The organism is Paracoccus seriniphilus (assembly GCF_028553745.1).
Lineage (GTDB): Bacteria > Pseudomonadota > Alphaproteobacteria > Rhodobacterales > Rhodobacteraceae > Paracoccus > Paracoccus seriniphilus.
In genome coordinates this window covers 801513-1028672 of sequence record NZ_CP067129.1, presented here as the reverse complement: position 1 = coordinate 1028672, position 227160 = coordinate 801513, and the positions used below count along the sequence as shown (strand labels likewise).

Here is a 227160-nt window from a genome sequence, read left to right as displayed (position 1 = left end):
GCAGAAAGATCGCCCCATGCAGCAGGCAGACTGACCCAGGGACCGACCCCACGAATTTCGTCGAACCGACCTGTTTCGAACAGGCAAACGCGATCCCGCCCGGGAAACGCGCCCATATTCAACTTGCCATCAGGACATGATCCATGACCATCCATATCACTGACTTCGCCAGAAAACGTCACACCGCCAAAGCCTATGCGCCGCGCCGCATCTCGGAAGAGGATATGGCTCAGGTGCGTGAGCTTCTGCGCTTCAGCCCCTCGTCGACCAATCTTCAGCCCTGGCATTTCGTGATCGCCGAGACCGAGGACGGCAAGGCGCGCGTCGCCAAGGCCGCTGCTGAAAAATTCCCCTTCAACGTCCCTTCGATCAAGGCCGCCTCGCATGTGATCGTCTTTGCCAGCCGGATCGAAGCGGACGAGGACTATCTGCAGCGGGTATTGGAAAACGAAGAAGAAGCAGGTCGCTTTGCCGGAAATCCCGAAGAGTTCAAACCCGCCATGCACAAGGGCCGGTCGATGTTCGTGGACATCCACCAGAAACAGATCGGCGACGGCACGCAATGGATGGCGCATCAGGTTTATCTGAACCTGGGCCAGTTCCTGTTGGGCGTCGCGACCCTTGGCATCGACGCGACCCCGATGGAGGGCATCGATACGGCGGTTCTGGATGAGGAATTCGGACTGCGCGAGAAAGGCTATGCCAGCCTCTTCGTCGTGCCGATCGGATATGCCGACCCCGACGCCGACTACAATATGGCGCTGCCCAAGGCACGTCTGCCCGAGGCCGAGATCATCACCACGGTCTGACGCCTGCCGTCAGGGGCGGTCGCATCACGGGATCGACCGCCCCCGTTGGCATGATCAGTCGCCTTGGCGTTCGCGCATCTGTTGCCACCGATCTGGCTTTTGGTCCCGGTAGCCCCAGTTTCAACTGCTGGTTGATACACTCGATATCTGACACCACCCCGCCGTTTTCACGGCAACCATCCGGACTGGCCACAGCCCAAGGTTGCCAGCAACAGGCGCCCAGAAAACAGTTCAACACTGCCGAAACTCGTATATGGTCAAGTAATTCGAATGGGACTGCACATTGCGTCATGCAATGCGAGAGACGAGACCATGGTCGTGGGGGCAAACGCATTTTCATGCGGCCCGCCGGGTGCCAGTTGATTTCACATGGCGGTCTTCGAAGCTCGTTGCTGCAGATCCCTGTCAGGTTTGTTCAGGAAACAGAGGTCGATATGCCGACAGTTACCCTATACATCCGAGGCGACCAGCTTGCGACTTACACGAGCTATTCAGGAAGCGGAAATGGCACGGAGCGCGTCGTGACCGTGCAGGGGGTGACCCCGGTTGGCGATGAAAACGACCTGTATACGGTTACCCTGGAACAGGTGAACACCGGCGTCGATGAAGTTCAGAACGGGCAATTGATCACGATCACCGATGCAAGCGGCAACGTCATTCTGGGCCCGACCGGCGTCAATCCCGATGCCGAGCAGGGTCGGGCGGCCGGCGATCAGTATCTTTTGCTGACCAGCGCCAATTACCTGATCGACCTTCGCGGCATCACCGACAGCACGATTGAATACACCATCGACGATGAATTCGTCACTGATGACGATGGGCAGCTGGATTTCATCGAATTTCCCTGTTTCACGCCGGGCACGATGATCGAGACTCCTCGCGGACCGGTCGATGTCGCACATCTGAAGGTTGGCGATCTCATCCGGACGGCGGATCAGGAGGCCGTGCCGATCACATGGATCGGGCGCTCGCTTGTCGAGTTGAGAGACCGGGACGTGACCCGGAAGCCGGTCCTTCTGATGCGCGACTGCCTGGGCAAGGGCAAGCCATTCGCCGATACGATCATTTCGCCGGATCACCGCATCCTGATCAGCGATCCCGGCTGCGAATTCCTGTTCAGACAGCCCGAGGTTCTGGCCATTTCCAAGGGGCTTGCGGCATTGCCGAAGGTGCGGCACATGCGCGGCAAGAACAGGATCGAGTATATTTCGATCTTTACGCAGCATCACCAGATCATATTTGCGAACGGACTTGCTGTCGAAACGCTTTACCCCGGCGAGCAGGCGCTTCAACGGCTGCTGCCGCTGGCGCGCGCCAAATTGCTGTCCGTCTGTCCCGCAGCCGGAAGTCCGAATATCGAAACCGCCTATCCCCCTGCCCGACGTCTGCTGACGATGGCGGAAACCGATGCCTTGACCAAGGTCATGCAGGCCGCGACACGCGTCGATCACCCCGCCGGGCCGGAATCCCGGCCCGATCCGGACACAGCAACGGACACATCTGTTCGGCGCAAGGCCATATCCGGCTGAAGCCCGCCGGTCCGTATGGATTCATGATCCGCGAAGGCTGGCACCGCAAACGGTGCCTAGCTGCGCAATGCGGGCAGGCCGACCCCGGTAGACTGGAAACCACCGTCCGAGGCGATGGTCTGGCCGGTCACATAGCTGGCATTGCCCGAGCAGAGGAAGACGATCACTGAGGCGATTTCATCTTCGGACCCATAGCGGTTCAGCGGGATCGCATCGTGATAGGCGGCGATGATCTCGGGGGAATGCACGGCCATGGCCAGCTTGGTGCGCACCGGACCGGGTGCCACGCAATTGGCGCGGATGCCATATTCGCCCAGTTCCGCGGCCTGCTGCTGCGTCAGATGGACCACTGCGGCTTTCGATGTGCCATAGGCAACCCGCAGCGTCGAGGCGCGCAGCCCCGAGATCGAGGCGATATTGACGATGGCGCCCTGGACCCGCTTGAGATGCGGGATCGCCGCCTGCGAACACAAAAAGACCCCGTCAAGATTGGTCGACATGACGCTGCGCCAGCGTTCGAAGGTGGTCTCTTCGATGGGACCGAAATCGGCCACACCGGCATTGTTGATCAGCGCGTCGATACGTCCGAAGGCCGTCGCGACCTGCGCCATCATTGACTCGACCTGATCGGGCCGTGACACATCGCAGACCACCGGCAACACGTCCTGCAACTGCGCCGCCTCGGCCATCAATGCCTCGGCGTCGCGGTCGATCATCGCCACCCTGCGACCCTCGGCCAGGAACTGTTTGGTGGTCGCCAGGCCGATGCCCCGCGCGGCACCGGTGACGATGACTGTCTTCTGGGTCAATGGAAGGCTCCTCAGTTGGCAGGCCCGAGCAGGGCAAGGGAAAGCTGCGGAACAAGGCCGATCACAGCCAGCCCGACCAGGCAGACCAGCAGGAAGGGCAAGGCGCCGCGGGCGACTCGCTCGATCGGCAATCGCGTGACATTGGCCGCGACATAAAGATTGATCCCCACCGGCGGGGTGATCAGCCCGATGGCCAGATTGACCATCACAAGAACGCCGAACCACACCGGATCCCAGCCAAGTTCACGCACCACCGGCATGAAGATCGGCAGGCAGATGAACATGACCGTTACCGCATCCATGAACATGCCCGCGATCAGCAGGATCAGCATGATGACCAGCAGGATCACGGCCTCATTGCCCGACAGGCCCAGCAAGGCACCCGAATATGTGCCGACCAGATCCTCGACCGTGACCACCCAGCCAAACAGGCTGGCATAGGCGACGACCAGCATCACCGTGGCCGAAGAGGCCGCCGCATCGGACAGCGAATCATACAGCCCTTTCAGAGTCAGCGTGCGATAGACCAGCCCGCCGACCAGCAGCGCATAGACCGTCGCCACCAGTGCCGCCTCGGTCGGGGTGAAGACACCGGAATAGATGCCGCCCAGGATGACCACCGGAGTCATCAGCCCCCAGAAGCTTTCCTTGAAGGACAGCCACAGGCGGGTGCCATAGGGCTTGTCCGAATGTGGCAGCGGGCTGAGCCTTTCCAGCGAAGCCGCCTGCACGCCTTTCGGCTTGGCGAAGGGCAGCGTCAGCAGCATCATCAGCCCCATGAAAAGCCCGGGAAGGATGGCGGCAAGGAACAGCTGCGAAATGGAGGTCTCGGCAATCACCCCATAGATGACCAGCCCGATTGATGGCGGAATGACGATGGACAGCGCCGCGCCGGTGCATACAAGACCGGCGGCATATGGCTTTGGATAGCCGTCCTCCTCCATCCCCTTGATGATCATCGGGCCGATCGCGGCGACCGAGGCCGGACCCGAGCCGCTGACCGCACCCCAGAACAGGCAGACCACCGTGCCCACGACACCCATGCCGCCCGGCGTGCCGCCAACCATGACGCGGAAGAAGCGGATCATCCGTTCGGCAATGCCAAGCGAGCCCATCAGCGTGCCGGCAAGGATAAAGAAGGGAATGGCCAGCAGCGAGAACTTGGTGATGCCGGCGGCAATCAGATCGCCCGCAAGATCCAGCCCGAAGCCGATCTGCCACATGGCATAGATCGCCGACAGCCCCAGCGAAAAGGCCACAGGCACGCGCAGCGCCAGCAGGATGAAGAACAGGATCACCATTTCGGTGCCCGTGGGAATCCCGGGAAAGAGATCATACATCCGGGATCACCTCATGCTCTCCGCCGTTTTTCCAGACCTGCCGGGCGTGTTGCAGATAGCGAATCAGCACCAGCGCAAAACCGAATGGCACCGCCGCCTGATAATACCAGGCGGGAATCTGCAATCCGTAAGAGCGCATCCCGTTGTCGATCAGATTGGTCATCGCCTGCCATGAGAACCAGGCCGACAGCACAAGCAGAAAGACCGAGGCCAGAACCGACATCACAAAGACCACCCGCTGCGCCGGTCGCGGCAACAGGTCATGCAGCAGCCCGACGGCCAGATGTTCGCCCCGCCGCGCGGCAATGGCGGCCCCGAAGATGGTCAGCAACAGGAATCCGTTGGTCAGAAGTTCTTCGGTCGAGGCCAGCGAGTAATGCGTGCCATAGCGCACCACCACATTGGCAAAGCCCAGAAAGGTCATGGCCAGAAAGAGCACCGCACAGATGATTTTTTCGGCCTCGCGCAGGATGAAGCTCATTGACCCTCCCAATGCTTAAAAGAACGAAGAACCGCGCCCCGTTAGGGACGCGGTCTTCAGTGTGAGGGCCTATTTAGCGCCATCAATCGCGGACTGGAAGCTCTCTACCAGTTCCGGGCCGACTTTGGCCGCCCATTCGTCAAAGGCGGGTTGGGTCGCAGCCTTGAATGCGGCCAGTTCCTCGGCAGTGGGTTCATAGACCTCCATGCCCTTGTCACGCAGGAAGGCGATGCCGCTGGCGGTTGCCTCGCGGCTGATGTCGCGCTGATAGGCCATCGCCTCTTCGGCGGCGGCCTTCACCTTGGCCTGGGTCTCGGCATCATAGCTGTCCCATTTCTTCTGGCTGATGCCGATGAAGATCGGGTCATAGGAGTAATGCCAGGTGGTCAGATATTTCTGCACCTCATAGACCTGCTGGGGAATGATCACCGCACCGATCGGGTTTTCCTGACCGTCCACGACGCCCTGCTGCAGCGCGGTCATGGTCTCGCCCCATTGCATCTGCTGCGGATTGGCACCCAGCGCATTCATCACGTCGATATACATCGGACCGGCGACGCGCATGTTCAGGCCCTTCATGTCGTCGGGGCTGTGAATCGGGCGGGTGTTGTTGGTCACCTCACGGAAGCCGTTTTCACCCCAGGCCAGCACGATGATGCCCTTGCCTGCAAGGATCTCGGCCAGTTTCGCACCGGGTTCGCCCTGCGTGGTCGCATCGACCTCGTCATAATTGGCATAGAGATAAGGCAGCGAGAAGGCCGCCATCTCGGGCACCAGCGGGGTGACATTGATGGCCGAGGTCACGACCAGATCGACGGCACCGCGACCGACCATTTCGGCCTGACGCATCTGATCGCCACCCGCAAGCTGGGCGTTGGGGAAGACGCGCACGGTCATCTCGCCATCGGTCGCCTCGGAAAGCAGTTCGCCGAATTTCTCGGCACCCTTCTGCCATGTGGTGGTGTCACCGGTATTATGTGACAGGCGCAGCGTCTCGGCCGCGGCGGCGCCAACCATCATCGCGCCCGCCAGCAAGGTTGCCAGGGCCGTGTTGCCCAGTTTCGAGAAAGTCATTCTTTCCTCCCAAAGTCACGGGCCGTCGCCAGCCCCATACCACGCAGGCCCCCATGCCCTGCACAATGATCCACATAATGGACCATTCTGAATATGGTGAGCAAGAAAAACTTGCAGCCTGGGCAAAAAAACAAAATATTAAAGAGAATCCGTCGTGCTTCCGTGAAAGGAGATGGGCCAAACAGGTCCATATTATAGAACAAGTGACTGCCGACATTACCTCGGGTAATCTTCATGGCAGCCAGAGCGTCGATCGCGCACTGGCCTTGCTGGCCATGGTTGGCCGTCACCCCGTCGATGGCGCCAGCCTCGGTCAGCTTGTCACGGAATCCGGGCTGAACAAACCCACGGTCAGGCGGCTGTTGCTGGCCTTGATTCGCAATGGGATGATAGAACAGAACGAACAGACGCGGCGCTATTTCCCCGGCGAGGAAGCCTATATCCTGGGCACTTTCGCCGCCCACCGCCACGGCTTGCTGGAACTGTCCTATGAACCGCTGGCCCGGCTGGCGCAGACAACCGGCGACGCGGCCTTCCTGTCGGTGCGGCGAGGGTATTCATCGCTGTGCCTGCATCGCGAAGAGGGCACCTATCCCATCCGCACCTATGCGCTGACGACGGGACGGCTGCACCCCCTTGGCGTTGGCGCGGGATCGCTGGCCATGCTGGCCGCCCTGCCCGATGCAGAGGTCGAGGCCGCCCTGAATGCCAATGCCGAACGGCTGGCCCGGGATTATCCCGGCCTTCCCGCCGAAGAAATCCGCGACCGCGTCCGCGACGCGCGATCCAGCGGCCACGCCCTGAACCCCGGCCTGATCTTTCCCGATTCCTGGGGGCTTGGGATGGCGTTGCACCGTCCAGATGGCAGCCTGGCCGGAGCCGTGTCGCTGGCCGCCATCGAAAGCCGGATGCAGCAGCCGCGTCGTGACGAACTGTTGTCGCATCTGAAGCAGGCCGCACAGGATATCGAGACGACTCTCGCGCAGCTTTACGCCGCGCGCACCCGCATTTGAGGAGGACATCATGCAAGACCCACAGATCGTCGGCTGGGGCCATACGCCCTTTGGAAAATCCGAACATCCCGACACGGAAAGCCTGATGGCCGCTGCCGTCTCGGAAGCGCTGGAACATGCCGGGATCACCCCCGAGGATGTCGATGGGCTGTTCGTCGGTGTCTATAACAACGGCTTTTCCCGGCAGGATTTCCAAGGCGCGCTGGTTGCCATGAGCGACGAGCGTTTCGCCCACACCCCCGCGACACGCTATGAAAACGCCTGCGCCACCGGTTCGGCGGCGCTGCATGGCGCGATGGATTTCATTGCCGCGGGGCGCGGACGGATCGCCCTGGTGGTCGGCGCCGAAAAGATGACCGCCACCCCGACCCCCGAGGTCGGTGATATCCTCTTGGGTGCCAGCTATCGCAAGGAAGAGGCCGATATCGACGGCGGTTTTGCCGGACTGTTCGGACAGATCGCGGGCGGCTATTTCCAGCGTTATGGCGACAAGAGCGAAGAACTGGCCATGATCGCCGCCAAGAACCACAGCAATGGCATGGCCAACCCGCTGGCGCATATGCGCAAGGATTTCGGCACCGAGTTCTGCAATACCGTGTCGCAGAAGAACCCGATTGTCGCAGGACCGCTGCGGCGCACGGATTGCTCGCTGGTTTCGGACGGGGCTGCCGTGCTGGTGCTGGCCGATCCCGAAACCGCCGCCGAGATGAAGCGCGCCATTGCCTTTCGCGCCCGCAGCCATGTCAATGAAATCATGGCTCTGTCGCGCCGTGACGTGCTGGAATTCGCCGGCGCCCGCAAGGCCTGGGCGCAGGCCCTTGATGCCTCGGGCCTGACGCTTGACGATCTGTCGCTGGTCGAGACCCATGACTGTTTCACCATTGCCGAAATGCTGGAATATGAAGCCATGGGCCTTGCAGAACGCGGTCAGGGCGGGCGGGTGATCCGCGAGGGCATCACGGCCAAGGATGGCAAGCTGCCGGTGAATGCCTCGGGCGGGCTGAAATCCAAGGGCCATCCGATCGGCGCGACGGGCGTTTCCATGCATGTGATGGCGGCGATGCAACTGACCGGAAATGCCGGAGAGATGCAGATCCCCGATGCCACGGTCGCGGGCGTGTTCAACATGGGCGGCGCTGCGGTAACCAATTACGTGTCGATCCTGGAGCGCGTGAAATGAGCATCGACCTGTCGGGCGGCATGCCGCCCGTTTCGACGCGGGTGATGAACCTGTCGAACTTCCTGACCGAAAGTGCGCGCCGTCACCCTGATGACATCGGTTTCGTCTGGGGCGAGAAATCCTGGACATGGGCGGAAATGGAGGCCCGTTCGGCTGCCTTTGCCGCGGCGCTGCAGGATCGATTCGGGCTGAAAAAGGGCGACCGGCTGCTGGTGCAATCGGCCAACAACAACCAGATGTTCGAGGCAATGTTTGCCTGCTGGCGCATCGGCGCGATCTGGGTGCCCGCCAATTGCCGCCAATCGCCCGAGGATATCGCCTATCTTGCCCAAAGCTCGCAGGCCAGGGGCATCCTGTGCGGGGCCGAATTCCCCGAACATGCGGCGGCATGCAGGGATATCGGCTTTGTGGTCGGCATTGGCGCCGGACTGGGCGAGGATTACGAAACCCTTGTGGCCGATCATCTGGGCCAGCGCCCGGCGCAGGCCGAGGTCAACCGCGACGATCCTTGCTGGTTCTTCTTTACCTCGGGCACCACGGGACGCCCCAAGGCGGCAGTGCTGACCCATGGCCAGATGGCCTTTGTCGTCACCAACCACCTGTGCGACCTGATGCCGGGCACCGGCCCGCAGGATGCCTCGCTCGTGGTGGCCCCCCTCAGCCATGGGGCGGGCGTCCATCAGCTGACGCAGGTGGCCCATGGGGTCAAGACGATCCTGCCCGTCGGCCCGAAATTCGACCCGCAAGAGGTCTGGAGCCTGGTCGAGACCTGGAAGGTGACCAATCTCTTCACCGTGCCGACCATCGTCAAACTGCTGGTCGAACATCCTTCGGTGCATCAGCATGACCATTCCTCGCTGCGCTACATGATCTATGCCGGCGCGCCCATGTATCGGGCCGATCAGATCCGCGCGCTGGAAACCCTTGGCCCCAAGCTGGTGCAATATTTCGGCCTTGGTGAGGTCACCGGCAATATCACCGTGCTGCCCCCTGCCCATCACTCGGCCGATGATGACAGCATGCGCATCGGAACCTGCGGCTTTGCCCGCACGGGGATGCAGGTGCAGATTCAGGATGCCAATGGTCACGAGGTCGCACAGGGCGAGACCGGAGAGATCGCGGTGATCGGGCCTGCCGTCTTTGCGGGCTATTTCGACAACCCCGAGGCCAATGCCAAAAGCTTTCGCAATGGCTGGTTCCTGACCGGCGATCTGGGACATATGGATGCCGAAGGCTTCGTCTATCTGACGGGGCGATCCTCGGACATGTATATTTCGGGCGGCTCGAACATCTACCCCCGCGAGATCGAGGAAAAGATCCTGCTGCATCCCGACATATCCGAGGTCGCGGTTCTGGGCATGCCCGATCCGGTCTGGGGCGAAATCGGCGTCGCGGTCTGCGTCGCGCGCAGCGCGGGCGTGACAGCCGAAGCGTTGCTGGACTGGCTGGCCCCCAAGGTCGCCCGCTACAAGATGCCCCGCCATGTGGTGTTCTGGGACGAAATGCCCAAAAGCGCCTATGGCAAGATCACCAAGAAGATGATCCGCGAAGAGCTTCTGGCGCGGGGCGACCTGCCCCGACCCGAAACGAAGACGCCCGAGAAGAGCGCTGCCCAATGACGGCGCGGCGGGTTCTGACCCATCCCGGTCCGCGCAACCCCGCGCGTTTCACGGCCTTGCCCTGCCGCGCCCGGCCCGTGGAACTGCAACTGCAAGCGGGAATACCCGTCGAACAGGCGGTGGTGCAGGCCTTTTCACAGGCTGGCTTCAGCGCGGGTTATCTGCGGCTGGCGGATGCAAGTTTCACGCGGCTGTCCTATGTCATCCCCGGCCCCGCCCCCGGTGACGGCCGGGCGGCATGGTACAGCGCGACCCATGTGATCGAGGATGCGGTTCTGGCCGAGGCCGGGCTGCATCTGGGCCGCAAGAATGGCGCACCCTTCCTGCATTGCCACGGGCTGTGGTCAGACGTCGGGGGGCCGCTGCGCATGGGGCATCTGCTGACCGGCGATTCGATACTGGCGCGTGATCTGCATGTCAGCGGCTGGGGTCTGTCAGGTGCCACGCTGGAGGTGCAGCCCGATCCCGAAACCGGTTTCGAGCTGTTCACGCCAACCGCCACCACGTCCAGCCGGACAGGGCAGCCTGCCCTGCTGTGCAGGCTGCGTCCCAATGAGGACCCGCATGCCCTGCTTCCGCAGGCCGGGGCAACGCTCGGCAAGGCGCGGATCGAAGGGCTGGGCAGCCTGATCAATACATCTTTCACGGATGGCACGCAGGACAGCTATGCCACCGAGGTCCTGTTGCGCAGCGGGCGACTGGACCGCGATGGCGTGACGATCGAGGCTGCCTCGGTCGGACTGGACGGTGAACCGATGAGCGGCATTCTGCACCCTCATGACAACCGCATCTGCATCACCGCCGAGGTGCTGCTGATCGCTGAACCTTGAACAGGGCGGTGACGCTGCCCCTGGTGGCGCGTCACCTCTGCCCAGCAGCCATTGTGGCAGCCCGGGCCGCATGGAAAGATCCGCCCACATGGACAGGACCATGGGCGGTCAGCCCCTTCCTCAGCCTGCCCCGGATTGACCCCATATGCCTGCCATGGGTCTGGTGCCGCCAGTTGCTGACATGAATTTCCTCATGTAATCCAGCGGACAAGACATCAGGAAACAGACCTCAGCCAGTTCGAAGATATGGTGCCATAGCTTGCATCTATGCACGTCACGCCAGGAGACACATGAAATGCACTTGATACTTCATATGGGACCCTCGAAGACCGGCTCCTCGGCCATTCAGGTTGCACTTCATCAGAACAAGGATGTTCTGAGCCAGCATGGCATACATATGACCAAGACAAGTGGTCACGACCTTTGTTTCAGATACAGATATTCCAAGAAACTGCCGCCCAAGATGGAGCGCAGGTTCGGATCCCTGGAACAGATGGTTTCCAGGGCAGAGGAAGAATGGCAGAAATTCGAAGCCGAAGTTCATGAAAACAAATATGAGACGGTCATCGTCTCCAGCGAAGACATTCCCTCGGCGAAACTGCGTGACGATCTTGTTCGGCGCCTTCAAAAGAGCTTCGACAAGATAACCGGAATTCTGTATTTCCGAGATCCGGTTGACCTCTACATTTCAGAATTGAACCAACGCATCCGGCACGGGTTGCGCTTTCGTCATGCGCCGACCCCGGTTCAATACAAGTACAGGCATCTTGAATTTGCCGAGTGGTTCACATCCCTTGCAGGCCGCGATGCACTGGTGACCCGGAACTTTGACAGAGCAAACCTGAAAGACGAAAATGTTGTCTCGGATTTCTTTGACATCATCGAGAAAACATGTCGCGTCAATATCGACTTCAAGATCCCATCCGCACCGGTCAATCCCAGCCTGACGGGTGCCGCGACCACATGGATGTTCTCTTTCAATGAAATTCTCGACCGTCGGATCAAGAGGATCAACAAGGACATTCTTGATCGACGTTCCGATGTCATCAAGAAGTTGCGCCATTCGGAAACCGTAAGCAAACATGAAAAACTGCGGCTTACGGATCCGGAACTGCAAGCCGTCATTCGCCAGAACGCGGCAGCAGACATGAAGATCATCAACGAGAAATATCTGCAGGGACAGGTTCCCCTGAATATCGGCAACCACCAACCCGTCGAGCTTACCCAGGAACAGGCGCGTGACCGGATGCGGGAATGGCTGCTGGGATACATGACGCCGGAAGCCGTATCGGATGTCACCAGAGAGCTTCTGAGCTGACGGGTCGTATCGGATCGCACCGGAAGTCCTCGCGAGATCCGCAAGGATCGCTGGCGGGGGCATGTCCTGGCCAGATTGTTTGATCCCGGCAGCACTGTCGCATAGCTTGCCTGCATGTCGTCACGGATCACCGCCTTTCCCCTTCGCCCTTCCCGCGTCCATGAAGCCTGCGGGCCATTGGCTGCAGGTCTGGCCGCGGCCTCGGCGGCAAATGCCGGGGCGGCGCTCTGGCTGCGCGAAGGCTGGAGGCCAGAGATGATCAGCCCGCTGGGGCTGAACAACTATCTCGATCCGGCACGGGTTCTTTCGGTCAGGACAAGGGATCAGATCGAGACACTGGCCGCGGCCGAGGAAGCGCTGCGCGCCGGGGTCGTTCCGCTTGTCGTCATGGAACTGACCCAGCCGATTGGCCTGACCGCCGGGCGCAGATTGCAACTGGCCGCCCGGGCCGGGCAAAGCACGGGATTATGCCTGATCCCCGAAGGCATGGGCAGTCACGCGGCAGAAACGCGCTGGCGCTGCACCCCGATCCCCGACCCCGAGAACCCACCCGAGGACTCGACTCTGCAATCATGGGAGCTTATCAAGAACAAATCAGGAACATCAGGTCTGTGGCATGTGCGCTGGAGTCTCTCGACGCGTCATCTCATTGTGGTTTCCCCGGCTCGCAAGTGACCGGGTCTTGCGACATGGCGCGATCACCGGCCCCTTCGCGCTGACCCTGACGGAACAGAACGTCAACCGGATTTATTGCCTGAACACAAGCGCCGAGCGTCAGGGCCTGCATCGCGGCATGGCCTTTTCCGATGCCCGTGCCTTTTGCCCTGACCTGCAAAGCCGCCCCGCCCAGCCAGAGATGGATCAGCAGTTCCTGGCCGGATTGCGCCGTTGGGCGACGCGCTATTCCCCCTGGGTCGGCATCGAGGGCGATGACGGGCTGGTGCTGGACATCACCGGCGCGGCGCATCTGTTCGGCGGCGAGACCATGATGCTGACCGATCTGCGCCAACGCCTTGACGGAATGGGGCTGAACGTGCAGATCGGACTTGGCGACACGCGCGGCGCGGCCTGGGCGCTGGCCCATTTCGCCGAAGGTGTCGCGCCTGCAGGCGAGATGCTGGCCTCGCTTGGCCCGCTGCCGGTGGCGGCGCTGCGATTGGATGCCGATACCGTCACGGCGCTGAAACGCATGGGGTTGCGCAGCATCGGACAGCTTGCCAAGGCCCCGCGCGCCCCGCTTGCCCGGCGCTTCGGCTCCGGCTTGCTGATGCGACTGGATCAGGCCCTGGGGCAGCAACCCGAACAGATTTCTCCGCAACAGGAACCGCCACATTACGGCGTGCAACTGAACCTGCCTGAACCGATCGGGCTGGAGGCCGATGTAATGGCTGGCACCGCGCGCTTGCTGGAACGGCTGTGTCGCAAGCTGGAAGACCGGCAAACCGGCGCACGGATGCTGAAGCTGACCCTGCGCCGGGTCGATCAGCAGGCCCGGAATGTCGAGCTGCGCCTTGCCCGCCCGATGCGCGACCCGGCGCTGATCCTGTCGCTTTTCGCGCGCAACATCGGCAAGGTGGACGCCGGTTTCGGCATTGATCACATGCGGCTGGAAGCCACACAGGTCGAGCCCCTTCGCCCCGAGCAGGTCAGCCACAGCCATTCGGATCGCGAAGTCGGGCTGGACGATCTGATCACCCGGATCGGCACGCGGGTCGGGCTGGAAAACATCCAGCGTTTCCTGCCCGCCGACAGCCATATTCCCGAACGCAGCTTCATGATCGTCCCCGCCGCCAGTTCCCGGGCCGAAAGCTTTTCGGCAGGGTCACGCCCGCGCCCGCTGATCATGTTCCCGCCCGAACCGATCAGCGCCTCGGGTCCGCGCCCGCCACAGCAATTCCGCTGGCGGCGGATGCGCCTGACCACCCTGTCCGCGACCGGCCCTGAACGGATCGCGCCGGAATGGTGGCTTGATGATGAAAACTGGCAACGCGGCTTTCGCGATTACTGGTGCGTGCAGACCGAACAGGGGCGCCGTCTGTGGTTGTTTCACACGCCGCAGAATCCCGGCTGGTTCGTTCAGGGGGAATTCGCATGAGCACCCGATCCCCGGCGGCGGCCGCCCCCCAGCCCTATGCCGAGCTTTGCGTGACCAGCAATTTCACCTTTCTGACCGGGGCCTCGCATCCCGAAGAACTGGTAACCCGCGCGGCCGAACTGGGCCTGACAGCGATTGCGATCACCGACCGGAACTCTCTGGCCGGTGTGGTGCGGGCCTATTCCGCATTGCAGATACTGGAACGCAATGCGCAAGACATTGGGTCTCCCGGCCTCGCCACCTTGCCCCGCCTGATCACCGGCTGTCGTCTGGTGCTGCGCGACAGCACCGTGGACTGGCTGGCCCTGCCCACCGATCTGGCCGCCTATCAACGGCTGTCCCGCCTGTTGACCCTTGGCAAAAGACGCGCTGAAAAAGGCGACTGCCATCTGGATCTGGCGGATCTTCTGACCGGTTGCAGGGGCATGATCCTGATCGCCCTGCCACAGGGCGCGCCCGACAATGCCCTGCCCGACCTGATGCAGGTGCAGCGCAGCTTTCCCGGCCATGTCTTTCTGGGCGCCGCCCCGCGTTATGACGGCTCGGACCAGATGTATCTCAATGCCTGCGCCCGGCTGGCCCTGCGCTGTTCGACCCCGATGGTTGCGGTGGGGGATGTGCTGATGCATCGCGCCTGTCGCCGCCCGCTGGCCGATGTGCTGACCTGCCTGCGCGAAGGCTGCACCATTGACCAGATCGGCACCCGCGCCCTGCCCAATGCCGAAAGGCGGCTGAAATCGGGGACTGACATGGCCCGGATCTTTCGCAACCATCCCGCCGCCCTGCGCCGGACCGTGGAAATCGCCAATCGCTGCGCCTTCAGCCTGTCCGAACTCAGCTATCAATATCCGGACGAGATCGTTCAGGGCGATGAAACTCCGATGGCGCGGCTGACGCGACTGGCCCATGAGGGCCTGCGCCGCCGCTATCCGCAGGGCGCGCCACAGCGGGCCTGCAAGCTGATGGAAAAGGAACTGGCCGTCGTGGCCGAACTGGATTTCCCGGCCTATTTCCTGACCGTCCATGACATTGTTCAATATGCACGCAGTCAGGGCATTCTCTGCCAGGGGCGCGGATCAGCGGCCAATTCCATCCTGTGCTACCTGCTGGGCATCACCGATGTCTCTCCTGATCTGATCGGCATGGTGTTCGAGCGCTTCATCTCGCGCCACCGCGGCGAACCGCCCGATATCGATGTCGATTTCGAACATGAACGGCGCGAAGAGGTCATCCAGTGGATCTATCACAGATACGGTCGCGAGCGCGCGGGCCTGTGTGCCACGGTGATCCATTTCCGGTCCCGCGCCGCGATCCGCGAGGTCGGCAAGGTGATGGGGCTCAGCCAGGACGTGACCGCCGGCCTGTCCGGCCAGATCTGGGGATCTTCCGGCAAGGGACCGGATTTGGACCGCGTTCGCGAGTTGGGCCTTGATCCCAATGACCGCCGCCTCGCCCTGACCCTGCGCCTGATCGGCGAGCTGATCGGCTTTCCACGTCACCTGTCTCAGCATGTCGGCGGTTTCGTCATCACCAAGGGCCGGCTGGACGAGCTGTGCCCCATCGAGAATGCCGCAATGGACGACCGCACCCTTATTGAATGGAACAAGGACGACATCGACACCCTGGGCATTCTCAAGGTCGACATTCTGGGGCTGGGAATGCTGACCTGTATCCGCAAGGCCTTTGACCTGCTGAAGCGGCATGAACAGACCGCGCTGACCCTTGCCACCGTCCCCGCCGAGGACGCACAGACCTATCGGATGCTGCAACGCGCCGATGCGGTTGGCGTCTTTCAGGTCGAAAGCCGGGCACAGATGAATTTCCTGCCCCGCATGAAGCCGCGCGAATTCTATGATCTGGTGATCGAGGTCGCCATCGTCCGGCCCGGCCCGATTCAGGGCGGCATGGTCCAGCCCTATATCCGCCGCCGGCAAGGGCTGGAAAAGCCCGAACCCTTCGGGGCCGAACTGGAAGAGGTCACCCGCCGCACCCTTGGCGTGCCGCTGTTTCAGGAACAGGCCATGCAGATCGCCGTGGTCGGGGCCGGTTACAGCGCCGAAGAGGCCGACCAGCTGCGCCGCGCATTGGCCTCGTTCCGGCGTATGGGCACCATTGGCGAACATCGCGACAAATTCATCAATGGCATGTTGGCGCGCGGCTATTCCCCCGACATCGCCAAGCGCTGCTTTTCCCAGATCGAGGGTTTTGCCGATTACGGCTTTCCCGAAAGCCATGCCGCCGCCTTTGCCCTTCTGGTCTATGTCTCGGCATGGCTGAAATGCCATCATCCGGCGGTCTTTGCCTGCGCGCTGCTGAACTCGCAGCCGATGGGGTTTTACGCGCCCGCACAGATCGTGCGCGATGCCCGCGAACATCAGGTGGAAATCCGCCCGATCTGCGTGAACGCCAGCCTTTGGGACAACAGCCTTGAACGGCGCGCCGACGGGCAACTGGCGCTGCGACTGGGATTTCGCCAGATCAGGGGCTTCCGGCAGGATGATGCAGAATGGATCGTCGCTGCGCGGGGCAATGGCTACCCCGATCCGCAATCCCTCTGGCTGCGGGCCGGTGTCGCGCCCGCCGTGCTGGAACGGTTGGCCGAGGCGGATGCCTTTTCAGGCATGGGGCTGACGCGGCGCAACGCGCTGTGGCAGGTGCGCGCCATCAAGGGGCAGAACCCCCTGCCGCTGTTCAACGACCCGCTGGATGGCGAGGTGATCCACGAACCCGCCATCACCCTGCCCGGCATGCATCTGGGCGAGGAAGTCGTCGAGGATTACATCGCCACCCGCCTGACCCTGCGCGCCCATCCGATGGAATTGCTGCGCCCGTCCCTGCCCGGCCTGACCCCGCATGACAAGCTGGCCGAGGCACCGCAGACACAGACCACGGTCTGCGGGCTGGTCATCACCCGCCAACGCCCCGGCACGGCCTCGGGCGTGATCTTCCTGACGCTGGAGGATGAAACCGGCGTATCCAACATCATTGTCTGGAACGCGGTCTTTCAGCGATTTCGCCGCGCCGTCATGGGCGGGCGGCTGCTGAAGGTCACCGGGATGTTGCAGCGCGAAGGCCCCGTCGTGCATCTGATCGCGCAGAAGATCGAGGATGTCTCGCATTGTCTCAGCGATCTGGGCCATCCGCTGGGGGAAGAGCTGGGCACGACCACTCCGCAAAGCGACAGCGTGCCGCGCCGCTTTGCCCGATCACGCGCCACACATCCGCGCGAACAGGCAAAGCGGCTTTTTCCCAGCCGTGATTTCCACTGACCCGAAGAATCAGAACGAGGTGGTCACGCTAAGCCATAGCGAACGCCCGGTCTGATAGGCATTGTTGTCGGCGACAGAGACCTCGGCATCAAGGACATTGTAGATCGCGGCCTCCAGTCTTGCCCGCTCATTGATCTCATAGGACAGGCCCAGATCGACGGTGGTGTAGTTGTCATACTTATAGGCGATCACATCACCATCGTCGTCATAGGCATAGGGGGTGCCATTGCTTCCGATCCGGGCACCGGCATTGATTTCGGACCCGTGATATGTTGCGCTTGTCCATGCATTCAGACCGGCCACCGGAGTCATCCAGTCAAGCTTCAGATTCGCGGCATGTTCGGGCGTGCGCGCCAGCGGCAACCCCTTGTAGGTGCCGCTGTTCTGTTCGGAATCGGTCAGCGTATAGTTTCCGGTCAGGCGCAGCGTGGGCGACAGGTCGACACTGGCGGTCAGCTCCACCCCCTGAATGGTTGCATCCTGAACATTGATGTATTCCCAACGATTATAGGTCGTCCCGCCGACATCGATCGTTTCGCCGGTCTTGTAATTCTCGATCTTGTCCTTGAAATCGGTACGATACAGCGTCGCGCCCAACTCATATCCCGGGCGTTCCAACAGGGCCGACAATTCATAGCTGGTGCTGGTCTCGGGATCCAGATCGGGGTTCGACACGATGACGCCCGCACCGCGCTCGGTGGTGTAGTAATAGTCATCCACCGCCTGGCGCAGCGACGGCGTGCGATAGCCCGTCGACACACCGCCCTTGATCGTCAGCCCGCCGAGATTGCTCCAGACCCCATAGATGCGCGGCGTGACCTTGCCGCCATAGCCATCATTGTCGGTATAGCGCAAACCGCCGGTCACGGCGAATTGCGGGGTGATCTGCCATTCATCCTCGGCAAAGACCGACCATTCATCGGAGCTGAAGGTCTGGACATCGGTCGTTCCCGTGCCGGGGTTCTGGTCCTTCAACTCGGAGCGCCGCAACTGGAAGCCGCTGACGACAGTATGACTGCCCGCCATCTCGAAGGGCAGCGTGACCTTGCCGTCAACCACCGTATTGGTGATCTCGGGCGAACGCTCATCCTTGACGAAATATCCCAGATCATAATTGTAGGTGGTGCGCTGGCCACGTTCGCGCAGCAGGCTCAGCTCGGTCGTGGCATCGCCCCAATAGCCGACATACCCCAGCGACAGATGTTCGCGCTCATTGTCGACCCGCTCGGGATCATCCCCCTCATCCAGTGACATGCCGGGATTGCTGTATTGCTCCAGCTCGGTATAGCCATATTCCAGATTCAGTTCCTGATCCGGCGTCACCATCCAGGTCAGGCGTCCGCTCAGGTCGATGTCATCTTCCTCGCTGGGACCGTCCAGCTGTTCGGCCTCGTCCCGCCACATGCGGCGGCCCCACAGTTGCAGGCCCAGCCGGTCATCGACGATGGGGCCGCTGAGATAGAAGGACAGCTGCTTGTTGCCGGAATCCGTGGAATGTTCGGGAATGACTGTTTCCGCCGTGACCGAGCCGGTCCATTCGGGTGAAACCTTGCGGGTGATGATATTGACCACCCCACCCATGGCGTCAGAGCCATAGAGCGACGACATCGGCCCGCGCACGACCTCGATACGCTCGATCGCGGCAACGGGCGGAATGAAGCTTTGCTCGAAGCCCGAGGAACCGTTCGGCCGGCTGTCGCGCGTTCCCTGCCGTTTTCCGTCCACAAGGATCAGCGTGTATTCGCCCGGCAGACCACGGATGAAGATATCCTCGTTGTCGGCTGCCCCGGTGGTGACGACGCCCTGAACATCGCTCAGTGCATCCGACAGGCTGGTGACATTGCGCTCTTCCAGCTGCTGGCGCGTGATCACCGAGACCGAGGCCGGCGCGTCTGCGACATTCTGTTCGAAACCGCCAGCGGTCACCACGATGGGGCTCAGCGTGGTCGTCCCGGCCAAATCGACATCCTGCGCGACGGCATGGCTGGTGAAGACGATAGAAAGGACTGATCCCAGAGCGGTTGATGCCCCGAGGTGACCCGAAACGCGATAGGTCATGGATGGCTCCTGTTTAACCCATATGTTGAAGGAATTCGCCTGGCAGGATGCAGGGCACCCATCGCTGGAAGGAAAAGGGCTGGCCCTCAGCCGAACATATCGACCATGGGCCGCCCGCACTGCTGAACGACCTGAAGCTTCATGTCGTAGAGATCGTCCAGAATTTCGGTCCGGATCACCGCCTCGGGAGGGCCATCGGCCACGATCCGACCATCGCGCATGGCAATGATCCTGTCGCTGTGACGTGCCGCGAAATTCAGGTCATGCAGCACGACGACAACGGTCTTGTCATGTTCCTCGACGGCGCGACGCAGCAGATGCATCACGCCAACCGCATGGCGGATGTCCAGACTGTTCAGCGGTTCGTCGAACAGCGCGTAACCGGTGTTCTGGGCCAGAACCATGGCGATAAAGGCGCGCTGGCGCTGGCCGCCCGACAGTTCATCCAGAAAGCTGTGCTGTTGAGGCTCCAGCCCGACCAGCGCGATGGCATGGTCCATGTGGCGCTGGTCGTGGTCGGTCAGCCGCCCCTTCGAATAGGGATAGCGCCCGAAGCCGACCAGATCCCTGACCGTCAGCCGCGCGTTGATCGTGTTGTCCTGACGCAGAAAGGCCAGCCGCCGCGCGAAACTGTCGCGCTTGACCCTGACGATATCCTGCCCGTCCAGCACCACCTGCCCCTGCGTCGGGCTTTGCAGCCCGGCGATCATGCCCAACAGGCTGGATTTTCCCGCACCATTGGGTCCAATGATCGAGGTCAGGCCACCTTCGGGCAGAGTCAGCGCATCGACATCGACCACGGTGTGGTCACCATAGCACTGGCGCAGGGTTCTCAACTCTATCATCGGGTCCGCTCGATCAGCAAAAGGATGAACAACAGGCCGCCAAGGAATTCGACAACCATTCCAACCGAACCATCAAAGCCCAGCACGCGCTCCAGCACGACCTGCCCGCCCACCAGCAGCAAAGCGCCCAGCAGCCCCGCAATCAGGATCGTCTGGCGCAGCGGCGCCCCCGGCAGCAGCCGATAGGTCACATGGGCGATCAACAGGCCGAAGAAAGTGATCGGACCCACCAGTGCGGTCGAAGCTGCGACCAGCACCGTGACCATGGCAAAGACCTCCAGCGACAGGCGCCGATGGGGCAGCCCGACGGACAGCGCCCCGCCACGCCCCAGAACCATCACGTCAATCGCGGGCAGCCGCCAGAAGGCCCACAGCGTCGTCAGCCCGATACAGGTCGCGGCCATATTGCGCACCTCGGGCTGGACCCCGCTGAAGCTGGCAAAGATGCGCCCCTGCAGCACTAGAAATTCGCCGGGATCAATCAGGCGCTGCAACAGCCCCGAGATGGATCGAAACAGCACGCCCAGCACGATGCCCACCAGCAGCAACAGCTCAAGACTGTTGGCAACCCGACGAAACAGCAGCCCGTAAAGGGTCATCGCGAAAGCCACCATGATGGCCAGTTCGGCCAGAAAGACGCCCTGTTCGGGCCACAGGCCGATCCGCGCCGAGCCGATGAAAAAGATCAGAAAGGTCTGGATCAGCACGAACAGCGCATCGAACCCCATGATCGATGGTGTCAGGATCCGGTTGTCGGAAATGGCGTGAAACAGGATGGTCGACAGTGGCACCGCCCATGCCACCAGAAAAACGGTCACCAGCTTTTCGCCGCGATAGGACAGGATGAAGGACCAGTTTCCCGTCGCCCCCAGGGTCATGAAGGCAGCCACCAGGGCCAGCAACAGCAACATCAAGCTGCCCCCGGCAAGGCGGCTGCGATATCGACGTGTCTCGGGCGTCATGTCCCATCCCTTCTCAACAGCAGGAACAGGAACACCGCAGCACCCAGAACGCCCATCGTGGCGCCGATGGGCAATTCATAGGGGTAGAATACCAACCGCCCCAGAAGGTCGCAGACCAGCGTCACCGAGGCGCCCAGCCATGCCACCATCGGCAGGGCATTGCGCAGATTGTCTCCAACCCGGCGCGACACCAGATTGGGCACGATCAGGCCCAGAAACGGAATGAAGCCGACGGTGACCACGATGCTGCCCGCGGTAATCGCAACGATAGAGACGCCAAGGGCCAGAACCATGCGCGGGTTCAGCCCGACCGAGCGGGCGACATCATCGCCCAGTCCTGCAAGGGTAAAGCGGTCGGCACCGAACCATGCCAGCGCGGTCGCGGCGGCAGCGAGATACAACAGCTCGTATCGTCCGGCCAGAACGACGGAAAAATCGGCGGTGGTCCATGCGGCCAGGGCCTGTATCAGCCCGGTTTGCCAGGCAATCAGATACGACAGGGCACCAATGACACCGCCATAGGCGATCCCCAGCAAGGGCGGCATCAGGGCGCTGCGACGTGGCATGGTCCGCAGGATCAGCAGGAACAGCAATGTCCCGAGCCAGGAAAACAGCGCCGCCAGCGCCATCCGCGCCAGAGGCGAGGCATCGGGAATGAAGATCACCCCCAGCAACAGCCCCAGGCAGGCCGAATCCACCGTGCCCATGGTCGAAGGCTCGACAAAGCGGTTCTGGACAAGGCGTTGCATGATCAGCCCGGTGATGGCAGAGGCGGTTCCCGCAAGGATCAGCGCAATCGTGCGCGGCATGCGGCTGACCCAAAGAAGCTCGACAGACCTGGGGTCATCCAGCAGAGCCCGCAGGCCGATGCCGCTGCTGCCCACAAGCAGGCTTGCCAATGCCAGCAGCGCCAGAACGGCCACGGCCAGAACGGGCCGTCCACAGACCGCAAATCCGCCGCGCGGTTTGCCCATGTCGGTCCAGACCGCCATCGGATCCTACTTCGCCAATGCACCCGAAATGGTCGCCACGCTGTTTTCAACGGGCGTGATGCTGGCACCGACAACATACCAGTCAATGGGGTCCAGATAGACGATATGCCCCGCCTTTGCGGCCTTGGTGTCATTGACCAGCGGATTGTCCAGCAACTGCGCGGCAGGCTGGCCGTCACGCCCGATGGCCGCGTCGCGGTCGATCACGAAAATCCAGTCCGGGTCGGTGGAACGGATGAATTCATTGGAAATCGGCTGGCCGTGATTGCCCGAATCGACTTCGGCAATGGCAGGTTCAAAGCCGAAATCGCCATACAGCACCGAAAAGCGCCCCTTCGCGCCATGGGTGCTCATCCGTCCGCCCGTGGTCAGGATCGTCAGCGCGGTCCCCGCCTCGGCAGCCATGTCATGCATGGCCGTGACCTTGGCATCCAGTTCCTTCAGCGCCGTTCTGGCCACCTCTTCGCGACCATAGATCGCGCCAATCGTTTCGGTATTGCGATGGATGCTGCCGACGAAATCCGTCGTATCCGTAGTCAGGTCGATGGTCGGTGCAAGGCCGGACAGTTCGTCATATTTTGCCTGAGAGCGCCCGGCCACGATGATCAGGTCGGGATCAAGCGCTGCAATGGTCTCGATGTCCGGTTCGAAGAATGTGCCGACCTCGGTATAGGGCGTCCCGGCGTATTCCGACAGGTAGTCAGGCTTGACGCCATTGGGCACCCCGACCACATCGCCGCCGATGACCTTGATCGTGTCCAGCACGCCAAGATCCAGCGTCACGACCCGCTGGGGACCAGATTCGACCTCGACCGGGCCGCGCGCGGTATCCACGGTCACTGTCTGCGCGTGAAGCGCCGTGGTCCCAAGGAAAAAGCAAAGGGCACTGAGAATCTGACGCATGGGGTGGTCCTGTCAATCTGTGATCCGGCAATGCGGCCATGCGAGAATACTGATCGCGGCATCACATATCCGAGTATTTTCGTTGATTATTAAAGAACCACGTAATTGGCAACCATTGTTACGGCCAATTTCTTGCGGAACAGTTCTCGCATGGCCCTGCGCGTGCTGGCCGTATCTGGCCAGCCGCCGAAGAAACAGGATCACGCCGTCACCGAAATGGGGACGCCAGCCCGGATGCAGCGGCAAGAATTTTCCGCCCGGCAGATCGACGCCATTCCGTCTTACCAAGACGAAAACGGACCGCAGCCCTGCTGTGCAATCAAGATCCGCAGGCCTGCGATCGGCATGTTCAACGAAATGAAATGAATTGGTGCACCCGAGAGGATTCGAACCTCTGGCCTCTGCCTTCGGAGGGCAGCGCTCTATCCAGCTGAGCTACGGGTGCCTGCGGCCTGAATAACCGCGTCGCGCGGACTGTGCAATGCCCAATTCATACCTTTCGGACCGATGAAAATCCCGCCATCGCGGCATAGCCCTTGACCAGCGCCTCGCGTTCGTGACGCGGCAGAACGGCGTCGATATCCTCGAACCCGGCGGGCGCAAGTTTCTCGACCGCGTCGATGACGCCTTCCGGTCCGCCGACACGATTCTGCGCGACGACTTCGGCGGTCTTGGAACGGCGCTCCTTCTCATAGGCCCACAACCCGGCGCGCGGGTGCGGCTGGGATTTCAGCGCATCGGCGAGGCATTGCGCGTCCAGCACTGCCTGGCTGGCACCATTCGAACCCACCGGATACATCGGATGCGCCGCATCGCCCAGCAGCGTCACCCGACCAAAGGTCCAGCGCGGCAGCGGGTCGCGATCAGCCATCGGATACTCGAAAATGTCTTTCGTCGCGCGCACCAGCGCCTCGATGTCATAGTCCGGAATGGCGAATCGGCGCGCGAAGGGAAGAACCGTGGCATGCCCGACCCTGCGGGACCAATTGTCCGGCGGGGGCGGGCTGACAGCGGGATCCTTGGTGCGCACGTTGACCACCCAGTTCATCAACTGCCGTCCGTCGGCTTCGGGCGGCGCGATAGGATAGAGCACCAGCTTGGCGGCGAAGCCGCCGCCAATGGCCATTTCCGTGCCCCGCTTCCATTGCGGTGCCAGCGTTGCCCCGCGCCACATCGACACGCCATTCCAGGAAGGCGGACCTTCATTGCGATAGAACTGCTTGCGACCGGCCGAATGGATGCCATCGGCGCAGATCAGCACATCACCGCGCGCGATCTCGGCCGGGCCACCCTCGCTCGCGTCAAGGAATTGCGCTGTGACACCCGCCTCGTCCTGCACGAATCCCGCAAGACGGCGCCCGCAGCGAATGGAATCCGGCCCCAGCCGCGCCAACACCGCATCATGCAATGTCTTTTGCAGCCGTCCCCGGTGAATCGAGAATTGCGGAACCTCATGGCCCGCGCCAAGGCCGCGCGGCTCATCCCAGACCAGTTGTCCGTTGCGGGTGTAGTAATACAGATGAGAGGTCCGCACCGCGATCCGGTCCAGTTCCTCCAGCAGGCCAAGCGATTCAAAGCGGGCGATGGCATGGGGCAGAATATTGATCCCCACGCCCACCTCGCGCACCTGGCTGGCCGATTCCCATATCTGGCAGGGAATCCCCCGCGCATGCAGCATCAGCGCCGTGGTCAGCCCGCCGATTCCGGCCCCTGCAATCAGAACCCGCATCAGTTCTGATCCTCTGGCGGCAGAAAATCGACCTCATGCGCGGCTGAAACCGTGACGACATCGGCCGGATTGGGATTTGGGCCCAGATTGTGCAGCGCCCAGAACAGATCGAACAACCGCCGCGAGGGGGACACCCAGAACAGGCATTTGATGTCATGGTCCTGCTTGTTGAAAATGCCATGCGCCTTGCCCATCGGCAGCCGCACCAGATCACCCGGCTCGGCGCGCATCTCCTCTCCGTCCAGCCACAGGTCGAAACAGCCGTCCAGAATATACAGGAACTCGTCCTGCGTGGGGTGGATATGGGGCGGAACAAAGGTGCCCCTAGGCAAGGTCGCATGCCAGGACAACGAGTTCACGGAATGCTGCTTGGGCACATAGACCTGCCCCAGGATATTCCAGCTGATGCCATCCAGCGATTCGGTCGCGCGGGTAATCCCTGCGGGCATGGTCATGGCGTCACTCCTTCAGACGTTCAGAAAGCGTTCTTTGATTTCGGGTGTATTGCGCAGCGCGTCATTGTCGCCGCTCCAGACAACGCGCCCCTTTTCGATGACCACGTGGCGGTCTGCGAAACGGGTCAGCGCATCGACATTCTTGTCGATGATCAGGATCGATTCCCCCGCGTCCTTCAGCCGCGTCAGGCAGGCCCAGATCTCGTCGCGGATCAGCGGAGCAAGTCCCTCGGTCGCCTCGTCCAGCACCACCAGACGCGGATTGGTCATCAGCGCACGACCGATTGCCAGCATCTGCTGCTCGCCGCCCGAAAGCTGATTGCCCATATGGGTCATGCGTTCGCCAAGGCGGGGAAACAGTTCCAGCACATCCGCCAGCCCCCAGCGCCCCGGACGCGCCGTGGCAACAAGGTTTTCGCGCACATTCAGGGTCGGGAAAACCTGACGACCTTCCGGCACCAACCCCATGCCCGCGCGCGCGATATGATGGGGCGGCGCATTGGTCATGTCCTGTCCGGCGATGACCACCTTGCCCGCGCGCGCAGGCAACAGACCGAATATCGTGGAAATCGTGGTGGTCTTGCCCATGCCATTGCGGCCAAGCAGGGTCACCACCTCGCCATCGGCGACCTGAAACCCGATGTCATGCAGGACCTGGCTTTCGCCATATGCGGCCCGCAGCCCCTCAACTTGCAGCATCGGTGCCCTCTTCGCTTTCTTCGCCCAGATAGGCTTCGCGCACCCTGGGATCGGCGCGGATCTGATCGGGCGTTCCGGTGGCGATGATGCGCCCATAGACCAGCACGCTGACGCGATCCGCCAGCGAAAAGACCGCATTCATGTCATGCTCGATCAGAACCAGCGTCAGTTCCTGGCGCAGGCTTTTCATCACATCGACCAGCCGGTCCGCCTCTTGCCCGCTGGTTCCCGCCAGCGGCTCATCCAGCAACAGCAGCCGGGGTTGGGTGGCCAGCGCAATGGCCAGTTCCAGCTGTCGCTTTTCACCATGCGACAGGCTGCCGGCGCGGAAAAATGCGCGATCGGCCAGACCGACCCGTCTCAGCGCCGCCAGCGCGGCGTCATTCAGCGGCTGTTCCTCGGCAACCGGACTGAAAAAGCGGAAACTGCTGCCCATGCGCGCCTGAGCCGCCGTGGCCACGTTTTCCAGCGCCGTGAAGCCCGGCAGGATCGAGGTGATCTGGAAGCTGCGCGACATTCCGGCCCGCACCCGCCGATGCATCGGCATGCCCATCATCTCGGTCCCTGCAAAGCGCACCGAACCGCCGTCCGAATGTGCCTCGCCCGACAGCTGCGCGATCAGCGTCGATTTCCCGGCCCCGTTCGGGCCGATGATGGCGTGGATTTCGCCCTCTTCGACCTGCAGATCAAGATCATCGGTGACCTTCAGCGCGCCATAGGCCTTGCGCAGTTTTCTGACATCAAGCAGGCTCATAGGCGCCTCCGGAAAAATCCGCTGAGACCGTCGCGGGAATACAGCACCACCAGCACAAGGATCAGCCCGAACAACAGCGGCCAGTGATCGGTCAGCACCGACAGCCATTCTTCCAGCAACAGCGCGACCGTCGCCCCTGCAACCGCGCCCAGCAGGTTGCCGATGCCGCCAAAGACGACCATCACCACCAGCTCACCCGAGCGGTGCCAGTCCATGAAGGCGGGCGAGACGTAATTGGTCTGATTGGCCAGCATCACCCCTGCCACCGCGGCCATGCAGCCCGAAATGACATAGGCCGTCAGCTGATAGCGGAACGGAGAATATCCGATGGCACGCATGCGGACGGGGTTTTCCCGCGTGCCGGTCAGCACCCGCCCGAAACGCGACCGGGTGATGGCCACGGCCAGCAGATACAGCCCGACCAGCAGCACCAGCGCGGTGTAGTAAAGTCCACGGTCGTTTTCCAGCAGCGGCTGACCAAAGACGGTCGAACGTTCGTTCAGCGTCACGCCATCATCGCCGCCATAGGCCGAAAGCGAGATGAAGAAGAAATAGGCCATCTGCGCGAAGGCCAGGGTGATCATGATGAAATAGATGCCCTTGGTGCGCAGGGAAATGGCACCGGTGATCAGCGCAAACAGCCCCGCCGCCACCATCGCTGCGATCAGATGCAGGGCCAGGTCGGTGACGCCGGCGCGGCTGAGAATGGCGACGCTATAGGCGCCAATCCCCAGATAGGCTGCATGACCAAAGCTGACCATGCCGCCATAGCCAAGGATCAGGTCCAGCGCCAGCGCGGCAATCGCATAGGCCAGGATGCGCGTGGCGATCACCACCAGATAATTGTCGTCCAGCGACTCGGCGATCAGCGGCAGAATGGCGAAGGCAGCGAACAGGATCGTGGCCGCCCAGGCGCGCGTCGGGATCAGTCTCATGTCTTTGCCCCGAACAGGCCCGCCGGCCGCAATGCCAGAATGACCGCCATCAGGATATAGACCAGCATCGGTGCCAGCACCCTGCCCGCCTGCCCGGCCGCTGAAGGGTCCATCACCGCGCGCAGGATGATCGGGCCGAAGCTGCGCCCCAATGTATCGACCAGCCCGACCAGCAGTGCACCCGCAAAGGCCCCCTTGACCGAGCCGATGCCGCCGATGACGATCACCACGAAGGCAAGGATAAGCACGCTTTCGCCCATTCCCGGATCAACGGTCAGGATCGGCGCAACCATGGCCCCGGCAAAGCCAGCAAGCATGGCACCAAAGGCGAAGATGATGGTGAACAGCGATTTGATATCGACCCCAAGTGCGGCCACCATGCTGCGATTGGTCGCCCCCGCCCGCAGGCGCATGCCAATGCGTGTGCGGGTGATGATCAGCCACAGGCTCAGCGCCGTCAGCAGACCGGCGGCAATGACAACAAGCCGAAAGACAGGATAGCGCAGCGGCCCCGCCAGCGGCACCGAACCCGACAGCATTTCGGGGATATCCAGCGACAGCGGAGCCGAGCCCCAGATCATCTCGACCCCTTCGCTGATGATCATCACCAGCCCGAAGGTCGCCAGAACCTGGTCCAGATGCGGACGGTCATACAGTTTTCGAAACACAAGCAGTTCCAGGACCAGCCCCACCAGCAAGGTTGCCGGCAGGGTCAGCAACAGCCCCAGCCCATAGCTGCCGGTGACCTGGGTGAAAGTCACCGCAAGATAGGCCCCGACCATATAGATCACGCCATGGGCCAGATTGACGAAATCCATGATGCCGAAAACCAGCGTAAGGCCGGCGGCGATCAGAAACAGCAGGATGCCAAACTGCATCCCGTTCAGAAGCTGAAGCAGAAAAAGACTGGTCATGGGGATTCCCGACAGGAAAGGGGGCGAACCCGCCCCCTGTTCCGTCTTCAGTTCATGTTGCAATCAGCGACATAGTTGTCGGCGTAATCGTCAAAGATCTTCTTGACGATCGAGGTCGCAAACTGCCCGTCCTCGCGCTGGACGACCTTGGTCAGGTAGAAATCCTGAATCGGATAGTGGTTCGGACCAAAGCTGAAATCACCGCGAACCGAGGTAAAGGGCGCCTCTTCCAGCGCCGCGATCAGCATGTCCTTGTCGGCCACACCGCCCGCCTGACGGATGGCCCCGTCAATCAGATGCGCGGCGTCATAGGCCTGCATTGCATAGGTCGCGGGAACCTTGCCATATTTCTTTTCATAGGCTTCGACGAAGGCCATGCTTTCGGGAATGTCGGCATCCGGCGCCCAGTTCGATCCGGCAAAGAAGCCAAGCGCAGCATCCTGTTGCGCAGGCAGGGTCGATTCATCCACCGTGAAGGCCGAAAGGAAGGGGATCGTCTCCAGCCCCGCCTGACGGTATTGCTTGACGAGGTTCACCCCCATGCCACCGGGCATGAAGGCAAAGACGGCATCCGGCTGCATGGCGGCGATCTGCGCCAACTCGGCAGAATAATCCAGCTGCCCCAGCTGGGTGAAGATCTCTCCTGCAAGGCCGCCCTTGTAGCTGTTCTTGAACCCGGCCAGACTGTCCTTGCCCGCCTGGTAATTCGGCGCCAGCAGGAAGACATTGTCATAGCCCTGCTCGGTCGCATAGGCACCCATGACCTCATGCATCTGGTCGTTCTGATAAGAGGTTACAAAGAAGTTCCGGTTACAGTCCGCACCGGCATAATTGGATGTTCCGGCATTGGGGCTGATCAGGATCGCTCCGCTATCGGTGACCGGTTTCTGGATGGCGCCCAGAATATTGGAAAAGATCGGCCCGACGACGATATCGACCTCGTCCCGTTCAACCAGTTCGCGCGCCTTGTTGGCGGCGATATCGGGTTTCTGTTCGTCATCGACCACGATGATCTCGGTCTTCATGCCGCCGATCTCGCCGATCTGCTCGGCCGCCAGCAAGAAGCCGTCGCGCCCCATTTCACCCAGAACGGCGGCAGGGCCGGACAGGGTAAAGATCAGACCGATCTTGAGCGTATCATCGTCCTGCGCCAGCGCCGGACCGGCCAGTATCGTCGAGGCAACCAGGGCTGTCAGTAGTTTGCGCGAATGGGTCATATCCACCTTCCTGTTGGTGAAGCCACGTTTGCCGCAGCCTGTTCTGTTCGCTACCAGAGCGCACCAAGAAGGGGGTAGGTGTCAAGAATTTATTTCGGGTTTAAAATAATTTCGGTCACCCGGCACTCGGACTGCCCGGTGCCCCCGATCAGAAGTTGAGCGAGATATTCCGGGTAATCCCGATGCGAACGACCGGCTGGTTGCGATCCTGCACGATGGGCGAATCCGCCGCATCGCCGATCAGGCGGCCATATTCGAACTCACCCAGAACGGATGTCAGTTCGCTGAGCGAATAACGCATCGAGACCTTGGCCGAAGCCTTGCTGAAACCGCCCCCGGCGTCATATTCGCTGTAACGGCTGCGCGCCGCCTCTTCGGCAGAAACGCCGAAATAGGTATCGACGAACTCGGCGTTGCCATAGTCGACCTCCAGCCCCGACGAGAGACTGAGCCGGTCATTGATATCCATGTGATAGCGCATGCCGATTTCGCCCGTCACACCGCTGTGCCCGCCCAATCCGACACGCGATGTCGCATAAGAGGTCACCGGACCGCGCACGAAACTGACGCGCCCGCCGACCTCGATGGTGCGGTCGATATCGTCCAGCCCGGCAAGATCGTCTTCATCGCTGGAATCGCGTTCTCCGACATAGCCGAAGTCGGGACCAAACGAGAAACCGTCGCGCCGGATCTTGTCGCCCTCACCGAAATGGACATTGCGCAGCGGAACCCAGACGCTGGCGTCCATCTCGTCCGAGCCGGGATAGCTGGGGCCTGCCTTGACGCCCAGACCGATATCGAAAGAGAATTTTCCGTTGCCGGGGAATGCCGAATAATTCAGCTCTTCGGCGCAAACCGGAGAGGCCAGCACGGCAATGGCGGCCAGATATTTCAACATCTTTTCGAATCTTTCGCTAAGCGTCAGGGGCAATCCGAGATTATGATAACACGGCTTTGCAAAACAAGCAGCATGTCAGAACAAAGCCGCGATCTGGCAGATATGCCACGCCGCACCGTTCAGGCGTTCTGGGCGCGCTCCAGCTTTTCCAATGCCGCCATCCACAGGCTTTCGGCACGCGCCATGGCTTCGACCACCTCGGCATGTTTTCGACCCCAGCGTTCGGCACCGATGGGATCCTGATAGATCTCCGGATCGGCCAGTTTCTGGTCCAGCTTTTGCAGCATTTCGGTCAGCTTCTGCACCCGGTCCTCGGCCTTGCGCACCTCGTTGCGCAGGGTCTGAACCACATCCTTGGGCGGGCGTGCCGGTGCAGGCTTTGCCGCAGGGGCCGCCACCCGCTTTTTCGAGACATCCGTCCCGGTCAGCAAAAAGCGCCGGTAATCATCCAGATCCCCGTCATAGGGGGTCACCGCGCCGCCATCCACCAGCCACAGACGGTCGGCGACCAGTCCCAGCAGATGCATGTCGTGGCTGACCAGAACCACCGCGCCGGTATAGGCGTTCAGCGCCTCGGACAGGGCCTCGCGGCTTTCGATGTCAAGGTGGTTGGTCGGCTCGTCCAGAATCAACATATGCGGCGCGTCGATCGTTGCGATCAACAGCGACAGCCGCGCCTTCTGTCCGCCGGACAGGCGCCCGACCTGGGTTTCCGCCTGCGCTTCCATCAAGCCAAAGCCGGCCAGTCTTGCACGGGTCCGCGCGGGGGCCTCATCGGGACGAAGGCGGCGGACATGGTCGATCGGCGTTTCATTCAGCACCAGTTCGTCGACCTGATGCTGGGCAAAATAGCCGACGCGCAGCTTGCCCGAGCGGGTGATCTTGCCTTCCATTTCCTGCAGCCGGCCGGCCAGCAGCTTGGACAGGGTGGATTTGCCCTGACCATTGCGGCCCAGCAACGCGATCCTGTCATCCTGATCGATGCGCAGGTCCAGACGGCGCAGCACAGCACGATCGCCATAGCCGACGGCAACATTCTGCATCGAGACGATGGGAGGGGACAGTTCTTCTGGCTGGGCAAAGCTGAAGCGATGCAGGCGCGCCTCTTCGGGCGCGGTGATCGGCTGCATCTTCTCCAGCATCTTGACGCGGGCCTGCGCCTGACGGGCCTTGCTGGCCTTGGCACGGAACCGGTCGACAAAGCCCTGCAAATGGGCGCGCCGGTCGGCCTGTTTCTTGGCCTCGGCGGCCTGCAGGGCACGGCGTTCGGCGCGAATGCGGGTAAAGCCGTCATAGCCGCCGGTATAAAGCGTCAGCTTGCGGTTCTCGAGATGCAGGATATGCCCCACCGCCCGGTTCAGCAGGCCGCGGTCATGGCTGATGATGATGACGGTATGGGGATAGCGCGCCAGATAGCCTTCCAGCCACAATGCGCCTTCAAGGTCCAGATAGTTGGTCGGCTCGTCCAGCAGCAACAAGTCGGGCTGTGCGAACAGCACCCCGGCCAGGGCAACGCGCATCCGCCAGCCGCCTGAAAAATCGCTGGTGGGTCGCGCCTGATCCTGCGAGGAAAAGCCCAGACCGTCCAGAATCGAAGCCGCGCGGGCCTCGGCCGACCACGCGTCGATATCGGCCAGACGCATCTGGATCTCGGCGATGCGATGGGGATCGCTGGCATGTTCGGATTCGGCCAGCAGGGAGGCGCGTTCCTTGTCTTCGGCCAGAACGGTATCCAGCACCGACACCCCGGTGCCTGGCGCTTCCTGCGCGACGCCCCCGATCCGTGCCCGCGATGGCAGGGTGATTTCACCACCATCCAGCGAGAGTTCACCCCGGATCAGCCGAAACAGCGTGGTCTTGCCGGCGCCATTGGGGCCGACAAGGCCAACCTTGTGCCCATCGGGTATGGAGGCAGAGCATCCTTCGAACAAAGGGCGGCCCTGAATGGAATAGGATATGTCATCAATTCGCAGCATGCTCGCGGCATGACGCATGCGTGCCATGGCGTCAATGGCAGGAAACGCCCCGCAGATGGTCAGGACGGGACGTTTCCGGAGTCGCGGATGCTACTTGACGGTGATGCGACCGGGCAGATGGGGCTGATAGGCCTGTTGACCAGCCATGTAATCGGCCAGAACCTCGGCCAGATCGGGCCCGAAATCATAGGCGTTCCGCGCAGCCGTCGCAAAGATGCTGTAGCCGTCGCCGCCCCCGCGCATATAGTTGTTCGAAACGACACCATAAACCGCCTCGGGGTCGATGGGCACCCAGTCTCCGTCCTGCTGCACCATCACATCGCTGATGCGCTGCCCCGGTTCGGCAGCAGGATCGACCGTGTATTTCAGCCCGGCCACCTGCGCGAAACGTCCGGCGACCTCTTCATACTGGCTGGCACCGTTTTCCAGTGCGGTCACGATATCCGCCCCAGCCAGTTGAAAGGTCGCCAGGGTATTCTGGAAAGGCAGCACCGTATAGATTTCACCCATGGTGACCGGCCCGGCATCGATCGAGGCCCGCAGCCCGCCGCCATTGGTGATGGCAATCGTGATGCCCTGATCCTTGACGCGATCCAGCATGGCATCCGCCACCAGAACCCCCATGGCGCATTCCCGCGCCCGGCAACTGGCGCGATCCCCGTCAATCGTTTCGGCGGCCTCGGCCACGACCTTCTGGCGCAGTTCCTGGATCGGAGCGGCCATCTCCTTGACGCGCGCAGCGATCTCGGCATTTTCCGGCACCGAACTGTCCAGCAGCACCGGCTGGCCCTCGGCCTTCAGCAGCCTTCCGTCGTCATCAAAGGTCAGAACAAGATGGCCCAGATACTTGGAATAGGCATAGGCCTGTGCAACCGGCACCTCGGCACCGTCAGCCGCCGCGACCATCGTCGGATAGGGTCCTTCGGCCCCGTCCATATCACCCAGCAGGCTGTGTGAATGCCCGCCGATCACCGCATCAAGCCCGGCCACCTCACGCGCCAACAGTTGATCCCGCAGATAGCCGACATGGGTCAGGGCAATGATCTTGTTGACGCCCTCGGCCTCGAGCTCGTCGACATCTGCGCGCAGGCTTTCGACATCATCCTTGAAAATCACATTCGCGCCCGGAGAGGATGTCTCTGGCGTATCCAGGGCCAGGGCCGAGACGATTCCGATTTTCTCGCCCCCGACATCAAGGATCACGCTATCCTCGATCTTGCCCTTCAGCACGTTGGACCGTGACAGGTCCAGATTGCCCGACACGATGGGAAAATCCACGCCATCAGCCAGCAGCGCCAACCCTTCGGGGCCATCGTCGAACTCATGGTTGCCCACCGCCATCGCGTCATAGCCGATATCGGTCATGAACTCGACGACATCCTTGCCCTTGTAGGTCGTGTAAAACAGCGAACCCTGATACTGATCGCCAGCATCCAGCACGATGACATTGCCACCCTCGGCCCTGATCTGATCGCGCAGTTCATGCACCTTGTGGGCGACCCGCGCCACACCGCCGAAGCACGCGCCGGCCTCGATCGCCTCGTCCTCGCAGGTGCTGTCATATTTGTTGATCGGTTCGATCCGGCTGTGCAGATCATTGGTGTGCAGAACATGCAGCACCATCTCGGCCTGAGCAGAGCCGGCCAGCAAAGCCGCCACCGATGCCGCCGTCAAAAAGCGCAGGTTCATTTGGCAGTTCCTTTTTCGCCGATTTGTCCCTGCGACCACAGTGGCGCAGCACCCCCTGCCGGTCAATTTCTTCCTGCCATCATGCCGGGCAATCCCGAGTTGCAGACGTTCGCGATCACGCTTTCCCTTGACCAGCACCCATGGCAACAGGCAAATGCCGCCATGATCATTTACAAGATATTCCGCCAGACCGAATGGGAAGAGCTGCGTCGTGACAAGACGACGCCGGGTGCCCCGATTGACAGACAGGACGGCTATGTCCATTTCTCGACCCGCGATCAGGTCGCAGGGACGCTGGCCAAGCATTTTTCCGGCGAAACAGACCTGCAGCTGTTGGCCCTTGAAGCCGACAGCCTGGGCGAGGATCTGATCTGGGAGCCGGCCCGCGGCGGCGATCTGTTCCCCCATCTTTATCGTGAATTGCGTCTGGACGATATTCTCTGGTCGCGCCCGATCACACTGACGGCTCGGGGCCATGACACAGGACCGCTGGAATGAACCTGATCGAGAAACTGGGCGTTTCGGCCCTGCACCGCCTGCCCCCGGAAACCGCGCATGACCTGTCGATCCGGGCTCTGGCCAACGGGCTGGTGCCCCTGCCCGGCGCACCGGTGACCTCGCCCCGTCTGGAAACCGTGCTGGCCGAGCTGGAACTGCCCAATCCCGTCGGTCTGGCGGCAGGCTATGACAAGAATGCCAGGGCTGTCACTGCGCTGATGCGCGCGGGCTTCGGGTTCATCGAACTGGGTGCCGCGACGCCACGCCCGCAACCCGGAAACCCCAAACCCCGCCTGTTCCGGCTGAGCGAGGACAAGGCGATCATCAATCGCTTCGGCTTCAACAACGAAGGCGCAGCCGCCATTGCGGAACGCCTGTCGCGCCGCCCCAAGGGCATTCCCGTCGGGCTGAACATCGGTGCCAACAAGGACAGCCAGGACCGCGCCGCCGATTTCGCAAAGGTCGTCAGGACCGCCGGAGAGACTGCCGATTTCCTGACCGTCAATGTCTCGTCACCCAATACCGAAAAGCTGCGCGACCTTCAGGGCGCCCGTGCCCTTGCCGCACTGCTGCAAGGCGTGATGGAAGCCCGCGATTCCCTGCCCGACCGCAAGCCGGTCTTCATCAAGATCGCACCGGATCTGGATGACGCGGGGCTGGCCGATATCGCCGCCGTCGCCCGCGAGGCACAGGTGGATGCCATCATCGCCACCAACACCACGCTTGGTCGCGACAATCTCGCCTCTGCCGCAAAATCGGAAACCGGCGGGATGTCTGGCGCGCCGCTGTTCGAACGCGCGACAACCGTTCTGGCGCGGCTGTACCGGCAGACCGGCGGCCAGATCCCCCTGATCGGCGTCGGCGGAATCTCGAATTCCGAACAGGCCTGGCAGAAACTGCGGGCCGGGGCCTCGGCCATCCAGCTGTATTCGGCGCTGATCTATCAGGGGCTGTCCCTTGCCTCGCGCATTGCCGCCGATCTGGACCGGCGGCTGCAGCGCGAAAACATGACACTGGCCGAACTGACCGGCAGCGGCAGCGGCGACTGGCTCTAGTAATACTCGCCCGAGCCCAGCAGCTGGTTCATGCTGTGCGAGGGCTCGGGACAACCGGCATCGCCGATCACCTTCGCCGGAACCCCTGCCACCGTCTTGCAGCTAGGCACATCATGCAGCACCACCGACCCGGCGGCGATGCGCGAATGATGCCCGACACGGATATTGCCCAGAACCTTGGCACCAGCCCCGATCATGACACCGTCGCCGATCTTGGGGTGACGGTCGCCATCTTCCTTGCCGGTCCCGCCAAGCGTCACCGAATGCAGCATCGAGACATCATTTCCGACGGTTGCAGTCTCACCGATCACGATGGAATGCGCATGGTCGATCATGACGCCGGTGCCGATCTTGGCCGCCGGGTGAATGTCGACGCCAAAGCATTCGGAGCAGCGCATCTGAACGAAATAGGCCATGTCACGGCGTCCCTGGCTCCACAGCCAGTGACCCATGCGATAGGCCTGCAACGCCTGAAAGCCCTTGAAGAACAGCAGCGGCTGAATCAGGCGATGCGTCGCCGGATCGCGATCATAGACCGCCAACAGATCCGCCCGCGCCGCGTCGCCCAGATTGGACCCGCTTGAATAGGCCTGATCGGCAATTTCGCGCAGGATCTGCTCGCTCATTTCGCCGCTGGCCAGCTTCAACGAGAATCGATAGGCCAAGGCCCCTTCGAGACTGTTGTGATGCAACAAGCCCGCGTGAATCAGGGCACCCAGCAAAGGCTCATCTCGAACCGCGCGGGCACATTCATCACGGACCTGTGCCCAAACGGCATCCCGGTCCAGATCCGAGCTCTTGGTGCTTTGTAGAATATTCATCGGAACCACCCGCGTTAACAGGGAACCTTCATAACGCAGAATGCCCGCCGGGGAAAGTCGCGGCTGGCTCCGGTCCGGTCACATTGGCAAGCGCAGCGACAGCCAATGCACAGCAAGACTGACCCGCCCGCCGACGAACTCTCCACCCTCGGCAGTCATGCGCAATGCGGCTGGTTGATAATAGGTCATGGGCGTCCCCAGAATGCCCTGCGCCCATGAATCCTGCGACAACCCGAGCCTCTGGCCAAAACGGTCATCGGCATCGCCCGTGCCCAGGCGCCAACTGCTCAGACTGCCGGTGATGGTCTGTTTCACCCGCGCGACGGCACCTATCACCAAAGCAGATGCAGGAATGACCACCGGCGTGTCAAAACTGTTGCCCGCAACAATATCGACCTCGGCCTCGGCCATTCCGCAGTTCATGCCCGATCCCAGAACACCTGCAGTATGCGCTCCTGCCTGCCAGTTCTGTCCGTCATGGACGGCGTTCAGCCCGCGATCGACGATGAAGGCCCGCATGCCAACTGCGGGAGCCACGAATTGCCACCCCCCGTTCGCGCCAATGGCAATCTTTCCGTCCTGCCCCGACCATCCGGCCGCCCCGCCAAGAGGCACCCCCCAGCACTGCCCGTCGAAGACAACCTCGGGGGGCTGTTGCCGGGTCACGCTTTGCAGCACCAGATTGACCAGTCCATCCAGCCGCATCAGCGCTTCGTTCACCGTCACATGTTTCTGCGCCTGCGCGGGTTGCAGCAATGGCATCGCCAAACGTGTGGTTTCATTCGTCGGCATTGAATGTCCTCCTGACAAAGGGACCAGCTCCGAACTGGTCCGACAGTTGCGCCACGGAAATCGTGAAGGCACCGCCCGCAAGGGCGGACTGCCATATATCGGCCGGGATTTCGCATTCCGGCGCGCTTGGCTGCGCCTCGAACAGAACCTGCCCCTGCTGGGTCATGCGCAACAGATAGATCTCGCGCGTTTCGCCAAGGGGGACATCAGGCCCGTCCCAGCCATCCCCCTCGATCCGTGTGCGGCGAATCCAGCTGATCCGTCGCCCCTCGGCCCGAAGATGACAGGGCGCATATGGCCGCAGACCGATCCCGCTTGCGGTAGTCGAACGCGCCCGATAGCTGGCATCATCGGGCGCACGCAATGCAGGACCGATACGCCAGAAGCGTTCCTGGCCACGCGCCGAGGGTGCCAGTTCGACCTGCTTGACCGCCTCATCCAGCACGACGACCAGACTGCCCTCAGGCCAGTTTCGGGGCATGATGCCATCGGTCCCGGCCTGCCCGCGCAGACGCTCGGACAACTCCCATAGGTTTGCGCCAACCGGTTCCGCCACCCGAAACTGAAAGATCTCCCAGTTCTCGAGACTGCCATCCCCGATCGCCACGGCATTCGCCCCCGCCAGCAGGGATTTCCCCGAAACCGAACGCAGCGTCTGCCCCTTCAGCCGAATCCGCAGCGGCGCACCGCGATCGATCACCCCCGGACGCGCCGCGGCCAGGGCTGTTTCCGTGCGCCCGATGGCTGCCGGCTGATCCAGGCGCAAGGCGAATCCGTAACCGCCCTGTTCCTCGACCGAGACATAGGCCGCGACCGATCCCGGCCAGGGCTGCGCCGTAGCCGCCAGATAGGGCGAACAGGGATCTTCGTCTCCTTTCAACAGCGGCAGATCCAGAAACACCGGCCAGACCGGCATGGGCGGAACATGGCGGCGGATGGACATGTCATCTTCATTGGACAGGGCGGGCCGATAGACACCCGGCTCGACGCGGACGGCATCCACCGTCAACGCAGCCGCGCGCTCGACCCGATCCAGCCGCCACAGACGCGGCTGTGCGTTGCCGTCATTGATCCGCAGCACATCACCAACCCCCAGATGCGACAGCGAAGGCGGCAATGCAAATCGCGCACCATCGCGCGAGATCGTCGCCTCGGCCAGCCAGCGTTCGGCGATCGCACGCCCCTCGGCACGGGTCAGCGACATGGCGAACTCGCTGTCACTGACCGTCTGCTGGGCGCTTTCCGGCAGGCTGGCTTCGGCAGTGGCGGCCCCATAATCGGCACCCGCCTCGACATGGGTCAGACGCAAACGCCCGCTGACCTCCGGCTCGGGTGCCCGGACGGTTTCAAAGCCGTTGATGTCTTCTGTCACGGCCATATCGGCGGTCGCAAGATCGCATGTCGCCAGCCCCTTGCGCGGCACAAAGCGCAGCGTGCCATCGCCATCCACGGCATCGAACCCATGGGCCAGCATCAGCGGTTGCAGCGCCGCACGTCCCGTGTCGCCCCCCGACACCATATAGCCGCGCACCACGCCATGGATACGGCTGGTGTCAAAGGATGCGACTCCGGCCGCACGGCAGATATCCCCAACCACAGCAGACAGCGCCACCGCCCCGGCTCGACCATTCAGCCAATGTCCGCGCAGCCAGGCTGGACCATCCGACCACAGATCTTCGCGCCCAGGAAATGCCGGATAGGGCCGCGCATCCCAGCACCAGACATGCGCGCGCGACAGATCGACCATACGCCCCCCATCCTCCATCGCCGGATTGTTGTCGGGATCGGCCCAATAGGATGTCACCGCGCGCAGATATGCCGCCTGGACGGCATCATCGCGCAGCCCGGTCGAGAAATGGGGCAATGCACTTTCCGAACTGTAGGCGTCCAGGAACTTGTTGGGCTGGTTGGTCGCCTTGTCCAGCGCCGCACATCCATATTCGGTGAACCAGATCGGTTTCGATCCCGGCACCCATGGTGTCGCATCGGGCGATCTGACACCGCCGGGACGATCGAAATGGCGGTTCTGCCACCAGCTTCTCAGATCCTTGTATTTCCAGACCCAGGCCTCATCATATTGGCCATCCGTGATCGGGCTGCGACGCTGCGCATTGCGGTCCTCCGCGCTGGCATAATACCAGTCGAATCCCTCGCCGCCGCAGACGTTGCTTTTCAGGTATTCGATATTGCGCGGATCGCCCCAATGTGCATCCAGATGATCCTCGCCATCGCGCCAGTCCGACAGCGGCATGTAATTGTCTATCCCGATGAAATCGATGTTCTCATCCGCCCACAGCGGGTCCAGGTGAAAGAACAGTTCGCCATTGCCGGGATGGTGCCCGAAATATTCCGACCAGTCGGCCGCATAGCCGATCTTGACCTCCGGCCCCAGAATCGCGCGCACATCCGCCGCCAGCCGGCGCAGCTGGGCGACAGCCGGATAGCTGTTCTGCGGTCCGCGGATCTGCGTCATGCCGATCATCTCGGACCCGATCAGGAACGCATCGACTCCCCCCGCCGCCGCGCAAAGATGCGCATAATGCAAAATGAACCGGCGATAGGACCATTCCGCTGCGCCGTGATATTCGATGCGCGTTCCGTCACGGGTAAAATCGTCGCCTTCGGCACTGCCGAAAAAGGTGGCGACCTCGGCTTCGGCCAGCGCTGTCCCATCGACGGATCCTTCACGCCCCGCCGCGACCGAGCTGGTGATCCGCCCGCGCCAGGGCATCACCGGCTGGCTGTCGCCGCCATAGGGATTGGGCAGGGCGTTTCCTTCCAGCTGCTCCATCAGGATGAATGGATAGAACACCGCGCGCTGCCCGGCTTCGCCCAGCGCCTGCAAGGCCTCGACAACGGCGTCATCGCCTGGCGTCCCGCCATAGACCGGACGGCCCTCCCTCCGCGCAACCTCCCGGGCTTCGCCGCGCGTGATGCCGCCCGCCATCCATGGCATTTCACTGCCATCGACTTGGCGCTGTTCAACCTTTGGCTGCAACTGGCAATGGTTGATCCGCAGATCATCTCCGAACCACGACACGACCAGCGCAACCGATCCCACATTGGGCAATTCGCGCGCCATCGTTTCCATCGAGGCCCTGAAATCCGTGCCCCCCATCGGCGTATTCACGTTGACAGAGCGCATCTCGCCCAGATCCAGATCTTCCGTGACCTCGGTCGTTGCCAGGGAATATTCGCCCGTTCCCGGGATCAGCGCCAACGCGCGCACATCGTGATGCAGCCCGGTCCCGTCCCGCGCCGGACAGGTGACCTCAAAGCTCAACTGGGGCATCCGGTTGCCCCAGCGTTCAAGGTTCAGATCCTCCAACACCACATAGGCGATGCCGCGATAGGCGGGCGCGCGCGCGCCTTCATGGGCAACGATGGCCGGATCAGGCATCTGGTTCTCATTTCCGCAATAGACCCGCATGTTCAGATCCGATGCGGCGATCTCTTCACCATCCGCCCAGACACGTCCGACCCCCAACACCGGGCCTTCGCACAGGGCCAGCGCCACCGACAGGCGATAGCTGATCTGTGTCACGCTGGGTTGCGATGGCGTTCCCTTTCCCCCACCGCTTTGGGTGCTGCGGATTTCTTCCAGTGGAGAGGCCCAGATCACATGACCCGACAGCCGCATCTGTCCCCACACCTGCGGAATCGCGCTTCCCTCACCCGCCGTTTGCAGGCGCAGCCGGTCAATCCTTCCGGTCTCCACCGCCCTTGACCCGCCACCCAGCAGGCGCTGGTCAATGACGCGCCCGACGGTTGCACCAACGGCGCGGCCGATCACGGCTCCCGACAGGCCCAGCATGGTGCCGCCCATACTGCCGCCAATGGATGCGCCAACCGCCGACAACATGATCGTGGCCATGGTCAGCCTCCTCTCATCAAGATTTCACGGAAAGCGGAACCGGGCCGAAATCCGGTTTCGCCAGGGTATGCTCAGCGGACTTTCGACGACACCGTGATGCATATAGGCATGCACGAAGCGGGGGGCCTCTCCACCTTGGACCATGATGCCCAGATGCTTGGCGACGGCCCCTGCACGCATGCGGAACAGAACCACCTGCCCGGCCGCGATTGGCTGCATGCGCGACACCGGCCGCAAATGCCGCATCGCCCCCTGCAGCAGCAACTCTTCGGAACCCGTTTCACCCCAGTCCGGCGTATAGGGCGGAGGCGTTTCGGGCTCGCGCCCATAGAGATCGCGCCAGACGCCACGGATCAGGCCCAGACAATCGGCACCCGCCTGAAAGCGGCTGGCCTGATGGACATAGGGTGTTCCGATCCAGGCGCGCGCTGCCGTCACGATCTGCTCGGGATCTTCCATCTCAGCCTCCTGTTTGCGGCGCCAACAGCCAGTCCTCGCCCGGCAAATGCGGAAAGCCACGAAAGTTCAGATAGTTGTTGAATTTCAGCCGACAGGTTTCTGAGCGCTTGTCGCAACCCGCCGTCAGCCGGATCCTGTCCCCGGCGACGGGATGGATGCCAAGAGATTTCCACAGCTCGATCTCGCGGCCGCCTTCGGACAGCGCAATGTCATTCTTGATTTGCGCCCGCAGCCCTTCGGCCTCACCGCCAAGAACCGCCAGAACGCCACGTTCGAACCAGCCACTGTCATAGGCCGGAAAATCCGAAAAGCGAAAGATCCGCCCGTCTTCACAGTCTTCAAGCCCCAGCAGGACCGTATAGCTGTCACTGCCCAGATCCTTGCCACAGGCCCGATCTCCCAGGCGGGCCGAGCAGCGGGGATGATAGACCCGCCCCCACGCAGCATTCAGCGGTTCGGACAGGCCGCGCAACTCGGCGCGAAACGCCCCGTCCGACCGTGACACCTCGCCCAGGCTTCCGGCAAATATCTTCCTGCGCGCGTCAACATGGGACCAGTCGACCTCCCACAGGGTCAGCTCGGCCCCGTCCCATTTTCCCGCCAGCAGGTCCTTTTCGGTGATGGCACCATCGGTCAGCGCCCCTTCGGCCTCGGAATTGTCCACCGACAGCCCGGCCCCTTGCATCAACACGCGGGCCGTCATGCCGTGATCGGGACGAAAGGTCGTCCCGTCAAACTGCAGGGCCACGTCGTGGTCGGTGAAGCCCAGCCCAAAGCCATCGCGACGCCGGACCAGCCAGGCGCGGCATATCGTGGTCGCCGTCATACCCGCACCTCGACAACCGGAATCTGCGGAATTTCCCCCGCCTGGAAAGAGGCCACCGAGACGGCGATCCGGTCGGTGTCAAATCTGACCGGCACATCGAATTCAAAGCCCGCGGTGACCGGCGCATCGGGCTCGGGCGGTTCGTGGAAGGTGATGATCCCCGTCGTATGATCCACCTCATAATCGCTCTGGGGGAATTTCTCGACGCCCCCGATGCCCGCACGCACGCTGTCACGCAGAGGCTTGGTGATCGGGCGAACATATGTCGCAGGCCCCGAGACATAGGCCTTGGTCAGGGCAAAGCTGACCGTAGAGCCATCGCCCCGCGCGATCTCCTGATCCTCGAATGTCACCGGCTGCGAGGGCAGCCCACTCTTGAAATCTGCCCAATCCTTCCAGCGAAACCCGTGCAGCTGGCCTGACCTTGCCTCGAAAAAGGCGATCAGCGCCGACAGGTCATCCAGGGAACGCAGCCCCATCCCCGCGTCATAATGCCGGCGCGCATGGGCCCAGGGGGTGTTGCGCTCCTCAAAGCCGCTGGCCAGCGTCACGATATCGGTGCGCCTTTCAGGCCCGCCGACCGACCCGAAGGAAAGACTCGCGGGGAACCGCACTTCATGAAATGCCATGATGTCCTCGTTGATGCTTGATCAGCTGTTGCGCTCGCCGCGTGCCAGCGCCCGGCTGACCTGCGCGGCAATCTGTGACTGGCTGCGCTGGAATCCTCCCACATCCGGGGTGCTGACATGGATGGTCACATTGACCGCGCGCTGCCCGCCACCCTCGGCGGCCACACCCAGGCGCCCGTCGGCACCGCGTCGCAGGGGCATGATCGCCTCGGGACCGGCCTCGCCCATCAGGCCGGTCGCGCCGCGCATGGGAAAGCCGGTGGGCGAGGACACGACCCCGCCCCTGGCAAAGGGAACCACCCGTCCCTGCGAAAGGATCCCGCCATCCGCAAAGGGCATGATGCCGGACATCAGCCCCGCCACGCCTTGCGCAACCGAACCCGCCAAGGCCTTTTCAACCGGCTTGGTCGCAATGGAATAGACCGTATCCGCAATCGACTGCCCGATGTCCTTCAGCACGTCCGAGAATTTCAGACCGTCCAGAACCAGACCGTCAAAGGCGCGCCGCAACCCGCCTTCGATGCCCGAACTCAGCGTTCCGACCTCGCGCGATGTCAGGGCCATTTCCTGACGCAAACGCGCCAACTCGGCCTCGAAACCGGCGGTCATCTGCCCCGTCTGGCTGAAACCTTCTTCCAACCCGTCCAGCCTGTCGCCGAACCCGTCCTTGTCTGCCATCGTCAAACCTCCGTCAGACTTGTCTCTTGGTCATCTGCCGGGCTGGCCGCGTCGGGGAACGCCTTTGACAATTCGGCCAGACGGGCGCGTGTCATGCCCGACAGCCCCGCCTCGATCCCCAGCATCAGTGCCAGTTCCGCAGGCGTCAGCGACCAGAACTGATCGGGATGCAGACCCAGCCCGTGCAGACCGGCACGCATCAGCGCGACCCAGTCCAGACCACCCTGTTGGCGCGCACTCATGATGGCATCCGGAAGGCCCGCGCCAGCAATTCGGCCGCCAGCCGTCCTGCCACCACCGGCCCACCCGCAATATCCGCCGTCAGCAGATCATCCGCATCGCCCCGCCAGCCGCCGCCGCGCAGCCCGGCCACCAGCACGGCCAGAACATCGCGGCTGCTGAACTCTCCGGCCTCGAAACGCGCCGCGATCTGCATCAGGCTGCTTGCACCCAACCAGCCCTCCAGTTCCGCCAGGGCCCCCAGGGTCAGCCGCGCCACATGGGACTGACCATCGATGACGACCTCGACCTCTCCCCGCATCGGATTCACCATCACAGCGCCGTAAAGCTCAGCGCCCCGGCCGAGGCCAGGGTCAGCTCATAGGTGGCTTCGCCGTTATAGCTGCCGGCATATTCCAGCGCGGTGATCTGGAACGAGCCCTCGACCGTGCCGAAATCCGGAATGATGACCTGAAAGCGCGGCACCTCTCCGTCAAAGAATATCTGGCGGGCGCGGCCATCGGTGTCGCCATCGCGAAACACCCCGGACCCGGAAATCGAGGCACTGCGCATCCCCGCACCGCCCAGCAGCTCGCGCCAGCCGCCTTCGCTTTCAAGGCTGGTGACATCGACGGTTTCGGCATTGAAGGTCAGCCGGGTCGCCCGCAGCCCTGCCACGGTCTCGAAGGCCCCGTCGCCGGTCATATCCATCTTGATCAGCAGATCACGTCCATTCTGTACTGCCATGAATGCAACTCCTCAGCCCAAATCGACGCGGGCCCGGAAGGTCAGATCGACCCTGCGCGCCGCACCGTTTTCCACCCGCCGCGCCTTCGCACGGCGAAACCACAGTCCCGCCAGCTTTCCTTGCTCCAGGACCAGATCGTTCCGCTCCAAAGCCTCGCATACTGCCACCGCAGCGGATTTGACCGCAGCGAACCCCCCGGTTTCATCCGTGCCGGACAGCACCGAAACGATGAAGTCATGGCGAGAGCCGTCGCCGGTCATATCACCCGCCTCGCGCACGTCTTCCGGGCCAAGCGAAACATAGACCCCGCATGGCGCCTCGACCGGCATCGCGTCATAGATCGCATCGCCAACCAGCGCCGTCAGGGCCTCATCATCCCGCAGCCGCAGATAGACCGCCGACTGCAAGGCAACGCTTGCTGCATAGCTCATGCCTGAACCTCTTCTGTTGCAAAGCAGGTCAACCAGCGCCCGGCGGAGTCCTTCTCGGCCACGGCATCGATGCGAAACAGCCTCTGGCCCAGACGGAAACGCTGCCCCGCGCGCGGACGTCTTGGGTCGCCGGCGCGCGCGCCCCTTACGGTGATCCGCCAGCTGACCACGCTTTCTGGCCCGACCTGCGCCGATCTGCGCCGTCCACTGCCTGAATCCATCGCACCATACAGCACGCCCAGCCGCCGCCAGGTCACGACATGGCCACCCAGACCGTCGTTCTGACGCTGCGCTTCCTCCAGCTCCAGCCGAATCCTGCCCGGGGTCATCGGCGCCCTCCCCGATGACCCCGGCCACCCAATACCCGCACCTGACGCCAGCGTTCGATCAGCGCGCTGACTCCGAAAGGCATTCCGCCTCTGGCACTGTCCGATCCGCGATCCTCGTAATATTGCGCGGCCAACATCAGCACCGCCTGCGCCAGATCGGCAGGAACCGCCTGCCATGTCTCGCCGAAACCGGCGGTAAAGATCACCTCGACCGATCCGCGCCGGGGCACATTGGGCAAGATCACGCCCGTCGGCAGGATCAGCGGGCGCTGGTTGTCCGGCACCAGCCGCCAGCTTTCCGCCGACAACTCGGTCATCTGACCGTCGCCGTCATCGATCCGGATCGCCATGATTTCATCTACCGGAGCCAGCGGCAGCGGCTGTGCCAGCCTGTCGCGCCATTCGTCTATGCGCATGCGGAACCGGCGCGCCAGCAGCACCTTGCCGGTCCGTGCCTCGATCGCCGCCATGGCCGCGCGCAGAAACCCCGTCAGCGCAGCGGTTTCCGCCGCCTCCTCGGGGCTGTCAAAACCCGATCCCAGGCGCAAATGCTCGCGCAGCGCGGTCACGGGCAGCGCCTCCGCCGCAGGCGCCGTTTCCTCTATCAGCATCATCTCGCGAACCTCCCGTCCTGCCGTCCGCTTCGTCATTCCACCCTGGCGGGGCCCGTCCCGGGCCCCACCCGAACCGTCACCTGCGGGAAGAGGCCGCACCCGCGCGCCAGCCATCAGCGCGCGCGGACAGTTGCAAAGCCGGCATGGCCGACACCAAGTGCGGCCCCCTCCCTCGCCCGATCATCGATCAGGCGAACTGCAAGATCTTGACCGCGCGGAAATCGGTGATGCCGCCGCCGACACGTTTGGTCGCATAGAACAGCACATGCGGCTTGGCGCTGAACGGATCGCGCAGCACGCGCAGATCGGGGCGTTCCACGACCGTGTAAGCGGACCGGAAATCGCCAAAGAGCGCGGCAGGACCGTTCGTATCGACACTGGGCATGTCCTCGCTGATCAACACCGGATAGCCCAACAGCTGCGAATCCTGTTGCGATGACAGCGCATCGTTCCACAGGAAACGGCCATCGTTGTCCTTCAATTTCCGCACTGCGGCCGCGATCTTGGAATTCATGACAAAGCAGGCATTCGCCCGATATCCCGGATCCAGCGCATAGATCAGCTCGATCAGCTTTTCCGCCAAAGTCGTACCGTCGCCGCCATCCATTCCGGCAGACATAGACAGCATGCCGATCTGCCCATCCACCTCGGTGCCATTCTCGGCCATGGGATAGCTCAGGATCCCGCGCGGCTTGTCCACACCATCACCACTGATGAAGGCGGCGGCTTCGGAACGGGCGAATTTGTCGGCAATACGCTCGGCCAGCCAGGACTCGACATCAAAGGCCGCATCATCCAGCAATCTCTGGCTGGCCTTGGGCATGGCCGACAATTCGTGAACCGGAATCGAGATCCGTTCGATCCCGCCGCCGCCGGTTTCAACCGCGGCGGCCTCGGTCGCCCAGCCTGCAGCGATGTCATCCTTGTCGATCAGCACTTCATAGGACGAGGATTCCACAGTGACGACATTGGCCAGCTTGCGCAGGGAAGCACTGCTGCGCAGCGCCTGCTGCACCGTCTCGGCGACCTGGGGCGCGGCCAGAAAACCGCCGTCGCTGGCCACCGTCAGGCCCTTTTCCTCGATGGTCAGGCCGCGCAGACCATCATCATCGCCGCTGCGCAGATAGGCCGCAAAAGCCTTTTGATGGGGAAGCTCGGTTTCCGCGGTCGTCGACAGCGGAGCGCGGCCACGAATGGCAGTCTTGCGATCAAGAATGTTCATGCGTTCTTCCTGTGCTTGCAGTTTTTTCTGAATATCTTCACGAAAGCCCCTGAGTTCGCAGACGAACTCACTCATGGCCCCCTTCAGATCGACGGACATGTCCCCGCCGCCCGCGGCTTTCACCTCGGTCATGGTCTTCTCCTCATCGCGATAGTCGGGGCTGACCGCCCCAGGGCCCGGGAGCGCAACTGGCGTCCCTGGCCGATTTCAGCCCCATATCACGGCTGAAATTCCGATCGGCCGCCGGTCAGTTCCGGCCGCCGGCTATTCCTTGCGCAGCGCCTCGGCGGCAGCGGAAAACAACATGGCGACCTCGCGCAGATCGTCGCTGTCCTTGCGCCCGACCTTGGCCTCGGGCAGCATCGGGAATGTCACCAGCGACACTTCCCACAGTTCGACCTCGACCAGCGCCCGCCGCCCCTTCTGGTCACGCTCGGCGCGAATGGTTCGATAGCCGATCGACAGCCCGTCAATAGCCCCGGCCTGAATCAGCGCCGCTGCCTCACGGGCCTGCGCCACATCGGGCAGCAGACGCCCCTTGACCCACAGACCCTTTTCATCCTCGCGCACCTCATCCCAGACGCCGATGGGGCGGGCCGGGTCATGCTGCCACAGCATGCGCACCCTGTCGCCCTTGTCGGCCAGCCTGCGCAGCCCCGCCGAAAAAGCCCCCGCCCGAACGGCGTCGCCCCCCTGATCGGTCATACCGAACAGGCTGGCATATCCCTCGATCACATGACCGTCGGTCAGCGTCGGAGTCCCGCCCGCAAATTTCACTTCCAGTCCCGGTGTCATTGCTCACCCTCCTTTCGGCGCATAGTCCAGAATGCCCTGCAACGCCTGCGTCAGGATGACGGCAACGACGCCATAGACCGTCATCCACAGCCGCCGCTCCAGCCCCTCGATCAGGGCTTCGATCCGCTCCAGACGCTTTTCCATGCTGCCAAACTGCAGCGCCATGATGCGTTCCTGCGCCTCGAAACGCGGATCATGCCATGACCCGTCCTTCAGAAAGCGCGACCCGTCCATCGGCTCACCCATCGTCCCGCGGCGGCAGCCCCAGCAGGGACCGCTTCTCGGCATCGCTCAGGAAGGTCGCGGCGCTGATCCGCGCCCATTGCTGATCACGCTCGGCGGCCAGGGCGGGGATCTGGTCCGGGTCAGGGCGCAAGCCGATTTCTGCCCCCAGATGCTCGGACAGCCACCATGCCACGGACGCCGTGACCCGCGTCGCCAGCGGCAGCACCGTCAGGCGATAGAAGGCGCGATGAGCCTCGGCATAGTTGGCATAGGTCGCATCCCCCGGAATCCCCAGCAACATGGGCGGCACGCCAAAGGCCAGGGCGATCTCACGCGCGGCGCTCAGCTTGGTTTCGTGGAACTCCATGTCACTGGGGCTGAATCCCATGGGCTTCCAGTCCAGCCCGCCCTCCAGCAACATCGGACGCCCGGCATTGCGCGCACCCTGATGGTTCATCTCGATTTCGCCCACCAGCCGGTCATATTGCTCCGGGCTCAGCACCCCTTGCCCGTCAACCCCCTTGTAGACAATCGCTCCCGATGGCCGGGCCGCATTGTCCAGCAGCGCCTTCGACCAGGCCGAGGCGCTGTTATGCACATCCATTGCCACCGCAGCGGCCTGCATTGGCGACAGCCCGTAATGGTCGTCCTGGGGATGAAAGCTCTTGATATGGCAGATCGGATCGGGACTGCCGGTCATGTCGAAACGATGCTTGCGCCCGCCCACGGCATAGTCAAAGGCGACCGGCCAGCCATCTTCACCCGGAACGATGCTCATCCGGTCCGAACGCAGCACATGCATTTCCTCGGGCAGACCCTGCGCCGTCACTCCCACCGCCTCGACATAGGCATTGCCCGACAGCAGCAATTGCCCATACAGCGCCTCGAACAGTTCGGCACGGCCCTGTCCGGCATTGGGACGGCGCAGCAGATCAATCACCGGGTGGCTGTCATAGCGTCGCGCCGCATCTTCGCAGAGCAGCGGTACGGCGGCGGCAGCCTCGGCGATCAGCTTGACCGAACGGAAGCCGACCGGATTCCCGACAAAGCCCCCGCGCGTCAGGCTGGCGCTGTCACGCGCCGACCAGACCGCCCGACCCATGCCGCTTGCAAATGCCACCACGCGTCCGGTGGCACTGGCCTTTCCCTCTGGCGCGGGCGCGGATCTCTGCTCGCGCGAAAACAATCGAAATGCCATTCTCGCCTCCATATTCGGCCATGAAAAAGGCCGCCCCGGCAGGCGGCCTTTCAAATTCCCTTGTCACCCAGCCCACACCGCGGCCGGATCACTGCTACAGCCGCCGCAACTGCGGTCTCCGCCAGGCCGAGGCCGGTTCGACCATCAGCTCATGAAGCGCCCAGACCAGCGCATCCAGCCGGTCGGGACTGCCCCGACCCTCGAACCCCCGCACCGTCATCTGGCACATCTGATCCTCCAGCGCGCCCAGACCGCCCGAGCGCAGATGCCGGACGCGACCCTGTTCATACAGAGCTGCCACCGGCTCGGCCCGCAGCCCCTTCCCGCGCAAGGCCCGCAGCGCCTTGAATGGCACCAGCGGGTCGAGCTGTCGGATCACGCTTTCCACCAGATCGCCGCCCTGGTTCACTTCGGCCACCAGCCGCTGCGCACCATGACGTTCCATTGCGGCAATCGCGGCCCGCGCCCAATCCGTCGGGCTGCCCTTCACGGATACATCCTCAAGGACATAGGCACACCAGTCGCGCGGCTCGCCCTCGGACAGGACGCCCGCGACGATGATCCCGCATTCATCACTGGCCTTGCCCGACGTAACCGCCGGATCGACCGCGACGACCACACGCGACAGCTGCGGCACCTCATCGACATGACAGGCCTCCAGCCCTGCATTCGTCCACAGCGCTCCCTCGACATCATCGAGAAGAACTCCCTCCAGCTCCTGACGGCCCAGCCGAGTGCCGCCATAACGCGCCTCGACTTCGGCCAGAAAACTCTCGGCCAGATAGGCGCGGTTGGCATCGGTCGGCGCATGGGTCGTCACCGTCGAGGCATTGCGCAAGATCCGCTTCAGCACCCCGACATTGCGCGGCGTGGTGGTAATCACCTGCTGGGGATGTTCACCCAACCGCAGCGCGAATTGCAGCATGTCCCAGGTCTCTTCGGCCTTCTTCCACTTGGCCAGCTCATCCACCCAGGCGGCGTCGAACTGCGGCCCCCGCAGCGCCTCGGGTTCATGCGCGGAATAGACGGTCGCCGTGGCGCCATTCGCCCAGACCAAGCGGCGCCGCCCCGCCTCCCAGACGGGGCGCCGATCGGGCGGAGAACAGGCCAGAATGCCGCTTTCGCCCATCACCATGACCTCACGCGCCTGATCGAAGGTCTCGCCGACCAGCGCCACGCGCCGACAGGCCCCCGGCGCGGCCGCCGTCGGCCCCTCGACCATCCGCCGCACCCATTCGGCACCGGCACGGGTCTTGCCCGCACCGCGCCCGCCCATGATGACCCAGGTTTTCCAGTCGCCCTCGGGCGGCAACTGATGGGGCAATGCCCAGAACTCGAACAGCCAGGGCAGCGCCATCAATGCGTTCTCCGACAGCCCTTCCAGAAAGGCATCAACCTCCCTTGGCTCGGCGGAGGCAAGCCAGGCGGCGCCCGATTTCATCTCTTGCCGAGTCAAGGTCAAGCTGCCCTGCTCCGACCCCGCCGGCAATATCCTTGCGAAGTTTGTCAACCCGGTTCCTTTCCGCCAGCAGCAAATGCACCGCCTCACGGACGGCCTTTGCACTGCGCGTGGCCTCTTTCAATTCTGCTGGATCCACGGCACCGCGCTCACGCGCCTCCAATGCCGCCTCATGTTGCTTCAAGTCCCGGATATAGGACCAGAAAAGTCCCTCGGCGACGGATATCGCCTCTTCCGGGCTGCAGTCCCGTCGCGCTTCTGCGGTCTGATCACCCAAGCCTGCCCCGGCATCCGTATTGGATACCGTGCATCCTTCGAAATCATCGATTCCGCGCCAGTTCATATCGTTCATGCAAGCCGTCCCGCCTCGTGTCCTGTCCGCACGAGCCAAGAAATGAAAAAACGGCCCCGAGGTCTCCCCCTGGCCGCTTGCCCATTTCTCCCAGCATGGGGAATTTCTACTTCAAGGCGTTCGCTCAGTCAATCCACAATGCCTCTGGTTGCGCGGCAATTCACGAATTCCGCATGATTTTCAAAACCTTGAACCTGCGCAACACCGTTGCGTGCGCTGCGCAACACGGCAGGATTTCGCGTTGCGCAGCCGCTTTTTTGCGATGGAATCGCCCGCCGCAAGACCTGCAACGGGCGCCCCTTCACGCCGCTGGCATCAGCTTTTTTTCTTCGTGTCGTCCTTGGCGCGCGCCTCGGTTGCGGCGGCGATGGCATTCGAGGCCTCATCCTGCATGCGCTGTGCAAAGGATACCATTTGCGCGGCATAGGCCTCGGCCCAATCCGGGAAATGGCCGCTTTTCTTGGCTGCCTCCCGCATTTCCTCGCCCTTCTCCTGCATGCGCTGGAACTGTTCTTCCCAGGCGCTCTGCATGGTCTGCCACTGATTGCGAACATTCTCGCCGGCTTCTTCGAAATAGCCGCGCATCTGCTGGTTGATTTCTTCCTGCCGCTGCATGGCAGTTTCCTGCCATTTGCGCATGCTGGCGGTCATCTCGTCATTTCTGGCTGACATTTCGTCCTGCCATTGGGCCGCGCGTTCTTCGAACATGCGCGCATTTTCAGCCAGGGTGGAAAACATATCGGACAGTTTCATCGCGAATCCTCCTGTATCAGAGGCCCGGGCCGGCGCAGCCTACGCCATTGAAAAAGCCCGCCCCTTGCCGCAAAGCCTGCGGCGAGGAACGGGCATTGTCAAACCCTATGCGAAGATCGGATGCGACTCAGCCGCCGTCCTGCACCGGAGTGTCGACGGCCTGCCCGCGCTGGGACTCGATTTCGCGCCAGCGCGCCACATTCGCATTATGCTCTTCCAGCGTGCGCGCAAAGGCATGGCCACCGCTGCCATCGGCCACGAAGAAGATGTAATCCGTATCCGCCGGGTTCAGCGCGGCCTGTATGGCCTCGCGCCCCGGATTGGCGATGGGAGTGGGCGGCAAGCCGTCGATCCGATAGGTGTTATAGGGCGTCGTCGCATTCAGTTCCGACCGGCGCAGGCCACGGTCCAGCACGCCGCGCCCCCCGGTCACGCCATAGATGACGGTCGGGTCGGTTTGCAGCCGCATCCCCTGCTCCAGCCGATTGACAAAGACGCTGGCAACCTGTGCGCGCTCTTCGGCGACACCGGTTTCCTTCTCGACAATCGAGGCCATGATCAGCGCCTCTTCGGGTGTCTTGTAGGGCAGCCCGAAGGGGCGTTCCTCCCACGCCTTGGCCAGAATCGCCGATTGACGCTTGGCCATTTCGGCCAGCAATGCGGCACGTTCACTGCCCTTTTCCACCTCATAGGTGTCAGGCGCCAGGCTGCCCTCGGCGGGGACGCCCTTGATCTCTCCGGACAGGAAATCAACCTGCTTCAGTGCCTCGGCAATCTGCCAGCTTGTCACGCCCTCGGCCACGGTGATGCGCAGCCGCGCGTCCGGCTTTTGCTGTGCCGCCGCGATGACCTCGGGCACATCGCCAGAGGCCGGATCAAAACGCGCGATTTCCTCGAAGGCTCCGGTATCGGGGTTCATGTCGCGCAACAGCACGCTGTTCGCGCGCACCCCGACGCGCAGGATCACCTGCGTGCCACAGGTCGAAGGCCCGCCAGCGGTGATGACATCGACGATGTCCTTCATGCTGGCGTTGGGCTCGATCAGATAGCTGCCGAATTTCAGGTCGCGGGACTTGTCCAGATAATCCGCTCCGGCCCGAAAGATATAGGCGCTGGACACCGCACCCTGCGCGGCCAGCTGCTGGCTGACCGCATTCAGGCTGGCCCCCGGCGCAATCTGGACGCATTGGGCGATATTGCTGGGACCGGGGCCGCTGAACTGATGTTTGCCCCAGGCGATCGCACCAGCCAGGGCCAGCAGCAACACGATCGACAAAGTCAGGAAATTCGAGGCGATATTGCGCCAGATCATCCCTCAACCTTCCCAAGCACCAAACTTGCATTGGTGCCGCCAAAGCCAAAGCTGTTGGACAGGGCGATATCAACCTTGCGCCGCACGGCCGCATTCGCTGCCAGATCAAGCTGCGGCTCGACCGCCGGATTGTCCAGATTGATGGTCGGCGGGCAGATCTGGTCGCGGATCGCCAGAACGCAGAAGATCGCCTCGACCGCACCTGCGGCACCCAGAAGATGCCCGATGCTGGATTTCGTCGAGGACATCACCACATTCTTGGCCGCGTCCCCCAGCAGGCGCTCGACCGCGCCAAGCTCGATCGTATCGGCCATGGTCGAGGTGCCATGCGCGTTGATGTAATCGATCTTGTCGGCCTCCAGCCCTGCCGAGCGCAGGGCCGCCTGCATGGCGCGATAGCCGCCATCGCCATCCTCTGCCGGAGCGGTGATGTGATAGGCATCGCCAGACAGGCCGTAACCCAGCACTTCGGCATAGATCTTGGCGCCGCGCGCCTTGGCATGTTCATATTCTTCCAGAACGACGACACCGGCCCCCTCGCCCATGACGAAACCGTCGCGGTCCTCGTCATAGGGGCGGCTGGCGGCCTGCGGATCGTCCTCGCGCTTGGTCGACAGCGCCTTGCAGGCGTTGAAACCGGCAATACCGATCTCGCTGATGGGCGATTCCGCACCGCCGGCCAGCATCACGTCGGCATCACCCAGCATGATCAGCCGCGCCGCATCGCCAATGGCATGGGCACCGGTCGAACAGGCCGTCACAGGCGCATGGTTCGGCCCCTTGAAGCCATAGCGGATCGACACCTGACCCGAGACCAGGTTGATCAGGGCACCGGGAATGAAAAACGGCGAGACACGCTTGGGCCCGCGTTCCTTGATCAGCACGGCCGTCTCGGCAATCGAGGTCAGCCCGCCAATCCCCGACCCGATCATCACGCCGGTGCGCAGACGCTCTTCTTCGTCTTCGGGTTTCCAATCGGCATCACGCACCGCCTGTTCAGCCGCCGCCATGCCGTAAAGGATGAAATCATCGACCTTGCGCCGGTCCTTGGGGGCCATCCAGTCGTCGGGATTGAAGGTCCCGTCGCTGCCATCGCCCACCGGAATTTCACAAGCGTATTTCGTTACCACATCCTTGGGGTCAAAGCGTGTGATCGGCCCGGCACCCGACTTGCCCGCCAGCAAACGCTCCCACGTGGCTTCGACGCCCGAGGCAAGCGGTGTGACCATCCCCAGTCCCGTGACAACAACCCTGCGCATTTTCATGTCCTTGCCTGCATAGTTTCGGGCGGTAATACACGCCCGAACCGTTGCACGCAACGCATCAACACTGGCGCGCGCCCCGACACCAGACAGCGTGAAGCGCGCAGCCATGGCGTCAAAACGCGCGATTTCCGGGGATTTCGCCCGATTTCAACCCGCAGGCCCGGACCGGCGACATCAGTCCGCCAGCAGACCCTCCGCGCGGAAATCCGCCCGCAGATCGCGTTCGGGACGCGGCCCGACATGGCCGATCACCTCGGCGGCGGCGATGCATCCCATGCGGCCCGCAACCTCCAGCGGAACGCCGGTGGCCAGCCCATAGATCAGCCCCGCAGCGAATTGATCGCCCGCGCCCGTCGCATCCACCGGCACGATCCTGTGCACCGGGGCGCTGACCCGCTCGCCATTGCGCACCAGGATCGCATCCTCGCCCGAGCGGGTGCAGATCACCGTGCCGCAATCCGCCGTCGCCTGTGCCAGCGCCGCCTCGAGGTCATCGGTCTGATAAAGCGAGGTCCATTCGTGGACATTGCCGATCACATAATCCATCGGCCCCGCGACCAACCGGCGAAAATCCTCGCGGTGACGATCGACGCAGAACGGGTCACTCAGCGCGATGCCTGCCTGGCCTCCGGCCTCGTGACAGGATTTCGCGGCCTTCAGAAAGGCCTCCTTGCCCTTGGGCTTGTCGAACAGATAGCCCTCCAGAAACAGCCAGCCCGCACCCTGAAAGACCGAAGGGTTCACATCATCGGGGCCAAGCTCGGCGGAAATGCCCAGATAGGTATTCATCGAACGCTCGCCATCGGGCGTGACCAGAATGATGCTGCGCGAGGTCGGCAGATCGCCCCCCATCACCGGCGGGTTCACGAATACGGTGCCTGCGGCCTCGGTCTGCTCGGCATAGCTCAGCCCCAGCGGGTCATCGGCAACGCGGCCGATAAAGGCCGTTTTCAGACCCAATGCCCCGATCCCGGCCAGTGTGTTCGCGACCGAGCCACCGGGCACCAGTTTGGCCTTCACGGCCTGATCTTCGGCCTGCGCGGCGGTCAGATAGTCCGAACGCTCACGCTCGATCAGTTGCATGATGCCCTTTTGCACGCCAAGCGCCTGCAGACGGGCATCATCGGCGGGCGAGATGACATCCATGACCGCGTTGCCAATTCCGATCACATAGGGCGTGGTCATGCGGTTTTCTCCTCATAGGGGCAAAGGTCGTTGATGATACAGACCGCGCATCTGGGACGGCGGGCCTGACAGATATAGCGTCCATGCAGGATCAGCCAGTGATGGGCGTTCTGTTGAAACCGGACCGGAACATTGTCCTCGATGGCATGTTCGACCTCTTCGACATCACGGCCGGGCGCGATCCGGGTGCGGTTGCCAAGCCGGAAGATATGCGTATCCACCGCCTGCGCCGTATAGCCAAAGGCACAATTCAGCACGACATTGGCCGTCTTGCGCCCGACCCCCGGCAAGCTGACCAGCGCGGCGCGGCTGTCGGGCACCTGCCCATCGTATTCCTCGACCAGAATCTTCGACAGCGCGATGACATTCCTGGCCTTTTGCCGGAACAACCCGATGGTCTTGATGTGGTCGGTCAGCCGCTCCAGCCCCAGATCCAGCATCTTCTGCGGCGTATCGGCGACCTTGAACAGCTCGGCCGTGGCCTTGTTCACGCCGACATCCGTCGCCTGCGCCGACAGGGCCACCGCCACCACCAGCGTATAGGGGTTGGTATAGTTCAGCTCGGTCTTTGGCGAGGGATCATGAGCCTGCAGCCGCTCGAAGATCGCGACCTGATCGGAAAAGGGCAAGGCGGGGGGGATGCGACGGGATTGGGCCATGGCCGCGTTTTGAACGCAGCCACGCGGCAATGCAAGCGCGCAAAATACTGCCGATGCACGCGGAAACGTCATCGCCCTGCCCCTCGACCCCGCTTCCATTCCGCCGACAACTGCGACAGGTTAACCGGGCAGCATGTCGCGGCCGGTCCAAGCAGCTTGCCGGAAGCGCCATCGGAAACAGTCAACAGGAACAGGGATCACAGAGACATGAACCTGAAAATCACGACCATCCTCGGCGCCACCGCCCTGACGGCCCTCGGGGCATGCACCGATCCCGCCGCGACCGGGCTGGGCAATATGAACAAGGCCCAGCAAGGGGCCCTTGCAGGCGCCGCAATCGGTGCCGTTCTGGGGGGAACCCGCGACAGCGACAAGAACGGTCAGGGCAAGGACGCCGTAAAAGGCGCCATCCTTGGCGCGGCAGCCGGGGCGATTGCCGGAAACATCCTTGACCGTCAGGCGGCGGCGCTGGAACAGGCCGTCCAGAACCCCAATGTCCAGATCGTGAATCACGGCTCGTATCTGCAAGTCGTGCTGCCCGAAGGGATTCTGTTCTCGACCGATTCGGCTGCGGTCTCGGGCATTGCGCAAAACGATCTCTATGCGGTCGCGCGTAACCTGAACGAATATCCCAACAGCCGCGTCGAGGTCGTCGGCCATACCGACAACACCGGCAGCGCCTCTTACAACATGGATCTGTCGCAACGCCGTGCGCAATCCGTCGCCGGCATCCTGACCGCCGGTGGTGTTGCAGGCAGCCGCATCGTTGCCGTCGGCCGTGGCGAGGATCAGCCGGTTGCCTCCAATGCGACCGAACAGGGGCGCGCGCAGAACCGCCGCGTGGAAATCCTGATCCGTCCCAACAGCTGATCGGACTGCGATTGCAGACCCCTTCGGAGCCGGGATTGACCGGCTCCGTTTTTCGTTGCATCAATGACACAACCTGCAGTTGTGCCAGCATGACGTCACGTTTATTGATCAAATGGTCAAATTTTTGCTGGAAATCTGCGACTTATCCGCACATCTAGTTACTGCGCGACAGGGCTCGCCGCGACTGTCCCCGACGGTCGGCAATCATGTGTGGCCTGTTCACCTCTACTGCCAGAGAGCCAGACCACCACGGCAACAGAGTTCCGTCCGTGATCTTTCGAACGTCAGAGCAGACGATATTGACGAACGAAAGAACCCCCGGCCTTCGGGCCGGGGGTATCATTGTCCCTCGTCACTTTTCAAAACGGCAAAAGCAGCCGCAATGTCTTAGTTGAGGCGACGCGCCACATCTTCGATGGCGTCGTCAATTCCGGCCGAACGCTGGCCTGCCTTGACCTGCTGAGCCAACAGTTCCGAGGCCGCCGACACCGCCGTCTGCACGGCGCTGTCACGAACGGCACGCACAGCGTCATTCTCGGCGCTGGCGATCTGATCTTCTGCTGCCTGCAGGCGACGCTCGATCGAGGTTTTCAGATCAGCCTGTGCCTTTGCGGCCTGCGCCTCGGCTTCACGCTTCGCATTGGCCACGATCTGATCTGCCTGAGCCTGAACGTCGCGCTGGCGGCGCTCGTAATTGGCATAGATCTCTTGCGCTTCCTCACGCAGGCGGCGTGCCTCGTCCAGATCCGCACGGATCCCCTGGGCGCGCTTGTCCAGCAGCGACCCGATCAGTCCGGGCACCTTGAAGTAAACCAGCACGCCCACGAAGACGAGGAAGGACACCAACACGATGAAATCGGTGTTGCGCAGCGAAAAGAACGGACCGCTGGCCGCAGCGGCCGGGCCGGCCATCAGCGATGCGATGGCGATCGTTGCAAAACGTTTCATTGCACGGCCCCTTTCATGCGCTGATCCACTGCCTGATCGACAGCAGCCTGATCCACGGAACCACCAAAGCTGCGCACCAGTTCCGCCGTCACGTCACGTGCAACGGTGCTGGCATCCGCAGCTGCGGACTCACGAATCTCGGCCAGACGCTTTTCGGATTCCGCCGTGCGGGCAGCAATCTCGGCATCAGCCTTGGCAATTGCCTTGTCCAGCTCGGCCTGAATGTCGGCGCGGTTGGCGGCGACAATCTTCTGAGCTTCGGACCGGGCATCCGCCAGCGCCTTGTCATAGGCAGCTTCGGCGTCCTTGGCCTTTTGTTTGAATTCCTCGGCAGCCATCAGGTCGCCGGTAATGGCCCCCTGCCGGTCCGAGATGACCGCGGCGATCCGGGGCAACGCAATCTTGGACAGCACCCAGTAAAGCACCAGGATCGTCACCACGAGCCAGAAGATCTGGTTCGGGAAGCTGCTGAGATCGAGCTGCGGAAGACCGGTGCTGGCTTCGGCAGCGTGGCCGGCCGCGTCGGCACCATGCGCAGCGGCATCGCCGTGCTGCGCCACAGCCGCGGCAGCGTCTTCGGTGTGTTCGGCCGCGTGCGTGGCGGCCTCTTGCAACAGGCTGAACATTTCCTACCCCTTGGCCTATCAGGTCACGAAGGGGCGGGGAAATTCCCCCACCCCGCCGCAAGGATGGCGAAGGATCAGACCGCGAACATCAGCAGAAGCGCGACCAGGAACGAGAAGATCCCCAGAGCTTCCGCGAAGGCCATGCCGATGAACAGCGTAGCGGTCTGGCCGGCTGCGGCCGAAGGATTGCGCAGGGCGCCCGAGAGGAAGTTGCCGGCAACGTTGCCCACACCGATTGCTGCTCCGCCCATGCCGATAGCGGTCAGGCCGACGCCGATGTACTGGCCCAGTTCTCCGATATTGCCTTCCATGATGATACTCCTTGCGGTTGGAAGTTGTAAATTCTGGTTGATGGTCAGGCCCCGCCCGTGGGCAAGGCCGTGGAAAGGCTGCCGCCGCGATCAGTGCGACGGATGCAGCGCGTCCTTCAGGTAAACGCAGGTCAGGATCGTGAAGACATACGCCTGGATGAAGGCCACGAGGATTTCAAAGGCATACATGCCGACAACAGCGATGATCGAAACCGGGGCCACGGCTGCGATGGCGGCAAAGCCCGCGAAAACCTTGATGACGGCGTGCCCGGCAATCATGTTGCCTGCAAGACGAATGGAGTGGCTGACCGGACGGACGAAGTAGGAAATCACTTCGATCACGGCCAGGACCGGGCGGATCGCCAGCGGTGCCGAACGCACCCAGAACAGGTCCAGGAAATGCGCCCCGTTCTTCATGAAGCCGATGGCCGTCACGGTAAAGAAGACGGCGAATGCCAGAACACCGGTCACGGCGATATGCGAGGTCACGGTGAATGCCTTGGGCAGCAGACCGGCAAAGTTCGAGAAGACGATGAACATGAACAGCGTCATGATATAGGGGAAATACTTCAGGCCTTCCTTGCCTGCGATATCCTCGATCATCTTGTGAACCATGCCATAGGCCAGCTCGGCAATCGACTGCGAGCGGCTGGGAACAATGGCGCGACCGCGCGTCCCCAGAACCAGCAGACCAATGATGCCCAGTGCGACCACGGCCATCCACAGGGTGACATTGGTCGGGGTATACCAGTGAACGGGTCCGTCGCCAAACAACGGCTTGACGATGAACTGATCCATCGGGTGGAAGGTCAGGCCGGTTGCTTCACCATGCGCTTCGGTCGCCACGATCAATCCCTCTCATCGGTCTCCGGCGCATTGCCGGGTTTGGTGTCAAGCTCGGACGCGGTGCGCATCATCGTCTTGATGCCGGCCGCGAAGCCCAGAAATATAAACAGGATCATCAGGAACGGCTTCGTGCCGAACAGATAATCCAATCCGTATCCGATGCCGCAGCCCATCAGGATGCCTGCGACCATCTCGGTGACCATGCGCCAGGCAAGATGCCCCTTGTCATAGCCTGCCATCGGCCCACTGGCCTCAGGTCCGGGGGTCGCCCTGGACAGCCGTTCCTCCAGATCGCGCAAGCGGGCTGCATCTGCATCCCTGCCCTCGCCATTCCGGGGCCCTTCGGCCATCTTTCACGCCCCCGTTATCGTTCGAGGGGTGTCTATGGGGGAATGTCCTTCAAGTCAAGCGGCAGGGACATTGGAATTATTTCAATTAAATCATATAGTTAAATTTAGTTTCAATTCCAGACGCGGTCTTGCATTCCCTTTTGGCCCCGGACATTATTCAACCGTCAAGTTGACCATTCCTCCGATCACGGGCTTTCCCAGCGCAATGCCGCCACCTGACAGACTGGACCTCATCTTCTCGGCGCTGGCCGATCCGACCCGGCGACGGGTGCTTTCCATGTTGCTGGAAGACGACATGGCCGTCAGTGACGTCGCGGCACCCTTCGAGATGAGCCTTGCCGCGATCTCGAAGCATCTGTCGGTGCTTGCAGCCGCGGGCCTGATCCGTCAGGAACGTCGCGGCCGGATCACCTGGTGCAAGCTGGACCCCGATGGCATGCGCAGCGCCTCGGTCTGGATGCAGGGCTTCGGACAGTTCGACCCCGTCGATCTGGACGATTTCGAACGTTTCCTGAAGGTGCAGATCGAGGAATGGAACCAGGAATGACCAAGCGTCCCGATATTCTATGTATTGGTGCCATGCTGTGGGATGTGATCGGTCGCGCCTCGCGCCGCATGGCCTCGGGGGCCGATGTCCCCGGTCGCATCCACCATGTGCCCGGCGGCGTGGCCCTGAATGTCGCGGTGGCGCTGGCGCGCTGGCGGGTCTCCTCGGCAGTGCTCTCGGCGGTCGGGCGCGACCCCGAGGGGGAATCGCTTGTGGCCGAGGCCGGACGACTGGGTGTGCTGACCGCATGGCTCAACCGCGACACCGGCTTGCCCACCGATTGTTACATGGCCATCGAGGACAGCGAAGGGCTGATTGCCGCCATTGCCGATGCCCACAGCCTTGAACGCGCCGGAGAGTCCATCCTGGCCCCGCTGGACAATGATCTGGCCGGATGGGCCGGACCGGTGGTTCTGGACGGCAATCTGACCGAGGATCTGCTGGCCGCCATTGCCCGCGACCGACGTCTGGAGCAGGCCGATCTGCGCGTCGTGCCCGCCAGCCCTGGCAAGGCCGAGCGTCTGGAGCCGCTGATCGCCACGCGACGCGGCTGTTTCTATCTGAACCGGCTCGAAGCCGAAATCCTTGCCGGTCGCGCCTGCCCCGATGCCGCCTCTGCCGCCGAGGCGGTCGTTGCGCGCGGTGCCGCGCGGGTTCTGGTGACCGATGGTCCCAATCCCGCGGCCGAGGCGATTGCCAATGGCCCGACCATCTCCGTCACCCCGCCCCGGGTCAATCTGGCCCGCGTCACCGGTGCAGGCGACTGCTTTCTTGCCGCCCATCTCGCCGCCGAATTGAACCAACAGCCGCGCGAAGCGGCCCTGCGCCAGGCGGTGGACGCCTCGGCCGCCCATGTTTCCGGAAAGGATGTTCCATGACCGCCGCTCCCCTGACCTTCTCGCCCGAAGTCGAACAGGCGCTTGCCGAAAAGCGCCCTGTCGTGGCGCTGGAATCGACCATCATCACCCATGGCATGCCCTATCCGCAGAATCTGGAAATGGCCCGCAATGTCGAACAGGTCATCCGCGACAATGGCGCGGTTCCCGCGACCATCGCGGTGATGGGCGGGCAGATCCATATCGGGCTGACCGATGCAACCTTGCAGGCCCTGGCCCAGACACCGCCCGAACAGGCCATGAAACTGAGTCGTGCCGATCTGGCCGTCTGCCTTGCCAATGGCCGCACCGGCGCAACCACCGTGGCCGCCACGATGATCTGCGCGGCGCTGGCCGGGATCAGCGTCTTTGCCACCGGTGGCATCGGCGGGGTTCATCGCGGCGCGGAAACCAGCTTTGACGTTTCGGCCGACCTGCATGAACTGGCACAGACACCCGTGACGGTTGTCGCGGCCGGAGCCAAGGCAATTCTTGACCTTCCCAAGACCTGGGAGGTTCTGGAAACCCTGGGCGTGCCGGTCATTGCCTATGGTCAGGACGAATTGCCGGCCTTCTGGTCGCGCAGCTCGGGCATTCCGGCGCCTCTGCGCATGGACAGCCCCGCCGAGATCGCCGCCGCCGCCCGGATGCGGGCAGCCCTGGGGCTGAAGGGCGGGCAACTGGTCGCCAATCCGATCCCGCCCGAGGACGAGATCACCCAGAGTGAAATCCTGCCGGTGATTCTCAAGGCGCTGGACGAGGCCGAGGTTCAGGGCGTGGCTGCCAAATCGGTGACGCCATTCTTGCTGCAACGGATCTTCGAACTGACCGAGGGACGTTCGCTCAGCTCCAATATCGCGCTGGTGATGAACAATGCGCGACTGGCGGCAGAAATCGCGACCGAGATGTCGAAAGCCGCTTGACCCGAACCGGCATGGCGCTGTTCCAATTCGCCCATGCAGATTCCTGAACCCTCTTCCATTCAGATCACGCCCCGCCGACGCGGTGTGCTGGGCGTGATCCGGTCGAACTTTCTGGCCGGGCTGATCGTGGTTGCCCCGATCGGCATCACGGTCTGGCTGATCTGGACGCTGACCGGCTGGATGGACAGCTGGGTGCTGCCCATGGTGCCCGCCCGCTGGCGGCCCGAACAATATATCGGCATCAACCTGCGCGGCGTGGGCGCGCTGTTCTTCCTGTTCTTCACGGTCGTGATCGGCTGGCTGGCCAAGGGCTGGCTGGGCCGCTCGCTGCTGCGCACCGGCGAACAGATCGTTAACCGGATGCCGGTCATCCGTTCGGTCTATGGCGCGCTGAAACAGATCGCGGAAACCGTCCTGTCGCAAAGCGAGGCACGTTTTGACCGGGCCTGCATGCTGGAATATCCGCGCAAGGGGCTGTGGGCGGTCGGCTTCGTCGCCGGCCCGGCCAAGGGAGAACTGATCCGCCACGTCTCGGACGATCTGATTGCGGTCTTCGTGCCGACCACGCCCAATCCGACCTCGGGCTTTCTGATCTATGTGCCCGAAAGCGATGTCACCTTTCTGGACATGAGCGTCGAGGATGCCGCCAAACTGGTCATCTCGGCCGGGCTGGTCTATCCGACGATGCCCGAACCGGTCAAAAGCGCTGGCAGATCCACGGTGTCCTGACGGTTCAGCGCATCGGCATGATCATTCAGAAAACGGTCCGCGGCCTCTTGCCCGGCCTGTTTCATCCGCGCAAGAAACCCGGGTCCCGGCATCACCTTGGATCGCGCCGTCAGATCGTTCATCAGCACGTCATCCAGAATCATGTGAACCAGCGGGTCCTTCATGGCGCGGTCCCGCAACCGGTCCTCGCGGTGCAGGCGTTTCACAAAGTTGATGGCGCGCAATTCCGACATCAGCGCGCTGTTGAAGCTGATCTCATTGACGCGGTCCGAAATCTCGACCGGAGTCTTGGGCACCCCGTCGCGCATCAGCGGATTGATGTTCACGATCACGATGTCACGCGGCAGATGATGGGCATAGAGCGGAAACAGCGCCGGATTGCCGGTATAGCCGCCATCCCAGAAGGATTCGACATTTCCGGTATCCGGGTCGGCGATTTCCACGGCGCGAAACAGCGTCGGCAGACAGGCCGAGGCCAGCACCGCATCCACCGTCACCCGCCTGCCGGTAAAGACCCTGATCCGCCCGCTGCGGACATTGGTGGCCGCGACGAACAGTTCCGGACCCTTTTCGCTGTCAAAGCCGGTATAGGGCAATTCCTGCAACACTGCGGAAAGCGGATTGCTATAGAACGGGCCATAGTCATAGGGGCTGAAGATCCGGCTGATCCCATCCAGCCATGCGGCGGGAGAGAACATCTCGGTCAGCCGGTGCATGCTGCGCGGCATGGGCATCAGCGAATGCATCCAGCGCACCATGCGATTATCCGACATCTCGCCGACCTCGCGCCACAGGCAGTTCAGGTTCTCCCTGGCCGCGCGGCGTCCGGCAGGCCCGCTGTGCCGGGACATGCCCGCCTTGATCGCCGCACCGTTCAGCGCCCCTGCGGATGTGCCGCTGATGGCGCTGATCTGCAGCCATGGCTCATCCAGCAGCCGGTCGAGCACCCCCCAGCCAAAGGCGCCATGCGCGCCCCCGCCTTGCAATGCCAGATTGATCTGTTTGTCCTGCATGGCCGGCCTCGTGGTTCATTTTCTTTCGCGCATAGTACAAAGCGCACCATCAGCCGCAAGGCGGGTCTTGCCCGGCACGGGAACCACCGTCAGATCAGCAATAGGCCTCGGGGCCTTTGGACATTGCCGCGCCATAGCGCGGACCATGTGCCCAGCCGACAGGCAGGATCGTCTCTATCTCGTCCAGTTGCGCGTCGCTGAGGGTAATGGCCGCGCCCTTCGCGTTTTCACGCATATGTTCGCTGCTGCGCGATCCCGGCAGCGCCAGAACATGGGGGCCGCGTGACAGTACCCATGCGATGGCCAGCGTGGCCGGGCTGTGGCCCAGATCGCGGGCATAGGCGGCAAACTCGCGCAGGCGAATGGCGTTGCGCGGCCAGTTTTCATCGCTGAAGCGCGGCATGCCCTGGCGCAGATCATTGGGGCCAAAGCCGGCCGGATCAGGCAGCCGCGCCCCGAATACGCCGCGCCCGACCGGGGAAAAAGCCATCAGGGCGACGCCATTGCGCCGACAGGACTGCAGCACGCCCAGTTCCGGTTGGCGCGTCCACAACGAATATTCCGATTGCACCGCCGCAACCGGCCCCACCGCAAGCGCACGCTCCAGCGTATGGGGCGCCACTTCCGACAGGCCGATCGCGCCGATCTTGCCCTCGTCACGAAAGCGCATCAGCGTCTGCATGACCTCTTCGATCGGGCGATCCGGTTCGTGGCGGTGCAGATAATACAGGTCGATATGATCGACCCCAAGGCGGCGCAGCGATCCCTCCAGAGACTCGCGCATGTGTTCGGGCGAATTGTCGAAGGGACGTTCGGGATTGCGGGTAATGCCGCATTTGCTGGCCAGAACGACGCGGTCACGATGATCGCGCAGGAAGGTCGACAGCAATTCCTCGGCCCGGCCCATGCCATAGATATTCGCGGTGTCGAAATGGTTCACGCCCATTTCAAGACATTCGGCCATGCAGTTCAGGCTTTCATCGCGGTCGGCCGCGCCGTAGGTGCCGATGAAATTCATCGTGCCCAGAGCAACCGCCCCGACCTTGCGGCCATTCCGGCCCAATTCGCGTGTCTGCATTCCCGCCCCCGTGGTTTCGCCGTTCGTGGTTTCGCCGGAAAGTCCCAGCCGGGCGAAGGGGATCAGTCCTCGGACTGTGCCTCGGCCCGGCTCTTGCCCGACACATCCATCGCCAGCGTCGCCGCCATGAAGGCATCCAGATCGCCGTCCAGAACGCCCTGCGTATCGCTGGTTTCCACCGAGGTGCGCAGATCCTTGACCATCTGATAGGGATGCAGCACGTAGGAACGGATCTGGTTGCCCCAGCCCGCATCACCCTTGGCGTCATGCTGGGCCTGAATGCTCTCGGTGCGCTTGCGCAACTCCATTTCATACAGCCGCGATTTCAGCGCCGCCATGGCATTGGCCCGGTTCTGGTGCTGCGATTTCTCGGAACTGGTCACAACGATACCGGTCGGAATGTGGGTAATCCGCACGGCCGAGTCGGTGGTGTTGACGTGCTGCCCGCCCGCACCCGAAGAGCGATAGGTATCCACGCGGATCTCGTTGTCCGGCACGGTGATCTCGATATTGTCGTCAACCACCGGATAGACCCAGACCGAGCTGAAGCTGGTATGGCGGCGCGCGGCGCTGTCATAGGGGCTGATCCGCACCAGACGGTGCACGCCCGATTCCGATTTCAGCCAGCCATAGGCATTATGCCCGCTGATCTTGTAGGCTGCGCTGCGGATGCCCGCCTCGTCACCCGAGCTTTCGCTCATCAGTTCGACCTTGTAACCCTTTTTCTCGGCCCAACGCACATACATGCGCGCCAGCATCGAGGCCCAGTCACAGCTTTCGGTGCCACCCGCGCCGGCATTGATTTCAAGGAAGGTGTCATTGCCGTCAGCCTCGCCGTTCAACAGGGCTTCCAGCTCTTTCTGCGCGGCCATTTCGGCCAGCGATTTCAGATTGGCCTCGGCCTCGGCAACCAGTTCGCTGTCACCTTCCGCCTCGGCCAGTTCGACCATTTCGGCATTGGCATTCAGATCGTCCTCGATGCGCTTGTAGGTCTCGATGGCATCCGACAGCGCCTGGCGTTCGCGCATCAGCTTTTGCGCGCGGGCGGGATCGGACCACAGGTCGCCATCCTCGATCATCGCGTTCATCTCTTCCAGACGATGTGGCGCGGTCTGCCAATCCATGCGCTGGCCCAGCAGACTCAGCGATTTCCGGATGGCTTCGATGGTGGACTGCGTCTCGGCGCGCATGGGACGATCCTTCTGGAATTTCAGGCGCGAGTGATAGCGCGGCTCTGTCGCGGGAACAAGGGCCGTGGACCTCTCGCCCCGCCCCGGCACCATCTTCACATGCGCGATTGTGAAACCAGAGACGCCCGTTCGCGTTCACCCAGCAACGCAAAGGGTTCCCCATGTCGCAGTTTCTAGACGCATTCACGGATATCTTCTCTCCGCTGCAATCCATGCCCATGGCCACGGCGGCGGCACGGCTGGTTCTGGCCTTGCTGCTGGGCGCGGCAATCGGCTGGGAGCGTGAGATCAAGTCCCGTGCGGCCGGTCTGCGAACCCATATGCTGATTTCCATGGCGGCCGCCATGTTCACCATTGTCGCCATGGAGCTGACCCATTTCCCCGAAGAACAGCAGGGGCAGCTGCGCATCGATCCGCTGCGTCTGATCGAAGCCGTGACCGCAGGCGTGGCCTTTCTTGCCGCGGGATCGATCATTACCAGTGGACGCACCGTGCGCGGCATCACGACCGGGGCCTCGATGTGGCTTGCAGGTGCCATCGGCCTTGCCTGTGGCGTGGGCAGCGGCCTGCTGGCAGTGGTCGGCAGCGCGCTTGCACTGACCGTGTTGTGGATCATCCGGCTGCTGGTCAAACCATTGACCCGGCCCGACAAGGACTAGCCCCGCAGGCGGGTCGTCAGTACAGACCGCCCGAGGACATGGTGCCGAAATCGGTGCGCTTGGGGATGACCTTGCGCTTGCCCGTCGAGGTGGTGATCGAGGTCGAACCCCGCGAATCGGCGCCCGCCTCCCAAGGCAGCACGACCTTCTCGTCGCCGAAACCGGAAATGATGACCGGTGACAACCAGTCGGGATCGGTGCCATCGCGGAAATATTCGGCAATCACGTTCGCGCCGGTCGCATCGTCATCCAGCCGCTGGCCGGTGAAACGGTCGATTTTGACCCAATGCCCGCCCGGCGGAACCTTGAAGGCGGTGCCCCCAAATTCCTTGATCGCATCGCGCATGAAGGCGTTGAACACCGGAACGCAGAGCGTGCCGCCATAAGCGTGACGTCCAAGGCTGCGCGGCTGGTCATAGCCCAGATAGCAGCCCGCCACGATATTGCTGGAAAAGCCGATGAACCAGACATCCTTGGCATCATTGGTGGTCCCGGTCTTGCCCGCGATCGGCACCGGCAGATTGACGCCCTTGCCAGAGCCGCGCTTCACGACCCCTTCCATCATCGAGGTCAGCTGATAGGCGGTGACGGCATCCATCACCCGTTCGCGATTGTTGTCGATCACCGGCCCCTGCCCCGCCGGCAGGGCCTGCATGCCGCAGGTTTCGCAGACGCGCTTGTCATGGCGATAGATCGTCCGGCCGCGACGGTCCTGCACGCGGTCGACCAGGGTCGGCTCGACCCTTTCGCCGCCATTGGCAAACATCGCATAGGCCGCGACCATCTTGAACAGAGTGGTTTCCTGCGCGCCCAGCGCATTGGCCAGATAGGGTTTCAGATCATCATAAACACCGAAACGCTCGGCATATTCGGCGACGCGCTCCATGCCGATGTCCTGTGCGATCCGGATCGTCATCAGGTTGCGCGACTGTTCGATGCCGGTGCGCAGCGGCGTCGGCCCGTAATTGCGGCCCGAAGCATTCTTCGGTTCCCACAGGCCGTCGGGGGTGTTCAGCTTGATCGGCTCGTCGATGACGATGGTCGCCGGGGTATAGTTGTTGTCCAGCGCCGCCGCATAGACAAAGGGCTTGAAGGAAGAACCGGGCTGGCGGCGCGCCTGCGTGGCGCGGTTGAAGACCGAAGACTGATAGGAAAACCCGCCCTGCATGGCCATCACGCGACCGGTGTTCACATCCATGGCCATGAAGCCCCCCTGCACCTCGGGCACCTGCCGCAGGGTCCAACGGATAAAGCTGCCATCGCTGTCGCTGGTCATCGGGCGCACCAGCACCACATCGCCCACCGACAGCAGGTCACCCGCCACGCGGGCCTTGGGCTCCAGCTTGCCGGTTTCATGGTTCAGCTTGCGGGCCCATTGCACGTCCTTGGCCGGGATCCAATGGCCGTCGGCATCCTCTTCGATGCCTTCAATGCCGATGCGCGCGTCCGATTTTCCGATTTCCAGCACGACGGCCGGGGACCAGTTCGGAATGTCACGCGGCACGCGGACCTCGGCCAGGGCCGCACGCCAGCTGGCCTCATCGACCAGGGCTTCGGGCGGTATCGTCTCGCCGGTGCCGCGCCAGACCCCACGACCGCGATCATATTGTTCCAGCGCGTTGCGCAGCGCGTCGGCGGCGGATTGCTGCAGCTTCGGCTCGACGGTGGCGCGGATCGTCAGGCCACCACCAAAGAATTCATCCTGCCCGAATTCGCGGCTCAACTGCCGGCGGATCTCATCCGTGAAATAATCCCGCGGCGGCATCTGGCTGTTGAACGGGGCATAATCGCCATTCTGAACCGATTTCAGCGGCAGCCCGGCCTCGGCTTCATAGGTGGCCTGATCGATATAGCCGTTCTGCCACATCTCGCGCAGGACATAGTTGCGCCGCTCGGTCACGCGCTCCTTGGCGCGCACCGGATGATAGCGCCCCGGAGCCTGGGGCATCGCGGCCAGCATGGCGGCCTCATGCGGGGCCAGTTCGGCCAGCGACTTGTTGAAATAGCTTTGGGCGGCAGCGGCGACGCCAAAACTGTTCTGGCCCAGGAAAATCTCGTTCAGATACAGTTCGAGGATCTGGTCCTTGGACAGCGAGCGTTCCAGACGCGAGGCCAGGATCAGCTCCTTGACCTTGCGTTCGACACTGCGGTCGCTGGACAGCAGGAAGTTCTTCATGACCTGCTGGGTGATCGTCGAGGCACCACGGACATTCGACCCGCCCGAGCGTGCCGCATCATAGGCCGCGCCCAGAATGCCGCGCAGATCATAGCCGGGATGGCTGTAGAAATTCTTGTCCTCGGCGCTGATGAAGGCCTGTTTGACCAGATCGGGAATCTCCTCGATGGGCACGAAGATCCGCCGTTCCTGCGCGAATTCGTCGATCAGCCGCCCCTCGCCCGAATAGACGCGGCTGATCGTCTTGGGGCTGTATTGGGCCAATGTCTCATGGCTGGGCAGATCCCGGGAATAGACCCAGAAGATCCCCCCCAGCGTCAAGGCAATGAAGAAGCTGGCGGTCACGACCCATGAAAAGATCGCTCCGAAAAATGACAGGATGCTGCGCAGCACGTCCAAACGCCTTTCAATCACACGTCCCGTCTATAGCGATGGCCATGGCGGGGGTCAAAACAACACTGGGTCAGAATCGGGCTTAACGCCGCAGCATCCTTTCGCGCGCGGCCTCGTCCCGCGCCCATCCGGTGATCGATTCCGCAACGACATCGACCATTCTGGCCCGCCAGGCCGGATTGGTCAGATTGGCCCGATCACTGTCATCCGAGATGAACCCCAGCTCAAGCAGGGCCGAGGGAATGTCGGGCGATTTCAACACCGAAAAGGCAGCCGTCTGCACCGGTCGCCCATGCAGTTCTATGCCCATCAGGGCCAGACGCGAGGTCAGGAACCGCGCGAAATTCTCGGCCCGCGGCTGGGTGTCGGTGCGCGCGAAATCCATCAGCACACCGGTCAGGGCATCGTCCTGACCGCTGAGATCCTGACCCAGCAGCAGGTCGTCACGTTCATGGCGTGTCACCAGTTGGCGCGCGGCACGCGTATTTGCCCTTGAATTCCACAGATAGACCGTCGCCCCCGCCGCCTGCCCCTCGGGCAGAGCATCGGCATGCAACGACAGGAACAGATCCGCCCCACCTTCGCGTGCGATGGTCATGCGGTCTTCCAGCCTGACAAATACATCCGAGTCGCGGGTCATCACGACCTCTACACCCCGCGCCTCCAGCGCCTTGCGCAATTCCTGCGCAAAGGCCAGCACCAGGTCGGCCTCTTCCTCGCCTCCCGCTTCGGCCCCCGGGTCGAAACCGCCATGCCCGGCATCCAGCGCCACGGTAAGCCCCGGCGTTTCGTCGATCTGCGGCAGATCTGCCGGTTCGGGCAGATCGCGCAGGGCGGTCGCAGCGCTGGCGCGCGGCGCGAAATCCTTCTCGCGCACGGGGTCCAGGTCAATGGTGATCTCGGGCAGATCGCCCTTGGTACGCTGCCCCGCGCTTTCGATGCGATAGGGGCCGGGCAGTTCAACGACGATACGCGACCAGCCGCGGCGATAGCGCCCCCAGCGGATTGCCGGGACAAGATTGGCCCCGAAAAGATCCTCGGCAGAGATCCCGCTGAAATCCGCCCCCTTGAGGTCGACGATCAACCGCGCGGGATCGCCGACGATATAGACCCGATAGGGCACGGCCCTTGTCAGCCCAAGGCGCAGTTCCAATGGCGGGGGCTTGCCCCACCAGCCACGCCCGGTCTGGGTCAGGGAAGAGGCGCCGATCTCAAGACGTGCGGCCTCTTGAGCACGGACCGGGATGGCCAGCAGCATCAGCGCGAGAATCAGGCCGATCCATCTCATCGAGACGCCATGAACTCCGTCAGGCGGCGCAATCCTTCGGTGACGTCCTCGGTCGAACGGGCATAGGAAAAGCGCAGGGTGCGCGCGCCACGCTCGGGGTCGAAATCCAGCCCCGGCGTCACGGCAACACCGGCCTTTTCAAGGATCTCACTGGCAAACGCCAGCGAGTCAGTGGTCAGATCCGACACATCGGCATAGATATAGAAGGCCCCCTCCGGCGGCGCGATACGGGTAAATCCCGCACGCGGCAGCCCTTCCAGCATCAATTGCCGGTTGCGGGCATAAACCTTCAGGTTCTCCTCGGTCTCTTCAATGCAGTCCAGCGCCGCAAGGGCGGCTACCTGGCTTGCATGGGGCGGACAGATGAACATGTTCTGGGCCAGACGTTCGACCGTGCGCAGATGGGATTGCGGCACGACCATCCAGCCGACACGCCAGCCGGTCATCGAGAAATACTTGCTGAAGGAATTGATGACGAAAACCTCGTCCGTGACCTCCAGCGCCGAATGGCAGCGTTCGCCATAGGACAGGCCGTGATAGATCTCGTCCGAGATCACCGCCATGCCGCGCCCCCAGGCTGAATCCGTCAGCGCCTGCAATTCATCGGTCCGCAGGACGGTGCCCGAAGGATTGCCCGGCGAGGCCAGGATCAGCCCTTCGGCATCGGGCAATTCATCGGGCCGGGGCTGATAGCGGTCCTCGGGCCGGGTCTGGATGCCGACAGGCTCCAGCGACATGGCCCGCAGGATCTGGCGATAGCTGGGATAACCGGGCAACCCCATGGCCACGCGATCCCCCGCATCAAACAGCGCCGAAAACGCCAGAATGAAGGCACCGCTGCTGCCCGGCGTCACCACGACGCGCGCGGGATCCAGATCGACGCCATACCAGCGGCGATACAGGCCGGCGATCCCCTGACGCAGGCGCGGCAGACCCAGCGCGGCCGTATATCCCAGCGGCTGCTCCAATGCGCGGGCCAGGGCCTCGCGCGCGCCGCGCGGGGCGGCTGTGCCGGGCTGGCCGACCTCCATATGAATGATATGGCGCCCAGAGGATTCGGCGCGGGCCGCTGCCTCCATCACATCCATGACGATGAAAGGGTCAACCTGTCCGCGCGTGGATTGTCGCATAGCTCGTGCCTCGATTTGTTTTGCACATGTCTTAACGCGACACGCGTCCCGGCTCTAGCCTTTCCTTTTGGCACCATCACGCAGCCGTGTGTCCGGCTTTCTTGCCTTCGCCGCCCCTTCCAGCCAATCTGTCGACGACTTATTCAGAGGAATTCCATGAAACGCCTGATTGCCGCGCTGCTGCTGACCGCAACACCCGCCCTGTCGCTCGATCTGTCAGCCATGTCCGACAGCGAGAAAACCGCCTTCGGCAAGGCCGTGCGCGAATATCTGATGGCCAACCCGGAAGTGCTGATCGAATCGATCAATGTTCTGGAAGAACGCCGCGCCGCCGAAACCGTGCAGAACGACCAGCAACTGGTCGCGGCGAACAAGGACGCCCTGTTCAATGATGGTCACAGCTGGGTCGGGGGCAACCCCGAAGGTGATCTGACCATCGTGGAATTCATCGATTACCGCTGCGGCGTCTGCCGCCGCTTCAATGAGGAAGTGCATGATCTGGTCGAAAAGGACGGAAATATCCGCCTGATCCTGAAGGAATTTCCGATTCTGGGCCAGGACAGCGACACCTCGGCCCGCTTTGCCGTTGCCGTCAAGCAGATCGGCGGCGACGAGGCCTACATGAAGGCCCATGACGAGCTGATCGCCCTGCGCAGCCCGGCCACGATAGAGGCCCTGAAGAAGATCGCCGACAAGATCGGCATGGATGCGGATGAGGTCGTCAACACCATGAACACCGATTCCATCAACGACATCCTGCGCCAGAACCGGCAACTGGCCGAACGCATGGCGATCATGGGCACGCCGACATTCGTGGTCGGGGATGAATTGCTGCGCGGCGTGCCGCAGGCCGGTCTGACCAGCACCGTCGCCGAGATCCGCGCCAGAAACGGCTGAACCGATACGACGGGCGGGCGCAGAAATGCTGCGCCCGCCCCTTTTCGCCTATTCGCTCGGTGCCTGACGGCCAAGGATGTGATCGGCACCCTTTTCCCCGACCATGATCGAGGGGCCGTTCAGGTTGCCATTGGTGATCCGGGGAAAGACCGAACTGTCCACGACCCGCAGGCCTTCGACCCCGATTACGCGCAGTTCCGGATCAACCACCGCATCACGGTCATCCGCGCGCCCGATTCGCGCCGTCCCACAGGGATGATAGGCCGATTCGGCATGTTCCCGGATAAAGGCATCGATCTGCTCATCGCTGACAACATTGTCGCCGGGCTGGATTTCCTCGCCGCGGTATTCCTCGAAGGCCGGCTGGTCGAATATCTTGCGTGTCAGGCGCACGCAGGCACGGAATTCCTTCCAGTCGTCCTCATGGGACATGTAGTTGAAGTGAATCCGCGGCTTTGCATCCGGATCGGCCGAGTTCAGGCGCACCGTGCCGCGTGATTTCGACCGCATCGGCCCGACATGGGCCTGGAAGCCATGCCCCTTCGCCGCCGCCTTGCCGTCATAGCGCACCGCAAGCGGCAGGAAGTGATACTGGATATCGGGATATTCGACATCCTCGCCGGAACGCACGAAGCCGCAGCTTTCGAACTGGTTGGACGCACCCAGACCGGTCTTTTGCAACAGCCATTCCAACCCGACCCGGCTTTTGCCCAGCAGATTGTAATAGGTATACAGGCTGACCGGCTTCAACGCCTTGTATTGCATGTAGATTTCAAGGTGGTCCTGAAGGTTCGAGCCAACGCCCGGACGGTCGGCCAGCGGCTCGATACCATGTTCGCGCAGATGTTCGGCAGGACCGATCCCCGACAGCATCAGCAATTTCGGCGTATTGATCGAGCTGGCCGAAAGGATGACCTCCTTGCCGGCCTTGATCTGTTCGATGCTGCCCTTGCGGTCAATCTCGACCCCATAGGCACGTTTGCCCTCAAACAGCACCCGGCGCGCCAGCGCCCGGATCACCGTCAGCTTGCCCGATTTGCGCGCCGGACGCAGATAGGCGTTGGCCGTGGACCAGCGCCGACCTTTCCAGATCGTCGCCTCCATCGGGCCAAAGCCTTCCTGCGAGGCACCATTGTAGTCGGGGGTATGGGGCCAGCCCGCCTGCTGTCCCGCCTCGATAAAGGCGTTGAACAGCGGATTCTTGCGCTTGCCGCGGGTGATATGCAGCGGACCATTGGTGCCACGCAGGGGCGAACTGCCGCCATGCCATGTTTCCATGCGCTTGAAATAGGGCAGCACATCCTTGAAGGACCAGCCATCGGCGCCAGCCTCGGCCCAGTGATCGAAATCCTTGGGGTTGCCGCGCACGAAGACCATGCCGTTGATCGACGAAGAGCCGCCCAGAACCTTGCCCCGGGGCGTCGCCAGGTTCCGCCCGCCCAGATGTTCCTCGGGCACCGTCGAAAAGCCCCAGTCATAGCGGGGCATGTTCATCGGATAGGACAGCGCGCCGGGCATCTGGATGAAGATGCCGTGATCGCTGCCCCCGAATTCGATCAGGGTGACGGTCTTGCCTGCTTCGGTCAGGCGATAGGCCAAGGCGCAACCAGCGCTGCCTGCGCCGACAATGACGTAATCTGACTGGCTCATGCCAATTTAACCCCATGTAAAGGTGCAAGGAATCGGATCAGTAGGGGGCCTCGACGTCGCCCATGCCGACATAAACCGACTTCAGTTGTGAATAATGTTCGATAGCGGCGGCAGAATTCTCGCGGCCCAGCCCCGACAGCTTGACGCCGCCAAAGGGCATCTCGACCGGCGTCAGATTATAGGCGTTGATCCAGCAGGTGCCCGCTTCAAGCCGCGAGATGACGCGATGCGCGCGGGTCAGATCCTGCGTGAAGACCCCCGCCGCCAGGCCGAATCCGGTGCCATTGGCGCGGCGGACGACCTCGTCTTCGTCATAGAACTCAAGCGTCGTCATCACCGGCCCGAAGATCTCGTCCCGTGCAATGAGCATGTCATCCGTCGCATCGGCAAAGACGGTCGGCGGGACAAAGGCGCCCTCGCCCGGACCACCGCAGACCAGACGCGCACCGGCCTGTTCCCCCGCCTCGATCGCCGCACGGATCTTGTCGGCCTGCGCAGCGTTGACGATCGGGCCGTGCTGGGTTTCCGGGTCCAGCGGATCACCCGCGCGGACATTGCGGACCCGTTCGGCCAGACGGTTCAGAAAGGCCTCGCGGATGCCTTCCTGCAGAAAGACCCGCGTACCGTTCGAGCAGATCTGCCCCGAGGAATAGAAATTCGCCAGAATCGCCGCGCTGACGGCATTTTCCAGATTGGCATCGTCAAAGACGATCAGGGGTGATTTGCCCCCAAGCTCCATTGTGACATGACGCATGCCCTCGGCAGCGGCGGCATAGACCCGTCGTCCCGTGGGAACAGAGCCGGTCAGCGAAACCTTGTCGACATTGGCATCCGTGGTCAGCGCGGCCCCGACCTGCCCCCTGCCCTGCACCACGTTGAACACCCCGGCGGGCAGCCCGGCTTCGATCAGGATCTCGGCCAGCTTCAGCGCGCCAAGCGGCGTTTCCTCCGAAGGCTTGAAGACCATCGCATTGCCCATGACCAGCGCCGGCGCGGCCTTCCAGCAGGCGATCTGGCTGGGATAGTTCCACGCGCCGATTCCGGCACAAACGCCCAGGGGTTCGCGGCGGGTATAGGCCCAGTCCTGCCCCAGCGGGATCATCTGCCCGGTAATCGAGGCCGAAAGACCACCAAAGAACTCCAGCGCCTGCGCACCCGATTCCCAATCGGCCACCAGCGTTTCCTGAATCGGCTTGCCGGTATCCAGCGTCTCGAGACGCGACAGTTCGTCGTTGCGTTCGCGAATGATCGCGGCCGCGCGCGTCAACACCCGGCCGCGCTCGACCGGGGACATGGCCGCCCAAGCAGGCTGGGCGTCCGCAGCTGCCTGACAGGCCTGGGCCACCTGATCAAGGCTGGCTTCATGCAGAAGGGCGATTTCCTCACCCGTATAGGGATAGCGCACGGAAAGCGCGTCCCCTTCGCCTTCGACCGGGCGACCGTTGATGAACAGGCTGGCGGCGGGTTGGGCGTTCAGGCTCATGCGAGCGCCTCCTCGATATAATCCATGATTGTGCTCAGGGCCTTGTCGGCATCGACAGGGCCCGGTGTCAGAACGGCGCGCAGATAAAGCCCGTCTATCAGTGCACCCAGGGTCTCGGCGGTGCGAATCGGGTGATCGGTCAGGGGACGCAGGTTCGAAATCAGATTCGACCGCAACCGGCGATGATAGATTCGCAGCAGCCGCGCGGCCTGCTTGTTGATCAGCGCCAGCGCATAGAAATTGATCCATGCGCTGATGATCTCGCGCTGGAAATTGCTGGGCGCGAAATTGATCCGCACGATGGCATTCAGCCGTTCCCGGGCGTCACCGGCAGGCAGGCCATCGCGGATCGAGCGCCCGTAGACCGTCAGGATATGACGCATGGCCGAAAGGAAAATCTGCTCTTTCGAGCCGAAATAATGATGCGCCAGTGCCGGCGACATGCCGGCCGCCCGCGCGATCTGTGCCACGGTCACATCCAAAGAACCAGCACGCCCGACCTCGCTGATCGTTGCGTTGATTAACGCCGCTTTTCGGATAGGTTCGACCCCATGTTTCGACATCCGCACACCTGCTGTCCGAGTTTTTGGTTGCTTTTTGACTGTAGCCGACCTTTAATTGACTGGTCAATCAATAACAGGGAGTCCACCATGATCCTTTCTCGCATCGCCTCCGCGCTTGCACTTACGACTGCACTGACCGGCACCGCCTCTGCAGCCTTTGCCGCAGAACCGGAAGAATGCCGAAATGTGGTCTTTTCGGATGTGGGCTGGACCGACATCACCGCCACCACGGCGCTGGCCTCGACCGTGCTGCAGGCGCTTGGATATGACACGGAAACCAAGATCCTTTCGGTTCCGGTCACCTATACGGCCATGTCGACCGATGATGTCGACATCTTCCTGGGCAACTGGATGCCGACCATGCAGGCCGATATCGCCCCCTATGCCGAGGCCGGCACCGTCGACACCGTGCGCACCAATCTGACCGGCGCGAAATACACGCTGGCCACCAACAAGGCCGGTGCCGATCTGGGTATCGACGATTTCTCGAAGATCGCCGAGCACAAGGACGAACTGGACGGCAAGATCTTCGGCATCGAGCCGGGCAATGACGGCAACCGCCTGTTGCTGGAAATGGTCGCCGAGGACAAGTTCGGCCTTGGCACCTTTGAGGTCATCGAATCCAGCGAACAGGGCATGCTGGCGCAGGTCGCGCGGGCTGGTGACAAGAAGCCGGTCATCTTCCTGGGCTGGGAACCCCATCCGATGAATGCCCAGTTCGAGATGACCTATCTGACCGGCGGCGACGAGGTGTTCGGCCCCAATCTGGGCGGCGCCGAAGTGCGCACCAACACCCGCACCGGCTATGTCGATGAGTGCAGCAATGTCGGCACCTTCCTGAAGAACCTGGAGTTCACCCTGGCAATGGAGAACGAGGTCATGGCCAAGATCCTCAATGACGGCGAGGATCCCATGGATGCCGCCAAGGCCTGGCTGATGGAAAACCCCGATGCTGCGACGCCCTGGCTCGAGGGTGTGACGACCGTTGACGGAAATGATGCCATCGCCGCGTTGAACGACGCGCTGAACGGCTGAGAATCGGCCCTCTGGCCCGATCGGCCAGAGGGCGCCCCGTCGTAACCGGCAATGTCACGCAGCTTCAGCAAAACATGCGTGACCGTCACATACAGGGAATGACGCATGGAACAGCTGACCTCAATCGTGACCGACAACAAGATCCCTGTCGGCAAGACAGCCAAAGGGCTGTTCGATTGGCTGAATGCAAATGCTGCGGTGATTTTCAACAGCATCTCGACCGCCATGGACTGGCTTATCGCGCAGATCCTTTCGGCACTGGAATTTCCCCACCCCTTCATCTTCATCGCGCTGGCTGCCGCCCTGACATGGGTGCTGCAACGGCGCTGGCAGCCCTGCCTGCTGATGGTGCTGGGACTGCTTTTCATCCTGAACCAGGGCTATTGGGAAGAAACCCTGCAATCTCTGACACTGGTCCTGGCCGCCTGCATCGTCTGCATGGCCGTCGGTGTGCCCATCGGCATCGCTGCCGCCCACCGGCCCCGGCTCTATGCCTGGATGCGCCCGGTGCTGGACCTGATGCAGACCCTGCCAACCTTTGTCTATCTGATCCCCGCCATCGTCTTCTTCGGCATCGGCATGGTGCCGGGCCTGCTGGCGACGGTGATCTTCGTCCTGCCCGCCCCCATCCGGCTGACCCAGCTTGGCGTGGCCTCGACCCCGCAACCGCTGATCGAGGCCGCCCGTGCCTTTGGCGCAACACCCCGCCAATTGCTGTGGAAGGTCGAACTGCCCAGTGCCCTGCCCCAGATCATGGCCGGGCTGAACCAGACCATCATGCTGTCGCTGTCGATGGTGGTGATTGCCGCGCTGGTTGGCGCCTCGGGGCTTGGCGTGCCGGTCGTGCGCGCCCTGAACAGCGTGAACACCGCGCTTGGCTTTGAATCCGGCTTCGTCATTGTCGTCGTGGCCATCCTGCTTGACCGTATGCTGCGCATGGAAGGCCCGAAATGAGCGACACCACCCCGAATGCCGTTGAATTCGACAATGTCAGCATCGTCTTCGGCGATGCCCCCGATATCGCCCTGCCGCTGATGGACCAGGGGCTTGAGCGCGGCCAGATCAAGGATGAGACCGGACAGGTTCTGGGCGTCCATGATTGCAGCGTCGATGTGAAACAGGGCGAGATCCTGGTGCTGATGGGCCTGTCGGGATCGGGCAAATCCACGCTGTTGCGTTCGGTCAATGCATTGAACCATGTCTGCCGCGGTGAGGTCCGGATCTGGAACGGCGAGAAGATGATCTCGGTCACCGGCGCGGACAAGAAATCGCTGCGCGACATCCGGCTGAGCCATGTCGCCATGGTCTTCCAGCAGTTCGGCCTGCTGCCCTGGCGAACCGTGCGCGAGAACGTCGGACTGGGCCTGGAACTGGCCGGGATGCCGCTGCGCGAGCGCAACAAACAGGTGGATCAACAGCTGGAGACCGTTGGCCTTGACGAATGGGCCGAGCGCAAGGTCGGCGATCTGTCCGGCGGCATGCAGCAACGTGTCGGGCTGGCGCGCGCCTTTGCCACCGAAGCCCCGATCCTGCTGATGGATGAACCCTTCAGCGCGCTGGACCCGCTGATCCGGGCACGGCTTCAGGACGAGCTTCTGGAACTGCAGGCCAAGACCCGGCGCACGATCATCTTTGTCAGCCACGACCTTGATGAAGCCTTCAAGCTGGGCAACCGCATCGCCCTGATGGAGGGCGGGCGCATTGTCCAGATCGGCACCGCGCGCGAAATCATCGCCAATCCCGTCAATGACTACGTCGCGGATTTCGTTGCGCATATGAACCCGCTTGGCGTTCTGACCGCCGCCGATGTCGCCCAGCCGGGCGAGGCCGAGGGCACTCCGGTTCCCGCCGACATGCCGGTGCGCGACGTGATGGGCCTGCTGGCCGATCAGCGCGCCCTGCCCGTCGAGGGTGGCGGGCGCATCACCCGCGATGCCGTGCTGGCACGGCTGATCGATCCTCGCGGCTGAAGACCTGCACCGCGGCCAGTCTGGACATCAGCTGTTCAGCAGGTCGCGGTGATATCGTTGCAGCAGGGCGATCCCGATCACCATCGGGATCAGCGCGACGGCAAAGACATAGAGCGGCGAGACGTAATCGCCGTGATACGACGGATAGAAGGACCGCCGCATCTGCCCGACAACATGGATCAGCGGATTGAACCACAGATAGGGTTTGACGACATTCGGCAGGTCGTCAAAGACGAAAAAGATACATGACATCAGGAACAGCGGCCGGGTGATGATCGACCAGACCTGTTGCCACCACGGAAAGGCATTGAACAGGAAGCAGTTCAGGCAGCCGACCCCGATGGCGAGAGTGAAGCTCATCAGAAAGGCAAAGGCGATGCCAAGGATCTGCGGATCCGTTCTGGTATCCTGCGTAAAGATGATGAAGGTAAAAATGATATAGGCCACCAGCAGTTGGGTGACGATATTGAAGATCGCCTTGGCCAGGATCGCATCCATGAAGGTCACCGCCGGATAGGCCAGCAATGCCTTGGACTGCTTGATCGAATTCGCGACCCGGTTGGCGATGCTGTTGAATGCCAGGAAGGGCAGAATGCCGGTCGCATAGAAGATCGCGAAATTCGTCCCCAGGGATGGCGTGCGGAATCCCAGCGAAAAGATCAGGGTCAGCAGGACGATTCCGCCGACCGGCTCGGCCACCGCCCAGAAATACCCCCCCGGAGAGCGGCCATAGCTTGTCGCCATTTCGCGCAGCACAAGCGCCCCGATGGACCGAAGGCTGGCAAATCTGCGCTGCTTGTGCACCGGTCTCAGTCGCGGCTCCCCCTGATTGCGGGCTGAACGACTAAGCGATGGAAATGTAATCTGGGACATCTTGGCTGCGTTGCCGCCCTTTTCTGTCACAATCCTGTCAGGAATGGACGCTGGAACTGTCGGAGGGCTTTATGTATGAGAAGCAGCGACAGATCAACTGACAGGCCGGAGTTTACGCGCATGTCCGCCAAAGACCCCTTAGCTGGCTTGAATGCGCCCGAAACCGCCGCCGATCCACAGGATACGGTTGCTCTGGATCGTCCGGGCTTCCTGAAACGCCGGTCGATCGCATCTTCCGTGGCGGCAACGCCGTCCGGAACGGAACCTGTTGCCGAGGCCCCGCGCCCCGCACCCGAGCAACCAGCCGATCCCGAACAGCCCGCCGATATCGCGGCGGATGGCGTCAAGGGCGAGGATGATGGTGGGAACGGCGGCGGCAAGGGCGGCAAGCGTCGCGGTCAGGGCCGTGGCAAGGGCGCCCGCAAGGGCCGCGTTTCCCCGGAGGAACGTCGCAAGAAAGTCCTTGCCAAACAGGCCAAGCGCGCCGCCGAACGCCTGGCGCAGCCGCAGCCGGCCGTCCTTCCTCCGGCACGTCCGGCGCGACTGGAGAAACGCCATTTCGGAATCCTGCTCAGCCTGTTCCTGATGGTGATCCTGCCCATCGCGGTCAGCGGATGGTACCTGTATGCCCGCGCGGCCGACCAATATGCCTCGTTCATGGGCTTTGCCGTGCGCAGCGAAGCCGGGCCGGGAACCTCGGACATTCTGGGCGGGCTGACCACATCCATCGTCGGCATGACCAACAGCTCCAGCAGCGATACCGACATCCTGTACAAGTTCATCCAGAGCCGCGATCTGGTCGATCGCGTCGACCGTCGGCTGGGGCTGCGCGACATCTGGTCCAAGGCTCCCGGCGATCCGATCTTTCGCTTCCGCGGGAATGACACGCTGGAGGATTTGCTGGCCGAATGGGAACGCAAGGTCAAAGTCTATTACGACAATGGCATGATCGACCTGCGTGTTCAGGCCTTTGATCCCCATGATGCCCAGGCCATCGCCCAGGCGATTCTGGATGAAAGCACCCAGGTCATCAACGAATTGAACGACATCGCCCGTGAAGACGCCCTGCGCTATGCCCGCGACGAGCTGGATTCCGCGCTGGAACGGTTGAAATCCGCCCGGCAGGCGGTCACCGAGTTCCGCAACCGTCACCAGTTGGTCGATCCCTCGGCCGACGTGCAGGGCCAGATCGGCGTCGTCTCTTCGCTGCAGCAACAGCTTGCCGAACAACTGGTCAGCCTGGGGCTGTTGCAGGCCAATGCCCAGCCAAACGATCCCCGCATCGAACAGACCCAGCTGCGCATCTCGGTGATCCGCGAACAGATCCGTGCGGAACGTCAGAAATTCGGCTCGGAATCATCTAGCGGAGAACTGCTGTCGGAACTGGTCGGGCAATATGAAACCCTGTCAGTCGACCGCGAATTTGCCGAACGCAGCTATACCGCCGCCCTGGCGTCCTATGACACGGCCAAGGCGGATGCCGCGCGCCAGTCGCTCTATCTGGCCGCCTATGTGAAACCGACCCTTGCCCAGGAGCCGGAATATCCACAGCGCGCCAAGCTGATGCTGATCATCGGCGGCTTCCTGTTCCTGATCTGGGTTCTGGGTGTCCTGATCTTCTACAGCCTTCGCGACCGGCGATGATCCGACTACAGAATCTGACCAAGATCTATACGCTGGACGGGCGCAGCAAACGGATCGCCGACAATATCACGGCGACTTTTCCGACCGGCGTCTCGGTTGGCCTGCTGGGGCGCAATGGCGCGGGCAAGTCCTCGTTGCTGCGCATGATCTCGGGGGCGATGCTGCCGACATCGGGGCAGATCCTGTCCACCGGAACGATCAGCTGGCCGGTCGGCTTCGCCGGATCATTCCATGCCGAGCTGACCGGCGAACAGAACACCCGCTTCATTGCCCGTGTCTATGGCGTCGACAGCACCGAGATGCGCGATTTCGTCGAGGATTTCGCCGAACTTGGAGCGCATTTCTATCTGCCCCTGCGGACCTACTCCTCGGGGATGAAATCGCGCCTTGCCTTCGGCGTGTCGATGGCCGTGCCCTTTGACACCTATCTGGTGGACGAAGTGTCCGCCGTCGGGGATGCCTCTTTCAAGGCCAAATCCAACCGCGTCTTCAATGCCCGCATGGCCAATGCCGGTGCGGTGGTCGTGTCGCATTCCATGAGCATGCTGCGCAAGACCTGCGAAGCCGGAGCGGTTCTGGAAAACGGCAAGCTCAGCTATTTCCACGACATCAATGACGCCATCGAAGTCCATTCGGAAAACATGGCCCGCGCCAAGGTCCAGGACCGCAAGGCATTGTAACAGCTTGATGTCACAAAATTTTCATGGCTTGGCGCAAAGCCTGCGCGCGTTTTACAAGTGATCGTCAGCACTTGTAACGAAGGCAACGACATGAAGATCATCGTTCTGGGCGGAGACGGATTCTGCGGTTGGCCCACCGCCTTGCATCTTTCGGCGCGCGGCCATGACGTTATCATCGTGGACAACCTGTCGCGCAGGAAGATCGATGTCGAACTGGAGGTCGACAGCCTGACCCCGATCCGCCCGCTTGGCGAACGCATCCGCGCCTGGCGGGAACTGACCGGCCGCGAAATTCGCGTCGAGAATTTCACCATCGGTCAGCATTACCATCGGCTGCTGACGTTGCTTCAGCAGGAACGGCCCGATGCCGTGATCCATTTTGCCGAACAGCGCGCCGCGCCCTATTCGATGAAATCCAGCTGGCACAAGCGATATACGGTCAGCAACAATCTCAACGCCACGAATGACGTTCTGGCGGCCATCGTCGAAAGCGGCCAGGACATCCATCTGGTGCATCTGGGCACCATGGGCGTCTATGGCTATGGCACCGCCGGCATGAAAATTCCCGAAGGCTATCTGCAGGTCACGGTCGACACGTCCAACGGCCCCTGCCAGCAGGAAATCCTGTATCCGGCCAATCCCGGCAGCATCTATCATATGACCAAGACGCAGGATCAGCTGTTCTTCTTCTATTACAACAAGAATGACGGCGTGCGGATCACCGACCTGCATCAGGGCATCGTCTGGGGCACCCAGACCGAGGAGACCCGGATGGATGACCGCCTGATCAACCGCTTCGACTATGACGGCGATTATGGCACGGTGCTGAACCGCTTTCTGATGCAGGCCGCGGTGAACTATCCGCTGACCGTGCATGGCACGGGCGGACAGACGCGGGCCTTCATCCACATCCAGGACACCTGCCGCTGCATCGAACTGGCCGTGACGCACCCGCCCGCACCGGGGGACCGGGTGAACATCCTGAACCAGATGACCGAAACCCATCGCGTCCGCGACTTGGCGCAGATGATCGCCGGGCAGACCGGCGTCCGGATCGCCTATCAGGAAAACCCCCGCAACGAGGCCGACGAAAACGAACTGCATGTCGCCAATGACCGCTTTCTGGGACTGGGACTGGACCCCATCAAGCTGCAGGACGGTCTGCTGACCGAGGTGCAGGAAATCGCGCGCAAATTCGCCGACCGCTGCAACCGTGACAAGATCCCCTGCGCGTCACAATGGCGTCGCCACGCCTGACCGGAACGCCTTTGACCGGTCCGCAGTCGGGCCGGTCCTGCAATCACCTGATTTTCGCCCAGGTCTGGCTCTTGCAGATCAATCCGCCAGCCACGCATCCCGACAGCTGCATCCGGTCGCCAGAAACCCTGGCCTTGCCCCTGTAGATCTTGTCATTCGAAGGGCGCAGGACCTTGCCCTGATAGCTGCCATCTCCGTTGGGGACCATGTCGATGACGATCTGACGGCCGATATTGGGCGATTCATACTCGGACTTGCCTTTGAAGGTCCGGGTGATCACGCCGCAATAGGCGTTGCCGCAGGGACCGATGTCGACATGGGCAAAGGCGCCCTCGTCGGGTTGCGTCTGCCAGAGCCCCTCGATCGGGTCGGCATTGGCTGTCGTCGCGCCGATCAGGAACGCGGCGGCAATGACAAGTCGTTTCATGATCCCTCCTCCTCAGGATGCTCTGGCAACAGCCTGCTGCGCGAAGGGCCGCCGTGGCAAGCCTGACGTGAGGTCGCACCCTTTCCCTTTGCGCCCCGAACTGGCAAAGGAAAGACAACCCCACGATCAAGAGACTGAACATGATCCTTTATCCGGCAATCGACCTCAAGGATGGCAACTGCGTCAGGCTGCTGCGCGGCGACATGGAGGCGGCGACAGTCTTTGGCACCGACCCCGCAGCACAGGCCCGTGCGTTTCAGGATGCCGGCGCACAATGGCTGCATCTGGTGGATCTGAACGGCGCCTTTGAGGGCAAGCCGGTCAACGCCGGGGCGGTCGAGGCCATCCTTTCCGCCATCGACATCCCCGCGCAGCTGGGCGGTGGCATCCGTGACATCGCCACCATCGAAAGCTGGCTGGAGCGCGGGCTGACACGGGTGATCCTTGGCACGGTGGCGGTGGAAAACCCTGCCCTCGTTCATGAGGCCGCCGCCGCATTCCCCGGCCGTATCGCCGTCGGTATCGATGCTCGTGGCGGACGCGTTGCAACGCGCGGCTGGGCGACCGAGACCGATGTGAATGCCACCGATCTGGCGCGGCGTTTCGAAGATGCCGGTGTCGCGGCGATCATCTATACCGATATCGACCGCGACGGAGCCATGCAGGGCCCCAATATCGCCGCGACCGAGGCGTTGGCACGCGCCGTCAGCATTCCGGTTGTCGCCTCTGGCGGCGTGTCCTCGATGGAGGATCTGCGGGCGCTGGCCGCAACCCGCGCCATTGCCGGGGCGATTTCGGGCCGTGCGCTGTATGACGGGGCGATCGACCTCTCCGAAGCGCTGAAGTCGCTGAACTGACAGGATGACGCGGGGCGTCCTGCCCGCGCCCCGCAAAGCGGGAAAGAGAACGATCCCCGTCCCCCATCGAGAGGGCCGGAGATCGTCGGGGGCGCTGCCCCCTTTCCAGACCTCGCAAGCCGCGCTAGGAACATGCCATGTTGAAAACCCGGATCATTCCCTGCCTTGATGTCGCGGATGGCCGCGTCGTCAAAGGCGTCAATTTCGTCGATCTGGTCGATGCCGGCGACCCCGTCGAGATCGCCCGCGCCTATGATGCAGCCGGAGCGGATGAAATCTGCTTCCTGGACATCCATGCCACCCATGAAAACCGTGGCACCATGTTCGATCTGGTCACGCGCACGGCGGAACAATGCTTCGTGCCATTGACCGTGGGCGGAGGCGTGCGCAGTCACGAAGATGTGCGCGCGCTGCTGCTGGCGGGCGCCGACAAGGTCAGCTTCAATTCCGCGGCAGTCGCCAATCCCGATGTCGTGGCCGCCGCAGCCGACCGTTTCGGCAGCCAGTGCATCGTGGTCGCCATCGACGCCAAGACCACCGCGCCCGGAAAATGGGAAATCTTCACCCATGGCGGGCGCAAGCCCACCGGCATTGACGCGATCGAATTCGCCCGCACGGTCGAGGCCAGGGGCGCCGGTGAAATCCTGCTGACCAGCATGGATCGCGACGGCACCCGCAATGGCTTCAACCTGCCCCTGAACCGCGCCGTAGCCGATGCGGTCGGCATTCCGGTCATTGCCTCGGGCGGGGTGGGCACGCTGGACCATCTGGTCGAAGGCGTCACCGAAGGCCATGCCAGCGCGGTTCTGGCGGCCTCCATCTTCCATTTTGGCACCTATACGATCGCCGAAGCCAAGGCCCATATGGCCCGCGCAGGCATCCCCATGAGGCTGACATGACCCAGGCATTGACGCGGCTGGCCGCGACCATAGAGGCGCGCAAGACCGCCGATCCCGACGGCAGCTGGACAGCCCGCCTGCTGGCCAAGGGCCCCGAAAAATGTGCCGAAAAATTCGGTGAGGAGGCGGTCGAAGCGATCATCGAGGCCGTCAAGGGCGACCGCGCGCGGCTGACCTCGGAGGCGGCGGACGTGATGTTCCACCTGCTGGTCATGCTGGCGGCGCGTGACGTCACCCTGCAGGACGTCGCGGATGAACTGGAACGGCGCGAAGGTGTTTCCGGCATCGCCGAAAAAGCCGCGCGCGGCTGAACATCACGATCGCGTCACTCAATCGGAAGCAGCAAGGCAAGAGGGCAAAGACACGCTCTTGCCCATGTGTTTCTCATGGTTTAGGGCAAATTCCTTCCCCTTGTTGGTCTTCCAAGGCTATAAGCGGCATAATTTCCGCACCATCTTTGACAAGCGCGGCATCAGAACACGGCAGAGGACGGCATGAGCAACGAATCCAATAACGGCAAGCACCACGAAGGCGACGTGGCCTTCATCAAGTCACTGGCCGAGTTGTTGAACGCAAGCGAGCTGAATGACATTTCGGTAAAACGTGAATATGGAGAGCACGACCGGCTGACGGTCAGCCTGTCCAAACAGGGCAAGCAGGTCACGGTCACGCAGCCGGCCTATGCCCCGGCCGCTCCGGCAAGCGCCCCGGCACCCGCCGCCGCCCCTGCCCCGGCTGCCCCGGCTGCGGCGGCCAGCGCCCATGAAGATCCCGCCAGCCTGCCCGGCGCGGTCACCTCGCCCATGGTCGGCACGGTCTATCTGTCGCCCGAGCCCGGTGCCGCAGCCTTTGTTCAGGTCGGTCAGGCGGTATCTGAAGGTGAAACCCTGCTGATCGTCGAGGCCATGAAGACCATGAACCATATTCCGGCCCCGAAATCGGGCACCGTGAAGCGGATCCTGGTCGATGACGGCACCCCGGTCGAATTCGGCGCCCCGCTGATGATTGTCGAGTGAGGCAGGTATGTTCGACAAGATCCTGATCGCCAATCGCGGCGAAATCGCACTGCGCGTGATTCGCGCCTGTCGCGAAATGGGCATCGCCTCGGTTGCGGTCCATTCCACGGCAGACGCGGATGCGATGCACGTGCGGATGGCCGATGAATCGGTCTGCATCGGTCCGCCCCCCTCGGGCAGCAGCTATCTGTCGATGCCCGCCATCATCTCGGCCTGCGAGATCACCGGTGCGCAAGCCATCCACCCCGGCTATGGCTTCCTGTCGGAAAATGCAGGCTTCGTGCAGATGCTGGAAGATCACGGCATCACCTTCATCGGCCCCTCGGCCGAACATATCCGCATCATGGGCGACAAGATCACCGCCAAGGACACGATGAAGGCCCTGGGCGTTCCCTGTGTTCCCGGCAGTGACGGCGGCGTCGATGATGTCGAATCGGCCAAGCAGGTCGCCGCGCAGATCGGCTATCCGGTCATCATCAAGGCGACTGCGGGCGGCGGCGGACGCGGCATGAAGGTCGCGCTTGACGAGGACGGGCTGGAAAGCGCCTTCAGAACCGCGCGGGCCGAGGCCAAGGCCGCCTTCGGCAACCCGGATGTCTATCTGGAAAAATACCTGCAGCGCCCCCGGCATATCGAGATCCAGGTGTTTGGCGACGGCAAGGGCCGCGCGGTGCATCTGGGCGAACGTGACTGTTCCCTGCAGCGCCGCCACCAGAAGGTTCTGGAGGAAGCTCCCGGCCCGGTCATCACGCCAGAGCAGCGTGCCCATATCGGCAAGGTCTGTGCCGATGCCGTGGCCAAGATCGGCTACTCCGGGGCCGGCACGATCGAATTCCTGTTCGAGGATGGAGAGTTCTATTTCATCGAAATGAACACCCGTCTTCAGGTCGAGCATCCGGTGACCGAAGCGATTTTCGGTGTCGATCTGGTTCGTCAGCAGATCCGTGTCGCCGCCGGCGAAGAGATGGAGTTCCAGCAAGAGGATCTGTCCATTCGCGGCCATGCCATCGAGGTGCGGATCAATGCCGAGAAGGTGCCGACATTCAGCCCCTGCCCCGGAAAGATCACCCAGTATCACGCGCCGGGCGGCCTGGGCGTGCGTATCGATTCGGCTCTGTATCAGGGTTATTCGATCCCGCCCTATTACGACAGCCTCATCGGCAAGCTGATCGTGCATGGGCGCGACCGTGAAGAGGCGCTGGCGCGCCTGTCACGCGCCCTGGGCGAGTTGATCGTGGATGGTGTGGATACCACGGCCCCGCTGTTCAGCGCGCTGTTGGACGAACCGGACATCCAGACAGGGAACTATTCGATCCATTGGCTGGAACGCTGGCTCGATCAGACCTTCAGCTAGGCCGCCCGCCATGCTGACCGCTGCGCAACTTCTGTCTGGCTATGCGCGTGGGGTCTTTCCCATGGCTCAGAGCGCCGCGGATCCGCAGCTCTACTGGTTCGACCCGCCGATGCGAGGGGTTCTTCCCGTCGGCGGTGTCCATGCCTCTCGGTCGCTGCTGCGCGAATTGCGCCGTGGCGGCTGGTCTGCCCGACTTGATGATGATTTCGACGCCACTGTGGCGGCCTGCGCCAATCGCGACGAGACATGGATCAACGCCCCCCTGAAACGGCTGTATCGCGAGCTGCATGAGGCGGGTCACGCCCATGCGCTGGATGTTCGCCAGAATGGCGAATTTGCCGGCGGAATCTTTGGTGTCACGCTTGGCGGGGCATTTTTTGGCGAATCGATGGTTTCGGCGCGGCGCAACGGGTCCAAGATGGCGCTGTTGTGGATTTCCAGTCACCTCGCCCGCTGCGGCTTTACGCTGTTTGACACCCAGTTCCTGACGCCCCATCTGGCGCGGATGGGCGGGATCGAAATCACCCGCACACAATATCATCGCAGGCTGAAGGCGGCATTGGCGCGTCGCGCGGATTGTACAGCCCATGATCTGCCTGACGACCGTCAGCTCTGGCAGGAAATCACCCAGATATCATAGCGGGCATCGTCCAGCGCCGACAAGGCTGGCGAGCTGGCAATCATCCAGCCGCTGAACAGGGTCACATTCTGGGACAGATCGGTGATCGTCAGCTGCGCATAAGCATCCGAACTGGGGTTTCCCGCGGGATATCGGCATTCGCCCAGGCGGACCTGCAGCCGGCCAAGGCGCGCCTCCTCGCCGACCTTCAGCGGAAGGTCGGTGGTGCGGCCCGAAACCTTGTCAAGGCCGCGCAGCAGGGCCCCCGGCGCGCGTGCCACATCCTGCGCGGCGGCCGGCAAGGCCAGGATCAAGGCAACTGCAAGCGAACGAATCATTCCATGCCCCTGTCAGATGACTGACTGTCGACAAATTTCATCATCAGCTGAATCAGGCTGACCGCACCCTGCACGTCTTCGATCTCGTCACCGGGGGCCAGATTGACCATGCTGCCCCCGGGCTGGATCTGGATATAGGCGCCGCCCAGCAGGCCATCGGACTGAATGATCGCCGCGCTGTCGGCAGGCAGCACCACATCTTCGGGCAATGTCAGCACCGTATCGGCCATATAGGTCTGGCGGTTCAGGCGCACTTCGCTGACATGCCCCAGCGGCACTCCGGCCAGACGCACCTCGGTGCCGACCTCGATGCCGTCCACATCGGGAAATGAAGCCGTCAGAGTGTAGCCGTTGTCCGCGAAAGGATCACCACCTACCGCCCAGGCCAGAAAGCCACCGGCAACGGCAAGAACGGCGGCACCGGCAATCAGCTCGGCGCGTTGCTCTGCCCGATGCTCGGCAGCAACAGACATTTATTCCGGCTGCCACGCATCATAATCACGCCGCGCCACAGGCTCGGCACGATACAGAGATCCATCGGGATGATAGGCCGCCGGGGTCCCGGTCATGTTGGGCACATGCGGCGCTTCCCAGGGCTTGTGCGCCAGCGGAACCTCGGTCGGGGGCTCGTTCCAGGTATGGTGCAACCAGCCATGCCATTCGGGACTGACCCGGCTGGCCTCTGATTCACCTTTATAGATCACCCAGCGACGCGAACCGTCCTTGTTCTGGTAGAACACATTCCCGTCGGAATCCTCTCCGACCTTGATGCCGTTCCTCCAGGTCCAGAACTGCGTGTTGATTGTCTGGCTGTTCCACCAGGTCAGGGCGCGAAGCAGAAACGACATGAACGCCAACCTCTTCATTCAGCTTTGTCCGAGATATGGCGCAAAGCGCCGCGAAGGTCCAGCCTTTGCAGGCCGGGTCTGGACATATCCGGGGCGCATTCGGGGCCCGGACATGAAAACGGGGGCAAAAAGCCCCCGCTTCGTTCCACATGGGACAGGCATCAGCCCGCCGATGCGCTTTCCTTTTTCTGATCGGCGTGGATCAGCAGGGGCTTGACCTGCGCATTCACCACCGCGTCCTCGTTGACGACCACTTCCTCGACGCTTTCCATGCCGGGCAGATCGAACATGGTGTCCAGAAGGATGTCTTCCATGATCGAGCGCAGCCCGCGCGCGCCTGTCTTGCGCTCGATCGCCCGTTTGGCGATGGCGCTCAGCGCGTCGTCGGTAAAGGTCAGCTGAACGTTCTCCAGATCGAACAGGCGCTGATACTGCTTGACCAGGGCATTCTTGGGCTTGGTCAGGATGATGATCAGCGCTTCTTCGTCCAGATCGGTCAGGGTCGCGATCACCGGCAGACGGCCTACGAATTCCGGGATCAGACCGAACTTCAGCAGATCCTCGGGCTCGAGTTCCTTGAACAATTCGCCCACGCCACGATCGTCCTGTTCCTTGACCGTTGCGCCAAAGCCCATGGCCGTGCCCTTGTTGCGCTGCGAGATGATCCGCTCCAGCCCGGCAAAGGCACCGCCACAGATGAACAGGATGTTGGTCGTGTCCACCTGCAGGAATTCCTGCTGGGGATGTTTGCGACCGCCCTGCGGAGGCACGCTGGCCACGGTGCCCTCCATGATCTTCAGCAGCGCCTGCTGCACCCCTTCGCCCGACACGTCGCGGGTGATCGAAGGATTGTCCGACTTGCGGGTGATCTTGTCGACTTCATCGATATAGACAATGCCGCGTTGGGCGCGTTCAACGTTGTATTCGCTGGCCTGCAGCAGCTTCAGAATGATGTTCTCGACATCTTCCCCGACATAGCCGGCCTCGGTCAGCGTCGTCGCATCGGCCATCGTGAAGGGCACGTCCAGAATCCGCGCAAGGGTCTGGGCCAACAAGGTCTTGCCGCAACCGGTCGGGCCGATCAGCAGGATGTTGGACTTGGCCAGTTCGATGTCCGATTTGGACCCATGGTTCAGCCGTTTGTAGTGATTGTGCACGGCCACCGACAAGACACGCTTGGCGTGTTCCTGCCCGATCACGTAATCATCCAGAACGCCGCAGATCTCTTTGGGCGTCGGAACCCCCTCGCCCGACTTCAGTCCGGTCGATTTGGTTTCCTCGCGGATAATGTCCATGCACAGTTCGACGCATTCGTCGCAAATGAACACGGTCGGTCCCGCAATCAACTTGCGGACTTCATGCTGGCTCTTGCCGCAGAAGCTGCAGTAGAGCGTGTTCTTGCTGTCACCGCCGGACTGGTTCGCCATCGTCCACTTCCTTACTTGCCACCATTCTTTCGGGAATGGCGGGCGCCACGGGGATCGTCCCGCGCCGCCTCTTGATCATGTCAGCACGGCCAGACGGCCTGTGCTGAACGTTTCATACCATGTTAAGGATGACCCGCGCGGGTCACAATCCCCAACCGGCCTATTTCTTTTCGGGCTCGGCCTTGCCACGAGGTTCGACAACCTCGTCGATCAGGCCCCATTCCTTTGCCTCGACCGGCGACATGAAGCGATCCCGCTCCAGCGCCTCTTCGACCTCTTCCAGAGATTTCCCGGTATGGGCCACGTAGATTTCGTTCAGGCGCCGCTTCAGCTTCTCGGTTTCCCGCGCATGGATCAGGATATCGGTCGCCTGCCCCTGATAGCCGCCCGAGGGCTGGTGCACCATGACGCGGCTGTTGGGCAGCGAGTAGCGCAGCCCCGGCTCACCCGCTGCCAGCAGCAGCGACCCCATCGAGGCCGCCTGCCCGACCACCAGCGTCGAAACGCGCGGCCGGATGTATTGCATGGTGTCATAGATCGACAGCCCCGAGGTCACGACACCGCCCGGGCTGTTGATATACATGCTGATATCCTTGTTGGGATTTTCAGCCTCGAGAAACAGCAACTGCGCGCAGATCAGCGTGGACATGCCGTCATGGACGGGTCCCGACACGAAAATGATCCGCTCCTTGAGCAGGCGCGAGAAGATGTCATAGGCCCGTTCACCCCGAGAGGTCTGTTCGACCACCATGGGAACGAGGGTGTTCATGTAGAATTCTGCCGGATCGCTCATCTTCTGTCCTTGCCTGTGTTTTCCCTGTCCCCGCGATTCGTCCGGGCTTGAAACCCTGTCTTAGCCGCGAAACCTTGACAGAGTCTTAGTAACCGGCAAGGTCCGCCGCAAGGGATGGAACGAAATTCGGCTGATCCCGATCCGATGACGTAACGCAGGAGACGGCGATGAAACTGATTGTGGGGCTGGGAAATCCGGGGTCGAAATACGCCGGGAACCGGCACAATATCGGCTTCATGGCGCTGGACCGCATCGCCTCGGATGCCGGACTTGGTCCGTGGAAATCACGGTTTCAGGGCCATTTGATCGAAGGCAGGCTGGGAAATGCGCGTGTCGCGCTGCTGAAACCGCAAACCTTCATGAACCTTTCGGGACAATCCGTGGGCGAGGCGATGCGCTATCTGAAGCTGGATCCCGCCGATGTGATCGTGCTACATGACGAGCTGGACCTCGCACCGGGAAAATGCCGGTACAAGATGGGCGGTGGCCATGCCGGACATAACGGCCTGCGCTCGATTCACCAACATATCGGTGCAGATTACGGGCGCGTGCGTCTGGGGATCGGGCATCCGGGGCACAAGGACAGGGTGGCATCCTATGTGCTGGCAGATTTCGCCAAGGCCGATCAGGACTGGCTGGACGATCTGCTGCGCGGCATTTCGGACGGTGCCGCACATCTGGCCGAGGGTGATACCGGACGCTTTCAGAACGCCGTGGCTGCCCGTGTCGCCCCGCCACGCAGTGGTGGCGGTTCCGCCGGCAAGCGCCTGCCCCCCGAGCCGAAGAAGCCCGCCAAGGCAAGCCAGCCAACACCGGCCGCCCCCGCTGAACCAGCATCCTTCACGGACCGGCTGCGCGCCCTGACGGATCGTTTCAAATGAGCGCCCGGCGCGTCATTGCGGCCTTTCGCGATCAAGCCAATTCCTGCCGGACACTTGGATCTCCCTTTACGGCGGAACTCTGTGATTATCTGGCCGATGCGCTGGGAAACTGCGAAAACCCTGTCAGCAAGGCGGTCCTGGGCTGGCAGGGCGATCCCTCGTCTGGGGCCGATTCGGTGCCTTTGCGCCTGACAGGCGCGCTGCATGCGCTGGTGCTGACCGGGGCAGATGACGCGCTTGGCCGGATGTATCAGCAGCGGCGGATGGACCGGCAGCTTGTGCTGGATGCCCTGGACCGGCATGGCGATTTCATCCTGAACTGGCTGAACAGCCCGCCCCAGACCAATGAGGTCGCACGCTCGGCGGCGATCATTGCGGCGGCGCGCTTTCTGGCCGGGCAGATCAATCTGCCGATTCGCGCACTGGAACTGGGTGCCTCGGCGGGGCTGAACCTGAATTTCGCCCGCTACAGCCTGTTGGGTGACGACCCCGACGCGGCGCTGCAGCTTGCCCCCGAATGGCAGGGTGAGATTCCCCGCACGCCCTTTCAGGTCGTGACGGCCGAAGGGGTCGATCTGCGTCCCGTCGATCCCCTGCAGGACCGGTTGCGCCTCATGGCCTTTTGCTGGGCAGATCAGGATCAGCGTCTGGCACGGCTGAAAGCGGCACTGGACATGGCCCGGGAACATCGCCCCAGGGTCACTGCCGGAGATGCCGGGCCATGGCTGGAAAATCAGCTTGCGCATCTGGAACAGGGCCATGTGACACTGGTCTATCACACTGTGGCGGCACAATATTTCCCGCGTGACACATTGGCGCGATGCGAAGCGGCCCTGACCCATGCCGCGGAAAGCACCGGACCGGACAGGGTGCTGGCCCATGTTTCGATGGAGCGCGACGGGATTGGCGATGGCGCGGCGCTGACCCTGCGCCTGTGGGACGGACGCCAGCGGGAATGGGCCCTGGGACGCGCGGATTTTCACGGCAGATGGATCAAATGGTGCCCGACCCCGAGCCAGGGGCTTGGCCTGACCGCCCGGCAGGGTTAGCCTTGAGCAAAGGCATGAGGCAAAAACATGGAACCATCCCTGAACGTGCTTGGAGGCCCGCTTGAACCCTGTTCGATGGATCCGCTGACAGGGTTCTATCGGAATGGTTGCTGCGATACCGGACCGCAGGACCGGGGCAGCCATACGGTCTGCGTGATCACCACGGCCGAGTTCCTGGCCATGTCGGCCTATCTGGGCAATGACCTGACCCAGCCCCGCCCCGAGTTCAACTTTCCGGGCCTGAAACCCGGCGATCGCTGGTGTTTGTGCGCCGCGCGCTTCCTGCAGGCCGCACAGGAATATGCCGCGCCCCAGGTCGTGCTGGAGGCAACACATATCGGCGCGCTCTCCGTCGTGCCGCTCGAACTGCTTCAGGCCCATGCGGCGCAATCGCCATTGCCCTGACCTGTGGCGGACCGTTGCCATGACTTTCGCCACGGCAACGATGCCAAAGAAATGGCTCAGGTCTGGATGTCAAAGCCCAGATGCTTGGCGACGGTGAAGATATCCTTGTCGCCGCGACCGCACATATTCATCACGATCAGATGATCGGCCGGCAATTCGGGCGCGATCTTCATGACATGGGCCAGGGCGTGGCTGGGTTCCAGCGCCGGAATGATGCCCTCGGTCGCGCAGCAAAGCTGGAAGGCTTCCAGGGCCTCGCTATCGGTGATGCTGACATATTCCGCACGTCCGATATCATTCAGCCAGGCATGCTCCGGCCCGATCCCCGGATAGTCGAGACCGGCACTGATCGAATGGCCCTCGAGAATCTGCCCCTCTTCGTCCTGCAGAAGATAGGTCCGATTGCCATGCAGGACGCCGGCACGACCGCCCGACAGGCTGGCGCAATGCTCCATCTTGTCATTCACGCCCTTGCCACCGGCCTCGACGCCGATGATGCGGACGGATTCGTCATCAAGAAAGGGGAAGAACAGACCCATGGCGTTGGACCCACCGCCGATGGCCGCGATCAGCGTGTCGGGCAGACGCCCTTCGCGTTCAAGGATCTGTTCCCTGGCTTCCTTGCCGATGATCGACTGGAAATCACGCACCATGGCCGGATAGGGATGGGGCCCGGCAACCGTTCCGATGCAGTAGAATGTGTCGCGCACATTGGTCACCCAGTCGCGCAGGGCGTCATTCATGGCATCCTTCAGCGTGCCCCGCCCCGAGGTCACCGGCACGACTTCGGCGCCCAGCAGGCGCATGCGGAAGACATTGGGAGCCTGCCGTTCGACATCATGAGCTCCCATATAGACCACGCATTTCAGCCCGAAGCGCGCGCAGACGGTGGCCGTGGCCACGCCATGCTGCCCCGCGCCCGTTTCGGCGATGATGCGGGTCTTGCCCATGCGCCGCGCCAGCAGGATCTGGCCCAGTACATTGTTGATCTTATGTGCGCCAGTGTGGTTCAGCTCGTCACGCTTGAGATAGATCTTTGCCCCGCCCAGGTGATCGGTCAGGCGTTCTGCGAAATACATCGGGCTGGGACGGCCGACATAGTGTTTCCACAGGTCGTCCATTTCGGCCCAGAAGGCATCATCGGTCTTGGCGCGTTCATATTCGGCTTCGAGATCGAGAATCAGCGGCATCAGGGTTTCGCTGACGAATCGCCCGCCATAAATGCCAAAGCGGCCCTGATCGTCGGGCCCGTTCTTGAAGCTGTTCACCAGATCATCGGCCATGGTATCTGCTTTCGCGGTTAAGAGGGGTATTTGGGCGAAGAAGAAGCCCGGATGAATTTCTTATAGCCGATATGGCTGGGCGTGAAGCCCAGTCGCTCGTAGAAGCGATGGGCATCCTTGCGCGCCTTGTTTGTCGTGAATTGCAGCAGGCTGCAACCCGCCGCGCTGGCACGGGCCTCGGCATCGGCGAGCAAGGCCTGTCCCAGACCCTGTCCGCGCAGATCGGCCGCGACGCGCACCCCTTCAAGTTCGGCGCGACGCGCGCCCGACAGCGAGAGCCCCGAAATGAAGATGATCTGATAGCAGGCGATGATTCGCTGCGCGACCTCGCCCACGATCAGGTGGTTGTTTCCCTCTTGCTGCATTTGCTCGAATGCGGCGAGATAACGGGAGGGTTGCGCGTTTTCGCGGGCCTTGCCCAGCATGTCGTCGGAAAGCAAGGCGACGACAGTCGAGACATCGCGATGCGTTGCGTGGCGAAACACCGGCCTGTCCGCAGCATGTCGCACGGCTCAGCCTGCCGCCTTGATGAAGTTCCGGATCAGCGTGCCGTCCTTGACGCCCGGCGCGGATTCAACGCCCGAACTGACATCGACGCCGCGAGCACCCGTCAGGCGGATGGCTTCGGCCACATTATCCGGAGTCAGCCCCCCCGCCAGCAGCCAGGGGCGCAGCCACGTCCGGCCCACCAGCAGGCGCCAGTCAAAGGCAAGCCCGTTGCCACCGGGCAAGACCGCATCCCGGGGCGCCTTGGCATCGACCAGCAGCATATCGGCCACCAGCCCGTAATCGGTCAGCGCAGGCAGGTCAGCAGCGTCGGAAATGCCGACCGCCTTCATGACCGGCAATCCGGTTCTTGCCTTGATTTCCGCGACCCGCTCGGGGCTTTCCGAACCATGCAGCTGAATCAGATCCAGCGGGACGATTTCAAGCGTGTCTTGCAGCTGCGCATCATCGGGGTTCACGAAAAGACCGACTTGCGCGACGCCCGGGGGCACGGCCTGTCCAAGACTGCGCGCCCGTTCGGCAGAGACCGCCCGCGGCGATTTCGGGAAGAAGACAAAGCCGACGTAGCGCGCGCCGGCATCGACCGCCGCAGCGACATGTTCGGGCTGGCTGAGCCCGCAGATCTTGACCTGTGCCACGATCGACCTCAGCGCGGCGCGGGGAGATTGGCACCCGTCGCGGGCTTGCTTTCGCCCTTGGCCGGTTTGGGCTGATCCAGAATCGCCAGAACGTCATCGCGCGGAGCGGCGTGGCGGTCACGCAGATGGCCGACCTCGCCTTCGAGGCGCGCGATCTGGGCGCTGCGGCGACGGGCTTCGCGGCGGATGTGAGCTTCGCGCAGATATTCCCAGACGAGCCCCGCCAGCATCCCCAATGCAAAGGCCACGAAAATCACCAGGAAGAGCGGCAGATTGATCGACCATTGCCCGCCCAGATATTGTCCCAGATTCGCCGGAAAGGCGGACAGGGTTACCAGGCCACGGTTGGCAAGCGCCACGGCAACCAGGATGATGGCCAGAAGCACCAGAAACAAGAGTCGAATGAAGCGCATGGGTAATCCTTGAACTTTCGGGCCCGTTCACCAGGGTCGGTCGGGCAGCAACCGGGCATGTTTACGCCGCTCAGGCCTCGCCGTTCAACCGATCACGCAGCAATTTTCCGGTCTTGAAGAAAGGAACATGCTTTTCCTCGACCTCGACGGAGTCACCCGTGCGCGGATTGCGACCGATCCGGGCATCGCGTTTCTTGACGGAAAAGGCGCCAAAGCCGCGCAGTTCGACCCGGTCGCCCCGGGCCATGGCATCAATGATCTCTTCGAAGACAGTATTGACGATCCGTTCGACATCCCGCCGGAACAGATGCGGATTTTCGTCGGCTATCTTCTGAATGAGCTCGGAACGGATCATTCTATCCCCCCAAAATACGCGACAGCGCGCTGAGAACGGCGGGAAGGCTTTTTTCGCACCCCGTCCGCCGGGCAACGCAGGAAACAAAGCTATGGTTCCTTAGCGATGCCAGCTTTGGGCGCGCGGCGCAAGTCGCTTGAACATCGCAAGTCGCGAAACTGGCACAGAAAAAGGCCCGCCCCCGGAGTTTCGGGGACGGGCCAAAGGCATGAATCGCGGTCGCGATCAGTTGTCGCGCTTCAGAGCCGCACCAAGGATATCCCCCAGCGACGCACCCGAATCCGAGCTGCCATACTGGTCGATGGCTTCTTTTTCCTCGGCGATTTCACGTGCCTTGATCGACAGGCCCAGACGGCGGGTCTTGGTGTCGATATTGGTCACGCGCACATCAACCTTGTCACCAACCTGGAAGCGCTCGGGGCGCTGATCCTGACGGTCACGGGCCAGATCCGAGCGGCGGATGAACGACTTGACGCCGTTGTATTCCACCTCGACGCCACCATCTTCGATGGCGGTGACTTCGACGGTCACGATCGAGCCACGCTTCACGCCGTCAACGGCTTCGGCCATATGCTCGTTTTCCAGCGACTTGATCGACAGCGAGATACGCTCTTTCTCGACATCGACGTCCTGGACGACAGCCTTGACGACGTCACCCTTGCGGAAGTCCTGGATGGCGTCTTCGCCACGGGCATCCCAGCTGATGTCCGACAGGTGAACCATGCCGTCGATATCGCCTTCGAGACCAATGAACAGACCGAATTCGGTGATGTTCTTGACTTCGCCTTCGATGACGGTGCCGGACGGATGGGTTTCGGCAAAGACTTCCCACGGGTTGCGCATGGTCTGTTTCAGACCCAGCGACACGCGGCGTTTGGCTTCGTCGATTTCCAGAACCATGACATCGACTTCTTGCGAGGTCGACACGATCTTGCCCGGATGGACGTTCTTCTTGGTCCAGCTCATTTCCGAAACATGGACCAGGCCTTCGACGCCAGCTTCCAGTTCGACGAATGCGCCGTAATCGGTGATGTTGGTCACGCGACCATTGTGAACCGAACCGATCGGGAACTTGTCGGTGACGGTATCCCACGGATCGGCCTGCAGCTGTTTCATGCCCAGGCTGATGCGGTGGCTGTCCTTGTTGATCTTGATGACCTGAACCTTGACGGTTTCGCCGATCGACAGGATTTCCGAGGGATGGTTCACACGGCGCCATGCCATGTCGGTGACATGCAGCAGGCCGTCAACGCCGCCCAGGTCAACGAACGCACCATATTCGGTGATGTTCTTGACCACACCATCGACGGTCTGACCCTCGGTCAGGTTGGCGATGACTTCGGCGCGCTGTTCGGCGCGGCTTTCTTCCAGAATGGCGCGGCGCGACACGACGATATTGCCGCGGCGACGGTCCATTTTCAGAATCTGGAACGGCTGCTTCAGACCCATCAGCGGGCCGGCGTCGCGCACGGGGCGCACATCGACCTGGCTGCCGGGCAGGAAGGCAACAGCGCCACCCAGATCGACGGTAAAGCCACCCTTGACGCGACCGAAGATGGCGCCTTCGACGCGCTCTTCATCTGCATAGGCTTTTTCCAGACGATCCCAGGCTTCTTCGCGGCGGGCCTTTTCACGGCTGATCGACGCTTCGCCACGGGCGTTCTCGACGCGGTCCAGATAGACCTCGACTTCGTCGCCGACGGCCAGTTGGGCGTCTTCACCGGGATTTGCGAATTCTTTCAGATCGACGCGGCCTTCCATCTTGTAGCCGACGTCGATGATGGCCTGGCCTGCCTCGATGGCGATGACCTTGCCTTTTACAACGCTGCCCTCATTGGGCGTGTCGATTTCGAAGCTTTCGTTCAGAAGGGCTTCGAACTCCTCCATGGTCGCTTTAGCGCACATAAATAATCAGTTTCCTTTACGTCTGTTTTCTGGCCTGACGGTTGGCTCCGCCGGTCTGCTTTGGTGCCCATCGGCAACGACAAAGGGTCGCGGCAAATTGCCCGACCCGTTCTGCATGCGGCCTGTTCTGACCATGTCGCCCATGTGACTGCGGTCCGTATAGGGTTTGATGGCGCAAAACTCAACGCAAAATTCATGGTGCGCCGGGCCGCGACGGCCCGATTGGGGCTTGCGCCCTGCCCCGCGCCGGGTGTTATGTTCATTCGGACATAACGGTTTCGAAAGTAATCACATGATGCTGCCCCGCTCTGCCCGCCTTGTCGCCATGCTGCTGTTGACAGCGGCCCTGCCCGCTCCCGGCGTGGCGCAGGCCGATGTCGTGATCTTTGCGGCCGCCTCTCTGAAGAATGCCATGGACGCGGTAGCTGCTGATTTTACAAGGGAAACCGGCACGAAGGTCGTTCTGTCCTATGCAGGCTCGGGGCAACTGGCAAAACAGGTGATTGCCGGGGCACCTGCCGATCTGTTCATTTCGGCCAATGAGGCCTGGATGGATCAGGTTGACCGGGAAGGCTTGCTGCAGGAAAGGCGCGATTTGCTGGGCAACAGCCTTGTGCTGATCGGAAATGACCCCCGGGCAACCCCTGTCGACTTGTACTCCGGGACCGATCTGGCGGCCATGCTGGATGGCGGCAAGCTGGCCATGGCTCTGGTCGATTCCGTGCCTGCCGGCCAATACGGCAAGGCTGCGCTGGAATATCTGGGCCTGTGGGATTCGGTTGCGGCATCGGTCGCGCAGGCCGATAACGTCCGCGCGGCGCTGGCACTGGTATCGACGGGCGAGGCACCGCTGGGGATCACCTATGCCACGGATGCCGAAGCCGATCCCCGCGTCAGCATCCTTGCCACATTTGACGCCGAAACCCATCCCGCCATCACCTATCCGGCCGCGCTGATTTCCACCGATGACGAGGCGCGTGCCTTCTATGATGCATTGTCGGGCGAGGCTGCCACGGCACGATTTGAGCAATTCGGCTTTGACGTGCTGAAATGAGCGCTGCCGACTGGCTGACAGTACAGGAATGGCAGGCCGTGGCCCTTTCGCTGCGCGTGGCCAGTGTTGCCGCCATCGCCAGCCTGCCCTTTGCGCTGCTGACGGCCTATGCGCTGGCGCGCTGGCGATTTCCCGGACATGCCATCCTGAACGGGCTGGTGCATCTGCCGCTGGTCCTGCCGCCAGTCGTGACGGGATATCTGCTGCTGTTGACCTTCGGGCGGCGTGGCACCATCGGGGCCTTTCTGGATCAGTTCGGCATCGTCTTTGCCTTTCGCTGGACCGGCGCCGCACTGGCCGCGGCGATCATGGCCTTTCCGCTGATGGTGCGTGCCATCCGCCTGACCATCGAGGCCGTGGATCCGCGACTGGAACAGGCTGCCGCGACACTTGGGGCCAGCCGGATCTGGGTCTTTCTGACCGTGACCCTGCCGCTGATCCTGCCGGGTATTCTGGCCGGGCTGGTGCTGGCTTTCGCCAAGGCCATGGGCGAATTCGGTGCAACCATTACCTTTGTTTCCAACATTCCCGGCCAGACGCAGACCCTGCCCTCGGCGATCTACAGCTTTCTCCAGGTGCCCGGTGGCGAGGGCGCGGCGGGGCGGCTGGTGCTGATCGCGATTGCCATTGCGCTGTCGGCGGTCTTTCTGTCGGAATGGCTGGCCCGCATGCTGGCCAGCCGGATCTCGGGGGGCTGATGCTGTCTGTTCGCTTTCAACACCAGATCGGGCAATCGCGGATCGATGCAGCCTTTGACGCGCCTGCGGGTGTGACCGCCCTGTTCGGCAAGTCCGGCGCCGGCAAGACAACCATCGTGAAGGCCGTGGCAGGATTGCTGCGCCCGGACAGCGGGCGCATCGCCCTGGATGACAGCGTGTTGTCCGACAGCTCCACAGGCCGCTTCCTGCCCCCGCACCGGCGCGGCATCGGCTATGTCTTTCAGGAGGCGCGGCTGTTTCCGCATCTGAATGTGCGCCAGAACCTGCTCTATGGACGCTGGTTCAGTCGTCGCAAGACCATTGCCTCGCTGCCTCAGGTCACCGAGATGCTGGGTATCGGGCATCTGCTGAACCGCAAACCCGCCGCCCTTTCGGGCGGAGAGCTTCAGCGCGTTGCGTTGGGTCGGGCCATTCTGTCAGATCCGCAGATGCTGCTGCTGGATGAACCCCTCGCCGCGCTGGATGAGGCCCGCAAATCCGAGATCCTGCCCTATCTGGAGCGGTTGCGCGACGATCTGGCGGTGCCGATCCTTTATGTCAGCCATTCCGCTGCGGAAATCGCCCGGCTGGCCACCACCATCGTGCTGGTTGATGCCGGGCGCGTCATTGCATCGGGTCCGGCAGCGGCGATCCTGTCCGATCCGGCCACCACGCCGCTGATGGGCGCGCGTGAGGCCGGAGCTCTGCTGACCGCACGTCTTGGTGCGCAGGATAAGGACGGCTTGACGCGGCTGGACAGCAGGGCGGGGCCGATCTGGCTGCCACATATCGACCGGCCCATCGGGACCGAACTGCGGCTGCGGATCATGGCGCAGGATGTGATGATCGCATTGGAGCGCCCCGTCAATCTCTCGGCGCTGAATGTCCTGCCGGCGACCATCACCGATCTGACCCGGACCGAAGGCGGCATTCAGCTGCGCATGGATGCGGGAGGCGAGGCCCTGCTGGCGCGGATCACCGCGCGCTCTGCACGGGTGCTGGATCTGCATCCGCGGAAACAGGTTCACGCGGTGCTCAAGGCTGTCTCGGTCGCGCCGGGCAGCATTGGCACGACCCCTTCAGCGGTTCAGCCCGCCTGATCGCCAGTCACAGCCGTTTGGCAGCCTCTTGAACGGCAGGCTTCAGCCCGTCCCCGCCCTCGCGAATATAGCCCAGCAATTGCTCGCGCATGCGGGGCTCCCAGAAATCGCGAATATGATCCGCGATCTTCTCGGCGGCCTCTCCGGGCTGGCTGTCAAAGAAGGTGGCGATCTGGTTGGCCATATGGACCATCTTGTCAGGCGACATCGGAAACCTCGGAACTCAGGCGTTGTGGATGTGAAAACAGGTCAAAGCCTTCGCCGCGCGCAAAGGCCGCAATGGTAATACCGGCGGCTTCCGCCAGACGCAGCGCATGCAATGTCGGGGCAGAGACGGCAATCAGGACCGTGCAGCCGGCCATCGCGCATTTCTGCACCATCTCGACCGAGATACGGCTGGTCAGCACCATGGCACCTTCGACCGGGGACTGACGTTGCAAGGCCATCGCGCCAATCAGCTTGTCCAGCGCATTGTGGCGACCCACATCCTCGCGCGCCAGAACGATACCCTTGTCGGGATGCAGGAATCCGGCGGCATGAACCGCGCGCGTGGCGTCATGCAAGGGCTGCCAGCCCTGCAGCAATCGCGTGGCATCGGCCACCTGCGCTGCATCCATCACCGGCCCCTGCCCTGTCAGATCGGGCAGATCGCGGATGGCCTGTTCCAGACTGTCGATGCCGCACAGCCCGCAGCCCACCGGACCGGCAAGGCTGCGGCGGCGCTGCGACAGCGCCGCGCCCCGGTCCTCGGCCAGCCACATCCGCACTTCAAGCCCCTGAGGATGAGGGACGATTTCATGGCTGCCAATTTCACCTGGGTCGCTGATGATGCCCTCGGTCAGTGAGAAACCGACCGAAAAATCCACCAGATCGGCGGGGGTGGCCATCATCACGGCATGGCTGGTGCCATCATAGACCATGGCCACCGCCGTCTCCTCGGGCAACACCCGGCGCAGGGCGCGCCGGGATCCGGGCCGGACGTGGCTGGCCGCGATTGCAGCCGAAGTCTCTGGCAGGGCCACGGCGCTACTCGGCAGCGGGCATGATGCGACGCGCCTGTTCTGCCTGCGCATCATAACGTTTCTGCCATTCGGTCGGGCCGTTCGAGGGGCTGATCTGCACCGCCGTCACCTTGTACTCCGGACAGTTGGTCGCCCAGTCCGAGAAATCCGTGGTCACGACATTGGCCTGAGTGGCCGGATGGTGGAAGGTCGTATAGACCACCCCCGGCGCGACACGATCGGTGATCGTCGCCCGCAGGGTTGTTTCCCCCGCGCGAGAGGCCAGACGCACCCAGTCTCCCTCACGTATGCCACGCTGTTCGGCGTCATGGGGGTGGATTTCCAGCAAATCCTCGGCATGCCAGACCACGTTCTCGGTGCGGCGGGTCTGGGCCCCGACGTTATATTGCGACAGGATCCGCCCGGTGGTCAGCAACAGCGGGAATCGTGGCCCCGTGCGTTCATCGGTGGCAACATATTCCGTGACGATGAAGTGCCCCTTGCCCGACACGAAGTGATCGACATGCATGGTCGGTGTGCCTTCGGGTGCCGAGTCATTGCAAGGCCACTGAACACTGCCCTTTTCTTCCAGCAGGTCAAAGCTGACCCCGGCAAAGCTCGGCGTGGTGGCCGCGATCTCGTCCATGATCTGGCTGGCGTGGGTGTAATTCCAGTTTGCCCCCATGGCATTCGCCAGAAGCTGCGTCACCTCCCAGTCCTCATAACCGTTCAGCGGTGCCATCACCTTGCGCACGCGGTTGATCCGGCGTTCGGCATTGGTGAATGTGCCTTCCTTTTCCAGGAAACTGCTGCCGGGCAGGAAGACATGCGCGTAATTGGCCGTTTCGTTCAGGAACAGGTCATGCACGATCACGCATTCCATCGCGGCCAGCCCCGCCGCAACATGATGGGTGTCCGGATCGGACTGCAGGATGTCCTCGCCCTGGCAATACAGCCCCTTGAAGGTACCTTCGACGGCGGCATCCAGCATGTTGGGAATGCGCAGGCCGGGCTCGGGGTCGATCTCGACACCCCATGCCTTTTCAAAGATCTCGCGCACATCGGGCAGCTTGACATGGCGATAGCCGGGCAGTTCGTGCGGGAAAGAGCCCATGTCGCAGCTGCCCTGCACATTGTTCTGGCCGCGCAGCGGGTTCACGCCCACGCCTTCGCGCCCGACATTGCCGGTCAGCATGGCCAGATTGGCAATCCCCATCACGGTGGTCGAACCCTGACTGTGCTCGGTCACGCCCAGGCCGTAATAGATCGCGGCATTGCCGCCCGTCGCATAGAGCCGGGCCGCCGCGCGCAGTTCATCGGCGGGAACGCCGGTCAGGGCCTCGGTGTTCTCGGGGCTGTGGCGCGGATCGCTGATGAAATCGGCATAATGCTGGAATTCATCCCAATCGCAGCGGGTGCGGATGTAATCCTCGTCCATCAGCCCTTCGGTCACGATCACATGTGCCATGGCGCTGACCACGGCGACATTGGTGCCCGGACGCAGCGGCAGGTGATGGGCGGCCTCGATATGGGCCGAGCGCACGATATCGGTCCGGCGCGGGTCCACGACGATCAGCTTGGCGCCCTGACGCAACCGCTTCTTCAGCCGGCTGGCAAAGACCGGATGTCCGTCGGTGGGATTCGCGCCGATGATCATGACCACATCGGCCTTTTCGACGCTGTCGAAATCCTGCGTGCCGGCCGAGGTGCCGAATGTCTTGCCCAGCCCGTAGCCGGTGGGCGAATGACAGACGCGGGCGCAGGTATCGGTGTTGTTGTTCCGGAAGACCGCGCGGGTCAGCTTTTGCACCAGATAGGTTTCTTCATTGGTGCAGCGGCTGGAAGTGATCACCCCGATCGAACGGCGACCGTATTTTTCCTGCAGACCGCGCATGCGATCGGCAGCGAATGTCAGCGCCTCGTCCCAGCTGACCTCGCGCCAGGGATCCTCGATCCGTTCACGGATCATCGGTTTCAGGATGCGGTCCTTGTGCTGGGCGTAGCCATAGGCAAACCGCCCCTTCACGCAGCTGTGGCCGCGATTGGCCTTGCCGTGCTTGTAGGGCACCATGCGCACCAGCTGATCGCCGTTCAGCTCGGCCTTGAAGGAACAGCCGACCCCGCAATAGGCGCAGGTGGTGATCACCGAGCGTTTCGGCGTGCCCAGTTCGATGACCGATTTTTCCTGCAGCGTCGCCGTCGGGCAGGCCTGGACACAGGCGCCACAGCTGACACAATCGGAATTCAGGAAATCATCGCCCGCCGCACCGGCACTGACCTTGCTGTCAAAGCCGCGCCCCTCGATGGTCAGTGCAAAGGTGCCCTGCACTTCTTCGCAGGCCCGCACGCAGCGCGAACAGACGATGCATTTGGACGGATCAAAGGTGAAATAGGGATTGCTCTCGTCCTTGGGGACATAGCGGGGATTGGCATCATCGACCGGCATGCGCAGACGCGCCTCGGCCTGACTGCGCGCCCCGGTGCCCGAAGGGTCGAAATGGTTGTCGCCGGGGGTATAGCGCACATCGCGCAGACCCACCTGCCCCGCCGCATCCTGCAGTTCGCAATCGCCATTGGCGGCGCAGGTCAGGCAGTCCAGCGGGTGGTCGCTGATATACAGCTCCATCACGCCCTTGCGCAGGCGCTTGATCTTCGAGGACTGGGTGTGAACCACCATGCCTTCCGCGACCGGAGTCGTGCAGCTGGCGGGCGTGCCCCGGCGGCCCTCGATCTCGACCACGCAAAGACGGCAGGACCCAAAGGCTTCCAGATTGTCGCTGGCACAAAGCTTGGGAACCATGATCCCGGCTTCGGCTGCGGCGCGCATGACCGAGGTGCCCTCGGGCACGGTCACCTCAAAGCCGTCAATGCTGAGCGTGACCGGCGCACCGCTTGCGGCGGGCGTTCCCATGTCACGGTCATCACCGGGCGGGAATTGGGGAATGACGAAATCCTTCATTCGGCGGCCTCCTTCCGGCAGGCGAAGTCATCGGGGAAATTCGACAATGCAGACATCACGGGGAAAGGCGTGAACCCCCCCAATGCGCAAAGCGAACCGTCCCGCATTGTATCACAAAGATCGGTCAAGAGCTCGGTCGCTGCACCGTCGCCTGCGGCGATACGGTCGATGGTCTCGACCCCGCGCACGGCCCCGATCCGACAGGGGGTGCATTTTCCGCAGCTTTCGATGGCGCAGAACTCCATCGCGAAACGGGCCATCTTCAACATGTCGGCACTGTCGTCAAAGACAACCAGCCCGGCATGGCCGATCAGCCCGCCCTCGGCGTCGAACTCCTCATAGCCCATCGGCGTGTGGAACTTCCCGACCGGCATATAGGCCCCCAGAGGACCCCCGACCTGAACGGCCTTGACGGGACGTCCGCTGGCCGTGCCGCCGGCGATGTCATTGACGATCTCGCCCAGTGTCATGCCGAAGCCGGCCTCGAACAACCCGCCGCGCCGGACATTGCCGGCGATCTGCAGGGTCACCGTGCCACGCGACCTGTTGTGACCGAAATCCGCGTAATGCGCGGCGCCCTTTTCCAGAACCACCGGCACCGTCGCCAGACTGATGACATTGTTGACCACGGTCGGACGGCCCATAAAACCTTCCAGGGCGGGCAGTGGCGGCTTGGCACGCACCACGCCGCGCTTGCCTTCAAGCGAATTGAGCAGGCTGGTTTCCTCGCCGCAGACATAGGCCCCGGCACCCACGCGGATTTCCATGTCGAAGGCGCGATCCGACCCCAGCACCCTCGGCCCCAGCATCCCCTGCTGGCGCGCGATGTCCACGGCGGCATTCATCACCTTGATTGCGTCGGGATATTCCGAACGCATGTAGACATAGCCCTTGGTCGCCCCCACGGCGAGGCCCGCAATGGCCATGCCCTCGATCAGGGTGAAGGGATCGCCTTCCATGATCATGCGGTCGGCAAAGGTGCCGCTGTCGCCCTCATCGGCATTGCAGACGATATATTTCTGCGATGCCTCGGCCAGCATGACCGTCTTCCATTTGATGCCGGTCGGAAAGCCTGCTCCGCCGCGCCCGCGCAAGCCGCTTTCGGTGACCTCATCGACGATCTCGCTGCCGCTCATGCCGATGGCGCGGCGCAATCCGGCCAGACCGCCATGGGCCTGATAGGCATCGAGGTCCAGTGGAGCAATGACACCGCAACGCGCGAAGGTCAGACGGTTCTGTCTTGCGAAGAAGGGAATTTCCTCGACAAGGCCGTGGCTTTCCAGCGTGCCGTCCAGCAGCGCGGGAACATCCTCGACCGAAACCGGGCCAAAGCCGATCCGGCCCTCGCCCGCATCCAGCTCGACCAGCGGCTCCAGCCAGATCATCCCGCGCGAGCCATTGCGGATGATCTCGACATCCATTCCGCGGGCCACGGCCTCATGCGCGATGGCCTCGGCCACCTCATCGGCACCCAGCGCCTTGGCGGCGCTGTCCATGGGTACATAAATCTTCATGCGCCTGCCTCATCCAGCAATTTGTCCATGCGTGCCCGATCCAGCCGCGCCACCACGCGATCATCCAGCATGGCGGCAGGCGCGCAGGCGCACATGCCAAGACAATAGACCGGCTCGACCGTGACCGAGCCATTGGCCGTGGTGTCGTGCCAGTCAATGCCCAGCCGGGCCAGCGTGTCGCGCGCCAGATCCTCGGACCCCATCGACTGACAGGCCTCGGCCCGACAGATCTTCAGCACGTGGCGTCCGGCCGGATTCTCGCGGAAATCATGGTAGAAGCTGACGACTCCATGCACTTCGGCACGCCCCAGATTCAGGATATCGGCCAGCACCGTGACGGCATTGGCCGGGATGAACCCGTATTCTTCCTGCAGGCGATGCAGCATGGGAAGCAGCGGTCCTTCCAACGACGCAAGCGGCGTCACAAGGGCGCGGATATCCTCATCACAAGGGAGTGTCGCATCGGAATGCGGGGCTGGCGGACACATTGCTGGCCTTTCAACTTGTTTGCCCAACCATTCTGCAGGCTTTGTCGATGCGAAATCAATATCAATATTTCGTCAATCGATAGAAGCTATCTATCAGAAACCATCCGTTTGGCTTCGATCAACAGGGCATTCAGAACCGGTGTATGCGGCTCGCGCCATGGCGCGACCAGCCCGACCGCATGGGTGGTTTCCGGCTGGGCCAGCGGCACCGCACGCAGCGGCTTGCCCTGGCTGAGAAATGTCGCGATGTCCTCGGGCAGGATCGTCAGCCAGCCGCCCTCCAGCACATGCGCCACCAGCACCACGGTCGAACTGGATTCCACCGTCGCCTGTGGAGTCACGCCCGCAGCGACCAGATTGCGATTTATGATGCGCCGGTTCTGCATGTCCGAGGTCAGCAGGCACAGACGATGCCCGTCCAGTTCCGGCCAGGTCACATTGTCCCTTGCGGCAAAAGGGCTGTCCTGCCCGCAGACCAGCATGTAGCGCTCGTCATACAGCGGCACGCTGCTGACCTTCCCCAGCGGCTCGTTGTCCAGATAGGAAATCCCCGCATCGATATCGAGATCGTCGATCATCTGCAGGATCTCGACCGATGTTCGCGACAGGATCGTGAAGCCGACATTGGGGTGCAGGCGCCCGAAACGGGCCGATATCTTGGCCGCCCAGGTCAGCGCCGTGGGTATCACCGCAATGCGCAACTGTCCCGAAAGTCCATGGCGCGTGGCGCGCATTTCCTCGCGCAGCTGGCGGGCATCTCCGACGATGCGCCGCGCCCAGAGCAGCGCGGATTGCCCCTCGGGGGTCAGGCCGCCATAGCGCGAGCCGCGAAAGATCAACAGCACGCCCAGCTGTTCTTCAAGCTGTTTGATCCCGGCGGACAGGGTGGGTTGCGTGATCCCCAGCGAAGCCGCCGCGCGGCCGAAATGCCCCTCTTTGGTGACAGCAAGGAACATCTCAAGTTTGTCGATCACGGCCCTCTCCGGTCTTGCGGCAATATCATCGCCAGCAAGACCCGACAGGGCCGCAAGGTCAAGGCCGCGTCACTCGGCAGCCGGGGTGGTCGAATTGCCTTCCAGCTCGTCCTTGCGCCCCAGCAGCCGGCGCATCAGCACATAGAACAGCGGAGCGAACAGGATCCCCAGCGCGGAGGCGGCCAATGTCCCGCCGATCACCGTGGTGCCGATGGTATTGCGGCCGTTGGCCCCCGCCCCGCTGGACAGCGCCAGGGGAAGAACCCCCAGGGTAAAGGCGATCGAGGTCATCATGATCGGACGGAAACGCTGACGCGCGGCCTCGACCACCGCCTTGTACAGCGGAACCCCGGCCACGGATTGCTCGCGGGCGAATTCGACGATCAGAATCGCGTTCTTGCCGGTCAGGCCGATCACCGTCAGCAAGCCGACCTGGAAGAAGACGCCATTGTCGAACTGCCCCACCCAGGCTCCGCCGAGCGCGCCCAGCACCCCGATGGGCATGACAAGGATGACCGCGAAGGGGATCGACCAGCTTTCATAGAGCGCGGCCAGGCAGAGGAACACCGCCATCAATGACAGGCTGTAAAGCAAGGTGGTCTGATCACCGGATTCGCGTTCTTCCAGCGACAGGCCGGTCCATGCCGGATAGAAGCCGCCGGGCAACTGGCTGACCAGACGTTCGATTTCAGCCATGGCTTCACCCGAGCTGACACCCGGCGCGGGGCTGCCCTGGATTTGCATCGAAGGCAGGCCGTTGTAGCGGTTCAGCCCCTGCGGGCCATAGGTCCAGTTGCCCTCGGCGAAATTCGAAAAGGGCACCAGCCCGCCACTGGCATTGCGCACGCGCCATCTGTCCAGATCGCTGGGACCGGAACGCGCGTCGGCCTCGCCCTGCACGTAGACGCGCTTGATGCGGCCACGGTCGATGAAGTCGTTCACATAGGATCCGGTCCAGGCGATCTGCAAGAGATTGGCCACATCGGTGGCCGTCACGCCCATGGCACCCGCCTTGCGCCAGTCGATGTCCAGTCGGAACTGCGCCGCATCCTCCAGCCCCGAAGGCCGGACCTGCGCGATCAGCGGGCTTTGCGCGGCCATCCCCAGCAGCTGGTTGCGCGCCTCAAGCAGTTGTTCATGGCTCTGGCCGGCACGCGCCTGCAGATAGAAGTCAAATCCCGACACATTGCCTAATTCGATCACCGAAGGCGGCACGATCGGGAAGACCAGCGCGTCACGAATCTGGCTGAAGGCCCCAAAGGCACGTCCCGCCAGCGCCTGCACGCCCTGCGCCGGTTCAAGCCGCTCATCCCAGTCCTTCAGGCGCACGAAGGCCATGCCGACATTCTGCCCCTGTCCGACAAAGCTGAATCCCGACACGGCAAAGACCGAATCCACGATTTCGTCTTCCTGCTCCAGCATATAGCTGCGCACCTGATCCAGGACGGCATTCGTGCGCTCGCTGGTTGCCCCTGTCGGTGCGTTGACCAGAACGAACATGATGCCCTGATCCTCATCGGGCAGGAACCCCTCGGGCGTGCGCAGGAAAAGCATCACCATCATCGCGCCAAGAGCGCCATAGACCAGCAACATGCGCAGTGGACGGCGCACCATCCAGTTCACCGTGCCGGTATAGCCGCGGGTCGTGCGGTCGAACCCCCGGTTGAACAGGCCGAAAAAGCCGCGTTTCTCGCCATGGGCCGGGCGCAGCAGCGATGCGCAAAGCGCCGGTGTCAGGGTCATCGCGACGACCACAGACAGCCCCATGGCCGACACGATGGTAATCGCGAACTGCTGATAGATCACCCCGGTCGATCCGCCGAAGAACGCCATCGGCACGAACACGGCCGACAGAACCAGCGCGATCCCGACAAGGGCGCCGGTAATCTGCCCCATGGATTTGCGGGTGGCCTCGCGCGGTTCCAGCCCCTCTTCTTCCATCAGGCGCTCGACGTTTTCGACCACGACGATCGCGTCATCCACCAGCAGACCGATGGCCAGAACCATGGCCAGCATGGTCAGCGTGTTGATGCTGAAGCCAAAGGCCGCCATGATGCCGAAGGTGCCCAGCAGAACGATGGGCACGGCCAGCGTCGGAATCAGCGTCGCGCGCCAGCTTTGCAGGAAGATATACATCACGATGAAGACCAGCACGATGGCTTCGATCAGCGTGTGGACCACCTCTTCGATCGAGATTTCGACAAAGGGGGTCGTGTCGAAGGGAATGACGTATTCGACCCCCTCGGGGAAGAATTCCGAGAATTCCGACATGCGCTCCTTGATGCGCTCGGAGGTATCCAGCGCATTCGCCCCCGGGGCAAGGCTGATCGCCATGCCCGCCGCAGGCCGGCCATTGTAGGTGGCCTCGGCGGCATAGCTTTCCGACCCGACCTCGACGCGCGCGACATCCTGCAGCAGGACCAGGCCGCCATCCTCTTGCGCACGCAGCACGATCTGGCGGAAATCTTCCGGCGAGGACAACAGCGACTGTGCGGTCACCGTGGCGTTCAGCTGCTGGCCTTCGACCGTCGGACGGCTGCCGAATGCGCCTGCTGAAATCTGGGTGTTCTGCGAGGACACGGCAGCAACCACATCCGAGGGCGCGATTTCATATGAAGCCAGCTTGGACGGATCCAGCCAGATACGCATGGCGTATTTCGAGCCAAAGACCTGAACGCTGCCAACGCCTTCGACGCGGCTGAGATCATCGACAAGGTTGGTTACCATATAGTCCGACAGGTCGGTCTGGTCGTAATTCTCGTCGCCGATCAGGCCGATCACCATCAGGAAGCCAGCGGATGACTTCTCGACCGTCACGCCCTGCCTTTGCACCTCCTCGGGCAGCAGGGCGGTCGCCTGAGACAGCTTGTTCTGAACCTGGACCTGCGCGATGTCGACATCCGTGCCGGTTTCGAAGGTCAGCGTCGTCGAGGATGTCCCCGATGAGGTGGCGCTGGAGGACATGTAGCGCAGCCCGTCCAGCCCGGTCATCTGCTGTTCGATGACCTGCGTCACCGTATTGGTGATCGTCTCGGCCGAAGCGCCCGGATAGGTCGCATTGACCGACACCGAGGGCGGCGCGATCTGCGGATATTGCGCCACCGGCAGGGTCAGGATCGAAATGACCCCGATTCCCATGATGATGATCGAGATCACCCAAGCGAAGACCGGTCGATCGATGAAGAAGCGTGCCATGAGAATCTCGTTCTGATCAGTGTCGGACGGGAAACCGGAAATCAGTTCCCGGCGGCTTCGGCCTGTGTATCATCAGCCTGTGCATCTGCGGGTGCTTGCGCATCGGCAGGCCCGGCCTGACGTTCTTCCGGGGTCACGGGCATGCCTGCGCCGACCTTCTGCAATCCGGCGACGATGATCCGGTCGCCATCTTCCAGCCCTTCGCTGACAACCCAGCGGTTGCCGTGATCCTGCACGATTTCCAGCAGGCGCTCTTCCACGATATTCTGGTCATTGACGACCATGGCCACGGGACGCCCGCGACGATCGCGGCTCACCCCTTCCTGCGGCGCGAGAATGGCGTTTTTCAACACCGCCTGCGGAATATCGGCCAGCACATACATGCCGGGCAGCAACAGGCCTTCGGGATTGCCGAATTGCATCCGCAGCGTCACCACTCCGGTCGTTTCATCGACATGGGGCTCGGCGGCAGTCAGCGATCCGGTATTTTCATAGACCGAGCCATCGGCCAACCGCAGCTGCACGGTGCGGTCAGCCCCCGGTGCCAGCGCGGCTTCGGCACCCTTGCGCTGCCAGCGGATGATCTCGGCTGCGGATTGAGTCACATCCACACGCACCGGGTCAATGCGTCGGATCACCGCCAAAGGCGTGGCCTGCCCGGCAGTCACCAGGGCACCCTGGCTGACCAGGGCAAGACCGATCGCGCCATCGATGGGCGAGGTGATCGTGGTGCGATCCAGGTTGATCTGCGCGGCCAGCACCTGTGCCTCGGCAGCCTTGACGGCGGCGTCCGCAGCATCGCGCGCGGCAATCGCGCTGTCCAGCGTCTGCTGGCTTGCGACCCGGCGTTCACGCAGTTCCATGACCCGATCCGCCTCGCGCTTGGCATCGTCAGCCTGTGCGCGCGCCTGTGCAAGGGCGGCCTCGGCCTGAGCCAATGCCGCCTCGTAGCTGCGCGGGTCGATGTGATACAGAGGATCGCCCTCGGCGACCTGACTGCCCTCTTCGAAGAGACGCTCGGTGATCAAGCCGCCCACCTGCGGACGCACCTCGGCTTCTGCCGAGGCCACGACCCGGCCCGGCAGGCTGGCGGTCAGCGTGACATCCTGTGCCTTCAGCGTCACCACGGTCACGGCCGGCGGCGGGGCGTCTGCGCCCTGCGACTGGGCCATTGCCGGCAAAACAAGTGTCACAGCTGCGGCCATCCCGGCCAGCGCAAAGGTTCGGATCAGCGTTTTCATGCCGTCGGGTCCGCCTGGGAAAAGGGTTCAGATATTCGTCATGCTTGCTGCGCCGGTCGCCAGCGCGTCGGAGGCAGATATAGCAGCCCCCTCCTCACGACAACCACCTCGGCCCCAAATGAATGCCTGGGTTGCAAAAATTGCAACACTTCGTGAGGCCACACCGACTTGACAAGATTTTCTCATCCCGCCAATGATCCGCGGCATGGGGCCGTAGCTCAGTTGGTAGAGCGCATCGTTCGCAATGATGAGGTCAGGGGTTCGATTCCCCTCGGCTCCACCATCAATCCAACATGATCAGATGATTCGTCAGCCGACGCAAGTTTTGCCAAGGCCGCGGATATCGGCCGACACGGTGAACGCCCTGCGGCCATGACAGCAGCGCGGATTGCCGGGAAACATGCATCTGTCACGGAAACGCCACTGCCCGAACCCAACATATTTCCACATCCTTGCTGGATTTTGTTGGTGCGGTCGAGAAGACTCGAACTTCCACTCCGGTTAAGGAACAGCGACCTCAACGCTGCGCGTCTACCAATTCCGCCACGACCGCATCCGGGCAGTGCGGCGGGTCTTAGCCCAGTCATCCGAAAATGAAAAGAGGGATTCTGCACCGCGCCGCCATTCACTTTCGGCCCGCTTGCGCTTGACGGCGGCAGCGCTTCGCGCCAGATCGCTGCCATGGTTGAATGGATCATCAGTGACGGCCTGACAGGCTATGAGGACGCGGTCACCTTCATGGAGGCGCGAGCCGCAGCAATTCACGCCGGTACGGCCGACGAGTTGATCTGGCTTGTCGAACATCCGCCGCTCTACACGGCCGGGACCAGCGCGCGCGAATCCGACCTTCTGGACGCGCGATTCCCGGTGCACCAGGCGGGACGTGGCGGACAATATACCTATCACGGACCCGGGCAGCGCATTGTCTATGTCATGCTGGACCTGAACCGGCGCGGCAAGGATGTGCGCAAATTCGTATCCGGGCTGGAACAATGGGTCATCGCTGCCCTGGCTGAATTCGGCGTCTCCGCCGAGGTCAGGCAGGGCCGCGTCGGTGTCTGGGTGACGCGGCCCGACAAGCCCCCCCTGCCCGATGGCAGCCCGCGCGAAGACAAGATCGCCGCCATCGGCGTCAAGCTGCGCCGCTGGGTCAGCTTTCATGGCATTTCCATCAATGTCGAACCTGACCTGAGCCATTACACCGGAATCGTGCCCTGCGGCATCAGCGAACATGGCGTCACCAGCCTGGTCGATCTGGGCCTGCCCGTCAGCATGAGCGATCTGGATGTCGCCCTGCGCGACAGCTTTGACGAAATCTTTCGCTGAGAGCCATCTCGGCTACAGATTGCCGCATACGACCTTTCTGGGGATGGCATTGGGGGCCGTCGGCCCTATACAAACAGGCCGGGCAGTTTGAAACGACAACTGACCGGCCAAGCGAGGAGACAGATATGAAATTTGCAACGATCGGCGCCCTTCTGGGCGTGACCCTAGCCATGCCTGCATTCGCCCAGGACGGCGATATCGCCAAGGGTGAAAAGGAATTCCGCAAGTGCAAGGCCTGCCACATGATCGAATCGCCTGAAGGCGAAACCATCGTCAAGGGCGGCAAGACCGGCCCGAATCTCTATGGCGTCATTGGCCGCGCCGCCGGCAGCCAGGAAGATTTCAAATATTCGGACGCGCTGACCGAACTGAACGCCACCGGCGAAGTCTGGACCTCCGAGGATCTGGCCGAATACATCACCGACCCCAACACTTTCGTGCGCGAGAAGACCGGTGACAAGAAGGCCAAGACCAAGATGACCTTCAAGATGAGAAAGAATCAGGCCGATGTTGCCGCCTTCCTGGCCAGCGTCTCGCCAGATGCGGCGGAATGAAGCCACGCCCCTGCGGCATTGAGTCGCAGATCGGGGCACCAATGCTCCCGCGGAATGTGCTATTCTTGCGGGAGTTTTCACTTTTCCGATAGCTTGGCGCATTGCCGGGTGCGAAGCGCTGGTCTAGAAGAAGCGCAGAGCTATGCCGGTCTGCCAGACCGGCTCGAAGACATTCTGAGGGAGTTCGGGTATGGCAGACGCAGCCGCTCATGGCCACGGTGACCATCACGACCAACGCGGATTCTTTACGCGATGGTTCATGTCCACCAACCACAAAGACATTGGTATTCTATACCTATTCACGGCCGCTCTGGTCGGGCTGATTGCGGTCAGCTTCACTGTTTTCATGCGCATGGAACTGCAGCACCCCGGCGTGCAGTACATGTGCCTTGAAGGCGCTCGTTTCATCGCTGATTCGACCGCCGAATGCACGCCCAACGGGCATCTCTGGAACGTGATGATCACCTATCATGGTGTTCTGATGATGTTCTTTGTCGTCATCCCGGCCTTGTTCGGCGGTTTCGGCAACTACTTCATGCCGCTTCAGATCGGCGCTCCGGACATGAGCTTTCCGCGGCTGAACAACCTCAGCTACTGGCTCTATGTGACCGGTGTCTGCCTGGGCGTCGCCTCGCTGTTGACCCCCGGTGGCAACCAGCAACTGGGTTCGGGCGTGGGCTGGGTTCTGTATCCGCCGCTGTCCACTACCGAAGGCGGCTATTCGATGGATCTGGCGATCTTCGCCGTTCACGTCTCGGGTGCCAGCTCGATTCTGGGCGCGATCAACATCATCACCACCTTCCTGAACATGCGTGCCCCCGGCATGACCCTGTTCAAGGTGCCGCTGTTTGCATGGTCGGTCTTCATCACCGCCTGGCTGATCCTTCTGGCCCTGCCCGTTCTGGCCGGTGCCATCACCATGCTGCTGATGGACCGCAATTTCGGCACCAACTTCTTCAACCCGGCCGGTGGCGGCGACCCGATCCTGTATCAGCACATCCTGTGGTTCTTTGGTCATCCCGAAGTCTACATCATCGTCCTGCCGGGCTTTGGCATCATCAGCCATGTGATCGCGACCTTCGCCAAGAAACCGATCTTCGGCTACCTGCCGATGGTTCTGGCCATGGCTGCAATCGGCGTGCTGGGCTTCGTCGTCTGGGCACACCACATGTATACCGTCGGCATGTCGCTGACCCAGCAAAGCTACTTCATGCTGGCAACCATGACGATCGCCGTGCCCACGGGCATCAAGGTCTTCTCGTGGATCGCGACCATGTGGGGCGGTTCGGTCGAGTTCAAGACGCCGATGCTCTGGGCCTTTGGCTTCCTGTTCCTGTTCACCGTCGGTGGCGTGACCGGGGTCGTCCTGTCGCAGGCTCCGCTGGATCGCGTCTATCATGACACCTATTACGTCGTGGCGCATTTCCACTATGTGATGTCGCTGGGTGCCGTCTTTGCCGTATTTGCCGGTATCTATTACTGGATCGGCAAGATGTCGGGCCGCCAGTATCCCGAATGGGCCGGCAAGCTGCATTTCTGGATGATGTTCATCGGTGCGAACCTGACCTTCTTCCCGCAGCACTTCCTGGGCCGTCAGGGCATGCCGCGCCGTTATATCGACTATCCGGTCGAATTCGGCTTCTGGAACAACATCAGCTCGCTTGGCGCCTATCTGTCGTTCATCTCGTTCCTGTTCTTCCTTGGCGTCATGTTCTACACGCTGCGCTATGGCCAGCGCGTGACCGCCGCCAACTACTGGAACGAATATGCCGATACGCTGGAATGGACCCTGTCCTCGCCTCCGCCCGAGCACACCTTCGAGCAGTTGCCGAAGCGTGAAGACTGGGATCACGCGCATTCGCACTGATGCCTTATGAATGGAAAACCACGGCCCCGGATGATTTCGGGGCCGTTTCATTTACGCTGACAGCCCGGCCCTATCGCTCGCTGCCACGCCGCGGCTTTGTCTGGTTCATCGGGGTCACGGCGGTGCTGATTGCCCTGCCCATGATCGCCCTGCTGGGCACGGTGTTGCTGTGGGGCCTGCTGCCCTTCATTGCACTGACCATGTGGGGCCTGTGGCACGGCCTGCAGCGCAGCTATCGCAGCGGCGAGATCACCGAGACCCTGACCCTGACGAAACACGAACTGAACCTGTGCCGCCACGATCCCGGCCGTGCTGACCGCATCTGGACGACCAACAGCTATTGGGTGCGGGTAATGCTGAGGAATGGGCCGGTCGAGGACTATCTGACGCTCAGCGACGGCCAGCGCGAAATCGAGCTGGGCGCATTTCTGACCCCGGAAGAACGCCGCGACCTTTGCCGCGACCTGCAGCGCAACCTTCAGGCCCTGCGCGGCACATAGAAAAAAGGGCCGCAGATGCAGCCCCTTGTCGAGATTTCCCTACCCGGGCGCGCCTAGCCCAGCAGACGGCCCTTGACCATGGCGCCGACGCTGCCGAAATCCATCTGCCCGGCATGACGCGCGCGCAGCTCGGCCATCACGCGCCCCATGTCGCGGACGCTGCTGGCCTCGAGTTCCGAGATCACCGTATCGACCGCGGTGGCGATCTCGTCGGCGCTCATCTGGCGTGGCAGGAACTCCTGAATCACACTGATCTCGTTTTCTTCCTTCTGCGCCAGTTCCAGACGACCACCTTCTTCATAGGCCTTGGCCGATTCCTGGCGCTGCTTGACCATCTTGGACAGGATCGCGATCAGATCCGTGTCGGTCAGCGCACCCCCGTCGCCGTCGCTTCCACGCAGGGCGATTTCACGGTCCTTGACAGCCGCACCGATCAGGCGCAGCGTAGAAAGGCGGTCACTGTCACGCGCCTTCATGGCCTCTTTGGTGGCAGCTTGCAGTTTGGCTCGCAAATCCATCAGACTATCCTTTGGGCAACCCCATTGGGCGCATGTTCACCAAGCGCCGGAAAGATGGCGATTTAGGCAAGCTGGCGGTGGGAATCAAGGGAAGACATTGCGTCATCGGTCGGGCGTGTCTTGACCTTGGGGCGCTACGACCCTATTCACCGGCTGATTTCAGACAGAGGTGCCGACATGGCCACAAAACCGACCGCCTGCCTAGCGCTTGCTGACGGAACAGTATTCTACGGGCAGGGTTTCGGAGCTGCCGGAGAGGTGGTGGCCGAACTAGTCTTCAATACGGCCATGACCGGCTATCAGGAGATCATGACGGATCCCTCCTACGCCAGTCAGGTCGTGACCTTCACATTCCCCCATATCGGCAATACCGGCGTCACGCCCGAGGATGACGAGGCGCAGGATCCTGTCGCCAGCGGAATCATCGTGCGCTGGGACCCGACCGAGCCGTCCAACTGGCGCTCGGCTTCCGAACTGACCGACTGGATGGAGCGGCGCGGCCGCATCGGCATGGGCGGGGTCGACACCCGTCGCCTGACCCGCGCCATTCGTCAGCAAGGTGCGCCTCACGTCGTTCTGGCCCATGACCCCGACGGCAATTTCGACATCGAGGCCATGGTTGCCAAGGCCCGCGACTGGCCGGGGCTGGTCGGGCTGGATCTGGCCAAAGAGGTCAGCTGCGCGCAAAGCTATCGCTGGGAGGAAGGCAATTGGGAGTGGCAGTCGGGTTTCGGCGGTGCCACGCAGGACAAGCCTTTCAAGGTCGTCGCCCTGGATTACGGCGCCAAGCGCAATATCCTGCGCTCGCTGGTGACACATGGTGCAGATGTCACCGTCCTGCCCGCCACCGCGACGGCCGATGAAATCCTGGCGCATGAACCCGAAGGTGTCTTCCTGTCCAACGGTCCCGGAGATCCGGCTGCAACGGGTCAATATGCAGTGCCGATGATTCAGGAACTGCTGTCGCGTGACCTTCCGATCTTTGGCATTTGCCTGGGCCATCAGATGCTGGCGCTGGCGCTGGGGGCCAAGACCGTGAAGATGGGCCACGGCCATCACGGTGCCAACCACCCGGTGCGCGACAATGAAACCGGCAAGGTCGAAATCACCTCGATGAACCACGGATTCGCGGTGGATGCGCAAAGTCTGCCCGAGGGTGTTCTGGAAACCCATGTCAGCCTTTTCGACGGCAGCAATTGCGGTTTGCGGGTTGAAGACAAGCCCGTCTTCTCGGTGCAATATCACCCCGAAGCCGCGCCGGGGCCGCAGGACAGCATGTATCTGTTCCGCCGCTTCGCCGATTCGATGCAGGCGCGCCGCAGCTGAACTCACGAGTCCCGATCGTTTAACCGGTTGTTAACCGATCCTGTGCCAAGCCTTGGGCGATCCCGAAAAGGACACGCCCATGGCAAATCAGGCTCGCGATATCATCGCCCAGAGGCGGCCCCCCCCGCGCCCGACATCCGCGCCTTCCACGATGGCGGCGCGAAACATGTCGCCGCTCGGGAAGATCCTTGTTGAAGATGGCGCGGTCGATGCCGGCAATCTGCTCAAGGCCATTGTCATGCGACAGCGCCAGAATGTCCGGCTTGGAAAAATCCTGCTGACACATGGCTGGGTCACGCCTCAGGCGCTGACGCGCGCGCTCTCGCGGCAGTGGCGCACCTCGATGCTGGATCCCGCGCAAACACCCGTCGATCCGCGGTTGATCGACATCGTCGGTGTCGAGTTCTGCCTGTCTCATGGCATTCTGCCCTGGCGACGAATCGGCGGCACCACATGGGTGGCAACCGCGCATCCCGAAACATTCGAGGATCTGCGCCCGCACCTGCCGGAGGAATTGGGTCGCATTCGCATGCTCCTGTGCAGCGAAGAACAGATTCGTGACGCGATACTTTCGACGCGCCGGGGCCACATGATTCGTGCCGCCGAAATGCGTGTGCCCGCAGCCGACAGCTGTCGCAGCCGGAACGAGGCGTTGATTGGCCGAATCGCGGTCCTGCTTGTTGCCGCATTGGCGTCGGCGTTGTGGTTTTATCCTTCTTGGACCTTCGCCCTGCTGACGGGAATCGTCACGATCGGGCTGATCGCCCAGACCGGACTGAAGCTGACGGCATTTCTTTGCACGCTATGGGCGACCGTGCGCAGCAAGGCAGGGAATATCGATCTGCCCGGACATTCCGGCGCGAAAGAGATGAATGCCCCCCTACCCGTCATCTCGGTCATCGTGCCGCTGTTCGAGGAAAGCGATGTCGCGGGCCGATTGGTCGCACGACTGTCCCGGCTCAGCTATCCGCGCGAACTGACCGATATCGTCCTGGCGGTCGAAGAAAGCGATGCCATCACGCTTGACGCCTTGGGCAGGACCGCCTTGCCCCACTGGATTCGCGTGGTCGAGGTGCCCGACGGCCCGATCAAGACCAAGCCGCGGGCGCTGAACTACGCTTTGAATTTCTGCCACGGCCAGATCGTCGGCATCTGGGACGCCGAAGACCGGCCCGACCCGGACCAACTGCACCGAATCGCGCGGCATTTCCATTTTGCCGCTCCGGAAACCGGCTGCATTCAGGGGGCTCTGGACTATTATAACCCACGCACGAACTGGCTGGCCCGCTGTTTCACAGTGGAATATGCGGCCTGGTTCCGTGTGTTGCTGCCGGGGATCGCGCGCCTGGGCCTCGTCGTGCCGCTGGGTGGCACCACCTGCTTTTTCCGGCGCGAGGCGCTGGATGACGTGGATGCCTGGGATGCTTGGAATGTCACTGAAGATGCCGATCTGGGTGTGCGCCTGGCGCGGCGCGGATGGCGGACCGAGATTGTCGAAACAACCACCGATGAAGAGGCCAATTGCCGCGTCCTGCCCTGGATCAGGCAACGCTCGCGCTGGCTGAAGGGCTTCGCCCTGACCTGGGGGGTGCATATGCGCCATCCTGCTCGGCTTTGGCAGGAACTGGGACCAAGGCGATTCATCGGCTTTCAGGTCCAGTTTCTTGCGATGTTGACCCAATATCTGCTTGCACCAATGCTGTGGAGCTTCTGGCTGCTGGCACTTGGGTTGGCCCATCCGGTCAGCGATACTCTGGAGCCCTTGACCGGAGGCCATGCGATCACGGCGCTAATTGTCCTGTTCCTCACTTCGGAAATGATCGGTCTGATCATCGGCCTATATGCAGTGCGGGGCACCAAGCATCGCCATCTGCTGCCATGGGTGCCGACATTGCATGTCTATTTCCCTCTGGGCTGTTTCGCGGGCTGGAAGGCGATCCACGAAATCATTGCCAAGCCCTTCTACTGGGACAAGACGGCCCATGGTATCTATGACGCGACCGACAGCGAAGAACAGCCAGTCCAGATCCCCGGAACCATCGTCTTGCCGACCTTTGGCCCGATCAATGACACGGGGCTTTCCGACCTGTCCGAGCCAAAGACCTTTCCGGCCCTGGCATCAAGCGGCAGTCACACCACCGGGCGAATCGCACGGGCGGGCTAATGTGCTGGCCCGTCAGGCAACCGGCCCGCGATCACCTCTGCCGCCTTGCGCGTGGCGCCCTCCAGCGCCTCGCGCAAGGCCGCCAGATCATCGCATGACGTTTCGCGCAGCAGAAATTCCTGTCCGCCCCGACCAATTTCATCGGTGGACAACGGCCCTTCAGTCAACAATCGCCCCGAAGCATGCAAGCGCCACAGGAGCCGGAATGTCGAACTCAGAACATCGTATTCCGGCTTTTCCAGCAATCCGGCGCGCCGTCCGGCCCGCAATTGCGCCAAGGTGCCCCGCGCCGCCTCTCCCGTGCGCAGGGCGCAGGATTGCGCGATCAGATCTATATCCTGCAGACGACCGGGACCGATCTTCGCCTCCCAGAGACCGTCGGGCGACTTGGCCGCGAAGATCCTGTCCCGCATGGCTGCCAGATCAGGCATCACGCGCGAATCGGTCCCGCGCTGGCGCAACACATCCGTCCGCAGCTTCTCGACCTGCTCGGCCAGTTGCCCACCGTCTTCGCCGACACCGACGATCACACGGGCACGGGTCAGGGCCAGATGCTCCCATGTCCATGCCTCGATGAGTTGATAATTTTCAAAGCTCTGCACCGAGGTGGCCACCGGCCCCTGCCGGCCCGAGGGGCGCAGCCGCATGTCCACCTCATACAGGCGCCCTTCGGCCGTCAGCGCGGAAACGGCCGTGATCAGCGCCTGCGTCAGCCGCGCGTAATAGGGGCGCGACGCCAGGGGCTTGGCACCTTCGGATCCATCCGCGCCATCGGCATCATAGATCACGATCAGATCGAGGTCCGACGTCGCATTCAGCGTCCGCGCACCAAGTGACCCCATGCCCAGAACCACCGCCCCGCGCCCCGGACAGGTACCATGCCGACGTGCGAATTCCGCCGCCGTCACCGGAAACAGCGCCGCCACGCAGGCATCGGCCAGATCGGCATATTGCACGCCGGCCTCATCCGCGTCGATCAGGCCACGCAGATGATGCACGCCAATCCGGAAATGCCATTCATGCGCCCAACGCCGGGCTTCATCCAGGGCCTTTTCATAGCCGCCATTCGGGCTGGCGATCGCGCCCTGCAAGACCGACTGCAGATTTTCACGCAGCCCCGCCGCCCCCGGCCAGGGTGAAAAGAAGCTGCCGCCCAGAACCGCGTCCAGCACCGAGGAATGACGCGAAAGATAGGTCGCAAGGCCGGGGGCGGTGCCGCAGATATCGACGATCAGTTCGATCAGCTGCGGATTGGCCTCGAACAGGGAAAACAACTGCACGCCGGCGGGCAATCCGGCCAGAAAGCCGTCAAAGCGCTGCAAGGCATCATCGGGATGACCCGCGCGGGCCATGCGTTTCAGAAGCTCGGGCTCGACCCGTTTGAAGATTTCCTGCGCACGCGCGGATCGCAGCGCCGGATAGCCCGGCCAGCGGTCGATGATTTCCTGCGCTGCAGGTGACATTTCCGGCCGATCGGCCTCTTCTCCGGGGGCAAAGAAGGACTCGGTCAGTTCATGCACCCGCTCCAGCCGCGACTTGAGCCCATCGCACCAGGCCTGTTCATCCGCCTGTCCCAGCATCGCGGCAATCACTTTCAACCCCGAAGGATCCTTGGGCAGGTTATGGGTCTGGGCATCATTCACCATCTGGATACGATGTTCGATATCGCGATGCTGACGGTAATGGTCGATCAATTCCTCCGCGACCGGTGCCGGAACCCAGCCCTTCGCCGCCAGAGCCTTCAGCCCGCCTACGGTATCCCGACAGCGCAGATCCGGGTCGCGCCCGCCCGCGATCAACTGCCGGGTCTGGGTAAAGAATTCGATCTCGCGAATGCCGCCGCGCCCCAGCTTCATGTTGTGGCCGGGAATTTCCAGCCTGCCGCCCAGCCCCTTGTGATCGCGGATGCGCAACCGCATGTCATGCGCGTCCTGAATCGCGGCGAAATCCAGATGCTTGCGCCAGACGAAAGGCCGCAGCTCCTGCAGAAAACGCTGTCCGGCCTCGATATTGCCAGCGGCAGCACGTGCCTTGATGAAGGCCGCGCGTTCCCATGTGCGGCCATCAGCCTCGTAATAGGACAGCGCCGCCGAGGCCGAAATGCAGACTGGGGTGACCGCCGCATCGGGCCGCAGGCGCAGATCGGTGCGAAAAACATAGCCATGGCCGGTCACATCCGACAGGGTTGCCGCCATCTTGCGCGTCGCGCGAATCAGCGCGGCGCGGGCCTCTTGCTGATCTTCGGGCGCATAGGCGCTGTCATCGTAGAACACGATCAGGTCGATATCCGAACTGTAGTTCAGTTCTCGGGCGCCGCCCTTGCCCATAGCCAGCACGAACAGGCCCGCAGCATCGGAATCACTCTCGGGCAGCTTGCCGCGGCGTTTTTCATGCGCGACATGCACCCGCAGCGCCAGATCCACCGCCCTGTCGGCCAGATCGGACAGCGCCCCCGTCACGCGCTCCAGCGGCCAGACCCCGCCCAGATCGGCCAGCGCCGCATGCAAGGCAACCCGACGCTTCGCCCGTCGCAGTTCCTCGCCAAGCGCGGCGGCCTGCAGCGTTTCGAAACCTTCGGTCGCAGCGGCGACCGCATCCTCATGTTCCAGCCCGCCGTCACGCAGCCAGTCGGCCTCTTTCTCGATCAGGCCCGACAGATAGGGGCTGCAGCTTGCAGTCGCGGCCAGCAGGTCGACCAGCGGCACGGGCATACCGGCGAAGATGTCGCGGATATGGCTGACACGGTCCTGATCCAGCAGCAGGGGAAGGCGGGTGATGGCATCTGCGAATTTCATGTTCGTCACACTAGACAAAGCCGTTGCGCCGTCAACGGAGCACGACACCCCACTCGTGATCAATTGACGCTTTCGGCGCTTGGCGCATGGCGGTTTCGTTGCTAGGCTTTGATCCAGTTCAACAGAGGCGATCCCGGACCCGTAAGCGCACGCATGATGAAATGTGACCTGTTCAATCGCCGCGCGAGGTGCATCTGATGCGCCATACGCTGCCCCATGCGCCACAATTCTATGTGACCGCGCCGCAGCCATGCCCCTATCTGCATGGCCGCGCCGAACGCAAATTGTTCACGGCGCTGCACGGAGAGAACGCAGTCGAGTTGAACAATGCCCTGTCGCGGCAGGGATTCCGCAGATCCCAGAACGTGCTTTACCGGCCCAGTTGCGAAAGCTGTGTCGCCTGCATGTCGGCGCGCATCCGGGTCGCCGATTTCAGGCCCAGCCGCACGCAGCGCCGCCTGCTGCGGCGCAACCGGTCGATCCGCCGGCTGGCCACCAGCGCCTGGGCAACCGAGGAACAATATGATCTGTTCCGCCAGTATCTGGACAATCGCCATGCCGATGGCGGCATGGCCGATATGGATATCTTCGAGTTCGCCGCGATGATCGAGGAAACGCCCGTCAAGACCCGCGTCATCGAATATCGCGGCAACGCGCAACAGGCCGGAAACGGCACCGAAGACGTGGATCATCTGGCCGCCGTCTGTCTGACCGATGTGCTGGATGACGGGCTGAGCCTTGTCTACAGCTTTTACGATACGACCATGAGCGCGGCGAGCCTGGGCACCTATCTGATCCTGGATCATATAGAGATCGCACGGGCGGCCAAACTGCCCTATGTCTATCTGGGCTATTGGGTGCCGGGCAGCCGCAAGATGGATTACAAGGCGCGCTTCTCTGCGCTGGAAATCTACAAGGGCGGGGTCTGGCAGGATATCGGCGACCCCGAGTCCCATTCAAATGAGTCTCATCCGCTGTCCGTCGATCCGATCGTCGAGCAGGTAGCGCGGATCGCCCTGCCACAATTCAACCGATAGACCGAAAGTCGCGAAAGAAAATTACAATATTTTGCCCCACTGCGTCATTTTATCCGACACACCCCATTGACCATACCTGACACCCTCCATAATTTGCGCCGACACCGGGTCCGACACCGGCCGGTGAAATGAGACAAGATGGAGTGGAAAAGATGTCCCGAATGATGACGGGTGCAAGAATGGTGGTCGAAGCGCTGCGCGATCAGGGCGTCGATACCGTATTCGGCTATCCGGGCGGGGCGGTCCTACCCATCTACGACGAGATATTCCAGCAGAACGACATCACTCATGTGTTGGTGCGTCACGAACAGGGTGCGGTGCATATGGCCGAGGGTTATGCCCGCGCCACCGGCAAGCCCGGGGTTGTTCTGGTGACATCAGGGCCGGGAGCGACCAACGCCGTGACCGGGCTGACCGATGCCCTGCTGGATTCGATCCCGCTCGTGGTGCTGTCGGGACAGGTTCCGACCTTCATGATCGGCACAGATGGCTTTCAGGAGGCCGATACCGTCGGCATCACCCGCCCCTGCACCAAGCACAACTGGCTGGTGAAGGACACCAGCAAGCTGTCGGAAACGATCCACAAGGGTTTCCAGGTCGCCACATCCGGCCGCCCCGGACCGGTTCTGATCGACATCCCCAAGGATGTTCAGTTCGCAACTGCCGAATACGTCGGCCCCAAGCAGGTCGAGACGGGCCGCTATCAGCCGGTGCGCAAGGGCGACATCAATGCGATTACCCGCCTTGTCGAAATGATCGAACAGGCCGAACGCCCGATCCTGTATACCGGCGGCGGTGTGATCAATTCCGGGCCGGGTGCCAGCCAGCTGCTGCGCGAACTGGCCGATGCGACCGGCATTCCAGTGACCTCGACCCTGATGGGGCTGGGCGCCTATCCGGCCTCGGGTCCGAACTGGATCGGGATGCTGGGCATGCACGGTCTGTATGAGGCCAATCTGGCCATGCATGGCTGTGACCTGATGATCAATATCGGCGCGCGTTTCGACGACCGCATAACCGGGCGCATCGCGGATTTCAGCCCCGGCTCGGTCAAGGCGCATATCGACATCGATCCTTCGTCGATCAACAAGGTCATCCATGTCGATCTGCCCATCGTTGGCGATGTCGGCCATGTTCTGGAAGACCTGCTGAAGGTGTGGAAATCGCGCGGACGCAAGACCAACAAGGCGGCGCTTGGCAAATGGTGGGAACAGATCGAGGGCTGGAAGTCCAAGAACTGCCTGTTCTTCCGCAACAGCGATACGATCATCAAGCCCCAGCATGCGCTGCAGCGCCTTGAGGCCCTGACCAAGGGACATGACCGCTATGTCACCACCGAGGTCGGCCAGCATCAGATGTGGGCGGCGCAATTCCTGGGCTTTGACGAACCGAATCACTGGATGACCTCGGGCGGCCTGGGAACGATGGGCTATGGGCTGCCGGCATCGATCGGCGTGCAGATGGCGCATCCCGAAGCCCTGGTCATCAATGTCGCGGGTGACGCCAGTTGGCTGATGAACATGCAGGAAATGGGCACGGCCGTGCAGTTCCGCCTGCCGGTCAAGCAGTTCATCCTGAACAACGAACGTCTGGGCATGGTCCGCCAATGGCAGCAATTGCTGCATGGTGAACGCTATAGCCAAAGCTGGTCGGACAGCCTGCCCGATTTCATCAAGCTGGCCGAAGCCTTTGGCTGCAAGGGCGCGCAGGTTCGTGACCCCAAGGATCTGGACGCCGCGATCCAGGAAATGATCGACTACGATGGCCCCTTCATCCTGGATGTTCTGGTCGAAAAGCATGAAAACTGCTTCCCGATGATCCCCTCGGGCAAACCGCATAACGAAATGCTGCTGGGCGACGCCGAAACCCAGGGAGCGATTCAGTCCGAAGGCGCGGTTCTGGTCTGACGACCTCCTGCGGGGGGCCGTCCCCCGCAGATCAATTTCCCGATGCACCATCAGTTAGGGGCAGAACATGAATGCACTGAACATCCAGAAGGGCGCGTCCAGCCACTCGGCTTATGACCTGCGCGACCCCAATGCCGAATATGAAGAACGTCACACGCTGGCGGTCATGGTTGAAAACGAACCCGGCGTTCTGGCCCGGGTCATCGGCCTGTTTTCCGGGCGCGGCTACAACATCGACAGCCTGACGGTTGCCGAGGTCGATCACGCGGGACATCAGTCACGCATCACCGTCGTCACCCGCGGCACACCCGCGATCATCGAACAGATCAAGGCACAGCTTGGACGAATCGTTCCCGTTCACGAAGTGCACGATCTGACGGTCGAAGGCCCTTCGGTCGAGCGTGAACTGGGACTGTTCAAGGTCGCGGGACAGGGTGACAAGCGTGTCGAGGCGCTGCGGATCGCCGAGATTTTCCGGGCGAATGTCGTTGATTCGACGCTGGAAAGCTTTGTGTTCGAACTGGTCGGAACATCATCCAAGCTGGATGCTTTTGCCGATCTCATGCGACCGCTGGGTCTCTCGGATCTGGCGCGGACCGGCGTGGCGGCTCTGGCGCGCGGTGCCTGAGCGGCGACGGCCGCCATCATGGCATTGGACGTCGGGCGGCTAGTGCCCGGCGCACAAACTGCGCACAGGCGCGCCTTGCGCTGCAGAGGTCCGGCGGGATGGGCCAACATCTTCCTGACGCGAGACCACGCGCAGATGGCATTCCTTTGGCTGCGCCTGATCCGCCGCGGATGTCTCGGCCGCGCGGTTCAGCATATCGGGCAGATCCGGACAGGCCCGGTCCTGCAGCACGCAAACCTGCCGCGCGAAACGCAGTTTTCCGACGATTTCGGAATTCAGTTCGACCAGATCGCCCGGTTCAGGCCAGTCCGCCGCCTCGGCGAAATCGACCCGGCCCTGCAAATAGGCAAGAGAGGCATGGTCTTCGCACCATATGACGGCTTTTTCACGCTCTGAACTGCTCCAGACAATAACCCCGATCATGGGCACCTCTCTCGATAGTCGATTCAACACGATCGGGTTACTGGGACCGATGCGGTATTTATGTACGCTGTAAATGCAGTAAAGCAAAAATCCGCTCATGATCCAGCATTTTTCAACACCCTTATAGGCAAAATTGCGCAAATTGCGCAACCGGCGCCACGCAACCACCATAAATGCCTGTTAATTAATAAATATTTGAAAACTTTTCTGGAGCCGGGCAGGGAATGCGACCAAAATGCAACAGAGCAAGCCTGTAAACCCAAAACTTTCATGACGATTTTCAAGCGGATTACCGCCTCAATGGGCGGAAATCCGCTTAAGGACATTCGGCCGCAGGCACTGGTTGGAACCCGTGAATCTCAGGCGGCAGGCCATGCCTGCGCGCCAGAGGGTGCCGCCCATCGGCTCAATACACCCGACCGTTGCGAACGTCTTCCACGGCCCGTTGGACCTGGGCTATCCGGGCAGCCCGAGAGGGGTGGGTGCCCAGGATATGATCGCCGGGATCGGGAATGCGGGCAAAGAACTGCGCCCCATGCACCGGATCATATCCCGCGTTAAGCGCCATGATCGCACCAAGGTAGTCAGCCTGCAGCTCCCATTCCTTGGAATAATAGCGCGATCCCACCGAGGCCCCGATACGCTGTGCCGTTTCGATGGCATCTTCATCGCCGCCATAGACCGAGGCGATGCTGCCCAGAATCTCTGCCCCGACGGCTGCAGCCCCTGCCTTGCGGTCCAGATGGTTCAGCACGTGGTGGCTGGCCTCATGGCCCACGACAAAGGCGATTTCATCCCCATTCCGCGTGGCCGCGATCAGGGACAGGGTCAAGGCGATGATCGGGCGGCCGGTTTCATCCACGGTCTGATAGGCATTGGGTTCCTGCCCCGGCCGGTCATCGATGACGAAGAGGAAGTCACAGTTGATCGGCTGGGTCCGCCGCTGCCGGCATTCGCGCTCGACGGCGGGTTCCATGCGGCTCATGACGCTGATGAATGTGCGCGCAGTGCTTTCCGGCGTGCCGTCATTTTCCATGACGGGCGCGCGCTCTGTCACCGGCGCCGAAGCACGATCCTGCGTCGGCTCCACCGGAACCGGGGTACAGGCCGTCAGAGCCAAGGCGCCGACCAGCACGGTCGCCGCACAAATGCGAGCCAAGATGCTGTTGCTCATTCCCGCCTCATGACATGCGATGGGTCGCATTCATCACGACCTTTTGCCCTGTTTAACCGGCCCAGAGGGGGGGCGCAAACCCTGTTGCCTTGCCGTGCCGCCCGGTTCAGGCGAATGTCGAGGGAACAAAAAGGAGATTGCGATGTTCACCATCGAACATGACTTCGATGCCACCGTCATCACATTGATCGACGAGGTCGAGCCGAATTCCCGCCCGCTGAACGAAGATATCGTCATCCTTTCCTTCGATGACCGTGTCGTTCTGGAACAGATGGACCCGAAAACCGATCAGGTCTCGCGCATCTCCTTCACGATGCATCAGTTGACCGAGCTGCGGCTGGCGCTGAACCTGCCCGAGGGCAACTATCGCCTCGACCTGTCCAAGGGTTAATCGACGCGAAACAGCTTGTCGCGCGAGGTTTCGCCCCGCATCAGCACCAGTCTTGACTTGGCGATCCCCAGCGCCTTGGCAAGCAGCTTTCGGATACGTTCATTGGCCTTGCCCTTTTCGGGCGTGACCGTGACATAGATGCGGATCTGACCGTCCTCGACACGGATTTCGTTGCGCCCCGCCTGCGGGGTCGCGCGCACGGGGATCTGCGTGCCGGGTTTTGCCAGATGGGTCAGGTCGGTCATGCCGGCAATTTGCCCCGCGCGGGGTCGGGAACGCAAGAGGCTTTGCCTTGTGCTCTCCCCTGCCCTCTGAGACAACCGCCGCAGCGATCAGATACAGGAGACATGCATGGACCACCGCAACCCGGACGCCCTGAAATTCCTGGCACAGCGCCGCTCGCATCCGCCCAAGCTCTTGACCGGCCCCGCACCCGACCGCAGCGAGATCATGCAGTTGCTGAAGCTGGCCGCGCGGGTGCCTGATCACGGCAAGCTTGAGCCCTGGCGCTTCGTGGTCCTGCAACGCGAGACATTGGACCGACTGGCGCCGATCCTTCGGCAAGAGGTGCTGGCATCGGGACAGGACGCCGCCGCCGCAGAAAAAGCCGCCTCGGCCTTTGCCTCTCCGCTGGTGGTTGCGGTGATCTCGTCGCCGGTAGACAGCCCGAAAATTCCCGAATGGGAACAGTTCCTGTCTGCGGGCGCAGTCTGCCTTGGCCTTGTGAATGCGGCGCTGGCCTCGGGCTGGGGCGCGGCCTGGCTGACCGGCCATGCTGCAGCGAACAAGGGCTTCGGACAGGCTCATCTGGGTCTGGCCGAACACGAACGCGTTGCCGGGCTGATCCATATTGGCACGCGCGGCGAGACACCGCCCGAACGGCCCCGCCCCGATCTGGACACCAAGACGACCTGGTTGGCATGACCGTCATTCGCGCATTGGCCTCTGGCTGGGCGGATTTGCTGCGCCCGCGGATCCTGACATTGGTGCTGACCGGCATTGGCCTGACCATCGCGCTGTTCATCGCGCTGCAGGCTGCGACCTTCTGGCTGATCCGGTATTTTGCCTCGGGCAATCTGTCGCTGCCATGGCTGGGCGAGATCGACATCGGTCATGCCCTGTCCTGGGGCTCTCTGGCGCTGTTTCCGGTTCTGGGATTCTTCCTGATGGCACCGGTCGCGGCGGGCTTTTCCGGGCTGTTTGCCGAGCGCGTCGCCGATGCGGTGGAAGAGATCCACTATCCCAACCACCGAGGCCAACCGCTGGATTTTCTGGACGGATTGCTGGAATCTCTGGCGGTCATGCTCGCCGTGATCGGGGTCGGCATCCTGACCCTGATCCTGTCGCCGGTTCTGGGCCCGCTGTCGCCGGTGCTGTTCTATGGGGCCAATGGCTGGCTGTTGGGGCGCGAGTTCTTTCAGATGGCCGCCCGCCGCCATCTGAAGGAAACACAGGCCACCGCCTTGAGGCGCACCTATGCAACCCGCGTGACGATGGCAGGTGCGCTGGTGGCTGTCGGGCTGACGATCCCCTTCGTGAACATTGCGGTGCCATTGCTGGCCGCCGCCGCATTCACCCATCTGTTTCACATGATCAGCGGAATATCTGATCAAGACCCTCGATATCGGCGCGGGTAACAAAGCCGCCAAGGATGATTCCGGCGATAATCGACCAAAGCACGGAAGAGATCAGCGTCGTCAGGATCACCTTGCGTTTCACGGGCAGATCGGCCGGCGCGCCGGCATGCGTGCCGGGCACGATCTCTCCGGCATCCTGCTGGCTGCGCTGACCAAAGGGCATGACGACGAACAGCGTCAGGAACCACAGCACGGCATAAAGAACGATTCCGCCGGTAAGGTTCATCAGACCTGCTCCAGTTCGATCAGACAGCCGTTGAAATCCTTGGGATGCAGGAACAGGACCGGCTTGCCATGGGCGCCGATCCTGGGCTCGCCCGAGCCCAGAACGCGGGCGCCCTCGGATTTCAGCTTGTCGCGCGCGGCAAGGATATCTTCGACCTCAAAGCACATGTGATGAATGCCGCCCGAGGGATTCTTGTCGAGGAATCCCTTGATAGGGCTGTCATCGCCCAGGGGATACAGCAGCTCGATCTTGGTGTTGGGCAGGTCGATGAAGACGACCGTCACGCCATGATCGGGTTCATCCTGCGCCGGACGAACCTTTGCGCCAAGCGTATTTTCATATTGCGCAACCGCCGCCTGCAGGTCGGGAACGGCGATAGCAACGTGATTGAGTCGTCCGATCATCACAGCCTCCATTTGGGACTTTTCTAGGCGTTTCGCGGGCAAAGCAAAAGGGACAGCTTGTCACGCATTAACCCGTTCTTAGAGAATCACGGGCTAACTGGCCATGAAACCAAGCAAGACGGGGGACGGAACATGCACACCGAACTCGGGAATACTGCGAAAGAGGCCTTGCCGATGTGGCGCATGTCCCTGCCGGGGCGCCCATTGGTCGGACTGACAGTCCTGGTGGTCGAGGATTCGCGCTTCGCGAGCGAGGCGGTCAGGCTGTTGTGCCTGCGCTCGGGCGCGCGGATTCGGCGGGCCGACTGTCTGCGCTCGGCGGCGCGGCATCTGAAGACCTATCGTCCCACCGTGGTGATCGTCGATCTGGGGTTGCCCGACGGCAATGGCGCAGATCTGATCGCACAGATTTCCCGTTCGGTCCCACCTGTCCCGGTGGTTCTGGGTATCTCCGGCGATCCCTCGCTGGAAGAGGTTGCACTTGCGGCCGGCGCCAATGGCTTTCTGAGCAAACCGGTGGAAAGCCTTGCGGTATTCCAGCAGGCGATTCTGTCCGGCCTGCCCCCTGAATCGCGGTTGCCGGGCGTGCGACTTCTGTCCGATGATGTCGTACAGCCCGATGCCTCGGGCCTGCGTGACGATCTGGCCCATGTCGCGGAAATTCTGGGCAATGCCCATGACACAGGCGCGATCGATTACATTGCGCGCTTTCTGGCCGGAGTGGCACGTTCTGCCCATGACCCGGCGCTGGAGGCCGCCGCAACCGCCCTGGCCCGCGACCATCAGGCCGGTCATGCCCTGGCCGCAGATCTGGCACGGATCAGCAGCATGGTCCGCGACCGCCTTGCCAATGTCGCCGGAATGTAGACCTGCCCCGCATCAGGCAAGGAAACGCGGATTGTCGCCCATGTCCAGCTGCGGGAATACGCTTTGCTCCAGCACATCGCGCGACACGGCGAACAGGTCATGCAGGGCCCATGCCGCATAGGCACGGATATCGCGCAGCGGCATCAGATCGCGATCGGCATAGAGATCCTGCTCGGCCAGCCCCGGCCAGCCGCCATAGGCCCGCCGGCCACGCAAGGCCCCCCCGGCCATCAGCATCGCCCCGCCGGTGCCGTGATCGGTGCCACCGCTGCCGTTTTCGCGCACGGTCCGCCCGAATTCGGTCATCGCCAGAACCGTGGTGCGCTGCCAGTTCTTTCCCAAGCCGTCGCGCAGGGTCAGAATGGCATCAGAAAGGCGATTCATCGCCCGACCGATGACGCGGCCCTGATTGGCATGGCTGTCCCAGCCCGAAATCGAGAATGTCGCGATCCGCGTGGCACCATTCAGGCGATCCGCCGAAAACCTAGCCAACGCGCGGGCGTCACGGGTCGGGCCTCCCTCTTCCTTCACGGTTCCGACACCGCTGGAGACAATCTCGATCGCCTGCTCTCCCGCCGCGCGAAACAGCGGATCGTCATGCCAGACATGCTGCAGCAATCTTTGCCCCTGCGCACCAAGGCGGAACCGGGTCTGCGGCGCCCAGCTTTTGGCCGGTGCCGGACCATCGAGGATTTTCATATCCTCCAGCCCGACCGAATAGGCGGTTTCCGATTGCACTCCCGGCATGTTCTGCAACAGGCGGTTCAGCCAGCCATCGCGTTGCTGGATCAGGTTCAGATCAGTGCCGGTTCCCGCTTCAAGCATGTCCTGCCCATCGAAATGGCTGCGCTTGTCGCGATAAGGGGTCGAGACCGCAGGGGCAAAGGCAAGCTCGCCTGCCTGCCACAGCGGCATCAGCCCCGCCATATCAGGGTGCAACGCGAAGAACCCGTCCAGATCAAGCGCGCCCTGATCCGGCCCCAGCGACAGTTTCCGGCGCAGCTTGCGCAGGTTGGGGTCGCCATAGGGCTGAAATGCATCCATCCCGTCCATCGCCCCGCGCAGGATGATGACGACCAGACGATTCTCGCCCGGTGCCTCGGCAAAGGCGATGGTTGACAACAGCGGATGCGCGGCGGCGGAACAGCCCAGCAGCGCGGTCGATTTGATGAAAGCACGACGCGACAGCATCAGCCTATCTCCTGTTGAAATCGGCGGAACCCAGGACGACCCCAAGTCCTTCCAGCGCAGTTTCCGCCTTGGGCACCGCCCATGCCAAAGGTTCTGATGCCGTATCGGCCAGACAGTCCTGCAGCATCTTCCGCGGGTCCGGCAGCGGCCCGACCAGCTTGGGTAACTGCCGCGTCGACCAGTCGATCCGCGCGGCCAGCCCTTGTGGCGTGGCCCATGCCTCTGCGGCTTCGGGCCAGCCATCGGGCCCGCGCGGCATCTGCCATTTCTGACCCATCGCCGTCATCGGGCGAATGACGCGGGCAATCAGCTGTTGGGGCGGCAGCGCCATGATCTCGTCATGGCCCACCCCCACGGCCCGCAGGGCCGCAACGACGAAATCGAAGGGCTGCCGAACCTTGGCGCGAAAATGGCCCGTCAGTTCCGGCGCCCGGGCCAGTTCGTCATACAAGGCCGAAAGATTGCCCTCGGTCTCGCGAAAGATGACGGCCAGTCGTTCAACCAGATTCTGCGGTGGATCATCGGCCACGAAATGCACCGCCAGCTTGCGCGCGATGTGATTCGCCGTGGCTGGGTGACGCGCAAGATCCTCGATCACTGCGCGCACATCGCGGATACTTCCCCAGCGGCTGACGCCATAGCTGTGGCCCAAAACGGTTTCGGGGCCGGGCTCGGCCATGGTCGGGCGAAAGCGGCGTTGATCGCGGAAATTATAGGTCAGACCGGTCAACAGCTTGGCAAGCTGGCGCACATCCTTCTGGGTGTAATCGGCGTCCACTCCCAGACTGTGCAGTTCGATCATCTCGCGGGCCAGATTTTCGTTCAGGCCCAGATTCTTGTCCGGACGTTTGCGCGCCGCGACCGAATGTGGCCCGAACGAGCGCACCTGATTGAGATAGGTCAGCATACGGGGATGCGTTTCCGCGGCATACATCATATCGGCAAAGCTGCCGGTCAGATGCGGGCGAATGGCCTCTTCGACAAGGGCCGAGGCCATGGCGGCGTTGAAGGCATTGCTGCCGCCGGTCACCGTGAAATGGTCGGCCCAGAACTGCACCAGCCTTTCGCCAAAGCCGACACCACCGCCAACCGCACGGGCAAGACGGGTCTGATCGGCGACACGCGCCATAAGGGTGGATTTCTTGCGCGCAGCCTGGATCGCGCTGCGGTCAGCACCGCCGCTTTCGCGGGTTTTCCTGACGATATCGACATATTCCAGCCGCAACGCCTCGATCTGTTCCATCGAGATCGAGCGCGAATCGGGGGCTGACGCGGCAATTTCCGCGATCAGTTCAGCGGCTGAAGCCGGTGCAGTGATTCCCGGGCCAAGCCCATAGCCCAGCCGAATTGCCGAGATTTCCGAATATCCGACCATATCTGCCCTGCCATCCACATTGCGCCCCGATTGTCGGGCGCAATGTGGCACAAGGCAATGCGGATATCAGATCACTCTTTCGGCAAGACCCGCAGACGCAACTCGCGCAGCTGTTCATTTGTCGGCTCGGAGGGCGCATCCATCATCAAGTCTTCGGCGCGCTGGTTCATCGGGAACATGATGACTTCGCGGATATTGGCCTCATCGGCCAGCAACATCACGATCCGGTCGATCCCGGCTGCACAGCCACCGTGGGGCGGCGCGCCATAGCGGAATGCCTTGACCATGCCGCCGAAACGCTTCTCGACCTCTTCCTTGCCATAGCCGGCAAGTTCGAAGGCCTTGAACATGATTTCCGGCTTGTGGTTCCGGATCGCGCCCGACACCAACTCATAGCCGTTACAGGCCAGATCATATTGATAGCCCTTGACGGCCAGCGGATCTCCGTTCAGCGCCTCCAGACCGCCCTGCGGCATCGAGAACGGGTTATGGCTGAAATCGATCCGTCCCTCGTCGTCCTTTTCGTACATCGGGAAATCGACGATCCAGGCGAATTTGAACTGGTTCTCATCCGTCAGACCCAGTTCACGGCCGATTTCATTGCGCGCACGCCCGGCGACGGCCTCGAAGTTCTCGGGTTTGCCCCCCAGGAAGAAGGCTGCGTCGCCCTCGCCCAGTCCCAGTTGCTGGCGGATCGCCTCGGTCCGTTCGGGACCGATATTCTTGGCGACCGGACCCGCGGCCTCGGTGCTGCCATCCGCTGCCTTGCGCCACAGGATATAGCCCATGCCGGGCAAACCCTGTTGCTGGGCAAAGGCATTCATGCGGTCGGCAAATTTGCGGCTGCCGCCCGTCGGGGCGGGAATGGCGCGGATCTCGGTGCCTTCCTGCTCCAGCAGCTTGGCAAAGATCGCAAAGCCGGAGCCACGGAAATGTTCGCTGACGACCTGCATTTCGATCGGGTTGCGCAGGTCGGGCTTGTCGCTGCCATATTTGAGCATCGCCTCGGCATAGGGGATGCGCGGCCAGTCGGTATCGACACGCCGTCCACCGCCGAATTCCTCGAAGATGCCCTGAATGACCGGCTGCACCGCCTGGAAAACGTCATCCTGCGACACGAAGGACATTTCCATGTCCAGCTGGTAGAAATCGGTCGGGCTGCGATCCGCACGTGGGTCCTCGTCGCGGAAACAGGGCGCGATCTGGAAGTATTTGTCAAAACCCGCAACCATGATCAGCTGCTTGAACTGCTGCGGTGCCTGCGGCAGGGCGTAGAACTTGCCCGGATGCAGACGCGACGGCACCAGAAAGTCGCGCGCGCCCTCGGGGCTGGAGGCGGTGATGATCGGGGTCTGGAATTCGGTGAACTCGCGGTCCCACATGCGCCGGCGGATCGACTGGATCACCTTGCTGCGCAGCATGATGTTGTTGTGCAGCGTTTCGCGGCGCAGGTCCAGAAAGCGATAGGTCAGACGCGTTTCTTCCGGGTATTCCTGATCACCGAAGACCGGCAGGGGCAGTTCGTCCGCTGCGCCCAGCACCTCGAGATCGGTCGCATAGACCTCGATCTCGCCGGTGGGCAGCTTGGGGTTGACCAGCGCTTCATCGCGCAGCTTGACGCGCCCGTCGATGCGGATGACGGTTTCGGCGCGCAGTTTTTCCATCGCGGCGAAGGCCGGGCTGTCACTGTCGGCCAGAACCTGAGTCATGCCATAGTGGTCGCGAAGATCGACGAACAGAACGCCCCCGTGGTCACGGACCCGATGGACCCAGCCCGACAAACGGATGGTTTCACCGGCATTGGCGGCTGTCAGATCGCCGCAGGTATGGCTGCGATAGGCGTGCATGATCGATCCCCAGTTGTTCAGCCCCCGCATCAACAGCGCCGCAGGCGGGAAGTCAACCGGTCAGAAGGGGCGCAGGACATTCCCGCTGTAGAAATAATAGCCCATGCCCACCGCAAACAGGATATTTCCCGCCACCGCATGCAACAACCACGCCGCCGGAAAGCCATGACGCAGATAGGCGCGGCCAAAGAACCAACCGCCCGCAAAGGTCAGCAAGGCCACCACCCACGACCAATACATCAGGTGGGCAAAGGAAAAGACCGCCGCGTTCACCGCGATTGCCGCCTTTCCCCGCGGCAGCAATACGCCATAGCGGTGAAAGAACAGCGCCCGAAAGATCAGCTCTTGCGGCAACGCCGACAGGATCGGGTAGAGCAGCCATATCAGCAGCAGGAATTCCGGGCGCTCGCGCAGGATGGCAAACAGCCCCTGAGGCTGCATCAGCCACATGATCACCACACCTGAAATGAGTGTCGCTGCGGCGATGCCGGCGACCTCAAACCAGGGAATCCGCCTGCCGCGGATCAGCTTGCCCCAGCGGAACCCGCCGGTGCGCCACAGCAGAACCATCCCGGCAATCGAAAACAGGAACAACGCTGCGAACATCCTCTGGGGCGGCAGAAACAGCGCGATGGCCAGTGGCGCCCCGATATAGAGCGCCACAAATTCGACCATCAGCCAGGGATGTGACCTCACCGGGTCAAGCGAATCGACAGCCATCGTGCCCAATCCGCCGATGTGCCGGCAAATGCGTTCAGATCCACGTCTCCCTTGATGCCCGGAACCGAGCCGGTGCCGGTATATTGCCAGAACGCCCAACGCTGGCCCGGATAGGTCTCGCGCGGGTGATCGGCCACGGACCGCAGCCAGAATTCGGCCCGCAGATCGCCAAGATCGTTGTCGCGATAGAAATCGACGGTCGTATAGACGATCGGACGCTGGCCATAATGGCGACCGACGATATCCAGGAAACGCGATGCCTCACGCTTGACCTCGGCAGGCGGGGGACGGCGCGGGCAGGTCTTGGAATGTGTCCACTCCAGATCCAGCACCGGCGGCAACGAGCCGACCTCGCGCGGGACATGGCGAATGAACCAATTGGCCTGCTCGGCCCCCGTGCGGCAGAAATAGAAATAGTGATAGGCGCCGCGCGGAATGCGGGCAGCGGCGGCCTCGCGCCAATAGCGCTGGAATGACGGATCGCTGTGATCGCCGCCCTCGGTCGCCTTGATGAAGGCAAAGCTGATCCCCGCCGCGCGCACCCGCGCCCAATCGACATCGCCCTGCCAGCGCGACATGTCGATCCCATGGACCTGGTGGTTGTAGGGATGCCCATTGCGCCATTCATGGGGCTTGTTGTCGCCCAGTTGCGGCACGGTACCGGCAATATAGCCCCGGCTGCCACCGCCTCCGCCGCTCTGCGGAGGGGTGCGTGAACAGGCCACTGCCAACACCAGCATCATGCCCCAGACGATCTTCCAGAGATATCGCATCACTGCCCCATATCTTGTTTGCCCGCCGCATGTTCTCTGTCGGCTTGATGAATGTATCGCAAAGGCGTGAAGAAAAGTCACCGTGCCGCACCGGTCACGAAGGCGTCAGGAAGTCGGATTCATCCACACCTGCTGCAGAAATCCGCCATGGAACTTGGCAAGCGGGGCCGATCTCTGTCATGAATTCTTCACCAGATCGCCATAGCCTGGCGCCGGATCGAACAGCAGACCGTTTCCGCAAGTTGCAAGGCAGGACCCGACCAAGATGGACAGCCGCCCGATATCAACCTCACGCCGCAAGCCGGATCTTCGGCATGGCAGCATGTTGCCAGCCGGGTTGATCGCCGAAACCCCGGCGCGCAGCGAGCGCGCATTCGTCACCCTGGTCACCAACCCCGATTACCTGCCGGGGGCCGAAGCGCTGTTGCGTTCATTGTTGCTGACGGACACGCCGGCCGACCTGGTCGTCATGCATCGCGGGCTGCAACCCGCGCATCTGGAACGGCTGCGCCTTCACGGTGCAAGACTGATCGCAGCGGAGCTGTTGCCCACATCGCGTGAATTCGACCTGACCCATGCCCGCGATGCCTTGCATGCGCGCGCCGCCTTCACCCGTGGCGGCAAACCGGATTTTCACACGCCCCTGGACAATTTCGTCAAGCTGCGCCTGTGGCAGCTGGATTATGAACGTTGCGTCTTCATAGATGCCGATGCCATCGTCCTGCGCCCGGTCGACAAGCTGTTCGAGATGCCCGAATTCTGTGCCGCGCCCAATGTCTATGACGGTCTGGACGGCTTCCATAGAATGAATTCCGGCGTCTTCACCGCGCGTCCCGACATCCAGCGGTTTGATGACATGCTGGCGCGGCTGGATCGTCCCGGCGCATTCTGGAGGCGCACCGACCAGACCTTCCTGCAGGATTATTTCGACGACTGGCAGGGGCTGTCGATCCATCACAACATGCTGCAATATGTCTGGTTCAACATGCCGGAACTGTGGAGTTGGGAGGACATCCGCATCCTGCATTTCCAGTATGAAAAGCCATGGCAGGCCCATGCCAAGGCCGAACTGCTGCGCCCGCTGATCGACCTGTGGCAGACCATTGCCTCGGGCCAGCCCGTGCCCGACCTGTCCGCACAGGTCCGCCCCGTCGCCGCCTGATGCGGATCGCTTTGACCGGCGCAAGCGGATTCGTCGGGGCATCCGTCCGGCCATTGCTTGAACAGGCGGGGCATGTCGTCACGCCGCTGGACCGCCAGCACGGCTATGCGCTTGGCGACCGACCGGATCTGCGGGACCATGACGCGCTGATCCATTGCGCCTTTGCCCACCAACCGGGCAGGTTTCGCGGGGGCGAGGGAAATGACCCGCAGGCTTTCATCACCGCCAATCAGACCGGCACGCGAATCCTGTTCGACCAGGCCCGGCTCTGTGGCGTCCGGCGCATCCTTTTCCTGTCCTCGCGCGCGGTGCATGACGGCTATCCGCCGGGCATGTTCCTGACCGATGACCTGCCGCCACGACCGGACAACCTCTATGGCAGGGTCAAGGCTGATGGCGAAACCTGTCTGGCGTCATCAGGCGGCCTTCTCGGCACCTCCATCCGCGCCACGGGTCTGTATGGACCGGGTCCGCGCAACAAGTGGCGCGACCTCTTTTCGGATTATCTTCGGGGACGGTCGATCACGCCTCGCGCGGGCACGGAACTGCATGTCGCCGATCTGGCCGCAGCCATGTTGTTGTTGCTGGCCCATCCCGCGCCGCCCGCCACCGTGAATGCCAGCGATCTGGTCCTGGACCGGCACGATCTGCTGGCCGAGGTCGCCCGCTTGTCCGGTTGCCGACATGATCTGCCCCGGCGTGCGGATGCGGCGTCGATGCGGCTGGCGGGCTGTGCTGCGCTGGCGCGTCTGGGCTGGCGGCCCGGTGGCATGTCACTGCTGAAACAAAGCCTGCCGCAACTTATGGACGCCACGCCACATTTGTGATCCGTTTGAGCGAACCCGACCTGCACGAGAACGGCATGGCTGATCGAGCAAAACCGCAGCAGACCGACACCCCCATCAGGCCGCTCAGCGGAGGATGGTTCCTGTCAGGCCTGGTCTATCTGCGCAGCCGATACAGCCGCGCCATGCAGATCCTGCGCAGCCGTGGCCCCAGCCAGTTGCAATTCTGGTTCCTTGCCCTGCTGATCGGTATCGGCGCAGGTTTGGCGGCATTGGGCTTTCGACTGGGCATCGGGGCGCTGCAGCGTCTGATCTATGGGGCCGATGATCTGCGACTGGCCACAACGGCAAGCAAGCTTCCCTGGTATTGGGTTCTGACCGTGCCGATGATTGGGGGACTTGTGGTCGGGCTGATCCTGGACCGGCTGACCCCGGACGGGCGCGTGCGTGCGGTGGCGGATGTGATCGAGGGTGCCGCTCTGGAGGGCGGACGGGTAGAGATTCGCGCAGGTCTGGCCTCGGCCCTGGCCTCGCTGCTCACCCTCGGCACCGGGGGCAGCTCGGGGCGCGAAGGACCGGTCGTACATCTTGCCGGGGTCGTCTCGACAGCCGTTGCCCGCCGCATCAAGGCCAGCCCGATCACCGGTCGCGAGTTGCTGGGCTGCGCCGTGGCCGGGGCCGTCGCGGCCAGTTTCAACGCCCCCATTGCCGGCGCCCTGTTCGCCCATGAGGTCGTGCTGCGCCATTTCGCCCTGCGCGCCTTTGCCCCGATCGCGATTTCGGCGGTGGCCGGAACGGTCATCAACCGACTGGAGTTCGGCGGGCTGACCGAGTTCCGCCTGCAACAGGACATGGACCTGGCCTTTTATGTCGAGCTTCCGGCCTTCATGCTGCTGGGGCTGGTCTCGGCCGTGATCGCCGTGGCCATGATGTCGGGGATATTCCGGGCCGAGCGCGTCGGTGACTGGCTGATGCAGCGCAGCGGCTGGCCACGCTGGACGCGCCCGATGCTGGCCGGGCTGCTGCTGGGCGCGATCGCGATTCCCTTCCCCCATATCATCGGGGTCGGATATGAGACCACCGCCGCCGCGCTGGCAGGGCGCATCGGGCTGGGCGCGGCGATCATCTTTGCGCTGGTCAAGGCCATTGCGGTGGCCATCACCCTTGGCGGGCGCATGGGGGGCGGCGTGTTTTCTCCCGCGCTGGTCATGGGGTCGCTGACCGGGCTGGCCTTCGGCATCGTCGCCACCGGCCTGTTCCCCGAACTGTCGGGCGATGTGAACATCTATGCCTTTGCGGGCATGGGGGCCGTGGGTGCCGCGGTTCTGGGGGCACCGATCTCGACGGCATTGATCATGTTCGAAATGACGGGTGACTGGCAGACCGGCATCGCCGTGATGACAGCGGTATCGCTCAGTTCAGCGCTGGCGTCGCGGCTGGTGCATCGTTCGTTCTTCCTGACCCAGCTTGAGAATCGCGGCGTCAGGATCGCCGAGGGGCCGCAGGTCTGGCTGCCCCAGAAAATGCGGATCACCGCGATCATTCGCAAGATGAACGCCCCCGACGCCCCCTCGATGGATCTTGCACGCAATCTGCATGACTCGGGGCAGGCCCTGACCGACGGCATGCCGCTGGAACTGGCGTTGCAGGAGTTCGAACGCACGGATGCGGCCTTTCTGCCGGTAATCCTTCCCCCCGACCCTTCCGCAAGCGATGCCGACAGTCCACCGACACCTGAAATCATCGGCGTTGTCTATCATGTCGATGCCCTGCGCGCCCTGAATCAGGCGCTGTCGGAAGCCGCGGCCGAGGAACACGGCTAGGTCATCGCCCCGACAAGTGCCTTGACCGACTCTCGTCGTGACCAGCATATGTCCCCATGCACCGCTCGAAGCCCGACGTCATTTCGCTGCTTGTCCTGGTCACGCCCCATTTCAACATGGCGGCGACCGTCAGTTTCATCGACCCCTTCCGGGCCGCCAATTATCTGGAGGGCCGGACGCAGTTCCAGTGGAAGATCGCCTCGTTGCAAGGTGGTGGCTGCATCGCCAGCAACGGCATGACCATCGAGACCCAGCCCCTGGCAGAGGTCCGGCAGGCCCGCCATGATTTCGTGATCCTGTCATCTAGCTGGACGCCCGAATCCTTCAACACCGCGCCGCTGCACATGTCGCTGTGGCGATGGGCCAGCGAGGGGGCAACCCTGGGCGGGCTGGACACTGGCGCCCTGATTCTGGCCGAGGCCGGATTGCTGAAAAACCACCGTGCGACAGTGCATTACGAACATATCGACGCCATGCAGGAACTGTATCCCAATGTGGATGTCAGCGAAGAGCTGTTCGTCTTTGACGGAAACCGGATCTCGTGCTGTGGCGGGGCGGCCTCGGTGGATTTCGCGCTGCATATCATCAAGGGCACCCATGGCGAGGCACTGGCCAATGCCGCTGCGCGCTATGTCTTTCACCAGACGGTGCGCCCGCAGGGCACAATGCAAAGCCCCGGCCTTGCCGAACCAATGGGTCAGCTGGCACCCGGTTCGGTCAAGCGTGCCATTGCGATGATGGAACAGAACCTGGAAACGCCACTGAGCATTCCCGAAATCTGCGAGGCCATCGACCTGTCCCAACGCCAGTTGAACAGGCTGTTCGCGCGCTATGTCAAGAAAACACCAAAGGTCTATTACCGCGATATCCGGCTGGATCGCGCACGCGGCCTGGTGACCCAGACCGAGATGCCCCTGCTCGAGGTGGCCATCGCCTCGGGCTTTGCCAGCCATGTCCATTTCAGCCGCGCCTACCGCGAACGGTTCGGCCTTTCTCCGCGCAGCGACAGGATCGAGGGGCGGGTTCCCTTCGAATTTCGTGCATGGCCCATGTACCGCAAGGCGATGAATCCGCGCCAAGGGCCAGAATGGTAAAATAGACGGCCATCTGCGCACAGTATAATCGCCCTGCCCCGCGCAACCTCGATCTCGGGCCGAACTGACCGGCCATGCTCGTATCAGAAAAGGGGCCTGCCATGAGCGAACAGCCAACCGCCAAGCAATTCGCAGAAATCTCGGGCGGGTATCATGAAAACCCGTCCGCATCCCTGTCCCTGCGGGCCGATGCCTATACCGATCCGCTTTGGTATCACGTGGACAACAGGGAAATCATCGCCAAGTCATGGCAATGGGTCTGCCATGTCGAGAAACTGCGCACTCCGGGCAGCTATGTGACCATCGAAATCGCGGGGAATCCCATTGCCGTGGTGCGCGACCGCGAGGGCGTGCTGCGCGCCTTCTACAATGTCTGCAAGCACCGCGCCCATGAACTGCTGTCGGGCGAAGGTCAGACGTCGCGCATCATGTGTCCCTATCACGCCTGGGTCTACAAGCTGGACGGCCAGCTTGTTCGGGCACCTCATACGGAGAACCTGGAAGGCTTCCAGCCCAAGGAGATCTGTCTGGACAGCGTGCAGGTCGAGGAATTCTGCGGGTTCATCTATGTCAACCTCGACCCGCAGGCGGCACCGCTGGCGCAGTTGTCGGGCGACCTGGAAACCGAAATCAAGCATTGGGCACCCGATATCGAGGATCTGACCTTCGCCCATCGGCTGACCTATGACATCAAGTCCAACTGGAAGAACGTCGTCGACAACTTCCTTGAATGCTATCACTGCCCCACCGCGCACAAGGATTTCTGCGAGCTGGTGGATATGGACACCTACAAGGTGACCACCCATGGCATCTATTCCAGCCATATGGCCGATGCAGGCAACAACACCGAAAACGGCGCCTATGACGTTTCGAATGCCACGGTCAGAACCCATGCCGTCTGGTGGCTGTGGCCCAATACCTGCATCATGCGCTATCCGGGCAGATCCTCGATGATCATCCTCAACATCATCCCGGCGGGGCCGAACCGGACGCTGGAAACCTATGATTTCTATCTGGAGGACAAGACCCCCAACGAGGCCGAACTGGAAACCATCCGCTATCTGGATGAGGTCTTGCAGGTCGAGGACATCAATCTTGTCGAAAGCGTGCAGCGCGGGATGAGCACTCCGGCATTCACGCAGGGCCGCATCGTCAACGATCCCGACGGTTCGGGAAAATCCGAACATGCGCTTCATCATTTCCACGGCCTTGTGCTGGATGCCTACCGGCGCGCGGCGAAATGACCTCACGCCCCAAACCCATGAGATTCGAACCGCCCCCCGCGTGATCCACGCGGAGGGTGACAATCTTGACGGGACAAAGGGAGACATGGGGACGTGACAGGACAACCCAATATCGTCGTCGTGATGGCCGACCAGCTGGCACCACAGTTTTGCGGTGCCTATGGCCATCCGGTCGCAAAAACACCGCATATGGATGAACTGGCGGCACGGGGGATGCGCTTTGACGCCGCCTATTGCAATTCGCCGCTTTGCGCGCCATCGCGATTTGCCTTCATGTCGGGGCAGTTGATCAGCAGGATCGCGGCCTATGACAATGGCTCCGAGTTTCGTGCCAGCGTGCCGACATTCGCCCATTACCTGAAGGTTCTGGGCTATCGCACCTGCCTGTCGGGCAAGATGCATTTCGTGGGCCCTGACCAGAAGCACGGCTTTCAGGATCGCGTTACCACCGATATCTACCCCGCCGATTTTGCCTGGACTCCGGACTGGCAGCGTCCGGATGAACGGATCGGCAAATGGTATCACAACATGCAGACGGTCAAGGAAAGCGGCACCGCTGTCGCGACTTTCCAGACCGATTACGATGATGAGGTCGGATTCGCCGCGCGCCGCTGGCTGATCGACCGGGCGCGCGATCGGGCCCATGGCGATGCCGCGCCCTTCTGTCTGGTCGCCAGCTTCATTCATCCCCATGATCCCTATGTGGCCAAGCCGGAATGGTGGGATCTTTATGAAGATGAGCAGATCGACCTGCCCGAAACCGTTCTGGGCGACGACCAGCAGGATCCCTTCTCGCGCCGACTGAGAGACGGGATCGAGGCCAGCTCGGTGCCCCTGAGCGAGGAAGAGATCCGGCGTGCCCGGCGCGCCTATCTGGCCAATGTCAGCTATTTCGACAGCAAGTTGGGCGAAATCGTCAAGACGCTGCGCGATATCGGAGAACTGGACAACACCGTCATCATCGTGACGGCGGATCATGGCGACATGCTGGGCGAGCGTGGCCTGTGGTACAAGATGAACTTCTTTGAACATTCCGCCCGCATTCCCCTGATCATGGCCGGGCCGGGGATCGCGACCGGCACGGCGCGAAATGCCTGCTCACTGGTCGATCTGCTTCCAAGCTTTCTGGACATCGCCGGAGGCACCCCCGACATGTTGGGCGAAGCCGTCGATGGCCGCTCGCTGATGCCGCTGGCGCGTGGCGAAGACGATCCGATTGATGAAGCCATCGGAGAATATTGCGCCGAGATGACCTCGGCCCCCGTCTTCATGATCCGGCGCGGGACGTTCAAATACATCCATTGCGACACCGATCCGCCCCAGCTTTACGACCTGTCGGCCGATCCCGCGGAAATCCGCAACCTGGCCGATGATCCGGCCTATCGCGATGTGGCCCAGCGCTTTGCCGCCGAGGTCGCCGCGCGCTGGAACAGCGCCGAGCTGCGCGATCAGATCATGGCCACACAGAAATCCCGCCAGGCCCTGCACGGGGCCATGGAAGCCGGGGCCGGGGAACATTGGGACTACAACCCGCCCTCGGATGCCAGCCAGCAATATGTCCGCAACCACATGGATTGGACCGAGGCCGCAGGCCGCTATCGGTTCCCGCCGCTGAAGGAGGCTTGAATGAAGCTTGAGGGAAAAACCGCATTGGTCACCGGCGGGCGCGGCGGCATTGGCCGGGCGATCGTCGCACGCTTTCTGCGCGAAGGTGCCACGGTCTATGCCGCCGACCTGACACCACAGGGATCGCTGGCCGAACATGACGACGACGGCAGCATTTTTCTGCCCATGAATGTCGCGGACGAACCGGCCGTCACATCCGCCATGGCGCGGGTGCAACAGGAGTCCGGCAAGCTGGACATCCTGGTGAACGCGGCCGGGATCGAGATCGAGAAGACCATCGAGGACACCACGCTGGAGGAATGGAACCGCAGCTTTGCAGTGAATTGCACGGGAACCTTTCTGACCTCGAAACACGCATTGCCGCTGATGCGCGCCGCTGCCGCGACGGGGCAAACGGCCAGCATCATCAATTTCGGCAGCTATGACGGCTTTATCGCCGATCCCGGTCTTGCCGCCTATTGTGCCACAAAGGGGGCGGTCCATGCGCTGACCCGCGCCATGGCCTGTGACCACGGCCCCGAGGGCATCCGCGTCAATGCGATCTGCCCCGGCTATATCGACACGCCGATGCTGCAAAGTTTCTTTACCGGCGACGGCTCGGGCGGCGGTGGAAAATCCATCGACCAGTTGCAGCAGGCCGTGCGCGATGTGCATCCGATGCGGACCTATGGCACGCCCGATGATATCGCCAATCTGGTGAACTGGCTGGCCTCGGACGAGGCCCGCTATGCCTCGGGGCAGCTTTGGGTGCTGGATGGCGGGCTCTCCGCGCAGGTCCAGCAGATGAAACTGTGAGGCTGGCCGTCAACAGCCCGTCGGAGGAAGAACCGCCACCGCCTGCGCCACAATTCGAATTTGGCGAAACGGCATGGCGCGCGCCTGTCTGGAACCCGCCGCAACAGCACCGCCACCTGAGCGTGGTCCCCGACTGCAAGGAGAAAAGCTCATGAGCAAATCCGTCATCATCACCTGTGCGCCCACCGGCGGCATTCACACGCCCACCATGTCGGAACATCTGCCGATCACCCCCAACCAGATCGCCGAAGCCAGCATAGAGGCCGCCGAGGCCGGGGCGTCGATCATCCATCTGCATGCGCGCGATCCCGAAACCGGCAAGCCGGACCCGAACCCCGATCTGTTCATGCAGTTTCTGCCGCGCATCAAACAGGCCACCGATGCGGTCATGAATGTCTCGACCGGCGGCGGTCTGGGCATGTCGCGCGAGGAACGCCTGCTTGCTGCCACTCGCACCAGCCCTGAAATGGCCAGCATGAACATCGGGTCGATGAATTTCGGCATTTTCCCGATGAAGGACAAATATTCCAACTGGAAACACGCGTGGGAGCCGGAATTCCTGGACATGACCCGCGACTTCATTTTCCGCAACACCTTCGCGGATATCGAATATTGTCTCAAGGAACTGGGCGAGGGCCATGGCACAAGGTTCGAATTCGAATGCTATGACCTTGGCCATCTTTACAACCTGGCCTGGATCCTGGACCAGGGCTGGATCAAGGGGCCGATTTTCGTGCAGATGGTCTTTGGCATTCTGGGCGGCGTGGGGGCCGATCTGGACAACCTGATGCATATGCACACCATCGCCAACAAGCTGTTTGGCGATGACTATGAATGGTCGGTTCTGGCCGCCGGACGCCATCAGATCCCCTTTACCACGCAAAGCGCCCTGCTGGGGGGCAACGTCCGGGTCGGGATGGAGGACAGCCTGTATATCGGCCCCGGTGAAAAGGCCGTGTCCAGTGCCCAACAGGTGCGCAAGATCCGCGCCATTATCGAAAATCTTGGCCTGAAGGTCGCCACTCCGGCAGAGGCGCGTGAACGCCTTGGCCTGAAGGGCGGCGATCAGGTCGCGTTCTGAGCGGAGGACATGATGCAGACGAACATGCTGATCAATGGCGAATTGGTGGCCGGGGAAGGTACCGCCCTGCCCGTCATCGACCCCGGCAGCGGCGAGGAACTGGCCCGCATCCGCGAAGCAAGTCCCGAACAGGTCGAGGCCGCCGTGCGCGCCGCACAAGAGGCATTCGAGACCTATTCCCGCACCACCCCCGCCGAGCGCGCGGCGCTGCTGTTGCGCATTGCCGATACGCTCGAGGCCCATCAGGACGAATTGGCCGGGCTGGAAAGCCTGGATGTCGGCAAGCCCTGGCCCTCGGCCCGCGATGACGAGATGCCGCTGACCATCGACACCTTCCGCTTCTTTGCCGGGGCCGCACGCACCATGAGCGGCTCGGCAGCGGGAGAATATGTGGCCGGTCACACCAGCATGATCCGACGCGATCCCGTCGGTCCGGTGGCAGCCATCGCACCATGGAATTATCCGCTGATGATGGCGGCATGGAAGCTGGCCGCGCCTCTGGCTGCGGGTTGCACGGTGGTGCTGAAACCCTCCGAAATCACGCCGTTGTCTACCCTGCGCGCCGCTGAGCTTCTGAACGAGATCCTGCCCAGAGGGGTTCTGAACGTGATCCACGGGCGCGGGGCAAGCATCGGCGATCAGCTGATCAACAGCCCGCAGATGGAGGCGATTACCGTCACCGGCAGCCCGGCCACCGGCATGGCCGCCATGCGCGCCGCCAGCCAGCAGATCCGCCATGTCCATCTGGAACTGGGCGGCAAGGCACCTGTCATCGTCTTCGATGACGCCGATCTGGATGCCGTGGCCGAAACCATCCGCCATGGCAGCTTTTTCAACGCCGGGCAGGATTGCGCCCAGCCCTGCCGGATCATGGTACAGGATGGCGTCTATGATCGGCTGGTTGCCGCGATCGAGGCACAGGTCAGCCAGATCCGCATCGGCGCGCAACGGGCCGAGGGCACGGAAATGGGACCGGTCGTATCGGCGGCGCAACGCGACCGCGTCGCTGCCTTTGTCGATCGCGCCCGCACCAGTTGCGAGGTCGTCACCGGCGGCACCATGGGCGAAGGCAGCGGCTTCTTCTATCAGCCGACGGTTCTGGCCAATGTCGACAATGATGCCGAGATCGCCACGCAAGAGGTCTTTGGCCCGGTCGTGACCCTGTCGCGCTTTCGCGATACGGATGAGGCTCTGCGGGTCGCCAATACCGGACGTTACGGGCTGGCATCCTCGGTCTGGACCGCCAATGTCGGGCGGGCGATGGATGTGACCTCTCGCCTGCGCTATGGCTTTACATGGGTGAACACCCATGGCGTCGGCACCCCGGAAATGCCCTGGGCGGCAATGAAGGGCTCGGGCACCGGTTGCGACATGAGCGTCTATGCCCTGGATGCCTATAGCTCGATCCGGCATGTGATGGTGTCCCATGGCTGATAGTGCAATCGTCACCGGCGGCAGCCGCGGTATCGGCCGTGCCATCGTCATGCGCCTGCGGGCCGAAGGCTATCATGTCACCACCTGCGGCCGCGGGCCGCGCCCCGAAGATCTGCCCGAGGATGTCCTGTGGGTCACCGCCGATGTGTCACGCACGGCAGATGCCACGGCGCTGCTCGGGGCGGCCAACGCGCGGTTCGGCCAGGTCTCTGTGCTGGTCAACAATGCCGGCGTGCAGGTCGAAAAGACCGTTGCCGACAGCGATGACGCCGATTGGGATCTGGTGATGAACGTCAATTGCAAGGGCGTCTTCAACATGTGCCGCGCGGTGCTGCCACAAATGACCCGCGATGGCGGCAATATCGTCAATATCGGATCGATCTCGGGTATGGTCGCCGATCCTTCGATGGCGCTCTACAATGCTTCCAAGGCCTTCGTGCATGGGCTGACACGTTCGATCGCGGTCGATCATGGCCCCAATGTGCGCTGCAATGCCATACGACCGGGCTGGATCATGACCGAGATGGCCACCGATGGTTTTGCGCTGGCCAATGACCCCGAGAAGGCCATGGCCGATGCCCTGGCCCGTCATCCGGTCGGGCGCTTCGGCAAGCCCGAAGATATTGCCAATATGGTCGCCTGGCTGGCGTCGGATCAGTCGGCCTATGTGACCGGCGAATGTTTCACGGTCGATGGTGGCATGACGGCTGCCTCGCCCCTCAATCCGGGATTGTTCTGATGGAATATGCACAAACGGCATGCCTTGGCGGCGGCGTCATCGGGGCCAGTTGGGCCGCATTGTTTCTGGCCTCGGGCCGCTCGGTTGCAATGTTCGACCCTGACCCGCAGGTCGAAAAACATGTTCGCGACTATATCCGGACCGCATGGCCGACAATGACGGAACTGGGGTTGACCGAACATGGCAACCCCGACGCGATCCGCTTTTGCACGACCGCCGCACAGGCCGTCGAAGGCGCAGATTTCATTCAGGAAAACGTTCCAGAGCGCCTGCCGATCAAACATGCCACCTTTGCCGAGATCGAACCCGCGCTGAAACCCGGGGCAATCATCGCCAGCTCTGCCTCGGGGCTGACCCTGTCGCAGATGCAGGGCGGCTGGTCCGATCCGGCGCGCTTCGTGTTGGGCCATCCCTTCAACCCGCCGCATCTGATCCCGCTTGTCGAGGTTCTGGGCAATGACCGCACCGATCCGGCAGCACTTTCGGGCGCCGAAAACTTCTATACCGCAATCGGCAAGGTGACGATCCGCCTGCACAAGGAAAAGAACGGCCATGTGGCGAACCGCCTGCAGGCAGCGATCTGGCGCGAGGCGATCTCGCTTGTCGTCGAAGGCGTTGCCAGCGTCGAGGATGTCGACAAGGCCGTCTGGGCCGGGCCGGGCCTGCGGTGGGCCGCAATGGGGCCGACCATGCTGTTCAACCTGGGCGCGGGCGAAGGCGGGCTGAAAGCCTTTTGCGACCATTTCGCGGACACCTTCAACGGCTGGTGGGACGATCTGGGTCAGGTGCGCCTGAATGACGAGGTCGCAGGCATTCTGATCGAAGGGGTCAATGAGGAAGCGCACGGAGAAAATCACGCCGAGCTTTCGGCAAGGCGTGACGCGCTGATCACGGCGATGCAAAAGGCCATGGCGGGGCTGCGCTGACCGATGGCCAAGGATATCGTTGTCATTGGCGCCGGTCAGGCCGGATTCTCGGTCTGCGCGGAATTGCGCAACCTGGGACATGACGGCACGATCACCCTGATCGGTGAAGAACCCGTTCCGCCCTATCAGCGCCCGCCCCTGTCCAAGGCCTATCTGCTGGGCGAAATGGAGCTTGAACGGCTGCTGCTGCGCCCGCGAAGCTTTTACGAGGACCAGCAGATCACCCTGCGTCTGGGGCAGCCGGTCCTGTCAATCGACCGGACCGCGCGTCAGGTGATCCTGTCGCCCGAAGAAGCCCTGCCCTATGATCAGCTTGTGCTGGCCACCGGCGCGCGTCCGGTCACGCTGCCGGCTGAAATCGGCGGTGATCTGCAACATGTTCTGCCGATGCGTTCCCTTGCGGATGCCGACAGGCTGGCAGGGCTGGTTGAGCCCGGCATGACGGCGCTGGTCGTGGGCGGTGGCTATATCGGGCTGGAGGCCGCCGCCGTGCTGACCAAATCCGGGCTGAGCGTCACGCTTGTCGAGGCCGCCGGACGGATTTTGTCGCGCGTCGCCTCTTGTGCGACCTCGGACTATTTTCGCGACCTGCATCGCACCCATGGCGTGGATCTGCGCGAATCGGTGCAGTTGGAGCGCCTGACCGGTCAGAACGGCGCGGTGAGCGGGGCCATCCTGTCGGACGGTTCTACGCTGCAGGTCGATCTGGTCGTCATCGGCATCGGCATCCGGCCCAATCAGGATCTGGCCGCAGAGGCCGGGTTGCAGATCGAGAACGGCATCAAGGTGGATGAATACTGCCGCAGTTCGGACCCGGACATTCTGGCCGTCGGGGATTGCGCCTCTTTTCCGTGGAACGGAACCCGGATTCGCCTGGAAAGCGTCGGAAATGCCATTGATCAGGGGCGCGCCGCCGCCGCGACGATCATGGGTCAGGCCAGCCCCTATCAGGCCAAACCGTGGTTCTGGTCGGATCAATATGACAGCAAATTGCAGATCGTCGGGCTGTCATCAGGCCATGACGATGTGGTGCGGCGCCCGGGGGACAATGGCGCGCTGTCGCTGTGGTATTATCGCGGGGAGGAGCTGATCGCCGTTGATGCGATGAACGATCCGCGCGGCTACATGGTCGCCAAACGGCTGATCGAATCCGGTCAGTCCCCCGCCAAGGACGCCGTTGCCAATCCGCAAATGCCGCTGAAGTCCCTGCTGCAGCGTTGATACCACGCCCGAAATGCGAAAGCGCGCCTCGAGGTCATGTGACCGAGGCGCGCCTTGCGAACAGGATCTGTTCAAAAAATGGTGGGTGATAAGAGATTTGAACTCCTGACATCTTCGATGTGAACGAAGCGCTCTACCACTGAGCTAATCACCCGGTGGAAGGGCTTTTAGCCTTGCTCAAACCATGACGCAAGAGGGTTTCGCAGCAACAATGCAGCAAAGCCGCAATCATCTGCCGGCACGTCTGCGCAGGCGCAACGTGATCACATCGCCGCCGCGTTGATCCTTTTCCAGATTGACGCGTCCCCGCCCCAGAGGCGGCACGGCCAGAGTCTGCCCTGCGGACAAGGCCTGGCCAAGCTGTTCCAGGGTTGCCTCGATGATCGGCCGGGCCTCGGATTTCTTGGCGCCGGTCGCCGCAACGACCGCATCAATGAAATCACGTTTATGGACCACGCGCGCAGGCTGAGGGTCGGACGACACCTGCCCCGCATCGTCCGCCGTTGCATATCTTGTCGCCCGCTGCTTCTGCATGGCTCTTCGCCCTTCGCATAACTGAAATACTTAGTTCAGATTGGCGGCGAATTTACCCTAGGTCAACACAATTCGGTTTAAGTGCATGAAATGCAAAGGCCGGGCCGGTGTAAACCGGCCCGGCCAATCGCGGGTCAAGAAGGTGATTACGCGGCCATCAATGCGCGATGGCACCCTCGCCCTTGCCGCCGTCCGAACGTCCGGCCATGCGCGCGGCCTCGGCAGCTTCTTCGGCAGCCTCATCCCATTCGACAGGTTCGGGCATGCGCACCAGGGCGTGATGCAGGACCTCGCGGACATTGCTGACCGGAATGATGTTCAGCCCGGTTTTCACATTGTCCGGAATCTCGGCCAGGTCCTTTTCATTGTCGGCAGGGATCAGCACTGTCTTGATACCGCCGCGCAGAGCCGCCAGCAGCTTTTCCTTCAGCCCGCCGATGGCCAGAACATTGCCGCGCAGCGTGACTTCTCCGGTCATTGCCACGTCCTTGCAGACCGGGATTCCGGTCATCACCGAAACGACCGAGGTCACCATCCCGACACCGGCCGAGGGGCCGTCCTTGGGCGTGGCCCCTTCGGGGACGTGAACGTGAATGTCACGCTTGTCGAACTCGGGCGGTTTGACACCGATCTCGGGCGCGATCGAACGCACGAAGCTGGAAGCGGCGTCGATGGATTCCTTCATCACATCGCCCAACTTGCCTGTGGTCTTCATCCGTCCCTTGCCGGGCAGGCGCAGCGCCTCGATCTGCAGCAGGTCGCCGCCAACCGAGGTCCATGCCAGGCCGGTCACGACGCCGACCTGATCCTCTTTCTCGGCCAGACCATAACGGAAACGACGTACACCCAGATATTCCTCGGCCTTTTCGGGCGTCACTTCGACGGATTTGGTCTTGTTCTTGAGGATCTCGGTCACGGCCTTCCGCGCCAGCTTGGCGATTTCACGCTCCAGCGACCGCACGCCCGCTTCGCGGGTGTAGTAGCGGATCACATGGGTCAGCGCCTCATCAGTGATCGAGAACTCGCCCTTGCGCAATCCGTTCGCCTTGATCTGCTTGGTCAGCAGGTGCTGGCGCGCGATTTCACGCTTTTCGTCCTCGGTATAGCCCGACAGCGGAATGATCTCCATCCGGTCAAGCAGAGGTCCGGGCATGTTGTAGCTGTTGGCCGTGGTCACGAACATGACGTTGGACAGATCGTATTCCACCTCGAGATAGTGGTCCACGAAGGTCGAATTCTGTTCGGGATCCAGAACCTCCAGCATGGCCGAAGCCGGATCACCCCGGAAATCCTGACCCATCTTGTCGATCTCATCCAGCAGGATCAGCGGGTTGGTCGTCTTGGCCTTTTTCAGCGCCTGGATGATCTTGCCCGGCATCGAGCCGATATAGGTCCGGCGGTGGCCGCGGATCTCGGATTCATCGCGCACGCCACCCAGGCTGATGCGGATGAATTCGCGCCCCGTGGCCTTGGCCAGCGAACGTCCAAGCGAGGTCTTGCCCACACCCGGAGGACCGACCAGCGAGAGGATCGGGCCTTTCAGCTTCTGGCTGCGTGCCTGCACGGCCAGATACTCGATGATGCGTTCCTTGACCTTTTCCAGCCCATAGTGATCGGCATCCAGAACCTGCTCGGCCCGGGCCAGATCCTTGCGGGTGCGCGATTTCACGCCCCATGGCAGGGCCAGCAACCAATCCAGATAGTTCCGGCTGACGGTCGCCTCGGCCGACATCGGAGACATGGATTTCAGCTTCTTCAGCTCTGCCTCGGCCTTTTCGCGGGCCTCCTTGCTGAACTTGGTCTTGGCGATCTTCTCTTCCAGTTCGGCGATTTCGTTCTGACCTTCATCGCCGTCGCCCAGTTCCTTCTGAATGGCCTTCATCTGCTCATTCAGATAGTACTCACGCTGGGTCTTCTCCATCTGCGTCTTGACGCGGGACTTGATCTTCTTCTCGACCTGCAGAACCGACATCTCGCCCTGCATCAGGGCATAGACCTTCTCCAGACGTTCGGTCACGTCCAGCGTATCCAGCAGATCCTGTTTCTTGTCCAGGTCCACGCCCATGTGACCGGCGACCAGATCGGCAAGCTTGCCGGGTTCACGGGCCTCCGAGACGGCCGTCACGACCTCTTCGGGGATATTCTTGCGGACCTTGACATAACGCTCGAATTCCTCGGCGACAGCACGCACCAGCGCGGTCTCGGTCGCTTCGTCGCCGCTGACCTCGGGCATCAGCGCGGCGTCGGCCTCGAAATAATCATCATTGGGCACGAAACCGGTGATCTCGACGCGGTCATGGCCTTCGACCAGCACCTTGACGGTGCCATCGGGCAATTTCAGCAACTGCAGGACATTCGCCAGAACGCCGGTGCGATAGATCCCGTCCTCATCGGGTTCATCGACCGAGGCATCCTTTTGCGCGGTCAGAAGAATCGGGCTGTCCGATTCCATCACGGCTTCCAATGCGCGCACGGATTTGTCACGGCCGACGAAGAGCGGAACGATCATATGCGGAAAGACAACAATGTCCCGCAATGGCAGCACCGGATAGGTCTGAGTAGACTGTTCGTTCATGATTTTCATTCCTTTCCTGCCCGAAACCGTGGCCCCGTCGATGGCGACGCACGGCCCCTGCGTTGGATCAATTTAGGTTCGCGGGTCGCGACGTTCAATACAACGTCAAGAATACCATATTTTTTGCCCTGCCTCCCAACACCCACCAATGCATGTGCCAGCCCGGACAGGAAATGCCTAACGCGGGATCACGATTTCGGCCCGCAAGCCCCCAAGGCGCGCACCGCGGCCCAGCCGCAACTGCCCCCCATGCCCGCGCGCCACATCGGCAGCGATGGCCAGCCCAAGCCCCGCGCCCTGCCCGCTGTTATGGCTGCGCGAAGGGTCCAGCCGCGTGAAGGGGCGCATGGCGGCATCCATGCTTTCGGCGGCGATGCCGGGGCCGTCATCCTCGACGCTGATACGCAGACTGCGCGGACCGAGAGCGGCCTCGACCTCGGCACGCGTCCCGTAGCGGACGGCATTGCCGACCAGATTCTCGACCGCGCGGCGCAGCATGTCGGGCCGAAACACCGCCGCGCCCTCCTTGTCGCCTTCCAGCCGCAGCAGGGTGACATCCTGCCCCGCGCGCTGCGCATCATCGACAATCGCCTGCAGGAACCCCGCAACCGGCGTCGATTCGGGCGCTGTTTCCCGCGCATCGTCACGGGAATAGTCCAGAAATGTATCCACCATCCGATTCATTTCCGAAATGTCGCTTTCCATCGCCGAGATATCTTCCTCATCGGGCGGCATGTCCGGCGACAGCATCGACAGGCCCAACCGCAAACGGGTCAGCGGCGTGCGCAGATCATGGCTGACGCCCGACATCATCAGCTTGCGCTGCTCGTTCTGGCGCTCCAGCCGGTTGCGCATGTCCAGAAATGCTGTGCCCGCGCTGCGGATCTCCGAGGCTCCGCCGGGACGATAGGGCACATAGCGCCCCTTGCCATATTCCTCGGCGGCACGGGCAAGACGATGGATGGGCCGCAACTGGTTGCGCAGAAAGATCGTCGCGATCCCCGTCATCAGCAATGAGGTCGCGATCATCAGGACCAGCAACTGATGCGGGTTCGAGGCACTGACACGCTTGCGGTCGAATGTCAGCGAAAACGGGCCGAAGCGCCCGTCGACCACCATGGCCACGCGCTTGTCGTCTCCGGCCAGATCTATCGACAGGACATCCGGCACGATGCGACGCAGTTCCTCGATCACCACCCGCCCCGAGAAATCATAGAACAGCCGGGCATCACCGGTGCGGGGCGTGGCAGGAAATTCCAGGGTCAGTTCCAGCGGCACCGCAACTGAACGCGCCGACAGCAGGGCAAGCGCGGCATTCTCGCCGTGGTTCATCCGTTGCGAGACAAAGCCGATCTCGCGCGCCATGTTCGACGTCATCTGCCGCGTCACCCCCTCGAAATGGCGCTGCAGGAACATGACGCTGACAACCAGGGTCACCACCACGACCGGCAGAAACAGGATCAGCGCCGCACGTCCGTAAAGTCCGCGGGGCAATATCGATTTCAGAAAACTCGTCTCGGGCAGGTTGGACATGGAAACCCTTTAATTGAGCCGCTAGGCTAATGCCATGAACATCCCGGTGAAAGAGCCGCGCTGCATTCTGGCGCCAAATCCCTCGCCCCTGACCGGGCCGGGGACAAATACCTTTCTGATCGGCAACGAACATATCGCGGTCATCGACCCCGGACCCGATGATGCCAGCCACCGCGAGGCCATCCTTGCCGCGGCGCAGGGCAAGATCACGCATATTTTCGTGACCCACGCCCATCTGGATCATTCGGGCGGTGCGACTGCGCTGGCCCGCGAAACCGGCGCGCCGGTCCTGGCCTATGGCGATGCGCTGGCAGGCCGTTCGGCGACAATGCGAAAGCTGGCTGACCAGGGGGTGGCCGGAAACGAGGGCCTTGATCTGCAATTCGCCCCGGACATCACCTTGTCGGATGGCCAAAGCGTCGAAACCCCGGAATGGACTCTGACGCCCCTGCATACGCCCGGGCACAGCGCGGGACATCTCAGCTTTCTGTGGCGCGACACCCTGTTTTGCGGCGATATCGTCATGGGCTGGTCCTCGACCCTGATTTCCCCCCCGGATGGCGATCTGGCCGAGTATTTCCGGTCGCTGGAAAAGATCGAATCGCTTGGCGCGCACCGCCTTTGCCCCGCCCATGGCGATGCAATCTCTGCTCCCGCAAACCGAATCGCCGAACTTGTCCGGCACCGTCGTGCGCGCACATCGCAGATCATGGCAGCGCTGCGTCAATCCCCCGATACCGCCGAGGGAATCGCAAGGCGGATCTATGACGTTCCGCCGGCCCTGCTGGGTGCCGCATCGCGCAATGTGCTCGCCCATCTTGTGGCCCTGTCCGATCTTGGAGCCGTGAAATCCGAAGGCGAAATCCTGTCGCAGGCAGAATTTTCAATTTTGTGAAAAAATTCTGTCAAAGCCTCTGGACGCCCCCGAAACCCGTTGCTATATCGCCCTCGTGTTCCGGCGTAGCTCAGCGGTAGAGCAGTTGACTGTTAATCAATTGGTCGTAGGTTCGATCCCTACCGCCGGAGCCAAAATCACCTAACTGGTTGATTTCATTGGTTGAGCCCGACAAGAGTCGGAGCTACGCATGCACGTGCACTAACCGGTACACGGATCCCGACTCCCAGATGCCCTGGAACCCGTTTTCGGAGGCTGCCCCATGGCCGGAGTCGCACACACCCCCCACACCTCGAAAAACGCCCCTCAGGCTTCTTCTTCCGGCGTCGTCTGCCGACGGCCTAGCTCGAGATATCGAACCCTCGTCAAAGTCCTGCCCTCTGCCTTTCCCTGCGAACCGACGTCCTCTCCGAAGCGAAGATCCTCGTCGCGCGCCTGACGGCGCTCACCGACGCAGCCTTCGCGCTGACGACGGAGAGACCTGTGGATCATCTGAAGCCCGAGCACGTTGCATTGCTGACCGAAATGGCGCGTTTCCAGATCGCCGCACACGAAGCTCTGCGCGCCTGCGCCGAACCTCGCTCCGAAGCGGCGGCAAGTTATGCCGTGCAGACGGAGCGTGCAACTCAGGACATGTTGCGCCGGGCGCTCGCGCTCGGCGATCGGTCCCCCGCAGTCGAGCCGCTGCGCGAGATGGCGCAGCGCTTGGGTATAACGCTTGACGAAAACAGTGCAGACTGGCGCGCACTCGCCTTCCAAGGGCTGCGCGTCATGCTCGACGTGTCGCGGGAGCGAGAGCGCCGGGAATTCGGGCACCACGACGAACCGACACCAATTTTCCGATCGGTCATGGCGAGCCGTTCTGCCTCTCCGGTTGCCGCCGTGCCCGGCCTTGTGGCCCAACCGCCGGCACTGGCCCCAATCGTCCCGGCAGCAGCCGCACCGACCGTGTTTCCCGTGGCCGTGCCGACAATGCCGACTACAACCACGTCGGCCGAACCACAGATGGCCTGTCCCGTTCAGAACCGTGTCGTGGAAACTCCCGCCAAAACCGGACCTTCCGAAATCGTTCGCAAACCGACTGCATCGGCGGATGAGGAAACCGAAATCTCTCGCTCGAACCTCGCACCCCAAGATGACGACACCGCATTCCGGATCAAGCTGCGACCGCCGTTGCTCATGAACATTGACATGCGGGATCTCTCGCCTGAAACGCAGGAAGTCCTTCAAACCAAGCCCCGGGGTATTACGCTCCTCGAGGGCATCAAGTTGATGAAAGAGCTCAAGCTTGCCGGATACGGCGACGATTTCTCAATGGAACAGACCGGCGACGCGGCAGCCGGCAAGAAATGGAAATCCAACAGCGGCAGCAAGGCGAACGTGGCCGAAAAATTCTGGGTGGAATTCATCGGGAACGTCCCATTCGAAGAGGCCGATCAGGACGATATTCGGGACGCCCTGAAAATCCTTCCCGAGCTGCCCTATCAACATTCAAAGGGCAAAGACAAGTTCGTGGCCAAGAATGGATTCCGAGCCCTGATCGAGGATCTCAACGCCGAGGAGGAGCGCGCAGAAAAAGACGCCCTGAAGGCGCTTGGGAATGGGCCAGAGGTGACCGAAGCTGATCGGGAAAAAGCCCGCCTGGACGCCCATATTCCCCGCCTTCGCGCGGAGACCCGCGCCAAGCACCGCGGCTACATCAAATCTGTCGGAAAAATGCTCTACGATCTGCAGTTGATTGATCGAAATCCGTTCGAAATCTGCAGCGTGCCCAATAAACTCAAGGATAAATGGAAGAAGAACGAACAAAAACGCAAAAGGGTTTGTTGGGATGATCGCATCTATACGTTTTTGGGCTCACCTGCCTTCCAAGGCCCCTTCGAAGATCCCGGGGAACCTTTCTATTGGATTCCTCTGCTGGCCAGGCTCATGGGAATGCGCGAAGAAGAGGCCTGCCAACTGGGCCCCGACGACTTCGGCTCCGACACGGGCATTTCATATGTTGATGTGAAGGTTCTCGATGCCAACAATGTCAAGACCATCGACTCCCAACGGCGTATTCCGGTCCATCCGACACTCATCGAACTTGGCCTGCTCAAACTCGTGGAACTGCGCCGCAAGCAAGGCACTCATCGCCTGTTCGTCAATCTGACGCGCGGAAAGTCCAAAGGAACCTTCTCCGAGAATTATACCAAGAAATTCAACTATTACCGAAAAAAGAACGGCGTATACTGGGAGGGGTACGATCTCCATGCGATGCGGACCTCGTTCAACTCCGATTTGATGAACCACGACAAATCCGACGCGATCCGCTGCCTGCTTATGGGGCACGATCCTGTCGACGAGGGGGCCAAGTCTTACTCGCAAGGTCTGAAGCTGGCGACGCTCTACGAACGGATCTGCGACGTGGAACTGGACGTGAGCATGATCGCTCGGCCGTTCGACAACAGAGAGAGCATCGGTTTTCAGGGCAAAGTCGTCGACTTCCGGAGCGCAGCACGCTGATATGAACTGTGCCGGGACAGGAAGCCTTGCGGCGCGAACTCCTTGAAAAGGAATGCGCAGACAACCTGGCCAGGATGGCGATGCCAGATGTCACACGACATGAGAATCAATTGCTGGACGACATCTTCCGCAGGAAAATCCTTGATGCACTGTCCAAGGCCAGTATCGGCCTCCCCGATATAGTCGGTCCGATTTCCGACTCATAGCAACTGTGGAAAGGCCCAAGCAAGCGCTGGGGCCTTCTTCGTCGTTTCCTGATTTTTTGACGAGGCCCGGCGTTCATGCGTGCAAGCCGCATGGCTCTCCCCCCAAAAAACTTCACCGCAAGAATCCGCTCTCTGCCGTTTCCGCCGGAAAGCCGGTCGACCGATTTCCTGATCACAACACGAGCAGCAATGGAGGTCAGGAATGTTTGCTCGTATCATGTCCTATGTCGGCAGGAATGACGCCAAAACGTCGAAGCCGGACTTTTCAGTGCCGTCCGAGGAGAAGGCGCCTCCGCAACAGGACCCCACGCCACTCCCGCATGCAGAGCCGCCGAAAACTGGTTACCCGCTCGACTGCCTAACACCAAAACTTCGCAGAGCGGCCGAGGCGATCATGAGCAAGACCCAGCGCCCAACCGCTCTGGCTGCGCAGTCGGTCCTGTCCGTGGCCTCGCTTGTTGCAGGGAGTCGGGCGAAGATCCAAACCCTCGGGTCGCCCTCGAACGCAACGGCCGCCTTCGTGACCATTGCGCTATCGGGCGAGCGCAAGAGTGCCGCCGACAAGATCGCGAGGACGGGTATCGACCGGGTCGTAATGCGCCTTCGGAAGGAACATGAAGTCGCGATGGCGCGTCACAGGTCGGATATGGCAAGCCTTGAATGTGGATAGGAAAAGCCTTCGGCTCCTGTCTGTCCGAGCTTCCTCGTGACGGAAGCCACGGTCGAAGGCGCCTTCAAGATGGTGGCGTCCGGATGCGGGTTTCTGGGCTGGTTCACCGACGAAGCGGCGGCCAAGCGCTTTCATGACGAAGTCGAGGCAGTCCTCACGGCCACGCTTGCGGATTCGACCGAGCGGTTCCTGTCCCTGTCGGAGGAGGCCCTCGCTACCTGCATCAAGTTTCATGACAACATCGAAGCCGAACTCGGCCGGGGCGGTTGGGCTGCCGATATCTCGGGATTCGCTTCGAAGGCCTCGGAACATGCATGTCGGCTCGCCGCGATCATGACGCTCTTCGAAGACCGCGACGCCGAGACGGTCTCCGGCGACGTCATGAAAGCAGCATGCGAGTTGGTCAAATACTATCTGGGCCAATACAAGTTTCTGTGCATCGCCGCGACGAACGAAACCGAAATGGCACAGGCCCAGACCCTTCTGGACTGGCTCCGCAAGAACCTGAAGCCCGGCGACGGGTTCGCGACCGACCGGATCCTGCAGTATGGCCCCGTTCAAGCCAGGCGTGCGAAGGCCCTCGATCGGATGCTGGGTATCCTGAAGCAACATGGATGGATCCACGAGCTTCCCGCCGGCACGAAGATTGACGGGAAGAAGCGGCGCAAGGCTTACAGGCTCAGCCCGAAAGCATGACCCCGAAGATGATGGCCGGCACACTCCGCCGGCCATCGGAAACAATCCCCGAGTGCATTTAAGGCCGTGGTTCACCGCCCCAACAGGAGCTTCTCGGTGTGAACCGGCGTGCAATTTTGACCCCGTAGAGGGGTGATCGGCGTCCAAAAATGACCCCCTTACACTGATGTGGATGATGCCCCCGAGGTCATCGGGGAGCACAGTGTGGGATGTTGGTCGTGGAGACGATAGCGAAGATCCGGCGGGCGTATTTTCAGGACAAGAAGTCGATCAAGCAGATCTGCCGTGAACTGCGGGTGTCGCGGAACACGGTGCGCAAGGTGATCCGATCAGGTGCAACGGAGCTCACCTACGAGCGAACCATTCAGCCGTTGCCGAAGATCGGACCTTGGAAAGACTTGCTCGACGAGATGCTGTCGGTGAACGCGCGGAAGCCCAAGCGCGAGCGACTGACCCGCATCCGCATCTTCGAGGAACTCCGGGCCCGAGGATATGATGGCGGCTATGATGCGGTCCGGCGATACGCGGCAACCTGGTCCAAGGAGGAGGTGGTGGCATCCGCCGCGGCCTATGTGCCGCTGAGCTTCGATCCGGGGGAAGCCTACCAGTTCGACTGGAGCCATGAGATCGTAGTGATCGATGGCGCGACGACCACAGTGAAGGTGGCACATGTCCGCCTGTGTCACAGCCGGATGCTGTTCGTGCGTGCCTATCCCCGCGAGACGCAGGAGATGGTCTTCGACGCCCATGACAAGGCGTTCGCCTTCTTCGGGGGCACCTGCACACGGGGCATCTACGACAACATGAAGACCGCGGTCGACACGATCTTCGTCGGCCGCGACCGCGCCTACAACCGCCGGTTCCAGCAGATGTGCAGCCATTACCTCGTCGATCCCGTCGCTTGCACCCCGGCATCCGGCTGGGAGAAGGGACAGGTCGAGAACCAGGTCGGCGTTGTCCGGCGGCGGTTCTTCGTGCCTCGGCCGAAGTTCAAGAGCTACGCCGAACTCAACGCCTGGCTCGAGGATCGCTGTGTTGCCTGGGCCAAAGCCAACCCGCACCAGGAGCTTCGGGATCGAACGATCTGGGAGGTATTCCAGGACGAGCGCACGAGTCTTGTCCCCTACGTCGGTCCGTTCGACGGCTTCCATGCCGTGCCAGCCTCGGTCTCGAAGACCTGTCTCGTCCGGTTCGACAAGAACCGCTACTCCGTGAACGGCCGGGCCGTTGGCCGACCTGTCGAGATCCGTGCCTATGCCGAGCGGGTCGAGTTCTGGCAGGACGGCAAGATCGTGGGGCAGCACGCCCGAGCCTTCGGGCGCGACAAGGCCATCTACGACCCGTTGCACTACATTCCGGTTCTGGCTCGCAAGCCCGGCGCCCTCCGGAATGGGGCCCCCTTCAAGGGCTGGGACCTGCCGCCGGCGATCAGGCGCGTGCAGCGCAAGCTTGGCAAGGTGCCGAACGGCGACCGGCAGATGGTCCAGATCCTGAGCATGATCCCGATCGATGGGCTGGATGCGGTGGATGCTGCCTGTGCCGAGGCCCTGAGCGAAGGGGTCCCTGCGGCCTCGGTCGTCATCAACATCCTTGCACGGCATCGGGAGCCGCCACCGCCACTGACCATCGATACGCCGGCCGCGTTGCGACTGACCTGCGAGCCCGTCGCCGATTGCAAACGCTACGACAGTCTCAGGAGACCCAACCATGGAAAGATCACAAGTGCTGGACGCGATGAGCCAGCTGAAGCTTTACGGCATGAAGGCCGCCTACGATGAGATCATCACCACGGCGGTGAAGCGCCAGCACGAGCCGCAACAGATCGTCGGCGACCTGCTGAATGCCGAGATCAGCGAGAAGCAGGCGCGCTCGATCAAATATCAGATGACGATCGCCAAGTTGCCGCTGGCGAAAGAGGTCGACGAGTTCAGCTTCGAGGAAACGCCGGTCAACGAGACGCTGGTACGCGATCTGGCCGCCGGAGAGTTCCTCGAACAGCAGCGCAATGTCGTCCTCATCGGCGGCACCGGGACTGGTAAATCGCACCTGGCCGTCAGCATCGCCCGGGCCTGCATCCGGCGCGGCAAGCGGGGGCGCTTCTTCAATGTCGTAGACCTGGTAAACAAGCTCGATGCCGAAGCCCGTGCCGATCGACAGGGGCGCACGGCAGACCTGCTCTGCCGCCTCGACTTCCTGATCCTCGATGAGCTCGGCTATCTCCCCTTCGCGCAGACCGGCGGCCAGCTACTGTTCCATCTCATCAGCCGCCTCTACGAACGCACCTCGATCATCGTGACGACCAATCTCGACTTCGGGGAATGGCCTTCGGTCTTTGGCGACGCGAAGATGACCACGGCGCTGCTCGACCGGCTGACCCATCACTGCGACATCGTCGAAACCGGCAACGAGAGCTGGCGCTTCAAGACCCGAGAATGACCGACGGCCACGCTGGCCCGATACGGCTGCGCTGTATGGGGGCTACACCGCATCGGGCCAGCTACCCGTGCGCTCCATGGGGGTCATTTTTGAACGCCGATAGGGGGTCAAGATTGCCTGCCGATTGACACCGATGGAAGTGCGGGCGGTCGAAATCACCACCAGCAATGTCGGCGACGCGCCCATGTTGCCGGAGTTACTCGAGCAAATCCCGCCAAACCAAGCCATCGGTAGCGTCACGGCTGACGGGGCCTACGACACTCGAAATTGCCACGACGCGATTGCCACCCGCTATGCCCACGCCGTCATCCCGCCGCGCAAGAACGCCAAACCATGGAAACCCACAAGCGCCGGAGCTGTCGCCCGCAACGAGGCAGTCAATGCATCGCGATACCTCGGCCGCGCCATCTGGCGAAAATGGAGCGGATACCACCGCCGAAGCCGCGTCGAGAGCAAGATGAACTGCATCAAGCTTCTCGGCCAATCCCTGATGTCGAGAGACTTCAACCGGCAGGTCGCCGAAATCCAGATCCGCGTCGCGGTGCTCAACCGCTACACCGCTCTCGGCATACCCGTCACGGTGCCCGTAGGATAGGTCTGTCCGGGGAAAGGGAAAGTCAGGTCGCAATCCGATTTGTGCAACAAAGCCGCGAAAGACCGCACTGGTGTGCATAGAATCGGTCTTTGGTGCTCCCCCTCACGGATCGAGGCGGTACAGAACGGGCCGCAACTTTGAGAAGTTCTACCTGCTTTTCCGGGGGCAGTTGAGCAATTTCAGAGGCTTTCTCTATATTGGTCATTCATTTTTTCTTTGGGCATGTGTCTTGACAGGTTCTCACCGTGTCAAAAGGAATATTGGTCCTTGTCGAACTTCGCCAAAATGCAATGAGCCATGAGAGACGGTTTTTTCCTGATCATCGGACGAGCATGCTCTGGTGAATCGTCCCACTACTTGCTGCGCTTGCCAAGAGCATCGCCTCGGTATTCAACTGTTGGGGTAATCAGTCGGCTATGGCCGGATCGTAGCGGGCATGACGGTGTCACCGGCGAGAGAGTTTGAGGACAAGGCATTTGAGAGAAAATGATTTCAGGGACTGGCTGAGCAGGCGTGGCCATGAGGAACGGACAATCGGCGCGCGCATTAGCAATATTCGAAGAATCGAGCAGTTCATCGGTGATCTCGACGAGGCCCTGGAGCGGTCTTCGGAAGACGGACTGCTTGCACAATTTGCCTACCGCACCGAAGACGAGCGTCAGCAGCGGAGCAATCCGTCACCAGTCCCGATCGATGGTGATCTTCGCACGGGTCTCGCTACTCTGCGGCAGGCAATCGGACTATATGATGCTTTCCGGAAGGACAAACATGCAGTGCCTGACATGAAGACCCATAAGGAATGGGTCGACAAGTTGACAAAGGAAGAAATTCTGAGCGTCATGGATGACTGCGATGCCGAAGGGGTCGAGGATTTCTTGCGCCGTGTCGGCTTTTCAAAACCCCAACAATGGACGACACGACCGAACAACGAGACCGCTCTGTATCCGTCCAAGGCAACCGTAGCCGCCGCGATTGCCAAGTTGCCCGACGGGCCATCACTAAACGCCAGCCAATATTTCAATGGGGCCGGAGAAGCAGAATCGCGCGCGAAGTTACGCGAACTCGGGTTTGAGATCGTCGACAAGAGAAACGAAAGTACAGCATCCAATTTTTCGCGTCGCGATGTCGAGATAGCAATGGTGGCATTCGACGAATACGAGAACACCGGGAAACACTCCCAAATATTCGACGCCTTTGGAGAGCCAAGCAGCTATTGGGTGCGTTCGACCTCACACACGGCAAAGCGCCCTTACCCAACAAAACCGATTGTTGGCTATTTATTGGATAAAACTGAATTTAACGGTGGATGGTCCCCGGGGGCTGCGGCCGCTCGGTTACACAACGCTGGCTATATCATAGTCGATTCCGAAGGTCGACCCAGCAACGCGCCAGAGCAGAGCCATCTGAAGAGCGGGGCTGATCGCATCCGAGCCTGCGCGAGCAATTACTTCATTGAACCGGCGCGCGATGCCGGAGAAGTAGAGGTCACGGTTCATGTCAGTGATCTGGCAAAGCTCATGGGCCTGACAAACGTTTTCCCGAACATCTGCCAGGCCCTGGGAGGATCCAAGTTTCTGGACATGATCGGAGCCACCAAACCCGACATCAGCGGTCCCAATCCAAGTAGCACAACGACATTCACCTATCGACTATCTCGAAGCGATGCATTGGCAGGATCCGTACCCGGAGTTTCAGACGATATGCCTCCAACCAATCTTATACTTTATGGCCCACCGGGCACGGGCAAGACCTTTGCCACCGCGGCCGAGGCATTGCGTATGTGCGGCGAACCCGTGCCCGACGACCGCGCCGAGTTGATGGCTTCCTATAATCGACTGCGCAACGAAAAGCGGGTCGAGTTCGTTACCTTCCATCAATCCTTATCCTACGAGGACTTTATCGAGGGGCGCCAGCCCGTCACGGATGGCGCTGACGGTGTGGGCACTGGGTTCCGTCTGGAGCCTGTGCCCGGTATTTTCCGACGTATCGCGGAGCGAGCAGAAAGCGGCTTTGCGGTTCAAACGGGCGACGATGCCTTTTCGCTTTCAGGGCGGCAGATCTTCAAAATGTCGATCGCGCGCGCCGACATCGCAGCCGAAGAATATCTGTTCGAAGAGGCCGTATCCGAAGGACACACCTTACTTGGATGGGAGGACATCGACTTCAGTGACGAGCGTTTCTCTGATGTTGATGAAATTCTGAAGGCTTGCCGCAAATATGGAAAGCGCGAAGGTGAAGTGACTGCGCAATCAGGTCAGGTGGCACTCTTGAATGCCTTTCGCAATCAGATGCAGATTGGAGATGTCGTTGTCGTGAGTAAAGGCAACGGGTATTTTCGGGCCATAGGCGAGGTTACAGGCAGCTACGAGTATCTACAGCGCGACAGCCGCATCTATTGTCACCGACGTGCCGTTAGATGGCTCTGGGTGGATCGCGGTGGTGTCCCGGTGAGCGAGATCTACGACAGCAATTTTACCATGCGATCAATCTACAGGCTTGATCCCACGCGCATCGACCAGGCTTCGATTGAGCGCTTGGTAAACCGTGACAGCGATCACGGGCAGAGCGAAACCCAACCCTTTGTGCTGATCATCGACGAGATCAACCGGGCCAATATCTCCAAAGTTTTCGGCGAATTGATTACGCTCATCGAACCCGACAAACGATTAGGAATGTCCAACGCGCTGACGGCGCGCCTGCCCTATTCCGGCGAGGAATTCGGGGTGCCGGCCAATCTGCATATCTTGGGTACTATGAACACAGCCGACCGCTCGATCGCGCTCCTCGACACAGCTCTACGTCGACGATTCGAATTCCGAGAAATGCTGCCCCAACCGGAGGCGCTGAGAGATGCGGCCCGGGAAAGCGGCCTCGACCTGCCGCGGATCCTGACCGCGCTCAACGAACGGATCGAGTATCTCTACGACCGCGAGCACCAGATCGGGCATGCTTATTTCATTAACTGCGCCAACCGGGACCAAGTCGACGACGTGATGCGCCACAAGGTCATCCCGCTACTTGCCGAATATTTTTTCGAGGACTGGGGTAAGGTGGCCGCCGTTCTCGGAGATGCTTCTCCGGACGAGCGGACGTTGCGAGGAGGCTTCATGATCCGGGACGTTCTGAACGTTCCGCGGGGGATGGAGGATAGCTACGGCGCTCCTCGATATCGTTGGTCACTGCGCGAGGACGCATTTGACTACGCCGGGCTCGGCGGCGAATGATACAGCGAAGCCTTCGAGAGTGGGAAACGATTGCATATGGCGAAGATGCGGCGAGCATACCTGAAGCTCACGCCGCGCGGCTCATCGAGGTCGCCGGCCGTTCTCCCTTCGCCGGACGCGGTGGAGAGGGCGTGCTGGAGTATCGCCGAAAGCATCTTCGCGCGCGCGGTGTTGTCGGCGTAATCGCGTCTCCCGGTTGCCAGCTTGAGATTCTACCCAAGATCGAGGCTATCGGCGAAGCTAATGCGACTGACGAAGCCCTCCGTCGCCGTCTCGTCCACATGCTCGCGGTTGCACGGGACATCCGCATCGATGCCCGGAACTCCGCCAACCTTGGCTGGCAGCGGGACACACTTCTCGAGATCCTGATCCGCCTGTTCTGCCGCAAGATGATCGAGGCCGTACGACAGGGGATTCCGCGGCGCTACATCGCGCATGAAGACGACCTTCCGGCCTTGCGCGGTCGGCTCGACGTGACGCGGCAATTCTCCACGCTGGCAGCGCAACCCCAGACGCTCGCCTGCCGATATGACGAGCTCTCTCCCAACATCGCCCTCAATCAGATAATGAAGGCCACCATCTCCCGGATCGCCTGTCTGGCGACGGCCGCCGACAATCAACGCAGCCTGCGGGAGTTGTCTTTCGCCTATTCCGACATCGCCGCCGTACCGCCCGCCGCTCTCCGGTGGGATTTGATCATCCTTGACCGCACCAATCAGCGTTGGCACGAGCTCCTTTCACTCGCCCGGCTACTCCTCGGAGAACGATACCAGACGACGAGTGTCGGCTCTACCGACGGGCAAGCCTTGCTATTCGAGATGAGCACACTCTTCGAGGCATATGTCGCGCGGCTACTGCAGCGCGCCCTGGCAGGTACGGCATTTCGGGTGACCACCCAAGGCGGCCACCGGGACTGTCTGTACGAGGATGGAACCGGTCGCTTCCGAACGCGCCCAGACATCCTGATCCGGGACGCAAACGGGATTGCGATGGTCGTGGACACGAAATGGAAGCGCATAACGCCCAGGATCGACGACCCGAAACAGGGGGTGAGCCAAGCTGACGTGTATCAACTCATGGCCTATTCCCGGATCTACGAATGCGACAGGGTCATGCTGCTTTACCCCCACCATCACGAGTTGTCAGCGGACCCACTCTGCAGGTCATATGACATCGTGTCGCCTAACGGAGCGGACCGTCTCATCGTCTCGACTGTCGACGTTTCGGCCAGCCACTCATCCGTTGCCGGCGCTTTGGCATCGCTCGTGTCGAGGTCGCTGTCACCAAGGAATGCTGCGGTCATTTGATACCGCAAGTTAGCTTGCCCAGCCCGTCGAGCCGCGACGTGACGCGGACGTCGGGTCTGTTCAATATCGGGCATGTAAGGATTGACTTTTGGTGCTTGAATTGATGCCCGCAGTACGCCAAGCTTCCGGGCACATCTTGGAGTCCGTCTGAAACCGGTGCACGGTAGTGTCGGAAAATCCTTTGAAATCAAGAGGACTTGGCTGCGCGGAGAGCCCCCTACCGCCGGAGCCAAAATCACCTAACTGGTTGATTTCATTGGTTGAGCCCCGACAAGAGTCGGAGCCACGCGTGCACGTGCACAAATTGGTGCACAAACGCGTGCACGAACCGGTACACGGATCCCGACTCCAAGATGCCCTGGAACCCGTTTTCGGAGGCAGCCCCATGGCCGGAGTCGCACATACCCCCTACCTCGAAAAACGCCCCTCCGGGTATTTCTTCCGACGGCGTCTGCCGACGGCATGGCTCGAGATATCGAACCCTGGTCAAAGTTCTGCCCTCTGTCTTTCCCTGCGAACCGAAGTCCTCTCCGAAGCGAAGATCCTCGTCGCGCGCCTGACGGCGCTCACCGACGCAGCCTTCGCGCTGACGACGGAGAGACCTGTGGATCATCTGAAGCCCGAGCACGTTGCATTGCTGACCGAAATGGCGCGTTTCCAGATCGCCGCACACGAATCTCTGCGGGCCTGCGCCGGGCGCTCGCGCTCGGCGATCGACCCCCCGTCGTGGAACCTTTTCACGAAATGGCGCAGCGCTTGGGCGTGACGCTTGACGAAAACTGGACCTGCTTCACTTTTGTTCCGGTTTTCTGCGAGCAATGCTCGCCATAGAGGAGACCGGACATGGTCCCCAAACACAGTGACGATTTCAAACGCGAAGCGGTTCGGATCGCGACAAGCAACGGGCTGACGCGTCGGATCTGGGGGTCGGCCTTTCGACCTTGTGTAAATGGATAGGTCAGTTCTCGGACGATCCTTCTCCCGCGCCCCGGGATTCTGAGCTTCGGCGCGAGAACGAACGCCAACGCAAAGAAAACCGCATTCTTCGGGAGGAGAGGGAGGTGTCGAAAAACCGTTCCGGGCCGCAGCCCGCCTGTGCGCGGTAGCAACACAGGCCTGATGCTTCCAATAGAGGCTGACAGGGGGCAGGCGGGTGAAGGGACTGAGGGAGATCGTTTTGATCCATGATCTGAAGAAACAGGGTCTCAGCATTTCCGCGATCGCGCGGAAAGTTGGCTGTGTCTGCAAGACCGTGTGCAGGCATTTGGAACGCGGCCTCGAAGCGCCGGTCTATGGCGCACGGACACCACGGGACCGCATCATCGAACCTTGTGAGCGTTACCTGCAGGAGCGTGTTCAGGCTTTCCCGGATCTGAGCGGCGCACGGCAGCTGCGCAAAGTCCGCCCGGCCAAACAAACTCAATTTGAGCGGCGGTTTGAAACCCTGCCGGGCAAACAGACCCAGGTCGATTTTGCCGAATTCACCGTGGAGTTCAGTGATGATCCCGGTGTTGTCCGCAAGGTCTGGCTGATCTCGATGGTGCTCGGACAGCCGGACGACATGCGGCGCCCAATGAACCTCGCATTCTCCCTGACATACCTCAGTTCACGGATGCGGGCGAATCAGCGCAATCAAGGCCAATTTGGTCAGGAATCTGATATGAAATCAGTCACATCTGACAGATGAATGAAAAATGGCGGACCCGGAGCGATTCGAACGCCCGACCCCCAGATTCGTAGTCTGGTGCTCTATCCAGCTGAGCTACGGGTCCGTCTTGAGGCGATCATCTACCTATCTGTTTCGGGGGGTGCAAGGGCTTTCCATCAAAAAAATGTCGCAATCGTAAAAAACTTTGAGATGCTTGAAACCCGAGTTGGTCGAGCATGCCGACAAGGCCTGTGTCAGTTGCATCCAGAACGTGAAACCTCCCCTCCTTCGGGACGGCATCCAGATTCTGAACCCCGGGAAACCGGGGCCGGCCTATTCGTGAAGGATATCCATTATCGCACCTGAACCTCATCATCGGGTTGAACAATGCCGAGATTCGGCAAGGAAGAGACCAGGAAAAAGCTTCGGCAAGCCATTGTCGCCGAAGCGGGCGTAGAGGATATCTCCTCGGCAAATGTGGCAAGCATCGTCAGGCGGGCCAAGGCTTCGGACGGAACGGTCCATGTCCATCTCGCACATATGGAAGACAGGTCTTCGGCGCGCAAATTCGCCACAGCAGCGGCATCGATCAGACCGCCGATGCCGTGGCAGCGATTGTCCTGCGGGTCATGGCCACTGAACGGCCCCCTGCCCGCATCCGCACCTCCGACTGATCCGAAGCCTTTGTCCCAGAACAGCCCTTTGGATGAACCTGGGCTGGAAGCCTCGCCGTCCAAAGCGCATTGACGCAAGGTCGGTCGACGCCCCCGACATGCCATGCGATATCGCGTCGATCACCTTTCTCAGAGCGGTTCACCGCCTTCTCCCACGGCGCGCGGCAGATGAATCATGAATTCACTGCCCTGCTCATCGCTGCGGACCAGATCGACCCGCCCGCCATGGCCGCGGATCAGATCGGCGGCGATCGTCAGGCCAAGACCGGTCCCGCCCTTGCGCGCGCTGCCCGAGAAGGGCTTGAACAGGAACTCGCGCGCCTTGTCGGGCAAGCCTGGCCCGGTATCTCCGACGCGTATCCACCATTCCTCATCCGTTTCGCCCGCGCCGATCTCGACCGTGCCGTTCTCTCCCGTACCCTCGATCGCCTGCCGTGCGTTTCGGGCCAGATTCGACAGGACGCGATAAAGTTGATCGCGATCCGCGCGGATCATCAGGCTTGGCGGAATATCGGACAGGAATTCGACCTGCCCCGCCGCATCGGCGGCCAGCGTCTCGGCCTCGACCAGTTCGGCAACCAGTTGCGCCAGATTGAACCGGGACAGCGTCGGGGCGGGTTCTTCGGCCTTGCCGAAGGCCAGAGTGGTTTCACATAGCGTCACGGCGCGGGTGATCGAATTCAGCAGCTTGGGCGCGGCACGCGTCACCTTGGGGTCGGCGCTTTCCTCCAGCCGGTCGGCAAAGATCTGCGCGGTGGTCAGGATATTGCGCAGGTCATGGCTGATCTTGGCAACGGCTTCGCCCAGCTGCGCCATCCGCTCTTTCTGCTTCAGCGAGGAAGTCACCGTCTTCTGCATGGCCTCAAGCGCAGTTTCGGCGTCGTTCAACTCGGCCAGGCGCGCATTGGGACGGATGATGTGACGCGGATCCTCGGGAGCCTCGGCATAGGCTTTCATATGTGCGATCACGCGCCGGATCGGCACCAGGATCAGACGCTGCGCCGCCAGGTTCAGCAGGACCCCGGTCAGAATCGAAAACGCCGCCGAGACCAGCAACAGCCGGAACCCGTAATCAAGCATGGCCGTGCGCAATGGCGCGGTCGGCATGGTGATCTCGATCAGTTGCCCGGCCTGATTGACCGGCGAGCCAATCACCCGCACGACCTCGTTCTCGCGGTTGAGCAAGGTGCCAAGCGCATCATCAACCGTTTGCGGCACATCCTCATCGCGCAGATCATAGGTCGCCGTGACCGGGCCGGGAATCGTCGAGGACAGGACCAGTTGCCGGACATCATCGCGACGCAGCACGACGTTGAAGACACCGGCATTCTGCAACAGCTCGGATTCCAGATCGCTGGCCAGCGATTCGTCAGTCGCCAGCAAGGCAAGGCTGGCGATCTGCGCGCGCTCCAGGCGCGATTCCAGATAGTCCAGCCGAAAGCCGGCCAGTGCAGGGAGTAAAATGAGCAATTCGGCCATCACGACGAAAATGATCGTCAACGCAGCGAATCGGCCGGAAATAGTATTCAGTCGCATCTTGTCCGGATCATGGTCTTGGCATTGCCGGTCAAGGCGGCAACAACAGTTCAAACGAAAGTGATCGCGCCGGGGTTCCGTGCCTGCCATCAAAACTTACCGATATAAAGGCAGGTCTTGATGGTTGACGCCACCCCCAGTCTGCACTATCCAGCGGACTTCGAACAACCGGCGCCTTACGCGCAGGGCTGTGACATGTTGTCTTGCCCCTGCCTGACGCCACCCGCAAGACCCGACCCGGAGAATCGACCATGAAGCGCACTTTTCAACCTTCGAACCTCGTTCGTGCGCGCCGCCACGGTTTTCGCGCTCGCATGGCCACCAAAGGCGGCCGTCGCGTGCTGAATGCCCGCCGCGCCAAAGGCCGCAAGAACCTTTCGGCCTGATCCTGTCCGGCAGGTCACCCTGCCGAACAAGGCTCTGGACATGCCGCCCCTGCCTCTTCCCGATGCTGCCTGTCAGTCATGGGGCAGAGACACGGCGGCATTTCGCATGACCATGACCCGAAAGCCCATGCCCCCCGTGCTGACCAAGCGCGCCGATTTTCTGGCGGCGGCGCGGGCACGGCGTCAGGGCATGCCCGGCTTTCTGCTGCAGGCGCGCGAGCGCGGCGATGATGCGCCGGCGCGAATCGGCTATACCTGCTCAAAGAAGATCGGCAATGCGGTTGCTCGCAACCGTGCGAAACGCCGGCTGCGCGAGGTGGCGCGGCTGAGCATGGCCCCGCATCTGCGCCCTGGATGGGACTATGTCCTGATCGGTCGCCCCGGGGCGACGGCTCAACGTGATTTTGAACAGTTATGCGACGATGCGCTGCGCGCATTGCGCAAAGTGCACAGATGACACCGCTGGCGGCCCTGCTGTCCTTGCCGGTGCGGGCCTATCGCCTGATTGCATCGCCATGGGTGGGACATGGATGCCGGTTTCAGCCGACCTGTTCGGCCTATGCACTTGAAGCGCTGCAGGAACATGGTGGAATCAAGGGCGGCTGGCTGACCCTGCGGCGAATCGCCCGGTGCCACCCCTGGGGCGGACAGGGGTTTGACCCGGTCCCCGGCAGCCAATCCACGGAGGATGGCGCAAAGACAACCGAAAGGCGCGACGATGCTGGATAAATCTGACGAAACCGACATCCACCCGCTGTTTGCCGGCGCCCCCTCTTCGACCGAATTTCGCAAGTTGCGCAAGCGCTTGGTCCGTGAAACCCGTGCCGCCATCGAGGATTACGGCATGGTCCGCCCCGGCGATCGCTGGCTGGTCTGCCTGTCGGGTGGCAAGGACAGCTATACTCTGCTGGCAGTCCTGCACGAGCTGAAATGGCGCGGCTTGCTGCCCGTCGATCTGCTGGCCTGCAATCTGGATCAGGGTCAGCCGGGTTTTCCCGCCACCGTTCTGCCGAAATTCCTGACCGAGCGTCAGGTCGAGCACCGGATCGAATATCAGGACACCTATTCCATCGTCACCGACAAGGTTCCCGAAGGGCGCACCTACTGCGCGCTGTGTTCGCGCCTGCGGCGGGGAAATCTGTACCGTATCGCCCGCGAGGAAGGCTGCTCGGCCGTGGTGCTGGGCCATCACCGCGACGACATTCTGGAAACTTTTTTCATGAATCTGTTTCATGGCGGCAGGCTGGCAACCATGCCGCCGAAACTGCTGAACGAACAGGGTGATCTGACCGTGTTGCGCCCTCTGGCCTATGTGGCCGAGGAAGATTGCGACCGTTTCGCCCGCGCCATGAATTACCCGATCATTCCCTGCGACCTCTGCGGCAGTCAGGAAGGCCTGCAGCGCGTGCAGGTGAAGCGCATCCTGGATGAATGGGAAAAACGCAGCCCCGGTCGCCGACAGGTCATGTTCCGCGCGCTGATGAATATCCGGCCCTCGCATATGCTGGACCCCAAGCTTTTCGATTTCGCCAATCTGTTCCCCTCGGACGGGGGTGAAGCAAAAGACCAGCCGCCAATCCCGGAACTTTAACGGAACAACAAGCATTCTCGCCTATAAACCCTTTCCGATTGTTGCGGAAAGGGATCGTGATGTGGACAGGATTCAGTCGCTGCGGACATGCGCTGATCAAGGGGATGCTGAAGCGCCTGCCGCAATCGCAGCCCCGGGCAAAGCACGATCTGCTGATGCTGCGCCTGGAAAACTGCGACAGCCTGCAGCGCCATCTTGGCGGCGCCGGTTTCGGGCATTTGCTGGTCAATCTGTCCATGCGCCTCAGCCGGGCGATCAGAAGTGAAGACCCTGTCCGAATCGCCGCCCCCGGGCTGTTTTCCGTGATCCTGAAAGACCGGTCCGAGGCCGAGGCCATGCGAATCGCGCAACGGCTTCACAAGGACGCGCAGCGTCCCGCGACGATTTCCGGCCAGACGATCACGCCTGTTTTCAGCGGCGTCATGATCCACCCCTCGGCCTCCAGCGACGCGACACTGGCCGAACTGTCGCGAAATGCCCTCTTCCGCCTTGATTCACTGGCCCCCAACCAGATGGGAGCAATCACGCTGTTTGACCATGATCCCGACCTGTATGGGCCCGAGCTGCCCGCCAGTGTCAGCGAGGCGATTTCCCAGAACCAGATTGTTCCCTATTTCCAGCCCCAGATCAGTTGCCACACGGGGTTGGTCACCGGATTCGAGGCACTGGCGCGCTGGCATCACCCGTCGCGAGGAACGCTGGCACCTGCGGCCTTCATGCCCGGCATGACCCCGCAGGATCACGACCAGTTGACCAGAACGATGCTGCGCCAATCCATCGCCGCGTTGAAACAATGGGATCGGGCCGGCTGGCAGGTGCCGACCGTATCGGTGAATATCTCGAACTGCGAACTGTCCGATCTGCATTTCGCCCAAAACCTTCTGTGGGAGCTTGACCGGCAGGATATCCGCCCCGATCGCCTGGTGCTGGAGGTGCTGGAAAGCGTGGCTCCGGTCACAAGCACGGACACGGCGCGCGAAAACCTTGCCTGCCTGTCCCGCGCCGGATGTCGTCTGGATCTGGACGATTTCGGGACCGGCTATGCCAGTCTCGATGCCATTCGTCAGTTCGGCGTCAATCGCATCAAGATTGATCGCAGTTTCGTGTTCGGATGCGATGTCGATGCCGCGCAGCAGCGCATGATCCTGGCCATTCTGGCACTGGCCGAACGGCTCGAGATTTCCACCCTGGCCGAAGGGGTCGAGAACCCCGAGGAACAGGCCTTTCTGGCCCGGATCGGCTGTAACGAGGTTCAGGGCTATGCAATTGCGCGCCCGATGCCATTGGCCGAGACATTCGATTTCCTTGGCAAGCAATCGACGCGGGTCGACCGGCGGCCCCCGATCCTCAAGCGCAATTTCGGATAGAAAAGTGAAATTCTGACGGTTTCCATGGTCAATTTATCCTTTGATCCGGGGCAAGCCGGGCAAATGCGCTTGACCTTTAGGCCCCCCTTCTGTTGAACCGGCGCGACTGACGCGATGACAGTGGTGACCGAATGGAAGACAATAACCGCAATCTGATCCTGGCGACCGTACTGTCGTTTGTGGTGATCCTGATCTGGTACACCGTCTTCGCACCGGATCCGCCGGTCGAACCGACGGACCAGACTCCGGTCGCGGCACAAACGACCGCCGATGGTGCCCAGGCCCCCGCCGCGCCTGCCGGCACGACCACGGCCGACCTCGGCGAGATTGCCGCGCCCGCCGGAACCACGATCGGCCGCATCCAGATTTCTTCCCCGTCGCTGGAAGGCTCTATCTCTCTGGCCGGTGGACGGATCGACGATCTGCTGCTGAAGAAATATCACGAGACGCTGGATGACGCCTCGCCCGATGTGCGCCTGCTGTCGCCCTCTTCGGCCACCGCGGACCCCTCGATCGACACCACAGGTTCGAAACCCTATTATGCCGTATATGGCTGGACGCCCGGTGCCGGCACCGATCCGGCACTGGTTCCCGGGCCCTCGACCATCTGGCAAATCGAATCCGGCGAGACGCTGGCCCCCGGCCAGCCGGTCACGCTGGTCTGGGACAATGGCGCCGGACAGGTCTTTCGCCGGACCTTCGAACTGGATGACAATTATCTGTTCACGGTCTCGCAATCGGTGCAGAACAATGGCGACAGCGCCTTCAGCGCCGCCCCCTATGGGATCATCGCCCGTCACGGTCGCCCGGACACGCAGAATTTCTTCGTGCTGCACGAAGGCGCCGTCGGCATGCATGATGGCGAGCTGCTTGAGCTCAAATACAAGAAGATCGTCGATCTTGACCCGGTCGCCCGTGAAGGTCGCGCCGATGTGGTCGAGGTCAACGAGAACGGCTGGATCGGCTTCACCGACAAATACTGGATGACCACCCTCGCCCCAGCGCCGGGCCAGGCATTCACCTCCGTCGTCAAATACGCCGATGGGGCCGATATCTATCAGACCGAAGCCCGCTACCCGATGCAGACAGTGCAGCCCGGTGGCGAGGTCACGACCAGCGGCTATCTGTTCGCAGGTGCCAAGGTCTGGGAGGTCATCAAGGGCTATGAGGACACCCCCGGCATCGACCGTTTCGTCGATTCCATCGACTGGGGCTGGTTCTACTTCCTGACCAAGCCGATCTTCCAGTTGCTGCATTGGCTGCATGGATTCATCGGCAACATGGGTTGGTCGATCATCGCGCTGACCTTCATCCTCAAGCTTCTGGTCTTCCCGCTGGCGCGCAAATCCTACATCTCGATGGCGAAGATGAAGGAACTGCAACCGCAGATGGAGGCCATCAAGGAGCGCACCGGCGACGACCGGATGAAGTATCAGAAAGAAGTGATGGAGCTTTACAAGACCCAGAAGGTCAACCCCGCCGCGGGCTGCCTGCCGGTTCTTCTGCAGATCCCGATCTTCTTCTCGCTCTACAAGGTGATCTTCGTCACCATCGAGTTGCGCCACGCCCCATGGGTCGGCTGGATCCGCGACCTTTCCGCGCCCGATCCCTCCAGCCTGATGAACCTGTTCGGCCTGCTGCCCTTTGCGCCGCCTGCACAGGGAACCATGTTGCATTCGCTGTCACTTCCCGCGCTGGCTATCGCGCTGGGGATCAGCATGTGGCTGCAGCAGCGTCTGAACCCGACCCCCAGTGATCCGGCTCAGAAGATGATCTTTGCATGGATGCCGTGGATCTTCATGTTCATGCTGGGCGGCTTTGCCTCGGGTCTGGTGCTCTACTGGATCACCAACAACACGATCACGATCATCCAGCAGTATACGATCATGTCGATGCACGGCCATCGCCCCGACCTGTTCGGCAACATCCTGGCCTCGATCCCCGGCAAAAAACCCAGGTCCGCGACCCGGGACAAGGGCAAGTGACCGTACGGCTGACCCATATTCACCGCCATCCGATCAAGTCGATCGGGGTCGAGGCGCTGGAGCGGGTCAGCCTGCAAGCCGCGCGCCGGTTGCCCGGCGACCGCGAATGGGCCGTCGTGACCGAGTCCGGCGAACGCAATGCCAGCGCCAGCCAGACCGATGGACAGCCCGACAGATGGCTGCCGAAATCCTGCTTTCTGCGCGGCGTGTCCTCCGCCCCCCTGCAGGCGATCAGCGGCGGCTGGCAGGGCAACAATCTCGCCCTCAGCCACCCCGAACGCCCCGATCTTTGCTTCGATCCCGAACATGAAGGCGAACGCCTGATCGAATGGGTCCGACCGCTCTGGCCGGAACGCGCCCCTGCCCCGGCCCGGCTGGTGAAGGGAGCGGCGATCTGGACCGATTCGAAATGGCCGTGGCTGTCGATCCTGTCGCTGGACAGCCTGGCCGAGCTTGAACGCAAGACCGGCCAATCGCTTGGCACGCATCGCTGGCGCGGGAACCTGTGGGTTCAGGGCTGGCAGCCCTTTCAAGAGCGCGAACTGATCGGCCATGTGATCCGGATCGGGGATGTCGAACTGCGCATCACCGACCATATCGGGCGCTGCGGCGCGACAAACGTTGATACGGAAAGCGGAAAGCCCGATATAGACATGGTTGAAACATTGGATCGCCTGTATGGCCATACCGATTTCGGCATTTTCGCCGAAGTCGTCACAGGCGGAGATATCGCCATCGGAGACGAGGTCGCCCCATGAAGGTTTCTTTCCCGACCGCCCCGGCGCCGGATCCTCAGGTCGCCGAACAGGCGCGCCAGTTGTTCGCAGGCCCGGTCGATTTCCTGAAAGGCGTCGTGGCCATGGATGGCCTGCCGCCCGATGACCGTCCCGAGGTTTGCTTCGCGGGGCGAAGCAATGTCGGCAAATCCAGCCTGATCAATGCCCTGACTGGCCGCAAGGGCATCGCCCGCGCCTCGAACACGCCGGGCCGCACGCAGGAGATCAACTATTTCACCCTGGGTGAGAAATCCTATCTGGTCGATCTGCCCGGATATGGCTTTGCCAAGGCCCCGGTGGCCGTCGTCGCCAAATGGCAGGCATTGCTGAAAAGCTATCTGGCCGGACGGGTGACGCTGCGGCGCGCCTTTTGCCTGATCGATGCCCGACATGGCGTGAAGCCCGTCGATCACGAGATCATGCAGCTTCTGGACCGATCCGCTGTCCCGTTCCAGGTCGTATTGACCAAGGCCGACAAGCTTGGCCCCAATGCGATCAAGCCGGTTCTGGCACAGGTCGAAACCGAACTGCAGAAACACCCTGCAGCATTCCCCGAACTGATCGTGACGTCCTCGGAAAAGGGAGAGGGCATCCCTACCCTTCGCGCGATCATAGCCGGACTGGACTGAGCCCGGCGCGGAGCCCGACCTCCGCATCTTCCCAGAGGGGCCCCCAAAGATGAGAACGCAAAACATGAACCGGGATTGGATCGCCACCGCTCGCACCCTGTCAGAGGCCCTGCCCTATCTTCAGCGATACTCGAACGCTGTGGTGGTGGTGAAATTCGGTGGCAACGCCATGGGTGATGACGAGGCCATGGCCGAATTCGCCCGCGATATCGTGCTGATGAAACAGGTGGGCATGAACCCCATCGTCTGTCACGGCGGCGGCCCGATGATCAATGACCTGCTGGGCAGGCTGGGGATCGAAAGCCAGTTCGTGCGCGGCAAGCGTGTCACCACCAAGGAGATCGTGGAAGTGGTCGAAATGGTGCTGTCCGGTCTGGTCAACAAGCGGATCGTCCAGGCCATCAATGATGCGGGTGGGCGGGCTGTCGGCATCAGCGGCAAGGACGACGACATGATGGTCTGCGAAGCCGACGACCCGGAACTGGGTTTCGTGGGGCGTCCGGTCGAGATGAATGTCCAGATCATCCGCGATCTCTATGGCGCGGGGATGATCCCGGTCATTGCCCCCGTGGCGACAGGCATGGCCGACAACGAGACCTTCAACGTGAACGGCGACACCGCTGCCGGTGCGATTGCGGGCGCGCTCAAGGCTGATCGGCTGCTGCTGCTGACCGATGTTGCCGGCGTCAAGGATGCCTCGGGCAAGGTTGTCACCCAGCTGCACCCCGACCAGGTTCGCGAGATGATTGCAGATGGGCAGATTGCAGGGGGCATGATTCCCAAGACCGAAACCGCGCTCAAGGCGCTGGATGACGGCGTTCGTGCGGTGGTGATCCTGGACGGACGTGTGCCAAATGCCTGCCTGCTGGAACTGTTCACGGAACATGGCGCGGGCAGCCTGATCCGCTCGACCGAACCGCGCGTTCCGCCGCGGGCCGGGGATGAACTCTGACAGTCCCCCGGCGCTGACGCCACCCAGGGGGCTGCGCATCGCCGGCCAGGCGCCTCTTGCCACGGGTTCTGTCCTGTTGCTGTCACCGGACGAGCCCGATTTCTGGCATGTTTTCCGGGCGTCGGATGAATTCAGAGATGGTCGCCCCGACCCGATGGACCGCTGGTCGCGTCGCGTCATTGACGCCTGGGCCATATCTCTGGCGGCAAAGACGGCCTATCCTTCGGACGGGCCACCCTATCCACCCTTCATGAAATGGGCGCGTGCCAGCGGCAGTTGCTGGACCTCACGCGTCGGCATGCTGGTGCATCGCGACATGGGGCTGTTCATCAGCTTCCGCGGCGCGGTCATTCTCGACAGCCCCTGTCCGGCCCCCGTTCCTCAGGCTTCTCCCTGCGATACCTGCCCTGCCCCCTGCCTGCAGGCCTGTCCGGCCAAGGCATTCCGCGCGGGCTATGACCCCGATGCCTGCCACCGCTTTCTGGATCAGAAGGCCGGAGCGGACTGCATGAATTCGGGTTGTCGTGTCAGACGTGCTTGCCCGACTGGCAATGGCTGTGGCAGGCTGCTTGAACAATCGGCATGGCATATGAGGCAGTTCCACAAATGACCCCAGTTGGACATAAGAGATTGATCCTGACACGCCACGCCAAATCGGCATGGGACGACCCGACACTGGCGGATCATGACCGCCCGCTGAACGACCGTGGCAGGCGTTCGGCACTGGCCCTGGGCGACTGGATGGCCAGTCGCGGTTACGAACCGGAAGAGATCCTTTGCTCGACCGCAAAACGCACACAGGACACATGGGCGATGATCGCGGGGGCACCGCTGGAGGTTCGCCCGCTGCTGCGGCTGGAACCGGGCCTGTATCACGCCGGCCCCGACAAGATGCTGGCCCTGCTGCGCACCGCCAACCATCCGACGGTGATGATGATCGGCCATAATCCCGGCATATCCGAATTTGCCGCGCTGCTGCCCGCACGCCCACCTCTGGATCCCGATTTCCGCCGGTATCCGACCGCAGCCACGCTGGTTGTCGATTTCGATGTCGAGAACTGGGCCGATATCCAGCCCGGACAGGGAAGCGTCATGGATTTCGTCAGGCTGGACGGGCGTCGCTGATCGCGCAACCGGCCACGGCTCGGAAGGGGGGGGCGCGCGATTGCGCCCGCCCGATGCCTAGCGGAACGGCGGGGTATACATCAGCCCGCCCTGCGTCCATTGCGCATTCAGGCCGCGCGCAAGGCCGATCGGCGTCTGTTCACCGATATTGGCAGCGAAAATCTCGCCATAATTGCCCCGAGCCTGAATGGCGCGTTTGGCCCATTCATTGTCCAGCCCCAGCTTCTCGCCCAGATCACCATTCACGCCCAGAAGACGCTGAACCTCGGGGTTGGTCGAAGCCTTGATCAGTTCGTCGATATTCTTCGAGGTGACGCCATATTCCTCGGCGGCGATCAGGGCATAAAGCGTCCAGCGCACGACATCGGCCCAATGTGAATCTTGCTGACGAACGACCGGTCCCAGCGGCTCCTTGGAAATGATTTCAGGCAGAACGATATGGTTTTCGGGATCGGCAAAGGCCGCACGGGTTGCCGCAAGCCCCGAGGCATCGGTCGTATAGGCATCACATTTGCCCGAGGTATAGCTTTGCTCTCCTTCGGCATCGCTGGCGACATCCACCTGTTTCAGGGTCATGCCGTTGACGCGGAAGTAATCTTCCAGATTCTGCGCACTGGTCGATCCGCGCTGCACGCAGATCGCGACGCTGTCCAGTTCCTTGACCGAGGTCACCCCCAGTTCCTTGCGGACCATGAATCCCTGACCGTCGTAGTAATTCACCCCGGCAAATTCGAACTTCTGGTCAACATCGCGCGAGAAGGTCCAGGTCGAATTGCGCGCCAGCAGGTCGACCTCGCCTTTGGCCAGCATTTCAAAGCGGTTCTCGAGGTCTGCCGGCACAAAGCGCACCTTCGAGGGATCCTTCAGCACCGCCGCAGCCACGGCCTTGCAAAAGGCGACATCGAAACCGGTCCAATTGCCATTCGCATCCGGCGAGGCAAACCCGGCCAGACCTGGATTCACACCGCAGATCAATTCGTCCCGCGCGATGATATCGTCCAGAACATCGGCAGATGCCGTTCCTGCCGCGACACCGCTGGCAGCCACGACACCAAGAATTGCCCGTTTAATCATCGTTGCCCCTTTTACGGGTTTACAGGCACCGCGTGCCGTATTTACCTCAATGCGAAAAAGCCCATCAAAAGCCGAAGTTCTTCGCGAAACGCCAAGCTCAAGATCAGGCAGTATTTTGCCGATACACCCCATCAGGTCAAGCGATCCTTCGCCTAAAGGCAATTTTCAACCTGTGCGAGACAAGTTCCAGAACCTAGCTGCCGTGTGGATTGCGGCCTTCCTGCTCTCGGCATTCTGACGCACCTCATCATCCTCACCCCATTGGCTGGCCTGATATGTTTCGTCGATACGCGACAGACGATGCGCGTCCTCGGCATCCAGACGCCCCCGTGCCACGGCCAGTCCGATGATCAAGGATCCGGGCAGGGTAATCAGATCATGCAGCGCGGTCAGGCCGAATACATCCATCGCGTGAATCTCCTGACGCAAAACCGCAAGAGAATCAGGGGATTGCAACACCGGCATGACGCCCTGAGTGACGACCAGCGGGGCGCGCAACTCGGTCGCGGCCCAGTCGATCAACGGATCCCATGCCTCGGCCTGCAGGCGGACCAGTTCCTGGGGTTGATCGGCACGGTAGCAAAGCAGATCGGTTCCGCCATAATCGGCAAGCATATCGGCCACGCCTTCGAATTGCGGAGCAACCTTCTCGATGGCCGAATTCGCCGCCCGCGTCAGCGGCATGGAGCCGGGATCGATAACGTCGTCCTGCGCGTCCCATTCCTCGGCCAGGGCCGCCGCCAGTTCATGCGTCGGCAGGACAAGAGACTTCTTGCCCGGCGTGCGCAGGATGCGTTCATCCAGCAGAATCTCCCAGCCATTCTCTGCTTCGCGGGTCGAGACCTCTTTCCAGAACCGACGCGCTTTCCACTCGCTCATGCCATCCACTCTTCAATCAAATTGTTCAGGGCCGGAAAGTCACGCGACACCCTCTCCGCGCCCGCCTGCAACAATGCGGCATCGGCGTGATAGCCCCAGGCAACCCCCAGCCCCTTTACCTTGGCGGCCCGGGCCATTTCCATGTCATAGGTCGTATCGCCAACCATGACCGCCTGTTCGGTCGCCACGCCAGCTTCGTCAAGCGCTGCCAAAAGCATTTCCGGGTTGGGCTTGGAGGGATGGTCGTCCGCCGTCTGCAAGGAAACGAACATCCCCGACAATCCATGCGCCTCGATCAGCGCCATGAGACCCCGACGCGATTTACCGGTCGCAACGGCCAGCAACAGGTCGTCGCGCGCCGCCAGGGTCTCGAGACAAGCCTTTGCACCGGCATACAGTGGGGCATCCTGCGCCATGCGCGCCTGGAAATAGGCGGCCTTGTAGCACGCCAGAATCCGCGCCTGCGTCGGCGCGTCGGCCTCGGGGGCGATCTGCGCGATCGCCGCGGGCAAGGACAGGCCGACAGTTCCCAGAATTCGCGGCCGCGACACCGGCTCCAGTCCCGCGAACTCCAACGCCCTGGTCATTGCCCCATGGATGTGGTGCTGGCTGTCCACCAGCGTGCCATCCACATCGAAAACAACCAGTTTCATTCGTCCTCCGCAAAGGGATCGTCGGGCACGTCATTCTCGTGCCAGCCCAATGTCTTCCATGTCCGCGCCATATGTTCGGGCAAGGGGGCGGTGATGGTGATCCGTTTCCTGGTGATCGGATGATCGAAGGCAATGCTGCGGGCGTGAAGATGCAACTTGCGGCTGATCTCGCCCCCCAGTTGCGCGCCCCAACCGTCGCCCAGGTTTTCCTGACCCGAACCGCCATATTTCCCGTCACCCACAATCGGATGACCCAGTTCGGACATATGCGCCCGCAGCTGATGGGTCCGCCCGGTGATCGGCACCAGCGCACACCAGCTGGCCCTTGTGCCAAGCGCGTCCAGAACGGCGTAATCGGTGGTCGCCCGCTTGGCACCTTCGGTCGAGGCAATGTCGCGAGGCAGGACGGCATGCATCTTTTCGCCCTCGCCGCCGCGCCCATGTCCGGCAGATTTTACCAGACCATAACGGATGGTGCCCATACGCGGTGTCGGCACACCGGCAACGGCAGCCCAATAGATCTTGCGCGTCGTGCGCGAGCGGAAGGCCTCGGACAGCGCGCGGGCGATCCGGTCCGTGCGCGCCAGCAGCAGCACGCCCGAAGTATCCTTGTCCAGCCGGTGAACCAGCTTGGGCCGGTCCTTGAAGCCAAAGGTCAGCGCGCGGCTCAACCCGTCGACATGACGGTTGCCCTGCCCGCTGCCTCCCTGACTGGGCAAGCCCGGAGGCTTGTTCAGCGCGATGATATGCTGATCCTTCCAAAGCACCGCGCCCTGGATCATCTTTTCATCGGCATCGGGAATGCGCGGGGCCTCGTCCCTCGGCAGCGCGGGGCGGGCATCGGGCAAGGGCGGCACGCGCACCTCCTGCCCGGCCTCGATCCGCGTGGCCGCCTTGACGCGACCGCCATTGATGCGCAACTGGCCCGTGCGGCACATCTTCTCGACTGCGCCCTGACTCAGCTGCGGAAAGCGTTTCTTCAGCCAGCGGTCCAGCCGCTGACCACCGTCATCTTCATTGATCCGGATGGTCTGCACATGGCTCATGACCAAATTCCCCTGCCGATCGCCAGCCCGGCAATCACCGCCGCCAGCGACAGGATGACCGAGCAGAATACATATACCAATGCGCCCCCCGTCTGACCACGTTCCCAAAGGGTCAACGCATCCAGAGTAAAGGCCGAAAAGGTCGTGAAGCCGCCCAGAACTCCGGTCAGCAAAAGTGGTGCATAATGGTTGCCGAAACGATGCGACAGCAGAATCGCCAGCATCCCCATCAGCAGGCTGCCCAGCACATTCACCACGCCGGTCGCGATGGGAAAGCCCGGTCCATGCCATGCGATGGCGCGGTAAACGCTGTAACGCGCCGTTGCTCCGACGGCACCGCCAATGGCAACTTGCAGAAAGGGATTCATCATGGCGTGGTCCTGTGCCGATGCAGAATGAAAGTCAACCGCCGCGCTTCAGGCGCCGGGACACGAACCAGTCAAGTCGCTTCTTCAGTTCGCGCTCGAAGCCGCGTTCGACGGGCGTGTAAAGCACTGGTCGTTTCATGCCGTCGGGAAAGTAGTTCTGCCCCGAAAAACCGTCAATCGCGTCGTGGTCATAGGCATAGCCGGCGCCGTAACCCTGTTCCTTCATCATCTTCGTCGGAGCGTTCAGGATATGCGCCGGAGGCATCAGGCTGCCCGTGCGCCGCGCCTCGGCCCGCGCGCCCTTGTAGGCGACATAGGCGGCGTTGGATTTCGGTGCCAAGGCCAGATAGATCACCGCCTGCGCCAGGGCCAGTTCGCCTTCGGGGCTGCCAAGGCGCTCATACATGGCCCAGGCATCCAGGCATTGCCGCGCCGCCGCCGGGTCGGCCAGACCGATGTCCTCGACCGCCATACGCGCGATACGGCGAGCCAGATAACGCGGATCCTCTCCACCTTCCAGCATCCGGCCGAACCAGTATAACGCTGCGTCAGGGTCGCTGCCGCGCACCGATTTGTGCAGCGCCGAAATCAGGTTGTAATGTTCATCTCCTGATTTGTCGTATTTCGCCGCCCGCCGCATCAGGCGCTGCGCCATGGTCTGCCTGTCCAGCGGCTTCGTGATCTTCCATGCCGCGACCTGTTCGATCAGGTTCAGCGCCGCGCGCCCGTCGCCATCGGCCATTTCCAACAGGCTTTCGCGGGCATCGGGCGTCAATGGCAGGGCACGCCCCAATTCGGCTTCGGCCCGTTGCGCCAGCCGTTCCAGTTCCGCAAGGGACAGGCGCTCAAGCACGATGACCTGCGCGCGCGACATCAGCGCGGCATTCAGTTCAAATGACGGGTTTTCAGTCGTCGCCCCCACCAGAAGAATGGTGCCATCTTCCATATGCGGCAGGAAGCTGTCCTGCTGTGCCTTGTTGAAGCGATGGATCTCGTCGACGAACAACAGGGTGCCCCTGCCCTGCTCGCGCCGCAGACGCGCGGCCTCGAACACCTTTCGCAATTCGGGCACGCCGGTGAAGATCGCGCTGATCTGAACGAAAGCCAGTTCCGTCTCATCGGCCAGCAGCCGGGCAATCGTCGTCTTGCCGACACCCGGCGGTCCCCAAAGGATCAGCGAAGACAGGCTGTGCGACGACAGCATCGATCCCAACGGACCGTCGGGACCAAGAACCTTCTCCTGGCCGATCACATCGCTCATGCGCGCCGGGCGAATGCGATCAGCCAAGGGTCTTGCTGCCGGAGGTGCCGGCGGCGAGGAAGTATCGGATGTATCGAACAGGTCAGCCATGGACATCACTTAATATGGTGATGTCCGAATGACCAACACCCCGATCAACCGATCAATGCATTTTGTCCGAAAGATCGATCGACACGCACTGGAACTCGCCATCGTCGATCCACATCTTGCGACCCATGGCGACCGCATCCAGGCCACAACGGCCATACCAGCGCGGCCAGCTGGCCCCGGTCAGGGCGATCAGCCGGGTGGCACCCAGTTCACGCGCCGCGCCGGTCATCGCTTCGACCATCTTGAAATGCACCTTGCGGCGCAGCTTCTGCGGGATCGCGTGATTGACGAAAACCCGTGAACATTCCCAGGTCTGTTCTTCGACCGGGGCTTCTTCATCCAGCAGGTCCTGCGGAATCGAACCTCCCAGTATGCCCTTTTGCGCGTCGCGGATCATATAGCTGTAGATTCCACAACGTGCCGTGGTCGGCGTCAGGCGAATACCGGCCAGAACATCACCCTTGTCATGTATGGCGATCCAACGGCTTTGTGGCGTATCATATTGATCGAATTCCATATCATCCGCCTCGGGGAGATCCCAGTTCTTCTGGATGATAAAGCTTTGCTTGCGTGCCCGAAACAGATTGGCAAACAATTCGCCATGGTTGTGAAGATTCGAAAAGGAAAGGGTGGTCGTCTGCATTTCTAACGTACTCCTGGGGTGTGAGGGGACCCCTCACTGCCTCACGGTTCCCCTGGGCGAACGCCTACAGCAGGCGGTATTCCTTGGCCCGCTGCAACGCTTCGGCAGTAGTCCGAGCCTTCAGTCTTTCACGGACCGAGATCAGTCTTGCCTTGAACGCGCTTTCGGTAATGCCAAGTTTGGCTGCCGCCGCCGCATGGCGATCACCCTCCGCGATGCAACGAAGGGCTTCTTTCTGAGCCTTGGTAAGGCTCGCCGGCGGCTCTGTAATTTCATGAAGCCGTCGAACTGTCGTCGAGATCTCGGCGATCTCGTCATCCGCAAACTCGCGATCATCGCGGGCAAAGCTGGCAATGGTTCGAGACGCGATCGGACCATGTGACACAGTCAGACCAAAGGTCAGGCCGTGATCGGCCGCGTCCTTGAGTATATTAAACGGATCCGGAATAGGCAGGCTGGACCATCGGCATGCTCCTGTGGTGGAAAACCCCCAAGCAATCGTCGGATCCCGCAACGCATAGCCATTCTCGGAATAGAACTCCGACCAGTCTTCAGGGTAGGTCTGAAACTGCATCAATGGCGCCGCGAAACGGATATGCAGGCCAACGAAATAGCCCGTCGGGGCAAACTTCCCCAACTTCTGCAATGCTGCGTTTATTTCTGCGCGTGAAGACATGGCTTTTTAGACAAATTGCGTTGGTTACCGTCACCATTCAAAGTAAACATGGACCAATATAGTTGCTAGTCAGTTAAACGTTTGAGAGGCCGGTTATGCCGGATTTATCAGTGCCGCAGCAAATACCCGCCGAGGTTGTGGAGCAATTACAAGCTCTTGAGCAATCCGGACATTTGAACAAAAGAGACGTGTGTGAGGTAGAAATCGCACTTCTGAGGCGATTTTCGCATCATGCAATCTGCCATAACCCCATGTCAGCACAGCAAAACGCCCCGCAACTTCCGTTACGGGGCGCATGATTCGCAATCACCGGGCCGCCGGAAAGGCAGCCTTCGCGATCACTCTGCGGCTTCTGCCTCGAGACGGGCGCGATCGGCGGCACCTTTGGCCGAAGGATCACGATCAACCAGTTCGATGATCGCCATCGGGGCCATGTCGCCATAGCGGAAGCCGGCTTTCAGGACGCGGACATAACCGCCCTGACGGTCCTTGAAGCGCTCACCCAGCACGTCGAACAGCTTCGCGACATGCATGTCTTGCTTCAGCTGTGCAGCAGCCTGACGACGGGCGTGCAGGTCACCACGCTTGGCCAGCGTGATCAGCTTTTCGACGATCGGACGCAGTTCCTTCGCCTTGGGAAGGGTGGTCTTGATCTGCTCGTGCTCGATCAACGAGCCGGCCATATTGGCGAACAGCGCCTTGCGATGTTCGTGAGTACGATTGAGACGGCGGTAACCGCGAGCGTGACGCATGATAATTCTCCTTAGACGTCTTTTGCTTTGTCTGGCGGTCCGTGCGTGCGAACCGCTCTCCTTGGGGCAGATGCCCTTCGTCGAACGGGAGCCTTGGCCCCCGTCCGGAACTCATCAGAACTGGTCGTCGAAACGCTTGGCCAGGTCCTCGATATTCTCTGGCGGCCAGTCCACAACATCCATTCCCAGATGCAGCCCCATGCCCGACAGCACTTCCTTGATTTCGTTCAAGGATTTGCGGCCGAAGTTCGGCGTGCGCAGCATCTCGGCTTCGGTCTTCTGGATCAGATCGCCGATATAGACGATATTGTCGTTCTTCAGGCAGTTCGCCGAACGCACCGACAGTTCCAGCTCGTCCACTTTCTTCAGCAGGCGCGGGTCGAATTCCAGACCGTCGTCATTGTCCTGACGGCTGGCCGATTCCGGCTCGTCGAAGTTCACGAAGACCGACAGCTGATCCTGAACGATGCGTGCAGCATAGGCGACGGCATCCTCGGGGGTCAGCGACCCGTCGGTTTCGATTTTCATCGTCAGCTTGTCATAGTCCAGAACCTGACCTTCACGGGTCGGGGTGACTTCATAGCTGACGCGCTTGACGGGCGAGAAAATCGCATCGATCGGAATCAGGCCGATGGGCGCATCTTCCGGACGGTTCTTGTCGGCGGCGACATAACCCTTGCCGGTGGCAACGGTCAGTTCCATGTTCAGATCCGCACCGTCGTCCAGATGGCAGATGACGTGATCACGATTCAGGATCGTGATACCGGCGGTTTCCTGGATGGCGCTGGCCTTGACCTCGCCCGGACCTTTCGCGGTCAGGGTCAGGCGTTTGGGGCCTTCGACATCCATCTTCAGAGTGACGCCCTTCAGGTTCAGGACGATGTCGGTCACATCCTCACGAACCCCGGCAACGCTGCTGAATTCATGCAGCACATTGTCGATCTGAACGGAGGTGATGGCCGCGCCCTGCAACGAGGACATCAGGACTCGACGCAGCGCATTGCCAAGCGTCAGGCCAAAGCCCCGCTCCAGCGGCTCGGCAACCACAGTCGCCGTGCGGGTCGCATCGGCACCCGGCTTGACGACCAGCTGCGTCGGCTTGATCAGCTCGGCCCAATTCTTGTGGATCATGGATTTTCCTCCATACTTGTTTCCGTCTCATGACCAAGGCCGGAAACGCCCGAGGTTAAATGCGAATGTCCGAGCCGCGCGAAACCGCGCGGCCCGGAAGTTAATGATCCAGGATCAGACCCGGCGACGCTTCGGCGGGCGGCAGCCGTTATGTGCAATCGGCGTCACGTCACGGATGGCCGTGATGTTGAAGCCCACGGCAGCCAGGGCGCGCAGAGCCGATTCACGACCCGAACCGGGGCCCTGAACTTCGACTTCCAGCGTCTTCACGCCGTGTTCCTGTGCCTTGCGGCCTGCGTCCTCAGCAGCCATCTGGGCAGCGTAAGGGGTCGATTTGCGCGAACCCTTGAAGCCCATGGTGCCAGCCGACGACCAAGAAATTGCATTGCCCTGAACGTCGGAGATCAGGATTTTGGTATTGTTGAAGCTGGAATTGACGTGAGCAACACCGGTAGCGATGTTCTTACGTTCTTTACGCTTCATACGAGTCTTATCGCGTGCCATATCCGTTCCCCCTTACTTCTTCTTGCCGGCGATGGGCTTCGCCGGGCCCTTGCGGGTACGGGCATTGGTATGCGTACGCTGACCGCGGACCGGAAGGCCACGGCGGTGACGCAGACCGCGATAGGAACCAAGATCCATCATGCGCTTGACGTTCATTTGAACTTCGCGGCGCAGGTCACCCTCGACGGTCAGATTCGCGTCGATATATTCGCGCATCTGCAGAACTTCGGCATCCGACAATTCGTTGACGCGACGGGTGCGATCGATTCCGACGGCTTCACAGATCTGCTCTGCGAACATCGGGCCGATGCCATGGATATAGGTCAGTGCGATGGGGACACGTTTCCCCGTCGGAATGTTGACGCCAGCAATACGAGCCACGCGCTATCCTTTTCGGTTGCGGTTCCGTAACCCCGGAACCTTTTTTCACAACATAAGGCCCGAAAGCCATGCCTCCGGGCCAGTGTATGGTCCATCCGCAGCTACGGATGATTCTCTTGCGAGAATTGCTCATCTAAAGACAGACCCACACCCAGTCAAGGGCATGGATCTGAAACTCTTGACAAAGCGAAAACTCGCCGATCCGTCAGGCCTCGCTCAGGGCCTTGTCGATCTGTGCGGCAACATCTTCCATGGCCGCAAGACCGTCGATGCTGGCCAGTTTGCCCTTGGCGTAATAGTAGCCGATCAGCGGCGAGGTTTTCTTGTAGTATTCAAGAAGCCGTGTCTTCAGGCTTTCCTCGTTATCATCTGCCCGGCGCTTGAGATCGGTCGATCCGCAGACGTCGCAGACCCCCTCTTTCGCCGTCGGCTTGGTCTCATCGTGATAGACCTCGCCGCAATTACCGCAGGTAAAGCGACCGGTGATCCGGCGCACCAGCGCCTCGTCATCAACCTGCATTTCGATCACGCGATCCAGCGTCATGCCGGTTTCATCCAGCAATGCCCCCAGGGCATCGGCCTGGGCCAGCGTGCGCGGGAAGCCGTCGAAGATGAAGCCCTTGCCACCCTCGGCCAGTTTTTCGCGGATCAGGCCGATGACGATCTCATCGGTGACCAGTTGCCCGCGGTCCATGACCTCGGCAACTCGCTTGCCCATTTCGGTGCCCGAGCTGCGGGCCTCGCGCAGCATGTCGCCGGTCGACAGCTGCACCATGCCACGATCTTCAACCAGTTTGCGGGCCTGCGTGCCCTTGCCGGCGCCGGGAGGCCCCAGCAGAATAATATTGATGGTCATAATCTCGGTCCCCCTCGGCGGATGTTTCCGCCGCTAATGTCAGCGCCGCGACGGTGCACGGCGCGCCTTCGCGCTTCCCGCTTTCCGTTTACCACGCAACTGCGATTTCTCAATCAGGCCTTCGTACTGATGAGCCAGCAAATGGCTTTGCACCTGGTTGATCGTGTCCATGGTCACGGAAACGACGATCAGCACGGAGGTTCCGCCGAAATAGAAGGGAACCGACCACTGATGGCGCAGGATTTCCGGAAGCAGGCAAACGGCGGCCAGATAGGCCGAGCCGATCACCAGGATCCGGTTCACGACATAGTCCAGATATTCCTCGGTCCGCTTGCCGGGGCGAATTCCGGGAACAAAGCCGCCCTGATTCTTCAGGTTGTCAGCCACTTCGTCGGACTTGAAGCTGACATTCTGCGTATAGAAATACGCGAAGAACACGATCATCGCCGCGAAGAAGAGCAGGTAGAGCGGCTGTCCCGGGCCGAAATAGGCCAGCAGGGTCGACATGATCGGACCGGTCTGATTGCCCGAGAAGGTAGAGATCGTCGTCGGCAGCAACAGCAGCGAGCTTGCAAAGATTGCCGGGATCACGCCCGCCGGGTTGACCTTGATCGGCAAATGACTGGACTGGCTGTCATAGACCTTCATGCCGACCTGGCGCCGGGGATACTGGATGCGGATCTTGCGAAGCGCCCGCTCCATGAACACCACGAAGGCGATGACTGCGATGACCATCACGATCACCCCAAGGATGACCGGGGTCGAGATCGCGCCCGAACGGCCCTGAGCAAAGAAGTTCGCCAGCGCTGCCGGGATTTCCGCCACGATGCCCACGAAGATGATCAGCGAGATCCCGTTGCCGATGCCGCGCGCGGTGATCTGTTCACCCAGCCACATCAGGAACATCGTGCCGCCGACCAGCGTGATCACCACCGAGGCCTGGAAGAACAGGCCGGGTGAATGTGCCAGACCGCCAGCCTCAAGGCTGCGCGCCAGACCATAGGCCTGAAACAGCGCCAGAGCGACCGTGCCATAGCGGGTATATTGGTTGATCTTCTTGCGGCCCTGCTCGCCCTCTTTCTTCAGCTGTTCAAGCGAAGGCACCATCGAGGCCAGAAGCTGCACGATGATCGAGGCGCTGATATAGGGCATGATCCCCAGCGCAAAGACACCCATCCGCCCCAGCGCACCGCCGGTAAACATCGACAGGATGCCGCCGATTCCGGACTGGGCCTGTTCCATGAAGTTACGAAGCGCCGCGCCATCAATCCCCGGCACCGGAATATAGGTGCCAAGGCGGTAGATGATCAGCAGGCCGATCGTGAACCAGATGCGCTGGCGAAGTTCCGTGGCCTTGCCGAGTGCACCCCAAGAGAGATTCGCGGCCATCTGTTCTGCGGCTGACGCCATGTGTATCCGTCCCGTGTCATGACAGCGCCGCCGACCCGTTTCCGGGGACCGGCGGCGCCAGGAAAACCTGTTTGCTATCTATGGGGCCGGAGGGCCCCTTTCAACAGCTTATTCCGCCGCCGCGGTCTTGGCGGGCAGCGTGACCTTGCCTCCGGCCTTCTCGACGGCTTCCACGGCCGACTTCGAAGCACCGGTCACGGCGATGTTCAGTTTCGCCTTCAGTTCGCCTTTGCCCAGCAGACGCACACCGTCAAGCTTGCGGCGCACGACGCCCGATGCGACCAGGGCATCTTCGGTCACGTCAGCCGTGGCGTCCAGCTTGCCTGCGTCGATGAAGCTTTGCAGCTGACCCAGATTGACGACGGCAAAGGTTTTCGCGTTCGGCGCGGTGAAGCCACGCTTGGGCAGGCGACGATACAGCGGCATCTGGCCGCCTTCATATCCGTTCAGCGCAACGCCCGAGCGCGATTTCTGACCCTTGATACCGCGTCCAGCGGTCTTGCCCTTGCCCGAACCGGGGCCGCGGGCAACGCGTTTCTTCGTGCGGTTCGCGCCATCATTGTCGCGGATTTCATGCAGTTTCATATCGCTTCTCCTGGGCCGGACTCATCCCCGAAGCGATACGGGATGGACACGGCATGCGTTTGTCAAATCAATGTCACCCTGTGACGGGCACCGCGCGCTGATACTAAAGCACGGCGCAAGGGTCAAGGCGCGCCGACCGCAGGGCTGCCCTCGCCTGCGCGGGATGCTGCCGGCATCATTCCCTGTCATGCCTGCACAGGATTTCCGCGACCGATGGCGATCCGCGTCGCGATGATCGCGGCAACGACAGCCGCCAGCAAGGCACATACAATGAAAAAGACACCAAAGCCGGCGCGCTCGGCCAGAACACCTGCACCGGTTCCCAGGAACATGCTCATTGCGCCATCAAGACATTGAAACAGCGTGAAATCCACGCCGCCCTGCGCTTGATCCGACCATCGCATGAACTGGGCGTAAAGCGCGGTAAAACCAAAGGCCAGCAGAGCCGATCCCGCCAGCAGCGCCGCGCCGATCAGCATGATGCCGGGGATCGTCACCCCCAGCGCCCCGGCGGCCAGCAGCGCCATCAGCACCGCCTGCACCCCCAGCGCCACAGCCATGGTCGGCCGCACACCCCATTGTCGCACGACGGCCCCACCAGCCAATGCGCCAAGCACGCCCAGCACCAGACTGCCGAATCCGTTCAACAGGCCAACCGTCTGCAGCGGCAGGCCGAGATCGATCAGAAATGGCCCCAGCATGCCCAGTGCCGATTTCTGGGCAATGACAAAGCCTGCAGTCAGGATCAATCCGCGCCGGATCTCTGCCCGGGCCAGCGCATGGCGCAGACTGGGTAACGGCGCTGCGGCAGAAACCGCCGCTCCCCCGCGTGCAGACCAGGCGAAGACCAGCAACAGAACAGCAACAAGCACAGCCATGGCCCAGACCGACAGGGTCCAGCCCATCGCCGCGACCAGAACCAGCAGCAGGCCACCTCCGATCGCCGAGCCGACATAGGCGCCGCCGACCTGTGCCGCATTGCCCCAGCCATGCTGTGCACGGGACAGGACTCCAACTGCGTGGCCGTCAACGACGATATCCGCCGTCGCGGTCGCGATGGCCACCACCATCAGACAGGCCAACGCCGGCAGCAGCGGGTTCAGCCCCACCGCACCGGCCGTGACCAGGCCAGCAACCGCAACCGCTCCACAGATCAGCGCGATCCGGCCGGTGCCAGGTGCCGCACCCGGCTTCAGACGCAGGCGCTCGACCTGTGGGGCCCACAGAAATTTCAGCGCCCATGGCGCGATCAACAGCGACAACAGACCGATTCGATCCAACGGCAACCCCTGATCACGCAGGACAGCGGGCAGCCCGCCCCAGGTCAGCCCGCCGACAATGCTTTGGGCGACATAGGCCGCCCAAAGCCCCGGCAGCACCGCAAGCGCAGCTTTCGGCGCGCCCGGACGCATCTCAGAAACGCCGGCTCAGGCTGGCACTCCAGACGCGGCCCTCGTCACGATAGCAATAACCCGAGGTGCAGGTGGTCTTTTCCTGATCGAACACATTCTTGACGTTCAACTGCATGCGCACGCCGGGCACCTGCGGCAGATCATAGCTGACGGAAAGGTCCACAAAGGTGCGCGCGTCATTGGTGATGGAATTGCTGTCATCGCCGTAGCTTTCGCCGACATAACGCAGTCCGGCGCCCAGCCCCACGCCCTCCAGCGGGCCGTTGCGAATATCGTATTTCGCCCAAAGCGACAGCGTGTCATTGGGGGTTGCGGAAAGCTCGTTGCCCTCGGTGCCGGTCGCGCCCTTCTCGATCTTGACGCGCTGATGCGCGTAGCTTGCGATCACCCCCCAGCCATTGTCCCAATTGGCCTGCGCCTCCAGCTCCAGCCCGCGGCTGTTCAGGTCCAGCTGCCGCTGGCGGTTGACGCCGGTCGAGGCATCCAGAACGACGCCGTCGCGCTGGTCGATGTCGAACAGGGCCGCCGAGAACAGCAGATTGGTGCCCTGAGGGGCATATTTCATGCCGATTTCGCGCTGCGTCGATTGCGTGGGATCGGCAGGGCTGCCGGTCGTGTCCGAAGCATCGTCATAGACAAAGCCCAGGTTGGGCGAGAACGAGGTCGACAGGCTGGCATAGGCCATGATCCCGTTCGACCAGTCATAGCTGAGCGCGACACGGCCTGACCGGCCCGTGTCGGTCTGATTGGTCACCGTGCCGTCTGCAGCAGTCGAATCGGTCTCGACATGGTCCCAGCGGGCGCTGGCAAAAAGCTGCCAGTTGCCCCAGCTCATCTGGTCATGCAGATAGATTCCGGCCTGATCCTCCTCCTGTGCCCCTGCAAAGGGCACATCCGCCGCAGCGGTTTCGGCAGCAGAAACATAACCAACCAGACTGTTGCTGTCATATTCGGCGTGGGTGACGTCGATACCGGCCAGCACCTCGTGGTCGATGGCTCCGGTAACGACATTCCAGCGCACCCCGGTATCCAGGGTCTGCGTGTCCAGCTCTTCGAGGTAATGCCCCCAATAGCGCGCCAGATCGCTGCCGACCGCATAGTGGCCACTATACTCAAGATCCGCATCGACATGTGCGGCGCGGAACGCCTGGCGCAGGGTCAGATTGTCGGTCAGATCATGTTCGACCTCATAGCCAATGCGCCATTGGTCCTGTTCGAAATCGTTGTATTCGGGATCACCCTCATAGATGTCCGAAACCTCGCCATACGCGGGATTGTAGAACGCCGCCGTGCCCCCGGTCAGCGAATTCGACCATTCACCCAGAATGGTCAGCCGGGTCTCACCGTTGTCCCACGACAATGCGGGGGCGAAATAGGTCTTGTCGTCCTTGTAGCCCGCCAGATCCGTATTCGATTCACGCACCATGCCCGTCAGGCGATAGCTGAAATCGCTGCCTTCGGCGAAGGGCCCCGAGATATCCGCGGAAATCTGTGCCCGATCATTGCCACCGATCGTTGCCTGAATCTCGTGATAAGGTTCGTCCTTGGGCCGTTTGCTGATCAGATTGACGATACCCCCCGGCCCGCTGACGCCATATAGCGCCGAGTTCGGCCCCTTGAGAACGGCGACACCTTCCAGCCCGTAGGGTTCGGTCTTGAACCATGCGGTCGGGGCGTTGTACTGGCGCAGCCCGTCGCGGAAATAGCCGTTGTAATAGGCCGGGAACCCGCGCAGGAAAAAGGCGTCATAGCGCGTGTCATAGCCGTAATTGTTGGGATTCGCGCCAGAGGAATAGCCAAGCGCCTCGTTCAGCGTCTGCGGCGCCTGATCCTCGATCTGATCCTGCGTGACGATCGACACGGCCTGCGGAATCCGTCCGATCGGCGTGTCCAGCTTGGTCGCATCACGGCTGGAAACCGGAACATATCCCTCTTGCACCAGCGTCGTGTCGCTTTCCGCATCAAGCGTGATTTCAGGAAGGACGAGGCTGCCTTCCTGCGCGAATGCCGGCAGGACCGCGGCTTGTGTCACAAGACAGACAATCAGGGATCGTTTCATCGACAGGTATAACCTTCTGTCAGGCCGGGGCGACGTGTTCCGTTGGCGGCCCGGTTCAGCAGTTCATGGCTGACCGGGGGGCTCGGGCACGGGCCGGGCGCAGTCGGGGAGAATTTTCCCGCGAACAACTGATTGAAACAGTCGGAATTGTCAATTAACCAGGTAAAATACTTTCCGACCGCTTTTCCAGCCTCAGGCAAGGTTGACCACATGTCCCATCTTCGCAGCTATCGCAGCATCGGCATCATATCGCGCCCGGCGGGCGCTGCGGTTGCAGCGCTGAAGGCACGGGCCGCGGCATGGGATATACCGCTGGTGGAAACGCCCGAGCAGTTGAGCATGACTGTCTCTGGCTGCGAATTGCGCCTGACGCCCCTGCCCGACAGCGTGACCGTTGATCTGACCGCGCCCGAGCGGCGACTGATCGGCAACCTGCGCGACAGCGCCACCGAACTGTTTGCAGAGATCGGGCTGGACATCAGCTGGGACCATGTCGACACGGGCGAGCTGGCACCCGGCCTGTCGTTGATGCAGGTGGAACGGGTCAGCGCCCTTGGCCCGAATTTCCTGCGCGTCCGGCTCGCCGGCGCAGATGCGGCCCGCTTTGCCGATGGTGGCTTGCATTTTCGCCTGTTGCTGCCGCCGGCCGGGCGGGCAGCGGTCTGGCCGCGCGTCACCGCCAGCGGCCGGGTCGGCTGGCCCGATGGTGAAGATCGGCTGCACAAGCCGGTCTATACGGTTTCGGCGCTGGGTGAAGGCTGGCTGGATTTCGATATCTTCCGCCATGACGGCAGTCCGACCTGCGACTGGGCGCTGGCGGATCCGGTCGGACAGACCATCGCCATCATGGGGCCGGGCGGGGGTTCCTGCCCTGACGCCGACCGTATCTGGCTGTTTGGCGATGAAACCGCCCTGCCCGCCATTCGCCGCATCCTGTCCCGATCTCATCGCCAGGTCAGCGCAGCCATTTCCTGTGCGCCCGAGGATCTGGGTCCGTTGAGGAACGACCCGCGCCTTTGCCGCACGGACGATCTGGTTGACCAACTGGTTGCGACGCAATTTGATGCGGATGATTTCATCTGGTTTGCCGCCAATGCGGAACAGGCAGGCAAGGCCCGCCAGCATCTGCTACAGGCCGGTCAGAGCAAGCGAAACTTTCTGGTGGCCGCCTATTGGTCCTGAACCGCAGGCAAGACCGGCTCTTTCACATCATGACCGGAACGGGGTAGAACCCCGGAAACCCAGCAAGCCCGGAGGCGATGACCTTGTGCCCGGACCTCTACCTGATGCGCCATGGCCAGACGTTCTGGAATGTCGAGGGGCGGCTGCAGGGCCGGCTGAATTCCGATCTGACGCCCAGAGGTCGCCAGCAGGCCGCAGATCTGGCCGCGATCATCCGATCCATTGATGCGCCCTGCTTCAGCAGCCCGCAGGGACGGGCCCTGGAAACGGCGCGAATCGCCTTTGAGGGGCGTGAGTTCCGCGTCGATTCGCGACTGGCCGAAATCGACGTGGGCGAATTCACCGGAATGCGGCTGGCCGATCTGCGCCAGTCCCATCCCGCGATCTTCATCAATGATCTGGACTGGTATGATCAGACCCCGTCGGGAGAGCATTTCACAGAACTTCATGCCAGATGTCGTGATTTTCTGGCCGACCTGAATGGCCCCGCGCTGATCGTCACCCATGGTGTGACCCTGCGAATGCTGCGCCTGCTGGCCATGGGCTGGCCGCTTTCGCGGCTGGGTGAACTGACCGTGGAACAGGGCGCGCTGCATGTCATTCGCGAGCGCAATCATCAGATCTGGCGAAAAACTTGCCTTCAGCGCTCAAGAGGGCTGGATTCCGCCAGAACTGCAGGCTAGAAGCGCCGCTGGGGGCGGTTAGCTCAGCTGGTAGAGCGCTTCGTTTACACCGAAGATGTCGGGGGTTCGAATCCCTCACCGCCCACCATTTCCATCCATCAGATCCATTTGCCCTGCACAGCCCTGGCCGGCCGATGTTTTGCAGCGGATCCGCCCGATCTTGCTAGCAGACAGTGACCGGCAGGCATGTTCCCGCCGGTCTGATGATCCGCCTATCTGGCGCGACGTGCAGCGGCGATGCCCATGACGCGGGCGCGCTTGCGTGGATCATTGTCAAACAGCGCCGCCAGTTGCTCGGTAATGGCCCCGGCCAGCTGTTCCGCATCGGTGATCGTCACGGCGCGTTCATAATAGCGGGTGACATCATGGCCAATGCCGATGGCCAGCAATTCCACGGCCTTCCTGCGTTCGACCATGGCGATGACATCGCGCAGGTGCTTTTCAAGGAAATTGGCCGGATTGACCGACAGGGTCGAATCATCCACCGGCGCACCATCCGAAATGACCATCAGGATCTTGCGCGCTTCGGGCCGCTTGGACAGCCGCCGATGCGCCCATTCCAGAGCCTCGCCGTCGATATTTTCCTTGAGCAGCCCTTCCTTCATCATCAGCCCCAGATTGGGGCGCACGCGACGCCAGGGCGCATCGGCCGGCTTGTAGATGATATGGCGCAGATCGTTCAGCCGCCCCGGCTGGGCGGGACGCCCGTCCTGCAACCATGCCTCGCGTGCCTGCCCGCCCTTCCATGCACGGGTGGTGAAGCCGAGGATCTCGACCTTGACATCGCAGCGTTCCAGCGTGCGCGCCAGAACATCGGCACAGATGGCCGCGATCGAGATCGGCCGCCCCCGCATCGACCCGGAATTGTCGATCAACAGGGTGACGACAGTGTCGCGGAACTCGGTGTCATTCTCGACCTTGAAGCTGAGCGGCGTGGTCGGATTCGCGACGACCCGTGCCAGACGACCCGCGTCCAGCACCCCCTCCTCCTTGTCGAACTCCCAACTGCGATTCTGCTGGGCCTGCAGGCGGCGCTGCAATTTATTGGCCAGACGGCTGACCGCGCCACGCAGCGGTTCAAGCTGCTTGTCCAGATAGGCGCGCAGGCGTTCCAGTTCGGCCTGATCGGCCAGTTCATCGGCGCGGATCTCTTCATCCCAGGCCTGGCTGTAGACCTTGTATTCCGCCGAGGCCTCGCTGACCGGAGGCGGCATATCGGGCGGAGCTTCCGCCTCGGGCACCTCGGCCTCATCGGCAAGCTCGTCATTGGCCTGATCATCCATGCTGACCTGTGCCTGACGTTCGTCCTGCTGCTGTTCCTGCGATTGCTCGGGCGAGGCATCGGCCTCTTCGTTCTCGTCCTGATCGCCGGACTGATTGTCGCCGGCCTCTTCGTCCTGTTCGGCGTTTTCCTCGGCCTCGTCATCCTCGGGTTGATCGGGGTCGTCGCCCAGCTGGTCGCCATAGCCCAGCTCGCTGATGACACGCCGCGCCAGACGCGCGAAAGCCTCCTGGTCATCCAGCACATCATTGACATTGGCGATGGTCTCGCCGGCCTGCTGTTCAATGAACGGCCGCCACAGATCGGCGACATTCTGTGCGCCCGGCGGCAGGGCCCGCCCCGTTGCCGCCTGACGCAGCACATATCCGGCCGCCACAGAAAGTGGCGCATCCGCAGCCTGGGTGATCTGACCATAGCCCTTCTTGTCGGCTTCGGCCCCAAGCTTGGCGTCGATATTGGACAGCGCACCGGGCATGTCGCGCGCGCCCAGGGCCTCGCAACGGGCGGTTTCCATCGCCTCATACAACTCGCGCGCCATCGGCCCGCTGGGGGCGAACTTGTTATGGGTGGCGGCGTCATGGTGGCGAATCCGCATGGCCAGTGCATCGGCCGTGCCCCGCGCCAGCAGGATTTCGTCACGACCCATCCGACGGCTGATCTGGGGCAGCCGCATCGTGTCTCCGGCCACGCCCGAAGGATCAGCGCTGAAGGTCACGTTCAACTCGCCCTCATCCGCCATCGCGCGGGTGGCTTCGGTCAGGGCCTTCTTGAACGGATCGGCGGGGTTATCAGAATTCTTCATATCTTCCATAGACCACCAGGCGCAGCCTGTCGCAAGGGGGCAGATATCGCGGCCCCTTGCCGCCTGCGGTTGCACAAATGCGGAGAATCCGAACGGCGAGGTGGCGCGACAGAGCGGCTCGCCTCAATATTCGTCCAGATCGACCGCACAGAAATCGGGCCAGCCTTGATCGTCCATGCGCCAGTCCGACAGAAGGTAATGGGCCGGCTGTCCGCCTTCCTTGTGGATGGCGGACAGTCCCGAATCGGCAGAAGGGCTGATATCCTGCACCCATCTGCCGGTCAGCAGATTCCAGTCGCAGGTCGCCGAGGCCCCGGTCAGGCGATCCCATTGATTCAGCGTATAGCCGGCAATGCGGATTTCGCCTTCACGCTCGGCCAGGGTCAGGGTCTCGTCCCAGGCATTGCGGCCGATGCCGATCTGCTCTGCCCGGACCTTCAACCCGTGGTTCGACGTGACCTCAAGCTGCGGAATCTGCCCGGCCATCTGGCCCATCCACAGCAGATTGCGCCCGATCGCGATCGGCTGGCCGACCCGCTCATCGGGCGCTCCGACCAGAATGACCAGATCGGCACTGCTGGCATCGGGATCGCCACTGGCCAGCAGAATCGCCCGCTCGGCACCGATATATTCATCCGAGATATCGACCTGAACGGCCTGAACGATGCGCGGCAGGATCGCCGCCTCATCGGCAGGCAGTACCGGTTGCGCAGCCGCCGAAACCCCGATCAGCGCGACCGGGACGGACAGACAGGCTGTCAGCGCGACCTTCACAGCGCCTTCGCGGCGGCGCTTTCGGGCAGTTCCTCGTCAAACAGACGCTGATAGAACTCGGCCACGGTCTGACGCTCGAGCTCGTCGCATTTGTTCAGGAAGGTCAGCCGGAAGGCATAGCCGATATCATCGAAGATCCGCGCATTCTGTGCCCAGCTGATCACGGTCCGCGGTGACATCACCGTGGACAGATCGCCCTGGATGAAGGCGGTCCGGGTCAGATCGGCAAGGCTGACCATCTGGCTGATGATCTTGCGGCCCTTCTCATTGTTGTAGGTCGGGTTCTTGGCCAGCACGATTGCCGTTTCGGCATCATGGGACAGATAGTTCAGCGTCGCCACAAGGGACCAGCGGTCCATCTGCGCTTGGTTGATCTGTTGCGTCCCGTGATACAGCCCGGTCGTGTCGCCCAGACCCACGGTGTTCGATGTCGCGAACAACCGGAAATAGGGGTTCGGCGTGATGATTTCGTTCTGATCCAGCAGGGTCAGCTTGCCATCAGCCTCGAGCACGCGCTGGATGACGAACATCACGTCGGCGCGCCCGGCGTCATATTCGTCAAAGACGATGGCGGTCTGGTTGCGCAGGGCCCATGGCAGGATGCCCTCGTGAAAGACCGTGACCTGTTTTCCATCGACCAGCTTGATCGCATCCTTGCCGATCAGATCGATCCGGCTGACATGGCTGTCCAGGTTGACCCGCACACAGGGCCAGTTCAGCCGCGCCGCAACCTGTTCGATATGGGTGGATTTCCCGGTCCCGTGATAGCCCTGCACCATGACACGCCGATTATAGGCAAAGCCGGCAAGGATTGCCAAAGTCGTGTCGGGGTCGAACTTATAGGTGCTGTCGATCTCGGGGACGCGCTCGCTGCGTTCGGCAAATCCCCTGACCTTCATGTCGCTGTCCAGACCGAACACTTCGCGCAGGTCGATCTCTTCGGTTGGTTTGGCGTTCGCGTCCAGCATATTCGGGCCCTTTCCTCGCATCCGCGCCTTGATCGCGCATTCGTGGCGACTGTGCAAGCAGGGCGCGCGTTGACGCCCCCAAACTGCGCCCATAAGGTTACGCCAAACCGGAAATCACCATCGAGACACATTGTGCAGGATGCCCGCCGACTTCAACTGGAAGAAATGATAGCGCGGGTTGCCATGGGCGACCGCTCGGCCTTTGACGCGCTGTATGATGTCACATCGTCCAAGCTGCATGCTGTCTGCCTGTCGGTTCTGAAAGACCGCCCCGAGGCCGAGGAAACGCTGCAGGACGTGTATATCAAGGTCTGGCAGAATGCCTCGCGCTATGCTTCGAACGGCCTCTCCCCGATGACATGGCTGATCACGATCGCCCGCAACCGCGCGATCGACCGGCTGCGCGCCCGCCGGTCGCGCCCCGCGGGCATGGCCGCCGATCTGGCCGAAACCGTCGCCTCGACCGAACCCGGCCCCGAATCAGTGGCGATCCGGGCGCAGGAACGCAGGATGCTGGACGACTGCCTGTCGGCCATGGCCGATCAGCAGGCCCAGGCCGTACGTGCGGTCTATCTGGAGGGCGCCACCTATGCCGATCTGGCCGAACGCGAGGGCAAACCGATCAACACCGTCCGCAGTTGGCTGCGCCGCAGCCTGCTCAGCCTGAAGGACTGTGTCAGCCAATGAGTGAAGAGATCCCACTGACCCCAAGCGAAGAAGATCAGGCGCTGGCGGCGGAACTGGCCATTGGCCTGCTGGAGGGCGACGAGGCCGCCGCCGCAGTGGCCCGCCTGTCCGAAGACCCGGATTTCGCGCAATCGGTCCGCGACTGGCAGGAACGCCTTGCCACGCTGGCCGAAGACCTGACCCCGGTCATGGCCCCTGCCCGCGCAAGGCAGGGCATTCGTGAAAAGCTGGGCCACGTTCAGGCACCTCTGGCCAAGGATCTGAATGCCACCGCCCCATGGTGGCGCCGGCCCTTCGCGCTGTTCGCGGGCTTTGCGACCCTCGCCGCTCTGGCCGCATTCCTGTGGCTGCCCGATCAGGCCAGCCGTCAGCCCGCCCCCGGCCAAGCGTACACCGCCGAGCTTGTCACCGAGGATGATGCCCTGCGCGTCGCGGCACGGGTTGACGGGCGCGACATGGAAATCGCGCTGGAAGACGGATCTGCCGGTGAGGGGCGCGACTATGAAATCTGGTGGATCAAACCGGACGGCTCGGCGCCGATCTCGATCGGGCTTGTCCCGCGCGAAGGATCATTGCGCATGACCCTGCCCGAAGGGCTGGATCCGTCCGAGGAAATCCAGATCGCCCTGTCCGACGAGCCCGAAGGCGGATCGCCGACAGGTCAGGCCACCGGACCTGTCGTGGCCATTGCGGCGCTCACGAACTCGTGACATCGAAAATTTTGCCTCTCTGCGCAACTTTTTCGGAATCCCTCCGTGACTAGGGGCAGAGGGACGGGAAAACCCCGTCCCGGTTTGCCCGGAGGAAGACCATGACCCGCATCAAGACCGCGATCCTTACCGCAACCGTGACCGCCGCCCTGACCGGAGGTGCCTTTGCCGCCAACACGATGGTCGGCGGTGCCGAGATGAGCCCCGACAAGAACATCGTGGAAAACGCCGTCAATTCCGCCGACCACACCACGCTGGTCGCGGCGGTGAAGGCTGCCGGTCTGGCCGAGACGCTGATGGGCCCCGGCCCCTTCACGGTCTTTGCCCCGACGAATGCAGCCTTTGCGAAACTGCCGCCGGAAGCCGTCGCCGACCTGCTGAAGCCTGAAAACAGGGAAACGCTGGCAACCGTCCTGAAATGCCATGTCGTGGCCGCCGATGCGATGTCACCGGCCATCGGCAAGATGATCATGGATGACGGCGGCGCCCATCCTGTTCCCACTCTGGGGGGCTGCACGCTGACCGCCTCGATCAATCCTGACAACAATGCGTTGCAACTGACGGACGAGAATGGCTCGGTCGCCACCGTCACCATTCCCGATGTGGATCAGTCCAACGGCGTGATCCATGTCATCGACACGGTGATGACGCCTCGGATGTGATCGTCCCCGGATGTGATCGTCCTTGCGTCCGCCTGATCACAGGCTGACAGACCGGCCCGCGTGATGAATTTCGCGCGGGCCTTTCCTTTGGACGCAACGGTTTCCGGCTTGCGGACAGATGCGGGGTTGCAACCTGACCGCCGCCCTTTCAGATTCACAGTCAGCAACAGGACAGGATCGGACAACATATGAGCGGGCTGATAGCGCTTCTGGATGACGTCGCCGCGATTTCGAAAGTGGCCGCGGCGTCAATTGACGATGTGGCGGGTCAGGCCGCCCAGGCCGGGGCCAAGGCCGCAGGCGCCCTTATCGATGATGCCGCTGTCACGCCGAAATATGTGCATGGTTTCCATGCCAGCCGCGAACTGCCGATCGTCTGGAAGATCACCAAGGGATCGATCTTCAACAAGCTGGTGATCCTGTTGCCCGTGGCGCTGCTGCTGTCAGCCTTTGCGCCATGGCTGATTACGCCCTTTTTGATGATCGGCGGGGCCTATCTGTGTTTCGAGGGGGCCGAGAAGATCGCGCATCTGTTCATCCACACGGACCGGCATGACAGCGAAAAGCATATCCACCCCGACGGTGACGGCTCGGCCCTGGAAGAAGAGCGCGTCGCCGGCGCGATCAAGACGGATTTCATCCTGTCGGCCGAGATCATGACCATCGCCCTGTCCACGATTCCCGCCGAAGATCCGCTGTGGATGAAAGCCCTGATCCTTGGGGTCGTCGCCATCGGCATCACGGTCACGGTCTATGGAGCCGTGGCGCTGATCGTGAAGGCCGATGACGTCGGCGTGCATCTGGCAACCGATCGCAGGGGGCTGATTGCCGCCTTCGGGCGTGGGATCGTCAAGGTCATGCCCGGATTGATGACGACGCTGACCGTCGTGGGCACGGCGGCCATGCTCTGGGTCGGTGGCAATATCATCGTCCACGGTCTGGACTCGCTGGGATGGTCGGCCCCCTATGACTGGATCCATCATCAGGCTCTGGCCGTCGCGGCCGCCATCAATCACTGGCCCGGCGCTGTCAGCTGGATGACCACCGCGTTTTTCGACGGTATCGGCGGCCTGATGCTGGGCCTGGTGCTGATCCCGATCACCACCGGCCTGATCAACCCCCTGCTTCAGGCAACCGTCCTGCCCCTGCTTGCAGCCATCAAATCGCTTTTCGCCGCGAAGCCGGAATCCTAGACCTGCGGTTCGCAACCGAAAATTGAACCCAAACATGGAAAAAATAACAACAAAGTCGAAAAAAACAGAATATTGACCGAATGAACAAAGGCTGTCACATTTCCTTCACAGCATCGTTGCACGTTCGTCATCAAGCGCCGCTAGGCCGACTTTGAACCGCAACCTCACTGGGAGGAAAAACATGTCTCGTATTCTTACCGCATCGGCCCTTGCGCTGATCGCGTCTCTCTCGGCCGCCAATGCCAAGACCGACATCCAATGGTGGCACGCCATGGGCGGCGAACTGGGCGCCAAGCTGGAGGAGATCGTCAAGGGCTTCAACGAAAGCCAGGACGAATACAATGTGATCCCGTCCTACAAGGGCACCTATCCCGAAACCATGACCGCTGCCATCGCGGCATTCCGCGCCAAGCAGCAGCCCGCCATCGTGCAGGTGTTTGAAGTCGGCACCGGCACCATGATGGCCGCCGAAGGTGCAATCGTGCCCGTCCACCAGTTGATGCAGGATCAGGGCGTTCCCTTCGACCAGGACGCCTTCCTGCCCGCGGTGGTCGGCTATTACACCGATACCGATGGCAATATGCTGTCGATGCCCTTCAACAGCTCGACCCCGATCCTGTATTACAACAAGGACATCTTCGAGAAGGCCGGCCTTGACCCCGACACCCCGCCCAAGACCTGGGGCGAAATGGAAGAGTTTTCCAGGAAGATCATTGATTCCGGCGCGGCATCCTGCGGCTTTACCACGGGCTGGATCAGCTGGATCCAGACCGAGAATTTCAGCGCCTGGCACAATCAGCCGATCGGCACCGAGCAGAACGGTTTTGGCGGTCTGGACGCGAAACTGACGGTGAATGGCCCGGTTCAGGCCAAGCATTGGGCCAATCTGAAGAAATGGGCCGATGAAGGCATCTTCAAATATGGTGGCCCGGTGGGCGGCGACAACGCCCCGCCGATGTTCTATTCGCAGGATTGCGCGATGATCATGAACAGTTCGGCCAGCCGCGCGGGCGTCATCGCCAATGCGACCGATTTCGAACTGGGCTATGGCATGCTGCCCTATTACGACGATGTTGAAGGTGCGCCTCAGAACAGCATCATCGGCGGCGCGACGCTTTGGGTTCTCTCGGGGCGCCCCGACGAGGAATATGCAGGCGCGGCCAGGTTCTTTGAATATCTGTCCTCGCCCGAGGTTCAGGCCGACTGGCACCAGTTCTCGGGCTATCTGCCGATCACCCAGGCAGCCTATGATCTGGGCAAGGAACAGAACTACTATGATCAGAACCCCGGCTCGGAAGTTGCCCTGCAACAGATCACTCTGAACGCACCGACCGAGAATTCCAAAGGCCTGCGTTTCGGCAATTATGTGCAGATCCGCGGCATCATCGACGAGGAATTCGAACAGATGCTGAGCGGGTCCAAGGATGCGCAGGAGGCTCTGGACAGTGTTGTCGAACGCGGCAACAAGCTGATCGCGGAATTCAAGGCGCAGCACCAGTAAGCCTGCTACAAGACAAGGGGGCGCAGCCGTCTGCGCCCCCTTTGCCATTTTTTGACCGGAACCCCGATGAAGCGCACCATATTCAACAATCAGCTGCTCCCCTGGCTATTGCTGGCACCGCAACTGGCCATCACCTTCATCTTTTTCCTGTGGCCCGCCGGTCAGGCCATCAAGCAAAGTTTCCTGCGTGAGGATGCCTTTGGCATCAACACCAGCTTTGTAGGGCTGGACAATTTCACAGCCCTTCTGGACAGCCCCGAATATCTGAACTCGCTTCAGGTGACGGCGGTCTTTGCCGTGCTGGTCACGGCCTTGTCGATGGGCCTGTCGCTGCTGCTGGCCATTGCCGTGGACAGGATGATCCGCTCCACCCGCGTTTACACGACTCTGCTGGTCTGGCCCTATGCGGTGGCCCCGGCCGTCGCCGGTATCCTGTGGTGGTTCATCTTCAACCCGACCATCGGGATCATGCCCTATCTGCTTGACGTGATCGGCTATGACTGGGACCACATCAGCTCCAAGACCGACGCGATGATCCTGGTCGTGATCGCCAGCGCGTGGAAACAGATCAGCTACAACTTCCTGTTCTTCGTGGCCGGGCTGCAGGCCATTCCCGCCAGCATGCGCGAGGCGGCGGCCATTGACGGCGCGGGGCCCGTGCGGCGCTTCTTCGACATCACCCTGCCGCTGCTGTCACCGACGACATTCTTCCTGCTGGTCGTGAATATCGTCTATGCGATGTTCGACACATTCGGCGTCATTGACGCCACCACCGAGGGCGGCCCGGCGCAGGCCACCAACATCATGGTCTACAAGGTCTATTTCGACGGTTTCGTTGGCCAGAACATCGGCAGTTCCGCAGCGCAATCCGTGGTTCTGATGTTGCTGGTCATCACCCTGACCGTGATCCAGTTCCGCTGGGTAGAAAAGAAGGTCGAATACTGATGATCGAAAACCGCCCCGGCCTGAACCTGCTGGCCCATCTGGTCCTGATCCTTGGCATCGCGGTGGTCGCGCTGCCGGTCTGGGTCGCCTTTGTGGCCTCGACCCACAGCGCAACGGATTTCATGTCGGGCACGGTCCCGATGTGGCCCGGCCCGCATCTGGTCGAAAATTACAGCCGGATGCTGGATGCCGGCGTCTCGACCAGCGGCACACCGCCCGTCGGAAGGATGATGCTGAACAGTCTGATCATGGCGCTGTCAATCGCGATCGGCAAAATCGCCATTTCGATCCTGTCGGCCTTTGCCATCGTCTATTTCCGCTTTCCGTTTCGCGGGCTGGCCTTCTGGTGCATCTTCATCACGCTGATGCTGCCCGTCGAAGTGCGGATCGTGCCGACCTTTCAGGTGGTCGCCGGTCTGGGCCTGCTGAACAGCTATGCCGGGCTGTCGATCCCGCTGATCGCCAGCGCCACGGCCACATTCCTGTTCCGGCAGGTCTTCCTGACCATGCCTGACGAACTGGTCGAGGCCGCGCGCATCGACGGTGCCGGCCCGATGAAATTCTTCCGCGACATCCTTCTGCCGCTGTCGCGGACGAATATGGCGGCACTCTTTGTCATCCTGTTCATCTATGGCTGGAACCAATATCTCTGGCCGCTGCTGATCACCACTGACGCACAATATTATACCATCGTCGCGGGCATCAAACGCATGGCCGACGCGGTGGACGGTTTGCCCCAATGGCATCTGGTCATGGCGACAGCCGTGCTGGCGATGCTGCCGCCCGTCGCGGTGGTCATCGCCATGCAAAAGCTGTTCGTCAAAGGACTGGTCGAGACGGAGAAATAACGTGGCCTCAATTACACTCAACAATCTCGGCAAGGTCTATCCGGGTGGCGCACGCGCGGTGGGCAATGTGAATCTCGACATCGCGGATGGCGAATTCATCGTTCTGGTCGGCCCTTCGGGCTGCGGCAAGTCCACCCTGCTGCGCATGGTCGCCGGCCTTGAAAGCATCACCGATGGCGAAGTCCGCATCGGCGACCGCGTGGTAAACCAGATCGAGCCGGCTGATCGCGACATCGCGATGGTGTTCCAGAACTATGCGCTTTATCCGCATATGTCCGTGCGACAGAACCTGGCCTATGGTCTGAAGAACCGGCGCACGCCCAAGGCCGAGATCGACCGTCGCGTGAATATCGCCGCCGAGATCCTGCAGATCGGCAGTTTTCTGGACCGCAAGCCTCGCGCCCTGTCGGGCGGTCAGCGTCAGCGGGTTGCCATGGGGCGGGCCATCGTGCGCGAACCGGCTGCCTTCCTGTTCGACGAGCCCCTGTCCAATCTGGATGCCAAGCTGCGCGTCGCCATGCGCCTGGAAATCAAGGAGTTGCAGAAACGTCTGCGGACAACCTCGATCTATGTGACCCATGACCAGCTTGAGGCAATGACATTGGCCGATCGCCTGGTCGTGCTGAATGGTGGCCGGGTCGAACAGATCGGCACCCCGCTGGAGGTTTACCGCCGCCCGGCATCGGCCTTTGTCGCCAGCTTCATCGGCAGCCCGGCCATGAATCTGATCGATTCCCGCGCCGTTCCGCATCTGCCGGGCACAGCCCATGCCGGAATGATCGGTATCCGCCCCGAGGATCTGAGCGTCGAGGCGGAAGGGCCGATCCTGATGGATGTGCTGGCTGTCGAGGAACTGGGCGCGCAACGTCTGGTCCATGGCCAGACCGGCGGCGAAAAGCTGACGATCGCGCTGCCTTCGGATTCCGAACTGTCCGACACGCTGCGCCTGAGCTTCGACCGCAAGAGCCTGCATCTGTTCGATCGCGAGACCGGCGCCCGCATCGCCTGAGACCGGCTGAAGCTGACTTGATCTGTCCGCGCCTGAAATGGCGCGGGCATTCTTGTCTGATGCGACAAGGGGCAAGCCATGGTAGACTGGGCAGGCAATCAAGCATGGGGTCGCCAGATGTGCCTTTCCTTGTCCTGTTCAACGCATCACCCGATAACCTGCATCATTCCTCCACATATGCTGCGGGTTCTGGCGCTGCGGGGCGATGAAAGCACCGCGCGCATGGCCCGCACATTGCTGAAGCAGACCGAAAAGCTGCGCGATCAGCGCAGCGAACATGCCGACATGACGCCGGGCACCGCGGGCGCCTCGGGCCCTTTTGAAAGCCATGCGCTGACCGATAGCGGAGAGCCCTGCTGTCCCGAGCGGCGCATCCACGACGGCCAGTTCAAGGCTGCCCTGCCCGGCAAGCTGATCCGCAATGAAGGTGATCCGCCCACCGGGGACGACGACGTGGACCGGGCCTATGACGGGGCCGGCGATGTGTTCTCACTTTTTGCCGAAGAATATGGCCGCAACTCTCTGGACGGATCGGGCATGCCTCTGGTCGCGACGGTCCGCCACCGTCGCAATTACAACAACGCCTTCTGGAACGGCACGCAGATGGCCTATGGCACCGGCGACGGAGAGGTGTTTCGCACATTTCTGGAATTGTCGGTCATCGGGCATGAGATGACCCATGGCGTGATCCAGCATTCGGGCGGGCTGATCTATGAGAACCAGTCCGGGGCACTGAACGAAAGCATCGCCGATGTGTTCGGCAGCCTGGCGTTGCAGCGGCGGCTGGGCCAGCAGGTTCATGAAGCCGACTGGCTGGTCGGGCGGGGCATCCTGGGACCCGGCGTCAATGGCGCGGCGCTGCGCAGCATGAAGGCGCCGGGCACCGCCTATGCCGATGATCTGCTGGGCAAGGATCCCCAGCCCTGGCATATGGATCACTTTGTCACCACCACGGATGACAACGGTGGCGTTCACATCAATTCCGGCATCCCCAACCATGCCTTCTACCTGTTCTGCAACTATATCGGCGGACGTGCATGGGAACTGCCCGGGCGGATCTGGTATCGCGCCTTGCAGCGGCTGAACAACCCGATGGCCACTTTTACCGATTGGGCAGATCAGACCCTGGCCGCTGCCTCGGAACTGAGCGGATCGGGCAGTTCGGAAACGTTGCTGCTCCGCCGGGCGTGGAAACTTGTTGGAATCGGGATCTGAGACTAGGATCTCGTGATGGGTGTCATTTCGGGCGGGTGCGTCGCTATGATCATAGAAATCGCGTCACAGGGCGGCTTTGGTGGTATCGCGGCATCAGCCCTGCACAAACGTATCGACGTGGATCAACAGGTCGGGCCCTTGCGGCAGGAGCTCTGCGAGGCCTTCGGCCCTGCGGAACTGGCGCGGCTGGCGCGCACGCCCTGCAACAACTGCGCGGATCGCGTGACCTATTCGATCACCATCATCCAGGGCAGCGATGCGCCGCAGAATTTCATCCTGCGCGAAGACCAGCTGCCCCCCGACACGCTGGACCTGCTGGACCGCTTCTGACGGCAAGGCTAGCCTTCGGCAGGCAGTCCGAAGATTGCCGTCGCCGCGCAGGCCAGACCCAGAATGCCATACCATGCCGATCTCGCCATCTGGCCCCGCCGATGCGCGACGATGGCCGCAACCCCGCATTGCAGCGCATAGAACAGCGCGAAGGCCCGGCTGGCCAATGCCACGATGGCCGTCACATCCGTCAGCCACAACAGCGACAGCGCGACCCCGCCGATCAGCCAATAGGCGGCGGCCTGCCCCATCCGCCCCCGGAGAAGGTCGGTCACCAACTCGCTGCTGCCAATCGAATCGGCCACGGCAGCAGAGAACTGGCTGGCCACCGCCCCCATGACCATCAGCAAGGGCAGGAGTGGTGAGACGACCCCGATCACGCCGATAAAGCCTGCAACATCGGTTTCTTCCTGAAACTGCCCGTAAAGCGGAATCATCAGCGTGAAGAAGACTACATAGATCAGAGATGACAGGATTTGCGCCCGCTTCATTGCGCGGATACGCGCTGGCGCATCATACATGTCGCCCGTGAAACGAGTCGTCTCGAAACCCTGCACGACGATCAGGAGGCCCATCAGAAAGCGCAGCTGATCCCCCGCCGCATATGCGGTCGTGACAGGCACTGAATGCCAGGCCGCCGATGCCAGATGGCCGTCTCGCCATAGCAATGTGACAAGCAGCGCAAGGATTGCCGACAGGTTCATGGCTACGGTCAGCTTTTCCGCGCGCTCGACCCCCGACAGACCGCGCGTGACGCCCATGGCACAGATGCCGATCACGAAGGCCGAGGCGATCATCGTGCCCATCACCGGCCAGTCCGCCCCGGTCAGCTTGACGACAAAGGCCCCCAGCAGGGCCAGGTAATATGTGACCGACACGAAATAGGCCGCGGCCAGAACCAGATGCGACCCGCGCTCGACCCGATTCAGGACATCACGCCCGCCGAGGGTGCAAAGCGGCTCTGCATGGGCGATGTTGAAACGGATGGCACCGCCGATGAACCACGCCAACAGGCACAGCCCGCAAATCGCGACCACCGACCAGATTCCAAGGCGCGAGGCAAGCAGCGGTACCGACACCAGGAAACCGCTGCCGATGATCGAGGCCAGCGGCGTGACCATGGCCCCCCATTTCGGCGAGTGGCGCAGGCGGGGATTGACCAGAATGGCAAGGGCAGTGGCAAAGCTGCCCAGAAGGATCCATTCGGTCGCACCCGCTTCAGCCATGGCGGCGGTTCCACAGGACCGAACTGACGAATGCGGTGGCGATGAACCCCGCCCCCAGCAGACCGGTGACCACCTCGGGCAGATGCCACATGGTCTGTCCGAACATGATGATCGACAGGGTCAGGATCGACCAGAAGGCCCCATGTTCAAGATAGCGGAACTCGGCCAGGGTGCCCTTTTCGACCAGCATGACCGTCATCGAGCGCACATACATCGCCCCGATGCCCAGCCCGATGGCAATCAGGAACAGGTTCTGCGTCAGGGCAAAGGCTCCGATCACGCCGTCAAAGCTGAACGAGGCGTCCAGAACCTCCAGGTAAAGAAAGGCACCCAGCCCCGCGCGCGCCGTTCCCATGGTGCAGGATGCGGCCTGCGCATTGCCCCATCTGTCCAGCACATGGCCCAGGGCATCCACCGCCAGAAAGGTGACGATGCCCCACATGGCGCTGAACATGAACAGCCGCTCGTCACGCACCGGCAACAGCCAGACGAAGATCAGGATGAAAACCAGAACGAATCCCACCTCCATGCCGCGCACCGATCCGCAGGCCCTCAGCCCGCGTTCCAGCCTGCCAATCCAGTGAACCTCCTTGGATTGGTCAAAAAAGAAGCTCAGCGCGACCAGCATGAGGAACGATCCGCCAAAGGCAGCAATGGGCAGATGCGCGTCACGGATCAGCTCGGCATATTCGGCGGGATGGGCGGCGGCCAGTTCGATGGCCTGAACAGGCCCGATCTGCGCGGCGATCACCACGATCATCAGCGGGAAGACAATCCGCATTCCGAAGACCGCGATCAGAATGCCCCAGGTCAGAAAGCGGCGCTGCCATTGCGGGGACATCTCTTGCAGCTTGTTGGCATTGACGATCGCATTGTCGAATGACAGCGAGATTTCCAGCACCGCCAGGACAAGCGCGATCAGCAGAAATGACAGCGCCCCGCCGGAATCATGCGAGAACTCCCATCCCAGATAACCTGCAAGCGCGATGCCCAGCCCTGTCACGATCAACGGCCAACGAAGATAGGAGAGCGTCGTGCGCATGCGGTATCCTTTCCAAGACAGGTGACAGATATTCGCCCCACGCAGGGACAGCAAGCAGTCGCACGTCACGTCATGCCTCGTGACGCGGGCACCACAGGGTCGCAGTTTCTTTTCGCGTTTTCGTCACATGTCTGATTTGACAAATGTGATGTCGCAAAATGGACGTCCTCGCAGCCTGTGACGATTACTGTGGCGGTTGAACCTGAACCAGCGCCATTCACAGCAGGTGCGTGATGACCCAGCCATATTCGACCGCCCGACTCATCGCCTCACGGCAACCCGGATTTTCCCTGCCCCGCGAACTATATTGCGGTGAACAGGCGCTGCAGGACGACCTGCAGCAGATCTGGTATCGCGAGTGGGTCTTTGCCATTCCCTCATGTGAGATTGCCAGGACCGGCAGTTTTTCGACCCTGCAACTGGGCGAATACCCGGTCATCATCGTGCGCGGTGCCGATGGCCGCGTGCGGGCCTTCCACAATGTCTGCCGCCACCGCGGGCAGCGCTTGTGTCCCAAGACCTCGGGCAGCAGCCCGAAGCTGGTCTGCCCCTATCATCAATGGACCTATGATCTGGACGGCAAGCTTCTTTATGCCCGTGACATGGGGGAAGGGTTTGATCCGTCCAGATACGGGCTGAAGCCGGTGCATTGCGCCGATATCGGCGGCATGATCTTTGTCTGCGTCGCCCCCGTGCCGCCATCGCTGGCCGATCTGGCCCAGAACCTGATGCGCTATGTCGGGCCAAGCGCACTGGCCGAATCCAAGGTCGCCCACAGCTCGACCATCATCGAAAAGGGCAACTGGAAACTGGTTCTGGAAAACAACCGCGAATGCTATCACTGCGGCGGCTCGCACCCCTCGCTGTGCCGCACCTATTCCGACGATCCGCTGATGACGGTGATGGAGGGGCCCAATGCCGCCAGCCCCGAAATCCTTGCGCATTGGGACCGCTGCGACAAGGCGAACCTGCCGTCGCGCTTTGTCCATGGCGACAACATGCAATGGCGTCTTGCCCGCGTGCCGCTGATGGACGATGCCGAAAGCTTCACCATGTCGGGCAAGGCCGCCGTGTCGCGGCGCATGGGGACGATCCCGTGGAATGACGCCGGGGCGCTGATGTTCTATCACTTCCCGTCCAGCTGGAACCACTTTCTGCCCGATCATGCGATCGTCTTCCGCATCCTGCCGATCAGCCCGACCGAAACCGAGGTCACGACGAAATGGCTGGTCCACAAGGATGCGGTCGAGGGCGAGGATTACGATCTTCAGAAGCTGACCGAAGTCTGGCTGGCCACGAATGACGAAGACCGCCGCGTCGTCGAGGAAAACCAGGCCGGAATTCTCAGCCCCGCCTATGAACCCGGCCCCTATTCCCCCAGCCAGGAAGCCGGCGTGATCCATCTGGTCGATTGGTATTGCGCCACCATGACCGAACGCCTTGGACTGCAAACGGCAGCAGAGTAGAACGCGATGACACGAACCCGCACGAACTGGGCCGTCGAGCCATGGGACGATTCCGAAATGCTGGAATGCACCCAGATCGTCCCCGAAACGGCCGATACCTGGACCTTCACCTTCCGGTCTCCCTCGGGGGCCTGGTTCGATTATCAGCCCGGTCAGTTTATTACGCTGGACCTGCCGGTTGATCCGTCAAAGGGTCAGGCCGGAAATGTCCAGCGGACCTATACGCTGTCCTCTTCTCCGTCCCGGCCGCTGTCGATTTCCGTCACCGCCAAGGCACAGGCGACATCCATCGCCACGCGCTGGATGATGGACAACCTGAAACCCGGCATGAAGATCCGCGCCTATGGGCCGTCGGGGATCTTCTCGTCCCACCGCCATCCGGCGCGCAAATATCTGTTCATCTCCGCCGGTTCGGGCATCACCCCGATGATGTCGATGACCACCTGGGCCTGGGACAGTGGCGAGGACCATGACATCGTCTTTGTCCATGCCGCGCGCCGTCCCTCGGACATCATCTTCCGCCAGCGGCTGGAGCAATTCGCCCACCGTTCGCCCGGCCTGCAATTGCGTTTCACCGTCGAAGAGCCTGAACCGTTCAAGACCTGGCATGGCTATCAGGGCCGTCTCAGCCAGATCATGCTGGGGCTGATGGCCTCGGATTATCTGGAGCGCGAGGTGTTCTGCTGTGGCCCCGAGCCCTTCATGCAGGCCGTGCGCGACATGCTGATCGCGCTGGGTTACGACATGGACCACTACCATCAGGAAAGCTTTGGCGCGCCGGTGGAATCCGAAGCCGAATCGCCCGAGATGGACGATGTCATTCCCGACGAGGAGAGCCGCGCACAGATTTCCTTCACCACCAGCGGCGTGACGACCGGCTGCGCCGAGACCGACACCGTGCTGGCTGTCGCCAAGCGCGCGGGGCTGAACATCCCGTCAGGCTGCACCTTTGGTCTGTGTGGCACCTGCAAGATCAAGAAGGTCTCGGGCGAGGTGCATATGGTCCATAACGGCGGCATCTCGGACGAGGATATCGAGGACGGCTGGATCCTGGCCTGCTGCTCGAACCCGATGGGCAAGATCGCCGTCGAGGTCTGATCGCGATAACGGGCGGGCGCGGACTAGCTGTCCTGAAGCGCCCGCACCAGCCGGGTGAAATCCTCGCCGCGCTTTTCGAAATTGGGGTATTGGTCAAAGCTGGCGGCTGCGGGTGCCAGCAAAACGGTATCACCGGGCTCGGCATCCGCCGCGGCCTGACGAACAGCCTGTTCCATCGTGTCCGAAATCTCGTAGGGCGTCTGACCCAACTCCAGTGCGAAATCCCGCGCCGAATGGCCGATCAGATAGGCCTTGGTCACATTGCCCAGATAGGGCTGCAGATCGGAAATGCCGCCTTCTTTCCCCAGACCGCCTCCGATCCAGCGGATATGCGAGAAGGCCTGCAGGGCTTTCGCCGCGGCATCGACATTTGTCGCCTTGGAGTCATTCACATATTTGACGCCGCCAATTTCGGCCACCAGTTGGCTGCGATGGGGCAGACCGGCAAAGCTGTGGAAGGCGGCCTCGATCTGGCGCGGGGCCAGACCAACCGCGCGGCAGGCCGCATAGGCGGCACAGGCATTCTGATGGTTATGCGCACCTGGCAGGCCGGAAATCTGGCGCAGATCGATCGAAGCGGCCTGACGGCCCTTGCGGTATTCCGACAGGAAGCCCTTGCGCGCAAAGACCGACCATGCCGCGCGATCCAGCTTTTGCCCCGCCGAAATGCGGATGACCCGATCATCGGATGGTCCCATGCCCAGCTGGTTTGCCAGATACAGGCCCTGATCCTCATCAACACCAATCACCGCGCGGTCCGGCCCACCTTCGGCAAACAGCCGTCGCTTGGCTGCGAAATAGCCCCCCGGACCGCCATGACGGTCCAGATGGTCGGGCGAAAGATTGGTAAAGACGGCGACATCCGGTGTCAGCGCACGGGCAAGATCGGTCTGATAGCTGGACAGTTCCAGCACCACGACCTCGCCATCGACGGCGGGCTCAAGCGACAGCACACCGGTGCCGATATTGCCACCCATCTGCGCGGGCCGGCCACATTCGGTCAGAACATGATGGATCAGCGCGGTCGTGGTGGATTTGCCATTGGATCCCGTGACCGCAATGATGCGCGGCGCACGGTCGAAATAGGACCAGTCCTCGTTGGCATAGCTGCGAAAGAACAGGCCGATGTCATTGTCCACCGGCACCCCAAGCGCATAGGCCTGTGCGATGACCGGGTGCGGTTTGGGGTAAAGATGCGCAATACCCGGCGAGGCGATCAGCGCCGTCACCTCATGCCATGATTCCGCGCGGGTCAGATCGACGATCCGCACGCCTTCTGCTGCAGCCGCCTCGCGTGTGTCGTTGCCGTCATCCCATGCGATGACATTGGCCCCGCCGGCGGTCAGCGCCGCCACGGTGGCCCTGCCCGAGCGGCCAAGCCCAAGCACCGCAATAGTCTGGTTTTCAACGCCTTCGACGGGAATCATGACGACCTCTCTTGATGAATGCGACGGATCGCCTAGCGCAGCTTGAGCGTCGCCAGACCGATCAGCGCAAGGATAAGCGCAATGATCCAGAATCGAATGACGATCTGCGGCTCGGCCCAGCCTTTCTTCTCGAAATGGTGGTGGATCGGCGCCATCAGGAACACGCGCTTGCCGGTGCGTTTGAAATAGAGCACCTGGATGATCACACTCAGCGCCTCGACCACGAACAGGCCGCCAACGATGGCCAGCACGATCTCGTGCTTGGTGACCACGGCAATGGCACCCAAGGCACCACCAAGCGCCAGCGAGCCGGTATCGCCCATGAAGACCGCAGCGGGTGGCGCGTTATACCACAGGAAGCCCAGACCGCCGCCGATCAGCGCCGCGACGAAGATCAGGATCTCGCCCGAACCGGGCACGTGATGCACGCCCAGATATTCGGTGAAATCAACGCGCCCCACCGTATAGGCGATGACCCCCAATGTGGCCGCCGCAATCATCACCGGCATGACGGCCAGCCCGTCCAGACCATCGGTCAGGTTCACGGCATTGGCGGCACCCACGATCACGATCATCGCGAAGGGGACAAAGAAGACGCCCAGATTGATCAGTGCGTTCTTGAAGACCGGCAAGGCCAACTGACCACTCAGTTCCGCGGGATGCAGCCACATCGCCCAGATCGAGGCAATGCAGGCCAGTGCCAGCCCCAGCCCCATGCGGATGCGCCCGGAAACGCCCTTGGTGTTGTTCTTGCTGACCTTGGCATAGTCATCGGCGAAACCGATGGCGGCATAGCCCGCCGTGACGGTCAGAACGATCCAGACATATCCGTTTTCCAGCCTTGCCCAAAGCAGGGTCGAAAAGAACAGCGCCGACAGGATCAGCAGCCCGCCCATGGTGGGCGTACCTGCCTTGACGAAGTGGCCTTCGGGGCCGTCATCGCGGATCGGCTGGCCTTTCTTCTGCGACTTGCGCAGATAGTTGATCAGCGGTCGCCCGAAAATGAATCCGAAGATCAAAGCGGTAAAAAACGCCGCGCCTGCCCTGAATGTAATGTATCGAAACAGGTTGAAGAGGTCGCCCCCTTCGGAAAAGCTGCTCAGCCAATAGAGCATTCATCATCCCCTCGTTTGAGGTCAGTCGTCTGCCCATAATTACGCAGCGCGTCAACCACGGTCGAAATCCGCGAAGATTTCGACCCTTTCACCAGAACAATATCGCCGTCGCGGACCAGATCGGCGGCCCGCTCGGCCAATTCCGCCGCATCTGCGGCCCAATCGCCGCGCTTTTCAAGCGGCAGGGCGTCATACAGATGCCGCATTCGCGGCCCCGCCATATGCACCAGATCGACCGATTCCATCGCCGGATCCTGCGCGACTGTGCGGTGCAGGGCGATCTCATCAGGGCCGAGTTCCAGCATGTCGCCCAGAATGGCTACGCGGCGTCCACCTTCCAGCCCGGCCAGGGTCGCGAGCCCTGCCGCCAATGAGGCCGGATTGGCGTTGAAGGCATCATCGATCAGGCGAAACCGCCCGATATCCTCAAGAGCGCCGCGGCCCTTGGGGGGCTGCCAGTCGCCAAGACGGGCAGCGGCCTGTTTGACATCGGCCCCGGCGGCCGCCAGGGCAGCCAGAACGCCCACGGCATTCATGGCAAAATGTGCACCTGTGGTTTGAAGCGTGAATTCGACCATCTCGCCGGCAATGCGCGCGCGGCATTTCAGCCGCCCCTCCATGGGCCGGGCCATGATCAGCCGCGCCATGCCGTCGCGTCCGAAACCGACCACCACCGCACCGGCGGCATCCGCGCAATCACGCAGGATACCGGTGACGGGCAAATCCTCGGGAAGGATGGCGGTTCCGATGGCTTGCAGGCCCTGAAAGATCGCGCCTTTTTCCCGCGCGATGCCCTCGATCGCGCCAAAGGCCTCCAGATGCGCGGCAGCGACCGTGGTGATCATCGCAACATGCGGGCGCGCCATGCACGACAGCGGCGCGATTTCGCCCGGATGATTCATGCCGATCTCGATGATCGCGAAATCGGTATCGGCAGGCATCCGCGCCAGGGTCAGCGGAACGCCCCAGTGATTGTTGTAGCTGGCTTCGGCGGCATGGATCCGACCCTGCCCTGTCAGGGCCGTGCGCGCCATGTCCTTGGTCGAGGTCTTGCCGACCGAGCCGGTAATGGCGATGACACGCCCGCCCATACGTTGCCGCGCGGCGCGGCCCAGATCTTCCAGGGCGTGCAGCACGTCGGGCACGATCAGCAGCGGCGCATCCGGCGCAACATCTTCGGGCACACGGCTGACCAGTGCCGCCGCTGCGCCCTTTTTCAGCGCCTGTGCGACGAAATCATGGCCATCGCGCTGATCGGTCAGCGCCACGAACAGATCGCCGGCCTGCAATGTGCGTGTGTCGATCGAAACGCCCGTGGCTTTCCAGTCGCCGCAAGCTTCGCCATGCGTTGCAGCCGCAGCTTCGGCGGCATTCCAGAGACTCATATCTTGCCATCCAGCGCAGCAACGGCGACCGAGGCCTGTTCCGCATCATCGAAAGGGTAAAGATCCTGCCCGACCAACTGGCCGGTTTCATGGCCCTTGCCGGCAATCAGCAGGGCATCGCCGGGCTGCAGGGCATCGACTCCGCGCAAGATCGCCTCGGCCCGATCTCCGACCTCTATCGCCTCGGGGCCGGCCCCCTCCATGACAGCCGCACGAATGGCAGCCGGATCCTCAGAGCGTGGATTGTCATCGGTCACGATCACCACATCGGCAAATTCACGGGCCGCCTGCCCCATCAGAGGCCGTTTGCCGCGATCCCGGTCACCGCCCGCGCCCAGCACGATGACGATGCGGCCCATCACATGCGGGCGCAGCGATTGCAGCGCGGCGATGACCGCGCCGGGCTTGTGGGCGTAATCGACGAAAACCGCCGCGCCGTTTTCGCGTTGCGCGACCAGTTGCATCCGGCCCCGCACGGTCTGCAGCTGCGGCAGCACCGACAGGATACGCTCTGCCGAATCCCCCGATGCAAGGGCCAGCCCCGCCGCCATCAGCACATTTTCCGCCTGAAATCCGCCAATCAATGGCAGACGCACCATCTGGGTCTGCCCCATCAGCGAGAAACGCAGATCCTGACCCGTCGCATCATAGCGCTGGCCCAGAATGCGCAGCATGGCGTCCTGACCCTGACCAACCGTCGTGACGGCCAGGCCACGATCGCGGGCAATCTCGGCCATCTGACGTCCGCGTTCACCATCGATATTGATGACGGCCGATTCGCCCTCTTCCAGGATGTGATTGAACAGCAGCGCCTTGGCCGCGAAATATTCGTCAAACCCGGCGTGGTAGTCCAGATGATCCTGACTGAAATTGGTGAACCCGCCAGCCTCGACCCGCACACCGTCCAGCCGCCGTTGATCCAGCCCGTGGCTGGAAGCCTCCATCGCGGCATGGGTCACGCCTGCCGCCCCGGCTTCGGACAGCATACGATGCAAGGTGATGGGTTCGGGCGTGGTATGGGCCAGCTTTGCGTGATAATCGCCCTCGACCCCCATGGTGCCAAGGCTGATCGCCTTGTGCCCCAAGGCCTGCCAGATCTGACGGGTAAAGCTGGCAACCGAAGTTTTCCCCGAAGTTCCGGTCACCGCCACCACATGTTCGGGTTGTGCCTCGAACCACAGGGCGGCGGCCCCGGCCAAAGCGGCGCGCGGATCCTCGGCGATGATCAAGGCCCCAGGCCAATCCTTCAGCACATCGGCGGCCAGCGCCTCGCCTGCGCGATCGGTCAGCACCGCCCCCGCATCCATCCGCAGGGCATAGGTGATGAATTCCGCCCCATGCACAGTGGTCCCCGGCAATGCGGCAAACAGATGCCCCGGCTTGACCGTTCTGCTATCGACCGAAAGACCGGTAATGACGGCGTCGCGCCCGTCCCTTGTCCGCAGCCCCAGCTGCGACAGCGATTTCGTGGCCTGCTGGTTCACCCTGTCACCCGTTATTTGTTCGAGACGAGCCTTACCCCATCGCCGGACGCAGGTTCAACACGCGGCTGAAAGCGCGCCGCAATGGTCGGCAGCTTTTCGTCGGTTCTGGCCTTGAGCCCCAGCAGGGGCGCAAGCCGCCGGACCAGTTCGGCCGCGACCGGCACCGCTGTCAGCCCCGCCGTGCGGCTCTCGCCGCCCCGCGCATTGGTGATCGAGGGTTCGTCCAGCGTCACGACCAGGACATATTGGGGATCGCTGGCCGGAAAGACCGAGGCGAAGGTGGCGACAACCTTGTTCTTGTAATAGCCGCCCGAAGGACGCGGCTTGTCGGCGGTGCCGGTCTTGCCCGCGACCTCATAGCCCTCGACATCGGCGCGCCGGGCAGTCCCGCGCGTCACCACCTGCCGCAACATTCCGATGGCCAGCTCCGCCGCGCGCGGCGACAGGATCTGTTCTCCTTCTGGCCGCTTGCGACCGTGAATCAGGGTGGGCGTGACCTTCCTGCCGTGATTGCCGATGGTCGCATAGGCCGCCGCCAGATGCAGTGGGCTGGCCGCCAGACCGTGACCAAAGGAAACCGTCGCCGCCGTCACGGCAGGCCAGCGTGACGGCACCAGGGGCTGGCCGGTTGGTGCCTCGACCATCTCGATGGAGGTCGGCTCGAACAGACCCAGCTTCTTCAGAAAGTCCTTCTGACGCTCGATGCCCAGCATCTGCGCGATGCGCACGGTGCCGACATTGGAGGATTTCACGATCACATCGGTCACGCTGAGCGTCTTGCCGTAATTGTGGAAATCATGGATCAGATATTTCCCGATCTTTATCGGGCTGGTGGAATTGATACTGGTGTTGGGGTTGATCAGCTTCAGATCCATCGCCTGCGCGATCGGGAATATCTTGAAGGTCGACCCCAGCTCATACTGCCCCTGAACCGCGCGGTTGAACAAAGGGCTGTCCGAAGCATCGCCCTTCAACAGGGGACGGGGCCGGTCATTGGGGTCGAAATCCGGCAGGCTGGCCATGGCGACGATTTCGCCGGTCTTGATTTCCAGCAGGATGCCCGCAGCACCCTTGGCATTCATCACCTTCATGCCCGAGGCCAGCACTTCCTCCATGGCAGACTGCGCCGTCAGGTCGATGGAGAGCGCCAGCGGCGCGCCATCATGCGAGGGATCGCGCAGCCAGTTGTCGAAGGCCTTTTCCACCCCGGCGATGCCCAGAACCTCGGCGCTGCTGACGCCTTCCTGGCCAAAGCCCGAACCGCCCAGAATATGGCTGGCGATGCTGCCATTGGGATAGATGCGCATCTCGCGCGGCCCGAACAGCAGGCCCGGCTCGCCGATGTCATGCACGGCCTGCATCTGCTCGGGGCTGATCTTGCGCTTGATCCACATGAATTTGCGGGTGCCGGTAAAATCGCGGATCAGCCGCTCTTCGTCCAGATCGGGAAATATCTGCGCAAGCCCGCGTGCCGCGCCGACGGGATCGATCATCTGATGGGGATGGGCATAGACCGAATGGGTCAGCAGATTCGTCGCCAGCACACGCCCACGACGGTCGGTGATATCGGCACGCTGCGAGATGATCTGCGAGGACAGAACCTGGGCGCGGGGCTCGCTTGGCTCGCTGGAGGCCAGGGCCCCCATCCGCAGGCCGACCGTTGCGAAGGCCAGGATGAAACAGGCCGACATCAGCACCAGCCGACCCTCGGCGCGCCGCCGGGCCTTGTCCTGAATGGCTTCATGACGCAGGCGCCGGTTCTCGGCTTCGATCTCGTCGGGGTTCTCGCCGCGGTCACGGGCACGCAGGATTCGTGCCAAGGGGCGCAGGGGGGTGCGGATCATGGCTGTTCCTCCTGAAGATCGGCATCATCGCCGGCATCATCAATC

General features: G+C 62.0%; 220 protein-coding genes, 7 tRNA genes and 2 pseudogenes (1 of these 229 cut by a window edge). 103 read left to right on the top strand and 126 right to left on the bottom strand.

Features of this window, described 5'->3' with window-relative positions:
* Positions 1-143 precede the first annotated feature (143 nt).
* Both nfsB and JHW44_RS05070 read left to right on the top strand, forming a co-directional pair.
* Positions 144-809 (top strand): oxygen-insensitive NAD(P)H nitroreductase, encoded by a 666-nt coding sequence (gene nfsB, locus JHW44_RS05075; protein ID WP_089343116.1) that lies wholly within the window; start codon positions 144-146, stop codon positions 807-809.
* 434 nt (positions 810-1243) lie between these two features.
* The gene (locus JHW44_RS05070; RefSeq protein ID WP_179217636.1) at positions 1244-2338 is read left to right on the top strand and encodes a Hint domain-containing protein; all 1095 of its coding nucleotides are present in this window, start codon (positions 1244-1246) and stop codon (positions 2336-2338) included.
* A gap of 56 nt (positions 2339-2394) precedes the next feature.
* Here JHW44_RS05070 and JHW44_RS05065 read toward each other — a convergent pair whose 3' ends face one another.
* The 4 genes from JHW44_RS05065 to JHW44_RS05050 form a co-directional block, all read right to left on the bottom strand.
* The gene (locus JHW44_RS05065) at positions 2395-3147 is read right to left on the bottom strand and encodes an SDR family NAD(P)-dependent oxidoreductase (RefSeq protein WP_089343118.1); all 753 of its coding nucleotides are present in this window, start codon (positions 3145-3147) and stop codon (positions 2395-2397) included.
* Positions 3148-3158: 11 nt separating this feature from the next.
* A complete protein-coding gene (locus JHW44_RS05060; protein ID WP_089343119.1) occupies positions 3159-4487 on the bottom strand; it encodes a TRAP transporter large permease in 1329 nt (442 codons plus the stop codon).
* Complete coding sequence (locus JHW44_RS05055) at positions 4480-4968, bottom strand: TRAP transporter small permease (RefSeq protein WP_089343120.1); 489 nt, start codon at positions 4966-4968, stop codon at positions 4480-4482. The genes JHW44_RS05060 and JHW44_RS05055 overlap by 8 nt, the downstream gene beginning before the upstream one ends.
* A gap of 69 nt (positions 4969-5037) precedes the next feature.
* The gene (locus tag JHW44_RS05050; RefSeq protein WP_089343121.1) at positions 5038-6042 is read right to left on the bottom strand and encodes a DctP family TRAP transporter solute-binding subunit; all 1005 of its coding nucleotides are present in this window, start codon (positions 6040-6042) and stop codon (positions 5038-5040) included.
* 203 nt (positions 6043-6245) lie between these two features.
* On the opposite strand from JHW44_RS05050, the gene JHW44_RS05045 reads away from it, so the two are divergent.
* The 8 genes from JHW44_RS05045 (at position 6246) to JHW44_RS05010 (ending at position 17366) form a co-directional block, all read left to right on the top strand.
* Positions 6246-7055, top strand: a complete 810-nt coding sequence (locus JHW44_RS05045; protein ID WP_245846828.1) for an IclR family transcriptional regulator — start codon at positions 6246-6248, stop codon at positions 7053-7055.
* A gap of 10 nt (positions 7056-7065) precedes the next feature.
* Entirely contained in the window at positions 7066-8235 is a 1170-nt protein-coding gene (locus tag JHW44_RS05040) for an acetyl-CoA acetyltransferase (RefSeq protein WP_089343123.1), read from the top strand.
* Entirely contained in the window at positions 8232-9854 is a 1623-nt protein-coding gene (locus JHW44_RS05035; RefSeq protein ID WP_089343124.1) for an acyl-CoA synthetase, read from the top strand. The genes JHW44_RS05040 and JHW44_RS05035 overlap by 4 nt, the downstream gene beginning before the upstream one ends.
* The gene (locus JHW44_RS05030; RefSeq protein ID WP_089343125.1) at positions 9851-10684 is read left to right on the top strand and encodes a PPC domain-containing DNA-binding protein; all 834 of its coding nucleotides are present in this window, start codon (positions 9851-9853) and stop codon (positions 10682-10684) included. Before JHW44_RS05035 ends, JHW44_RS05030 begins: the two co-directional genes overlap by 4 nt.
* Positions 10685-10979: 295 nt before the next feature.
* Positions 10980-12002: a hypothetical protein gene (locus tag JHW44_RS05025; RefSeq protein WP_143811432.1), complete on the top strand. Its 1023-nt coding sequence runs from the start codon at positions 10980-10982 to the stop codon at positions 12000-12002.
* Positions 12003-12116: 114 nt separating this feature from the next.
* Positions 12117-12677, top strand: coding sequence for a hypothetical protein (locus tag JHW44_RS05020; RefSeq protein ID WP_089343127.1), 561 nt, complete (start codon positions 12117-12119; stop codon positions 12675-12677).
* Entirely contained in the window at positions 12619-14097 is a 1479-nt protein-coding gene (locus JHW44_RS05015) for a Y-family DNA polymerase (protein WP_089343128.1), read from the top strand. Before JHW44_RS05020 ends, JHW44_RS05015 begins: the two co-directional genes overlap by 59 nt.
* On the top strand, positions 14094-17366 hold the full coding sequence (locus tag JHW44_RS05010) for an error-prone DNA polymerase (protein ID WP_089343129.1): 3273 nt from the start codon (positions 14094-14096) through the stop codon (positions 17364-17366). Before JHW44_RS05015 ends, JHW44_RS05010 begins: the two co-directional genes overlap by 4 nt.
* Before the next feature lie 9 nt (positions 17367-17375).
* On the opposite strand, the gene JHW44_RS05005 is transcribed toward JHW44_RS05010, so the two are convergent.
* From JHW44_RS05005 to JHW44_RS04985, 5 genes are all read right to left on the bottom strand, one after another.
* The gene (locus JHW44_RS05005) at positions 17376-19424 is read right to left on the bottom strand and encodes a TonB-dependent receptor domain-containing protein (RefSeq protein ID WP_089343130.1); all 2049 of its coding nucleotides are present in this window, start codon (positions 19422-19424) and stop codon (positions 17376-17378) included.
* A gap of 86 nt (positions 19425-19510) precedes the next feature.
* A complete protein-coding gene (locus JHW44_RS05000; protein WP_089343131.1) occupies positions 19511-20269 on the bottom strand; it encodes an iron ABC transporter ATP-binding protein in 759 nt (252 codons plus the stop codon).
* Entirely contained in the window at positions 20266-21231 is a 966-nt protein-coding gene (locus JHW44_RS04995; protein WP_089343132.1) for an iron chelate uptake ABC transporter family permease subunit, read from the bottom strand. The genes JHW44_RS05000 and JHW44_RS04995 overlap by 4 nt, the downstream gene beginning before the upstream one ends.
* On the bottom strand, positions 21228-22223 hold the full coding sequence (locus JHW44_RS04990) for an ABC transporter permease (RefSeq protein WP_245846830.1): 996 nt from the start codon (positions 22221-22223) through the stop codon (positions 21228-21230). The genes JHW44_RS04995 and JHW44_RS04990 overlap by 4 nt, the downstream gene beginning before the upstream one ends.
* A 6-nt stretch (positions 22224-22229) precedes the next feature.
* Positions 22230-23126, bottom strand: a complete 897-nt coding sequence (locus JHW44_RS04985) for a siderophore ABC transporter substrate-binding protein (protein WP_089343133.1) — start codon at positions 23124-23126, stop codon at positions 22230-22232.
* 150 nt (positions 23127-23276) lie between these two features.
* On the opposite strand from JHW44_RS04985, the gene JHW44_RS04980 reads away from it, so the two are divergent.
* Positions 23277-23492: a hypothetical protein gene (locus tag JHW44_RS04980; protein WP_089343134.1), complete on the top strand. Its 216-nt coding sequence runs from the start codon at positions 23277-23279 to the stop codon at positions 23490-23492.
* A 2-nt stretch (positions 23493-23494) separates the two neighbouring features.
* Here the strand turns inward: JHW44_RS04980 and JHW44_RS04975 are convergent.
* From JHW44_RS04975 to JHW44_RS04925, 11 genes are all read right to left on the bottom strand, one after another.
* A tRNA-Arg gene (locus JHW44_RS04975) sits at positions 23495-23571 on the bottom strand.
* A 45-nt stretch (positions 23572-23616) separates the two neighbouring features.
* Complete coding sequence (locus JHW44_RS04970; protein WP_089343135.1) at positions 23617-24855, bottom strand: flavin-dependent oxidoreductase; 1239 nt, start codon at positions 24853-24855, stop codon at positions 23617-23619.
* A complete protein-coding gene (locus JHW44_RS04965) occupies positions 24855-25310 on the bottom strand; it encodes a cupin domain-containing protein (RefSeq protein WP_089343136.1) in 456 nt (151 codons plus the stop codon). The genes JHW44_RS04970 and JHW44_RS04965 overlap by 1 nt, the downstream gene beginning before the upstream one ends.
* 12 nt (positions 25311-25322) lie before the next feature.
* Positions 25323-26009, bottom strand: a complete 687-nt coding sequence (locus tag JHW44_RS04960) for an ABC transporter ATP-binding protein (protein ID WP_089343137.1) — start codon at positions 26007-26009, stop codon at positions 25323-25325.
* Positions 25996-26763 carry an ABC transporter ATP-binding protein gene (locus JHW44_RS04955; protein WP_089343138.1) on the bottom strand — a complete coding sequence of 256 codons (768 nt, stop codon included), beginning with the start codon at positions 26761-26763 and terminating at the stop codon, positions 25996-25998. Before JHW44_RS04955 ends, JHW44_RS04960 begins: the two co-directional genes overlap by 14 nt.
* Positions 26760-27698, bottom strand: a complete 939-nt coding sequence (locus tag JHW44_RS04950) for a branched-chain amino acid ABC transporter permease (RefSeq protein WP_089343139.1) — start codon at positions 27696-27698, stop codon at positions 26760-26762. The genes JHW44_RS04955 and JHW44_RS04950 overlap by 4 nt, the downstream gene beginning before the upstream one ends.
* Positions 27695-28612: a branched-chain amino acid ABC transporter permease gene (locus JHW44_RS04945; RefSeq protein WP_089343299.1), complete on the bottom strand. Its 918-nt coding sequence runs from the start codon at positions 28610-28612 to the stop codon at positions 27695-27697. The genes JHW44_RS04950 and JHW44_RS04945 overlap by 4 nt, the downstream gene beginning before the upstream one ends.
* Before the next feature lie 47 nt (positions 28613-28659).
* Positions 28660-29829: an ABC transporter substrate-binding protein gene (locus tag JHW44_RS04940; protein WP_089343140.1), complete on the bottom strand. Its 1170-nt coding sequence runs from the start codon at positions 29827-29829 to the stop codon at positions 28660-28662.
* A 148-nt stretch (positions 29830-29977) separates the two neighbouring features.
* A complete protein-coding gene (locus JHW44_RS04935; protein ID WP_089343141.1) occupies positions 29978-30727 on the bottom strand; it encodes a MipA/OmpV family protein in 750 nt (249 codons plus the stop codon).
* Positions 30728-30846: 119 nt separating this feature from the next.
* Positions 30847-32703: an ABC-F family ATP-binding cassette domain-containing protein gene (locus JHW44_RS04930; RefSeq protein WP_089343300.1), complete on the bottom strand. Its 1857-nt coding sequence runs from the start codon at positions 32701-32703 to the stop codon at positions 30847-30849.
* 90 nt (positions 32704-32793) lie between these two features.
* Positions 32794-34392 carry a bifunctional metallophosphatase/5'-nucleotidase gene (locus tag JHW44_RS04925; RefSeq protein ID WP_089343142.1) on the bottom strand — a complete coding sequence of 533 codons (1599 nt, stop codon included), beginning with the start codon at positions 34390-34392 and terminating at the stop codon, positions 32794-32796.
* A gap of 162 nt (positions 34393-34554) precedes the next feature.
* Here JHW44_RS04925 and JHW44_RS04920 point away from each other — a divergent pair, with 162 nt between their 5' ends.
* On the top strand, positions 34555-34890 hold the full coding sequence (locus tag JHW44_RS04920) for a DUF952 domain-containing protein (RefSeq protein WP_089343301.1): 336 nt from the start codon (positions 34555-34557) through the stop codon (positions 34888-34890).
* The gene (locus JHW44_RS04915; protein ID WP_089343143.1) at positions 34887-35945 is read left to right on the top strand and encodes a quinone-dependent dihydroorotate dehydrogenase; all 1059 of its coding nucleotides are present in this window, start codon (positions 34887-34889) and stop codon (positions 35943-35945) included. The genes JHW44_RS04920 and JHW44_RS04915 overlap by 4 nt, the downstream gene beginning before the upstream one ends.
* Here the strand turns inward: JHW44_RS04915 and cysE are convergent.
* The 24 genes from cysE to nth all read right to left on the bottom strand — a co-directional run bounded on the left by cysE (position 35942) and on the right by nth (position 56790).
* Positions 35942-36766, bottom strand: a complete 825-nt coding sequence (cysE, locus tag JHW44_RS04910) for a serine O-acetyltransferase (protein WP_089343144.1) — start codon at positions 36764-36766, stop codon at positions 35942-35944. The genes JHW44_RS04915 and cysE overlap by 4 nt on opposite strands.
* A gap of 78 nt (positions 36767-36844) precedes the next feature.
* Complete coding sequence (locus tag JHW44_RS04905; protein ID WP_089343145.1) at positions 36845-37558, bottom strand: DUF2793 domain-containing protein; 714 nt, start codon at positions 37556-37558, stop codon at positions 36845-36847.
* The gene (locus JHW44_RS04900; protein ID WP_089343146.1) at positions 37545-41432 is read right to left on the bottom strand and encodes a baseplate multidomain protein megatron; all 3888 of its coding nucleotides are present in this window, start codon (positions 41430-41432) and stop codon (positions 37545-37547) included. Before JHW44_RS04900 ends, JHW44_RS04905 begins: the two co-directional genes overlap by 14 nt.
* Positions 41433-41456: 24 nt before the next feature.
* Positions 41457-41891, bottom strand: coding sequence for a C40 family peptidase (locus tag JHW44_RS04895; RefSeq protein WP_089343147.1), 435 nt, complete (start codon positions 41889-41891; stop codon positions 41457-41459).
* Between the two features lies 1 nt (position 41892).
* Positions 41893-42717, bottom strand: a complete 825-nt coding sequence (locus JHW44_RS04890) for a DUF2163 domain-containing protein (RefSeq protein WP_089343148.1) — start codon at positions 42715-42717, stop codon at positions 41893-41895.
* The gene (locus JHW44_RS04885) at positions 42714-43346 is read right to left on the bottom strand and encodes a DUF2460 domain-containing protein (RefSeq protein WP_089343149.1); all 633 of its coding nucleotides are present in this window, start codon (positions 43344-43346) and stop codon (positions 42714-42716) included. Before JHW44_RS04885 ends, JHW44_RS04890 begins: the two co-directional genes overlap by 4 nt.
* A gap of 21 nt (positions 43347-43367) precedes the next feature.
* Positions 43368-44024: a phage tail tape measure protein gene (locus JHW44_RS04880; protein WP_089343150.1), complete on the bottom strand. Its 657-nt coding sequence runs from the start codon at positions 44022-44024 to the stop codon at positions 43368-43370.
* Positions 44025-44026: 2 nt separating this feature from the next.
* The gene (locus tag JHW44_RS04875) at positions 44027-44266 is read right to left on the bottom strand and encodes a rcc01693 family protein (protein ID WP_089343151.1); all 240 of its coding nucleotides are present in this window, start codon (positions 44264-44266) and stop codon (positions 44027-44029) included.
* Positions 44263-44577, bottom strand: a complete 315-nt coding sequence (locus JHW44_RS04870) for a gene transfer agent family protein (protein ID WP_089343152.1) — start codon at positions 44575-44577, stop codon at positions 44263-44265. Before JHW44_RS04870 ends, JHW44_RS04875 begins: the two co-directional genes overlap by 4 nt.
* Positions 44577-44990 carry a phage major tail protein, TP901-1 family gene (locus tag JHW44_RS04865; protein ID WP_089343153.1) on the bottom strand — a complete coding sequence of 138 codons (414 nt, stop codon included), beginning with the start codon at positions 44988-44990 and terminating at the stop codon, positions 44577-44579. The genes JHW44_RS04870 and JHW44_RS04865 overlap by 1 nt, the downstream gene beginning before the upstream one ends.
* Positions 44991-45002: 12 nt before the next feature.
* Entirely contained in the window at positions 45003-45422 is a 420-nt protein-coding gene (locus JHW44_RS04860) for a DUF3168 domain-containing protein (protein WP_089343154.1), read from the bottom strand.
* Positions 45419-45751 carry a head-tail adaptor protein gene (locus tag JHW44_RS04855; RefSeq protein WP_089343155.1) on the bottom strand — a complete coding sequence of 111 codons (333 nt, stop codon included), beginning with the start codon at positions 45749-45751 and terminating at the stop codon, positions 45419-45421. The genes JHW44_RS04860 and JHW44_RS04855 overlap by 4 nt, the downstream gene beginning before the upstream one ends.
* Positions 45748-46365 carry a head-tail connector protein gene (locus JHW44_RS04850; protein WP_089343156.1) on the bottom strand — a complete coding sequence of 206 codons (618 nt, stop codon included), beginning with the start codon at positions 46363-46365 and terminating at the stop codon, positions 45748-45750. The genes JHW44_RS04855 and JHW44_RS04850 overlap by 4 nt, the downstream gene beginning before the upstream one ends.
* Positions 46366-46552: 187 nt before the next feature.
* Positions 46553-47719, bottom strand: a complete 1167-nt coding sequence (locus JHW44_RS04845; RefSeq protein ID WP_089343157.1) for a phage major capsid protein — start codon at positions 47717-47719, stop codon at positions 46553-46555.
* Between the two features lie 132 nt (positions 47720-47851).
* Complete coding sequence (locus JHW44_RS04840) at positions 47852-48382, bottom strand: HK97 family phage prohead protease (protein ID WP_089343158.1); 531 nt, start codon at positions 48380-48382, stop codon at positions 47852-47854.
* Positions 48383-48385: 3 nt separating this feature from the next.
* Entirely contained in the window at positions 48386-48616 is a 231-nt protein-coding gene (locus JHW44_RS04835) for a GTA head formation protein, RCAP_rcc01685 family (protein WP_089343302.1), read from the bottom strand.
* Positions 48617-48620: 4 nt separating this feature from the next.
* Positions 48621-49805, bottom strand: coding sequence for a phage portal protein (locus JHW44_RS04830; protein ID WP_089343159.1), 1185 nt, complete (start codon positions 49803-49805; stop codon positions 48621-48623).
* Between the two features lie 94 nt (positions 49806-49899).
* A complete protein-coding gene (locus JHW44_RS04825) occupies positions 49900-51246 on the bottom strand; it encodes a DNA-packaging protein (protein WP_089343160.1) in 1347 nt (448 codons plus the stop codon).
* Entirely contained in the window at positions 51197-51616 is a 420-nt protein-coding gene (locus JHW44_RS04820; protein ID WP_089343161.1) for a hypothetical protein, read from the bottom strand. Before JHW44_RS04820 ends, JHW44_RS04825 begins: the two co-directional genes overlap by 50 nt.
* Before the next feature lie 315 nt (positions 51617-51931).
* Complete coding sequence (locus JHW44_RS04815) at positions 51932-52369, bottom strand: hypothetical protein (protein WP_089343162.1); 438 nt, start codon at positions 52367-52369, stop codon at positions 51932-51934.
* A gap of 127 nt (positions 52370-52496) precedes the next feature.
* Complete coding sequence (mltG, locus tag JHW44_RS04810) at positions 52497-53681, bottom strand: endolytic transglycosylase MltG (protein WP_089343163.1); 1185 nt, start codon at positions 53679-53681, stop codon at positions 52497-52499.
* On the bottom strand, positions 53678-54940 hold the full coding sequence (gene fabF / locus JHW44_RS04805) for a beta-ketoacyl-ACP synthase II (RefSeq protein WP_089343164.1): 1263 nt from the start codon (positions 54938-54940) through the stop codon (positions 53678-53680). The genes mltG and fabF overlap by 4 nt, the downstream gene beginning before the upstream one ends.
* Positions 54941-55120: 180 nt before the next feature.
* The gene (locus tag JHW44_RS04800) at positions 55121-56131 is read right to left on the bottom strand and encodes an adenosine kinase (RefSeq protein WP_089343165.1); all 1011 of its coding nucleotides are present in this window, start codon (positions 56129-56131) and stop codon (positions 55121-55123) included.
* A complete protein-coding gene (gene nth / locus JHW44_RS04795) occupies positions 56128-56790 on the bottom strand; it encodes an endonuclease III (protein ID WP_089343303.1) in 663 nt (220 codons plus the stop codon). The genes JHW44_RS04800 and nth overlap by 4 nt, the downstream gene beginning before the upstream one ends.
* 207 nt (positions 56791-56997) lie before the next feature.
* On the opposite strand from nth, the gene JHW44_RS04790 reads away from it, so the two are divergent.
* Entirely contained in the window at positions 56998-57660 is a 663-nt protein-coding gene (locus tag JHW44_RS04790; protein ID WP_089343166.1) for a YiaD family glycine zipper/OmpA-like lipoprotein, read from the top strand.
* A gap of 387 nt (positions 57661-58047) precedes the next feature.
* On the opposite strand, the gene JHW44_RS04785 is transcribed toward JHW44_RS04790, so the two are convergent.
* From JHW44_RS04785 to JHW44_RS04765, 5 genes are all read right to left on the bottom strand, one after another.
* Positions 58048-58608, bottom strand: a complete 561-nt coding sequence (locus JHW44_RS04785; RefSeq protein ID WP_089343167.1) for a F0F1 ATP synthase subunit B — start codon at positions 58606-58608, stop codon at positions 58048-58050.
* On the bottom strand, positions 58605-59234 hold the full coding sequence (locus JHW44_RS04780; RefSeq protein WP_089343168.1) for a F0F1 ATP synthase subunit B': 630 nt from the start codon (positions 59232-59234) through the stop codon (positions 58605-58607). The genes JHW44_RS04785 and JHW44_RS04780 overlap by 4 nt, the downstream gene beginning before the upstream one ends.
* A gap of 74 nt (positions 59235-59308) precedes the next feature.
* Positions 59309-59545, bottom strand: coding sequence for a F0F1 ATP synthase subunit C (locus JHW44_RS04775; protein WP_089343169.1), 237 nt, complete (start codon positions 59543-59545; stop codon positions 59309-59311).
* Positions 59546-59635: 90 nt separating this feature from the next.
* Positions 59636-60391, bottom strand: a complete 756-nt coding sequence (locus JHW44_RS04770) for a F0F1 ATP synthase subunit A (RefSeq protein ID WP_245846832.1) — start codon at positions 60389-60391, stop codon at positions 59636-59638.
* Between the two features lie 2 nt (positions 60392-60393).
* The gene (locus tag JHW44_RS04765) at positions 60394-60630 is read right to left on the bottom strand and encodes an AtpZ/AtpI family protein (RefSeq protein WP_336385716.1); all 237 of its coding nucleotides are present in this window, start codon (positions 60628-60630) and stop codon (positions 60394-60396) included.
* A gap of 316 nt (positions 60631-60946) precedes the next feature.
* Between JHW44_RS04765 and JHW44_RS04760 the strand changes: the two genes are divergently transcribed.
* Genes JHW44_RS04760 through JHW44_RS04745 form a run of 4 tightly spaced genes read left to right on the top strand, consistent with a single transcriptional unit; the run spans position 60947 to position 63815 of the window.
* Complete coding sequence (locus JHW44_RS04760) at positions 60947-61288, top strand: ArsR/SmtB family transcription factor (RefSeq protein ID WP_089343171.1); 342 nt, start codon at positions 60947-60949, stop codon at positions 61286-61288.
* Positions 61285-62166, top strand: coding sequence for a PfkB family carbohydrate kinase (locus tag JHW44_RS04755; RefSeq protein ID WP_089343172.1), 882 nt, complete (start codon positions 61285-61287; stop codon positions 62164-62166). The genes JHW44_RS04760 and JHW44_RS04755 overlap by 4 nt, the downstream gene beginning before the upstream one ends.
* A complete protein-coding gene (locus tag JHW44_RS04750; RefSeq protein WP_089343173.1) occupies positions 62163-63086 on the top strand; it encodes a pseudouridine-5'-phosphate glycosidase in 924 nt (307 codons plus the stop codon). The genes JHW44_RS04755 and JHW44_RS04750 overlap by 4 nt, the downstream gene beginning before the upstream one ends.
* 33 nt (positions 63087-63119) lie before the next feature.
* Positions 63120-63815, top strand: a complete 696-nt coding sequence (locus JHW44_RS04745) for a DUF502 domain-containing protein (RefSeq protein WP_089343174.1) — start codon at positions 63120-63122, stop codon at positions 63813-63815.
* Here JHW44_RS04745 and JHW44_RS04740 read toward each other — a convergent pair.
* From JHW44_RS04740 to prfB, 3 genes are all read right to left on the bottom strand, one after another.
* The gene (locus JHW44_RS04740) at positions 63761-64828 is read right to left on the bottom strand and encodes a patatin-like phospholipase family protein (protein WP_089343175.1); all 1068 of its coding nucleotides are present in this window, start codon (positions 64826-64828) and stop codon (positions 63761-63763) included. The two genes, JHW44_RS04745 and JHW44_RS04740, sit on opposite strands and share 55 nt — an antisense overlap.
* A 94-nt stretch (positions 64829-64922) precedes the next feature.
* Positions 64923-65906 carry an aldo/keto reductase gene (locus tag JHW44_RS04735; RefSeq protein ID WP_089343176.1) on the bottom strand — a complete coding sequence of 328 codons (984 nt, stop codon included), beginning with the start codon at positions 65904-65906 and terminating at the stop codon, positions 64923-64925.
* Positions 65907-65968: 62 nt separating this feature from the next.
* Positions 65969-67096, bottom strand: a complete 1128-nt coding sequence (gene prfB / locus JHW44_RS04730) for a peptide chain release factor 2 (RefSeq protein ID WP_089343177.1) — start codon at positions 67094-67096, stop codon at positions 65969-65971.
* Between the two features lie 161 nt (positions 67097-67257).
* Between prfB and JHW44_RS04725 the strand changes: the two genes are divergently transcribed.
* Positions 67258-67755, top strand: a complete 498-nt coding sequence (locus tag JHW44_RS04725; protein WP_089343178.1) for an MgtC/SapB family protein — start codon at positions 67258-67260, stop codon at positions 67753-67755.
* A 16-nt stretch (positions 67756-67771) separates the two neighbouring features.
* On the opposite strand, the gene JHW44_RS04720 is transcribed toward JHW44_RS04725, so the two are convergent.
* From JHW44_RS04720 to JHW44_RS04710, 3 genes are all read right to left on the bottom strand, one after another.
* Complete coding sequence (locus JHW44_RS04720) at positions 67772-70324, bottom strand: penicillin-binding protein 1A (protein ID WP_089343179.1); 2553 nt, start codon at positions 70322-70324, stop codon at positions 67772-67774.
* Between the two features lie 82 nt (positions 70325-70406).
* The gene (locus tag JHW44_RS04715; protein ID WP_089343180.1) at positions 70407-71612 is read right to left on the bottom strand and encodes an N-acetylmuramoyl-L-alanine amidase; all 1206 of its coding nucleotides are present in this window, start codon (positions 71610-71612) and stop codon (positions 70407-70409) included.
* Entirely contained in the window at positions 71609-72742 is a 1134-nt protein-coding gene (locus tag JHW44_RS04710) for a pyridoxal phosphate-dependent aminotransferase (protein ID WP_089343181.1), read from the bottom strand. Before JHW44_RS04710 ends, JHW44_RS04715 begins: the two co-directional genes overlap by 4 nt.
* Before the next feature lie 156 nt (positions 72743-72898).
* Here JHW44_RS04710 and JHW44_RS04705 point away from each other — a divergent pair, with 156 nt between their 5' ends.
* The gene (locus JHW44_RS04705) at positions 72899-73639 is read left to right on the top strand and encodes a DsbA family protein (protein ID WP_089343182.1); all 741 of its coding nucleotides are present in this window, start codon (positions 72899-72901) and stop codon (positions 73637-73639) included.
* Positions 73640-73687: 48 nt separating this feature from the next.
* Here the strand turns inward: JHW44_RS04705 and betA are convergent, their stop codons facing one another.
* The 3 genes from betA to betI are packed head-to-tail and all read right to left on the bottom strand — an operon-like array spanning position 73688 to position 77335.
* The gene (betA, locus tag JHW44_RS04700; protein WP_089343183.1) at positions 73688-75289 is read right to left on the bottom strand and encodes a choline dehydrogenase; all 1602 of its coding nucleotides are present in this window, start codon (positions 75287-75289) and stop codon (positions 73688-73690) included.
* A gap of 37 nt (positions 75290-75326) precedes the next feature.
* Positions 75327-76766, bottom strand: coding sequence for a betaine-aldehyde dehydrogenase (gene betB, locus JHW44_RS04695; RefSeq protein WP_179217643.1), 1440 nt, complete (start codon positions 76764-76766; stop codon positions 75327-75329).
* A gap of 2 nt (positions 76767-76768) precedes the next feature.
* Positions 76769-77335, bottom strand: a complete 567-nt coding sequence (gene betI, locus JHW44_RS04690; protein ID WP_089343185.1) for a choline-binding transcriptional repressor BetI — start codon at positions 77333-77335, stop codon at positions 76769-76771.
* Positions 77336-77422: 87 nt separating this feature from the next.
* On the opposite strand from betI, the gene choX reads away from it, so the two are divergent.
* The 3 genes from choX (at position 77423) to choV (ending at position 80340) form a co-directional block, all read left to right on the top strand.
* Positions 77423-78370, top strand: coding sequence for a choline ABC transporter substrate-binding protein (gene choX / locus JHW44_RS04685; protein WP_089343186.1), 948 nt, complete (start codon positions 77423-77425; stop codon positions 78368-78370).
* A 105-nt stretch (positions 78371-78475) separates the two neighbouring features.
* Positions 78476-79324, top strand: coding sequence for a choline ABC transporter permease subunit (choW, locus tag JHW44_RS04680; RefSeq protein WP_089343187.1), 849 nt, complete (start codon positions 78476-78478; stop codon positions 79322-79324).
* A complete protein-coding gene (gene choV, locus JHW44_RS04675; protein ID WP_089343188.1) occupies positions 79321-80340 on the top strand; it encodes a choline ABC transporter ATP-binding protein in 1020 nt (339 codons plus the stop codon). The genes choW and choV overlap by 4 nt, the downstream gene beginning before the upstream one ends.
* 27 nt (positions 80341-80367) lie before the next feature.
* On the opposite strand, the gene JHW44_RS04670 is transcribed toward choV, so the two are convergent.
* Entirely contained in the window at positions 80368-81144 is a 777-nt protein-coding gene (locus JHW44_RS04670) for an ABC transporter permease (protein ID WP_245846833.1), read from the bottom strand.
* A gap of 189 nt (positions 81145-81333) precedes the next feature.
* Between JHW44_RS04670 and JHW44_RS04665 the strand changes: the two genes are divergently transcribed.
* The 3 genes from JHW44_RS04665 to JHW44_RS04655 all read left to right on the top strand — a co-directional run bounded on the left by JHW44_RS04665 (position 81334) and on the right by JHW44_RS04655 (position 84794).
* On the top strand, positions 81334-82857 hold the full coding sequence (locus JHW44_RS04665) for a KpsE/RkpR family capsule polysaccharide export protein (protein ID WP_245846835.1): 1524 nt from the start codon (positions 81334-81336) through the stop codon (positions 82855-82857).
* Positions 82854-83537 (top strand): ABC transporter ATP-binding protein, encoded by a 684-nt coding sequence (locus JHW44_RS04660; RefSeq protein ID WP_089343189.1) that lies wholly within the window; start codon positions 82854-82856, stop codon positions 83535-83537. The genes JHW44_RS04665 and JHW44_RS04660 overlap by 4 nt, the downstream gene beginning before the upstream one ends.
* Positions 83538-83627: 90 nt before the next feature.
* Positions 83628-84794 (top strand): NAD-dependent epimerase/dehydratase family protein, encoded by a 1167-nt coding sequence (locus JHW44_RS04655; protein ID WP_089343190.1) that lies wholly within the window; start codon positions 83628-83630, stop codon positions 84792-84794.
* Positions 84795-84837: 43 nt separating this feature from the next.
* Here the strand turns inward: JHW44_RS04655 and JHW44_RS04650 are convergent, their stop codons facing one another.
* Entirely contained in the window at positions 84838-85221 is a 384-nt protein-coding gene (locus JHW44_RS04650) for a DUF2147 domain-containing protein (protein WP_089343191.1), read from the bottom strand.
* 140 nt (positions 85222-85361) lie between these two features.
* Here JHW44_RS04650 and hisA point away from each other — a divergent pair, with 140 nt between their 5' ends.
* The 6 genes from hisA (at position 85362) to aat (ending at position 89987) form a co-directional block, all read left to right on the top strand.
* The gene (gene hisA / locus JHW44_RS04645) at positions 85362-86078 is read left to right on the top strand and encodes a 1-(5-phosphoribosyl)-5-[(5-phosphoribosylamino)methylideneamino]imidazole-4-carboxamide isomerase (protein WP_089343192.1); all 717 of its coding nucleotides are present in this window, start codon (positions 85362-85364) and stop codon (positions 86076-86078) included.
* A 137-nt stretch (positions 86079-86215) separates the two neighbouring features.
* On the top strand, positions 86216-86977 hold the full coding sequence (gene hisF / locus JHW44_RS04640) for an imidazole glycerol phosphate synthase subunit HisF (RefSeq protein WP_089343193.1): 762 nt from the start codon (positions 86216-86218) through the stop codon (positions 86975-86977).
* The gene (locus JHW44_RS04635) at positions 86974-87288 is read left to right on the top strand and encodes a phosphoribosyl-ATP diphosphatase (protein ID WP_089343194.1); all 315 of its coding nucleotides are present in this window, start codon (positions 86974-86976) and stop codon (positions 87286-87288) included. Before hisF ends, JHW44_RS04635 begins: the two co-directional genes overlap by 4 nt.
* A 183-nt stretch (positions 87289-87471) precedes the next feature.
* Positions 87472-87993, top strand: coding sequence for an acetyl-CoA carboxylase biotin carboxyl carrier protein (gene accB / locus JHW44_RS04630; protein ID WP_089343195.1), 522 nt, complete (start codon positions 87472-87474; stop codon positions 87991-87993).
* A gap of 7 nt (positions 87994-88000) precedes the next feature.
* Positions 88001-89347: an acetyl-CoA carboxylase biotin carboxylase subunit gene (accC, locus tag JHW44_RS04625; RefSeq protein WP_089343196.1), complete on the top strand. Its 1347-nt coding sequence runs from the start codon at positions 88001-88003 to the stop codon at positions 89345-89347.
* Between the two features lie 10 nt (positions 89348-89357).
* Complete coding sequence (gene aat, locus JHW44_RS04620) at positions 89358-89987, top strand: leucyl/phenylalanyl-tRNA--protein transferase (RefSeq protein ID WP_089343197.1); 630 nt, start codon at positions 89358-89360, stop codon at positions 89985-89987.
* On the opposite strand, the gene JHW44_RS04615 is transcribed toward aat, so the two are convergent.
* From JHW44_RS04615 to JHW44_RS04595, 5 genes are all read right to left on the bottom strand, one after another.
* Positions 89954-90304, bottom strand: a complete 351-nt coding sequence (locus JHW44_RS04615; RefSeq protein ID WP_089343198.1) for a DUF2155 domain-containing protein — start codon at positions 90302-90304, stop codon at positions 89954-89956. The two genes, aat and JHW44_RS04615, sit on opposite strands and share 34 nt — an antisense overlap.
* Entirely contained in the window at positions 90301-90777 is a 477-nt protein-coding gene (gene mlaD / locus JHW44_RS04610) for an outer membrane lipid asymmetry maintenance protein MlaD (RefSeq protein WP_089343199.1), read from the bottom strand. Before mlaD ends, JHW44_RS04615 begins: the two co-directional genes overlap by 4 nt.
* On the bottom strand, positions 90778-91152 hold the full coding sequence (locus JHW44_RS04605) for an NADH:ubiquinone oxidoreductase subunit NDUFA12 (RefSeq protein ID WP_089343200.1): 375 nt from the start codon (positions 91150-91152) through the stop codon (positions 90778-90780).
* A gap of 161 nt (positions 91153-91313) precedes the next feature.
* On the bottom strand, positions 91314-92579 hold the full coding sequence (gene clpX, locus JHW44_RS04600; protein WP_089343201.1) for an ATP-dependent Clp protease ATP-binding subunit ClpX: 1266 nt from the start codon (positions 92577-92579) through the stop codon (positions 91314-91316).
* A gap of 160 nt (positions 92580-92739) precedes the next feature.
* Positions 92740-93372 (bottom strand): ATP-dependent Clp protease proteolytic subunit, encoded by a 633-nt coding sequence (locus JHW44_RS04595; protein ID WP_089343202.1) that lies wholly within the window; start codon positions 93370-93372, stop codon positions 92740-92742.
* Positions 93373-93539: 167 nt separating this feature from the next.
* Between JHW44_RS04595 and pth the strand changes: the two genes are divergently transcribed.
* The 3 genes from pth to JHW44_RS04580 are packed head-to-tail and all read left to right on the top strand — an operon-like array spanning position 93540 to position 95707.
* Positions 93540-94253 carry an aminoacyl-tRNA hydrolase gene (gene pth, locus JHW44_RS04590; protein ID WP_089343203.1) on the top strand — a complete coding sequence of 238 codons (714 nt, stop codon included), beginning with the start codon at positions 93540-93542 and terminating at the stop codon, positions 94251-94253.
* A complete protein-coding gene (locus JHW44_RS04585; protein ID WP_089343204.1) occupies positions 94250-95302 on the top strand; it encodes a DUF2332 domain-containing protein in 1053 nt (350 codons plus the stop codon). Before pth ends, JHW44_RS04585 begins: the two co-directional genes overlap by 4 nt.
* Positions 95303-95329: 27 nt before the next feature.
* Positions 95330-95707 carry a DUF2237 family protein gene (locus tag JHW44_RS04580; RefSeq protein ID WP_089343205.1) on the top strand — a complete coding sequence of 126 codons (378 nt, stop codon included), beginning with the start codon at positions 95330-95332 and terminating at the stop codon, positions 95705-95707.
* A 56-nt stretch (positions 95708-95763) separates the two neighbouring features.
* Here the strand turns inward: JHW44_RS04580 and trpB are convergent, their stop codons facing one another.
* From trpB to rpsA, 6 genes are all read right to left on the bottom strand, one after another.
* Positions 95764-96990 (bottom strand): tryptophan synthase subunit beta, encoded by a 1227-nt coding sequence (gene trpB / locus JHW44_RS04575; protein WP_089343206.1) that lies wholly within the window; start codon positions 96988-96990, stop codon positions 95764-95766.
* Positions 96991-97007: 17 nt separating this feature from the next.
* Entirely contained in the window at positions 97008-97499 is a 492-nt protein-coding gene (locus JHW44_RS04570) for a GNAT family N-acetyltransferase (protein ID WP_272850300.1), read from the bottom strand.
* Positions 97500-97502: 3 nt separating this feature from the next.
* Complete coding sequence (locus JHW44_RS04565) at positions 97503-98138, bottom strand: phosphoribosylanthranilate isomerase (RefSeq protein WP_089343207.1); 636 nt, start codon at positions 98136-98138, stop codon at positions 97503-97505.
* A gap of 5 nt (positions 98139-98143) precedes the next feature.
* A complete protein-coding gene (locus JHW44_RS04560; RefSeq protein WP_089343208.1) occupies positions 98144-98548 on the bottom strand; it encodes a LapA family protein in 405 nt (134 codons plus the stop codon).
* Between the two features lie 70 nt (positions 98549-98618).
* Positions 98619-98903, bottom strand: a complete 285-nt coding sequence (ihfB, locus tag JHW44_RS04555; protein WP_089343209.1) for an integration host factor subunit beta — start codon at positions 98901-98903, stop codon at positions 98619-98621.
* 225 nt (positions 98904-99128) lie between these two features.
* Positions 99129-100808 (bottom strand): 30S ribosomal protein S1, encoded by a 1680-nt coding sequence (gene rpsA / locus JHW44_RS04550; protein WP_089343210.1) that lies wholly within the window; start codon positions 100806-100808, stop codon positions 99129-99131.
* Positions 100809-101100: 292 nt separating this feature from the next.
* Between rpsA and modA the strand changes: the two genes are divergently transcribed.
* From modA to modC, 3 genes are read left to right on the top strand one after another with little or no spacing between them, the layout of a single operon-like run.
* Positions 101101-101862 (top strand): molybdate ABC transporter substrate-binding protein, encoded by a 762-nt coding sequence (modA, locus tag JHW44_RS04545; protein WP_089343211.1) that lies wholly within the window; start codon positions 101101-101103, stop codon positions 101860-101862.
* A complete protein-coding gene (gene modB / locus JHW44_RS04540) occupies positions 101859-102560 on the top strand; it encodes a molybdate ABC transporter permease subunit (RefSeq protein WP_089343212.1) in 702 nt (233 codons plus the stop codon). The genes modA and modB overlap by 4 nt, the downstream gene beginning before the upstream one ends.
* On the top strand, positions 102557-103660 hold the full coding sequence (modC, locus tag JHW44_RS04535; protein ID WP_089343308.1) for a molybdenum ABC transporter ATP-binding protein: 1104 nt from the start codon (positions 102557-102559) through the stop codon (positions 103658-103660). Before modB ends, modC begins: the two co-directional genes overlap by 4 nt.
* Positions 103661-103667: 7 nt before the next feature.
* Here the strand turns inward: modC and JHW44_RS04530 are convergent, their stop codons facing one another.
* The 8 genes from JHW44_RS04530 to JHW44_RS04495 form a co-directional block, all read right to left on the bottom strand.
* Positions 103668-103868 (bottom strand): formate dehydrogenase subunit delta, encoded by a 201-nt coding sequence (locus JHW44_RS04530; RefSeq protein ID WP_089343213.1) that lies wholly within the window; start codon positions 103866-103868, stop codon positions 103668-103670.
* On the bottom strand, positions 103858-104676 hold the full coding sequence (gene fdhD / locus JHW44_RS04525) for a formate dehydrogenase accessory sulfurtransferase FdhD (RefSeq protein WP_245846853.1): 819 nt from the start codon (positions 104674-104676) through the stop codon (positions 103858-103860). The genes JHW44_RS04530 and fdhD overlap by 11 nt, the downstream gene beginning before the upstream one ends.
* 10 nt (positions 104677-104686) lie before the next feature.
* Entirely contained in the window at positions 104687-107620 is a 2934-nt protein-coding gene (gene fdhF / locus JHW44_RS04520) for a formate dehydrogenase subunit alpha (protein ID WP_089343214.1), read from the bottom strand.
* Positions 107617-109134, bottom strand: coding sequence for a formate dehydrogenase beta subunit (locus tag JHW44_RS04515; protein WP_089343215.1), 1518 nt, complete (start codon positions 109132-109134; stop codon positions 107617-107619). The genes fdhF and JHW44_RS04515 overlap by 4 nt, the downstream gene beginning before the upstream one ends.
* Positions 109131-109622, bottom strand: coding sequence for a formate dehydrogenase subunit gamma (locus JHW44_RS04510; RefSeq protein WP_089343216.1), 492 nt, complete (start codon positions 109620-109622; stop codon positions 109131-109133). Before JHW44_RS04510 ends, JHW44_RS04515 begins: the two co-directional genes overlap by 4 nt.
* Positions 109623-109708: 86 nt before the next feature.
* Positions 109709-110596, bottom strand: coding sequence for a LysR family transcriptional regulator (locus tag JHW44_RS04505; protein ID WP_089343217.1), 888 nt, complete (start codon positions 110594-110596; stop codon positions 109709-109711).
* A gap of 69 nt (positions 110597-110665) precedes the next feature.
* Positions 110666-113791, bottom strand: coding sequence for an efflux RND transporter permease subunit (locus JHW44_RS04500; protein WP_089343218.1), 3126 nt, complete (start codon positions 113789-113791; stop codon positions 110666-110668).
* A gap of 41 nt (positions 113792-113832) precedes the next feature.
* The gene (locus JHW44_RS04495) at positions 113833-115032 is read right to left on the bottom strand and encodes an efflux RND transporter periplasmic adaptor subunit (protein WP_089343219.1); all 1200 of its coding nucleotides are present in this window, start codon (positions 115030-115032) and stop codon (positions 113833-113835) included.
* Between the two features lie 207 nt (positions 115033-115239).
* Between JHW44_RS04495 and JHW44_RS04490 the strand changes: the two genes are divergently transcribed.
* A tRNA-Ala gene (locus JHW44_RS04490) sits at positions 115240-115315 on the top strand.
* Positions 115316-115498: 183 nt separating this feature from the next.
* Here the strand turns inward: JHW44_RS04490 and JHW44_RS04485 are convergent.
* Positions 115499-115585 (bottom strand) — tRNA-Leu (locus JHW44_RS04485).
* Positions 115586-115704: 119 nt separating this feature from the next.
* On the opposite strand from JHW44_RS04485, the gene lipB reads away from it, so the two are divergent.
* From lipB to JHW44_RS04465, 4 genes are all read left to right on the top strand, one after another.
* A complete protein-coding gene (gene lipB, locus JHW44_RS04480) occupies positions 115705-116358 on the top strand; it encodes a lipoyl(octanoyl) transferase LipB (protein WP_276327940.1) in 654 nt (217 codons plus the stop codon).
* Between the two features lie 125 nt (positions 116359-116483).
* Positions 116484-116912, top strand: a complete 429-nt coding sequence (locus JHW44_RS04475) for a c-type cytochrome (RefSeq protein WP_089343221.1) — start codon at positions 116484-116486, stop codon at positions 116910-116912.
* 190 nt (positions 116913-117102) lie between these two features.
* Positions 117103-118779, top strand: coding sequence for a cytochrome c oxidase subunit I (ctaD, locus tag JHW44_RS04470; protein ID WP_089343222.1), 1677 nt, complete (start codon positions 117103-117105; stop codon positions 118777-118779).
* Positions 118779-119279, top strand: coding sequence for a DUF2244 domain-containing protein (locus JHW44_RS04465; RefSeq protein ID WP_089343223.1), 501 nt, complete (start codon positions 118779-118781; stop codon positions 119277-119279). The genes ctaD and JHW44_RS04465 overlap by 1 nt, the downstream gene beginning before the upstream one ends.
* A gap of 53 nt (positions 119280-119332) precedes the next feature.
* On the opposite strand, the gene JHW44_RS04460 is transcribed toward JHW44_RS04465, so the two are convergent.
* A complete protein-coding gene (locus tag JHW44_RS04460; protein WP_089343224.1) occupies positions 119333-119797 on the bottom strand; it encodes a GatB/YqeY domain-containing protein in 465 nt (154 codons plus the stop codon).
* A gap of 177 nt (positions 119798-119974) precedes the next feature.
* On the opposite strand from JHW44_RS04460, the gene carA reads away from it, so the two are divergent.
* On the top strand, positions 119975-121123 hold the full coding sequence (carA, locus tag JHW44_RS04455) for a glutamine-hydrolyzing carbamoyl-phosphate synthase small subunit (protein WP_089343225.1): 1149 nt from the start codon (positions 119975-119977) through the stop codon (positions 121121-121123).
* 79 nt (positions 121124-121202) lie between these two features.
* The gene (locus tag JHW44_RS04450; protein ID WP_089343226.1) at positions 121203-123287 is read left to right on the top strand and encodes a glycosyltransferase family 2 protein; all 2085 of its coding nucleotides are present in this window, start codon (positions 121203-121205) and stop codon (positions 123285-123287) included.
* Here the strand turns inward: JHW44_RS04450 and JHW44_RS04445 are convergent.
* Entirely contained in the window at positions 123284-126082 is a 2799-nt protein-coding gene (locus JHW44_RS04445; protein ID WP_089343227.1) for a [protein-PII] uridylyltransferase family protein, read from the bottom strand. The two genes, JHW44_RS04450 and JHW44_RS04445, sit on opposite strands and share 4 nt — an antisense overlap.
* 197 nt (positions 126083-126279) lie before the next feature.
* Here JHW44_RS04445 and JHW44_RS04440 point away from each other — a divergent pair, with 197 nt between their 5' ends.
* The 3 genes from JHW44_RS04440 (at position 126280) to ilvN (ending at position 129654) form a co-directional block, all read left to right on the top strand.
* Positions 126280-127119, top strand: coding sequence for an arginyltransferase (locus JHW44_RS04440; RefSeq protein ID WP_089343310.1), 840 nt, complete (start codon positions 126280-126282; stop codon positions 127117-127119).
* Positions 127120-127271: 152 nt separating this feature from the next.
* Complete coding sequence (locus JHW44_RS04435) at positions 127272-129026, top strand: acetolactate synthase 3 large subunit (RefSeq protein WP_179217637.1); 1755 nt, start codon at positions 127272-127274, stop codon at positions 129024-129026.
* A 67-nt stretch (positions 129027-129093) separates the two neighbouring features.
* On the top strand, positions 129094-129654 hold the full coding sequence (gene ilvN, locus JHW44_RS04430; protein WP_089343229.1) for an acetolactate synthase small subunit: 561 nt from the start codon (positions 129094-129096) through the stop codon (positions 129652-129654).
* A gap of 39 nt (positions 129655-129693) precedes the next feature.
* Here ilvN and JHW44_RS04425 read toward each other — a convergent pair whose 3' ends face one another.
* Positions 129694-130077, bottom strand: coding sequence for a hypothetical protein (locus JHW44_RS04425; protein WP_089343230.1), 384 nt, complete (start codon positions 130075-130077; stop codon positions 129694-129696).
* Between the two features lie 406 nt (positions 130078-130483).
* On the bottom strand, positions 130484-131251 hold the full coding sequence (locus JHW44_RS04420; protein WP_089343231.1) for a M48 family metalloprotease: 768 nt from the start codon (positions 131249-131251) through the stop codon (positions 130484-130486).
* 142 nt (positions 131252-131393) lie between these two features.
* Here JHW44_RS04420 and JHW44_RS04415 point away from each other — a divergent pair, with 142 nt between their 5' ends.
* Positions 131394-131642, top strand: a complete 249-nt coding sequence (locus tag JHW44_RS04415) for a hypothetical protein (RefSeq protein ID WP_089343232.1) — start codon at positions 131394-131396, stop codon at positions 131640-131642.
* Here JHW44_RS04415 and JHW44_RS04410 read toward each other — a convergent pair.
* Positions 131639-131887, bottom strand: coding sequence for a DUF167 domain-containing protein (locus tag JHW44_RS04410; RefSeq protein WP_089343311.1), 249 nt, complete (start codon positions 131885-131887; stop codon positions 131639-131641). The two genes, JHW44_RS04415 and JHW44_RS04410, sit on opposite strands and share 4 nt — an antisense overlap.
* A gap of 106 nt (positions 131888-131993) precedes the next feature.
* Between JHW44_RS04410 and JHW44_RS04405 the strand changes: the two genes are divergently transcribed.
* Both JHW44_RS04405 and JHW44_RS04400 read left to right on the top strand, forming a co-directional pair.
* On the top strand, positions 131994-132566 hold the full coding sequence (locus JHW44_RS04405) for a nitroreductase family protein (RefSeq protein ID WP_089343233.1): 573 nt from the start codon (positions 131994-131996) through the stop codon (positions 132564-132566).
* Positions 132563-133279 (top strand): EI24 domain-containing protein, encoded by a 717-nt coding sequence (locus tag JHW44_RS04400; protein WP_089343234.1) that lies wholly within the window; start codon positions 132563-132565, stop codon positions 133277-133279. The genes JHW44_RS04405 and JHW44_RS04400 overlap by 4 nt, the downstream gene beginning before the upstream one ends.
* Here JHW44_RS04400 and JHW44_RS04395 read toward each other — a convergent pair.
* Positions 133236-133505, bottom strand: coding sequence for a DUF1467 family protein (locus JHW44_RS04395; RefSeq protein WP_089343235.1), 270 nt, complete (start codon positions 133503-133505; stop codon positions 133236-133238). The genes JHW44_RS04400 and JHW44_RS04395 overlap by 44 nt on opposite strands.
* The gene (gene mce, locus JHW44_RS04390) at positions 133505-133909 is read right to left on the bottom strand and encodes a methylmalonyl-CoA epimerase (protein ID WP_089343236.1); all 405 of its coding nucleotides are present in this window, start codon (positions 133907-133909) and stop codon (positions 133505-133507) included. The genes JHW44_RS04395 and mce overlap by 1 nt, the downstream gene beginning before the upstream one ends.
* Before the next feature lie 132 nt (positions 133910-134041).
* On the opposite strand from mce, the gene JHW44_RS04385 reads away from it, so the two are divergent.
* On the top strand, positions 134042-134776 hold the full coding sequence (locus JHW44_RS04385; RefSeq protein WP_419182510.1) for a response regulator: 735 nt from the start codon (positions 134042-134044) through the stop codon (positions 134774-134776).
* 12 nt (positions 134777-134788) lie between these two features.
* On the opposite strand, the gene JHW44_RS04380 is transcribed toward JHW44_RS04385, so the two are convergent.
* The 5 genes from JHW44_RS04380 to JHW44_RS04360 all read right to left on the bottom strand — a co-directional run bounded on the left by JHW44_RS04380 (position 134789) and on the right by JHW44_RS04360 (position 140682).
* Positions 134789-135967, bottom strand: coding sequence for a DUF1501 domain-containing protein (locus tag JHW44_RS04380; protein ID WP_089343238.1), 1179 nt, complete (start codon positions 135965-135967; stop codon positions 134789-134791).
* Positions 135968-135971: 4 nt separating this feature from the next.
* Positions 135972-137342, bottom strand: coding sequence for a DUF1800 domain-containing protein (locus JHW44_RS04375; RefSeq protein ID WP_089343239.1), 1371 nt, complete (start codon positions 137340-137342; stop codon positions 135972-135974).
* A 71-nt stretch (positions 137343-137413) separates the two neighbouring features.
* Positions 137414-139189, bottom strand: coding sequence for an aspartate--tRNA ligase (aspS, locus tag JHW44_RS04370; protein ID WP_089343312.1), 1776 nt, complete (start codon positions 139187-139189; stop codon positions 137414-137416).
* Positions 139190-139249: 60 nt separating this feature from the next.
* On the bottom strand, positions 139250-139909 hold the full coding sequence (locus tag JHW44_RS04365) for a CPBP family intramembrane glutamic endopeptidase (protein ID WP_089343240.1): 660 nt from the start codon (positions 139907-139909) through the stop codon (positions 139250-139252).
* Positions 139882-140682: a glycoside hydrolase family 25 protein gene (locus tag JHW44_RS04360; RefSeq protein WP_089343241.1), complete on the bottom strand. Its 801-nt coding sequence runs from the start codon at positions 140680-140682 to the stop codon at positions 139882-139884. The genes JHW44_RS04365 and JHW44_RS04360 overlap by 28 nt, the downstream gene beginning before the upstream one ends.
* Positions 140683-141004: 322 nt before the next feature.
* Here JHW44_RS04360 and JHW44_RS04355 point away from each other — a divergent pair, with 322 nt between their 5' ends.
* The 12 genes from JHW44_RS04355 (at position 141005) to JHW44_RS04300 (ending at position 154612) form a co-directional block, all read left to right on the top strand.
* Positions 141005-141844 (top strand): glycosyltransferase, encoded by an 840-nt coding sequence (locus tag JHW44_RS04355; RefSeq protein WP_089343313.1) that lies wholly within the window; start codon positions 141005-141007, stop codon positions 141842-141844.
* On the top strand, positions 141844-142671 hold the full coding sequence (locus JHW44_RS04350; RefSeq protein ID WP_089343242.1) for an NAD-dependent epimerase/dehydratase family protein: 828 nt from the start codon (positions 141844-141846) through the stop codon (positions 142669-142671). The genes JHW44_RS04355 and JHW44_RS04350 overlap by 1 nt, the downstream gene beginning before the upstream one ends.
* Before the next feature lie 35 nt (positions 142672-142706).
* A complete protein-coding gene (locus tag JHW44_RS04345) occupies positions 142707-144452 on the top strand; it encodes a chloride channel protein (protein ID WP_245846837.1) in 1746 nt (581 codons plus the stop codon).
* Positions 144453-144508: 56 nt separating this feature from the next.
* Positions 144509-145546: a GlxA family transcriptional regulator gene (locus tag JHW44_RS04340; protein WP_089343243.1), complete on the top strand. Its 1038-nt coding sequence runs from the start codon at positions 144509-144511 to the stop codon at positions 145544-145546.
* 101 nt (positions 145547-145647) lie between these two features.
* Complete coding sequence (locus JHW44_RS04335; protein ID WP_089343244.1) at positions 145648-146790, top strand: aromatic ring-hydroxylating oxygenase subunit alpha; 1143 nt, start codon at positions 145648-145650, stop codon at positions 146788-146790.
* Between the two features lie 93 nt (positions 146791-146883).
* On the top strand, positions 146884-148416 hold the full coding sequence (gene betC / locus JHW44_RS04330) for a choline-sulfatase (protein ID WP_218822538.1): 1533 nt from the start codon (positions 146884-146886) through the stop codon (positions 148414-148416).
* Positions 148417-149211, top strand: coding sequence for an SDR family NAD(P)-dependent oxidoreductase (locus JHW44_RS04325; protein WP_089343246.1), 795 nt, complete (start codon positions 148417-148419; stop codon positions 149209-149211).
* A 151-nt stretch (positions 149212-149362) separates the two neighbouring features.
* Positions 149363-150292, top strand: a complete 930-nt coding sequence (kce, locus tag JHW44_RS04320) for a 3,5-dioxohexanoate:acetyl-CoA acetone transferase (RefSeq protein WP_089343247.1) — start codon at positions 149363-149365, stop codon at positions 150290-150292.
* Positions 150293-150301: 9 nt separating this feature from the next.
* On the top strand, positions 150302-151726 hold the full coding sequence (locus JHW44_RS04315) for a gamma-aminobutyraldehyde dehydrogenase (protein WP_336385714.1): 1425 nt from the start codon (positions 150302-150304) through the stop codon (positions 151724-151726).
* The gene (locus JHW44_RS04310) at positions 151719-152465 is read left to right on the top strand and encodes an SDR family NAD(P)-dependent oxidoreductase (protein WP_089343248.1); all 747 of its coding nucleotides are present in this window, start codon (positions 151719-151721) and stop codon (positions 152463-152465) included. The genes JHW44_RS04315 and JHW44_RS04310 overlap by 8 nt, the downstream gene beginning before the upstream one ends.
* Positions 152465-153391: a 3-hydroxyacyl-CoA dehydrogenase NAD-binding domain-containing protein gene (locus JHW44_RS04305; RefSeq protein WP_089343249.1), complete on the top strand. Its 927-nt coding sequence runs from the start codon at positions 152465-152467 to the stop codon at positions 153389-153391. Before JHW44_RS04310 ends, JHW44_RS04305 begins: the two co-directional genes overlap by 1 nt.
* A 3-nt stretch (positions 153392-153394) precedes the next feature.
* Positions 153395-154612, top strand: a complete 1218-nt coding sequence (locus tag JHW44_RS04300; protein WP_089343250.1) for an NAD(P)/FAD-dependent oxidoreductase — start codon at positions 153395-153397, stop codon at positions 154610-154612.
* Positions 154613-154691: 79 nt separating this feature from the next.
* Here the strand turns inward: JHW44_RS04300 and JHW44_RS04295 are convergent.
* The 4 genes from JHW44_RS04295 to JHW44_RS04280 form a co-directional block, all read right to left on the bottom strand.
* Positions 154692-154766 (bottom strand) — tRNA-Val (locus tag JHW44_RS04295).
* Positions 154767-154840: 74 nt separating this feature from the next.
* The gene (locus JHW44_RS04290; protein ID WP_089343251.1) at positions 154841-155146 is read right to left on the bottom strand and encodes an HU family DNA-binding protein; all 306 of its coding nucleotides are present in this window, start codon (positions 155144-155146) and stop codon (positions 154841-154843) included.
* A gap of 157 nt (positions 155147-155303) precedes the next feature.
* Positions 155304-157721 carry an endopeptidase La gene (gene lon, locus JHW44_RS04285; RefSeq protein ID WP_089343316.1) on the bottom strand — a complete coding sequence of 806 codons (2418 nt, stop codon included), beginning with the start codon at positions 157719-157721 and terminating at the stop codon, positions 155304-155306.
* A gap of 177 nt (positions 157722-157898) precedes the next feature.
* Positions 157899-159254, bottom strand: a complete 1356-nt coding sequence (locus JHW44_RS04280) for an ATP-binding protein (protein ID WP_089343252.1) — start codon at positions 159252-159254, stop codon at positions 157899-157901.
* A gap of 34 nt (positions 159255-159288) precedes the next feature.
* Here JHW44_RS04280 and JHW44_RS04275 point away from each other — a divergent pair, with 34 nt between their 5' ends.
* The 13 genes and pseudogenes from JHW44_RS04275 to JHW44_RS04215 all read left to right on the top strand — a co-directional run bounded on the left by JHW44_RS04275 (position 159289) and on the right by JHW44_RS04215 (position 173475).
* Positions 159289-160149 (top strand): MBL fold metallo-hydrolase, encoded by an 861-nt coding sequence (locus JHW44_RS04275; protein ID WP_089343253.1) that lies wholly within the window; start codon positions 159289-159291, stop codon positions 160147-160149.
* 59 nt (positions 160150-160208) lie between these two features.
* Positions 160209-160283 (top strand) — tRNA-Asn (locus tag JHW44_RS04270).
* Positions 160284-160632: 349 nt separating this feature from the next.
* The gene (locus tag JHW44_RS04265) at positions 160633-162654 is read left to right on the top strand and encodes a site-specific integrase (protein ID WP_089343254.1); all 2022 of its coding nucleotides are present in this window, start codon (positions 160633-160635) and stop codon (positions 162652-162654) included.
* 408 nt (positions 162655-163062) lie between these two features.
* Positions 163063-163530 carry a DUF3987 domain-containing protein gene (locus tag JHW44_RS04260; RefSeq protein ID WP_089343256.1) on the top strand — a complete coding sequence of 156 codons (468 nt, stop codon included), beginning with the start codon at positions 163063-163065 and terminating at the stop codon, positions 163528-163530.
* A gap of 36 nt (positions 163531-163566) precedes the next feature.
* Positions 163567-164226 carry a DUF3987 domain-containing protein gene (locus JHW44_RS04255; protein WP_089343257.1) on the top strand — a complete coding sequence of 220 codons (660 nt, stop codon included), beginning with the start codon at positions 163567-163569 and terminating at the stop codon, positions 164224-164226.
* Between the two features lie 209 nt (positions 164227-164435).
* Positions 164436-166004 (top strand): IS21 family transposase, encoded by a 1569-nt coding sequence (gene istA, locus JHW44_RS04250; protein ID WP_089346207.1) that lies wholly within the window; start codon positions 164436-164438, stop codon positions 166002-166004.
* On the top strand, positions 165934-166662 hold the full coding sequence (gene istB / locus JHW44_RS04245; RefSeq protein ID WP_028031292.1) for an IS21-like element ISPkr1 family helper ATPase IstB: 729 nt from the start codon (positions 165934-165936) through the stop codon (positions 166660-166662). Before istA ends, istB begins: the two co-directional genes overlap by 71 nt.
* Before the next feature lie 133 nt (positions 166663-166795).
* Positions 166796-167257: pseudogene (locus tag JHW44_RS04240) on the top strand (IS5 family transposase); the annotation flags it as partial.
* A 476-nt stretch (positions 167258-167733) separates the two neighbouring features.
* Positions 167734-170481: an AAA family ATPase gene (locus JHW44_RS04235; protein ID WP_218822584.1), complete on the top strand. Its 2748-nt coding sequence runs from the start codon at positions 167734-167736 to the stop codon at positions 170479-170481.
* Positions 170478-171788, top strand: coding sequence for an McrC family protein (locus JHW44_RS04230; protein ID WP_089345000.1), 1311 nt, complete (start codon positions 170478-170480; stop codon positions 171786-171788). The genes JHW44_RS04235 and JHW44_RS04230 overlap by 4 nt, the downstream gene beginning before the upstream one ends.
* A gap of 385 nt (positions 171789-172173) precedes the next feature.
* Positions 172174-172554 carry a DUF6538 domain-containing protein gene (locus tag JHW44_RS04225; RefSeq protein WP_089344999.1) on the top strand — a complete coding sequence of 127 codons (381 nt, stop codon included), beginning with the start codon at positions 172174-172176 and terminating at the stop codon, positions 172552-172554.
* Between the two features lie 77 nt (positions 172555-172631).
* Positions 172632-172867, top strand: a pseudogene (locus tag JHW44_RS04220) (transposase); the annotation flags it as partial.
* 98 nt (positions 172868-172965) lie between these two features.
* A complete protein-coding gene (locus JHW44_RS04215) occupies positions 172966-173475 on the top strand; it encodes a transposase (protein WP_179217750.1) in 510 nt (169 codons plus the stop codon).
* Positions 173476-173483: 8 nt separating this feature from the next.
* Here the strand turns inward: JHW44_RS04215 and JHW44_RS04210 are convergent.
* Positions 173484-173560: transfer RNA gene (locus JHW44_RS04210), tRNA-Arg, on the bottom strand.
* A 679-nt stretch (positions 173561-174239) separates the two neighbouring features.
* The gene (locus JHW44_RS04205; protein WP_089344997.1) at positions 174240-175646 is read right to left on the bottom strand and encodes a sensor histidine kinase; all 1407 of its coding nucleotides are present in this window, start codon (positions 175644-175646) and stop codon (positions 174240-174242) included.
* Positions 175647-175897: 251 nt separating this feature from the next.
* On the opposite strand from JHW44_RS04205, the gene rpmH reads away from it, so the two are divergent.
* The 11 genes from rpmH (at position 175898) to JHW44_RS04150 (ending at position 184457) form a co-directional block, all read left to right on the top strand.
* The gene (rpmH, locus tag JHW44_RS04200; RefSeq protein WP_089344996.1) at positions 175898-176032 is read left to right on the top strand and encodes a 50S ribosomal protein L34; all 135 of its coding nucleotides are present in this window, start codon (positions 175898-175900) and stop codon (positions 176030-176032) included.
* Between the two features lie 106 nt (positions 176033-176138).
* Positions 176139-176489 (top strand): ribonuclease P protein component, encoded by a 351-nt coding sequence (gene rnpA, locus JHW44_RS04195; protein ID WP_089345014.1) that lies wholly within the window; start codon positions 176139-176141, stop codon positions 176487-176489.
* Positions 176486-176761, top strand: coding sequence for a membrane protein insertion efficiency factor YidD (gene yidD, locus JHW44_RS04190; RefSeq protein WP_218822583.1), 276 nt, complete (start codon positions 176486-176488; stop codon positions 176759-176761). Before rnpA ends, yidD begins: the two co-directional genes overlap by 4 nt.
* Positions 176751-177623, top strand: coding sequence for a tRNA 2-thiocytidine(32) synthetase TtcA (gene ttcA, locus JHW44_RS04185; RefSeq protein ID WP_089344994.1), 873 nt, complete (start codon positions 176751-176753; stop codon positions 177621-177623). Before yidD ends, ttcA begins: the two co-directional genes overlap by 11 nt.
* 59 nt (positions 177624-177682) lie before the next feature.
* Positions 177683-178990, top strand: coding sequence for a GGDEF domain-containing phosphodiesterase (locus JHW44_RS04180; RefSeq protein WP_089344993.1), 1308 nt, complete (start codon positions 177683-177685; stop codon positions 178988-178990).
* 131 nt (positions 178991-179121) lie between these two features.
* The gene (gene yidC, locus JHW44_RS04175) at positions 179122-180975 is read left to right on the top strand and encodes a membrane protein insertase YidC (protein ID WP_089344992.1); all 1854 of its coding nucleotides are present in this window, start codon (positions 179122-179124) and stop codon (positions 180973-180975) included.
* Complete coding sequence (locus JHW44_RS04170) at positions 180972-181733, top strand: MOSC domain-containing protein (RefSeq protein WP_089344991.1); 762 nt, start codon at positions 180972-180974, stop codon at positions 181731-181733. Before yidC ends, JHW44_RS04170 begins: the two co-directional genes overlap by 4 nt.
* Positions 181730-182380, top strand: a complete 651-nt coding sequence (gene yihA / locus JHW44_RS04165; RefSeq protein ID WP_089344990.1) for a ribosome biogenesis GTP-binding protein YihA/YsxC — start codon at positions 181730-181732, stop codon at positions 182378-182380. The genes JHW44_RS04170 and yihA overlap by 4 nt, the downstream gene beginning before the upstream one ends.
* A 64-nt stretch (positions 182381-182444) precedes the next feature.
* Positions 182445-183332: an acetylglutamate kinase gene (argB, locus tag JHW44_RS04160; RefSeq protein WP_089344989.1), complete on the top strand. Its 888-nt coding sequence runs from the start codon at positions 182445-182447 to the stop codon at positions 183330-183332.
* Positions 183322-183942 (top strand): ferredoxin, encoded by a 621-nt coding sequence (locus tag JHW44_RS04155; RefSeq protein ID WP_245847239.1) that lies wholly within the window; start codon positions 183322-183324, stop codon positions 183940-183942. The genes argB and JHW44_RS04155 overlap by 11 nt, the downstream gene beginning before the upstream one ends.
* Positions 183939-184457 carry a SixA phosphatase family protein gene (locus tag JHW44_RS04150; RefSeq protein ID WP_089344988.1) on the top strand — a complete coding sequence of 173 codons (519 nt, stop codon included), beginning with the start codon at positions 183939-183941 and terminating at the stop codon, positions 184455-184457. The genes JHW44_RS04155 and JHW44_RS04150 overlap by 4 nt, the downstream gene beginning before the upstream one ends.
* A 57-nt stretch (positions 184458-184514) precedes the next feature.
* Here JHW44_RS04150 and JHW44_RS04145 read toward each other — a convergent pair whose 3' ends face one another.
* From JHW44_RS04145 to JHW44_RS04065, 17 genes are all read right to left on the bottom strand, one after another.
* On the bottom strand, positions 184515-185531 hold the full coding sequence (locus tag JHW44_RS04145; RefSeq protein ID WP_089344987.1) for an amino acid ABC transporter substrate-binding protein: 1017 nt from the start codon (positions 185529-185531) through the stop codon (positions 184515-184517).
* Between the two features lie 165 nt (positions 185532-185696).
* The gene (locus JHW44_RS04140; protein WP_089344986.1) at positions 185697-186410 is read right to left on the bottom strand and encodes an ATP12 family chaperone protein; all 714 of its coding nucleotides are present in this window, start codon (positions 186408-186410) and stop codon (positions 185697-185699) included.
* On the bottom strand, positions 186407-187063 hold the full coding sequence (locus JHW44_RS04135) for an HAD-IA family hydrolase (RefSeq protein WP_089344985.1): 657 nt from the start codon (positions 187061-187063) through the stop codon (positions 186407-186409). The genes JHW44_RS04140 and JHW44_RS04135 overlap by 4 nt, the downstream gene beginning before the upstream one ends.
* Positions 187060-188109 (bottom strand): RluA family pseudouridine synthase, encoded by a 1050-nt coding sequence (locus JHW44_RS04130; protein ID WP_089344984.1) that lies wholly within the window; start codon positions 188107-188109, stop codon positions 187060-187062. The genes JHW44_RS04135 and JHW44_RS04130 overlap by 4 nt, the downstream gene beginning before the upstream one ends.
* The gene (gene crcB / locus JHW44_RS04125; protein WP_089344983.1) at positions 188106-188480 is read right to left on the bottom strand and encodes a fluoride efflux transporter CrcB; all 375 of its coding nucleotides are present in this window, start codon (positions 188478-188480) and stop codon (positions 188106-188108) included. The genes JHW44_RS04130 and crcB overlap by 4 nt, the downstream gene beginning before the upstream one ends.
* A gap of 31 nt (positions 188481-188511) precedes the next feature.
* Positions 188512-189828, bottom strand: coding sequence for a replication-associated recombination protein A (locus JHW44_RS04120; RefSeq protein WP_089345012.1), 1317 nt, complete (start codon positions 189826-189828; stop codon positions 188512-188514).
* Positions 189829-189880: 52 nt separating this feature from the next.
* On the bottom strand, positions 189881-190471 hold the full coding sequence (locus tag JHW44_RS04115; RefSeq protein WP_089344982.1) for an acyl-homoserine-lactone synthase: 591 nt from the start codon (positions 190469-190471) through the stop codon (positions 189881-189883).
* A gap of 64 nt (positions 190472-190535) precedes the next feature.
* Positions 190536-191147: a helix-turn-helix transcriptional regulator gene (locus tag JHW44_RS04110; RefSeq protein ID WP_089344981.1), complete on the bottom strand. Its 612-nt coding sequence runs from the start codon at positions 191145-191147 to the stop codon at positions 190536-190538.
* Between the two features lie 338 nt (positions 191148-191485).
* Positions 191486-191899, bottom strand: a complete 414-nt coding sequence (rplQ, locus tag JHW44_RS04105; RefSeq protein WP_089344980.1) for a 50S ribosomal protein L17 — start codon at positions 191897-191899, stop codon at positions 191486-191488.
* Positions 191900-192013: 114 nt separating this feature from the next.
* Entirely contained in the window at positions 192014-193030 is a 1017-nt protein-coding gene (locus JHW44_RS04100) for a DNA-directed RNA polymerase subunit alpha (RefSeq protein ID WP_089344979.1), read from the bottom strand.
* Between the two features lie 114 nt (positions 193031-193144).
* A complete protein-coding gene (gene rpsK, locus JHW44_RS04095) occupies positions 193145-193534 on the bottom strand; it encodes a 30S ribosomal protein S11 (RefSeq protein ID WP_089344978.1) in 390 nt (129 codons plus the stop codon).
* 12 nt (positions 193535-193546) lie between these two features.
* Complete coding sequence (rpsM, locus tag JHW44_RS04090) at positions 193547-193915, bottom strand: 30S ribosomal protein S13 (protein WP_089344977.1); 369 nt, start codon at positions 193913-193915, stop codon at positions 193547-193549.
* 205 nt (positions 193916-194120) lie between these two features.
* A complete protein-coding gene (locus tag JHW44_RS04085; RefSeq protein ID WP_089344976.1) occupies positions 194121-194771 on the bottom strand; it encodes an adenylate kinase in 651 nt (216 codons plus the stop codon).
* A 39-nt stretch (positions 194772-194810) separates the two neighbouring features.
* Entirely contained in the window at positions 194811-196181 is a 1371-nt protein-coding gene (gene secY, locus JHW44_RS04080) for a preprotein translocase subunit SecY (protein WP_089344975.1), read from the bottom strand.
* Between the two features lie 108 nt (positions 196182-196289).
* Positions 196290-196766 (bottom strand): 50S ribosomal protein L15, encoded by a 477-nt coding sequence (rplO, locus tag JHW44_RS04075; protein ID WP_089344974.1) that lies wholly within the window; start codon positions 196764-196766, stop codon positions 196290-196292.
* Between the two features lie 185 nt (positions 196767-196951).
* Entirely contained in the window at positions 196952-198178 is a 1227-nt protein-coding gene (locus tag JHW44_RS04070) for an MFS transporter (RefSeq protein ID WP_089344973.1), read from the bottom strand.
* 1 nt (position 198179) lies between these two features.
* Positions 198180-200237 (bottom strand): TonB-dependent siderophore receptor, encoded by a 2058-nt coding sequence (locus JHW44_RS04065; RefSeq protein ID WP_089344972.1) that lies wholly within the window; start codon positions 200235-200237, stop codon positions 198180-198182.
* 210 nt (positions 200238-200447) lie between these two features.
* Between JHW44_RS04065 and JHW44_RS04060 the strand changes: the two genes are divergently transcribed.
* From JHW44_RS04060 to JHW44_RS04050, 3 genes are all read left to right on the top strand, one after another.
* The gene (locus JHW44_RS04060) at positions 200448-201419 is read left to right on the top strand and encodes a siderophore-interacting protein (RefSeq protein WP_089344971.1); all 972 of its coding nucleotides are present in this window, start codon (positions 200448-200450) and stop codon (positions 201417-201419) included.
* 77 nt (positions 201420-201496) lie between these two features.
* Entirely contained in the window at positions 201497-202102 is a 606-nt protein-coding gene (locus tag JHW44_RS04055) for a histidine phosphatase family protein (RefSeq protein WP_089344970.1), read from the top strand.
* 12 nt (positions 202103-202114) lie between these two features.
* A tRNA-Val gene (locus tag JHW44_RS04050) sits at positions 202115-202190 on the top strand.
* 124 nt (positions 202191-202314) lie between these two features.
* Here the strand turns inward: JHW44_RS04050 and cobT are convergent.
* From cobT to cobS, 3 genes are all read right to left on the bottom strand, one after another.
* The gene (cobT, locus tag JHW44_RS04045) at positions 202315-204186 is read right to left on the bottom strand and encodes a cobaltochelatase subunit CobT (protein ID WP_089345011.1); all 1872 of its coding nucleotides are present in this window, start codon (positions 204184-204186) and stop codon (positions 202315-202317) included.
* A gap of 123 nt (positions 204187-204309) precedes the next feature.
* On the bottom strand, positions 204310-204960 hold the full coding sequence (locus JHW44_RS04040) for a hypothetical protein (RefSeq protein ID WP_089344969.1): 651 nt from the start codon (positions 204958-204960) through the stop codon (positions 204310-204312).
* Complete coding sequence (gene cobS / locus JHW44_RS04035; protein ID WP_089344968.1) at positions 204957-205928, bottom strand: cobaltochelatase subunit CobS; 972 nt, start codon at positions 205926-205928, stop codon at positions 204957-204959. Before cobS ends, JHW44_RS04040 begins: the two co-directional genes overlap by 4 nt.
* A 165-nt stretch (positions 205929-206093) precedes the next feature.
* On the opposite strand from cobS, the gene JHW44_RS04030 reads away from it, so the two are divergent.
* From JHW44_RS04030 to JHW44_RS03985, 10 genes are all read left to right on the top strand, one after another.
* A complete protein-coding gene (locus tag JHW44_RS04030; protein ID WP_245847235.1) occupies positions 206094-206615 on the top strand; it encodes a sigma-70 family RNA polymerase sigma factor in 522 nt (173 codons plus the stop codon).
* Entirely contained in the window at positions 206612-207325 is a 714-nt protein-coding gene (locus JHW44_RS04025; RefSeq protein WP_089344966.1) for an anti-sigma factor, read from the top strand. Before JHW44_RS04030 ends, JHW44_RS04025 begins: the two co-directional genes overlap by 4 nt.
* A gap of 101 nt (positions 207326-207426) precedes the next feature.
* Entirely contained in the window at positions 207427-207987 is a 561-nt protein-coding gene (locus JHW44_RS04020; protein ID WP_089344965.1) for a fasciclin domain-containing protein, read from the top strand.
* Positions 207988-208175: 188 nt separating this feature from the next.
* Complete coding sequence (locus JHW44_RS04015; protein WP_089344964.1) at positions 208176-209180, top strand: DUF808 domain-containing protein; 1005 nt, start codon at positions 208176-208178, stop codon at positions 209178-209180.
* Between the two features lie 181 nt (positions 209181-209361).
* Positions 209362-210681, top strand: coding sequence for a sn-glycerol-3-phosphate ABC transporter substrate-binding protein UgpB (ugpB, locus tag JHW44_RS04010; RefSeq protein WP_089344963.1), 1320 nt, complete (start codon positions 209362-209364; stop codon positions 210679-210681).
* A gap of 66 nt (positions 210682-210747) precedes the next feature.
* On the top strand, positions 210748-211626 hold the full coding sequence (gene ugpA, locus JHW44_RS04005; protein ID WP_089344962.1) for a sn-glycerol-3-phosphate ABC transporter permease UgpA: 879 nt from the start codon (positions 210748-210750) through the stop codon (positions 211624-211626).
* On the top strand, positions 211626-212474 hold the full coding sequence (gene ugpE / locus JHW44_RS04000; protein WP_089344961.1) for a sn-glycerol-3-phosphate ABC transporter permease UgpE: 849 nt from the start codon (positions 211626-211628) through the stop codon (positions 212472-212474). The genes ugpA and ugpE overlap by 1 nt, the downstream gene beginning before the upstream one ends.
* 1 nt (position 212475) lies before the next feature.
* Positions 212476-213483, top strand: coding sequence for a sn-glycerol-3-phosphate import ATP-binding protein UgpC (locus JHW44_RS03995; protein WP_089344960.1), 1008 nt, complete (start codon positions 212476-212478; stop codon positions 213481-213483).
* 78 nt (positions 213484-213561) lie between these two features.
* Entirely contained in the window at positions 213562-214698 is a 1137-nt protein-coding gene (locus tag JHW44_RS03990; protein WP_218822582.1) for a M4 family metallopeptidase, read from the top strand.
* A 45-nt stretch (positions 214699-214743) separates the two neighbouring features.
* Positions 214744-215028 (top strand): protealysin inhibitor emfourin, encoded by a 285-nt coding sequence (locus JHW44_RS03985; RefSeq protein ID WP_089344958.1) that lies wholly within the window; start codon positions 214744-214746, stop codon positions 215026-215028.
* 8 nt (positions 215029-215036) lie between these two features.
* Here the strand turns inward: JHW44_RS03985 and JHW44_RS03980 are convergent, their stop codons facing one another.
* Both JHW44_RS03980 and JHW44_RS03975 read right to left on the bottom strand, forming a co-directional pair.
* Positions 215037-216254 (bottom strand): hypothetical protein, encoded by a 1218-nt coding sequence (locus JHW44_RS03980; protein ID WP_089344957.1) that lies wholly within the window; start codon positions 216252-216254, stop codon positions 215037-215039.
* Positions 216247-217296: a DUF475 domain-containing protein gene (locus tag JHW44_RS03975; RefSeq protein ID WP_089344956.1), complete on the bottom strand. Its 1050-nt coding sequence runs from the start codon at positions 217294-217296 to the stop codon at positions 216247-216249. The genes JHW44_RS03980 and JHW44_RS03975 overlap by 8 nt, the downstream gene beginning before the upstream one ends.
* A gap of 233 nt (positions 217297-217529) precedes the next feature.
* Between JHW44_RS03975 and JHW44_RS03970 the strand changes: the two genes are divergently transcribed.
* Together JHW44_RS03970 and JHW44_RS03965 are read left to right on the top strand one after the other, a co-directional pair.
* Positions 217530-218762 (top strand): aromatic ring-hydroxylating oxygenase subunit alpha, encoded by a 1233-nt coding sequence (locus JHW44_RS03970; protein WP_089344955.1) that lies wholly within the window; start codon positions 217530-217532, stop codon positions 218760-218762.
* 6 nt (positions 218763-218768) lie between these two features.
* Entirely contained in the window at positions 218769-219860 is a 1092-nt protein-coding gene (locus JHW44_RS03965; RefSeq protein WP_089344954.1) for an FAD-binding oxidoreductase, read from the top strand.
* Positions 219861-219883: 23 nt separating this feature from the next.
* Here JHW44_RS03965 and murD read toward each other — a convergent pair whose 3' ends face one another.
* The 6 genes in view from murD to ftsL are tightly spaced (at most 32 nt apart) and all read right to left on the bottom strand, a layout consistent with a single transcriptional unit that may run on beyond the window.
* Complete coding sequence (gene murD / locus JHW44_RS03960; protein ID WP_089344953.1) at positions 219884-221287, bottom strand: UDP-N-acetylmuramoyl-L-alanine--D-glutamate ligase; 1404 nt, start codon at positions 221285-221287, stop codon at positions 219884-219886.
* 32 nt (positions 221288-221319) lie between these two features.
* Positions 221320-222402: a phospho-N-acetylmuramoyl-pentapeptide-transferase gene (gene mraY, locus JHW44_RS03955; RefSeq protein WP_089344952.1), complete on the bottom strand. Its 1083-nt coding sequence runs from the start codon at positions 222400-222402 to the stop codon at positions 221320-221322.
* A complete protein-coding gene (locus JHW44_RS03950; protein WP_089344951.1) occupies positions 222387-223787 on the bottom strand; it encodes a UDP-N-acetylmuramoyl-tripeptide--D-alanyl-D-alanine ligase in 1401 nt (466 codons plus the stop codon). Before JHW44_RS03950 ends, mraY begins: the two co-directional genes overlap by 16 nt.
* Positions 223784-225271: a UDP-N-acetylmuramoyl-L-alanyl-D-glutamate--2,6-diaminopimelate ligase gene (locus tag JHW44_RS03945; protein ID WP_179217749.1), complete on the bottom strand. Its 1488-nt coding sequence runs from the start codon at positions 225269-225271 to the stop codon at positions 223784-223786. Before JHW44_RS03945 ends, JHW44_RS03950 begins: the two co-directional genes overlap by 4 nt.
* 11 nt (positions 225272-225282) lie before the next feature.
* Positions 225283-227115, bottom strand: coding sequence for a peptidoglycan D,D-transpeptidase FtsI family protein (locus JHW44_RS03940; RefSeq protein WP_089344950.1), 1833 nt, complete (start codon positions 227113-227115; stop codon positions 225283-225285).
* A protein-coding gene (gene ftsL / locus JHW44_RS03935) for a cell division protein FtsL (RefSeq protein ID WP_089344949.1) crosses the window boundary here: on the bottom strand, positions 227112-227160 show its 3' end. Its footprint extends 302 nt past the window's final position; the window shows 49 of its 351 coding nt (coding positions 303-351); its start codon lies off the right edge, out of view; it ends in the stop codon at positions 227112-227114. Before ftsL ends, JHW44_RS03940 begins: the two co-directional genes overlap by 4 nt.

Bases quoted from the DNA above. Each gene is read 5' to 3' on its own strand.
- nfsB (WP_089343116.1), top strand. From the start codon at position 144: ATGACCATCCATATCACTGACTTCGCCAGAAAACGTCACACCGCCAAA.
- JHW44_RS05070 (WP_179217636.1), top strand. From the start codon at position 1,244: ATGCCGACAGTTACCCTATACATCCGAGGCGACCAGCTTGCGACTTAC.
- JHW44_RS05060 (WP_089343119.1), bottom strand. From the start codon at position 4,487: ATGTATGATCTCTTTCCCGGGATTCCCACGGGCACCGAAATGGTGATC.
- JHW44_RS05055 (WP_089343120.1), bottom strand. From the start codon at position 4,968: ATGAGCTTCATCCTGCGCGAGGCCGAAAAAATCATCTGTGCGGTGCTC.
- JHW44_RS05050 (WP_089343121.1), bottom strand. From the start codon at position 6,042: ATGACTTTCTCGAAACTGGGCAACACGGCCCTGGCAACCTTGCTGGCG.
- JHW44_RS05040 (WP_089343123.1), top strand. From the start codon at position 7,066: ATGCAAGACCCACAGATCGTCGGCTGGGGCCATACGCCCTTTGGAAAA.
- JHW44_RS05035 (WP_089343124.1), top strand. From the start codon at position 8,232: ATGAGCATCGACCTGTCGGGCGGCATGCCGCCCGTTTCGACGCGGGTG.
- JHW44_RS05030 (WP_089343125.1), top strand. From the start codon at position 9,851: ATGACGGCGCGGCGGGTTCTGACCCATCCCGGTCCGCGCAACCCCGCG.
- JHW44_RS05025 (WP_143811432.1), top strand. From the start codon at position 10,980: ATGCACTTGATACTTCATATGGGACCCTCGAAGACCGGCTCCTCGGCC.
- JHW44_RS05020 (WP_089343127.1), top strand. From the start codon at position 12,117: ATGTCGTCACGGATCACCGCCTTTCCCCTTCGCCCTTCCCGCGTCCAT.
- JHW44_RS05015 (WP_089343128.1), top strand. From the start codon at position 12,619: ATGTGCGCTGGAGTCTCTCGACGCGTCATCTCATTGTGGTTTCCCCGG.
- JHW44_RS05010 (WP_089343129.1), top strand. From the start codon at position 14,094: ATGAGCACCCGATCCCCGGCGGCGGCCGCCCCCCAGCCCTATGCCGAG.
- JHW44_RS05005 (WP_089343130.1), bottom strand. From the start codon at position 19,424: ATGACCTATCGCGTTTCGGGTCACCTCGGGGCATCAACCGCTCTGGGA.
- JHW44_RS05000 (WP_089343131.1), bottom strand. From the start codon at position 20,269: ATGATAGAGTTGAGAACCCTGCGCCAGTGCTATGGTGACCACACCGTG.
- JHW44_RS04995 (WP_089343132.1), bottom strand. From the start codon at position 21,231: ATGACGCCCGAGACACGTCGATATCGCAGCCGCCTTGCCGGGGGCAGC.
- JHW44_RS04990 (WP_245846830.1), bottom strand. From the start codon at position 22,223: ATGGCGGTCTGGACCGACATGGGCAAACCGCGCGGCGGATTTGCGGTC.
- JHW44_RS04985 (WP_089343133.1), bottom strand. From the start codon at position 23,126: ATGCGTCAGATTCTCAGTGCCCTTTGCTTTTTCCTTGGGACCACGGCG.
- JHW44_RS04980 (WP_089343134.1), top strand. From the start codon at position 23,277: ATGGCCCTGCGCGTGCTGGCCGTATCTGGCCAGCCGCCGAAGAAACAG.
- JHW44_RS04970 (WP_089343135.1), bottom strand. From the start codon at position 24,855: ATGCGGGTTCTGATTGCAGGGGCCGGAATCGGCGGGCTGACCACGGCG.
- JHW44_RS04965 (WP_089343136.1), bottom strand. From the start codon at position 25,310: ATGACCATGCCCGCAGGGATTACCCGCGCGACCGAATCGCTGGATGGC.
- JHW44_RS04960 (WP_089343137.1), bottom strand. From the start codon at position 26,009: ATGCTGCAAGTTGAGGGGCTGCGGGCCGCATATGGCGAAAGCCAGGTC.
- JHW44_RS04955 (WP_089343138.1), bottom strand. From the start codon at position 26,763: ATGAGCCTGCTTGATGTCAGAAAACTGCGCAAGGCCTATGGCGCGCTG.
- JHW44_RS04950 (WP_089343139.1), bottom strand. From the start codon at position 27,698: ATGAGACTGATCCCGACGCGCGCCTGGGCGGCCACGATCCTGTTCGCT.
- JHW44_RS04945 (WP_089343299.1), bottom strand. From the start codon at position 28,612: ATGACCAGTCTTTTTCTGCTTCAGCTTCTGAACGGGATGCAGTTTGGC.
- JHW44_RS04940 (WP_089343140.1), bottom strand. From the start codon at position 29,829: ATGACCCATTCGCGCAAACTACTGACAGCCCTGGTTGCCTCGACGATA.
- JHW44_RS04935 (WP_089343141.1), bottom strand. From the start codon at position 30,727: ATGTTGAAATATCTGGCCGCCATTGCCGTGCTGGCCTCTCCGGTTTGC.
- JHW44_RS04930 (WP_089343300.1), bottom strand. From the start codon at position 32,703: ATGCTGCGAATTGATGACATATCCTATTCCATTCAGGGCCGCCCTTTG.
- JHW44_RS04925 (WP_089343142.1), bottom strand. From the start codon at position 34,392: ATGAACCTGCGCTTTTTGACGGCGGCATCGGTGGCGGCTTTGCTGGCC.
- JHW44_RS04920 (WP_089343301.1), top strand. From the start codon at position 34,555: ATGATCATTTACAAGATATTCCGCCAGACCGAATGGGAAGAGCTGCGT.
- JHW44_RS04915 (WP_089343143.1), top strand. From the start codon at position 34,887: ATGAACCTGATCGAGAAACTGGGCGTTTCGGCCCTGCACCGCCTGCCC.
- cysE (WP_089343144.1), bottom strand. From the start codon at position 36,766: ATGAATATTCTACAAAGCACCAAGAGCTCGGATCTGGACCGGGATGCC.
- JHW44_RS04905 (WP_089343145.1), bottom strand. From the start codon at position 37,558: ATGCCGACGAATGAAACCACACGTTTGGCGATGCCATTGCTGCAACCC.
- JHW44_RS04900 (WP_089343146.1), bottom strand. From the start codon at position 41,432: ATGGCCACGATCATGTTGTCGGCGGTTGGCGCATCCATTGGCGGCAGT.
- JHW44_RS04895 (WP_089343147.1), bottom strand. From the start codon at position 41,891: ATGGAAGATCCCGAGCAGATCGTGACGGCAGCGCGCGCCTGGATCGGA.
- JHW44_RS04890 (WP_089343148.1), bottom strand. From the start codon at position 42,717: ATGACGGCGACCACGATATGCCGCGCCTGGCTGGTCCGGCGTCGCGAT.
- JHW44_RS04885 (WP_089343149.1), bottom strand. From the start codon at position 43,346: ATGGCATTTCATGAAGTGCGGTTCCCCGCGAGTCTTTCCTTCGGGTCG.
- JHW44_RS04880 (WP_089343150.1), bottom strand. From the start codon at position 44,024: ATGGCAGACAAGGACGGGTTCGGCGACAGGCTGGACGGGTTGGAAGAA.
- JHW44_RS04875 (WP_089343151.1), bottom strand. From the start codon at position 44,266: ATGAGTGCGCGCCAACAGGGTGGTCTGGACTGGGTCGCGCTGATGCGT.
- JHW44_RS04870 (WP_089343152.1), bottom strand. From the start codon at position 44,577: ATGGTGAATCCGATGCGGGGAGAGGTCGAGGTCGTCATCGATGGTCAG.
- JHW44_RS04865 (WP_089343153.1), bottom strand. From the start codon at position 44,990: ATGGCAGTACAGAATGGACGTGATCTGCTGATCAAGATGGATATGACC.
- JHW44_RS04860 (WP_089343154.1), bottom strand. From the start codon at position 45,422: ATGAGCTATGCAGCAAGCGTTGCCTTGCAGTCGGCGGTCTATCTGCGG.
- JHW44_RS04855 (WP_089343155.1), bottom strand. From the start codon at position 45,751: ATGACCCCGGGCAGGATTCGGCTGGAGCTGGAGGAAGCGCAGCGTCAG.
- JHW44_RS04850 (WP_089343156.1), bottom strand. From the start codon at position 46,365: ATGATGCTGATAGAGGAAACGGCGCCTGCGGCGGAGGCGCTGCCCGTG.
- JHW44_RS04845 (WP_089343157.1), bottom strand. From the start codon at position 47,719: ATGACCGAGGTGAAAGCCGCGGGCGGCGGGGACATGTCCGTCGATCTG.
- JHW44_RS04840 (WP_089343158.1), bottom strand. From the start codon at position 48,382: ATGACACCGGGACTGGAAGTGAAATTTGCGGGCGGGACTCCGACGCTG.
- JHW44_RS04835 (WP_089343302.1), bottom strand. From the start codon at position 48,616: ATGGACGGGTCGCGCTTTCTGAAGGACGGGTCATGGCATGATCCGCGT.
- JHW44_RS04830 (WP_089343159.1), bottom strand. From the start codon at position 49,805: ATGGCATTTCGATTGTTTTCGCGCGAGCAGAGATCCGCGCCCGCGCCA.
- JHW44_RS04825 (WP_089343160.1), bottom strand. From the start codon at position 51,246: ATGAAATCGGGCGCCGCCTGGCTTGCCTCCGCCGAGCCAAGGGAGGTT.
- JHW44_RS04820 (WP_089343161.1), bottom strand. From the start codon at position 51,616: ATGAACGATATGAACTGGCGCGGAATCGATGATTTCGAAGGATGCACG.
- JHW44_RS04815 (WP_089343162.1), bottom strand. From the start codon at position 52,369: ATGAAACTGTCCGATATGTTTTCCACCCTGGCTGAAAATGCGCGCATG.
- mltG (WP_089343163.1), bottom strand. From the start codon at position 53,681: ATGATCTGGCGCAATATCGCCTCGAATTTCCTGACTTTGTCGATCGTG.
- fabF (WP_089343164.1), bottom strand. From the start codon at position 54,940: ATGCGCAGGGTTGTTGTCACGGGACTGGGGATGGTCACACCGCTTGCC.
- JHW44_RS04800 (WP_089343165.1), bottom strand. From the start codon at position 56,131: ATGACCACGCCCTATGTGATCGGAATTGGCAACGCGGTCATGGATGTC.
- nth (WP_089343303.1), bottom strand. From the start codon at position 56,790: ATGGCCCAATCCCGTCGCATCCCCCCCGCCTTGCCCTTTTCCGATCAG.
- JHW44_RS04790 (WP_089343166.1), top strand. From the start codon at position 56,998: ATGAACCTGAAAATCACGACCATCCTCGGCGCCACCGCCCTGACGGCC.
- JHW44_RS04785 (WP_089343167.1), bottom strand. From the start codon at position 58,608: ATGAAACGTTTTGCAACGATCGCCATCGCATCGCTGATGGCCGGCCCG.
- JHW44_RS04780 (WP_089343168.1), bottom strand. From the start codon at position 59,234: ATGTTCAGCCTGTTGCAAGAGGCCGCCACGCACGCGGCCGAACACACC.
- JHW44_RS04775 (WP_089343169.1), bottom strand. From the start codon at position 59,545: ATGGAAGGCAATATCGGAGAACTGGGCCAGTACATCGGCGTCGGCCTG.
- JHW44_RS04765 (WP_336385716.1), bottom strand. From the start codon at position 60,630: ATGGCAGGCTATGACAAGGGGCATCTTGCCTGGCGCATGGTCACCGAG.
- JHW44_RS04760 (WP_089343171.1), top strand. From the start codon at position 60,947: ATGCCGCCACCTGACAGACTGGACCTCATCTTCTCGGCGCTGGCCGAT.
- JHW44_RS04755 (WP_089343172.1), top strand. From the start codon at position 61,285: ATGACCAAGCGTCCCGATATTCTATGTATTGGTGCCATGCTGTGGGAT.
- JHW44_RS04750 (WP_089343173.1), top strand. From the start codon at position 62,163: ATGACCGCCGCTCCCCTGACCTTCTCGCCCGAAGTCGAACAGGCGCTT.
- JHW44_RS04745 (WP_089343174.1), top strand. From the start codon at position 63,120: ATGCAGATTCCTGAACCCTCTTCCATTCAGATCACGCCCCGCCGACGC.
- JHW44_RS04740 (WP_089343175.1), bottom strand. From the start codon at position 64,828: ATGCAGGACAAACAGATCAATCTGGCATTGCAAGGCGGGGGCGCGCAT.
- JHW44_RS04735 (WP_089343176.1), bottom strand. From the start codon at position 65,906: ATGCAGACACGCGAATTGGGCCGGAATGGCCGCAAGGTCGGGGCGGTT.
- prfB (WP_089343177.1), bottom strand. From the start codon at position 67,096: ATGCGCGCCGAGACGCAGTCCACCATCGAAGCCATCCGGAAATCGCTG.
- JHW44_RS04725 (WP_089343178.1), top strand. From the start codon at position 67,258: ATGTCGCAGTTTCTAGACGCATTCACGGATATCTTCTCTCCGCTGCAA.
- JHW44_RS04715 (WP_089343180.1), bottom strand. From the start codon at position 71,612: ATGAGATGGATCGGCCTGATTCTCGCGCTGATGCTGCTGGCCATCCCG.
- JHW44_RS04710 (WP_089343181.1), bottom strand. From the start codon at position 72,742: ATGCGACAATCCACGCGCGGACAGGTTGACCCTTTCATCGTCATGGAT.
- JHW44_RS04705 (WP_089343182.1), top strand. From the start codon at position 72,899: ATGAAACGCCTGATTGCCGCGCTGCTGCTGACCGCAACACCCGCCCTG.
- betA (WP_089343183.1), bottom strand. From the start codon at position 75,289: ATGAGCCAGTCAGATTACGTCATTGTCGGCGCAGGCAGCGCTGGTTGC.
- betI (WP_089343185.1), bottom strand. From the start codon at position 77,335: ATGTCGAAACATGGGGTCGAACCTATCCGAAAAGCGGCGTTAATCAAC.
- choX (WP_089343186.1), top strand. From the start codon at position 77,423: ATGATCCTTTCTCGCATCGCCTCCGCGCTTGCACTTACGACTGCACTG.
- choW (WP_089343187.1), top strand. From the start codon at position 78,476: ATGGAACAGCTGACCTCAATCGTGACCGACAACAAGATCCCTGTCGGC.
- choV (WP_089343188.1), top strand. From the start codon at position 79,321: ATGAGCGACACCACCCCGAATGCCGTTGAATTCGACAATGTCAGCATC.
- JHW44_RS04665 (WP_245846835.1), top strand. From the start codon at position 81,334: ATGTCCGCCAAAGACCCCTTAGCTGGCTTGAATGCGCCCGAAACCGCC.
- JHW44_RS04660 (WP_089343189.1), top strand. From the start codon at position 82,854: ATGATCCGACTACAGAATCTGACCAAGATCTATACGCTGGACGGGCGC.
- JHW44_RS04655 (WP_089343190.1), top strand. From the start codon at position 83,628: ATGAAGATCATCGTTCTGGGCGGAGACGGATTCTGCGGTTGGCCCACC.
- JHW44_RS04650 (WP_089343191.1), bottom strand. From the start codon at position 85,221: ATGAAACGACTTGTCATTGCCGCCGCGTTCCTGATCGGCGCGACGACA.
- hisA (WP_089343192.1), top strand. From the start codon at position 85,362: ATGATCCTTTATCCGGCAATCGACCTCAAGGATGGCAACTGCGTCAGG.
- hisF (WP_089343193.1), top strand. From the start codon at position 86,216: ATGTTGAAAACCCGGATCATTCCCTGCCTTGATGTCGCGGATGGCCGC.
- JHW44_RS04635 (WP_089343194.1), top strand. From the start codon at position 86,974: ATGACCCAGGCATTGACGCGGCTGGCCGCGACCATAGAGGCGCGCAAG.
- accB (WP_089343195.1), top strand. From the start codon at position 87,472: ATGAGCAACGAATCCAATAACGGCAAGCACCACGAAGGCGACGTGGCC.
- accC (WP_089343196.1), top strand. From the start codon at position 88,001: ATGTTCGACAAGATCCTGATCGCCAATCGCGGCGAAATCGCACTGCGC.
- aat (WP_089343197.1), top strand. From the start codon at position 89,358: ATGCTGACCGCTGCGCAACTTCTGTCTGGCTATGCGCGTGGGGTCTTT.
- JHW44_RS04615 (WP_089343198.1), bottom strand. From the start codon at position 90,304: ATGATTCGTTCGCTTGCAGTTGCCTTGATCCTGGCCTTGCCGGCCGCC.
- mlaD (WP_089343199.1), bottom strand. From the start codon at position 90,777: ATGTCTGTTGCTGCCGAGCATCGGGCAGAGCAACGCGCCGAGCTGATT.
- JHW44_RS04605 (WP_089343200.1), bottom strand. From the start codon at position 91,152: ATGTCGTTTCTGCTTCGCGCCCTGACCTGGTGGAACAGCCAGACAATC.
- clpX (WP_089343201.1), bottom strand. From the start codon at position 92,579: ATGGCGAACCAGTCCGGCGGTGACAGCAAGAACACGCTCTACTGCAGC.
- JHW44_RS04595 (WP_089343202.1), bottom strand. From the start codon at position 93,372: ATGAGCGATCCGGCAGAATTCTACATGAACACCCTCGTTCCCATGGTG.
- pth (WP_089343203.1), top strand. From the start codon at position 93,540: ATGAAACTGATTGTGGGGCTGGGAAATCCGGGGTCGAAATACGCCGGG.
- JHW44_RS04585 (WP_089343204.1), top strand. From the start codon at position 94,250: ATGAGCGCCCGGCGCGTCATTGCGGCCTTTCGCGATCAAGCCAATTCC.
- JHW44_RS04580 (WP_089343205.1), top strand. From the start codon at position 95,330: ATGGAACCATCCCTGAACGTGCTTGGAGGCCCGCTTGAACCCTGTTCG.
- trpB (WP_089343206.1), bottom strand. From the start codon at position 96,990: ATGGCCGATGATCTGGTGAACAGCTTCAAGAACGGGCCCGACGATCAG.
- JHW44_RS04560 (WP_089343208.1), bottom strand. From the start codon at position 98,548: ATGCGCTTCATTCGACTCTTGTTTCTGGTGCTTCTGGCCATCATCCTG.
- ihfB (WP_089343209.1), bottom strand. From the start codon at position 98,903: ATGATCCGTTCCGAGCTCATTCAGAAGATAGCCGACGAAAATCCGCAT.
- rpsA (WP_089343210.1), bottom strand. From the start codon at position 100,808: ATGTGCGCTAAAGCGACCATGGAGGAGTTCGAAGCCCTTCTGAACGAA.
- modA (WP_089343211.1), top strand. From the start codon at position 101,101: ATGATGCTGCCCCGCTCTGCCCGCCTTGTCGCCATGCTGCTGTTGACA.
- modB (WP_089343212.1), top strand. From the start codon at position 101,859: ATGAGCGCTGCCGACTGGCTGACAGTACAGGAATGGCAGGCCGTGGCC.
- JHW44_RS04530 (WP_089343213.1), bottom strand. From the start codon at position 103,868: ATGTCGCCTGACAAGATGGTCCATATGGCCAACCAGATCGCCACCTTC.
- fdhF (WP_089343214.1), bottom strand. From the start codon at position 107,620: ATGAAGGATTTCGTCATTCCCCAATTCCCGCCCGGTGATGACCGTGAC.
- JHW44_RS04515 (WP_089343215.1), bottom strand. From the start codon at position 109,134: ATGAAGATTTATGTACCCATGGACAGCGCCGCCAAGGCGCTGGGTGCC.
- JHW44_RS04510 (WP_089343216.1), bottom strand. From the start codon at position 109,622: ATGTGTCCGCCAGCCCCGCATTCCGATGCGACACTCCCTTGTGATGAG.
- JHW44_RS04500 (WP_089343218.1), bottom strand. From the start codon at position 113,791: ATGGCACGCTTCTTCATCGATCGACCGGTCTTCGCTTGGGTGATCTCG.
- JHW44_RS04495 (WP_089343219.1), bottom strand. From the start codon at position 115,032: ATGAAAACGCTGATCCGAACCTTTGCGCTGGCCGGGATGGCCGCAGCT.
- JHW44_RS04475 (WP_089343221.1), top strand. From the start codon at position 116,484: ATGAAATTTGCAACGATCGGCGCCCTTCTGGGCGTGACCCTAGCCATG.
- ctaD (WP_089343222.1), top strand. From the start codon at position 117,103: ATGGCAGACGCAGCCGCTCATGGCCACGGTGACCATCACGACCAACGC.
- JHW44_RS04465 (WP_089343223.1), top strand. From the start codon at position 118,779: ATGCCTTATGAATGGAAAACCACGGCCCCGGATGATTTCGGGGCCGTT.
- JHW44_RS04460 (WP_089343224.1), bottom strand. From the start codon at position 119,797: ATGGATTTGCGAGCCAAACTGCAAGCTGCCACCAAAGAGGCCATGAAG.
- carA (WP_089343225.1), top strand. From the start codon at position 119,975: ATGGCCACAAAACCGACCGCCTGCCTAGCGCTTGCTGACGGAACAGTA.
- JHW44_RS04450 (WP_089343226.1), top strand. From the start codon at position 121,203: ATGGCAAATCAGGCTCGCGATATCATCGCCCAGAGGCGGCCCCCCCCG.
- JHW44_RS04445 (WP_089343227.1), bottom strand. From the start codon at position 126,082: ATGAAATTCGCAGATGCCATCACCCGCCTTCCCCTGCTGCTGGATCAG.
- JHW44_RS04440 (WP_089343310.1), top strand. From the start codon at position 126,280: ATGCGCCATACGCTGCCCCATGCGCCACAATTCTATGTGACCGCGCCG.
- JHW44_RS04435 (WP_179217637.1), top strand. From the start codon at position 127,272: ATGTCCCGAATGATGACGGGTGCAAGAATGGTGGTCGAAGCGCTGCGC.
- ilvN (WP_089343229.1), top strand. From the start codon at position 129,094: ATGAATGCACTGAACATCCAGAAGGGCGCGTCCAGCCACTCGGCTTAT.
- JHW44_RS04425 (WP_089343230.1), bottom strand. From the start codon at position 130,077: ATGATCGGGGTTATTGTCTGGAGCAGTTCAGAGCGTGAAAAAGCCGTC.
- JHW44_RS04420 (WP_089343231.1), bottom strand. From the start codon at position 131,251: ATGAGCAACAGCATCTTGGCTCGCATTTGTGCGGCGACCGTGCTGGTC.
- JHW44_RS04415 (WP_089343232.1), top strand. From the start codon at position 131,394: ATGTTCACCATCGAACATGACTTCGATGCCACCGTCATCACATTGATC.
- JHW44_RS04410 (WP_089343311.1), bottom strand. From the start codon at position 131,887: ATGACCGACCTGACCCATCTGGCAAAACCCGGCACGCAGATCCCCGTG.
- JHW44_RS04405 (WP_089343233.1), top strand. From the start codon at position 131,994: ATGGACCACCGCAACCCGGACGCCCTGAAATTCCTGGCACAGCGCCGC.
- JHW44_RS04400 (WP_089343234.1), top strand. From the start codon at position 132,563: ATGACCGTCATTCGCGCATTGGCCTCTGGCTGGGCGGATTTGCTGCGC.
- JHW44_RS04395 (WP_089343235.1), bottom strand. From the start codon at position 133,505: ATGAACCTTACCGGCGGAATCGTTCTTTATGCCGTGCTGTGGTTCCTG.
- mce (WP_089343236.1), bottom strand. From the start codon at position 133,909: ATGATCGGACGACTCAATCACGTTGCTATCGCCGTTCCCGACCTGCAG.
- JHW44_RS04385 (WP_419182510.1), top strand. From the start codon at position 134,042: ATGCACACCGAACTCGGGAATACTGCGAAAGAGGCCTTGCCGATGTGG.
- JHW44_RS04380 (WP_089343238.1), bottom strand. From the start codon at position 135,967: ATGCTGTCGCGTCGTGCTTTCATCAAATCGACCGCGCTGCTGGGCTGT.
- JHW44_RS04375 (WP_089343239.1), bottom strand. From the start codon at position 137,342: ATGGTCGGATATTCGGAAATCTCGGCAATTCGGCTGGGCTATGGGCTT.
- aspS (WP_089343312.1), bottom strand. From the start codon at position 139,189: ATGCACGCCTATCGCAGCCATACCTGCGGCGATCTGACAGCCGCCAAT.
- JHW44_RS04365 (WP_089343240.1), bottom strand. From the start codon at position 139,909: ATGGCTGTCGATTCGCTTGACCCGGTGAGGTCACATCCCTGGCTGATG.
- JHW44_RS04360 (WP_089343241.1), bottom strand. From the start codon at position 140,682: ATGCGATATCTCTGGAAGATCGTCTGGGGCATGATGCTGGTGTTGGCA.
- JHW44_RS04355 (WP_089343313.1), top strand. From the start codon at position 141,005: ATGTTGCCAGCCGGGTTGATCGCCGAAACCCCGGCGCGCAGCGAGCGC.
- JHW44_RS04350 (WP_089343242.1), top strand. From the start codon at position 141,844: ATGCGGATCGCTTTGACCGGCGCAAGCGGATTCGTCGGGGCATCCGTC.
- JHW44_RS04345 (WP_245846837.1), top strand. From the start codon at position 142,707: ATGGCTGATCGAGCAAAACCGCAGCAGACCGACACCCCCATCAGGCCG.
- JHW44_RS04340 (WP_089343243.1), top strand. From the start codon at position 144,509: ATGCACCGCTCGAAGCCCGACGTCATTTCGCTGCTTGTCCTGGTCACG.
- JHW44_RS04335 (WP_089343244.1), top strand. From the start codon at position 145,648: ATGAGCGAACAGCCAACCGCCAAGCAATTCGCAGAAATCTCGGGCGGG.
- JHW44_RS04325 (WP_089343246.1), top strand. From the start codon at position 148,417: ATGAAGCTTGAGGGAAAAACCGCATTGGTCACCGGCGGGCGCGGCGGC.
- kce (WP_089343247.1), top strand. From the start codon at position 149,363: ATGAGCAAATCCGTCATCATCACCTGTGCGCCCACCGGCGGCATTCAC.
- JHW44_RS04315 (WP_336385714.1), top strand. From the start codon at position 150,302: ATGATGCAGACGAACATGCTGATCAATGGCGAATTGGTGGCCGGGGAA.
- JHW44_RS04310 (WP_089343248.1), top strand. From the start codon at position 151,719: ATGGCTGATAGTGCAATCGTCACCGGCGGCAGCCGCGGTATCGGCCGT.
- JHW44_RS04305 (WP_089343249.1), top strand. From the start codon at position 152,465: ATGGAATATGCACAAACGGCATGCCTTGGCGGCGGCGTCATCGGGGCC.
- JHW44_RS04300 (WP_089343250.1), top strand. From the start codon at position 153,395: ATGGCCAAGGATATCGTTGTCATTGGCGCCGGTCAGGCCGGATTCTCG.
- JHW44_RS04290 (WP_089343251.1), bottom strand. From the start codon at position 155,146: ATGCAGAAGCAGCGGGCGACAAGATATGCAACGGCGGACGATGCGGGG.
- lon (WP_089343316.1), bottom strand. From the start codon at position 157,721: ATGAACGAACAGTCTACTCAGACCTATCCGGTGCTGCCATTGCGGGAC.
- JHW44_RS04280 (WP_089343252.1), bottom strand. From the start codon at position 159,254: ATGTCCAACCTGCCCGAGACGAGTTTTCTGAAATCGATATTGCCCCGC.
- JHW44_RS04275 (WP_089343253.1), top strand. From the start codon at position 159,289: ATGAACATCCCGGTGAAAGAGCCGCGCTGCATTCTGGCGCCAAATCCC.
- JHW44_RS04260 (WP_089343256.1), top strand. From the start codon at position 163,063: ATGTTTGCTCGTATCATGTCCTATGTCGGCAGGAATGACGCCAAAACG.
- istA (WP_089346207.1), top strand. From the start codon at position 164,436: ATGTTGGTCGTGGAGACGATAGCGAAGATCCGGCGGGCGTATTTTCAG.
- istB (WP_028031292.1), top strand. From the start codon at position 165,934: ATGGAAAGATCACAAGTGCTGGACGCGATGAGCCAGCTGAAGCTTTAC.
- JHW44_RS04230 (WP_089345000.1), top strand. From the start codon at position 170,478: ATGATACAGCGAAGCCTTCGAGAGTGGGAAACGATTGCATATGGCGAA.
- JHW44_RS04225 (WP_089344999.1), top strand. From the start codon at position 172,174: ATGGCCGGAGTCGCACATACCCCCTACCTCGAAAAACGCCCCTCCGGG.
- JHW44_RS04205 (WP_089344997.1), bottom strand. From the start codon at position 175,646: ATGCGACTGAATACTATTTCCGGCCGATTCGCTGCGTTGACGATCATT.
- rpmH (WP_089344996.1), top strand. From the start codon at position 175,898: ATGAAGCGCACTTTTCAACCTTCGAACCTCGTTCGTGCGCGCCGCCAC.
- rnpA (WP_089345014.1), top strand. From the start codon at position 176,139: ATGACCATGACCCGAAAGCCCATGCCCCCCGTGCTGACCAAGCGCGCC.
- yidD (WP_218822583.1), top strand. From the start codon at position 176,486: ATGACACCGCTGGCGGCCCTGCTGTCCTTGCCGGTGCGGGCCTATCGC.
- ttcA (WP_089344994.1), top strand. From the start codon at position 176,751: ATGCTGGATAAATCTGACGAAACCGACATCCACCCGCTGTTTGCCGGC.
- JHW44_RS04180 (WP_089344993.1), top strand. From the start codon at position 177,683: ATGTGGACAGGATTCAGTCGCTGCGGACATGCGCTGATCAAGGGGATG.
- yidC (WP_089344992.1), top strand. From the start codon at position 179,122: ATGGAAGACAATAACCGCAATCTGATCCTGGCGACCGTACTGTCGTTT.
- yihA (WP_089344990.1), top strand. From the start codon at position 181,730: ATGAAGGTTTCTTTCCCGACCGCCCCGGCGCCGGATCCTCAGGTCGCC.
- argB (WP_089344989.1), top strand. From the start codon at position 182,445: ATGAACCGGGATTGGATCGCCACCGCTCGCACCCTGTCAGAGGCCCTG.
- JHW44_RS04155 (WP_245847239.1), top strand. From the start codon at position 183,322: ATGAACTCTGACAGTCCCCCGGCGCTGACGCCACCCAGGGGGCTGCGC.
- JHW44_RS04150 (WP_089344988.1), top strand. From the start codon at position 183,939: ATGACCCCAGTTGGACATAAGAGATTGATCCTGACACGCCACGCCAAA.
- JHW44_RS04145 (WP_089344987.1), bottom strand. From the start codon at position 185,531: ATGATTAAACGGGCAATTCTTGGTGTCGTGGCTGCCAGCGGTGTCGCG.
- JHW44_RS04140 (WP_089344986.1), bottom strand. From the start codon at position 186,410: ATGAGCGAGTGGAAAGCGCGTCGGTTCTGGAAAGAGGTCTCGACCCGC.
- JHW44_RS04135 (WP_089344985.1), bottom strand. From the start codon at position 187,063: ATGAAACTGGTTGTTTTCGATGTGGATGGCACGCTGGTGGACAGCCAG.
- JHW44_RS04130 (WP_089344984.1), bottom strand. From the start codon at position 188,109: ATGAGCCATGTGCAGACCATCCGGATCAATGAAGATGACGGTGGTCAG.
- crcB (WP_089344983.1), bottom strand. From the start codon at position 188,480: ATGATGAATCCCTTTCTGCAAGTTGCCATTGGCGGTGCCGTCGGAGCA.
- JHW44_RS04120 (WP_089345012.1), bottom strand. From the start codon at position 189,828: ATGGCTGACCTGTTCGATACATCCGATACTTCCTCGCCGCCGGCACCT.
- JHW44_RS04115 (WP_089344982.1), bottom strand. From the start codon at position 190,471: ATGCAGACGACCACCCTTTCCTTTTCGAATCTTCACAACCATGGCGAA.
- JHW44_RS04110 (WP_089344981.1), bottom strand. From the start codon at position 191,147: ATGTCTTCACGCGCAGAAATAAACGCAGCATTGCAGAAGTTGGGGAAG.
- rplQ (WP_089344980.1), bottom strand. From the start codon at position 191,899: ATGCGTCACGCTCGCGGTTACCGCCGTCTCAATCGTACTCACGAACAT.
- JHW44_RS04100 (WP_089344979.1), bottom strand. From the start codon at position 193,030: ATGATCCACAAGAATTGGGCCGAGCTGATCAAGCCGACGCAGCTGGTC.
- rpsK (WP_089344978.1), bottom strand. From the start codon at position 193,534: ATGGCACGCGATAAGACTCGTATGAAGCGTAAAGAACGTAAGAACATC.
- JHW44_RS04085 (WP_089344976.1), bottom strand. From the start codon at position 194,771: ATGACCATCAATATTATTCTGCTGGGGCCTCCCGGCGCCGGCAAGGGC.
- secY (WP_089344975.1), bottom strand. From the start codon at position 196,181: ATGGCGTCAGCCGCAGAACAGATGGCCGCGAATCTCTCTTGGGGTGCA.
- rplO (WP_089344974.1), bottom strand. From the start codon at position 196,766: ATGAAACTGCATGAAATCCGCGACAATGATGGCGCGAACCGCACGAAG.
- JHW44_RS04070 (WP_089344973.1), bottom strand. From the start codon at position 198,178: ATGCGTCCGGGCGCGCCGAAAGCTGCGCTTGCGGTGCTGCCGGGGCTT.
- JHW44_RS04065 (WP_089344972.1), bottom strand. From the start codon at position 200,237: ATGAAACGATCCCTGATTGTCTGTCTTGTGACACAAGCCGCGGTCCTG.
- JHW44_RS04060 (WP_089344971.1), top strand. From the start codon at position 200,448: ATGTCCCATCTTCGCAGCTATCGCAGCATCGGCATCATATCGCGCCCG.
- JHW44_RS04055 (WP_089344970.1), top strand. From the start codon at position 201,497: ATGACCTTGTGCCCGGACCTCTACCTGATGCGCCATGGCCAGACGTTC.
- cobT (WP_089345011.1), bottom strand. From the start codon at position 204,186: ATGAAGAATTCTGATAACCCCGCCGATCCGTTCAAGAAGGCCCTGACC.
- cobS (WP_089344968.1), bottom strand. From the start codon at position 205,928: ATGCTGGACGCGAACGCCAAACCAACCGAAGAGATCGACCTGCGCGAA.
- JHW44_RS04030 (WP_245847235.1), top strand. From the start codon at position 206,094: ATGATAGCGCGGGTTGCCATGGGCGACCGCTCGGCCTTTGACGCGCTG.
- JHW44_RS04025 (WP_089344966.1), top strand. From the start codon at position 206,612: ATGAGTGAAGAGATCCCACTGACCCCAAGCGAAGAAGATCAGGCGCTG.
- JHW44_RS04020 (WP_089344965.1), top strand. From the start codon at position 207,427: ATGACCCGCATCAAGACCGCGATCCTTACCGCAACCGTGACCGCCGCC.
- JHW44_RS04015 (WP_089344964.1), top strand. From the start codon at position 208,176: ATGAGCGGGCTGATAGCGCTTCTGGATGACGTCGCCGCGATTTCGAAA.
- ugpB (WP_089344963.1), top strand. From the start codon at position 209,362: ATGTCTCGTATTCTTACCGCATCGGCCCTTGCGCTGATCGCGTCTCTC.
- ugpA (WP_089344962.1), top strand. From the start codon at position 210,748: ATGAAGCGCACCATATTCAACAATCAGCTGCTCCCCTGGCTATTGCTG.
- ugpE (WP_089344961.1), top strand. From the start codon at position 211,626: ATGATCGAAAACCGCCCCGGCCTGAACCTGCTGGCCCATCTGGTCCTG.
- JHW44_RS03990 (WP_218822582.1), top strand. From the start codon at position 213,562: ATGGTAGACTGGGCAGGCAATCAAGCATGGGGTCGCCAGATGTGCCTT.
- JHW44_RS03985 (WP_089344958.1), top strand. From the start codon at position 214,744: ATGATCATAGAAATCGCGTCACAGGGCGGCTTTGGTGGTATCGCGGCA.
- JHW44_RS03980 (WP_089344957.1), bottom strand. From the start codon at position 216,254: ATGGCTGAAGCGGGTGCGACCGAATGGATCCTTCTGGGCAGCTTTGCC.
- JHW44_RS03975 (WP_089344956.1), bottom strand. From the start codon at position 217,296: ATGCGCACGACGCTCTCCTATCTTCGTTGGCCGTTGATCGTGACAGGG.
- JHW44_RS03970 (WP_089344955.1), top strand. From the start codon at position 217,530: ATGACCCAGCCATATTCGACCGCCCGACTCATCGCCTCACGGCAACCC.
- JHW44_RS03965 (WP_089344954.1), top strand. From the start codon at position 218,769: ATGACACGAACCCGCACGAACTGGGCCGTCGAGCCATGGGACGATTCC.
- murD (WP_089344953.1), bottom strand. From the start codon at position 221,287: ATGATTCCCGTCGAAGGCGTTGAAAACCAGACTATTGCGGTGCTTGGG.
- mraY (WP_089344952.1), bottom strand. From the start codon at position 222,402: ATGCTCTATTGGCTGAGCAGCTTTTCCGAAGGGGGCGACCTCTTCAAC.
- JHW44_RS03950 (WP_089344951.1), bottom strand. From the start codon at position 223,787: ATGAGTCTCTGGAATGCCGCCGAAGCTGCGGCTGCAACGCATGGCGAA.
- JHW44_RS03940 (WP_089344950.1), bottom strand. From the start codon at position 227,115: ATGATCCGCACCCCCCTGCGCCCCTTGGCACGAATCCTGCGTGCCCGT.